The organism is Shinella sp. GW821-FHT11G07 (assembly GCF_058808115.1).
Genome location: NZ_JBXARJ010000004.1, coordinates 1 through 227048 on the forward strand (window position 1 = coordinate 1; position 227048 = coordinate 227048).

206 protein-coding genes and 1 riboswitch are annotated in these 227048 nt (G+C 63.8%); of the genes, 98 read left to right on the plus strand and 108 right to left on the minus strand.

Annotation, left to right across the window (positions count from 1 at the left end; all coding sequences use genetic code 11):
- Positions 1-263: 263 nt before the first annotated feature.
- Complete coding sequence (locus AC1RT2_RS09060; RefSeq protein WP_493101280.1) at positions 264-1880, plus strand: GMC family oxidoreductase; 1617 nt, start codon at positions 264-266, stop codon at positions 1878-1880.
- Positions 1881-1883: 3 nt separating this feature from the next.
- On the opposite strand, the gene pdxR is transcribed toward AC1RT2_RS09060, so the two are convergent.
- The gene (gene pdxR / locus AC1RT2_RS09065) at positions 1884-3398 is read right to left on the minus strand and encodes a MocR-like pyridoxine biosynthesis transcription factor PdxR (RefSeq protein ID WP_493101282.1); all 1515 of its coding nucleotides are present in this window, start codon (positions 3396-3398) and stop codon (positions 1884-1886) included.
- A gap of 162 nt (positions 3399-3560) precedes the next feature.
- On the opposite strand from pdxR, the gene AC1RT2_RS09070 reads away from it, so the two are divergent.
- From AC1RT2_RS09070 to AC1RT2_RS09095, 6 genes are all read left to right on the plus strand, one after another.
- A complete protein-coding gene (locus AC1RT2_RS09070) occupies positions 3561-4664 on the plus strand; it encodes a mandelate racemase/muconate lactonizing enzyme family protein (RefSeq protein ID WP_493101284.1) in 1104 nt (367 codons plus the stop codon).
- A gap of 1 nt (position 4665) precedes the next feature.
- On the plus strand, positions 4666-6153 hold the full coding sequence (locus AC1RT2_RS09075) for an aldehyde dehydrogenase family protein (protein WP_493101286.1): 1488 nt from the start codon (positions 4666-4668) through the stop codon (positions 6151-6153).
- Between the two features lie 180 nt (positions 6154-6333).
- On the plus strand, positions 6334-7410 hold the full coding sequence (locus tag AC1RT2_RS09080; RefSeq protein WP_444801785.1) for an extracellular solute-binding protein: 1077 nt from the start codon (positions 6334-6336) through the stop codon (positions 7408-7410).
- A 94-nt stretch (positions 7411-7504) separates the two neighbouring features.
- Entirely contained in the window at positions 7505-8578 is a 1074-nt protein-coding gene (locus AC1RT2_RS09085) for an ABC transporter ATP-binding protein (RefSeq protein ID WP_493101288.1), read from the plus strand.
- A 5-nt stretch (positions 8579-8583) separates the two neighbouring features.
- Positions 8584-9453, plus strand: a complete 870-nt coding sequence (locus AC1RT2_RS09090) for an ABC transporter permease (protein WP_069060914.1) — start codon at positions 8584-8586, stop codon at positions 9451-9453.
- Positions 9454-9456: 3 nt separating this feature from the next.
- The gene (locus AC1RT2_RS09095) at positions 9457-10320 is read left to right on the plus strand and encodes an ABC transporter permease (RefSeq protein ID WP_069060915.1); all 864 of its coding nucleotides are present in this window, start codon (positions 9457-9459) and stop codon (positions 10318-10320) included.
- Positions 10321-10390: 70 nt separating this feature from the next.
- Here AC1RT2_RS09095 and derI read toward each other — a convergent pair whose 3' ends face one another.
- From derI to AC1RT2_RS09130, 7 genes are all read right to left on the minus strand, one after another.
- Positions 10391-10849, minus strand: coding sequence for a D-erythrulose-4-phosphate isomerase (gene derI / locus AC1RT2_RS09100; protein ID WP_493101291.1), 459 nt, complete (start codon positions 10847-10849; stop codon positions 10391-10393).
- A gap of 13 nt (positions 10850-10862) precedes the next feature.
- Positions 10863-11633: a triose-phosphate isomerase gene (locus tag AC1RT2_RS09105; protein WP_493101293.1), complete on the minus strand. Its 771-nt coding sequence runs from the start codon at positions 11631-11633 to the stop codon at positions 10863-10865.
- Positions 11630-12406: a DeoR/GlpR family DNA-binding transcription regulator gene (locus AC1RT2_RS09110; protein ID WP_493101295.1), complete on the minus strand. Its 777-nt coding sequence runs from the start codon at positions 12404-12406 to the stop codon at positions 11630-11632. Before AC1RT2_RS09110 ends, AC1RT2_RS09105 begins: the two co-directional genes overlap by 4 nt.
- A 54-nt stretch (positions 12407-12460) precedes the next feature.
- The gene (locus AC1RT2_RS09115; RefSeq protein WP_069060918.1) at positions 12461-13438 is read right to left on the minus strand and encodes a sugar-binding transcriptional regulator; all 978 of its coding nucleotides are present in this window, start codon (positions 13436-13438) and stop codon (positions 12461-12463) included.
- Between the two features lie 73 nt (positions 13439-13511).
- Complete coding sequence (locus tag AC1RT2_RS09120; RefSeq protein WP_493101297.1) at positions 13512-14447, minus strand: sugar phosphate isomerase/epimerase family protein; 936 nt, start codon at positions 14445-14447, stop codon at positions 13512-13514.
- A gap of 8 nt (positions 14448-14455) precedes the next feature.
- Positions 14456-15967, minus strand: a complete 1512-nt coding sequence (locus AC1RT2_RS09125) for a glycerol-3-phosphate dehydrogenase (protein ID WP_493101299.1) — start codon at positions 15965-15967, stop codon at positions 14456-14458.
- A 44-nt stretch (positions 15968-16011) separates the two neighbouring features.
- Entirely contained in the window at positions 16012-17562 is a 1551-nt protein-coding gene (locus AC1RT2_RS09130) for an FGGY-family carbohydrate kinase (protein WP_493101301.1), read from the minus strand.
- Between the two features lie 780 nt (positions 17563-18342).
- Here AC1RT2_RS09130 and AC1RT2_RS09135 point away from each other — a divergent pair.
- From AC1RT2_RS09135 to apnL, 14 genes are all read left to right on the plus strand, one after another.
- The gene (locus AC1RT2_RS09135) at positions 18343-18993 is read left to right on the plus strand and encodes a DUF2291 family protein (RefSeq protein WP_493101303.1); all 651 of its coding nucleotides are present in this window, start codon (positions 18343-18345) and stop codon (positions 18991-18993) included.
- Positions 18990-20531 carry a sugar ABC transporter ATP-binding protein gene (locus AC1RT2_RS09140; protein ID WP_493101305.1) on the plus strand — a complete coding sequence of 514 codons (1542 nt, stop codon included), beginning with the start codon at positions 18990-18992 and terminating at the stop codon, positions 20529-20531. Before AC1RT2_RS09135 ends, AC1RT2_RS09140 begins: the two co-directional genes overlap by 4 nt.
- Before the next feature lie 13 nt (positions 20532-20544).
- Complete coding sequence (locus AC1RT2_RS09145; RefSeq protein ID WP_493101307.1) at positions 20545-21585, plus strand: ABC transporter permease; 1041 nt, start codon at positions 20545-20547, stop codon at positions 21583-21585.
- Positions 21586-21702: 117 nt separating this feature from the next.
- Positions 21703-22650: a D-ribose ABC transporter substrate-binding protein gene (locus tag AC1RT2_RS09150; protein WP_069061614.1), complete on the plus strand. Its 948-nt coding sequence runs from the start codon at positions 21703-21705 to the stop codon at positions 22648-22650.
- Positions 22651-22748: 98 nt separating this feature from the next.
- Entirely contained in the window at positions 22749-23603 is an 855-nt protein-coding gene (locus AC1RT2_RS09155; protein WP_493101309.1) for a DeoR/GlpR family DNA-binding transcription regulator, read from the plus strand.
- Positions 23604-23671: 68 nt separating this feature from the next.
- A complete protein-coding gene (locus AC1RT2_RS09160; RefSeq protein WP_493101311.1) occupies positions 23672-25192 on the plus strand; it encodes an FGGY-family carbohydrate kinase in 1521 nt (506 codons plus the stop codon).
- A 17-nt stretch (positions 25193-25209) separates the two neighbouring features.
- Complete coding sequence (locus AC1RT2_RS09165) at positions 25210-26886, plus strand: glycerol-3-phosphate dehydrogenase/oxidase (protein WP_493101313.1); 1677 nt, start codon at positions 25210-25212, stop codon at positions 26884-26886.
- A gap of 232 nt (positions 26887-27118) precedes the next feature.
- Entirely contained in the window at positions 27119-27946 is an 828-nt protein-coding gene (locus tag AC1RT2_RS09170) for a phosphogluconate dehydrogenase C-terminal domain-containing protein (protein ID WP_257946393.1), read from the plus strand.
- A 121-nt stretch (positions 27947-28067) separates the two neighbouring features.
- The gene (locus tag AC1RT2_RS09175) at positions 28068-29009 is read left to right on the plus strand and encodes a D-ribose ABC transporter substrate-binding protein (protein WP_160860763.1); all 942 of its coding nucleotides are present in this window, start codon (positions 28068-28070) and stop codon (positions 29007-29009) included.
- Positions 29010-29079: 70 nt separating this feature from the next.
- A complete protein-coding gene (locus AC1RT2_RS09180; protein ID WP_493101316.1) occupies positions 29080-29718 on the plus strand; it encodes a DUF2291 family protein in 639 nt (212 codons plus the stop codon).
- Between the two features lie 2 nt (positions 29719-29720).
- The gene (locus AC1RT2_RS09185) at positions 29721-31265 is read left to right on the plus strand and encodes a sugar ABC transporter ATP-binding protein (protein ID WP_493101318.1); all 1545 of its coding nucleotides are present in this window, start codon (positions 29721-29723) and stop codon (positions 31263-31265) included.
- A complete protein-coding gene (locus AC1RT2_RS09190; RefSeq protein ID WP_493101320.1) occupies positions 31265-32332 on the plus strand; it encodes an ABC transporter permease in 1068 nt (355 codons plus the stop codon). Before AC1RT2_RS09185 ends, AC1RT2_RS09190 begins: the two co-directional genes overlap by 1 nt.
- A gap of 2 nt (positions 32333-32334) precedes the next feature.
- Positions 32335-33369, plus strand: coding sequence for a Gfo/Idh/MocA family protein (locus AC1RT2_RS09195; RefSeq protein ID WP_493101322.1), 1035 nt, complete (start codon positions 32335-32337; stop codon positions 33367-33369).
- On the plus strand, positions 33366-35234 hold the full coding sequence (gene apnL, locus AC1RT2_RS09200) for a D-apionate lactonase (protein ID WP_493101324.1): 1869 nt from the start codon (positions 33366-33368) through the stop codon (positions 35232-35234). Before AC1RT2_RS09195 ends, apnL begins: the two co-directional genes overlap by 4 nt.
- Before the next feature lie 3 nt (positions 35235-35237).
- Here apnL and AC1RT2_RS09205 read toward each other — a convergent pair whose 3' ends face one another.
- Positions 35238-35954, minus strand: coding sequence for a transcriptional regulator NanR (locus AC1RT2_RS09205; protein ID WP_493101326.1), 717 nt, complete (start codon positions 35952-35954; stop codon positions 35238-35240).
- A 148-nt stretch (positions 35955-36102) separates the two neighbouring features.
- On the opposite strand from AC1RT2_RS09205, the gene oiaX reads away from it, so the two are divergent.
- Positions 36103-37359: a 3-oxo-isoapionate-4-phosphate decarboxylase OiaX gene (gene oiaX / locus AC1RT2_RS09210; protein ID WP_493101328.1), complete on the plus strand. Its 1257-nt coding sequence runs from the start codon at positions 36103-36105 to the stop codon at positions 37357-37359.
- Between the two features lie 3 nt (positions 37360-37362).
- Entirely contained in the window at positions 37363-38658 is a 1296-nt protein-coding gene (locus tag AC1RT2_RS09215; RefSeq protein WP_493101330.1) for a four-carbon acid sugar kinase family protein, read from the plus strand.
- Between the two features lie 21 nt (positions 38659-38679).
- Here the strand turns inward: AC1RT2_RS09215 and AC1RT2_RS09220 are convergent, their stop codons facing one another.
- From AC1RT2_RS09220 to AC1RT2_RS09230, 3 genes are read right to left on the minus strand one after another with little or no spacing between them, the layout of a single operon-like run.
- Complete coding sequence (locus tag AC1RT2_RS09220) at positions 38680-39462, minus strand: anti-sigma factor family protein (RefSeq protein WP_493101332.1); 783 nt, start codon at positions 39460-39462, stop codon at positions 38680-38682.
- A complete protein-coding gene (locus AC1RT2_RS09225; protein WP_493101334.1) occupies positions 39459-40025 on the minus strand; it encodes an RNA polymerase sigma factor in 567 nt (188 codons plus the stop codon). The genes AC1RT2_RS09220 and AC1RT2_RS09225 overlap by 4 nt, the downstream gene beginning before the upstream one ends.
- Positions 40009-40383, minus strand: coding sequence for a COG4315 family predicted lipoprotein (locus tag AC1RT2_RS09230; protein ID WP_493101336.1), 375 nt, complete (start codon positions 40381-40383; stop codon positions 40009-40011). The genes AC1RT2_RS09225 and AC1RT2_RS09230 overlap by 17 nt, the downstream gene beginning before the upstream one ends.
- A gap of 204 nt (positions 40384-40587) precedes the next feature.
- Here AC1RT2_RS09230 and AC1RT2_RS09235 point away from each other — a divergent pair, with 204 nt between their 5' ends.
- A complete protein-coding gene (locus tag AC1RT2_RS09235) occupies positions 40588-43284 on the plus strand; it encodes an ATP-binding protein (RefSeq protein WP_493101338.1) in 2697 nt (898 codons plus the stop codon).
- 80 nt (positions 43285-43364) lie between these two features.
- Here the strand turns inward: AC1RT2_RS09235 and AC1RT2_RS09240 are convergent, their stop codons facing one another.
- From AC1RT2_RS09240 to AC1RT2_RS09255, 4 genes are all read right to left on the minus strand, one after another.
- Complete coding sequence (locus tag AC1RT2_RS09240; protein ID WP_493101340.1) at positions 43365-44348, minus strand: ABC transporter permease; 984 nt, start codon at positions 44346-44348, stop codon at positions 43365-43367.
- Between the two features lie 11 nt (positions 44349-44359).
- Positions 44360-45370, minus strand: coding sequence for an ABC transporter permease (locus AC1RT2_RS09245; RefSeq protein ID WP_493101342.1), 1011 nt, complete (start codon positions 45368-45370; stop codon positions 44360-44362).
- On the minus strand, positions 45367-46875 hold the full coding sequence (locus AC1RT2_RS09250) for a sugar ABC transporter ATP-binding protein (RefSeq protein WP_493101344.1): 1509 nt from the start codon (positions 46873-46875) through the stop codon (positions 45367-45369). Before AC1RT2_RS09250 ends, AC1RT2_RS09245 begins: the two co-directional genes overlap by 4 nt.
- Before the next feature lie 133 nt (positions 46876-47008).
- Entirely contained in the window at positions 47009-47989 is a 981-nt protein-coding gene (locus AC1RT2_RS09255) for an ABC transporter substrate-binding protein (protein ID WP_069060944.1), read from the minus strand.
- 175 nt (positions 47990-48164) lie between these two features.
- Between AC1RT2_RS09255 and AC1RT2_RS09260 the strand changes: the two genes are divergently transcribed.
- On the plus strand, positions 48165-49235 hold the full coding sequence (locus tag AC1RT2_RS09260) for a LacI family DNA-binding transcriptional regulator (protein ID WP_493101346.1): 1071 nt from the start codon (positions 48165-48167) through the stop codon (positions 49233-49235).
- Positions 49236-49256: 21 nt separating this feature from the next.
- On the opposite strand, the gene AC1RT2_RS09265 is transcribed toward AC1RT2_RS09260, so the two are convergent.
- Complete coding sequence (locus AC1RT2_RS09265) at positions 49257-50276, minus strand: LacI family DNA-binding transcriptional regulator (RefSeq protein ID WP_069060946.1); 1020 nt, start codon at positions 50274-50276, stop codon at positions 49257-49259.
- Between the two features lie 280 nt (positions 50277-50556).
- Here AC1RT2_RS09265 and AC1RT2_RS09270 point away from each other — a divergent pair, with 280 nt between their 5' ends.
- The 5 genes from AC1RT2_RS09270 (at position 50557) to AC1RT2_RS09290 (ending at position 56216) form a co-directional block, all read left to right on the plus strand.
- Complete coding sequence (locus tag AC1RT2_RS09270; protein ID WP_493101348.1) at positions 50557-51603, plus strand: ABC transporter substrate-binding protein; 1047 nt, start codon at positions 50557-50559, stop codon at positions 51601-51603.
- A gap of 77 nt (positions 51604-51680) precedes the next feature.
- On the plus strand, positions 51681-52517 hold the full coding sequence (locus tag AC1RT2_RS09275) for an ATP-binding cassette domain-containing protein (RefSeq protein ID WP_493101350.1): 837 nt from the start codon (positions 51681-51683) through the stop codon (positions 52515-52517).
- On the plus strand, positions 52514-53767 hold the full coding sequence (locus AC1RT2_RS09280) for a sugar ABC transporter permease (protein ID WP_069060949.1): 1254 nt from the start codon (positions 52514-52516) through the stop codon (positions 53765-53767). The genes AC1RT2_RS09275 and AC1RT2_RS09280 overlap by 4 nt, the downstream gene beginning before the upstream one ends.
- Positions 53768-53791: 24 nt before the next feature.
- Entirely contained in the window at positions 53792-54520 is a 729-nt protein-coding gene (locus AC1RT2_RS09285) for an SDR family oxidoreductase (RefSeq protein ID WP_493101352.1), read from the plus strand.
- 64 nt (positions 54521-54584) lie between these two features.
- On the plus strand, positions 54585-56216 hold the full coding sequence (locus tag AC1RT2_RS09290; protein WP_493101354.1) for an FGGY-family carbohydrate kinase: 1632 nt from the start codon (positions 54585-54587) through the stop codon (positions 56214-56216).
- A 27-nt stretch (positions 56217-56243) separates the two neighbouring features.
- Here AC1RT2_RS09290 and treY read toward each other — a convergent pair whose 3' ends face one another.
- From treY to treZ, 3 genes are all read right to left on the minus strand, one after another.
- Complete coding sequence (gene treY / locus AC1RT2_RS09295; RefSeq protein WP_493101356.1) at positions 56244-58865, minus strand: malto-oligosyltrehalose synthase; 2622 nt, start codon at positions 58863-58865, stop codon at positions 56244-56246.
- Positions 58866-58936: 71 nt separating this feature from the next.
- A complete protein-coding gene (locus tag AC1RT2_RS09300; protein ID WP_493101357.1) occupies positions 58937-59308 on the minus strand; it encodes a CBS domain-containing protein in 372 nt (123 codons plus the stop codon).
- A 60-nt stretch (positions 59309-59368) separates the two neighbouring features.
- Positions 59369-61150: a malto-oligosyltrehalose trehalohydrolase gene (treZ, locus tag AC1RT2_RS09305; protein ID WP_493101359.1), complete on the minus strand. Its 1782-nt coding sequence runs from the start codon at positions 61148-61150 to the stop codon at positions 59369-59371.
- Between the two features lie 220 nt (positions 61151-61370).
- Between treZ and glgX the strand changes: the two genes are divergently transcribed.
- Both glgX and AC1RT2_RS09315 read left to right on the plus strand, forming a co-directional pair.
- Positions 61371-63455, plus strand: a complete 2085-nt coding sequence (glgX, locus tag AC1RT2_RS09310) for a glycogen debranching protein GlgX (protein WP_493101361.1) — start codon at positions 61371-61373, stop codon at positions 63453-63455.
- Between the two features lie 10 nt (positions 63456-63465).
- Positions 63466-64515, plus strand: coding sequence for a DNA topoisomerase IB (locus tag AC1RT2_RS09315; RefSeq protein ID WP_493101363.1), 1050 nt, complete (start codon positions 63466-63468; stop codon positions 64513-64515).
- 43 nt (positions 64516-64558) lie between these two features.
- Here AC1RT2_RS09315 and AC1RT2_RS09320 read toward each other — a convergent pair whose 3' ends face one another.
- From AC1RT2_RS09320 to AC1RT2_RS09335, 4 genes are read right to left on the minus strand one after another with little or no spacing between them, the layout of a single operon-like run.
- The gene (locus AC1RT2_RS09320) at positions 64559-64831 is read right to left on the minus strand and encodes a DUF2934 domain-containing protein (RefSeq protein ID WP_493101365.1); all 273 of its coding nucleotides are present in this window, start codon (positions 64829-64831) and stop codon (positions 64559-64561) included.
- 28 nt (positions 64832-64859) lie between these two features.
- Positions 64860-65120, minus strand: coding sequence for a DUF982 domain-containing protein (locus tag AC1RT2_RS09325; RefSeq protein WP_150130062.1), 261 nt, complete (start codon positions 65118-65120; stop codon positions 64860-64862).
- Positions 65121-65122: 2 nt separating this feature from the next.
- Positions 65123-65515, minus strand: coding sequence for a CBS domain-containing protein (locus AC1RT2_RS09330; RefSeq protein WP_493101367.1), 393 nt, complete (start codon positions 65513-65515; stop codon positions 65123-65125).
- Positions 65516-65528: 13 nt separating this feature from the next.
- The gene (locus tag AC1RT2_RS09335) at positions 65529-65735 is read right to left on the minus strand and encodes a hypothetical protein (protein ID WP_493101368.1); all 207 of its coding nucleotides are present in this window, start codon (positions 65733-65735) and stop codon (positions 65529-65531) included.
- A gap of 125 nt (positions 65736-65860) precedes the next feature.
- On the opposite strand from AC1RT2_RS09335, the gene AC1RT2_RS09340 reads away from it, so the two are divergent.
- Both AC1RT2_RS09340 and AC1RT2_RS09345 read left to right on the plus strand, forming a co-directional pair.
- Positions 65861-66643 (plus strand): SDR family oxidoreductase, encoded by a 783-nt coding sequence (locus tag AC1RT2_RS09340; protein WP_493101370.1) that lies wholly within the window; start codon positions 65861-65863, stop codon positions 66641-66643.
- Positions 66644-66721: 78 nt separating this feature from the next.
- On the plus strand, positions 66722-68233 hold the full coding sequence (locus AC1RT2_RS09345; protein WP_493101372.1) for a malonate--CoA ligase: 1512 nt from the start codon (positions 66722-66724) through the stop codon (positions 68231-68233).
- On the opposite strand, the gene AC1RT2_RS09350 is transcribed toward AC1RT2_RS09345, so the two are convergent.
- The gene (locus AC1RT2_RS09350) at positions 68221-69114 is read right to left on the minus strand and encodes a LysR family transcriptional regulator (protein WP_493101374.1); all 894 of its coding nucleotides are present in this window, start codon (positions 69112-69114) and stop codon (positions 68221-68223) included. The two genes, AC1RT2_RS09345 and AC1RT2_RS09350, sit on opposite strands and share 13 nt — an antisense overlap.
- 107 nt (positions 69115-69221) lie before the next feature.
- Here AC1RT2_RS09350 and AC1RT2_RS09355 point away from each other — a divergent pair, with 107 nt between their 5' ends.
- Entirely contained in the window at positions 69222-70415 is a 1194-nt protein-coding gene (locus tag AC1RT2_RS09355) for a cyanate transporter (protein ID WP_493101376.1), read from the plus strand.
- A gap of 39 nt (positions 70416-70454) precedes the next feature.
- Here AC1RT2_RS09355 and AC1RT2_RS09360 read toward each other — a convergent pair whose 3' ends face one another.
- Together AC1RT2_RS09360 and AC1RT2_RS09365 are read right to left on the minus strand one after the other, a co-directional pair.
- The gene (locus AC1RT2_RS09360) at positions 70455-71291 is read right to left on the minus strand and encodes a bifunctional allantoicase/(S)-ureidoglycine aminohydrolase (RefSeq protein ID WP_069060963.1); all 837 of its coding nucleotides are present in this window, start codon (positions 71289-71291) and stop codon (positions 70455-70457) included.
- 75 nt (positions 71292-71366) lie between these two features.
- Positions 71367-71957: an ankyrin repeat domain-containing protein gene (locus tag AC1RT2_RS09365; protein WP_493101814.1), complete on the minus strand. Its 591-nt coding sequence runs from the start codon at positions 71955-71957 to the stop codon at positions 71367-71369.
- A 228-nt stretch (positions 71958-72185) separates the two neighbouring features.
- Between AC1RT2_RS09365 and AC1RT2_RS09370 the strand changes: the two genes are divergently transcribed.
- Positions 72186-73109 (plus strand): cation diffusion facilitator family transporter, encoded by a 924-nt coding sequence (locus tag AC1RT2_RS09370; protein ID WP_493101378.1) that lies wholly within the window; start codon positions 72186-72188, stop codon positions 73107-73109.
- A 56-nt stretch (positions 73110-73165) separates the two neighbouring features.
- Here the strand turns inward: AC1RT2_RS09370 and AC1RT2_RS09375 are convergent, their stop codons facing one another.
- The 4 genes from AC1RT2_RS09375 to AC1RT2_RS09390 form a co-directional block, all read right to left on the minus strand.
- On the minus strand, positions 73166-73612 hold the full coding sequence (locus tag AC1RT2_RS09375) for a pseudoazurin (RefSeq protein WP_444799009.1): 447 nt from the start codon (positions 73610-73612) through the stop codon (positions 73166-73168).
- Between the two features lie 122 nt (positions 73613-73734).
- Positions 73735-75165 (minus strand): amidase, encoded by a 1431-nt coding sequence (locus tag AC1RT2_RS09380; RefSeq protein WP_493101381.1) that lies wholly within the window; start codon positions 75163-75165, stop codon positions 73735-73737.
- 180 nt (positions 75166-75345) lie between these two features.
- Positions 75346-77013, minus strand: a complete 1668-nt coding sequence (locus tag AC1RT2_RS09385; RefSeq protein ID WP_493101383.1) for an amidohydrolase — start codon at positions 77011-77013, stop codon at positions 75346-75348.
- A 98-nt stretch (positions 77014-77111) separates the two neighbouring features.
- Entirely contained in the window at positions 77112-77828 is a 717-nt protein-coding gene (locus tag AC1RT2_RS09390; RefSeq protein ID WP_493101385.1) for a fumarylacetoacetate hydrolase family protein, read from the minus strand.
- 131 nt (positions 77829-77959) lie between these two features.
- Between AC1RT2_RS09390 and hpaR the strand changes: the two genes are divergently transcribed.
- Complete coding sequence (gene hpaR / locus AC1RT2_RS09395; RefSeq protein WP_069060970.1) at positions 77960-78463, plus strand: homoprotocatechuate degradation operon regulator HpaR; 504 nt, start codon at positions 77960-77962, stop codon at positions 78461-78463.
- A 3-nt stretch (positions 78464-78466) separates the two neighbouring features.
- Here hpaR and AC1RT2_RS09400 read toward each other — a convergent pair whose 3' ends face one another.
- From AC1RT2_RS09400 to AC1RT2_RS09415, 4 genes are read right to left on the minus strand one after another with little or no spacing between them, the layout of a single operon-like run.
- Entirely contained in the window at positions 78467-79822 is a 1356-nt protein-coding gene (locus tag AC1RT2_RS09400; protein WP_493101387.1) for an aspartate aminotransferase family protein, read from the minus strand.
- A gap of 17 nt (positions 79823-79839) precedes the next feature.
- A complete protein-coding gene (locus tag AC1RT2_RS09405) occupies positions 79840-80484 on the minus strand; it encodes an HAD family hydrolase (RefSeq protein WP_493101389.1) in 645 nt (214 codons plus the stop codon).
- Entirely contained in the window at positions 80481-81743 is a 1263-nt protein-coding gene (locus AC1RT2_RS09410) for a Tm-1-like ATP-binding domain-containing protein (protein ID WP_493101391.1), read from the minus strand. The genes AC1RT2_RS09405 and AC1RT2_RS09410 overlap by 4 nt, the downstream gene beginning before the upstream one ends.
- The gene (locus AC1RT2_RS09415) at positions 81740-82531 is read right to left on the minus strand and encodes an IclR family transcriptional regulator (protein WP_493101393.1); all 792 of its coding nucleotides are present in this window, start codon (positions 82529-82531) and stop codon (positions 81740-81742) included. The genes AC1RT2_RS09410 and AC1RT2_RS09415 overlap by 4 nt, the downstream gene beginning before the upstream one ends.
- Before the next feature lie 204 nt (positions 82532-82735).
- Between AC1RT2_RS09415 and AC1RT2_RS09420 the strand changes: the two genes are divergently transcribed.
- Both AC1RT2_RS09420 and AC1RT2_RS09425 read left to right on the plus strand, forming a co-directional pair.
- Positions 82736-84181 (plus strand): APC family permease, encoded by a 1446-nt coding sequence (locus tag AC1RT2_RS09420; protein ID WP_493101395.1) that lies wholly within the window; start codon positions 82736-82738, stop codon positions 84179-84181.
- A gap of 52 nt (positions 84182-84233) precedes the next feature.
- On the plus strand, positions 84234-85715 hold the full coding sequence (locus tag AC1RT2_RS09425; RefSeq protein ID WP_493101397.1) for an aldehyde dehydrogenase: 1482 nt from the start codon (positions 84234-84236) through the stop codon (positions 85713-85715).
- 3 nt (positions 85716-85718) lie between these two features.
- Here AC1RT2_RS09425 and hpaI read toward each other — a convergent pair whose 3' ends face one another.
- The 9 genes from hpaI to AC1RT2_RS09470 all read right to left on the minus strand — a co-directional run bounded on the left by hpaI (position 85719) and on the right by AC1RT2_RS09470 (position 94802).
- Positions 85719-86525 (minus strand): 4-hydroxy-2-oxoheptanedioate aldolase, encoded by an 807-nt coding sequence (gene hpaI / locus AC1RT2_RS09430; protein ID WP_493101399.1) that lies wholly within the window; start codon positions 86523-86525, stop codon positions 85719-85721.
- A 14-nt stretch (positions 86526-86539) separates the two neighbouring features.
- Positions 86540-87343: a 2-oxo-hept-4-ene-1,7-dioate hydratase gene (gene hpaH, locus AC1RT2_RS09435; RefSeq protein ID WP_069060978.1), complete on the minus strand. Its 804-nt coding sequence runs from the start codon at positions 87341-87343 to the stop codon at positions 86540-86542.
- The gene (locus AC1RT2_RS09440) at positions 87340-88218 is read right to left on the minus strand and encodes a fumarylacetoacetate hydrolase family protein (RefSeq protein WP_493101401.1); all 879 of its coding nucleotides are present in this window, start codon (positions 88216-88218) and stop codon (positions 87340-87342) included. The genes hpaH and AC1RT2_RS09440 overlap by 4 nt, the downstream gene beginning before the upstream one ends.
- A gap of 9 nt (positions 88219-88227) precedes the next feature.
- Entirely contained in the window at positions 88228-89628 is a 1401-nt protein-coding gene (locus tag AC1RT2_RS09445; RefSeq protein ID WP_493101403.1) for a pyridoxal phosphate-dependent decarboxylase family protein, read from the minus strand.
- Between the two features lie 62 nt (positions 89629-89690).
- Positions 89691-90671 (minus strand): 3,4-dihydroxyphenylacetate 2,3-dioxygenase, encoded by a 981-nt coding sequence (gene hpaD, locus AC1RT2_RS09450; protein WP_493101405.1) that lies wholly within the window; start codon positions 90669-90671, stop codon positions 89691-89693.
- Positions 90672-90731: 60 nt separating this feature from the next.
- Positions 90732-92249 (minus strand): 5-carboxymethyl-2-hydroxymuconate semialdehyde dehydrogenase, encoded by a 1518-nt coding sequence (gene hpaE / locus AC1RT2_RS09455; RefSeq protein WP_493101407.1) that lies wholly within the window; start codon positions 92247-92249, stop codon positions 90732-90734.
- 10 nt (positions 92250-92259) lie between these two features.
- Positions 92260-92646 (minus strand): 5-carboxymethyl-2-hydroxymuconate Delta-isomerase, encoded by a 387-nt coding sequence (locus AC1RT2_RS09460; protein ID WP_493101409.1) that lies wholly within the window; start codon positions 92644-92646, stop codon positions 92260-92262.
- Between the two features lie 73 nt (positions 92647-92719).
- Entirely contained in the window at positions 92720-93232 is a 513-nt protein-coding gene (locus AC1RT2_RS09465; protein WP_493101411.1) for a flavin reductase, read from the minus strand.
- Between the two features lie 10 nt (positions 93233-93242).
- A complete protein-coding gene (locus AC1RT2_RS09470; RefSeq protein ID WP_493101413.1) occupies positions 93243-94802 on the minus strand; it encodes a 4-hydroxyphenylacetate 3-hydroxylase N-terminal domain-containing protein in 1560 nt (519 codons plus the stop codon).
- Between the two features lie 92 nt (positions 94803-94894).
- Here AC1RT2_RS09470 and AC1RT2_RS09475 point away from each other — a divergent pair, with 92 nt between their 5' ends.
- Positions 94895-95776 (plus strand): helix-turn-helix domain-containing protein, encoded by an 882-nt coding sequence (locus AC1RT2_RS09475; RefSeq protein WP_493101415.1) that lies wholly within the window; start codon positions 94895-94897, stop codon positions 95774-95776.
- Here AC1RT2_RS09475 and AC1RT2_RS09480 read toward each other — a convergent pair whose 3' ends face one another.
- On the minus strand, positions 95777-96064 hold the full coding sequence (locus AC1RT2_RS09480) for a DUF2218 domain-containing protein (protein ID WP_493101417.1): 288 nt from the start codon (positions 96062-96064) through the stop codon (positions 95777-95779).
- Positions 96064-96621, minus strand: a complete 558-nt coding sequence (locus AC1RT2_RS09485; protein WP_493101419.1) for a PadR family transcriptional regulator — start codon at positions 96619-96621, stop codon at positions 96064-96066. Before AC1RT2_RS09485 ends, AC1RT2_RS09480 begins: the two co-directional genes overlap by 1 nt.
- A gap of 129 nt (positions 96622-96750) precedes the next feature.
- Here AC1RT2_RS09485 and tsaA point away from each other — a divergent pair, with 129 nt between their 5' ends.
- Positions 96751-97272: a tRNA (N6-threonylcarbamoyladenosine(37)-N6)-methyltransferase TrmO gene (tsaA, locus tag AC1RT2_RS09490; RefSeq protein ID WP_493101421.1), complete on the plus strand. Its 522-nt coding sequence runs from the start codon at positions 96751-96753 to the stop codon at positions 97270-97272.
- Here tsaA and AC1RT2_RS09495 read toward each other — a convergent pair.
- Entirely contained in the window at positions 97269-97478 is a 210-nt protein-coding gene (locus tag AC1RT2_RS09495) for a TOBE domain-containing protein (RefSeq protein ID WP_493101423.1), read from the minus strand. The two genes, tsaA and AC1RT2_RS09495, sit on opposite strands and share 4 nt — an antisense overlap.
- Before the next feature lie 138 nt (positions 97479-97616).
- Between AC1RT2_RS09495 and AC1RT2_RS09500 the strand changes: the two genes are divergently transcribed.
- Positions 97617-98450, plus strand: coding sequence for an amidohydrolase family protein (locus tag AC1RT2_RS09500; protein WP_493101425.1), 834 nt, complete (start codon positions 97617-97619; stop codon positions 98448-98450).
- On the opposite strand, the gene AC1RT2_RS09505 is transcribed toward AC1RT2_RS09500, so the two are convergent.
- From AC1RT2_RS09505 to AC1RT2_RS09590, 18 genes are all read right to left on the minus strand, one after another.
- Complete coding sequence (locus AC1RT2_RS09505) at positions 98451-99056, minus strand: thiamine phosphate synthase (RefSeq protein WP_493101427.1); 606 nt, start codon at positions 99054-99056, stop codon at positions 98451-98453.
- A complete protein-coding gene (locus AC1RT2_RS09510) occupies positions 99053-99826 on the minus strand; it encodes a thiazole synthase (RefSeq protein WP_493101429.1) in 774 nt (257 codons plus the stop codon). Before AC1RT2_RS09510 ends, AC1RT2_RS09505 begins: the two co-directional genes overlap by 4 nt.
- A gap of 1 nt (position 99827) precedes the next feature.
- Positions 99828-100025, minus strand: a complete 198-nt coding sequence (gene thiS / locus AC1RT2_RS09515) for a sulfur carrier protein ThiS (RefSeq protein WP_069060992.1) — start codon at positions 100023-100025, stop codon at positions 99828-99830.
- Complete coding sequence (gene thiO, locus AC1RT2_RS09520; RefSeq protein ID WP_493101431.1) at positions 100022-101002, minus strand: glycine oxidase ThiO; 981 nt, start codon at positions 101000-101002, stop codon at positions 100022-100024. Before thiO ends, thiS begins: the two co-directional genes overlap by 4 nt.
- 2 nt (positions 101003-101004) lie before the next feature.
- A complete protein-coding gene (gene thiC, locus AC1RT2_RS09525) occupies positions 101005-102828 on the minus strand; it encodes a phosphomethylpyrimidine synthase ThiC (protein ID WP_493101433.1) in 1824 nt (607 codons plus the stop codon).
- A gap of 93 nt (positions 102829-102921) precedes the next feature.
- Positions 102922-103038, minus strand: a riboswitch (TPP riboswitch).
- Between the two features lie 134 nt (positions 103039-103172).
- Positions 103173-103889, minus strand: coding sequence for a Bax inhibitor-1/YccA family protein (locus AC1RT2_RS09530; RefSeq protein ID WP_069060995.1), 717 nt, complete (start codon positions 103887-103889; stop codon positions 103173-103175).
- Between the two features lie 28 nt (positions 103890-103917).
- Positions 103918-104691, minus strand: a complete 774-nt coding sequence (locus tag AC1RT2_RS09535; RefSeq protein WP_069060996.1) for an anti-sigma factor family protein — start codon at positions 104689-104691, stop codon at positions 103918-103920.
- A complete protein-coding gene (locus AC1RT2_RS09540; RefSeq protein ID WP_493101436.1) occupies positions 104678-105223 on the minus strand; it encodes a sigma-70 family RNA polymerase sigma factor in 546 nt (181 codons plus the stop codon). Before AC1RT2_RS09540 ends, AC1RT2_RS09535 begins: the two co-directional genes overlap by 14 nt.
- 53 nt (positions 105224-105276) lie before the next feature.
- Positions 105277-105714 (minus strand): YqaA family protein, encoded by a 438-nt coding sequence (locus AC1RT2_RS09545; protein ID WP_493101438.1) that lies wholly within the window; start codon positions 105712-105714, stop codon positions 105277-105279.
- 332 nt (positions 105715-106046) lie between these two features.
- Entirely contained in the window at positions 106047-106271 is a 225-nt protein-coding gene (locus tag AC1RT2_RS09550) for a hypothetical protein (protein WP_493101440.1), read from the minus strand.
- Positions 106272-106386: 115 nt separating this feature from the next.
- A complete protein-coding gene (locus tag AC1RT2_RS09555; RefSeq protein ID WP_493101442.1) occupies positions 106387-107094 on the minus strand; it encodes a TfuA-like protein in 708 nt (235 codons plus the stop codon).
- Positions 107091-108275 carry a YcaO-like family protein gene (locus tag AC1RT2_RS09560; RefSeq protein ID WP_493101444.1) on the minus strand — a complete coding sequence of 395 codons (1185 nt, stop codon included), beginning with the start codon at positions 108273-108275 and terminating at the stop codon, positions 107091-107093. The genes AC1RT2_RS09555 and AC1RT2_RS09560 overlap by 4 nt, the downstream gene beginning before the upstream one ends.
- A 3-nt stretch (positions 108276-108278) precedes the next feature.
- Positions 108279-108539 carry a hypothetical protein gene (locus AC1RT2_RS09565; protein WP_069061002.1) on the minus strand — a complete coding sequence of 87 codons (261 nt, stop codon included), beginning with the start codon at positions 108537-108539 and terminating at the stop codon, positions 108279-108281.
- Positions 108540-108569: 30 nt separating this feature from the next.
- Positions 108570-110378, minus strand: coding sequence for a hypothetical protein (locus AC1RT2_RS09570; RefSeq protein ID WP_493101446.1), 1809 nt, complete (start codon positions 110376-110378; stop codon positions 108570-108572).
- A gap of 6 nt (positions 110379-110384) precedes the next feature.
- Positions 110385-110825 carry a helix-turn-helix domain-containing protein gene (locus AC1RT2_RS09575; RefSeq protein WP_069061004.1) on the minus strand — a complete coding sequence of 147 codons (441 nt, stop codon included), beginning with the start codon at positions 110823-110825 and terminating at the stop codon, positions 110385-110387.
- Between the two features lie 131 nt (positions 110826-110956).
- Complete coding sequence (locus AC1RT2_RS09580; RefSeq protein WP_493101448.1) at positions 110957-111718, minus strand: amino acid ABC transporter ATP-binding protein; 762 nt, start codon at positions 111716-111718, stop codon at positions 110957-110959.
- Complete coding sequence (locus tag AC1RT2_RS09585; protein WP_493101450.1) at positions 111715-112395, minus strand: amino acid ABC transporter permease; 681 nt, start codon at positions 112393-112395, stop codon at positions 111715-111717. The genes AC1RT2_RS09580 and AC1RT2_RS09585 overlap by 4 nt, the downstream gene beginning before the upstream one ends.
- Before the next feature lie 106 nt (positions 112396-112501).
- Entirely contained in the window at positions 112502-113275 is a 774-nt protein-coding gene (locus AC1RT2_RS09590) for an amino acid ABC transporter substrate-binding protein (protein WP_069061007.1), read from the minus strand.
- Positions 113276-113554: 279 nt separating this feature from the next.
- Here AC1RT2_RS09590 and AC1RT2_RS09595 point away from each other — a divergent pair, with 279 nt between their 5' ends.
- From AC1RT2_RS09595 to AC1RT2_RS09615, 5 genes are read left to right on the plus strand one after another with little or no spacing between them, the layout of a single operon-like run.
- A complete protein-coding gene (locus AC1RT2_RS09595) occupies positions 113555-115150 on the plus strand; it encodes a peptide ABC transporter substrate-binding protein (RefSeq protein WP_493101453.1) in 1596 nt (531 codons plus the stop codon).
- 56 nt (positions 115151-115206) lie between these two features.
- Positions 115207-116130: an oligopeptide ABC transporter permease OppB gene (gene oppB / locus AC1RT2_RS09600; RefSeq protein ID WP_493101455.1), complete on the plus strand. Its 924-nt coding sequence runs from the start codon at positions 115207-115209 to the stop codon at positions 116128-116130.
- Positions 116123-117253, plus strand: coding sequence for an ABC transporter permease (locus AC1RT2_RS09605; RefSeq protein ID WP_493101457.1), 1131 nt, complete (start codon positions 116123-116125; stop codon positions 117251-117253). The genes oppB and AC1RT2_RS09605 overlap by 8 nt, the downstream gene beginning before the upstream one ends.
- On the plus strand, positions 117228-118871 hold the full coding sequence (locus AC1RT2_RS09610; protein ID WP_069061011.1) for an ABC transporter ATP-binding protein: 1644 nt from the start codon (positions 117228-117230) through the stop codon (positions 118869-118871). The genes AC1RT2_RS09605 and AC1RT2_RS09610 overlap by 26 nt, the downstream gene beginning before the upstream one ends.
- Before the next feature lie 22 nt (positions 118872-118893).
- Positions 118894-120036, plus strand: a complete 1143-nt coding sequence (locus tag AC1RT2_RS09615) for a gluconeogenesis factor YvcK family protein (RefSeq protein ID WP_493101459.1) — start codon at positions 118894-118896, stop codon at positions 120034-120036.
- Here AC1RT2_RS09615 and AC1RT2_RS09620 read toward each other — a convergent pair.
- Positions 120014-122686, minus strand: coding sequence for a bifunctional diguanylate cyclase/phosphodiesterase (locus tag AC1RT2_RS09620; protein WP_493101461.1), 2673 nt, complete (start codon positions 122684-122686; stop codon positions 120014-120016). The two genes, AC1RT2_RS09615 and AC1RT2_RS09620, sit on opposite strands and share 23 nt — an antisense overlap.
- A gap of 216 nt (positions 122687-122902) precedes the next feature.
- On the opposite strand from AC1RT2_RS09620, the gene paaX reads away from it, so the two are divergent.
- The 10 genes from paaX to AC1RT2_RS09670 all read left to right on the plus strand — a co-directional run bounded on the left by paaX (position 122903) and on the right by AC1RT2_RS09670 (position 132347).
- Positions 122903-123796 (plus strand): phenylacetic acid degradation operon negative regulatory protein PaaX, encoded by an 894-nt coding sequence (gene paaX, locus AC1RT2_RS09625; RefSeq protein ID WP_069061014.1) that lies wholly within the window; start codon positions 122903-122905, stop codon positions 123794-123796.
- 180 nt (positions 123797-123976) lie between these two features.
- Positions 123977-125182 (plus strand): 3-oxoadipyl-CoA thiolase, encoded by a 1206-nt coding sequence (pcaF, locus tag AC1RT2_RS09630; protein WP_493101464.1) that lies wholly within the window; start codon positions 123977-123979, stop codon positions 125180-125182.
- 24 nt (positions 125183-125206) lie between these two features.
- Positions 125207-126211 (plus strand): 1,2-phenylacetyl-CoA epoxidase subunit PaaA, encoded by a 1005-nt coding sequence (gene paaA / locus AC1RT2_RS09635; RefSeq protein WP_256119897.1) that lies wholly within the window; start codon positions 125207-125209, stop codon positions 126209-126211.
- A 13-nt stretch (positions 126212-126224) separates the two neighbouring features.
- Positions 126225-126509 (plus strand): 1,2-phenylacetyl-CoA epoxidase subunit PaaB, encoded by a 285-nt coding sequence (paaB, locus tag AC1RT2_RS09640; protein ID WP_069061017.1) that lies wholly within the window; start codon positions 126225-126227, stop codon positions 126507-126509.
- A complete protein-coding gene (gene paaC / locus AC1RT2_RS09645; protein ID WP_493101466.1) occupies positions 126509-127291 on the plus strand; it encodes a 1,2-phenylacetyl-CoA epoxidase subunit PaaC in 783 nt (260 codons plus the stop codon). Before paaB ends, paaC begins: the two co-directional genes overlap by 1 nt.
- 9 nt (positions 127292-127300) lie before the next feature.
- Positions 127301-127825, plus strand: coding sequence for a 1,2-phenylacetyl-CoA epoxidase subunit PaaD (paaD, locus tag AC1RT2_RS09650; RefSeq protein ID WP_493101468.1), 525 nt, complete (start codon positions 127301-127303; stop codon positions 127823-127825).
- Positions 127826-127912: 87 nt separating this feature from the next.
- The gene (gene paaE, locus AC1RT2_RS09655) at positions 127913-128989 is read left to right on the plus strand and encodes a 1,2-phenylacetyl-CoA epoxidase subunit PaaE (protein ID WP_493101470.1); all 1077 of its coding nucleotides are present in this window, start codon (positions 127913-127915) and stop codon (positions 128987-128989) included.
- A gap of 12 nt (positions 128990-129001) precedes the next feature.
- Positions 129002-129757 carry a Phenylacetic acid catabolic protein gene (locus AC1RT2_RS09660; RefSeq protein WP_493101471.1) on the plus strand — a complete coding sequence of 252 codons (756 nt, stop codon included), beginning with the start codon at positions 129002-129004 and terminating at the stop codon, positions 129755-129757.
- 12 nt (positions 129758-129769) lie between these two features.
- On the plus strand, positions 129770-131827 hold the full coding sequence (paaZ, locus tag AC1RT2_RS09665) for a phenylacetic acid degradation bifunctional protein PaaZ (RefSeq protein ID WP_493101473.1): 2058 nt from the start codon (positions 129770-129772) through the stop codon (positions 131825-131827).
- 4 nt (positions 131828-131831) lie between these two features.
- Positions 131832-132347, plus strand: a complete 516-nt coding sequence (locus tag AC1RT2_RS09670) for an acyl-CoA thioesterase (RefSeq protein ID WP_493101475.1) — start codon at positions 131832-131834, stop codon at positions 132345-132347.
- 161 nt (positions 132348-132508) lie between these two features.
- On the opposite strand, the gene AC1RT2_RS09675 is transcribed toward AC1RT2_RS09670, so the two are convergent.
- The 4 genes from AC1RT2_RS09675 to paaG form a co-directional block, all read right to left on the minus strand.
- The gene (locus tag AC1RT2_RS09675; RefSeq protein WP_160860855.1) at positions 132509-133105 is read right to left on the minus strand and encodes a TetR/AcrR family transcriptional regulator; all 597 of its coding nucleotides are present in this window, start codon (positions 133103-133105) and stop codon (positions 132509-132511) included.
- 194 nt (positions 133106-133299) lie between these two features.
- Positions 133300-134610, minus strand: a complete 1311-nt coding sequence (gene paaK, locus AC1RT2_RS09680; RefSeq protein ID WP_493101477.1) for a phenylacetate--CoA ligase PaaK — start codon at positions 134608-134610, stop codon at positions 133300-133302.
- 35 nt (positions 134611-134645) lie between these two features.
- Positions 134646-135086 (minus strand): hydroxyphenylacetyl-CoA thioesterase PaaI, encoded by a 441-nt coding sequence (gene paaI / locus AC1RT2_RS09685; protein WP_493101479.1) that lies wholly within the window; start codon positions 135084-135086, stop codon positions 134646-134648.
- Positions 135083-135871, minus strand: a complete 789-nt coding sequence (gene paaG / locus AC1RT2_RS09690; protein WP_257951046.1) for a 2-(1,2-epoxy-1,2-dihydrophenyl)acetyl-CoA isomerase PaaG — start codon at positions 135869-135871, stop codon at positions 135083-135085. The genes paaI and paaG overlap by 4 nt, the downstream gene beginning before the upstream one ends.
- A gap of 101 nt (positions 135872-135972) precedes the next feature.
- On the opposite strand from paaG, the gene paaN reads away from it, so the two are divergent.
- From paaN to AC1RT2_RS09740, 10 genes are all read left to right on the plus strand, one after another.
- Complete coding sequence (paaN, locus tag AC1RT2_RS09695; protein ID WP_493101481.1) at positions 135973-137634, plus strand: phenylacetic acid degradation protein PaaN; 1662 nt, start codon at positions 135973-135975, stop codon at positions 137632-137634.
- A gap of 49 nt (positions 137635-137683) precedes the next feature.
- On the plus strand, positions 137684-138823 hold the full coding sequence (locus AC1RT2_RS09700) for an ABC transporter substrate-binding protein (protein WP_257951048.1): 1140 nt from the start codon (positions 137684-137686) through the stop codon (positions 138821-138823).
- Positions 138824-138892: 69 nt separating this feature from the next.
- A complete protein-coding gene (locus tag AC1RT2_RS09705; RefSeq protein ID WP_493101483.1) occupies positions 138893-139765 on the plus strand; it encodes a branched-chain amino acid ABC transporter permease in 873 nt (290 codons plus the stop codon).
- A gap of 2 nt (positions 139766-139767) precedes the next feature.
- Positions 139768-140724, plus strand: coding sequence for a branched-chain amino acid ABC transporter permease (locus tag AC1RT2_RS09710; protein ID WP_493101485.1), 957 nt, complete (start codon positions 139768-139770; stop codon positions 140722-140724).
- On the plus strand, positions 140721-141506 hold the full coding sequence (locus AC1RT2_RS09715; protein ID WP_493101487.1) for an ABC transporter ATP-binding protein: 786 nt from the start codon (positions 140721-140723) through the stop codon (positions 141504-141506). Before AC1RT2_RS09710 ends, AC1RT2_RS09715 begins: the two co-directional genes overlap by 4 nt.
- Positions 141493-142194: an ABC transporter ATP-binding protein gene (locus AC1RT2_RS09720; protein ID WP_069061032.1), complete on the plus strand. Its 702-nt coding sequence runs from the start codon at positions 141493-141495 to the stop codon at positions 142192-142194. The genes AC1RT2_RS09715 and AC1RT2_RS09720 overlap by 14 nt, the downstream gene beginning before the upstream one ends.
- 4 nt (positions 142195-142198) lie before the next feature.
- Positions 142199-144259, plus strand: coding sequence for a 3-hydroxyacyl-CoA dehydrogenase NAD-binding domain-containing protein (locus AC1RT2_RS09725; protein WP_493101490.1), 2061 nt, complete (start codon positions 142199-142201; stop codon positions 144257-144259).
- A gap of 79 nt (positions 144260-144338) precedes the next feature.
- Positions 144339-145265 carry a helix-turn-helix domain-containing protein gene (locus AC1RT2_RS09730; RefSeq protein ID WP_493101492.1) on the plus strand — a complete coding sequence of 309 codons (927 nt, stop codon included), beginning with the start codon at positions 144339-144341 and terminating at the stop codon, positions 145263-145265.
- A 114-nt stretch (positions 145266-145379) separates the two neighbouring features.
- Entirely contained in the window at positions 145380-146786 is a 1407-nt protein-coding gene (locus tag AC1RT2_RS09735) for an aldehyde dehydrogenase family protein (protein WP_493101494.1), read from the plus strand.
- 28 nt (positions 146787-146814) lie between these two features.
- On the plus strand, positions 146815-148788 hold the full coding sequence (locus AC1RT2_RS09740; protein WP_493101496.1) for a copper amine oxidase: 1974 nt from the start codon (positions 146815-146817) through the stop codon (positions 148786-148788).
- 205 nt (positions 148789-148993) lie between these two features.
- Here the strand turns inward: AC1RT2_RS09740 and AC1RT2_RS09745 are convergent, their stop codons facing one another.
- Positions 148994-150370 (minus strand): FAD-containing oxidoreductase, encoded by a 1377-nt coding sequence (locus tag AC1RT2_RS09745; protein WP_493101817.1) that lies wholly within the window; start codon positions 150368-150370, stop codon positions 148994-148996.
- A complete protein-coding gene (locus AC1RT2_RS09750; protein ID WP_493101497.1) occupies positions 150367-150834 on the minus strand; it encodes a DUF4126 domain-containing protein in 468 nt (155 codons plus the stop codon). The genes AC1RT2_RS09745 and AC1RT2_RS09750 overlap by 4 nt, the downstream gene beginning before the upstream one ends.
- Before the next feature lie 329 nt (positions 150835-151163).
- Between AC1RT2_RS09750 and osmF the strand changes: the two genes are divergently transcribed.
- From osmF to AC1RT2_RS09770, 4 genes are read left to right on the plus strand one after another with little or no spacing between them, the layout of a single operon-like run.
- Entirely contained in the window at positions 151164-152075 is a 912-nt protein-coding gene (gene osmF / locus AC1RT2_RS09755) for a glycine betaine ABC transporter substrate-binding protein OsmF (RefSeq protein WP_493101498.1), read from the plus strand.
- A gap of 54 nt (positions 152076-152129) precedes the next feature.
- Positions 152130-153290, plus strand: coding sequence for an ABC transporter permease (locus AC1RT2_RS09760; RefSeq protein ID WP_493101499.1), 1161 nt, complete (start codon positions 152130-152132; stop codon positions 153288-153290).
- The gene (locus AC1RT2_RS09765; protein ID WP_493101501.1) at positions 153287-154225 is read left to right on the plus strand and encodes an ABC transporter ATP-binding protein; all 939 of its coding nucleotides are present in this window, start codon (positions 153287-153289) and stop codon (positions 154223-154225) included. The genes AC1RT2_RS09760 and AC1RT2_RS09765 overlap by 4 nt, the downstream gene beginning before the upstream one ends.
- Positions 154222-154965 carry an ABC transporter permease gene (locus tag AC1RT2_RS09770; protein WP_493101503.1) on the plus strand — a complete coding sequence of 248 codons (744 nt, stop codon included), beginning with the start codon at positions 154222-154224 and terminating at the stop codon, positions 154963-154965. The genes AC1RT2_RS09765 and AC1RT2_RS09770 overlap by 4 nt, the downstream gene beginning before the upstream one ends.
- A 100-nt stretch (positions 154966-155065) precedes the next feature.
- On the opposite strand, the gene AC1RT2_RS09775 is transcribed toward AC1RT2_RS09770, so the two are convergent.
- The 9 genes from AC1RT2_RS09775 to AC1RT2_RS09815 form a co-directional block, all read right to left on the minus strand.
- Positions 155066-156334: a glycerate kinase type-2 family protein gene (locus tag AC1RT2_RS09775; protein ID WP_493101505.1), complete on the minus strand. Its 1269-nt coding sequence runs from the start codon at positions 156332-156334 to the stop codon at positions 155066-155068.
- A gap of 5 nt (positions 156335-156339) precedes the next feature.
- Positions 156340-156657, minus strand: coding sequence for a Dabb family protein (locus AC1RT2_RS09780; RefSeq protein ID WP_069061043.1), 318 nt, complete (start codon positions 156655-156657; stop codon positions 156340-156342).
- 8 nt (positions 156658-156665) lie between these two features.
- Positions 156666-158321, minus strand: a complete 1656-nt coding sequence (locus tag AC1RT2_RS09785; RefSeq protein WP_493101507.1) for a GMC family oxidoreductase — start codon at positions 158319-158321, stop codon at positions 156666-156668.
- A gap of 162 nt (positions 158322-158483) precedes the next feature.
- Complete coding sequence (locus AC1RT2_RS09790; protein WP_493101509.1) at positions 158484-159263, minus strand: 3-ketoacyl-ACP reductase; 780 nt, start codon at positions 159261-159263, stop codon at positions 158484-158486.
- Positions 159260-160768: an FAD-dependent oxidoreductase gene (locus tag AC1RT2_RS09795; protein WP_493101511.1), complete on the minus strand. Its 1509-nt coding sequence runs from the start codon at positions 160766-160768 to the stop codon at positions 159260-159262. Before AC1RT2_RS09795 ends, AC1RT2_RS09790 begins: the two co-directional genes overlap by 4 nt.
- 7 nt (positions 160769-160775) lie before the next feature.
- The gene (locus AC1RT2_RS09800) at positions 160776-161891 is read right to left on the minus strand and encodes an ABC transporter ATP-binding protein (RefSeq protein ID WP_493101513.1); all 1116 of its coding nucleotides are present in this window, start codon (positions 161889-161891) and stop codon (positions 160776-160778) included.
- A gap of 5 nt (positions 161892-161896) precedes the next feature.
- The gene (locus AC1RT2_RS09805) at positions 161897-162778 is read right to left on the minus strand and encodes a carbohydrate ABC transporter permease (RefSeq protein ID WP_069061047.1); all 882 of its coding nucleotides are present in this window, start codon (positions 162776-162778) and stop codon (positions 161897-161899) included.
- Positions 162775-163656, minus strand: coding sequence for a carbohydrate ABC transporter permease (locus AC1RT2_RS09810; RefSeq protein WP_069061048.1), 882 nt, complete (start codon positions 163654-163656; stop codon positions 162775-162777). The genes AC1RT2_RS09805 and AC1RT2_RS09810 overlap by 4 nt, the downstream gene beginning before the upstream one ends.
- A 154-nt stretch (positions 163657-163810) precedes the next feature.
- On the minus strand, positions 163811-165061 hold the full coding sequence (locus AC1RT2_RS09815) for an ABC transporter substrate-binding protein (protein ID WP_069061049.1): 1251 nt from the start codon (positions 165059-165061) through the stop codon (positions 163811-163813).
- A 341-nt stretch (positions 165062-165402) separates the two neighbouring features.
- On the opposite strand from AC1RT2_RS09815, the gene AC1RT2_RS09820 reads away from it, so the two are divergent.
- Entirely contained in the window at positions 165403-166446 is a 1044-nt protein-coding gene (locus AC1RT2_RS09820; protein ID WP_374708723.1) for a LacI family transcriptional regulator, read from the plus strand.
- 47 nt (positions 166447-166493) lie between these two features.
- On the opposite strand, the gene AC1RT2_RS09825 is transcribed toward AC1RT2_RS09820, so the two are convergent.
- Genes AC1RT2_RS09825 through AC1RT2_RS09845 form a run of 5 tightly spaced genes read right to left on the minus strand, consistent with a single transcriptional unit; the run spans position 166494 to position 172435 of the window.
- Positions 166494-167999, minus strand: coding sequence for an aldehyde dehydrogenase family protein (locus AC1RT2_RS09825; RefSeq protein ID WP_493101516.1), 1506 nt, complete (start codon positions 167997-167999; stop codon positions 166494-166496).
- Positions 167999-168778 carry an enoyl-CoA hydratase/isomerase family protein gene (locus tag AC1RT2_RS09830; protein WP_493101518.1) on the minus strand — a complete coding sequence of 260 codons (780 nt, stop codon included), beginning with the start codon at positions 168776-168778 and terminating at the stop codon, positions 167999-168001. The genes AC1RT2_RS09825 and AC1RT2_RS09830 overlap by 1 nt, the downstream gene beginning before the upstream one ends.
- Positions 168771-170384 carry an acyl CoA:acetate/3-ketoacid CoA transferase gene (locus tag AC1RT2_RS09835; RefSeq protein ID WP_493101520.1) on the minus strand — a complete coding sequence of 538 codons (1614 nt, stop codon included), beginning with the start codon at positions 170382-170384 and terminating at the stop codon, positions 168771-168773. Before AC1RT2_RS09835 ends, AC1RT2_RS09830 begins: the two co-directional genes overlap by 8 nt.
- Before the next feature lie 6 nt (positions 170385-170390).
- Positions 170391-171392: a Gfo/Idh/MocA family protein gene (locus tag AC1RT2_RS09840; RefSeq protein ID WP_493101522.1), complete on the minus strand. Its 1002-nt coding sequence runs from the start codon at positions 171390-171392 to the stop codon at positions 170391-170393.
- On the minus strand, positions 171389-172435 hold the full coding sequence (locus AC1RT2_RS09845; protein ID WP_493101524.1) for a LacI family DNA-binding transcriptional regulator: 1047 nt from the start codon (positions 172433-172435) through the stop codon (positions 171389-171391). The genes AC1RT2_RS09840 and AC1RT2_RS09845 overlap by 4 nt, the downstream gene beginning before the upstream one ends.
- 360 nt (positions 172436-172795) lie before the next feature.
- Between AC1RT2_RS09845 and AC1RT2_RS09850 the strand changes: the two genes are divergently transcribed.
- The 3 genes from AC1RT2_RS09850 to AC1RT2_RS09860 all read left to right on the plus strand — a co-directional run bounded on the left by AC1RT2_RS09850 (position 172796) and on the right by AC1RT2_RS09860 (position 175749).
- A complete protein-coding gene (locus AC1RT2_RS09850) occupies positions 172796-173962 on the plus strand; it encodes a dihydrodipicolinate synthase family protein (RefSeq protein WP_493101526.1) in 1167 nt (388 codons plus the stop codon).
- A gap of 89 nt (positions 173963-174051) precedes the next feature.
- Entirely contained in the window at positions 174052-174741 is a 690-nt protein-coding gene (gene ung, locus AC1RT2_RS09855; RefSeq protein ID WP_444799093.1) for a uracil-DNA glycosylase, read from the plus strand.
- A 33-nt stretch (positions 174742-174774) separates the two neighbouring features.
- On the plus strand, positions 174775-175749 hold the full coding sequence (locus tag AC1RT2_RS09860; protein ID WP_493101528.1) for a squalene cyclase: 975 nt from the start codon (positions 174775-174777) through the stop codon (positions 175747-175749).
- Between the two features lie 24 nt (positions 175750-175773).
- On the opposite strand, the gene AC1RT2_RS09865 is transcribed toward AC1RT2_RS09860, so the two are convergent.
- The 6 genes from AC1RT2_RS09865 to AC1RT2_RS09890 are packed head-to-tail and all read right to left on the minus strand — an operon-like array spanning position 175774 to position 181583.
- Entirely contained in the window at positions 175774-176724 is a 951-nt protein-coding gene (locus tag AC1RT2_RS09865) for a nucleoside hydrolase (RefSeq protein ID WP_493101530.1), read from the minus strand.
- A 39-nt stretch (positions 176725-176763) separates the two neighbouring features.
- A complete protein-coding gene (locus AC1RT2_RS09870) occupies positions 176764-178122 on the minus strand; it encodes an NAD(P)/FAD-dependent oxidoreductase (protein WP_493101532.1) in 1359 nt (452 codons plus the stop codon).
- The gene (locus tag AC1RT2_RS09875; protein ID WP_493101534.1) at positions 178119-178961 is read right to left on the minus strand and encodes a metal ABC transporter permease; all 843 of its coding nucleotides are present in this window, start codon (positions 178959-178961) and stop codon (positions 178119-178121) included. The genes AC1RT2_RS09870 and AC1RT2_RS09875 overlap by 4 nt, the downstream gene beginning before the upstream one ends.
- A complete protein-coding gene (locus AC1RT2_RS09880) occupies positions 178958-179830 on the minus strand; it encodes a metal ABC transporter permease (protein WP_069061061.1) in 873 nt (290 codons plus the stop codon). The genes AC1RT2_RS09875 and AC1RT2_RS09880 overlap by 4 nt, the downstream gene beginning before the upstream one ends.
- Positions 179827-180696: a manganese/iron ABC transporter ATP-binding protein gene (locus AC1RT2_RS09885; RefSeq protein WP_069061062.1), complete on the minus strand. Its 870-nt coding sequence runs from the start codon at positions 180694-180696 to the stop codon at positions 179827-179829. The genes AC1RT2_RS09880 and AC1RT2_RS09885 overlap by 4 nt, the downstream gene beginning before the upstream one ends.
- Positions 180693-181583, minus strand: a complete 891-nt coding sequence (locus tag AC1RT2_RS09890; RefSeq protein WP_069061063.1) for a metal ABC transporter substrate-binding protein — start codon at positions 181581-181583, stop codon at positions 180693-180695. Before AC1RT2_RS09890 ends, AC1RT2_RS09885 begins: the two co-directional genes overlap by 4 nt.
- A 213-nt stretch (positions 181584-181796) precedes the next feature.
- Between AC1RT2_RS09890 and AC1RT2_RS09895 the strand changes: the two genes are divergently transcribed.
- The gene (locus AC1RT2_RS09895; RefSeq protein WP_069061623.1) at positions 181797-182501 is read left to right on the plus strand and encodes a hypothetical protein; all 705 of its coding nucleotides are present in this window, start codon (positions 181797-181799) and stop codon (positions 182499-182501) included.
- A gap of 184 nt (positions 182502-182685) precedes the next feature.
- Here AC1RT2_RS09895 and lysS read toward each other — a convergent pair whose 3' ends face one another.
- From lysS to AC1RT2_RS09925, 6 genes are all read right to left on the minus strand, one after another.
- Entirely contained in the window at positions 182686-184182 is a 1497-nt protein-coding gene (gene lysS / locus AC1RT2_RS09900) for a lysine--tRNA ligase (protein WP_493101538.1), read from the minus strand.
- A gap of 187 nt (positions 184183-184369) precedes the next feature.
- Positions 184370-185839 (minus strand): glutamate--tRNA ligase, encoded by a 1470-nt coding sequence (gltX, locus tag AC1RT2_RS09905; protein ID WP_493101540.1) that lies wholly within the window; start codon positions 185837-185839, stop codon positions 184370-184372.
- Between the two features lie 162 nt (positions 185840-186001).
- Positions 186002-187774, minus strand: coding sequence for an SLC13 family permease (locus AC1RT2_RS09910; protein WP_493101542.1), 1773 nt, complete (start codon positions 187772-187774; stop codon positions 186002-186004).
- A gap of 298 nt (positions 187775-188072) precedes the next feature.
- Positions 188073-188825, minus strand: a complete 753-nt coding sequence (locus tag AC1RT2_RS09915) for a TerC family protein (RefSeq protein ID WP_069061066.1) — start codon at positions 188823-188825, stop codon at positions 188073-188075.
- Positions 188826-188923: 98 nt separating this feature from the next.
- Positions 188924-189778, minus strand: a complete 855-nt coding sequence (locus AC1RT2_RS09920) for an AraC family transcriptional regulator (protein ID WP_493101544.1) — start codon at positions 189776-189778, stop codon at positions 188924-188926.
- A gap of 131 nt (positions 189779-189909) precedes the next feature.
- Positions 189910-190569, minus strand: a complete 660-nt coding sequence (locus AC1RT2_RS09925) for a TetR/AcrR family transcriptional regulator C-terminal domain-containing protein (protein WP_493101546.1) — start codon at positions 190567-190569, stop codon at positions 189910-189912.
- A 144-nt stretch (positions 190570-190713) separates the two neighbouring features.
- Here AC1RT2_RS09925 and AC1RT2_RS09930 point away from each other — a divergent pair, with 144 nt between their 5' ends.
- Both AC1RT2_RS09930 and AC1RT2_RS09935 read left to right on the plus strand, forming a co-directional pair.
- Entirely contained in the window at positions 190714-191916 is a 1203-nt protein-coding gene (locus tag AC1RT2_RS09930; protein ID WP_493101548.1) for an HlyD family secretion protein, read from the plus strand.
- A gap of 27 nt (positions 191917-191943) precedes the next feature.
- Positions 191944-193533 (plus strand): DHA2 family efflux MFS transporter permease subunit, encoded by a 1590-nt coding sequence (locus AC1RT2_RS09935; protein WP_493101550.1) that lies wholly within the window; start codon positions 191944-191946, stop codon positions 193531-193533.
- A gap of 6 nt (positions 193534-193539) precedes the next feature.
- Here AC1RT2_RS09935 and AC1RT2_RS09940 read toward each other — a convergent pair whose 3' ends face one another.
- Complete coding sequence (locus AC1RT2_RS09940) at positions 193540-194424, minus strand: PhzF family phenazine biosynthesis protein (protein ID WP_493101552.1); 885 nt, start codon at positions 194422-194424, stop codon at positions 193540-193542.
- A 125-nt stretch (positions 194425-194549) separates the two neighbouring features.
- On the opposite strand from AC1RT2_RS09940, the gene AC1RT2_RS09945 reads away from it, so the two are divergent.
- The 5 genes from AC1RT2_RS09945 (at position 194550) to AC1RT2_RS09965 (ending at position 201447) form a co-directional block, all read left to right on the plus strand.
- Positions 194550-195668, plus strand: coding sequence for a metallophosphoesterase (locus AC1RT2_RS09945; protein WP_493101554.1), 1119 nt, complete (start codon positions 194550-194552; stop codon positions 195666-195668).
- Between the two features lie 83 nt (positions 195669-195751).
- Positions 195752-196816: a LacI family DNA-binding transcriptional regulator gene (locus AC1RT2_RS09950; protein ID WP_493101556.1), complete on the plus strand. Its 1065-nt coding sequence runs from the start codon at positions 195752-195754 to the stop codon at positions 196814-196816.
- A 10-nt stretch (positions 196817-196826) separates the two neighbouring features.
- Positions 196827-198281: a xylulokinase gene (gene xylB, locus AC1RT2_RS09955; RefSeq protein WP_493101558.1), complete on the plus strand. Its 1455-nt coding sequence runs from the start codon at positions 196827-196829 to the stop codon at positions 198279-198281.
- A 27-nt stretch (positions 198282-198308) separates the two neighbouring features.
- Complete coding sequence (gene xylA / locus AC1RT2_RS09960; protein ID WP_493101560.1) at positions 198309-199619, plus strand: xylose isomerase; 1311 nt, start codon at positions 198309-198311, stop codon at positions 199617-199619.
- 319 nt (positions 199620-199938) lie between these two features.
- Entirely contained in the window at positions 199939-201447 is a 1509-nt protein-coding gene (locus AC1RT2_RS09965) for a globin-coupled sensor protein (protein ID WP_493101562.1), read from the plus strand.
- 6 nt (positions 201448-201453) lie between these two features.
- On the opposite strand, the gene AC1RT2_RS09970 is transcribed toward AC1RT2_RS09965, so the two are convergent.
- On the minus strand, positions 201454-202485 hold the full coding sequence (locus AC1RT2_RS09970; protein WP_069061077.1) for a LacI family DNA-binding transcriptional regulator: 1032 nt from the start codon (positions 202483-202485) through the stop codon (positions 201454-201456).
- A 220-nt stretch (positions 202486-202705) separates the two neighbouring features.
- On the opposite strand from AC1RT2_RS09970, the gene AC1RT2_RS09975 reads away from it, so the two are divergent.
- The 5 genes from AC1RT2_RS09975 to AC1RT2_RS09995 all read left to right on the plus strand — a co-directional run bounded on the left by AC1RT2_RS09975 (position 202706) and on the right by AC1RT2_RS09995 (position 208781).
- A complete protein-coding gene (locus tag AC1RT2_RS09975) occupies positions 202706-204232 on the plus strand; it encodes a sugar ABC transporter ATP-binding protein (RefSeq protein WP_493101564.1) in 1527 nt (508 codons plus the stop codon).
- 48 nt (positions 204233-204280) lie between these two features.
- Positions 204281-205291 carry an ABC transporter permease gene (locus tag AC1RT2_RS09980; RefSeq protein WP_069061079.1) on the plus strand — a complete coding sequence of 337 codons (1011 nt, stop codon included), beginning with the start codon at positions 204281-204283 and terminating at the stop codon, positions 205289-205291.
- A 104-nt stretch (positions 205292-205395) separates the two neighbouring features.
- A complete protein-coding gene (locus AC1RT2_RS09985; RefSeq protein ID WP_069061080.1) occupies positions 205396-206349 on the plus strand; it encodes a substrate-binding domain-containing protein in 954 nt (317 codons plus the stop codon).
- Positions 206350-206530: 181 nt separating this feature from the next.
- Positions 206531-207583 (plus strand): sugar phosphate isomerase/epimerase family protein, encoded by a 1053-nt coding sequence (locus AC1RT2_RS09990; protein ID WP_493101567.1) that lies wholly within the window; start codon positions 206531-206533, stop codon positions 207581-207583.
- Positions 207584-207596: 13 nt separating this feature from the next.
- A complete protein-coding gene (locus AC1RT2_RS09995) occupies positions 207597-208781 on the plus strand; it encodes a Gfo/Idh/MocA family protein (protein WP_493101569.1) in 1185 nt (394 codons plus the stop codon).
- Positions 208782-208829: 48 nt separating this feature from the next.
- Here the strand turns inward: AC1RT2_RS09995 and AC1RT2_RS10000 are convergent, their stop codons facing one another.
- On the minus strand, positions 208830-209735 hold the full coding sequence (locus tag AC1RT2_RS10000) for an HD-GYP domain-containing protein (RefSeq protein ID WP_493101570.1): 906 nt from the start codon (positions 209733-209735) through the stop codon (positions 208830-208832).
- Between the two features lie 895 nt (positions 209736-210630).
- On the opposite strand from AC1RT2_RS10000, the gene AC1RT2_RS10005 reads away from it, so the two are divergent.
- Together AC1RT2_RS10005 and AC1RT2_RS10010 are read left to right on the plus strand one after the other, a co-directional pair.
- A complete protein-coding gene (locus AC1RT2_RS10005; RefSeq protein WP_493101572.1) occupies positions 210631-212004 on the plus strand; it encodes a GH1 family beta-glucosidase in 1374 nt (457 codons plus the stop codon).
- Positions 212005-212083: 79 nt separating this feature from the next.
- The gene (locus tag AC1RT2_RS10010) at positions 212084-214279 is read left to right on the plus strand and encodes a putative bifunctional diguanylate cyclase/phosphodiesterase (RefSeq protein WP_493101574.1); all 2196 of its coding nucleotides are present in this window, start codon (positions 212084-212086) and stop codon (positions 214277-214279) included.
- Here AC1RT2_RS10010 and trhO read toward each other — a convergent pair whose 3' ends face one another.
- A complete protein-coding gene (gene trhO / locus AC1RT2_RS10015) occupies positions 214280-215218 on the minus strand; it encodes an oxygen-dependent tRNA uridine(34) hydroxylase TrhO (protein ID WP_493101576.1) in 939 nt (312 codons plus the stop codon).
- Between the two features lie 54 nt (positions 215219-215272).
- Positions 215273-215758 (minus strand): CYTH domain-containing protein, encoded by a 486-nt coding sequence (locus AC1RT2_RS10020; protein ID WP_069061086.1) that lies wholly within the window; start codon positions 215756-215758, stop codon positions 215273-215275.
- Positions 215759-215911: 153 nt separating this feature from the next.
- On the opposite strand from AC1RT2_RS10020, the gene AC1RT2_RS10025 reads away from it, so the two are divergent.
- From AC1RT2_RS10025 to AC1RT2_RS10040, 4 genes are all read left to right on the plus strand, one after another.
- Entirely contained in the window at positions 215912-216550 is a 639-nt protein-coding gene (locus AC1RT2_RS10025) for a 2-dehydro-3-deoxy-phosphogluconate aldolase (RefSeq protein WP_069061087.1), read from the plus strand.
- A 127-nt stretch (positions 216551-216677) separates the two neighbouring features.
- Positions 216678-217370 (plus strand): tellurite resistance TerB family protein, encoded by a 693-nt coding sequence (locus AC1RT2_RS10030; RefSeq protein WP_493101578.1) that lies wholly within the window; start codon positions 216678-216680, stop codon positions 217368-217370.
- A 99-nt stretch (positions 217371-217469) separates the two neighbouring features.
- Entirely contained in the window at positions 217470-218162 is a 693-nt protein-coding gene (locus tag AC1RT2_RS10035) for a GNAT family N-acetyltransferase (protein WP_493101580.1), read from the plus strand.
- A complete protein-coding gene (locus tag AC1RT2_RS10040) occupies positions 218159-218371 on the plus strand; it encodes a hypothetical protein (RefSeq protein ID WP_069061090.1) in 213 nt (70 codons plus the stop codon). The genes AC1RT2_RS10035 and AC1RT2_RS10040 overlap by 4 nt, the downstream gene beginning before the upstream one ends.
- Here the strand turns inward: AC1RT2_RS10040 and AC1RT2_RS10045 are convergent.
- The 3 genes from AC1RT2_RS10045 to AC1RT2_RS10055 all read right to left on the minus strand — a co-directional run bounded on the left by AC1RT2_RS10045 (position 218368) and on the right by AC1RT2_RS10055 (position 221009).
- The gene (locus AC1RT2_RS10045; protein WP_069061091.1) at positions 218368-219372 is read right to left on the minus strand and encodes a nickel/cobalt transporter; all 1005 of its coding nucleotides are present in this window, start codon (positions 219370-219372) and stop codon (positions 218368-218370) included. The two genes, AC1RT2_RS10040 and AC1RT2_RS10045, sit on opposite strands and share 4 nt — an antisense overlap.
- A complete protein-coding gene (locus AC1RT2_RS10050; protein WP_069061092.1) occupies positions 219366-220007 on the minus strand; it encodes a DUF1007 family protein in 642 nt (213 codons plus the stop codon). The genes AC1RT2_RS10045 and AC1RT2_RS10050 overlap by 7 nt, the downstream gene beginning before the upstream one ends.
- Positions 220008-220103: 96 nt before the next feature.
- Positions 220104-221009 carry a LysR family transcriptional regulator gene (locus AC1RT2_RS10055; protein WP_069061093.1) on the minus strand — a complete coding sequence of 302 codons (906 nt, stop codon included), beginning with the start codon at positions 221007-221009 and terminating at the stop codon, positions 220104-220106.
- A 598-nt stretch (positions 221010-221607) separates the two neighbouring features.
- Here AC1RT2_RS10055 and odc2 point away from each other — a divergent pair.
- The 3 genes from odc2 to AC1RT2_RS10070 all read left to right on the plus strand — a co-directional run bounded on the left by odc2 (position 221608) and on the right by AC1RT2_RS10070 (position 224319).
- Positions 221608-222741: an ornithine/lysine decarboxylase gene (gene odc2 / locus AC1RT2_RS10060; protein ID WP_069061626.1), complete on the plus strand. Its 1134-nt coding sequence runs from the start codon at positions 221608-221610 to the stop codon at positions 222739-222741.
- 93 nt (positions 222742-222834) lie between these two features.
- Entirely contained in the window at positions 222835-223425 is a 591-nt protein-coding gene (locus AC1RT2_RS10065) for a GNAT family N-acetyltransferase (RefSeq protein ID WP_493101582.1), read from the plus strand.
- Positions 223426-223623: 198 nt separating this feature from the next.
- Entirely contained in the window at positions 223624-224319 is a 696-nt protein-coding gene (locus AC1RT2_RS10070; RefSeq protein ID WP_493101583.1) for an OmpW/AlkL family protein, read from the plus strand.
- 41 nt (positions 224320-224360) lie between these two features.
- Here the strand turns inward: AC1RT2_RS10070 and AC1RT2_RS10075 are convergent, their stop codons facing one another.
- Positions 224361-224996, minus strand: coding sequence for a LysE family translocator (locus tag AC1RT2_RS10075; protein ID WP_493101584.1), 636 nt, complete (start codon positions 224994-224996; stop codon positions 224361-224363).
- A gap of 239 nt (positions 224997-225235) precedes the next feature.
- On the opposite strand from AC1RT2_RS10075, the gene AC1RT2_RS10080 reads away from it, so the two are divergent.
- The gene (locus AC1RT2_RS10080) at positions 225236-225682 is read left to right on the plus strand and encodes a glyoxalase superfamily protein (RefSeq protein WP_444799287.1); all 447 of its coding nucleotides are present in this window, start codon (positions 225236-225238) and stop codon (positions 225680-225682) included.
- Positions 225683-225685: 3 nt separating this feature from the next.
- Here AC1RT2_RS10080 and AC1RT2_RS10085 read toward each other — a convergent pair whose 3' ends face one another.
- Entirely contained in the window at positions 225686-226852 is a 1167-nt protein-coding gene (locus tag AC1RT2_RS10085) for an outer membrane beta-barrel protein (RefSeq protein WP_493101585.1), read from the minus strand.
- Positions 226853-227048 lie beyond the last annotated feature (196 nt).

Genomic DNA, 227048 nt, shown 5'->3' on the forward strand with positions numbered 1-227048 from the left:
CGCTACCGCCGCAAACACCGAAACCAAAAACCGCTGGAGCGAACTCAAAACTGGATAAAACTTGGGGGCAAGGTCACCTCATTACCGGGTTGAGGACCGTGCTATGCGGCCGCCGAGGCCGTAGTTGGACGACGCCAGCGGGTCGGCGCGCCACCGGGGCTATGATAAACTGGTACGCCAATCCCATCGAAATGGATGCTGACGCAAGGTCCACGGGCGGATAGCAAGGGTGGACGGCGTGCATTTGAAGGAATGGGGGAAACATGGACGAATACGACTACGTTGTTGTCGGCGCGGGATCGGCTGGCTGCGTGGTTGCCAATCGGCTTTCAGCGGGTGGCCACTATCGTGTTGCGCTGCTGGAAGCCGGCGGCAGTGACCTGAACTTCTGGGTGCGCATGCCGATCGGCTATGGCAAGGCGTTCTACCATGACACGCTGAACTGGAAATATCTGACCGAACCCGTGCCGGGTTTCGGCGGCCGCCAAAGCTATTGGCCGCGCGGAAAGGTGCTCGGCGGGTCCAGCTCGATCAACGCCATGGTTTTCATCAGGGGTCAGGCCCAGGATTTTGATGAATGGCGCGCGCTCGGAAATCCGGGCTGGAGCTACGAGGACGTGCTGCCGGCCTTCAAGCGGATGGAAAACAACCTTTCTGGGGCCGACCAATGGCGGGGGCAGGATGGACCGGTCACCGTCACCAATATCGAGAAAGTGGTGCATCCGCTTTGCGCGAATTACCTCGCGGGCGGGCAAGAGGCAGGCCTTGCGCGCAACCCGGATTTCAATGGCGCGACACAGGAAGGCATCGGTATCTATCAGATCACGACGCGCCATGGTTTCCGCTGCTCGGCCGCGACGGCCTATCTGGCCCCGGCGCGCAAGCGGCACAATCTCACTGTGATCAAGGCTGCCCAGGCGACCCGGTTGCTGTTCGACGGCAAGCGCGCGACGGGTGTCGAATACAGGCAGGGTGGAGAGATTCGACAGATCCGGGCGCGCCGTGAGGTGGTCCTGTCCACCGGAGCCGTGAACACGCCGCAGCTTCTGCAGCTCTCTGGCGTCGGCGATCCGGCCTTGCTGAAGCGCCACGGCATCGAGGTCGTGCATGCGGCCATCGGCGTCGGGCGTAATCTGCAGGATCATATCGGCTTCGACCACCTTTACAGGAGCAGACGGCCGACACTCAATGATATGCTGCGCCCCTGGTGGGGCAGGCTCATGGTGGGGCTGCGCTATGTGCTGACGCAGAGTGGCCCGTTGTCGCTCAGCGTGAACCAGGGCGGAGGGTTTTTCCGCACCAGCCCGGAGCACACGCGGCCGAACATGCAGCTCTATTTTTCGCCGGTCAGCTATACGCGCGCCCTTCCAGGGCGGCGGGCGTTGATGAGCCCGGATCCTTTCTCCGGCTTCCTCGTCGGGGTTTCCAACTGCCATCCGACGAGCCGCGGGCAGCTTGCGATCCGCTCCGCGGACCCTTTTGCCGCGCCTGAAATCCAGCCGAACTATCTCTCGACGGAGGAGGACGTGCAGGAACTGCTCGAAGCCGCGCATTTCCTGCGGCGTCTTTCCCGGACCGGCCCGATGCGCGAAATCATCGAGGACGAGATCCGGCCGGGCACTGGTATCACAGGCGATGACGAGCTGATCGCCGACATCCGGGAGCGCTCCGGGTCAGTGTTCCACCCCTGCGGCACCTGCGCCATGGGGCCGGACGCTGCGACCTCGGTGGTGGATGCGCGTCTGCGCGTGCATGGCCTCGACGGCCTGCGCGTCGTCGATGCCTCGATCTTCCCCCACATCACCTCCGGCAATCTCAATGCGCCGACGCTGATGGTCGGCGAAAAGGGTGCCGAAATGATCCTCGCCGACGCCCGATAGCGTTCAACCGGCGCGGCGGCCCTGTTCCTTGCGCATGTCCTTCAGTACGGCGCCGAGGGTTTCCGCCGCACTTGCGATCATGCGCGGTGGCGCTGAACTGAAGCCGAGCACAAGGCCGCGTTGCTTGACCGGCGTGATGGCAAAGCGGCTGATGGGGGAGACGAGGATGTTGCGCTCGGCCGCGCGGCGGGCGACAGCGAGTTCGTCGAAATCGTCGGCAAGGCGGCCGACCGTGTGAAAGCCCGTATCGGTCGGCGCGACCTCCAGCATACCCTCCATATGCCGCGTCGCGCCGTCGAGCAGCGCCTGGAGTCGTTCGGCATAGACGCGCCGCATGCGACGGATGTGGCTGGAAAAATGACCGCATTCTATGAAGCTGGCGACGACCGATTGCAGGCTTGTGGCAGACCCCTGCAAGGTTGCCCCGGCGATGCGGTAGAAGACGTCGACCAGTCCTGGCGGCGCGACGACATAACCGAGGCGAAGGGCTGCGAACAGCGCCTTGGAAAAGCTGCCGACATAGATGACGCGGCCGGACGTATCGACGCTCTTCAGCGTCGGCGGTGGATGGCCAGCATAGTGGAATTCGCCGACATAATCGTCCTCGATGATCCAGGCTCCGGCTCTTTCGGCGGCCCGCAGCAGTTCGAAGCGGCGCTGGAGGCTCATCGTCACGCCAAGTGGGTGCTGATGAGCGGGGGTGACGAAAGCGAGGCGGAAATCCGGCGCAACGGCCAACCCCTCGGCAACGTTGATGCCCTCCTCGTCGATGCTGAGCGGCACGAGTTTCGCACCGGAAGAAATCAGGCTGTTGCGCGCACCGATCGCGCCGGGATTTTCGATCCACACCGTATCACCGGGATCAAGCAGGGTGTTGCCGATGCGGTTGAAGGCATCCTGCGCGCCGTTGAAGATGAAGACCTGCTCGGGCTCGCAGGTGATGCCGCGGTTGGCGCGCAGATGCATCGCGACGGCCCGGCGCAGCTCCATCAGCCCTTCCGCCGGGGGATAGCCGAGCAGCAGGTTGCGCGGCTGGCGCCAGTAGCGCGCGACCATGCTCGCCCACAGCGCCATCGGAAACTCGTCGAAGGCCGGAATGCCGGTGATGAAGGGGCGCGGGTTTTCCGGGTGCGCCAGGCGGGGAAAGTAGTGTTCCGAAGCGTCGGCGCTGAGTTGGGCAAGGCGCGGCGGGCTGCGGATCTCGTCTTCGATACCCTTCACCGCGATCCTTGCCGGGCGACCGTCGCGCAGGGTTTCGGCCACATAGGCGCCGGCGCCTATGTTTGAGCGGATCAGCCCCTCGGCGGCGAGCTGCTCGTAGACGCTGATCGCCGTGGTGCGGGAAACCTCGTGGTCCTTTGCCAATGTGCGGCTGGAAGGCAGGCGCTCGCCGGGCTGGAGTTCGCCGGAGAGGATCATCTCGCGGAGCGCCGTACAGAGCTGTGCGCTGATCGGCGTCCTGGACGTGCGATCGAACTGCAGCGTGGGCAGCAATGCGCCGCCCGGATATTTTACCATCTCGCCCTCCCGGCCTGTCGTCCCCTCGCAATAATGGTCCGCTACTAAAAGTAAAGTGGACCTTATCGCGTGAAGATTTTGCGATGATTGTCGTACCAGTTCGCGGCGTCAAGGGCCGTTCCATCCGCCAGGCAGCTTGGCCGTCAAACAGATTAGATTGTCATGAAGATCAAACGCATCGAGACCTTCTGCAACAGATATGTCGGCTTCGTCCGCATCACCGATGAAACCGGTGCCACCGGCTGGGGCCAGGTATCGACCTACAATTCCGACATCACGTCCGAGATCCTGCATCGTCAGGTCGCGCCCAATACGCTCGGCGCCGAGATCACCGACCTCGATGATCATCTCGATCGCATCTTCGAGCGCGAGCACAAGTTTCCGGGCTCTTATCTCTACCGCGCCATATGCGGCCTCGACACGGCTATCTGGGACCTGCGCGGCAAGCAGGCCGGCAAACCGGTCGCGGCATTGCTCGGCGGCTCGGCCGGGCCGCTGCGCGCCTATGCCTCCTCCATGAAGCGCGATATCACGCCGGCCACCGAGGCCGAGCGGTTCAAGCGCCTGCGCGGCGAATATGGCTTCGATGCCTTCAAGTTCCGCGTTGGTGCCGAGTGCGGCCGCAACCACGACGAATGGCCGGGCCGCACGGAGGAGATCATCCCGACGATCGCCAAGGCCGTTGGCGCCGAGGCCGATCTGCTCGCCGATGCCAACTCCTGTTATTCGCCGGCGCGCGCCATCGAGGTCGGCCGGATCATGCAGGACAATGGCCTCGTGCACTACGAGGAGCCGTGCCCCTACTGGGAGCTCGAGCAGACGAAGGAAGTCACGGACGCCCTCGACATGGACGTGACCGGTGGCGAGCAGGATTGCGACCTGCCGACCTGGCGCCGCATGATCGAGATGAAGGCGGTCGACATCGTGCAGCCGGATATCTGCTATCTCGGCGGCATCAGCCGGACGCTGCGCGTCGTGCGCATGGCTGAAGCGGCTGGAATCCCCGTTACGCCGCATGCCGCCAATCTTTCCATGGTGACGCTTTTCACCATGCACCTGCTGCGCGCCATTCCGAATGCCGGGAAGTATCTCGAATTCTCGATCGAGGGTGAGGACTATTATCCCTGGCAGGATGGTCTGTTCCGCAAGTCGCCTTATGAGATCGTTGATGGTAAGGCGACCGTGACCGACGAACCCGGCTGGGGTGTCGAGATCGATCCGGAATGGCTGGCGCGCTCCAGCTACCAGGCAAGCGAGGCGAATTGAGATGAGCACCGAAACCCTCGTCGACGAGTATTTCTCCAGCGGCACGCTCTCCGGCTTGCCCGATGGCCATTTCATCGACGGCGCTTTCGTCGCGGCCTCCGGTGGGCGCTCGATGGAAACCTTCGATCCCGGCGCTGCCCGTGCCTTCCATGCCTTCGCCGCGGGTGACGGCAGCGACGTGGACCGCGCGGTTGATGCCGCACGCCGCGCGCAGCGTGACTGGGCGCGTACCAAGGCGAGCGCCCGTGGTGCGATCCTTTTCCGCGCGGCCCAGATCATTCGGGCGGAGGCGGCACGGCTCGCCGTGGTGGAAAGCCTCGACAGCGGCAAGGCCCTGCAGGAGGCCGAGGGGGACGTTGCGAGTGCGGCGCGCTCCTTCGAGTATTATGCCGGCGCCGCCGACAAAATCCAGGGCGACACCTTTCCGCTTGGCACCGACTATATCGGCTACTCCATCGAGGAACCGGTCGGCGTTACCGCCCATATCATTCCCTGGAACTATCCACTTTCGACGGCGGCCCGCAGCATTGCGCCGGCACTGGCCGCCGGTTGCACCGTGGTCGCCAAGCCGGCGGAGCAGACACCGCTGACGGCGCTGATGCTCGCCGACATCCTTTTTCGCGCCGGTCTGCCTGCGGGTGTGTGCAACGTCATCACCGGTACAGGCGCGGAAGCCGGCGGACCGCTGGTCGCGCATCCCGGCATTCGCCATGTCACCTTTACCGGCTCCGTGCCGACGGGCATCCGTGTCATGCAGTCTGCGGCAGCCAATGTCACCAGCGTCGTGCTCGAACTCGGCGGCAAGTCGCCGCTGATCGTCATGGCGGATGCGGATATGGATGCCGCCGTCGAAGGCGTGCTCGGCGCCATCTATGAGAATGCCGGGCAGATCTGCTCGGCCGGGTCCCGCCTCGTGGTGGAACGCAAGGTGCATGCGGAACTGGTCGAGCGCCTTGCGGTTCGCGCAAGTGGCCTGAAGCTCGGCCATGGCCTGCGCCGTCCGCAGGTCGGTGCACTGAGCTCCGGCGCCCATCTCGACAAGGTGGCGGGCTATGTGGAGGGCGCTCGCGGCCGCGGCATTACGATTGCCGCCGGCGGTGAGCGCGCAACGGACCCTGAAAGCGGCACCGGCTGGTTCTTCCAGCCGACCATTCTCGATGCCGTCCAAGCGGATGACCCGGTGATCCAGGAGGAGATTTTTGGCCCGGTGCTGTCGGTGCAGGTCGTCGAGGGCGAAGAGGAAGCCGTCGCCATCGCCAACGGTACGGATTTCGGCCTCGTCGCCGGCATCTACACCCGCGATTTCGGCCGCGCCCATCGCATGGCGCGCGATATCGACGCCGGGCAGGTTTACATCAACGAATATTTTGCCGGTGGCATCGAGGTGCCCTTCGGCGGCAACAAGCTGTCGGGTTTCGGTCGCGAAAAGGGATTTGAGGCCCTGCGCAGCTATACCCGCACGAAGAGCCTCGCCGCGAAGATCAGCTGATCGTCATACTGGTCTTACCGCAAGGAGATAATGGACCTTTCAGGGGAGCCAATCTCCCTCTTTGATGGCAATGGCTAAAAATCGGGAACTAAGGGCCATCATCGGGAGTGATGGCCCTCTTCAGAAAAGAACGCCGGAGAAACGGCGGCTTTCAACAGCCAAATGGAAGAGGAGAACAGCATGAAATCGACATTCGCGCTCGCCGCGACGACGGCGCTTGCCCTCATCGTCGCAAGCACTGCAGCTCACGCAGATACCCTGCGCCTGCTCACCTGGGGCGGCTACGCGCCCGATAACGTCATCAAGCTCTTTGAGGAAGCAAACCCAGACATCACCGTCGAGGTCACGCTTTCCAACAATGAGGAAATGGTTGCGAAGCTCCGGGCAACCGGCGGCGCCGGCTACGACCTCGCCCAGCCGAGCCATGACCGCATTTTTGCGGCCCAGCAGGAATACAACATCTACAAGCCGCTCGATCTCTCGAAGATCGACACCGCGTCGCTTGCACCGAACCTTCTCGACGGCGTGAAGGCCAATGCGACGATCGACGGCAATCTCTATGCCGTGCCGCATCAATGGGGCACATCCGGCGTCGTCGCCGATATTTCCAAGGCGCCGAACGTCAAGGGCTGGGCGGATCTCTGCAATCCGGAATACAAGGGCCGCACCTCGATGCGCCTGCGCCGCACCATCCTGCTCGGCACGGCCTTCTCGCTCGGCAAGGACCCGTTCGCGCTCTATGGCGACAAGGCCGCCTACCAGGCGATGCTCGACGAGGTGACGGAAAAGCTGATCGCCTGCAAGGACAACGTCAAGACCTATTGGAACGGCGGCGACGACCTTTCGACGCTCCTGCTCTCCGGCGAAGTCGTCGTCTCGGAAGCCTGGGATTCGACGGCCTTCAAGCTTTACGCCCAGAACAAGAACCTGGTCTATGTGCCGCCGGAAACCGGCGCGCTTGCCTGGATCGACACCTTCGTCATCCCGCGCAAGGGCGAGGCGGACGATGCCGCCTACAAGTGGATCAACTTCGTCATGAAGCCCGAGATCGTCAAGCTGATGTCGGATTCGACAGGCGCAATTGCCGCCGTCAGCAACGGCATCGATCTCCTGCCGGATGAAAAGAAGGCCGCCGTGAAGGCCGCCTTCGACGAGAAGGATCTCGCGAACCTGAAGTTCTTCGCCAATATTCCGGCGGGTCTTGAGGACATGGAAGGCAAGGCGCTCGAGCGCATCAAGGCCGCTGCGTCGAACTGATCGCCTCTGAAGGCGTGACACCAGCCGGCCGAGGGATTGCCTTGGCCGGCTGTTTTCAAAATGGCCGCCTTGCGGCCGCGATTTGCGAGCACCCATGCACGACCTTCAATGCGAAAGCCTGAGCAAGCGGTTCGGCGCCTATACTGCCGTCAACAGCGTGTCCTTCAATGTCCCGCGCGGTTCGTTCTTCTCCATTCTCGGACCCTCCGGCTGCGGAAAGACAACGCTGATGCGCATGATCGCGGGCTTCGAGGAGCCGACGAGCGGCGACATCCGCATCAAGGGGCAGTCCGTGCTCTCGACGCCGCCGAACAAGCGGCCCGTCAAGATGGTGTTCCAGCATCTCGCCCTCTTCCCGATGATGAATGTCGGCGAGAATATCGCCTATGGGCTGCGCTGCCGCGGCGAGAACAAGATGGACATTACCCGCAAGGTGGCGCAGGTGCTCGACCGCGTTGGCCTGCCAGGCACCGAGCAAAAGCAGGTCGCCCAGCTTTCGGGCGGACAGAAGCAGCGTATCGCCATTGCTCGCTGCATGGTGCTTGAACCCGACGTCCTGCTGCTCGACGAGCCGCTTGGCGCGCTCGACCTGAAGCTGCGCGAGCGCATGAAGATCGAGCTGAAGCAGCTCCAGCACCAGTTCGAGACGACGTTCCTCTACATCACCCACGACCAGTCGGAAGCGCTGCTGATGTCGGACAATGTGGCTGTCATGAATGCCGGCCAGTTCGAGCAGATCGGCTCGCCGCAGGAGCTCTACCACAATCCGAAGACCGGCTTCGTCGCCGGTTTTGTCGGCGACAGCAACCGCTGGCCGGGCCGTGCGCTTTCGGTGGCGGACGGCAAAGTGCGCGTGGCACTCGACGGCGGCGGTGAGGCGATTGCGGCGGCCGGTGACGACCGGATCGCGGCCGGGAGCGCGGTCGAGCTTTTCGTGCGCCCGGAAGTGCTTTCGGTTGGCACGGGGTCCGAAAACCGGCTTGAGGGAACCGTCGAAAGCCTGCTCTTCAACGGGGCAAGCAGCCGCATCCTGGTGCGCACACAAGGCGGCAATCTCGTCGAGGTCGGCCAGGCCGTGATGGACGGTACCAGCCGCGTTGAGCCCGGCGCAAGGGTCGATATCGGCTGGAGCCACGGCCACGGCCGCTGCTTCAGCGTGTCGAGGTAGTGGCGATGGCGCGCTCGGACGTCACGAAACTCTCCTTCATCCTGCTCTTCGCGCCCTTCGCGCTGTGGATCGCGCTGCTCATCATCCTGCCGCAAATCGGCATCGGCTATATCTCGCTCAGGGAAAAGGTGGGGCCGGGCGAATACACGTTCGGCGTCTCGAACTACGTTGCCTTCCTCTCGGAGCCGATCTACTGGAACACGCTGCTGCGCACCGCCTGGATGTCGATCCTGGTGACCGCGATGGCGCTCGTCGTCGGCTTTCCCGTCGCCTATTACATCGCGAAGATCGCGCAGCGCCGCTCGCGGGCCGCCCTCTTCCTGATGTGCCTTATCCCGCTCTGGGTGAGCGACCTCGTGCGTGCCTTCGGCTGGATCGTCATCCTTCGCGAAACCGGCCTCGTCTCGACCTTCCTGCAGAAGGTCGGCCTGGTCAGCGGTCCCGTGGAGTTTCTTTACAACGACGCCACCGTGGTGATGGGGCTCGTCTATACGGTCGTGCTGTTCATGATCGTGCCGCTCGTTTCCACGCTCGACGGCATGGACAATTCGCTGATCGAGGCGGGTTACAATCTCGGCGGCAGCCGCTTAACGGTCTTCCGCCGCATCGTCGTGCCCTATGCCATGCCCGGCATCGTCGCCGGCTGCATCATCGTCTTCATGCTGACGGCGGGCAGCTACCTCACGCCCATCCTGCTCGGCGGCAAGAACAGCATGTGGTTCACGGAGCAGATCTACGAACAGTTCGTGACGCGCTACAATTGGGAGTCGGGTGCTACCTTTGGTGTCCTGCTCCTCGTGTTCACCTCGTTCGTCGTCTGGCTTGGGCTGCGGCTGACCGGCCAGAGCCTCGCCTCTACCGTCGCAAAGGACTGACCCATGAACGTTGCGGCCCCGCAATCGCCTCTCCTCCGATGGGTCTATCGCGGCTATATGCTGGCGTTCCTCATCTATCTCGCCGCACCGCTTTTCGCCGCCGGCATGTTCGCCTTCAACGACTCGATGTTTCCGGCGCTGCCCTGGAACGGTTTTACGCTCGACTGGTTCTTCAGTAGCACGGAACCGAAGATCGGCATGTTCCATGACCGGCGACTGCTGCGCGGGCTGCAGAATTCGCTGATCATCGGCGTCGCCGTGTCCGCGATGGCGGTCGCCGCCGGCACCTGCAATGCCTTCCTGTTCGAGCGCAAGCAGTTTCCCGGCAAGAACATCTTCTACATCCTGATGATCGTGCCGCTCGTCATTCCGGGCGTCATCCTCGGCATATCGCTTCTGGTTTTCGCCAGCATGATCGCCAACGGCCTGGAGGAAACGTTTGGAATCGAATGGGACTTTTTACGCCCCGGGATTTTTCTCGTCATCCTTGGCCAGTTCTCGTTTCTCACCACCATCACCTCGCTGGTGATTGCCGCGCGGCTGAGAAAGTTCGACATCGCGCTGGAAGAAGCGGCCTTCAATCTCGGCGCGACGCGACTGCGCGTGCTGATGACGGTGACGCTGCCCTATCTGATGCCGGCGCTTTTCTCCGCCTTTGTCGTCGCCTTCCTCGTTTCGTTCGAGAATTTCAACACGACACTGATGCTGGTCGGCTCCGATGCGCCGCTGACGATCACCATGTACGATCGCATGGTGAAGGTCGGCTCGACGCCGGTGCTGAACGCTGTCTCGTTCTTCCTGATGGTGGGATCGGGGGCGCTGGCGCTGCTCAGCGTGGTCGTGCAGCGCAAGGACGAACAGGCGTAGTCCCTGCGAAAACGAGTTGACCAGCCCCGGCATTGCGCGGGGGCTGGTCTGGAGCTGTTGGTGCCGGCCGTTACTTGGCCGCGTTGTATTTCGCGTCGACCTCGTTGATCGCCTGGACGTTGCCGGCGGAGCGGCCGTTTTCGTCAAACGTCTGGGCGAGATAGGCGTCGGCGATGGCCTTGGCGAGTTCCGTGCCGATGACGCGGGCGCCCATGGTGATGATCTGGGCGTTGTTGGAGAGTGCTGCGCGCTCGGCGGAATAGGTGTCGTGCGTCAGCGCGGCGCGGATGCCCGGAACCTTGTTGGCCGAGATGCAGACGCCGATGCCCGTGCCGCAGACGAGGATCGCGCGGTCGTATTCGCCGGCGATGACGCCGGAGGCGACGCGGTCGGAGAGGGTGGCATAGAAGGTGTCCGGGCCGGCGTCGGTGCGCGAGACTTCGTGCACGTCGTGGCGGTCCTTCAGGTGATCGGCGAGAACCTTGGCGAGGCCTTCGCCCGCGCTGTCACCGGCAATAGCGAGTTTCATGAGAAGTCTCCTTTCAGATGGTGGCGGCGCATCGCGCCAGGATGTCGAGGTAACCTTCAACCTTCCAGGCTGAGCGGCCGATGAAGAGCCCGTCGATGTTCGGGCAGGCGATCAGTTCCTCGCAGTTCTGCGGGTTGACGGAACCGCCGTAGAGGCAGGGAATGCGGCGGCCGAGGATTTTTTCCGCCACGTCGGCGATCTCGGCGTGGCGCGCATCGGCGTAGTCTGCCGTTGCTGGAATACCCTTTTCACCAATTGCCCAGACGGGTTCATAGGCGAGCAGGATTTCGGCCTGTTTCTGCGTGGCGTTGAGCCGCGACAGCGCACCGCGCACCTGCTGCGCCAGCACTTCGGTCGCATGGCCGCCTTCGCGGTCGGCAAGCGTCTCGCCGATACAGATCAGCGGCACGAGGCCGTGGCGCACCGCAGCCTCGGTCTTGAGGCCGACGGTCTCGTCCGTCTCGCCGAAATGCTCACGGCGTTCGGAATGGCCGAGCTCGACGAGGTCGAGGCCGCAATCCTTCAGCATCAGCGGCGAGACCTCGCCCGTCCAGGCACCTTCGTCCGCCCAGTGCATGTTCTGCGCGCCGACCTTCACGGACGTATCGGCGAGCATCGTCTTGACTTCGCGCACGGCGGTGAACGGCGGAATGATGAAACGCTGGATGCGGGCATCGCGGCCGCTGTCGGCCGCAGCAAGACCTTCGGCGAAGACCTTTGCCTCGGCGAGCGTCTTGTTCATCTTCCAGCTCGTGCCAACCCAGAATGTCCGGCTTTGGCTCATATGGTTGTCTCCTTGTGGGCGATCCGCACCACGGTTTTTCCGTCGCCGAGTTCGGCCAGCGTGTCGTGGGGGAGGGGTTTGTCGGATAGGACGGTGTCGAATTCCGCGAGGTCGGCCAGCACATGCAGTGCCGTGTGGCCGAAGCGGCGATTGTTGATCATCAGGCAGGACTGGCGGCTGGACCTCATCATCGCCCGCTTGGTGCGCACCACGGCTTCATCCATGTGATAGGCGAGGCGTCCCGCGGCTGCGGGCGCGGAAATGAAGGCGATGTCGGCGCGCAGCCGCGACAGCGTTTCTTCCGTGACGATGCCGAAATAGGCGTTGAACTTGGCCGAATAGACGCCGCCGAGGCCGATCAAGGTGACGCCGGAGACGCCCTTGAGGCGTTCCATGATCGCCGCATTGTTGGTGATGATGGTGATCGGCTTCTTTGCCGCCAGCACGTCGCCGAGCACGGAGGCCATCGAGCCGTCGTTGATCATGACCGTCATGCCGGGCTCTACGAGGTCGGCGGCGGTTTCGGCCAGCGCGCGCTTCACATCGGCTTCCTGCAATTCGCGAAAACGGAAATCGCTCTCGAACTGGGTGCCGGCATCGATGGTGGCGCCGCCGCGCACCTTGCGCAGCACGCCGGCCCGCTCCAGGTCGTCGAGGTCACGATGGATGGTCATCTTGGAGACGCCGAAGCGCGCCGCGATGTCGTCAAGCTCGACAGCCCGGCTTTCGACCAGAAGATTGATGATCTCCTGTCTGCGCTCTTCCCGTTTCACCGTGTTCTCCATCCTCACGCTGAGTGGAAGGCTTATAACATCGTTTCAGCGAAATTATAACATGATGCTTGTGATTTTGTGATTTTTGTCGTTGGGACTTTGCAGGAGCAACCGTGCCGTCCGCTCGTCCGTAATCAATCCGTGCAGTTTGTGGCTGTGCAGGACCGCACGGATGGCCTCGGTCTTCACCGGGCCGCCGGCGATCGCCACGATGCGGTCCTTGCCATCGTCCGAGAAGGATGCGGCGAGCGTTCTTGCCGTCACCGATGTCTCGAGGATGCGGCCCTTGTTGTCGAAGAAATGGCCAAGCAGTTCTCCCACACCGCCAAGCGAGGCAATCTCCTCCAGTTCGTCCGGTTGGAGCATGCCCGATTTCACCAGATGCGCCTGGTTGTCGACCGTGCCGATGCCGACGATCTTGAGGTCGGCGCTGCGGGCAAGATTGAACACCTCGCTGACGCCGCGCTGGGAGAGCAGCACTTCGCGGTCCTCCTCCGTATTGGCGAAGAAGGGCACGGGCATCACATAGGCCTGGGTGCCGGTCTTTTCCGCGAGGCGATGCATGACGTCATAGGGATTGGCGGCATAGTTGCGGGTAAGCCCGCCGAGCAGCGAGACGAAGCGTGTGCCGCTGGCGCTGATCCGCGGCAGGTGGCGAACGGCGGCCGAAAGCGTGCGGCCGTGACCAAGGCCGATGACGGCGGATTCGCCGCGTTCGATTTCGCGCCGAAGGAAATTTGCCCCGGCATGGCCGAGCGTGGTCAGCGCGAGCGGGTCGTCGTCGATGTCGGGCGAGACCTCGCAGTAACCGAGCCCGTAGCGGGTGGAGAGTTCAACCTCCAGGTTGGCGCATTCGGCAATGTGGCCGTCTATGCTGACCTTCACCACGCCCTCGGCAACCGCCCGCGCGATCAGCCGGTGCGCCTTCACCGATGGGATGCCCAGGCGTTTTGCCACAGCGGACTGGGTGAAGCCGCCGATATAGTGCAGCCAGGCGGCGCGGACGGCGAGAGAATCTTCGTTGTCGATCATCAGTGGTGTCCTGCCTTGCTTTACACCCGGAGTGATTTTTCAGATCAAGCCTTAGCAAGCGGACCAGCAGCGGTCAGCCCAGCTTGAGATCGGAAACACCGGTATCGATATACGGCGCCCAGAAGGCAATGCTTTCGGCAATCTGCGGAATGACCTCTCTGTCGTTCGGCTCGCGCTCCTTGAAGGAGAGTTCCAGGCAAATCTCGTTGTCGACCGCGCCGCCCTCGGCGAAGGCCTTCAGCAACGGTTCCGGCTGGATTCGGCCCTTGGCGTTGAACTCGGCGGTGAACGGCCGGTGGCCACCCTTATCCATCAGGCTCTGCTTGATGTGGATGATCGGCGAGATTTTCGGCACTGCACGCGCCCAGGCATAGGGCTCGAAGTCGTCCGGGTTGCTGGAGGTCACGTCGCCGTGGTCGATATCGGCCATCATCCACATGGGGATGGCCATGTTGGCGGCGGTCAGCCGATCCTGCAGCTTGATGCATTCGGCAATGGTCTCGCCGAACTCGCGGCCGATACTCATAGGCTCCCAGAAGACATAGGAGAGGCCCGCACCCTTGGCATGTTCGGCAACTTCTGCCCAACAGTCGATCGCGATCTGGATCAGTTCCTCGCGGCGTGCCGGATCGTCAAAGTCCTTGTAGGTGAAGATGGCGAACTGGGTGCCGACGGAGGTGCCGCCGAGATCACCGATGATGTCGGCAAAGGTCTTGAACCAGTCGACATAGTAGCGCCGCACATCCGCATCCGGATGGCCGAAATGGTTGAGGCGGCCATAGGGACCGGTCATGCCTGACGTGACGCGCACGCCGGTCCGTTCCAGCGCCTTGTCCATCTGCCGTGTCAGCCGCCGGATCGTCGCCGCGTTCCAGCTCGGATTGATGAACTCGTGGGTCAGCTGGAGATCACGCAGGCGAAGGTCGCGCGCGACGGTCTCGATCAGGTCGTCGGGATCGGCGAAGCGGTTGACCAGCGGATTGGTGTTCAGCGAAAGCGTCAGCGGCATGGTCGTCCTCAGGCGGCGGCAAGGCGGGTGGCGTTGAACCATTCGGCGAAGGCCGCGCGCTCGGCTTCCGTCATATGCAGGTAGTGCTTGGTACGGCGATAGAGGATGTCTTGCGCTGTCTGCGCCCATTCGCTGGCGACGAGATAACGGGCCTCCGCCTCGTAGAACTGGCCGCCGAAATGCCGGCCGAGGCTTTCAAGGCTGGTGGCACCAGCGATGACATTCTTGGTGCGCGTGCCGTACAGGCGGCCGTAATGCTGCACCAGCTTGCGCGGCATCCACGGATAGGTGTCGCGCAGGCTGTTGGCGAAGGTCTCGTAGTCGGCGTTCGGCATGTCGCCGCCGGGAAGCGGCGCCTTCTCCGTCCAGTCGCCACCCATGCTCGGGAAGATATGCGCAAGACGGTGCATGCCGCGCTCGGCGAGTTCGCGGAAGGTGGTGATCTTGCCGCCGAAGACATTGAGCAGCGGCGCGCCGCCGGTCTCGTCGAGATCGAAGACATAGTCGCGGGTGACGGCAGAGGGGTTGCCCTTGCCGTCGTCGAACAGCGGGCGCACGCCGGAGAAGGAGTGCAGCACATCCTGCCGGCGCAGCTTTTCCTTGAAGTAGCGGTTGACCGCCTTCAGCAAGTAGTCGATTTCCGTCTCGTCGGCGGAAACATCCTCGGCGCGGCCTTCATAGGCGATATCGGTGGTGCCGATCAGCGCCTTGTCGCCCTCATAGGGGTTGATGAAGATGACGCGCTTGTCGTGGTTCTGCACCAGATAGGCGTTCGCGCCCGCCCAGAATTTCGGAACGATGATGTGGCTGCCCTTGACGAGACGCACATTGCGCGAGGAGTTCGAGCCGGCGACGCGGTTGATGACGTCGGAGACCCAGGGGCCCGCGCAGTTGACGAGGCACTTAGCGCGGAAGGTGCGCGTTTCGCCCGTCGTGCTGTTCTTTGTCGTCACCGTCCAGGCGCCGCTTTCGCGGCGGGCAGAGACAGTCGGTGAGCGCGTCAGCACCACGGCGCCTTTTTCCGCTGCACCCACGGCATTCAGCGTCACGAGGCGTGCGTCGTCCACCCAGCAGTCGGAATATTCGAAGCCGCGGGTGTACTGGTCGAGGATCGGCGTGCCTTCAGGATCGCGTGCGAGATTGAGCGTGCGCGTGCCCGGCAACTTCTTGCGGCCGCCGAGATGGTCGTAGAGGAAGAGGCCGAGCCGGACGAGCCAGGCCGGACGATCCTCAGGGCTGTGCGGCAGCACGAAGCGCATCGGCCAGATGATGTGCGGGGCGGCGTTGAGCAGCACTTCGCGTTCGATCAGCGCCTCGCGCACAAGGCGGAACTCGTAATATTCGAGATAGCGCAGGCCGCCATGTACCAGCTTGCCCGAGCGTGAAGAGGTGCCTTCGGCCAGATCGTCCTTTTCGCTCAGCACCACGGAAAGGCCACGGCCGGCCGCATCGCGCGCAATGCCGGCACCATTGATGCCGCCGCCGATCACGAAGAGGTCAATAAGCTCGGGCTCGTTCATCTCAATCTCCTTCGGCGCCTCACGGGGAGGCGCAATCGTTTTCTTCAGCGCGCGGCCAGGATGTCCCAGGCGGGTGTTATGCCCCGGCGAACATCCACATAGGCGGCAAACAGGCGCGTCATGCGTTCGGTGTCTTCGGGCTTGGGTTTTTCGGCATCGCCGAGTTCGGGGGTGACCCAGTCGGCAATGCAATCGTCCATCGTGCGGTAGGCGCCAATCGCGACGGCCGCCATCATCGAGGCGCCGGCGGCGCCGGCCTCTTCACGGGTGCTGACGCGAACCGGTGCGCCAAGGGCAGCACCCAGCGTGCCACGGATCGATGCCGAGCGGGCCGCACCGCCGCTGACGCGGAGTTCGGAGGGCAGGGCGCCCATGGCCGCATAGCAATCGCGGGTGGCCATGCCGAGGCCTTCGACGACGGCGCGCACGAGATCCGGATAGCGATGGCGGCTGGCAAGCCCGGTGAAACTGGCGCGAGCGCGCGCATTGACGAAGGGGCCGCGTTCGCCGGCCTCGGAAATGTAAGGATGGTAGAGGATGTTGCCGGGCTTGCTTGCGGCAAACCAGGCGTCGACGCGGCCGATCATGTCGTTGAGCCCGACGGTGACGCCGAATTCGCCCAAGAGGTCCGCGCCGAGTTGCAGCAGCCAGTCGAGATTAATCGTCGCGCCCATATTGGTCTGGACCTGCGTGACCACGCCGGGGATCGGCAGCGCGATGACGTAGCCGGTGCGCTCGGCATTCAACACGACGTCGGAAACCGATTTTGCCAGAAGGTGCACGCCAGTCGAGCCGATGGCGGAGCAGGCGGCGTTGCGGCCCTCGCTGCGCACACCGGCACCGAGCGCCGTCATGCACATGTCGACATAGCCGAGGCAGACGGGTGTGCCGGCGCGGAGGCCGGAGACGACAGCAGCTTCAGCCGTCAGCGGGTGGGTGGTCTCCGTGCCTTCGATGACTTCCGGCAGCAGGCCGCGGCGGTGTGTCAGGCCAAGTGCTGCAAGCACGTCGCTGTCATAGCAGCGGGTGCGGAAATTGCCGAAGGTGAAGCTGACTTCGGAAGGGTCGGTGGCGCGGATGCCGGTCAGGTTCAGGTAGAGCCAGTCCTTGCAGTGCATGGCCGTTTCGGCGCCGGCCAAAAGCTCCGGAAAATACCGGTCCATATGGGCGAGCTGCGTGCCCTGCTGGCAGGTGTTGAGGCCGGTGCCGGTCGCCTCGAACCGTGCGCGGTCGGCGTCGGTGGCGGCAAGCCGCTCGACGGTCGGCGCCGCGCGGGCATCGAGCCAGAGCCAGGCATCGCCTGCCGGGCGGTTGCCGGCTCCGACAAGCCAGGTGCCATCGCCCTGGGCGGTAATAGCAATGGCGGCGGTGCGATCGGCAAGGCGGTCGACCTTGCCCGCCAGCCCACGCAAGGCGCGCGTGCAGTCGAGCCAAGTCTGGTCGAGCGATTGCGTGACGGAGCCGTCGTCGCCGGTGGTGTAGGTGTTGCGGACGGAGGCGCTGGCGATCTGGCGGCCGGTCAGCGTGAAGGCGACGGCCTTCATGACCGAGGTGCCGGCGTCGATGCCGATGATCAGGTCTGCCGCTTCAGCCATGACGCGCACCAACGGATGCCGCGACAGCCTGCGTCGCTTCGCCTGACCCGAAACAGAGCATTCAATCCTCCTGATCGTCTTTCACGAAAGCGTGCGTGGCCTTGCAGGCCATCCGGCCGAGGCCAAATTGGCCTTCCAAGGACTTTATCACGGAACTCCCAAGTCTCGGAAGAGAACATAACACAAAGCTATCGTATGTCTCGTAAAATTTTTCGGCCTTCGAATTTTTTTTCAGGTATGATGAGTGTAGGCAAGGCGTGAGGCTTGGGTATGTTTTCCGCGATGCCCTAGTTATTCCTATGAGGGATTTATCGCGGCACTGCGACCTTTAGAATGCCAATAAAAGTGAGTTTTTTCACGTAATATCAATCAGATGAGTTTCGCTCTTTGCTTCTGCCCCGGCTTCATTCGCATGGGCGTGCCTGGATTTGCAGGGTAGAGCTAACCGTCGCTTTGCCAAGCGGAAAGCTGAAGAGGCGCCATACTCGAAGACAATGTGATCGAAAAAGGCAGATTGACAGCCTGCGTTAAGTTAACATATATACTGGGACATATAACACGCATATATCGCAACTGCGAAGATGTGTGCAATGCAGCGCAAGGCAGGTGAGGAGACCTGGCCGGCGCCTTCATGGGGAGGACATCATGACATGTTCTGTACGGAAGACAGTGACGCCCGCCTGCGACGGTGCAAGCAGGTCCGTCGGCCTGCCCCTGTGGTCGGCCCCGTGCCGGCGCAGCCACTGAAGTACCCTCCGTTCAATCGCAAGGCCAATCGACATGACTGACACCACGCTATCGAAGTCGCCGCAGTCTCCGCGAAGCTATCGCTGGATCGGCATTGCCGCCGCCGTCGTGCTGGTCGGCGCCATGGCGTTCGACACGACGATCGTGCAGATCGGCTCCGAAAGAGACGTGCAGGTGCAGAAATTCTCGCCGGAAGCCTACGGCGCCGAGCAGTTTCCGCTCATCAAGCAGAGCGTCGAGACGCGCGCCGTCGATGCTGTCGAGCTTTCGGCGGCGATCGCCGCCGACAAGAAGGCGGCAGCCGAAAAGTACGGCGTGGCGACCTCGGTCGGCCCGGTCCTTCCGGTCAAGTTCACCGGCGTCGTCGGCGAGCGCAAGGCAAATTACAACGTTGTCGCCGTCGAGGGCCTGCCGGCCGAGTTGACCGTGCGGGTGCAGACGGGCCCGGCACTCAACGGCACGGATCTTCGCGATGCGACGGGCCAGATCGAATTCGGCCAGTTCAAAAACCAGATCGAGTATCAGGACGCCGGCTCGGCGATCAACAACGAGGTCAAGAAGGTCGTGCTCGGCGGCATCGATCCCGCAGCCCTTACCGGCAAGACCGTTTCGGTCATCGGCGTCTTCAAGCTGGTCAACCCGAAGAGCTGGATCGTCATTCCCGTGAGGCTCGACGTCCAATGAGCACGCTCGCCGATACCGGCCCGAAGGGTGAAGTCGTGCTCGCCGCGCGCAACGTGGCGAAGTCCTACGGCAGCGTGCACGCCCTCAAGGGCGTCAATTTCGACATTCATCGCGGCCAGGTTACGACACTGTTCGGCGAGAACGGTGCCGGCAAGTCGACCCTTATGAAAATTCTCTCCGGCGTGGTGCAGCCCACCGCCGGCGAGATCATTCTCGATGGAGAGCCCATCGCTTTCGCGTCATCCTCCCAAGCACGTGACCGCGGTATCTCCATCATCCATCAGGAGCTCAGCCTCGCTCCCAACATGAACGTTCGCGACAACATCTTCATGGGTCGCGAAATCATGACGGCAACGGGCGTGGACTTCGCTGAAGAAGAGCGCCAGACGCGCCTCCTGATGGCTGAACTGGAAGAGGACATCGATCCTCTCACCCCCGTCGAGGAGCTTCGCCTCGGCCAGCAACAGATCGTCGAGATCGCCCGCGCCCTCTCGGTCAATTCGCGCATCCTGATCATGGACGAGCCGACCTCGGCGCTCAGTGCATCCGAAGTCGAGGTGCTGTTCAAGGTCATCCGCGACCTGATGAGCCGCGGCGTTTCCATCGTCTACATCTCGCACCATCTCGAGGAAGCCCTGCAGATCACCAACCATGCGGTGGTCCTGCGCGACGGCGCGATGACGGCCTATGCCGAGCGCAAGGACATCGACCTCGAATGGATCGTCCGCCACATGGTCGGCGACAATTTCGATCTCGGCTCGCCGCCAACCGGCTACGACAAGGGCGATGTAGCACTGTCGATCGAGGGGTTGACGGTGGCGGATCCCGGCGGCGCCGGTTATTCGGTGGTCGATGGGCTTTCGCTTTCGGTGCGTGAAGGCGAGATCGTCTGCATTTACGGCCTCATGGGGGCTGGTCGCACGGAACTGCTCGAGACGGTCGCAGGCCGCCTCAAGCCGACGGCCGGCAAGGTCGTGCTGAAGGGCCGGGACGTTACCGGCCAGTCGATTTCGGCCTGCATTCGCGACGGCCTCGTGCTCGTGCCGGAAGACCGGCAGCGCGACGGCCTGGTGCAGACGATGAGCGTCGGCCGCAACCTGTCGCTTGCCAGCCTCGGTGCCTTCACGCGGGGTTTGTTCACCTCCACCTCCCGCGAGGCAGCGTTGATCAGCGAGGCGATCCGCAAGGTGCATATCAAGACGGATGGCGGTGCCGCACCGATCGGCTCGCTCTCCGGCGGCAACCAGCAGAAGGTGGTCATCGGCAAGATGCTGGCGACCGAGCCGGAAGTCATCCTGCTCGACGAACCGAGCCGCGGTATCGATATCGGTGCCAAGGCCGAGGTCTTCAAGCTTTTGGCCGAGCGCGCCAAGCATGGGCTTGCCGTCGTCTACACCACCTCCGAGGTCGGCGAATGCCTCAGCATCGCCCACCGCATCATCGTCATGCGGCGTGGCCGCATCTCCGCCGAATTCGGTCCCGACGTGACCAAAGAACAGATCATGGCCGCCTCTGGCGAAGCCGTGCATGCCCATTAGGAGCGCTGAATCCATGTCAGTCACACCTGCAATCGACACGAAGACGGCAGTCAGCGGCGGCAAGCGCAAGAAGAGCTTCGTCGAGCTGCTGTTCGAAGGCCGCGCCTTCTTCGCGCTTATCGCCATCGTCGTCGTCTTCTCGCTGATGTCGCCGAACTATTTCACGGTCAGCAACTTCCTCATCATGGCCTCGCATGTGGCGATCTTCGGCCTCTTGGCGATTGGCATGCTGCTCGTCATCCTGAACGGCGGCATCGACCTTTCGGTCGGCTCGACGCTGGGCTTGGCCGGTGTCGTCGCGGGCTTCCTGATGCAGGGTGTCACACTGCCGCAAATTGGTGTGATCCTCTACCCATCGGTCTGGGTCGTGGTGGTTCTCACCTGCCTTATGGGTGCCGTGGTCGGCGCCGTGAACGGCGTGCTCATCGCCTATCTGCGCGTGCCGGCCTTCGTGGCGACGCTCGGCGTGCTCTATGTCGCCCGTGGCGTTGCGCTTTTGATGACCAACGGCCTCACCTATAACAATCTCGGCGGCCGTCCGGAGCTCGGCAATACCGGCTTCGACTGGCTCGGCTTCAACCGTCTTGCCGGCGTGCCGATCGGCGTGCTGGTTCTTCTGGTCTTCGCCGTCGCCTGCCACATCCTGTTGGCCCGCACGGCCTTCGGCCGCTGGCTCTATTCGTCGGGCGGCAACGAGCGGGCGGCAGAACTGTCGGGCGTTCCGGTCAAGGGTGTGAAGATCGCGGTCTACGTACTGTCAGGCATCTGCGCGGCCGTTGCCGGTCTGGTTCTGTCCTCACAGTTGACCTCGGCAGGCCCGACGGCCGGCACCACCTACGAACTGACGGCCATTGCAGCCGTCGTCATCGGCGGCGCTGCGCTGACCGGCGGCCGCGGCACCGTCATCGGCACCATGCTTGGCGCTTTCGTCATCGGCTTCCTGTCGGATGGCTTGGTCATCATCGGGGTCTCGGCCTACTGGCAGACGGTTTTCACCGGCGCCGTGATCGTTACCGCCGTTCTGCTCAACAGCTTCAAATACGGCCGCCGCTGAAAAGCGGCGACTGACCGGAACTGACTGCGACCGGGAGAGGCGGGCCACCGAGTGCCCCGGCAGCGGAAAGTATTGCCGATCATCGGCGCAAACGAACTCAACAAAGGGAGTGAGATCATGTTCAAAAAAGGTATGCGTGTACTCTTCGCAGCAACTGCCGCTTTGCCGCTGCTGTTCAGCACAGCCTGGGCCGAGGGCCTGATTACGGTCATCGTCAACGATCCGTCCAACCCGTACTGGTTCACCGAAGGCGAAGTCGCCAAGGCGACCGCCGAAAAGCTCGGCTACACGGCCAATGTTGGTGCGCACAAGGGTGACACCAACACCGAGAGCAACCTGATCGACACCGCGATCACCAACAAGTCGGTTGCCATCATCCTCGACCCAGCAAATGCCGATGGTTCTGTCGGCGCCGTGAAGAAGGCCGTTGCGGCCGGCATTCCGGTCATTCTCGTCAATGCCGAGATCAACCAGGAAGGCCTTGCCAAGGCTCAGCTCGTTTCGAACAACGCCCAGGGCGCTGCTCTCGGTGCGCAGCAGTGGGTCGAAGCGGTCGGCGACAAGGGGAAGTATGTCGAACTTTTTGGCGCGCCTGCTGACAACAACGCTGCAACCCGTTCGAACGGCTACGAAACCGTCCTGACGCAGTACCCGGACCTCGAAAAGTCCGGCAAGGAAGTGGCTGACTGGGACCGTACCAAGGGCCACGCCAAGATGCAGTCCCTGCTTCAGGCAAACCCGGACATCATCGGTGTGATCAGCGGCAATGACGAAATGGCGCTGGGTGCCATCGCGGCCCTCAAGGAAGCCGGCAAGCTCGAGCAGGTGAAGGTCGGCGGTTTCGACGGTTCGCCGGACGCAGTTGCCGCCATCAAGGCCGGTGAGCTGCAGTACACCGTCCTCCAGCCGGTCGCTGTCTTCTCGGAAGCCGCCGTCAAGCAGGCCGACAACGTGATCAAGAACGGCTCGACCGGTGTCGACACCGAAAAGCAGCTGTTCGATTGCCTGCTGATCACCAAGGATAATGTCGACAAGTACACCGCTCCGTTCGTTCTGAGCGAGTAATCAACACCGGGAGCGCCTGTCCGCGGGCGCTCCCATCCACCTTGCTTGGCATTTTCCTTGCCGCCCGATACGAGATACCAAACTTCTCTCCTCGAAGCATGGCAGGGTTCTCCGTGAACAAGAAAGTCGACGTCAAGGATTTGCTTTCGGAAGAGCTGCCGAGCGACAGCCGGCATGCGCGCCAGCTCGTGCGCCGCCAGGCGATCGCCGAAACGGTTATCGCCGAAGGGTCGATCCGCATCGAAGACCTGACCGAGCGCTTCGGCATCAGCCTGATGACGGCGCACCGCGATGTCGACGAACTCGTCAGCCGTGGCCTTTTCCGCAAGACGCGCGGCATCGTTTCGGCGGCACCCACCAGCCTTATCGAATCCTCCGATGTCTACCGCGCCACCAAACAGGCCAAGGAGAAGAAGGCGGTTGCCCGGGCTGCGATGCAGTTCGTCGAGCCGGGGCAGGCGATCTTCATGGACGACGCCACGACCGTGCACGAGATGACCCGCTTCCTGCCGGCCAAGGTACCGCTGACGGTCATCACCAATTCGCTTGTGCTGATCAACGAGTTGAAGGAGGTGAACGACCTCAACCTCATCTGTCTCGGGGGGCAGTTCTACCATTGGTGCAATGCCTTCATGGGGCATATCACCACCAACGAAATTCGCCGCCTCCGGGCGGATACAGTATTCATGTCGCTGTCGGCGATCGTCGATGACGTGGTCTACCACCAGTCGCCGGAAACCGTCACGACGAAGCGCGCGATGTTCGAGAGTTCTGCCCGGCGCGTGCTTCTGGCGGACCACACCAAGTTCGAGCGGCGCGCGCTGCACCACTTCGCGGCGCTTGAAGAATTCGACGCCGTGATCGTCGACGAGGATATCCCGATCTCCCACCTGTCGCGCATGCGCTCGAAGGGGATCAACGTCATTGTGGCGGACGGAGAACGGGCCGGCTGAGGTTTCCGCTGCCGCGGATATCCAGATGTCGGTCACCGCTCTTCTTTCGCCTGAGAATGGAGACAGCGATGCCTTGCATCATGGGTATAGACAGCGGCTTGACGGTGACCAAGGCCGTCATCTTCGATGCGAACGGCACGGTTCTGGCCATCGCCCGCCGGCGTGTTCCGCAGCTCATCCCCGCGCCACAGCATGTCGAACGCGATATGGACGGGCTGTGGTCGGCAACGGCGGACGCGATCCGCGAGGCGCTCGCCGCCTGCGGTCGTCCGGCTTCCGACATCGTGGCGATTGCCGCTACCGCCCATGGTGACGGCATCTATCTGCTCGATGACGACAAGAGGCCGCTCGGCAATGCCATTGTTTCGCTCGATACACGCGCCGGCGCGATTGCCGATGCGTGGAACGAGGGCGAGATCGGCGAACAGTCGCTGACGCTGACAGGCCAGAAGCCGCACGCCTCCGCACCCTCCGCGATTCTGCGCTGGATCCGCGAGCACCAGCCGGAGCGTTACGCCCGCATCGCCCATTTCATTGCGGCAAAAGACTGGCTGCGCTTCTGCCTGTGCGGCACGATCGGCACGGACCGCACCGAGGCGAGCACCTCCTTCACCAACGTGCAGACGCAGGACTATGCCGACGACGCTTTCCGTCTGTTCGGGTTGGAGCGGCTCGCCGGCCGGCAGCCGCCGATGGCGGGCTCCACCGAGATCGTCGGCGGTGTGACGGCCGAGACGGCGCGGCAGACGGGCCTTGTCGCGGGCACGCCGGTCATGGCCGGCCTGCATGACGTGACGGCGTCTGCGCTCGGCATGGGCGGTTATGGCGAAGGCGTGGTCGCCGTCATTGCCGGCACCTATTCGATCAACGAGACGGTGTCGCCTGCGCCAAAGGTCGATGGCCGCTGGTTCTGCCGCAACGGCATCCTGCCGGGCGAGTGGAACAACATGTCCATCTCGCCCGCCTCTACCGCCAACTACGACTGGTTCATCGAGCAGTTCTGCGCCGGCGATGCGCAGCAGGCCGAGGCGTCCGGCGAGAGCATCCATGCTATCCTCGGCAAGGAATTCGAGGTCGCACGCCAGCGCCCGTCGAGCGCCTTCTTCCATCCCTATCTCTTCGGTTCGCCCTTCGGCGGAGCGTCGAGCGCCGGCTTCTATGGGCTCAATGCCTGGCACGACCGGGGCGATCTGGTGCGGGCCGTGCTGGAGGGCATCGCCTTCAACCACCGTGTCCATGTCGATGCGCTGCGTGATGGTTTTGCGCCGACCTCGGCCCGTCTGACGGGCGGTATCTCGCGCAATCCCGCCATGGCGGGCCTTTTTGCCGATATTCTCGGCCTGCCGGTCACGGCAACGCGCACGGAGGAGGCGGCTGCCTGGGGCGCGGCGTTGTGCGCGGGTGCAGGCGCCGGGCTCTTTGCCTCGCCCACTGCCGATCCGCGCGACCTTGCATCGATCGAGACGACCTACCAGCCGGATCCAGACCGGCAGCGCGCCTATGACGAAAAATATCGGGTCTTCCTCGATCTCGCCGAGGCCATGAAGCCGCTCTGGCCGACGCTCCGGCGCCTCGGCGACGCTGCATAGCAACAGGAATACCCATCATGACGAACACAACAGCCGGCACGGTCGAGACCTTCGACGTGATCATCCTCGGCGCAGGCATCAACGGGGCCGGGCTCTTTCGGGATCTCTGCCTCCAGGGTTTGAAATGCCTGATCGTCGACAAGGCCGATTTCGGTTCCGGCACCAGCGCCGCTCCCTCGCGCCTCATCCATGGCGGCATCAAGTATCTGGAGACGGGGGAACTGGGCCTCGTCGCGCAGTCGACACTGGAGCGCAATCTGCTGCTGCGCAACGCGCCGCATTGCGTCGAGCCCCTGCCGACTTTCATTCCTTCCTTCTCGCTGATGAAGGGGGCCTTTGCGGCATTCCGCACACTGCTCGGCTCGACGACCGCGCCGCGCAGCCGTGGTGCCGTGCTGATCAAGATCGGCCTTGCGCTCTACGATCTCTACGGCGCACGTCACCGCGTCATGCCAAAACATCAGTTCTTCTTTCGCCGCAAGGCGCTGGAGGAAATGCCGGAAATCACGCCGCGCATCGTCGCCGGCGGCATCTATTACGACGCCAAGATCAGCCGGCCGGAACGGCTGGTCTGGGAACTGGTGAGGGATGGCCTCGATGCCAGCCCGGACGCCCGCGCGATGAACGACACGACGCTGCTCGGGCAAGAGGAAGGCGTGCTGCACCTTCGCGATCCGCGCGGCACGGAGCGGCTGGTGCGTGCGGCCACCATCGTGAACGGCGCCGGTCCGTGGATCGATCAGGTCAATGCGACGCTGGGCGTTCCCGGAAAACTGATCGGTGGCACGAAGGGATCGCATATCCTCCTCAGGCACCCCGATCTCGTCAAAAGCCTCAAGGGCCGGATGATCTATTTCGAGGCCGATGACGGGCGCATCTGCCTGGTCTACGATTTCCTCGGTCTCGCGTTGGTCGGCTCGACGGACACCAAGGCCGACAATCCCGAGACGGTGCGCTGCGAGGAGGAGGAGATCGACTACTTCCTTGCCAGCCTGCGTTCTCTCCTGCCCAAGCTGGACTTCGGTCGCGAGCAGATCGTCTATGCCTATAGCGGCATCCGGCCTCTGCCGGCGTCGGACGCCAGCAATCCCGGCCTGATCAGCCGCGACCATTCGGCACCCGTGGCGGAACCTGCCGAGAGGCGGCCGTTTTCCGTCATCTCGCTGGTCGGCGGCAAGTGGACCACCTTCCGCGGTTTCGCCGAGGAGGTCTCAGATACGATCCTTGCGCGCATGGGCCGTACACGCAAGATCAGCACACAGATGCTGCCGATCGGCGGCGGGCGCGCCTTCCCGGTGGATGATGCTGCGCGGCGCGCCTGGGTTTCCGCGCGATCCGCGAAAAGCGGCCTGCCTGCCGCGATGGTTGACGCGCTGCTTGGGCGTTACGGCACGACCGCCGATGCGGTGCTGGCCCATATCGGCGGGGAGGGTGGCGCTGCGCCGCTCGCCCATGTGGATGGTTACAGCAGGGCGGAAATCGACTGGATCGTGCGCAGCGAAATGGTCGAACATCTCGCTGATATCGTCATGCGGCGAACGACGCTTGCCATCGAAGGGCGGCTCAGCGCAGCCGGACTGGACGAGATCGCAACCGTCGCCGCGTCTGCGCTGGGCTGGGATGAACGCCGGCGGGCGGAGGAGCTTGCGGCCGTTACCGAACACCTCACCGCCTTCAACCGCGTCAGCCTTTGACACCTTACGTGCGTAAAGCGCGTGACCTCGAGCCGGCCGTCGCGAGACGGTCGGCTTTTTCTTTGCGCTGTCGGAATGAGAAGCCGGATTTGCCCATGTCACTTATTCTGAGAGATAGTTATTGACTTGTTATACCAGTTGGGAAATATAGGCCCACGCCGGGTGACCGGTGGAGGAAATTTCGGCTGGACAGGATTTTGGATCCGGCCGCTCGCATTCAGGGAGGTCTTCGATGACATCGATCGCGCTGTTCGGTGCCGGTGGCAAAATGGGCTATCGGCTCGCCAAGAATCTCAAGGGTTCGCGTTTCGATGTCCGGCATATCGAAGTGAGCGATGCCGGCAAGGCGCGCCTTGCCGACGATCTCGGGCTCTCCTGCGTATCCGCCGATGAAGGTCTCGATGGCGCTGATGTCGTCATTCTCGCGGTTCCGGATACGGCGATTGGCAAGGTCGCAGCCGGCATCGTCGATAAGCTGAAGCCGGGCACCATGGTCGTGGCGCTCGATGCTGCCGCCCCCTTCGCCGGCCACCTGCCGGAGCGCGCGGACCTGACCTATTTCGTCACGCATCCCTGCCACCCGCCGATCTTCAACGATGAGACGGACCCGGCGGCCAAGCGCGATTTCTTCGGTGGTGTCGCGGCCAAGCAGCACATCGTGTCCGCGCTGATGCAGGGTCCTGAAGAGGCCTATGCGCTCGGTGAAGAGATCGCCAAGGTGATCTGGGCACCGGTCATGCGTTCTCACCGCGTGACGGTCGAACAGATGGCGCTGCTGGAGCCGGGCTTGTCCGAGACAGTCTGTGCCTCGCTGCTCGTCGTGATGCGCGAAGCCATGGACGAATGCGTGCGCCGCGGCGTTGCCAAGGAAGCCGCCCGCGACTTCCTGCTCGGCCACATGAACGTGCTCGGCGCGGTGATCTTCGAGGAGACACCGGGCGTCTTCTCCGATGCCTGCAACAAGGCGATCGAGTTCGGCAAGCCCGTGCTCATGAAGGACGATTGGAAGCGCGTGTTCGAGCCTGCGGAAATCGCAGCCAGCATCCAGCGTATCACCTGATTTCCGGCGGGCCTGGCCCGCCGCGGCCGGCGTCACGCGCCGGCTAAAGATCGCACCGGGGCGGCCATTTTCAATGGAGGGATGGCTGCTGGAATTCGGTGCCTAACCGGGAGGAGAGACTATGAACATTACCCGCAGACTGATCACCGTCGGCTTTGCCGCCGTCATGGCCGCAAGCGTTGCCATGCCGTCTTTCGCGGCCGACCTCATCGCCATCATCACGCCAAGCCACGACAACCCGTTCTTCAAGGCGGAAGCTGTCGGCGCGGAAGCCAAGGCCAAGGAACTCGGCTACGAGACGCTGGTTCTGGTGCATGACGACGACGCCAACAAGCAGTCGCAGCTGATCGACACCGCCATCGGTCGCGGCGCCAAGGCGATCATCCTCGACAATGCCGGCTCGGAAGCCTCGATCGCCGCCGTCCAAAAGGCCAAGGATGCGGGCATTCCCTCCTTCCTGATCGACCGTGAAATCAACGCTACCGGCGTCGCCGTCTCGCAGATCGTTTCGAACAACTATCAGGGCGCGCAGCTCGGTGCCGAAGAGTTCGTCAAGCTGATGGGCGAGAAGGGCAACTATGTCGAGTTGCTCGGCCGCGAAGCCGATCTCAATGCCGGCATCCGCTCCAAGGGCTACCACGACGTCATGGACGAATATCCTGACATGAAGATGGTCGCCCAGCAGTCGGCCAACTGGAGCCAGACGGAAGGCTACTCCAAGATGGAGACCATCCTTCAGGCGAACCCGGACATCCAAGGCGTCATCGCCGGCAACGACACGATGGCCATGGGCGCGATTGCAGCCCTTCAGGCTGCCGGCCGCAAGGATGTCATCGTCGTCGGCTTCGACGGTTCGAACGACGTGCGCGACTCCATCAAGGCAGGCGGCATCAAGGCGACCGTCATGCAGCCGGCCTATGCCCAGGCCCAGCTCGCCGTCACCCAGGCGCATGAGTACATCACGACCGGCAAGGCGCCGGCCGAGGAAAAGCAGCTCATGGACTGCGTGCTCATCACCGCGGACAATGCCGGTAAGCTCGAGACCTTCGCGCTCTCCGAGTAATCCTATCCGCGATGGCGCGAGGCGGGGTGCGGTCCCACCTCGCGTTTTCTGTTTGTGACGGAGAATGGGAATGCTGAGGTTCAACGCTGCCTGTACACTCGTGCTTGCGGGCGCACTCGCGCTCGGCGGCTGCAAGTTCGTCAAGACAGAGGACGAACAGAAACAGGCGGCGGCGGGCGCCTTCAACCCCGACAAGCTGGTTGCCGATATCTGGGACGCCAAGGTCGTGCCCTATCTCGAGGAGCGCGGTGGCGCCTTCCAGGACGTCGCGGCGCTTGCGGCAAGCGATTTGAACGCGGCCGCTGAAAAATACGGCCACAAGGAAAAGCAGGGCAATGCGCCCTGGACTTTCGCCGCCAAGATCGATGGCGTGATCGTCGGCGAAGAGACCAAGTCACGCGCCGGGTATGTCGACGTGGATGTCGACGGCGACAAAAAGGCCGATGTGCGCGTCTCGATCGGCCCGGCGATCCGCGGCACGGCGCTGCGCGACAGCCTGAAATTCGTGAACTTCAACGAGTTCAAGAACCAGATCGAATGGGCGCAGTACGGCAAGTCGTTCAACACCTATGTGAATGGCGCGCTGCTGGAGAAACTGTCGCGCGAAGGCCTGACCGGCAAGACGATCAAGGCGACCGGCGCCTACCCGCTACCCGCCAAGGGCCAGCTGCCGCAGTTCGTGCCGGCCACCATCACCGTGGGAGGCTGACGATGGCCGAGCAGGACGATGGCGACGTCATTCTCGAACTCAAGGACATCACGAAGGCTTATTCGGGCATCGTGGCGCTGAAGAAGGCGGACCTGAAACTTCGGCGCGGTGCGGTGAACGTGCTCGTCGGTGAAAACGGCGCCGGCAAATCCACCATGATGCGCATCATCGCCGGCGTCGAGCGGCCGACGCTCGGCGAGATCTGGATGGATGGCGAGCGTATTCATCTCAACAGTCCGGCGGATGCGGTGCGGCACGGCATCGGTATCGTTTTCCAGGAGCTGAACCTCTTCGGCAACCTCTCTGTCGCCGAGAACATTTTTGCCACCCGCGAGATCACCCGCGGCCTGCGCGGTATCGACCACAAGGCCCAGGTGGAGAAAGCCAACGAATTCCTGAACCGTCTCGAGGCCGGAATTTCCGCCGATACGCTGGCGGAAGACCTGCCGATCGGCCAGCAGCAGCTTGTCGAGATCGCCCGCGCCGTCTCGCTCGATACCCGCATCCTCATCATGGACGAGCCCACTTCGGCGCTGAGCGCTGCCGAAGTCGACGTGCTGTTCCGCGTCATCGCGGACCTCAAGGCGCGCGGCGTCGCCATCGTCTATATCTCGCACCGGCTGGAAGAGCTGATGCGCATCGGCGACTATATTACCGTCCTGAAGGACGGGCAGATCACCGGCCATGCCATGGTCAAGGACATCGACACGCGCTGGATCGTGCGCTCCATGATCGGCTCGGATGCCAAGGACTTTGCCAAGCAGGTCGATCATGCGCCGGGCGAGGAAGTCTTTCGCACGGAAGATATCTGCCTACCGCGCGCGCAGGGTGGCTATGCGGTCGATCATGTCTCGATCGGCGTGCGCAAGGGCGAGATCCTCGGCATCTACGGCCTGATGGGCGCGGGGCGTTCCGAGCTTTTCGAATGCATCATGGGCCGGCACGAGCATTACACGGGAAAAATCTTCGTCGAGGACGAGGAGTTGAAGGGTCGTGACACGACCCGGCGTATCCGCGAGGGCCTTGCGCTGATCCCGGAGGATCGCCAGCGCGAAGGGCTCGTGCAGTCCATGTCGATTGCCGACAACCTGTCCATGGCAAGCCTTGGCCAGTTTCTGAAAGCCGGCTTCCATATCGACCTGAAGCTGGAGAAGGCGGCGATCCTTGAGGCGATCCGCAATCTTTCCATCAAGGCGAAGAACCCGGATTTCGACGTTACCTCCATGTCGGGCGGCAACCAGCAGAAGGTCGTCATCGGCAAGGCGCTGATGACCGGTCCGAAGGTGCTGCTGATGGACGAGCCGAGCCGCGGCATCGACGTCGGCGCCAAGGCGGACGTCTTTCGCACCATGCGGCGGCTGGCGGGCGAGGGCCTCGCCATCCTGTTTTCCACCTCGGACCTCGAAGAGGTCATGGCGCTGTCCGATCGCATTGCGGTGATGAGCAACGGACGGCTGGTGACGGTCGTCGACCGTAAGGACGCCACCGAAGAGATGATCGTCTCGGCCTCCGCAGAGGGACATAAAACCAAAAGGATGCATGCGTGATGACGACAGCAACGCACACTGCCGCCACCGGCAACCACCTCTCCACCGGCGCCGCCCTGCTCACGCTGATGAAGCTTCGAACCTTCATTGCGCTCTTTGCGGTGATCATCTTCTTCTCAATCTTCGCGCCGAACTTCCTGTCGACCGCCAACATGATCCTGATGTCGAAACATGCGACGCAGAATGCGTTTCTGGCGATCGGCATGACCTTCGTCATCATCACCGGCGGCATCGACCTCTCGGTCGGCTCGATCGTCGGCCTCTGCGGCATGATCGCCGGCGGGCTCATCATGTATGGCGTCGCGCTGCCGCTGGGCTACACGGTCTATTTCAACATCGTCGAGGTGGCTGTTATCGTCATGGTCGTCGGCATCCTGATCGGCGCGGTCAACGGCCTGCTGATTACCCGGCTAAATGTCGCCCCCTTCATCGCGACGCTCGGCACGCTCTATGTGGCGCGCGGCATGGCGCTGCTCTATTCTGACGGTCAGACGCTGCCCAATCTCACGGGGCGCGAAGACCTCGGCAACCAGGGTTTTTCCTATCTGGGCTCCGGCTCGATCCTGGGACTGCCGGTCTCGGTCTGGATCCTCATCGTCGTGGCGCTGGGGGCCGCCTACTTCGCCCGCTTCGTGCCGCTCGGCCGGCATATCTTTGCGGTCGGTGGCAATGAGCGCGCGTCCCGCATGTCGGGTATCCGCGTCAACCGCGTAAAAATGATCGTCTACATGTTTTCCGGCTTCTGCGCGGCGATCGTCGGCCTGATCATCTCCTCGGAACTGATGGCCTCGCACCCCGCGACCGGCACGAACCTCGAACTCAACGCCATTGCGGCGGCGGTTCTCGGTGGTACATCCATGTCGGGCGGGCGCGGCACGATCGGCGGAACGATTATCGGCGCCTTCGTGATCGGCATTCTCTCGGACGGGTTGGTGATGATGGGCGTGAGTTCCTTCTGGCAGATGGTGATCAAGGGTCTCGTCATCATCGTCGCTGTTGTTGTCGACCAGGCGCAGCGCCGCTTGCAGCAGCGCGTTACCCTGATGCAGATGGCAAAGGCAGGCTGAATATGGCGAAGGTAAAGGGTGCGCTGATCGGCTGCGGCTTCTTCGCTGTCAACCAGATGCATGGCTGGCAGGATTTGGCCAATGTGGAGATCGTGGCGATCTGCGACCGTGATCCGCAACGGCTTGCGATCGTCGGCGACCAGTTCGGCGTAGCGCGGCGTTATCACTCGGCGGACGATATGTTTGCCGATGGCGGCTTCGATTTCGTCGATATCGCAACGACGGTCGGCAGCCATCAGGCGCTGGTCGAGCTTGCCGCCAGCCACAAGGTGCCTGCGATCTGCCAAAAACCGTTTGCGCCGACGCTGGCCGATGCCCAGGCGATGGTTGCTGCCGCTGACAATGCCGGCGTTCCCCTGATGATCCACGAAAATTTCCGCTGGCAGACGCCCATTCTTGCGGTGAAGGCGGTGCTGGACGGCGGCGCGATCGGCGATCCCTTCTGGGGCCGCGTCTCCTTCCGCTCCGGCTTCGATGTCTTCTCCGGCCAACCCTATCTAGCGAAGGGCAAGCGCTTCATCATCGAAGACCTCGGCATCCATTCGCTCGATATCGCCCGCTTCCTGTTCGGCGATGCCGGCCGCATGACTGCCCGTACGCGCCGCATCAATCCGGACATTGCCGGCGAGGACGTGGCGACCATGCTGCTCGACCACGACAACGGCATCACCTCGATCATCGATGTCAGCTATGCGACGAAGTTGCCGGAAGAACCGTTCCCGGAAACGTTTGTCGAGATTGATGGCAGCGCGGGCACCCTCAGGCTCGGCAAGGACTACAAGTTGATCGTCCATGGGCCTGATGGCACGACGGAAAGCATCGTCGCGCCGACCCTGCTGCCCTGGGCCTCGCGCCCATGGCACAATATCCAGGAGAGTGTGGCCCTTATCCAGAAACACTGGATCGAGCGGCTGACAACCGGTCAGGCGCCGGATACGTCGGGCCGCGACAATCTGAAAACCTTTGCCCTTGTCGAAGCCGCCTACTTGAGCGCCGAGCGTGGGGAGACCGTTTCGCTGCGGGACCTGCTGGGATGAGCGAGGACCTGCTGCGGCTCTACGGCACAGGCGAACGGGAACCGGAAAGCCGGACACTCGTTGCGGGCGATCTCAGTGTGGAGCTTCAGGGCGGGAACCTTCGCACCCTGCGTTTCCGCGGACACGAGGTTCTCCGGGCCATCGCCTTTCTCGTGCGCGACAAGGATTGGGGCACATGCAGCGCCACGATCGCCGATCTGGCCGTCGCGGAAACGGGACTGGGCTTTTCCGTTACCTATAACGCCCGCTTCACCGCGCCCTCGGGTGCCAATCTCGATTGCGCCATCGCGATTTCGGGCACGGCAAAAACCATTAGGTTCTCTGCCCATTGTGTCAGCGATGCCGATTTTGAAACGGCCCGTGCCGGCTTCGTCGTGCTGCACCCGGTCGTCGGTGTTGCGGGAGAGCCTGTCGAGGTCCGGCATGGCAACGGCAGCATCGAACGGTCGCACTGGCCACAAGAGATCGAGCCATGGCAGCCGTTCAAGGACATCGTCGCGATTACCCATCAGGTCGCGCCCGGTATCGCGGCGATGACGGCCTTCGATGGTGACATCTTCGAGATGGAGGATCAGCGCAACTGGACCGATGGCTCCTACAAGACCTATGTGCGTCCTCTGGCGCTGCCATGGCCGTATCGTGTGGCGAAAAACGAGCCGTTCAGCCAGACGATCGCCGTTGAAATTCGGGCGGAAGACGATGCTGCACGCGCTGTCGATGCATCTGATATTATCGCCCTGCAACTGGTGCCGACGGGCTTCCGCTTTCCTGAAATCGGTGTCGGTCTGCGGCCGGAATGCCCTGCGCAGGAGCTGGCCGCGCTCGAAACCCTGAAAACCATCGGCGCACGGCACCTGATCGGCCATTTCGATCCGGGGGCGGGGCATGGCCTTGCCGCGCTGAAGGGCTACGCGGAGATCGCGGAAAAATCCGGGCTCCGGATGACGCTGGAACTTGCCGTACCGTGCAAGCGTCCGCTGCAGGAGGAAATGGCCGGGTTCGCAGCGCTTGTGCAGGAGGCCGGCCTGACGCTCGATACCCTGTTCGTCTGCCCCTCGGTCGATCGCCAGTCGACGCCGCCCGGGAGCCCGTGGCCGGAATGCCCACTGCTGGAGGAGGTCTATGCCGCCGCGCGCGCGGCTTTTCCCGGTGTACGGCTCGGCGGTGGCATGATGAGCTATTTCACTGAACTCAACCGCAAGCGCGTGCCGGCCGACCCTATCGATTATGTCAGCCATTGCACCAATCCGATCGTGCATGCGGCCGATGATCTGTCCGTCATGCAGACGTTTGAAGCGCTGCGCCATGTCGTCAGCTCGACCCGTGCGATCTATGGCGACAAGCCCTATCGCATCGGCCCGTCGACGATCGCCATGCGGCAGAACCCCTACGGCAGTGCGACGAAGGACAACCGGGCGGGTGGGCGCATTCCCATGGCCAATGTCGATCCGCGGCACAACGGCCAGTTCGGTGCAGCATGGACGCTGGCATACGCCGCAACGGTCGTCCCTGCCGGGCTGGAGGTGGTGACACTGTCGACGCTTGCCGGTCCCTACGGCCTGGTCGCAGGGGAGGGCGAGGCAACGGTACAGGGTGATTTGCGGCCGCTCGCGCATGTTCTGGCGTGCCTTGGCATCTTGGCAGGTGAGGCAGTGCATGCCGTCGAGACGTCTCGCGCGGATGCGTTGCTCGGGCTCGCTTCCAAGGAGCGCTTGCTTTTGGCGAACATCACCGCAAACCCGCAGGTGGCCGCCTTGTCCCAACCGCCGCGCCGGGTCTCGCTCATCGGGGCAGAGAGTGTCGATTTGCCGGCAGGCGAACGGATCGTCGTGCCGTCCTATGGCTGCGTCGAGATCGTGCTCTGAACCCTACGTCCGCTCCTTGAGGGCATAGAGCGCGCGGGAGCGTTCGAGATGTTTGATCATCGCCTTTTCCGCGAGGTCGGCATTGCCCTTCTCGATCGTGCGGATGATTTCCGCGTGTTCGGCGAGCGTAAAGTTTTCGCGGCCCGTCCAGATGAGCATTTCCGTATGATAGGACTTCAGCCAGCCCAGCATTGCACCACTGACCGCCGCGAAGATCGGATTGCCGGAAATCTGCGCGATATACTGGTGGAACTCCATGTCGGCTTCGATGAAGGCGTCCGCATCGCCAAGGCTCTGCTTCTGCTTGTCGAGGAGGGCATTGAGTTGCGCGATGTGGTCAGGTGTGGCCTTGGCGGCCGCTTCCCGGATCATGCCGCGTTCGAAGAAGATACGGGCGCTCTTCAGATGCTCCAGCGAGTCGGAGGAGCCGGAGAGCATCATCTTGGCCGGCAGATCGACCTGCCGGAAGATGGATTCGGCGGTGATGCGCAGCACCTTGGCGCGCTCGCCCTGCGAAATCTCGACAAGGCCCTTTCCGGCAAGCGCCTGCATCGCCTCGCGGATCGCCGGGCGGCCGACGCCGTAGCGCTCCATGAGTTCGCGTTCGGAGGGCATGTCGTCGCCCGCCTTCAGCTCGCCGGTTTCGATCATGTGCTTCAGCCGCGCGAAGACTTCGTCGGAGAGTTTTTTGCGGACGATCGGTTCGGAAACGACGTTCATGGATCACCTGATTTCGACAGGTTGGAATATGCACCAAGTTGGTTCGCCGCAACAGCTTTTGCGGCAATCGGCTTGCAATAACATAAATACTCATTATACCAGTTGACGAAAGCAAACAAGCACGCGCCTGCGCTCGAGAGGAAAAACCGTGATCCGTCTGACCTATCGGATAGAGACGCCCGGTTCGGTGGAAGCGATGGCGACGAAGATCGCCAGCGACCAGTCGACCGGCACCTTCGTGGCCTTGCCGGGTGAAACGGAAGAGTTGAAGGCACGGGTGGCGGCGCGTGTCGTCGCGATCCGCCCGCTGCCGCCGACCGATCGTGCCTCGTTCCCGGAGGAGGCGGGCGGTGCGACGCTGTTCAATCGGGCCGATGTCGATATCGAATTCCCGATGGATGCTGTTGGTACCGATCTTTCCGCGCTGATGACCATCGCGATCGGCGGCGTCTTTTCCATCAAGGGCATGACGGGCATCCGCATCGTCGACATGAAGCTGCCGCAGGAGTTTGCCGCCGCCCATCTGGGTCCGCAGTTCGGCGTGCCGGGCAGTTTTGCGCTGACCGGCGTGAAGGACCGTCCGATCATCGGCACCATCGTCAAGCCGGCGCTTGGTCTCAGGCCGCATGAGACGGCCGAGATGGTCGGCGAACTGATCGAAGCGGGCGTCGATTTCATCAAGGACGACGAAAAATTGATGAGCCCGGCCTATTCGCCGCTCAAGGACCGGGTGGCGGCGATCATGCCGAAAATCCTCGATCACGAGCAGAAGACCGGCAAGAAGGTCATGTACGCCTTCGGCATCAGCCATGCCGACCCGGACGAAATGATGCGCAACCACGATCTGGTGGCTGCCGCAGGCGGTAATTGCGCCGTCGTCAACATCAACTCGATTGGTTTCGGTGGCATCGCCTTCCTGCGCAGGCGCTCCAGTCTCGTGCTGCATGCCCACCGCAACGGCTGGGATGTCTTAACGCGTCATGCCGGCTTCGGTTTCGAATTCTCCGTCTGGCAGCAGTTCTGGCGCCTGCTTGGCGTCGACCAATTCCAGATCAACGGCATTCGCGTGAAATACTGGGAGCCGGACGAGAGCTTCGTGCGCTCTTACAAGGCGGTTACCACGCCGCTCTTTTTTGAAGGCGATGTCGCGCTGCCGGTGATCGGTTCCGGCCAGTGGGGCGGGCAGGCGCCCGATACGATTGCGGCAACGGGTGGCTCAACCGACCTGCTCTATCTCTGCGGCGGCGGCATTGTCAGCCATCCCGGTGGGCCGGGTGCGGGTGTGAAGGCGGTCAAGCAGGCCTGGGAGGCGGCGGTTGCGGGCATTCCGCTCGAGACCTATGCGAAGGACCATGCCGAGCTTGCGCAATCCATCGACAAGTTCGCCGACGGCAGGGCGGCCTGAGCCATGACGCGCCAGCTGATCAGCTATTATGGCGACGATTTCACCGGCTCGACCGACGTCATGGAGGCGCTTGCCTCGAACGGCGTGGAAACCGTGCTGTTCCTGAATGTGCCCGACGAAGCGCTCGTGTCGCGGTTCTCCGATGCACGCGCCTTCGGTCTTGCCGGTACCAGCCGCAGCGAGACACCGGAATGGATGGACGTGCACCTCCGCGCGGCTTTCGGGTGGTTGAAGGCACTTGATGCCGAGCTTTGCCACTACAAGGTCTGCTCCACTTTCGATTCCGCGCCGCATATCGGCAATATCGGTCGGGCGATCGAGATCGGGCGGACGGTATGTGGCGAGGCGACCGTGCCGCTCATCGTCGGTGCACCGCAGATTCGTCGCTACACGGCGTTCGGAGACCTCTTTGCCGCCTACCAGGGGCGTAACTATCGGATCGACCGTCATCCTGTCATGTCCCGCCACCCTGTTACGCCGATGGATGAGGCCAATCTGCTGATGCATCTTGCGCGGCAGACGAACCTGTCGTCCGCGCTTATCGACATGGTTGCCCTGTCCGGTCGGCCGGAACCAGAGGCGGCGGATATTCTGCTGATCGACGTGCTCGACGCGGCGACGCAGGCCGCTGCCGGCACATTGTTGTGGAATGAATTGCGCCAGAAAAGCCGCTTCGTCTGTGGTTCTTCCGGTGTGGAATATGCGCTGATCCCGGCATGGCGGGCCGAAGGACTGATCGGCGAAAAACCGGTTTTTGCCGAGGCCGGTCCGGTGGATCGCATTGCCGTCGTCTCGGGCAGCGTTTCACCCACGACGGAGCGGCAGATCCGCCACGCGCTCGCCGACGGCTTTGGCGGCGTGACGCTGGATCCACTCCTGCTGTCCGGTGACAGCGGCGCGGCGGCGATGGACGCGGCGGTCGAGGATGGTCTCAAGGTGCTGGGGAGCGGACGGAGCGTCCTGCTGTATACGGCGCTCGGCCCCTCGGCGGATCGCGGCGGTGAACTCGACATATTCGCTCGCCACCGCCTGGGCAGGGCGCTTGGCCGTATCCAGCGCGAACTCGTTGCGCGCGCCGGCCTTTCCCGCGCCGTGGTGGCAGGGGGGGACACGTCGAGCCATGCGCTGGGCGAGATGGGCATTGCGGCGCTGACGTTGAAAATGCCGCTGCCGCAGACACCGGGCTCGCCGCTCTGCATCGCGCATGGCGGTGCGCTGGATGGTTTGCAGATCGCGCTGAAAGGCGGCCAGGTCGGCGGAGACGACTATTTTTCAATGATCCGGGCCGGCCGCCCCTGATCTGGCCCGACCGGGCAGATCCTATGTCGGAAACTGCCGGTAACATTCTTCGGCGATCTGCTGGAGAAGCGTGCGCGGAATGTCGCCGGTCACCGCATAGCCGAGGTCGCCGTCGATCCAGTAGAAGGTCTCGACACCGCCCGTGGAGGCGAAGCGGAAACTCGTGGTCCGGTTCTCCCCATTGCGGCCGACGAGGACGGTGACCCGGCGCCCGGCGTCGTTTTCGAACATGAACATCGCGCCCGGCTTGTCTGCGACCGGGAGAAGGCGGCCACCGACCAGCTTGAAGCCGACCGATTGCAGGTTCGGCACCTTGAGATCGGTGATATCGAGGCGTTTTCCAAGCCATTTGGCCAGATGCGCCTCCTGGTCGGCAAAAACCTCGACCGGATGGCGAACCTCGCTTGCATAGATCAGATAGGCATTGCGCGCCTCGTGCGGCAGCGCGTCCATGGCCGTCAGGGTCGGCGCCTTGTCGAAGACCATCGGCGCGAAATGGCCGGCGAGACCACCGAGCATGAAGATGAGCGCTGCCGCTGCTGCCATGGCAAGCTGGCGCGGCTTGCCCGATTTCGCCGCTGTCGACGGGCCGGCGATCAACTCGACATCCGAGGGGCGGGAAACGGAATAGGGGGCGAAGGCGTTCTTCAGGCCTTCGTTCTGGGCCTGCCAGTCGGCCATCACGCGCGCCGCCTCGGGGTTTTCGGCGAGATGGTCTTCCACGCGCTTGCGATCGGCCTCGTCGAGGAAGCCGTCGGCATAGGCGTGCAGGTCCGCTTCGGAAACGGGTCGGCTCTCGCTCATCGGGGGCTCCGCAGGTGAATGACGTTTTCCTCCTGCAGCTGCCGGCGCAGCATCTGGCGCGCGCGCGACAGGCGCGACATGACGGTGCCGATGGGAACGTCCATGATGTCGGCGACCTCCTGATAGGAATGGCCCTCCACGGCGACCAGCATCAGCACGGCGCGTGCCTCCTTCGGCAGGATTTCGAGGGCCTGGACGAGCCGGTTGCGCTCCAGCGGATCCGATACGGCAATGGGGGCCGCGGTGGTTTCCGCTGCCTCTATACCGACGGAGGGGCGCCGCGCGAGGGCGCGGCGGGTGTTGAGATGCAGATTGGTCATGATCCGATAGGCCCAGGAACGGATATTCGCGCCGCGCCATTGCGCCCTGTGGGTGAGCGCCTTCTCGACGCAGTCCTGCAACAGGTCCTCGCTATCGGCATCCGAACGGGTCAGGCTGCGCGAATAACGCCGGAGCTGCGGCAGGAGCGCCAGGATTTCGGCGTCGAAGGACAGGGGTGGGGAGGCGGGGCCTTCCCGTCCGCCGCCCTCGCCCGAGCCGTGCGGGTCAGGGCTTCGCGACATTCCAGACGTCGTTCACGCCATCGCCGGTCGCATCGCCTTCCTTGGTGTCCTTGATCCAGTAGTAGAGCGGCATGCCGTCCTTGGCCCATTGTTTCGCCCCGTCCTTGCGGGTGACGAGGGAATATGCACCCTCTGCCTTCGCATCGGAAGCGGCGATCGCCGGCGGCCAGTTCGTGGCGCATTTGTCGTAGCAGTTTGAGGTGCCGGCCTCGTCCTTCTTGAAGGTGTAGAGGGTCATGCCCTTCTCGCCGGCGAGCACCTCGCCCTTGTCGGTCTTGACGGTCGTGAACGGTTCGGCGGCGAAGGCCGTGCCTGCCAGGGCGGCAATGGCGAATGGCACGAGGATGAGAAACTTCATGGTCGTCTCCTGTCGTTACGACGGCTTTTTCCAGCCGCCCATGCCAAGACACCGAAGCCCGTGGAATTATTCCGCCCCCGCTTCAAAAAAATGGCAACAGCCAATAAAGCTCTTTTCGCCGATGTCGGTTCCGGCTCGGCGAAGCGAGCGTGAACGTGCTAGAGCTAACCCGCGCTGTGCGCATCTGGGAATTCGAGAGGAAGAATGGCGGAAGAGGATCGCGACGAACGCCGCAGGGCGGATCCCGATGCGTTGCTTGCATTGGCGGACAAGGATCGCCGGGGCAAGCTGACCGTTTTTCTGGGCGCAGCGCCCGGGGTCGGAAAGACCTATGCCATGCTCTCCCGGGCGAGGCGATTGAAGGCCGAAGGCGCGGATATCGTCGTCGGGCTGGTCGAAACCCATGGACGCAGCGAAACCGCCGCCCTTCTCGATGGCCTGGAGGTGCTGCCCCGCGCGTCCATCCCCTACCGTGGTCGGACGCTCGAGGAGTTCGATCTCGACGGTGCTCTGGCCCGACGGCCGCGCATCGTGCTTGTCGACGAACTTGCCCATTCCAACCCGGAAGGCAGCCGGCACCCCAAGCGCCACCAGGACATCGAGGAACTGATCGCCGCCGGCATCGATGTCTGGACGGCCGTCAATATCCAGCATCTCGAAAGCCTGGCCGATCTCGTCGCGCAGATCACCGGGGTCACGGTGCGCGAACGCGTGCCGGACGTCGTGCTGAAGAAGGCCGACGAGGTCGTGCTGGTCGACCTGCCGCCGACCGAGCTCATCGAGCGGCTGAAGGAAGGCAAGGTCTATCTGCCTGAAAGCGCCAGCCGCGCCATAGACCGCTTCTTCCGGCTCGGAAACCTGACGGCGCTGCGCGAACTGGCGCTGCGGCGCACGGCGGACCGGGTCGACGAGCAGGTGGTCGACTATCTGAAGCAGCACGCGATCGAAGGCCCCTGGGCGACCGGCGAACGGCTGCTCGTCTGCGTCGGGCCGGACGATCTTTCGGAAAAGGTGGTGCGGGTCGCAAGCCGCCTCGCCTCCGGCCTCAACGCCCCCTGGCTCGTCGTGTCGATCGACCGGGCGGACCGCGACGTGGAGACCAAGGAGCACCTGCAGCGCATCGAAGCGCTGTTTCGCCTCGCCGAGCAGTTGGGTGCCGAAACGCGCCGGGTGGTCGGCAACGACTTCGTCGCGGAAATCCTCAAGCTGGCCCGGCGCGAGCACGCCACCCAGATCGTCATCGGTGCCAAACGCAACCGCGGCTGGACGCGGTTTCTGTCCCGGTCACTGCCGGATGCGCTGTCACACCGGGCGGCCGGCCTCGGGGTCTATTTCGTCACGCCGGAGAAAAATGAAAAACCTCCGGTGCAAGCGCGCCCTGCCATGCCCGGCGTCGCATCGTTCCGTCAGGCTGCGTTGATCGCAACGGGCCTCGTTGCCGTCACGGCGCTGGCGGGCAAGTTGATCCACCTCGCCGCCGAATTGCCGAACATCTCGCTGCTCTTCCTGCTCGCCGTTCTCGGCGCGGCGGTGATGGGCGGTTATATGTCTGCCTTTATCGCCGCCATCCTGTCGGCGCTTGCCTACAACTTCCTGTTCATCGACCCGCTGCACACCTTCACGATCACCGCGCCGCACGAGGTTTTTGCGCTCGTCGTTTTCCTCTCGGTCGCGATCATTGCCGGCGGTTTCGCCTCCCGCATCAAGGAGCAGGCAGAGGTCGCACGCGTGCGTGCGACGGCATTGCAATCGCTCTACGATTTCTCGCGAAAGCTTTCGACGACGGCGAAGGCCGACGATGCGATCTGGGTCGCGGTCTCTCATCTTCAGGCGAGCCTGAAGCGCAACATCGTGCTGCTGCTGCCGGAGGGGAGCAATCTGAAGGTGGCGGCCGTCTGGCCGCCCGACACGGAACTGGACGTGACCGATTTCACGGCGGCGCGCTGGACGCGTGACAAGCAGGAGATTGCCGGTTCCGGCACCAGCACTCTGCCGAACAGCCGCTTCGAGTTCCGCCCGCTGATGGGCCCGCACGGCCTGGTCGGCGTCTGCGGCATCCAGCAGACGGACGACCGCCTCGATATCAACGCCGAACGCGCGCTGTCGGCCATTCTCGACCAGACGGCAATCGCGCTCGATCGCGCGCGACTTTCCGAAGACAGCGTCGCGCAGGCCGCAAGGCAGGAGGGCGAACGCTACCGCGATGCCCTGTTGTCCTCCGTTTCGCATGACCTGCGGACGCCGCTTGCCACCATCGTGGATGCTGCCGGCAACCTGCGCCAGACCGGCGGAGAGGTCAGTCCCGAGCGCCGCGACGGCCTCCTTCGATCGATCGAGGAAGAGGCGGGCCGGATGAGCCAGTTCGTTGCCAACCTGCTCGACATGACCCGCATCGCCGCCGGCACGCTCAAGCCGAAGCGGGATCGGATCGATGTCACCGAAGCCGTACAGTCGGCCGTAGAGCGGGCGCGCAAATATTTTCCCGACAGGCTCATCGAGGCGGGCATCGCGGCCGATTTGCCGTTCATCGAAGGCGATAGCGTGTTGCTCGGCCAGGCGCTGTTCAACCTGCTCGACAATGCGGTGAAGTACGGTGGCGATGAGCCGGTCAACATCTATGCCCGATGCGACGGGCAGGAGGTGATCATCTCGGTGACCGACCTCGGCAAGGGCATTCCGCCGGCGGAAATCGATCGTGTGTTCGAAAAATTCTACCGGCGGGGCAAGCCGGACGGGCGTTCGTCGGGCACCGGTCTTGGCCTATCCATCGCCCGCGGTTTCATCGACGCTATGGGCGGGAAAATTCACGCCGAAAGTCCGGCGGTGAAGAAGCGCGGTACGCGTATCGTTGTGCGCATGCCCGCCGGTGAAAAGGCGAAGGCGGGCAAGACAGGCCCATGAAGGACTGGCATCGCGGTATCCGCGTGCACGAGTGACGTCGCCGGCTCTTGTTCGCCGCCTCTCGGAGGGCGTTTCGGCTTTCAGGTGCTCCGGTGCCGCGTCATCAGCTTGGCCTGCAGCACGACCACGACAAGCAGGAAGGCGCCGCGGATGACGGACTGCCAGTAGGCGGAGAGCGAGATCCAGCCGAGGCCGTTTTCGAAGTTCAGGATGTTGAAGACCATGGCGAGCAGCAGCGCGCCGGCAAGTGTGGCGCCGACAGAGCCGGAGCCGCCGGTCAACAGCGTGCCGCCCACCACCACCGAGGCAATGGCGAAGAGCTCCCAGCCGACGCCCTCCGTCGGCTGGCCGGCGCCGAACTGCGAGGCAAGGATGACGCCCGCAAGGCCGGCAAGCGTGCCGGAGGCGAGATAGACGGCAGCGAGCGTGCGCTCGACCTTAAGCCCCATCAGGCCCGCCGTCGCCTCGCCGTCGCCGATCGCCAGGACATGGCGGCCGACGGGGAGCTTTTCCAGCACCAGCCAGCCGAGGATGTAGGCGGCAAGCGCAATCCAGGCTGGGATGGGGAAGCCGAGGAAATCGTCCTGGCCGATGATGGTGAAGCCGGTGTCATAGGAGACGGAGACTGACTGGTTGTTGGCAAGCAGCAGGCCTGTGCCGTAGGCCGCGAGCATGGTCGCGAGCGTCGCAATGAAGGGCTGGATGCGCATCCTGGTGATGATTAAGCCGTTGAGCGCGCCGACGGCCAGGCCGGCTGCCATGCCGCCCAGGAGGCCAGCCGCCCAATGATAGGGGGAGAACAGGGCTGCCACCACACTTGCCATCGCCGCCGTGCCCCCGACCGAAAGATCGATGCCGCCGGTGATGATGACGAAGGCCATGCCGAGTGCGATCAGCGCGAACATGGAGTTGTAGCGCAGGAAGCTGAGGATGTTGAAGGGCGACACGAAGTTGTCGTAGCGCAGCGCCCCGAAGAGGATGAGGCCGAAAAGCGCGAGAATGACGCCGAGCCGGGCGAGATCGACGGACGATTTGATGGCGAAGGGACGGAGGAGCGCATGCATGGTTGTTCTCCTCAATGCCTGTCGGCGCGCTGCTGGATGAAGACGGCGAGCACGATCAGCCCCGCCTTGACGATGAGTGCTGCCGCATCCGGCACACCATTGGCCAGCAGCGTGTAGCGCACGAGCTGGATGACGAAGGCGCCGAGCAGGGTGCCGATGATGTTGGCGCGGCCACCCGTCAGCAGTGTGCCGCCGACGGCGACGGCGGCGATGGCGTCGAGTTCCATGCCGAGGCCGACGAGATTGGCGTCGCTCGCGGAATTGCGGGCCACCACGATGAGGCCGGCAAGACCGGCAAGCGCACCACTGATCATGTAGACGAGCATTTTGACGCGCTTCACCGGTATGCCGGTCAGTCGCGCGGCTTTCTCGTTGCCGCCGACGGCAATGATCTGGCGGCCGATGACCGTGTAGCGGATCATCGCGGAGGCCAGCGCGACGATGACGATCATCAGCACGACCTGCGCCGGAATGCCGGCGATGCGGCCCATGGCGATGAACTGAAAGCCCTCGTTCTTGAAGACCTGCAGATTGCCGTTGGTCATGACCTGCGCGATGCCGCGGCCGGCGATGAAGAGTACCAGTGTGGCGATGATCGGCTGGATGGAAAAGCGAGTGACAAGCAGTCCGTTGAAGAGGCCGAACAGGCTGGCGACGATCACGGGCAGAAGAAAGGCGAGCGTCACGGCGAAGGCCATGCTTTCCACCGGCCAGAACTGGCCCATGAAGATCATCGGCGCCAGCGCCCCGGAAATCGCCATCAGCGAGCCGACGGAAAGGTCGATGCCGCCGGTGGCGATGACGAGTGTCATGCCGGTCGCGACGATGACGATGGTGGCGACCTGCGTGAGGTTCACGTTGAGCGTCTGCCAGGACAGGAAGTTCGGCGTCACGGCGATGTTGACGACGATGAGCGCCAGGAAGGCGACGAAGGTGCCGTATCGGCTCGCCAGCGTGAACAGCCGGCTACCGGAGGAAAGCGCGCCGGATTGCTGCGGGGCAGGGGTTTCGATCGTCGTCATGCCAAATCACCCGATGGGTCTGCCTGATGGGCCATGGCGGAGAGCAGCGCCGCCTCGCTCAAGTCCTTGCGGGGCAGCGTCGCGACCGACGTGCCGTCGCTGAGCACGGTGACGCGGTCGGCGGCGGCGAGGAGTTCTTCCAGTTCGGAGGAGATCATCAGCACGCTCAATCCCTCGTCGGCGAGGCTGCGCAGCAGCTTGAGGATTTCCGATTTGGCGCCGATGTCGATGCCGCGGGTCGGCTCGTCGATGATGAGGATGCGCGGGTCAGTGGCGAGCCAGCGGGCGAGCAGCACCTTCTGCTGGTTGCCACCGGAAAGCTCCTTGATCGGCTGGTCGGGCGAGGCGCATTTGACGCCGAGCGCCCGGATATAGCGGGTAACGATCTCGTCCTGCCGGGCACGGTCGACGATGCCGCCCTTCCTGAGTTTCGGCAGGAGCGCCAGCGTCATGTTCTCGCGGATGCTCATGTCCGGCACGATGCCGTCGATCTTGCGGTCCTCCGAAACGAGGCCGATACCGTCGGCAATGGCGTCTGCCGGCTCGCGGTAGGTGCGATGCCGGCCGTCCATGCGGATCGTGCCGTGCTGCATCGGGTCGGCGCCGAAGATGAGGCGGGCGGTCTCCGTTCGGCCGGAGCCAAGCAGGCCCGCAAGGCCGGAAATTTCGCCCTCGCGCACGTCGAGGCTGACATTGCGCACGCGAACGCCGGCGCCGGCATTTTCGACGGCGAGGCGCACGGGTCGGTCGGGCACGTCCTGGTCCGGCGCCATGGCCTGGAAGGCGGCGAGTTCCTTGCCGAGCATGTGGCGCACCAGCGCCATTTTCGGCATTTCCGCCATCGTGCTTTTCGCAACCGTCTGGCCGTCCCGCATGATCGTCACGCGGTCGCAGATGGCATAGAGTTCATCCAGCCTGTGGCCGATGAAGATGACGGCGACGCCAGAGCGTTTCAGGGTGCGGATCGTCTCGAAGAGCACCGCGACCTCGCGCTCGTCGAGTGAGGAGGTCGGCTCGTCCATGATGACGAGGCGGGCATTCTGGGTGACGGCGCGGGCAATGGCCACCATCTGCCGGGTCGCCACATCGAAATGCGCGACGGGCCGCTCGACGTCGATATCGAGGTTGAAGGTTTTCAGCACGGCTTCGGCGCCGCGCCGCATGGCGGCCTGGTCGATCAGGCCGAAGCGTTTCGGCTCGCGGGAGAGATAGATGTTCTCCGCCACCGAGCGCTGCGGGGCGAGGTTGATTTCCTGGTAGATCGTTGCGATGCCGGCAGCCTGTGCTTCGGCAGGCATGGTGAAATCCACCGCCTTGCCGTCGAAAGTAATACTGCCCTCGTCGCGCCGATAGACGCCCGTCAGAATCTTGATTAGCGTCGATTTTCCCGCGCCGTTCTGGCCGACCAGCGCCATGATCTCCGCCGGCCCGACCTCGAGGGAGGCGGATTTCAGCGCTGCGACGCCGGCAAACGCCTTGGAAATGCCCTGCATGGACAGAAGCATCGGGGTTCTCCTCTATCCGCCCTCCGGGACGGGCTTTTCCAGCCTACACCCGAACGAACCAAAGGTCAGGCTCGTTCAAAAAACGGCCGAGACGGTGATGCCGCCCCGGCCGCAAAGTGCTTGGGAGATGAGATCAATACGCGTTGGCGAGTTCGGCCGCGGCGTTGGACGCGTCGTAGAACTTGTCCTCGTTGACGAGAGCCGGATCGATTGCCTCGCCCTTGGCGTAACGCAGCATGGTTTCGAACGCCTTCGGCCCGAAGCGCGGGTTGCATTCGACGACGGCTGCGATCTTGCCGTCGACCACCGCCTGCACGGCTTCCTTGCCGCCGTCGATGGAGAGCACGAGCACATCCTTGCCCGGCACCTTGCCGGCGGCTTCGAGCGCTGCGATGGCGCCCATCGCCATTTCGTCGTTGTGGGCGTAGATGATATCGGCATCCGGATGGGCCTGAAGCAGGGCTTCGGCCACCTGGCGGCCCTTGTCGCGGGCGAAGTCGCCGGTCTGCGAGGCGACGATCTCGAAGCCGCCGGCCGCCTGGATCGCCTCGTCAAAACCCTTCTTGCGGTCGTTGGCGGGTGACGAGCCGGTCGTGCCTTCCAATTCGATGATCTTCGACTTGCCGTTGGCGTTCTTCGCCAGCCATTCGGCCACGCGTTTTCCCTCCTCGACGAAGTTCGAGCCGATGAAGGTGAGATAATCCTCGCCGGCCTTGGCGAGTGACGGATCGACCGAGCGGTCGAGCAGGATCACCGGAATGCCTGCCTTCTTGGCGGCCATGACGGCGGGGATCAGCGGCTTTTCCTCGCGCGGTGCTAGAAAGATGACGTCGACGCCCTGCGCGATCATGGCGTTGACGTCGGCGACCTGCTTGGCGGCCGAGCCGGCGGCATCGGTATAGACGAGCTGGAAGCCGAGCTTTTCGGCCTCGGCCTTCATGCTGTTCGTCTGTGCGATGCGCCAGGGATTGTTGGATTCGGTCTGCGCGAAGCCGACCTTGTAGGTGTCCTTCTGCGCCAGCTTCGGCACTTCGGCGATTGCGACGCCGGCCACGGCAAGCGCGCCGACGGCCGTTGCCGCAAGCATGAAGGTGCGACGGGAAATCATGGTCATGAGCGGGTTCTCCTCCCAATGTATTGGCCGGTGCTCCTCTACCGGACGTGAGCATTTTGTGCTTCACATGCGCAAATCTTGCGCTAATAATATTAGCAGTCAAGAGCCAAAATTATGAGCACTTGCAAAAAATCCGCGTGCAGTGCAAAGCACGCCGAGGGGCGAGGGACAGTGCATGGCCAGGGGACACGGGCGCAATTCGGATAAAGAGGGCAGCGGGCGCCCGACGATGACGGACATCGCCCGTATAGCCGGGGTTTCCCAGTCCAGCGTCTCACTCGTGCTCAATGAAATGTCCGGCTCGCGCATCTCGCCGGAAACGCAGCAGAAAGTGCGCGAGGCTGCTCATAAAATCGGTTATAAACTGCCGGCGACCCGCGGCGCGGTCGCCGCGACCCCGGTGGTCGAGAAGGACACGATCGCCTTCATCGTTGATGAAATCTCGACCAGCCCCCATCCCGTCGTCAGTCTGGATGGCATCCGCGACTATGCCTTCGAGCAGGGCTTTCTGGTTTCGGCGCATGCGACCCGTTCCAATCCGGATCTCGAACAGGCGGTGCTGCGCTCGGTGCTACGCGATCCGTCGATCGTCGGCGTCATCTACGCGACCATCTTCACCCGCAAGGTGCACATGCCGCCCGAACTGAACGCCCTACCCACCGTGCTGCTCAACTGCTACGCGGAACCGCGCCAGCAGGTGGCGATCGTGCCGGGGGAGGTGGCGGGTGGTTTTGCGGCAACGGCACACCTGACGTCGCTTGGTCACAAGCGCATCGGCTTCATCAATGGCGAGCCGTGGATGGATGCGGCGATCGACCGCCTCAAGGGCTACAAGCAGGCGCTCGCCACGGCCGACATCGCCTTCGATGACAGCCTCGTGCGCGATGGCGACTGGCTGCCGTTGCGCGGCTATGAGGCGGGGCTGGAGCTGTTGTCCATGCCCAATCCGCCGACCGCCATCCTCTGCGGCAACGATCTCATGGCGATCGGCGTGATGGAGGCCGCGCAGGAAAAGGGGCTGCGTGTGCCGGATGACCTTTCCGTCATGGGCTACGACGACCAGGAACTGGCGCGCTACACCCATCCGCCGCTCTCGACACTGGTTCTGCCGAACTATGAGATGGGCCAGAAGGCGGCGGAAATCCTGATCGACATGGCCGTGCACGGCAAGCAGACCCGGGCAATGACCTTCAAGATCGATGGCCCGCTCGTCGTGCGAACATCCACCGCCAGGCCGCGGGTCTAGGGCACATTCACTGGAATTGCTTTAGCCGATCTTCTCGACAATCGGCGGGATTTGCACGACCGTGATGTCCGTGGCACCGGAATCGATGATACCGAACACGGCCTCCAGCATTTTCGGCACATCCTGCCGCACCATCTCGATATGGTCGCCCAGCATGGCGACGAACGGATCCCAGTCGAAGCAGCCGAGCTGAGGCACGCGGTCGGCATAGTGGCCCGAGCGGCGGATCCAGCGCATCACGCCTTCCAGCGAAATGGTCGAGTTGACGAACATGCCGCGGGGCAGATTGCTCGTCCGTTCGGCCAGCTGCTGCATGGCGTTTTCCGCCTTTTCGGGAGCGTAGCCGCAGGTTTGCACCAGCGTTTCGTCGACCGTGACGCCGGCTTCGGCATGGGCGTCGCGAAAGCCGCGCACACGTTCCATCGTGTTGTGATCCGAGCCACGACCGCCGACGAAGAGCAGGGGTGTCTTCTCGCCATATTCCTTCTCGCAATTGGCGAGAACGCGCCGTGTCAGCTCCAGCGCACCGCCGTAATTGTCGGAGATAACGGAAGGCGCGCGGGAGCCGGGCAGGTCGAGGTTGATGGTGCGCACGCCGGCGGCGGCGCAGAGGTCCATGACGCGGTCGGGGTCCGTGGCGCCGGTCGCGACCAGGCAGTCGACCTGGTAGGACAGCATGGCGCGCGCCGCTTCGAGCTCCAGCGCGGGATCGCGCATCGTGCAGGTGATGATCGGGAAAAGGCCGCGCGCGCGGGCCAGCGCCTCGAACTGCTCGACGATCGAGCCAAAATAACGGTTATCGTATTTCGGCACGATCATACCGATGATTTTCGAGCGGTCGCGGCGCAACACGCTCGCCTGCATGTTGAGGGCGTAGCCCTGCTCTTCGGCGAGTTTTGTGATCTTCTCGGCGAGCTTGGCGCTGATGCGGCGCTTCTTCCAGTTGCCGTTCAGGACAGCACTCACGGCACTGGCCGAGGTGCCCGCCAGTTCCGCCAGATCATAGATCGTCGTCCGTTTCGTCTGCGTCGTCCGATTCACATTTCATCTCCATTTCGAGAGCCACCTTGACACCAATGGGGATTGGTGGCAATTCTTGCTTCATCGATTGAGCAAGCATGCTCCATCGATGAAGTTGCCTGAACAGCAAGGCTGACCCAAGGGAGGAGTCAGATGGAGCATCGACGAACCGGACGTTGCGGCATCCCCGCAGCGAACGATGAACTGCGCGCTTTGGCGCTCGGACTGCGTCGGTTCTGTCGCCCTTGGCGGCTTGAGGTCGCCGGCGAACCGAATTGAAAATCAACCGTGGAGGAACCCAATGAAAACGCTTACCCTTCTGCTCGCATCGACTGGCCTCGCCCTGTCGCTCGGCAGCGCCGCTTTCGCTCAGGAAAACGCAACCGTCGCCTTCCTGATGCCCGACCAGGCTTCGACCCGCTACGAGCAGCACGACTATCCCGGCTTCAAGGCTGAGATGGAGAAGCTTTGCCCGAGCTGCACGGTGATCTACCAGAACGCCAATGCCGACGTGGCACTCCAGCAGCAGCAGTTCAACTCGGTGATCGCGCAGGGCGCCAAGGTCATCGTGCTCGACCCGGTCGATTCCGCCGCTGCCGCAGGGCTTGTCGAAATCGCCCAGTCGCAGGACGTCAAGGTCATCGCCTATGACCGCCCGATCCCCGACAAGCCGGCCGACTACTACGTCTCCTTCGACAACCAGGGCATCGGCAAGGCCATCGCGCAGTCGCTGGTTGACCACCTGAAGGCCAAGGGCGTTCCGGACGGCTCCGGCGTTCTCCAGATCAACGGTTCGCCGACCGATGCCGCTGCCGGCCTCATCCGCGACGGCATCGATTCCGCACTCGACGCTTCGCCCTACAAGACGCTCGCCGAATTCGACACGCCGGACTGGGCGCCGCCGAAGGCGCAGGAATGGGCGGCCGGCCAGATCACCCGCTTCGGCGACCAGATCACCGGCATCGTCGCGGCAAACGACGGCACGGGCGGCGGTGCCATCGCGGCGCTGAAGGCAGCCGGCGTCAAGGTCATACCACCGGTCACCGGCAATGACGCGACGATCGCAGCCCTTCAGCTGATCATCTCGGGCGATCAGTACAACACGATCTCCAAGCCCTCCGAAATCGTTGCGGCGGCTGCGGCCGGCGTGGCGGTGAAGCTGCTCAAGGGCGAAACCCCGGAAGCGACCCACAAGCTCTACGAAACGCCGTCGCAGCTGTTCGTACCGGCAGTGGTGACGGCGGAGAACATCAAGGCTGAAATCTTCGACAAGGGCATCAACAAGCCGGAAGAAGTCTGCACCGGCGAATATGTTGAAGGTTGCCGCAAACTCGGCATCATCAACTAATCCAGCCCATCAGGTGTCCGGCCGTTGACGCGGCCGGACACCCCGATAGTCGAGGTCAGCCTAGAGGTTCCAGGGCCATGACAGCCATGCTTCAAAATATCCCTGCCAAGGGGGAATCGGTGCTGCGCCTGAGCGGCATATCCAAGAATTTCGGCGCCGTGTCCGCATTGACGGATATCGATCTCGACGTGAAGGCCGGCGAAGTCGTCGCCCTCGTCGGCGACAATGGCGCCGGCAAGTCGACGCTGGTCAAGGTGCTGGCCGGCGTGCACCAGGCATCCTCCGGCACGATCGAATTCTGCGGCCAGCCGGTGACGCTCGACAGCCCCGCCAAGGCGCTGGAGCTCGGCATTGCCACCGTCTTCCAGGATCTTGCGCTCTGCGAAAACCTCGATGTCGTGGCCAATCTCTTCCTCGGGCATGAAATGTCGCCCTGGGCGCTCGACGAAGTTGCCATGGAAGTGCGCGCCTGGACGCTGCTGCGCGAGCTTGCCGCGCGCATTCCCTCCGTCCGGGAGCCGATCGCCTCGCTCTCCGGCGGCCAGCGGCAGACCGTCGCCATCGCGCGCTCGCTGCTGCTCAATCCGCGGCTCATCATGCTGGACGAACCGACGGCAGCCCTTGGCGTCGCACAGACCGCCGAAGTGCTGAACCTCATCGAACGGGTGCGCGACCGCGGCCTCGGCGTCATCATCATCAGCCACAATATGGAAGACGTTCGCGCCGTTGCCGATCGCATCGTCGTGCTCCGGCTCGGGCGCAACAACGGTGTCTTCACGCCGGATTCGTCGAACCAGGAGCTTGTCTCCGCCATCACGGGTGCAACGGACAACTCCGTTTCGCGCCGCGCCGACCGCAAGTCCGGTCACGTCCAAGAAAATCACGCTCACGAAAACAATGGGGGAGCCGCATGAGCCAGAACCCTTCCAGCAATACCCAGCCGACGCTGGACCGCAGCGATGAGCGTGTGCGCCACGACGATAGCCTCGCCGCCATGGTGAAAGGCTTTTTTGACCGCGTGCGCTCCGGCGATCTCGGCATGCTGCCGGTCGCCGTTGGCCTCGTTGTCATCTCCGTCGTCTTCTCGGCGCTCAACCCGATCTTCCTCGCGCCCAACAACCTGGTGAACCTGCTGTTCGATTGCGCCACGGTCGGCGTCATCTCGCTCGGCATCGTCTGTGTGTTGGTGCTCGGCGAAATCGACCTTTCAGTCGGCTCGATGAGCGGTCTCGCCTCGGCCATGGTCGGCGTGCTCTGGGTGAACCAGGGCTGGCCGATCGTCGGCGCCATTCTTGCCGCCCTCGTTGTCGGTGCGGGCGTCGGCCTCCTCTATGCAACGCTCTACAACCGGCTGGGCATGCCGAGCTTCGTCGCGACGCTTGCCGGCCTCTTGGCGCTGCTCGGCCTGCAGCTCTACATCCTCGGCCCGACGGGTTCGATCAATCTGCCCTATGCCTCGCCGCTCGTGCGCTTCGGCCAGATTCTGATCATGCCGGACTGGCTCTCCTACATGCTGGCGCTCGTGCCCGGTCTTGTCATGGTCGGCCGGGGGCTGCGCGCCCGAACTCAGCGCCTTGCCGCGAACCTGTCGGCCCAGCCGATGCAGGCGCTGATCCTCAAGGCCGTCGTGCTGACCGTCGCGCTGGAAGCCGCCGTCTTCTACCTCAACCTCGGCCGCGGTATTCCGTGGATGTTTGCGCTGTTCGTGGCCCTTGCCGTCCTGCTCAACTACGGGCTGACGCGCACCAAGTGGGGACGCTCGATGTTCGCCGTTGGCGGCAACAAGGAAGCTGCACGGCGCTCGGGCATCAATGTGCGCCGCATCTACATGAGTGCCTTCATGCTCTGCTCGACGCTCGCGGCACTTGGCGGCATCCTCTCGGCCTCGCGCCTTGCTTCGTCCAGCCAACAGGCCGGCACGGGCGACGTCAACCTCAATGCCATCGCGGCTGCGGTCATCGGCGGCACCAGCCTGTTCGGCGGACGCGGCAGCGCCTATTCGGCCCTGCTCGGCATCATCGTCATCCAGGCGATCTCGAATGGCCTGACGCTGCTCAACCTGAGTTCCTCGCTGCGCTACATGATCACCGGCGGTGTTCTTGCCATCGCTGTTATCGTCGACTCGCTTGCGCGTCGCTCCCGTGTCAGCCACGGCCGCGCGTAACATCACTGGAATGGAGTTTTTACCATGGCTGATCTCATGAAGGGCAAGATTGCCGCCATCACCGGTGCCGCATCCGGCATCGGCCTCGAATGTGCCCGCACGCTGCTTGCCGAAGGGGCGAAGGTGGTGCTCGTCGATCGTGCGCAGGACAAGCTGGAACAGCTCTGCAAGGAGCTCGGCCCCAACGCCCTGCCGCTCGTCGTCGATCTGCTGAAGCCGTCCGAAGTGTCCGGCATGCTGCCGCGCATCCTCAAGATTGCCGGCGGGCTGGACGTCTTCCACGCCAATGCCGGCGCCTATATCGGCGGGCCGGTGGCGGAGGGCGATCCGGATGCCTGGGACCGCATGCTCAACCTCAACATCAATGCGGCCTTTCGCTCGGTCCATGCAGTGCTGCCCTACATGATCGAGAAGAAGACGGGCGATATCCTGTTCACCAGCTCGATTGCCGGTGTCGTGCCTGTCGTCTGGGAGCCGATCTACACCGCCTCGAAATTCGCGGTGCAGGCCTTCGTGCATTCGACGCGGCGTCAGGTGGCGCAGCACGGCGTGCGCGTCGGCGCGGTCCTGCCGGGGCCGGTGGTGACGGCGCTGCTCGATGACTGGCCGAAGGAGAAGATGGATGAGGCGCTGGCCAATGGCAGCCTGATGCAGCCGAAGGAAGTGGCCGATGCCGTGCTCTTCATGCTGACGCGGCCGCGCAACGTGACGATCCGCGACCTGGTGATCCTGCCCAACAGCGTCGATCTCTAAGACGAAACGGCGGGCGGCACGACGTCGCCCGCATCAAACATTCCTGATTGCAGGCGGTAGACCCATGAGCAACATTTCCTCCGCACGCCCCGCGGGCGGCGAACGCTACTTTGTCGGCGTCGATGTCGGCACGGGAAGCGCCAGAGCCGGCCTGTTCGACCTCACCGGCCGCATGCTGGCCTCGGGAAAACGCGACATTTCGCTGTTCCGCGAGGCGGGCGCGATGGTCGAACAGTCGAGCACCGAAATCTGGGCCGCGGTCTGCGCCGCTGTGCGCGAGGCCGTCGGCAAGGCGGGTGTTGCACCCGAGCAAATCGCCGGCATCGGCTTCGATGCGACCTGCTCGCTGGTCGTGCTCGGCAAGGGTGGTGCGCCGCTGCCGGTCGGCCCGTCGGAGAACTCGGAGCGTGACATCATCGTCTGGATGGACCACCGCGCGGTCGATCAGGTCGAGCGCATCAATGCGCAGGGCCACGAGGTCTTGCGCTATGTCGGTGGTCGTATCTCGCCGGAAATGGAAACACCGAAGCTGCTGTGGCTGAAGGAAAACCGCCCGCAGGTTTTCGACGCAGCCTGGCAGTTCTTCGACCTCGCCGATTTCCTCACCTGGCGTGCAACGGGTGATCTTGCCCGCTCGACCTGCACGGTGACCTGCAAATGGACCTATCTGGCGCATGAGAAGCGCTGGGACCCCACCTATTTCCACGGCGTCGGCCTCGGCATTCTGGCCGAAGAAGATTTTTCGCGCATCGGCCAGCGCGTCGTCGAGCCCGGCACGTCGCTTGGAAACGGTCTGACCGAACAGGCGGCGGCAGACCTCGGCCTTGCAGCCGGCACGCCCGTCGCAGCCGGCATGATCGATGCCCATGCGGGCGGCATCGGGACCGTCGGCGTCGATGGCCCGCCGGAAAACAATCTCGGTTACGTCTTCGGCACGTCCTCCTGCACCATGACTTCGACCCATGAGCCGGTCTTCGTGCCAGGTGTGTGGGGACCGTATTTCTCGGCGATGGTGCCGGGCATGTGGTTGAACGAGGGCGGACAGTCGGCGGCTGGTGCGGCGATAGAACAGCTCCTCTCCTTTCATCCCGCAGCTGGCGAAGCGTCTGCATTGGCAAAGACGCGGGGCGCCTCGCTCCCTGTCCTGCTTGCCGACCTGGCATCTGAAAGGGCTGAAACGCTCTCCGCCGTTGTTGCCTTGGCAGACGGCCTGCACGTCGTACCCGAATTCCTCGGGAACCGTGCGCCCTTTGCCGATCCGCATGCCCGTGCAGCCATTGTCGGTCTCGGCATGGAGCGCAGCCTCGACAATCTGGTCTCGCTCTACATCGCCGGGCTCTGCGGCATCGGCTACGGTCTTCGCCAGATCATCGAAACGCAGGCAGCGGCCGGCGCGCCGATCGACAAGATCGTCATCAGCGGCGGTGCCGGCCAGCTCGATCTCGTCCGCCAGCTTCTCGCCGACGCGACGGGAAAACCGCTGCTTGCGACAAAGGCGGAGGAGCCGGTTCTGCTTGGTGCTGCCATTCTCGGCAGTGTGGCTGGCGGGGCCTTTCCGGATGTCCGCGCGGCGATGGCAGCACTTTCGGCGACGGATCGCACCTACTATCCCGCCAGCGGCGATGCGGTCGCCCTTCACGCAAGGCGCTACGATGCTTTCACGCGGCTCCAGGCCATGGCGCGGGAGATCCGCTAAAGCGATCCCGCTTCGGCTGAACATGTTCTAGTCGCTGAGAAGCAGAGCGACCGGTTCGGATGCGAGGGCTTCGGCAAGCGGGAGTTCACGGCCAAGCGTCAGCGTGCGGCCGTCCAGGACAGACCGTACGGTGCGCCCCTCGAAAGCCGGGGGAAGCAAGAGCGAGATACCGAATGCCGCGTCATCCATCAGGCAAAACGCATTCGGCAGCGTCCTTCCGAACGTCAGCCGCGGGACGATCGTTATGGCAAAAGCCTCCGGCGTGCCGCGCAGGAAGGCCAGTGCCTGTCGGTCGCCATCGGAAAAGCCGAGCGGCATGTAAGGTCCAGCGAACAAATCAGAGCGCTCGTTTCGCGCGGCGAGCACGGTGGCGGCCAGCCATTGTTTGTAGTCCATGAAATGCGTTCGATAAGGCTGGGGTTTCTCCGGCACACGCAGAGAAACGACATCGAGCAAGGGCCGATTGTCAGGATCAACAAGCGAAAAGTCGCTGCGCTCGCTGCCCTGATAAATATCGGGAATGCCCGGCGCCGTGAGCTTGATCAGCGTTTGAGCCAGTGAATTCATCAGGCCGGCATCGATGAAGGGTGACAGGGTTTCGCTGAAATCGTCGAAAAACGCACCGTGTCGGAGCAGGTCGTCGACGAAACCGGCCACCTTTTTTTCATAGTCGATATCCGGCGCGGCCCAGTTCGAGCCGATCTTCGCTTCACGCAACGCCTTTTCGATATACGCCTTCATCCGTTCGCCAAGCGCACGGATTGCCGCAGGATCGTCAAGTCCGCTCGTCGGCCAGATGCCGGCGAGCGCCTGATAGATCAGCCATTCCACATCAGGTTCCGGAACCTGCCGTTCGCCATGCGACCGACGAAACCGGGCATTGAGCGAGGACCAGCGTTGTGTCGCGGCGATCCACCGGTCCGACGCCTCGCTCAGCGTATACAGGCGTGTGCGGGCATCCTCTCCCCTTTTAGTATCGTGGGTCGAGGTCGCCGACAGGCTGTGTGGCAGCGCTTCCGCGCGCGCCTGCATGGCAGCGTGGAAGGCTGCGGGGCCGCCGGTCGGTTTGCCCGGATCGCCGCCGACCTCGTTCAGCGCGATGAAGGCGTTTTCGCGGTAGAAGAGCGTGTCCTCCAGCGCCTTGGCCATGATCGGGCCGGTGAGCTGCTGGAAGCGGGTGCGAAATTCCACGCAGTCGGGCATCGTGTTGCAGGTCTTGTCGTCGGCGAGCAGCTCCCAGATGAAATCGATCGCCTCGCGGACCTCCGGGCGCACGCCCTCCTGCGCCTCGAGCCGTGCTGATGCCAGAAGCTGGCGGTCGCGCTCGGTGATGCCGGTCGTCGCGGTCAGGTAGGTGCGGTAGACGGGTAGCGCGATGATCAGGGCGCAGATCGCTTCGGCAAGCGTGCTGCGGGAGAGGTCGGCATTGGCGTGGTCGGCCATGCCCTTCGCCAGAAGGGTGACACGGCGGACCTCGCCCGTGAAATTGTCCGAGAGCATCTGCCGCTTGCTGGCCCGCATCTCCTGCCCATAGGTTCCCCGGTGCTCCTCGCCCTTCAACGGCTGGAAGGCCTGCGCCAGCCGACCGGCTTCACGCTCATCGACGAGCGCGTCCGCAAGGGCGGTGATGAATTCGTAGCCCGTCGTGCCTTGGACAGGCCATTCCGTTGCAAAGGGTTCGCTTTTCTCCAGGATCTTTTCGACGACGATGTAGACATCCGGGCCAACGGCGGTGCGCAGGCGCTCAAGGTAGCCCTGCGGATCGGCAAGGCCATCGATATGGTCGATGCGCAGGCCATCCACCGTGCCGTCCTGCACGAGGTCGAGGATCAAGCGGTGGCTGTCGTCGAAGACGTGTTGTTCCTCGACGCGCAGCCCCACGAGGCCGGCGATTTCGAAGAAACGGCGGTAGCTGAGATGACGGCTTGCCGTTCTCCAGTCCGTCAGACGCCATGGCTGTGCTGCGTGGATGGCAGCCATGCGGGTGGGATCGGCGGAAACGGCGGCGAGGTGTCTTTCCAACGCGGGGCGCGCGTCCGCGGGCGTCAGCGCGGACGAAAGAATCGCCTTGCCGCCCGGGTCGCTCTTCGGATCTGCCGTGATGGCGAGGGTGTCATAACCGTCCAGTACATCCCGGTAGGTTTCCGGGTGGAGAGGATAGACGCTGTCGTAATAGCGGAGTGCGAGCACGTCGCGTTCTGGATCGAGAGCGAGGCGGATGGCGCCTTCTGACAACTCCTCCTCGAAACCCTTGCCCAGGAAGGGAAGCGTCAGTTTCTGCGACCAGTCGATATCGAAATGGTGCGAAAAGGGGCTTTCCGCACCCCATGTCACCACGCTGCGCCACCAGGGATTTTCCAGGCTCGCGGCCATGTGATTGGGAACGATGTCGAGGATGAGGCCGATGCCGCGTTCATGAAGAGCGCCGGCAAGCGCACGCAGGCCATCAAGGCCCCCAAGGACAGGGTCAATTTCGTCCGCCCGGGTCATATCATAGCCATGGGTAGACCCGGTGGCCGCGGTCATGATGGGCGAGGCATAGAGGTGGCTGATGCCCAGTTCACAGAGATAGGGCACAAGTTGACGCGCCCTCCCGAAGTCCATGCCGTTTCGGAACTGGAGGCGATAGGTCGAGGCGGGATATGTCATAAGGCCCTGGGAGTGCGGGTTTCAGCCGCGCCCTAAACGCATATCCTCCCCATTTGTTCCATCGGGCTGATTTACGCCCCATGCCGCGCGAAGTCGGTTCGCGAAACGACGCCCGTCAGCCGTTCCTGGCGGTCGAGCACGGCAAGGCGGCGCAACTGCAGGGTCTGCATGTTGCGCAACACGCCGTCCAGTTCCTCGTCGTCGTAACAATAGGTGATGTTGCTCGTCATGATGTCGCTGACCTTGGTGGTTGCCGCATCGAGACCCGGTGCGACGGCGCGAAGGATGATGTCGCGATCCGTCAGGGTGCCCACAAGGCCGCTGGCGTCGGCGACCGGCAGGAAGGCGATGTCCCACTGCGCCATCAGCCCCGCGGCATAGTGCAGGGTTTCCTCCGGCCGCACGAGATGGACATTGCGGGTCATGATGTCGCCGATGAGCATGGGGGCCTCTTTCTGACAATTGTTTCAAGAACAGACGAACGTGCCATTGGTTCCATTGCGCTAAGGTCGGGAACGGTCGATGGCGACGATGATCGACGGGCCGGCTGCGGTACCGTTGGAAACCGCAAAAATCGTCTCGCCTTCCATCGCCGGCCACGGCGTCTCTTTCTTCGCAAAGTTTGCGCGAATGCCGAGCGTTGCCTCATGGAAGCGCCAGTTCACGGCTAAAATGCCGTCGTCCGCCGGCAGGATATGCGGCTCAGCCGTTCCCGGGCCGGCGAGCAGCGGCACGACATGCTGCCGGCGAAGCCGGATCAACTCCCTGACGAAATCCGTCTGTCGCCTGCCGTCGGGGGACGTCAGGCGCGCCCAGTCGAGTTTCGAGCGCTGAAAGGTGTCTTCGGCGCCGGGATCCGGCAGATCGCGCACGGTCTTGCCCTCGGGCATGCCGCCAAATTTCTCCGCTTCTGCCTTGCGCCCCTGTTTTACCGCGTGGGCAAGCTCTCCTTCGAAATCGGTGAAAAAGAAGAACGGCTGCTGCTCGCCGAATTCTTCGCCCATGAAGAGCATCGGTATCGGCGGGGCAAGCAGCAGAAGGGCCGTCATGACATTCAGAAGCATCGGATCGGTGAGCACCGACAGCCGTTCGCCGAACGCACGGTTGCCGATCTGGTCGTGGTTGTGCAGGAAGTTGACGTTGACCTGTGGCGGAAGGCGGTCCTGTGGTGCCGGCCCGACCCGATCCTGCGTACGATCCGCCTGCACGAACCCCATGGCAGTCGCCGTCCGCAGGACATTGTCGGTGTTTTCCGCAAAGGGTGCGTAGTGGCCCTGGCCCTCTCCGGTCGCGATGATGTGCAGGGCATGGTGGAACTCGTCGTTCCAGCCCGCCGTGTAGTGATGCACGATTCCATCATCCCGGTTCAGCAGGCTTTTGCGGCTCGTCTGGTCCTCGACGACGAGATGGACTGGACGATGCGGCAGGGCCTGCCGGACGGTCTCGGCCAGTTCGATCAGCATATGTCTCTCACTGTCGTCGACGATCTGTTCGGTTGCGTCGAAGCGCAGGCCATCGAACCGGTAGTCGACGAGCCAGTGCAATGCATTTTCGATGAAGTATCGCCGCACCGGCTCCCTTTCGAAGGCGAGCGCGGCACCCCAGGGTGTGTGGCGTTCGGGGTGAAAGAAGGCGGGCGCGATGCGTGGCAGGATGTTTCCGACCGGGCCGAAATGATTGTAGACGACGTCGAGCAGGACCATGATGCCATGGCCGTGGGCCCCGTCGATCAGCGCCTTCAAGTCCTCCGGCGTGCCGTAGGCCGTATGCGGCGCATAGTGCAGAACGCCGTCATAGCCCCAGCCGCGTTTTCCGGCAAAGTGGGCGACGGGCATGATTTCGATAGCCGTAATGCCGATATGGCGGAGATGCGGCAGGCGGCCGATGGCGGCCCGGAAGGTGCCTTCCGGCGTGAATGTACCGACATGCAATTCATAGGCGACCGCCTCTTCCCACGGGCGCCCCGTCCACCCGGTATTGCGCCAGGCATAGTCGTGATGATGGACAAGGATGGATGATCCCTCGACGTCGTCCTCCTGGGCGTGGGAGGCGGGATCGGGAATGTCAGTTCCGTCAGAAAGCCGGAAACTGTAGGTGTCGCCCGGGTGGACAAGGTTGGTTTCAACCATATGCCAGCCGTCGCCTTCCGCCTGCATTGAAATCTCCCGTGCACCCGCAAGGAGGACAATCCTCTTCTCGGCGGGTGCCCAGAGACGGAACCGCACCCTGCCATCCGCCAACACGCTCGGGCCCCAGTTTTTTGGCGTCGGTGACGGCTGTGTCATCGGCTTCCTCTGTGCGGGTCAATCACCAGCGGAACCGGCTGGCTGTAAAAAAGTTCCGGAACAATCCGGTTCTTTTCGCGTTGCACCATCGCTTTCTCGGGCCGCGATAAAGATGCCTCCCGTTCTTTCGACGAAGGTTCGTCGTACCGGCGCGATGAAGCGATGGCGATGACGGCCCTCGTTCCGACGGCGCGTTGCTCGACCGAAGGGGACAGACCGCATGAGCTATTCGTTTTCCGAACTCGATTTCATGAAGCCGGAGCTTGGCGCCGAATTCACCGGGGAGGGCACGCATTTCGCGGTCTTTTCCGCCCATGCGGAGCAGATGGAACTGTGTCTCTTCAGTGAGGACGGCAAGGAAGAGACCGCCCGCCTGCCGCTGCCTAAGCGCGAAGGCGACATCTGGTCCGGCTACATTGCCGGCCTGAAGCCCGGCACGATCTACGGCTACCGCGCCCACGGCCCCTATGAACCGAAGGCCGGCCACCGCTTCAACCCGAACAAGCTGCTGCTCGACCCCTATGCCAAGCAGATCCTCGGCGAAATCCAGTGGGACGACGCGCTCTATGGCTACCGCATCGGTGACCCGGCGGAAGACCTGTCCTTTGATGAGCGTGACAGCGCGCCCTTCATGGTGAAGGGCGTGGTGCAGGATCCGGACTTCGACTGGGCGGGCGATGCGGCGATCCGCCGGCAATGGACCGAGACGATCATCTATGAGGCGCATGTGCGTGGCATGACGATGACCCATCCCGGCGTGCCGGAAGAGTTGCGCGGCACCTTCATGGGCATGGCGAGCGATCCGATCATCGAGCATCTCATCGATCTCGGTATTTCCGCCATCGAACTCCTGCCTATCCAGTACTTCCCGGATGATCGTTACCTGCTGGAAAAGGGCCTGCGCAACTATTGGGGTTATCAGACGCTCGGCTTCTTCGCGCCGCAGCCGCGGTTCCTCTCCGGCCGCGCCGTCACCGAATTCAAGACCATGGTCAAACGCTTCCATGCCGCCGGCATCGAGGTGATCATGGACGTCGTCTACAACCACACCGCCGAGGGCTCGGAGCGCGGACCGACGCTGAGTTTCCGCGGCCTCGATAATCTGAGCTACTACCGCCTGTCGCCGGACGACCTGCGCCACAGCTACGACACGACCGGTACCGGCAACACCGTCAACATCGCCCATCCCATGGTGTTGCGCATGGTGCTCGACAGCCTGCGCTACTGGGTCGGCGTCATGCATGTCGATGGCTTCCGCTTCGACCTTGCCAGCACGCTTGGCCGCACCCGGCACATCGAGTTCGACCGTGACGGCACGTTCTTCGACGCGATCCGGCAGGACCCGATGCTGTCCGGTGTTAAGCTGATTGCTGAGCCCTGGGATGTGGGCGACGGCGGCTATCAGGTCGGCGGTTTCCCGCATCCGTTCCGCGAGTGGAACGACAAGTACCGTGACGATGTGCGGCGCTTCTGGAAAGGGGATGGCGGGCTCGTGTCGGATGTTGCGGCTCGGCTGACCGGTTCTGCACCGCAGTTCAACCATTCGGACCGCGGCGCCACCTCGTCGATCAATCTCTTGAGTGCCCATGACGGTTTCACGCTGATGGACACCGTCTCCTATGACGGCAAGCACAACGAGGCGAACGGCGAAGACAACCGCGACGGCCATTCCGACAACCATTCGCACAATATGGGGGCCGAGGGCCCGACGGAGGACCAGAACATCCTCTCCGCCCGTGCCCGCCGCCGGCGCAACATGATTGCGACGCTGATGCTGAGCCAAGGCGTGCCCATGCTGCTCGGTGGCGACGAACTCGGCAACAGCCAGAACGGCAACAACAATGTTTACTGCCAGGACAACGAGATCGGCTGGACCGACTGGAGCGGTCTTGACGATCCGTTCCTCGCCTTCTGCAAGGGGGCGATCGCCTTCCGGAAAGCCCATCCGGCGCTGCGGCAGGAACGGTTCCTCACGGGCGATCCGGCAGAGGACGGCACGATCGACATCGCCTGGTACAAGCCCGATGGCGCCTTCATGGATGACGGTGCATGGGAAGACGGTAATCTGCAGGCGCTCGGCCTCTTCGTGTCGAAGCCGGCGAATGGCGAGGGGCCGGACCAGTTGTTTATCGTCGTCAATGCCGGCGGCGATTGCCAGGTGAAGCTTCCGGAGGCGAACGGCATCAAGGCGTGGACGCGCGTGCTCGATACGGGGGCCGAGGATGATGCCTTCGCCCAACATCCCGCCGAAGGCGCCGCCACGGTCTATGGCGCCAGCGTCGCCGTCTTTGAAGCGGTGGGGTGATCTGCCCGACATGGCACCGGACAACCTCACAGCGACCGGTCTTACTTATGTCTCCGACAGCGAGCCCGGAATCCGGCGTCAGCGGTCCGGTCGCAGTTTTTGTTATCGCCTGCCGGACGGCTCTCTCGTGCGCGATGGTGCGCTGAAGGCGCGCATCGCCGGCCTTGGCCTGCCGCCGGCCTATGAAAATGTCTGGATCTGCCTCGACGGCAACGGCCATCTTCAGGCGACGGGCTACGATGCGCGCGGGCGCAAGCAATATCGCTATCACCCGGATTGGCAGGCGCTGAAGAGCGGTGACAAGTTCGATCAGCTCATCGCCTTCGGCCGGGCGCTGCCAAAGCTTCGGCGCGCGGTGCGGCGGGATCTCGACGGCACGCCCGGCGCGGTCGATACGATGTTGGCGGCGATCACCGTGCTGCTCGATGAGGCGCAGTTGCGGGTCGGCAATCGGGCCTATGTGCAGGAGAACGGCACCTATGGCGCGACGACGCTGTTGAAGCGTCACGTTTCGCTGGCCGATGGGCATATAGAGCTCCGCTTCGCGGCCAAGGGCGGCAAGCGGGTACGCCGGACGCTGAAACACCCGCGCCTCCAACGGCTGCTTGAAGACTGTGCCGATCTGCCGGGGCGCCAGCTCTTCGTCTGGAAAGACGAGACGGATCTGGTGCGGCCGATCGATTCCGGCCGGCTCAACACCTATCTCGCCGATATTTCCGGTATTGCCGTTTCCGCCAAGACATTCCGGACCTGGGCCGGCAGCCTCGCCGCCTTTTCGCTGGCGCGTCACGCGATAGAGGCAGGCGATCGACCAACGATCAAGGGGATGTCGACGGCGGCGGCAGACGTTCTGCACAACACGCCGGCTATCGCGCGGTCGAGCTACATCCATCCCGACATCATCGCACTTGCCGAAACGCCTGAGACCCTGCGGCTCGCACTGCGCCGCCCGACCCTGAAGGCAACCGGGCTACGCTCGGAGGAGGAGCGACTGTTGCGCTTCCTCGAAAGTCGGCGAAACGCCCGTCGCCGGGCATGCAGGAACATGCCAGAGAAATAGGGTAGTGAAAGCGGGGGCTTTGGAGGCTTGCGAAATGCCTTGGCTAGCTCGTTTCAATTGTGGACGGAAGGCTCCGTGTTGCTTTCCTGCGGAAGCGTGCACCGCGGGCGAGGTTGACGGCCGCGCGTGTGGCATCGTCGGCCTCATCCGAATTGCGTCTTTTCCTGAGGTGCTCCGGCAGGGCGACCTTCTCGAGTTCGGCACGTTCACGCGCCGCCTGTTCCCAATGTTCCTGGTCCTTGCCGTGCGGGCGGCCATTCGCTTCCCACAGGCCATAGGCGCGTTTGCTGATCCATTCCTGGCGGTCTTCGTTCACGGCGATGTCCCTTCGAGGTGGCGACGGTCTATGCCGCCGTCCACGAGTTCACACGGAAATCGGCTTCCTTTGCCGCTTCGATGAAGGCCCGGCGGGCAAAGGCCGGGTCGTCGTCGCTGGTCAGCCCCTGTTCGCAGACACTTTTTGCCGTCAGCGCCGCAGGGCCATCTTCGATCGGCCAGTGGTTTTTCAGGCAGAGCAGGGCGTCGCGTGTGCTCTGCACATGAAGCACCCGCTGGTCGCCCTCAAGCACGACGGCCTCGTCCCACAGCCGGTCAGTCGCAAAGATCGTCATTGCACGCCCTCCTGCGCGGGTTTTTCGGCCGGCAGGTCGACAAGGCTGACGATGCCGACGACACGCCGGTCGTCATTCACCACCACGAGGCGGCGAACGCCGAAATGACGCATGCGGGCCGCGATCGTCGCCGTGTCGTCGTCTTCGTTACACACTTCAGGTGACACGGTCATGAATTCGGCAATCGCCGTCGAGGTCGAGAGCCCCTGGGCCAGAACCGATGCAACGATGTCACGATCGGTGATGATGCCGACGATGGCGCCGACGCCGGGCACTTCGACCGGCAGCGCGCCGACTTCTGTTTCGAGCATCAGCCGGGCGGCCGACTGGGCGGTGTCGTTGGGAGAGACCGTCACGATCTGGGCGGACATCACGTCCTTCACACGCATCTGGCCGCTCCCTTCAGAGCCGGCCGTTGACGAGGCTGCGGCCGTTCGGCGTTGCGGGCACGACCACTTCGTCCCTGTTCGGCTGGTTGAGCGGCAAGTCAACCTGGTGCGGGACGATCACCTGCGGCTCCCACGCGTTACGGCGTTTGCGCGTGTCGCTGGGTATGGCATTCGGGATGGCAGCGGGTTTGCGGGCAAGCGGCTTCTTCTTCTGGCGCACGTCGAACTCCTGCGAACTGGCTTGGTGTCTTGAACAAACGCGAAGCCCTCCGCTTGGTTCCGCGAAATCGGGAACGGATTTGCCTGTCGGGCATTCCTGTCGAGCCGTAACGGATGGAGGTGCCGATGCTGTTTGCAGGAAAGGTCGTCCTCGTCACCGGTGCGGGCTCCGGCATCGGTAAGGCCACGGCGCTGGCCTTCGCCCGTCATGGTGCGAGCGTCGGCGCCCTGGGGCGCACCACGCTGGAGGTCGAGGCCGTTGCGAAGGAGATTCTCGAGCTTGGAGGTGCTGGGCTCGCGCTCACGGCGGATGTGGCGGACGAAGCTTCCATGCGCCGTTCGGTCGAACACCTCGTCAGTGCATTCGGCGGTCTCGACATTGTCGTTGCCAATGCGGGCATCAATGGCGTCTGGGCGCCGATCGACGATTTGAAACCGGCGGAATGGGACGAGACGATTGCCGTCAACCTGCGCGGCACGTATCTGACGCTTCACCTGACGGTGCCGCACCTTAAGAAGGCGGGGGAGGGCGTCATCGTCGTCGTCTCCTCGATCAATGGCACGCGCACCTTCACGACGCCGGGCGCCACCGCCTATTCCGCCACCAAGGCGGCACAGGTGGCGATGGTGCAACAACTGGCGCTGGAGCTTGGCAAGGCCGGGATCCGCGTCAACGCGGTCTGCCCCGGCGCAATCGAGACCCGCATCGACGAGAACACGGAGCAACGGGGTTCCAGCGAAACCGGCATTCCCGTCGTTTGGCCGGAGGGCGACATACCGGTTTCGCACGGCAAGCCCGGCATGGCCAGCGAGGTCGCCGACGTCATCCTGTTCCTTGCCTCCTCCAAAGCGCGACACATTACCGGCACTCCCCTGTGGATCGACGGTGGACAGGGCCTGCTTCGCTGATTCCTTTCTGCTTTTTGCCTCTGGCATCCTCGCCCGGCGATGTGACAATGTGCGGGCGAACGGGAGAGGAGATCATCCATGGCCAACCATCTTTTCGACGCGATCCGCGCGGCTGCGACGCCGGAGGCGGTCTTCATCGAGACGGCCGAGGGACGACGCTGGACCTATGGCGATATGATCCGGTTCTCCGGGCAGTTGGCTGGCGCGCTCAGTGCTCGGGGCGTGCAGCCGGGCGACCGGGTGGCGGTCCAGGTGGACAAAAGCCCCGAGGCGCTGATGCTCTATCTCGCCTGCCTGCGTGCCGGCGCGGCCTATCTGCCGCTCAACCCGGCCTATACGCTGGCAGAACTGGATTATTTCATCGGCGATGCGCAGCCGCGCCTGGTGGTCGTCGATCCGAAATCCGAAAAGGGTATCGCGGCGATCGCACAAACCCATGGCAGCGTGGTCGAGACGCTGGATGCGACCGGTGGCGGCAGCCTTCTCCAGCGGGCAGGCGGCGAGGCGGGGGATTTTGCCGATGCGGATCGCGGCCCGGATGATCTGGCCGCAATCCTCTATACGTCCGGCACGACGGGGCGCTCCAAGGGCGCGATGCTGACGCATGACAACCTGCTCTCCAATGCGCTGACGCTGCGCGACCATTGGCGCTTCACCAGCGCCGACCGGCTGATCCACGCCCTGCCGATCTTCCACACGCATGGTCTGTTCGTTGCCTCGAACGTGACGCTGCTCTCCGGCGCCTCGATGTATCTGCTGTCGAAATTCGATGCCGACCAGGCGCTCGGGCTGATGGAAAACGCGACCGTGATGATGGGGGTGCCGACCTTCTATGTCCGGCTCGTGCAGCACCTGGGCCTGACACGGGAGGCCACGGCAGGGATGCGGCTCTTCGTTTCCGGCTCAGCGCCGCTTCTTGCCGAAACCCACCGCAGTTTTGCGGAAAAGACCGGTCATGCCATCCTCGAGCGCTACGGCATGACCGAGACCAACATGAACACCTCCAACCCCTATGATGGCGACCGGATCGCCGGCACAGTGGGGTTTCCGTTGCCCGGCGTCGCGCTTCGGGTCACCCACCCGGAAACCGGCACGTCGGTGCCGGATGGCGAGACGGGCATGATCGAGGTGAAGGGGCCGAACGTCTTCAAGGGCTATTGGCGCATGCCGGAGAAGACCGCCGCAGAGTTCCGTACGGACGGTTTCTTCATCAGCGGTGACCTCGGCAAGATCGACGAGCGCGGCTACGTCCACATCGTCGGGCGCGGCAAGGACCTCGTCATTTCCGGCGGCTACAACATCTATCCAAAGGAAGTGGAAACCGAGATCGACGGCATGCAGGGCGTCATCGAAAGTGCGGTCATCGGCGTGCCACACCCGGATTTCGGCGAGGGCGTGACGGCCGTCGTGGTGCGGGCAAAGGGCTCTGCGCTGGACGAGAAGGCCGTGCTCGATGGGCTGAAGGACCGGCTGGCGCGCTACAAGCAGCCCAAGCGCGTGCTCTTCGTCGACGACCTGCCGCGCAACACGATGGGCAAGGTGCAGAAGAACGTCCTGCGCGAGACCTATGCGGATCTCTACAAGGCCTGATCCGGTCGGGCAAAATGCCGTTTGAGGATGTCGAGCACCTCGCTTGCCAGTTCCCCGACGATGCCGTTGCGTTCCCAGGCATAGAGCGAGGCGACGACCGGCGGTTCCGTGCCGAAATCGGCAAGCTGCTTGATCCGCCAACCCTTCGTCGCGTCGATCGGCAGCAGCGAGAGACCGAGGCCGGCTTCGACGGCCATCAGCACGTTGCGCAGGCTGGCGGAGGTGAAGGCGACGTACCATCGCCGCCGCTCGCGCTCCAGCCGTTCGGACATGGCATCACGGTAGAGCCCGCCGGGCGGAAAGGTGACGAGCGGCGTCGGGTCGGGCAGGTCGGGCGCCGCATCCATTGCGGTGAACCAGGCGATCGGTTCCTCGAAGCTCGCCCAGCTGTCGGCGCTCGGCGTGTCCTCCTTCAACACCACGATGTCGAGTTCGCCGGCGCGGTAGCGGCGGTTGAGGTCGGCGCGCAGGCCGGTGGTGACGTCGAGGCGTGCTTCCTTGTGGCGTTTGGTGAAGGCGGCGAAGGCACGGGCCATTTCGGGCGTGGCGATGTCATCCGGCATGCCGATGCGCACGGAGGTGGTGCCGGAGGTTTCCGCCACCAGCGTCAGCGCTTCGGTCTGGAGGGCGAGGATGCGGCGGGCGTGGCCGAGCAGGCGTTCGCCCGTCACGGTCAGGCGCACCGGCCGCGCAGCACGGTCGACCAGATCGCGCCCGATTGCCTCCTCGAGGCGGGCGATCTGCTGGCTCATGGTCGATTGCGTCATATGCAGGCGATCGGCGGCAGCCGTGAAACTCCCGGCATCGGCGATTGCCACGAAGGCCCGAAGCAGGCGCGGGTCGAGCACGACATCTCCATCGAAAATCAGAATAGTCAGCATCTAAACATCTAATTTGCGCATGATTCAAGCCGATGGTAGCGATAGGTACGATCGGCAGGCCCCCACCCTGCCGCGAACAGGCATTTTCAGCACGAGAGTCAATTCTGATGGATACCGTTGAGGCGCGCGCTGACCGTGATTGGGCAATGCTGGCATTGGTCGTGCTGATCGGGCTCAACCTGCGTCCCTTTCTCGCCGCCCCGGCGCCGATCCTCGCCGAGATTGTCGCGGATACAGGCCTCGGCTATGGCGGTATTGCGATGCTCACCCTGCTGCCGATGTTCCTGATGGGGCTCGGCGCGTTCATTGCGCCCGGCCTTCAGGTGAAGCTCGGCGCGCGGCGCGGGCTGTTAATGGCACTCTGCATTCTCCTGCTCGGTTCGGCGCTTCGCCTCGTCGCCATGGACGGGGTGTCGCTGATCCTGACGGCGGCGCTCTGCGGCATCGGCGTCGCCTTCATCCAGGCGGCCTTTCCCGGCATCATCAAGGCACGCTTCCCAACCCAGGTGCCTGTCGTCACCGGTCTCTATTCGGCGATGATCATGGCTGGCGGCGCCTTCGGCGCGCGACTGATGCCGGTGCTCGTGCATGCCGGTTTCGGCTGGCGGGCGGCACTCGCCTGGCTGGCGCTGCCGGTCGTCATCGCGCTCGCTGCTGCCTGGCGCATCCTGTCCGATGTGCAGTCGAGCAAGCCGGACGGCACGCTGACGCGCCAGCTTCTCAGCCGGCCGCGCACCTGGGTGCTGATGGCCGCCTTCGGGTTGATCAATGCCGGGTACACCTCGATGATCGCCTGGCTTGCGCCCTACTACCAAGCGCAGGGTTGGAACAGCGCCGACAGCAGCGGCCTCGTCGCCATCATGGCGATCTGCCAGGCCGTTGCGGCGCTGGGCCTCCCGATTTTAGCGCGCGGGAACATCGACCGCCGCCGCTGGCTGTGGCTGACCATTGCGTTCCAGGCCATCGGCTTTTTCGGCCTTGCGGGCCTTCCCGGCCTGGCACCGGCGGTCTGGGCGGGCCTTTGCGGTGCCGGCCTCGGTGGCAGTTTCGCGCTTGCCATCGTCACCGCGCTCGATCACCTGCCGCGGCCGGAACAGGCCGGCGCGCTTGCCGCGCTGATGCAGGGCGGCGGCTTTCTCATCGCTGCCATCGGCCCCTATGCGATGGCAGTGCTGCACGATTGGACGGGTGGTTTTGCCGCCGGCTGGGCGCTGCATCTCGGCTGCGTGCTGGTGACGGCGCTGCTCTATCTGCGCTTCGATCCGCGATCCTATCCGGACGCGATGCCGTTACCCTCATGAAAAACCCGCGCCGGTCGGGCGCGGGTTTCTAGGCGGTTTTCAGCGGCGGGAACCGAAAGGCTTCAGCGCCATGTGGCGGTTGACGTCCTTGTAGAGCAGATAGCGGAACGGGCCGGGGCCGCCGGCATAGCAGGCCTGCGGGCAGAAGGCGCGCAGCCACATGAAATCGCCGGCCTCGACTTCCACCCAGTCCTGGTTGAGGCGGTAGACGGCCTTGCCCTGCAGCACGTAGAGGCCGTGTTCCATGACATGGGTTTCGGCAAAGGGAATGACCGCGCCGGGCATCAGCGTGACGATCGTCACATGCATGTCGTGGCGAAGGTCGTTGGGATCGACGAAGCGTGTCGTCGCCCATCCGCCATTCGTGCCGGGCATTTCCGACGGCTTGATGTCTTTTTCGTTGAGGATCAGGGGTTCCGGATGCGGAAGTCCATCGACCGCCTCGTAGGCCTTGCGGATCCAGTGGAAGCGGGTATGAGCGCCCGAACGATTGTGCAGTGACCATTTCAGGCCCGGCGGCAGGAACGCATAACCGCCCGGCTCGAGCGTGTGCTTGCCGGTCGGCAAGGTCAGTTCCACCTCGCCATCGACGACGAAGAGCACGCCCTCGGCGTCCGGGTCCTGCTCCGGCCTGTCGCTGCCGCCGCCCGGTGCCACTTCCATGATGTACTGCGAAAACGTCTCGGCAAAGCCGGAAAGCGGACGCGCAATGACCCAGCAACGCGTGTCGTTCCAGAAGGGCAGGAAGCTCGTGACGATATCCTGCATGGTTCCCTTCGGAATCACCGCATAGGCCTCGGTGAAGACGGCGCGCCCGGTCAGGAGGTCGCTCTGCGGCGGGTGGCCGCCGAGGGAGGAATAGTAGCTTCTTTGCATCGTCTCAGGCCCTTTGTCTTGAGTGTTTCCGGTGTTTCCCGACGGATTTCTCTTCCGTCTTGTTCGTGAATGGCGTCACTTCGCGCCTGCTTTTTCCAGGAGTGCGACCATCTCGCCAAAGCCGCGGCCGCGCGCATGCTGGAGCGGCGTCACGCCGTCGTCGTCCGCGAGATTGACATTGGCCCCGGCCTTGATCAGGAGATCGACGATCTGGATGTGGCGCGTTCCCCCGTCGCCGAGGATGATCGCCTCCAGCAGCGCCGTCCAGCCGAGCCGGTTCACATGATCGACGTCGATACCGGCCTTGATCAGCGTGTCGACCGTCTCGACATGGCCGCGTTCAGAGGCCGGGATGAGGGCGGTGCCGCCGTAGCGGTTGATGCTTTTGAGGTCGGCGCCGTGGGAAAGCGTCAGCTTGAGAATGTCGAGATGCCCGCGTGCGCCGGCATAGAGATAGGGACTGTCGCTGATGGCGTCCTTGGCGTTGACGTCGGCGCCGGCCTCGATCAGCGCGCGGGCGGCGTTCACGCGGTTGGCATGCGTGGCGACGAGCAGGGCCGTCGCGCCGCTGTCGTCCCGCGCGTCGATTGCCACGCCTTTGGCCAGAAGCGCCTTGATGGCGACGGCGTCGTCGGCTGCGGCAGCCTTGTGCAGGTCGAGGGTCATGGCATTGTCTGTGGCAAGAAGGGGAGATGCGAGCGCGGTCAGGAAGAGCCAGGCCGAGAGCAGGACGAGTTTCAGCATGCGGATCCCGTTGGTTGTGGTCTTAAATTAACAGTGGCCTGCCGCATTAGGAAATTAAATGTGCAAATCCCTATCATTCAGAAGTTGGAATTCATGTGAGGGGCCGGCTATAAGCCGAAAGGGCCACAGAACGAGAGAAAGGGCCGATCCATGAGGACGGAACAGGGACTTCTGCGCATCTCCATTGCCGTCACCATCGTGCTCGCCGGCGTCGGCATCCTGTTCGGCATTCTCTCTGGCTCCTTCGCCATCGTCTTCGACGGCGTCTATGCGCTGACCGATGCGGCGATGACCGTGCTCGCCCTGCTCGTCTCGAACCTCATCGCATCCTCGGCGACGGGCGGGGGCAAAGGCCGGCTCGTCAAGCATTTCACGATGGGCTTCTGGCATCTGGAGCCGATGGTGCTGGGCCTCAACGGTATCCTTCTGACCGGTGCGGCGATCTACGCGCTGATCAACGCCATCGGCAGCATCATGGACGGCGGCCGGCCGCTCGATTTCGACCAGGCGATCATCTATGCCGTGCTGACGATCATCGTGACGGTCGCCATGGCGATCATCGCCACCCGCGCGAACCGCACCCTCCAGTCGGATTTCGTGGCGCTCGACGCCAAGGCCTGGATGATGTCCGCGGGCCTGACGAGTGCGCTGCTGGTCGCCTTCGTCATCGGCTATTTCATCCAGGGCACGGCCCATGAATGGCTGTCGCCCTATATCGACCCGGTGGCGCTGGCGCTCGTCTGCCTTGTCATCATCCCCATCCCCGCCGGCACCATCCGGCAGGCGCTGGCCGATATCCTGCTCGTCACGCCCGGGGACCTGAAAAGCCATGTCGATGCGATCGCCAAAACCATCGTCGAGCGGCACGGCTTTCTCTCCTACCGGGCCTATGTCGCCCGCGTCGGCCGTGGCCGGCAGATCGAGCTCTTTTTCATCGTGCCTGAGGATTTTCCGCCGCGGAAGCTGCAGGAATGGGACGATATTCGCGACGAAATCGGCATCGCCATCGGCGACGAAGGGCCGGATCGCTGGCTGACGATCGCCTTCACCACCGATCCCGAATGGGCAGACTGAAAAAACCCGAAGCGGATCGCTCCACTCCGGGTTTCGTCTCCACTTAGAACCGACCTTTAGAGACCGAGAGCCGTGATCGCGCCGTCCATGCGCTCGCGGGCCTTCTTCGGCAGCTTGCCGGTCTTGACGGCGTCGAGATTGGCCGGTGCATCGCCGACGACCACCACGCCCACCATGCCCATACCGACATGCGGCGTGCATTTGACGCCATAGGCGCCCGGCTTGTCGAAGGTAACCTTGTAGTTCTCGTTCATCTTGCTCTTGAAGGCTTCCGCACCGTCGGGGATCATGCCCTTGATCGTCTCGACATTGTGCCCCTTGTCGGTCGGGATGAAGGTGACCGTGTCGCCGGGCGCCACCTTCACGAAGGCCGGCTCGAACACCATCGCGCCTTCGGCACCCTTGTTGAGCATATGCACCTCGAAATCTGCCGCTGCGGCGGGAAGCGCGAGCGCCAGAATGACCGCTGCTGCACCGACGATGCTCTTTGCCATGATACGCACTGGAAGTTCTCCTTGCTGACGAACGTCAATCGTTCATGCGCAAGGGGTAGACCCGCGACGCCCCTCCTTCTTTGACGTTGATCAAACAACGGGGAGGGGCATGCGTGGCGTGCTGTCGCAGGTTATTGTCCTGCATGCACCGGTGGCAGCATGGCGCTCCAGGGCCGCGCCTGTTCGAGGTCGCGGGCAACGCGCACCAGTGTCCCCTCGTCGGCGAAGCGGCCGACGATCTGGATGCCGACCGGCATGTGGTTGCGGTCGAGGCCGAGCGGCAGGCTGACGGAGGGCTGGCCGGTGGCGTTGAACGTGCCGAGGAAGGTGAAGAGGGTGGTGTCGCCCTCGGCGAAGCCGGTGGCCGTAAGGTCGGGGCGCGTGGTGGAGAAGCGGCCGTGTTCCGGCGCCGTCACCGGTGTCGTCGGCGTCAGCAGGATGTCGTAGCTCGCCGTTGCCATTGCGACATCGTGGCGGATCTTGCGCATGGTCTCGAAGATGGTGACTATCTCGGCCGGTGACATGGCAAGCGTCTGGTGCATCAGCTTGAGGATGACAGGCTCCAGCGTCGTGTCGTCCAACGGGCGGCCGAGGGTGGCGGCAAGCGCCGGCAGTTCGGCAAGGCCGAGATTGAAGCCACCCATTACGCCGATCATGATGTCGTGCGAATTCACCGGCGGAGCGATCTCCTCGATCGTGTGGCCCATCGACGCGAGCAGGGCGGCCGTCGCATCGAGTGTCGCCAGCACGTCCTCGGCGATCGACACGCTGCCCCAGGCGGTGCGGGCAAGGCCCACGCGCAGCTTGCCGGTCGGCTGGGTCAGCTCGTCGAGATAGGGCCGCTCTGGTTGGCGGATGATGAACGGATCGCCCGGCTCCGGGCCGGCAAAGACGTCGAGCGCGGCGGCCATGTCGCGCACCGTGCGGCAGACGACGAATTCGCGCGCAAGGCCAAACAGCGAATCCTGCCCGTCCGGCCCGCCGGAAACGCGGCCGCGCGAGGGATTGAGGCCGACGAGGCCGCACCAGCCGGCGGGAATGCGGATCGAGCCGCCACCATCCGAGGCATGCGCGATCGGCACGATGCCGGCGGCAACCGCCGCCGCAGCACCACCAGAAGAGCCACCGGCCGAGGCGTCGAGATTCCAGGGATTGCGGGTAATCCCTTCCAGAATGGTTTCGGTGAAGCCGGCGAAGGCCAGTTCCGGCACGGCACTGCGGCCGACGATGCGCAGGCCCGCCGCCTTGGCGCGCTTTGTATAGTAGGCGTCGTGGGTGCTGACACTGCCCTTCAATAGCCGGCTGCCGCATTCCTGCAGGCGGCCTTCCTCCGTCGCGCCGATGTCCTTGCGCAGGAACGGCACGCCATTGAAGGCGCCCTCCACCGGGCCGGTCACGCTTTCCGCATCGTCATAAAACTCAACGACGGCATTGATCGCCGGATCGACCTTTTCGAAGGCCTGCCGGGCAAGGCCTGCAAGTTCCGCGGCGGTCACCTCGCCGCGCTTGACGAGCTGGGCAAGGCTGGTGGCGTCGTGGCTGACATAGTCGGAAAGGTTCATGGGAAAGACCTGGTTGAAATGGGTGCAGGCATTGAAAGGGTTTTTGGTGCGGGCGGCAAGGGCGCGCCGCTTGCGAGGCGCGCCCGGCAGACCTTGTTCAGCAGGCCGATCCAGATCGTAGAGCTGACGGCGAATGTTTGCTGCCTGATGGCTGCGCCTCATCTGGAACGGATGAAAGCTTCAGGCCTCGTAGGTCACCCGGCCGCCGCAGATCGTCATCTTCGGACGGACCTCACGGATACGCTCCGGCTCGACCGCCTCGATGTCATCGTCAAGGATGACGACGTCGGCGAAGTAGCCGGGTTTCAGCATGCCCTTGCGATCTTCGGCAAACTCCGCGTAGGCGCTGCCGATCGTATAGGCGGCGATGGCATCGTGCAGGCTGACGGAATGATCCGGATCGCCCTCCTGCCAGACCGTTCGTGTCACGGCGGCCTGGATCCCGGCGATCGGGTCGATCGGCGAGACGGGCCAGTCGGAGGAGAAGGCCAATGCTGCGCCCGTTTCCTTGATGCGCCGCCAGGCATAGGCGAGATAACGGCGCTTCTCGCCGATGCGCGAGAGGGTCGGTTCGAGCGGAAAGCACATGCCGCCCGGCGGATGCGGCGGCTGCATGGAGGCGATGACGCCGAGCTTAGCAAAGCGTGGCATGTCCTCTTCGGTGATCAGCTCGACATGCTCGATGCGATGGCGGCTGTCGCGGGTGCCATTGGCCTTCTGCGCGACCTCATAGCCGTTCAGCACGCGCCGCACGGCGCCGTCGCCGATGGCGTGTACCGCGATCTGCAGGCCGCGACGGTCGATCTCGGTGGCGAGTTCGGCGAAGTCCTCGTTGCTGAAATAGGGCTCGCCATACCAATCCGGCCGATCCGCATAGGGTTCGACGAGGAAGGCGGTGCCGGATTCCAGCACGCCGTCCATGAACACCTTGACCATGCCGGAGGAAATCCAGTCGCTGCGGTAGCGCCGGTCCATCTCGCTTGCCTTTTCGAGATCGGCGAGCGTCATCGGCTTCTTGAAATGATAGGGCACCTGGCCGCGCACGGTGATCGTGCCATCCTCTTCCAGCGCCGCCATCAGCTGGAGCTGGTAGAAATTGCCGTCCATGTTGTGAAACGAGGTGATGCCGTGTTTGGCGGCATGGGCCAGGCCGCGGCGCATGATCGCCTTGTCGGCCTCCCATTCCGCAGCACTCGGCGCGGGGTCGGGCTCGCCGCCGGTCTCGATGCCGAGATGGGTGCGGTTCGGGCCGCCGAGATGCAGGACGGGCGACATGGCTTCGGATTCACGCAGCTCGCCGGTCGCAAGGCCATCCGGTCCCATCACCACTTCGTTGCCGGGATTGACCGTCTTGCCGTGCAGGATGCCGGCCATGTCGAGCGCCTTGGTATTCGCCCAGCTGGTGTGATGATCGGCGCCGACCAGCACGACCGGTCGGTCCGCGATGATGCGGTCGATATGGTGTCGCGTCAGCGGCTCGTCTTCGGAAATCATTGTGTAACCGGCGCCGTGGCCGGTCAAAAGCGCGTCGTCGGGATGGGCGGCGGCATGGGCAAGCAGGCTCGCCTTCAGCGCCTCGAAACCTTCAATGCCGGCGAGCTGCAGGTGTCCCAGCTCCTCGGCGCCGCCGAACATGTGGATGTGGCTTTCGATGAAGCCCGGCAGCACCGAAGCGCCGCGCGCATCGATAATCCGGGTTTCTTCGCCCTTAAGCGCAAGGATATCGCCCTCGCTGCCGACGGCAGCGATCCGGCCGCCGGCAAGCGCAATGGCTTCGGCACGCGGATTGGCCTCATCCATGGTGAGGACGCGCGCATTGATAATAATGAGATCGGCGGATACGGGCATCAGGTCTCCTCCTCTTGCCACCCCTACGTCCTTTGGCGCAGGCCGAAAGACGAAGGAATACGCCAAAGGGATAGGTGCCCGCCTGCGCCGTGTCAGATCTATCCGGCGACGTTAAACGTTATCTCATCGAGCCCATCGATATGCGCGACCATCGTATCGCCCTTTTCGATAGCACCCACTCCGGCCGGCGTGCCGGCGAAAATGAGGTCGCCCGGTTGCAGCGTGAACAGAAGGGAGAGATAGGCAATCATCTCCGGCACCTTCCAGACCATCTGGTTGAGGTTGCCGTTCTGGCGAACCGCACCATTGACGGTAAGCCGGATCGCGCCCTCGCTCAGGTGACCGGTCCCGGCTGCGGGGTGGATAAAGCCACAAGGCGCGGACTGTTCGAAGGCTTTCGCGACCTCCCAGGGCCGGCCATGTTTCTTGGCTTCCGCCTGCAAATCGCGCCGCGTCATGTCGAGGCCGACGGCGTAGCCGTAGACGCAATCCAGCGCATGCTCGACCGGAATGTCGCTACCGCCGCTCTTCAGTGCGACGACCAGCTCGACCTCATGATGCACGTCCGTGCTTGCCGGGGGATAGGGAAAGTCCTCGCCGGGCAGGACCAGGGTGTCCGGGTTCTTCTGGAAGAAGAAGGGCGGCTCCTTGTCGGGATCATGACCCATCTCGATGGCATGATCGGCGAAGTTTCGGCCGACGCAATAGATGCGATGCACCGGGAAGAGTGCGTCGCTTCCCTTGATGGGCAGGGTGGGAATGGCAGCGGGCGCGAAAATATAGGTCGAGGCTGCGTTGGAAGGTTCTGACGTCATGAGAGGCCGCACTTTCAAAGGTCGTGATCTGAACGCGGACGCTAGCATGCCGGCCGGCCGCAATCGATCCGTCCTCTGTCTGATACCGCCTCGCGATTGCATGAACTTGAAAAATCACGGATAGAGGCAGGATGACGAAGGATGCCCCGGCGGACATGAACAATCCCAAAAAGACAAAGGACACCACGCCGCGCGAGCGCCGGCGTTCACTGGCGATCGGCCTCCTGAAGGCCCGCGAGGCGGTGATGAGCCATTTCCGGCCGATCCTTGCCGATCACGACGTTACCGAGCAGCAATGGCGGGTGCTGCGCGCACTGTCCGAGGCAGGCCAGCTCGATGCCACGGAGGTGGCGGAGAAAGCCTTCATTCTCGCACCCAGCCTCACGCGCATGCTGCGCTCCCTTGAAGAGCGCGGATTGATTACGCGGGAGAAGGACGAGGCAGACGGTCGCCGGGTGCTGCTGGCGCTCGCACCCGCCGGTCAGGCCGTCATCGACGAGGTGATGCCGGATTCGCGCCGCGTCTATGCGGATATCGACGCACGCTTTGGCGCCAAGCGTGTCGATGCGCTTCTCGACATGCTGGAGGAACTCGCCGCCCTCAAGCTCGATGGCAAGGCGGGCGGCGAGGAGTAGCGGTCAGCGCGCGACCTTGGCGAGACCGGCGTCGAGCGCTGCGACGATGCGCTCCACATCCGTCGCGGTAATGATGAGCGGCGGAGACAGGATGATGTTGGCGCCGGAGGTGCGCACCATCACACCGGCATCGTAGGTGCCCTCATAGATCGTCGCGACGACATCCTTTGCAGCCGACGCCTTGGTCTTGCGGTCGGCGACGAGTTCGAGCGCGCACATCAGCCCCTTTCCGCGCACGTCGCCGATGATCTCGTGTTTCGCCTTCAGTCCTTCGAGCCCGGCCATCAGTTCCAAACCGCGCGCGGCGGCATTCGTCGCGACATCGGCGCGCCTGGTTTCCTTCAGTGTCGCCAAAGCCGCCGCCGCACCCACCGGATGGCCGGAATAGGTGTAACCGTGGCCGATCGCGCCAAAACTGTTCTTGTTGGCCTCGAAGGTCTCCGCGATCCTGTCGGCGATCATCACCGCGCCGAAGGGGAAATAGCCATTGGTGATGGCCTTCGCGGTGGACATGAAGTCGGGCTTGACGCCCCAGAGGCGGGATCCGGTCCAGGCGCCGGTGCGGCCGAAGGCGGTGATCACCTCGTCGGCGATCAGCAGGATGCCGTGCCGGTCGCAGATGTCGCGCATCAGCGGCATGAATGTCTCGTGCGGCACGATCACGCCACCGGCACCCAGCACCGGTTCCATGATGAGGGCTGCGATCGTATCGGCGCCCTGGAAGGCGATCTCATCCTCAAACTGTTTGGCGATGAGGCTTGCCAGTGTCGCCGGATCCTCGGTGCCGAAGGGATTGCGGTAGAGATAGGGGCTTGCCAAATGCGTGACGCCGGGCAGCAGCGGTTCGTAGTTGCGGCGGAAATTGGCGTTGCCGTTGACCGACGCGCCGCCGAAATGAGTGCCGTGATAGCCCTTCTTCAGCGCGATGAACTTCGTGCGTTCCGGCTGGCCGTTGATCTTGTGATACTGGCGGGCGAGGCGCAGGCAGGTTTCCACCGAATCCGAGCCGCCCGAGGTGAAGAAGGCGCGTGTCAGCCCGTCCTCCTTGAACCATTCGGCCAGCTCGTACGACAGCTCGATCAGCGGCGAGTTGGTCGTGCCGCGGAAGGTGGAATAGTAGGGTAGCTGGTCGAGCTGGTCGCGGATTGCCGCTTTCACCGGCTCGCAGGAATAGCCGAGATTGACGTTCCACAGGCCGCCGACCGCATCGAGCACGGTCTTGCCTTGCAGGTCGGTGATCTCGACGCCTGCCGCGGCGTTGACGATTTTTGGCGGATTGGCGCGCATTTCCGCCGGGTGCGCCATGGGATGCCAGAGGTGGCGGGCATTGTTCTCAACGAGGAAATTGGTTTCACGCATGGGGCTTCTCCGGTTTTCTAGAGGCCGAGCATCGCTCTGGCTTCAGCATAACTTTCGGCGGGGCGGGTGACGTCGAAATGCACATTGGGCAGGCCAACCGCATCGGCGCCCTCGATGTTCTTCTTCTGGTCGTCGACGAAGACGCAGTCCGCTTTATCGACGCCGACATCGCGGATTGCCTGTTCATAGGCGCGCGGGTCGGGTTTCAGGATACCGGTATAGGTGGCGTCGACGATGACGTCGAAGAGATCGATCAGCGGAAAGCGCTTGCGGAAATCGACGCCGTAGAAGAGATCGAGTTCGTTGGAGAGGATGGCGAGCTTCACGCCGGCGGCCTTTGCCGCAAGGATCGTCTGGCGCGCTTCCGGCCGCAAGACGAGATCCGGTTCGGCGCCGCGGGCACGCTGGACGAAGGTCTTCATGTCCGTCCAGTCCTCGCCGATCAGCCGGCCTGTCTCGCGGGTGCGCTCCATCCAGTAATCGCGCTCGGTGATTTCGCGGTTCTGCATGCGCTGCCAGAGCGGGTCGGTCGCTGGATCGAACGGTCCCTTCCAGGTGAGCGTGCCGGGGGCGAGCCCCAGAGCGCGCTCGGTAACGACATGCGTTTCGAACAGCGTTCGGGTGACGACGCCGCCGAAATCGAGGATCAGCGCCTTCGTCATGCCGCTTCCGCCTTTCCACTCGGCACCACGCGGCGTGCAACCCAGCCGTCGAAAATTTCCAGCGCTTTCGCCGAAAAGGCAGGGTCGTTGATATGGGCGTTTATCTCGTGCAGCGCGACTGACACAGGCAGCGCCGAACGGAAGGCCTCGACGAGCGTAAAAAGCCCATCCGGATCGTGCAACGGCTCCTCCGGCTTGTCCCATTCCTGAATGCCGCCGGCAGGCAGGATGAAGGCGGTTTCACCTGTCGCAGCCGCAAGTTTTTCCGCGACCACGCGGGCGATATCCCGGCGGCCGTCATTGTCGGTGGTGACCGAGCCCAGCAGGCGATTGTGCGCGTGGTACGGCCGGTCGGCAAGCGATGTGGGCAGGTCGCGCCAGGCCTGGAGGTCCACCATGTCGAGACCGCCGGGTGCGACGATCTGCGGGATGCCCCGCCGGCCGGCATTTTCCAGCCGGTCCGGTCCGGAGGTGACGCAGGTGCCGTTCAGGTGGTTGTTGACCTCCTGCGTGCAGAAATCGAAGACCGCCGCAAAACCGCCCTCGGCGGCGATCGCCTCGAAGGCGCGCCCGCCCATGCCGGTGGCGTGGAAGACGGCGACGTCGTAGCCGCGCTTTTCCAGCGCCGGCTGGAGGTGCTTCATGTACTTAAGGCAGCTCGAGCCGAGCGAGGTCATGCCGATGAGCGGCCGGTCGCCGGCCGGGCGGACGCTGAACCGGGCCGCGCCGACGACGGCGCCGCAAGCCTGTGAAAGCACGGACTTGCAGATCGGGTTGAGGCCGTGCAGCCCACCGGCCCAGAGGATCATCATAAGGTCGGGGGCGATGCGCTCCGGCGGGATGAGGTGGGAATAGGCGATGGTCGAGACGACGAATTTCGGCACGCCAAGCGGAAGGCAGGCGGCGACATCCAACGCGAGGTCCGTGCCCATGGAGCCACCGAGCAGGATCACGCCGTCCACCTTGCCGTCGTCAAACAGCTTGCGGGTGAGTGTTGCGGCCCCCTTGGCCATCAGCGCCATGGCGCTGTACTCGTCGCCGCTCGTCGCGATCGCTTCGATCGTCGTTTCCGCTGCTGCGGCGATGTCGTGGCGCGTAAAATCCGGCTGGTAGGGCGGGTCGGCGAGCACGCTGACGTCGACCAGCACTGGCCGCCCGCCGGCGGTGCGGATCACCTCCGCCATGAACTGCAACTCGTCCGCCTTCGTATCGCCGGTGCCGAAGACGAGGATGTTCGGCACCTTGGGTTCGTCGCTCATGGTCTCATTCCCCTGATCATTTTGAGCGGGGCGCTTGGTGCACCCTCGTTTCCGTTCAATCGCGCCGAAAGCCGGTCGGCGGCGTCCGCCACCTTGAGGCCCAGTTCCTCAAGATGCGGCGCGTCGATGCGCACGTCCGGTGCGGCGATGGCGAGTGTGGCAATGGGCCGGCGGTCGGCGCCGAGCACGGCCGCCGCGACGCTGACGACGCCGGCTTCGAGCCCGTTGCGGTTGATCGACCAGCCGCGCTTGCGGGTCTCGTCGAGGCGCTGGCGAAGCGTTGGGAGATCCGTGACGGTGGCATCCGTGAAGGCTTCGAGGGGTTCCTTGAGCAAGGCCTCGGCGGCATCGCGTGGCAAAGGCGCAAGGAAGGCGAGGCCGGAGGCGGTGGCGTGCAGCGGCAGGGTGATGCCGACATCGACGATGACGCGGTGCGCCTTGGAGCAATCCTCGACATGCAGCGAATGCAGCGCACCGCCGGAAAATTCCGCGAGATGGCAGGTTTCACCCGTCGCTTGCGCCAGTTCCTTGACGAAGGGAATGGCGGCGCGCAGCAGCGGCACGCGGGCCTCGCGAATGCGGGCGAGCCGCACCGGGGTAGCACCGATGCGGTAGCGGCGCGTCACGGTGTCCTGTTCCAGAAAACCGTGTGCCTCCAGTTCCACCAGCATGCGCCGCGTCGTCGCCTTGTCCATGCCGGCGAGCCGGGCAAGCTCGGAAAGTCCCTTTTCCTCCTCCTCGGCGGCCACCAGGTTCAGCAGCGCGAGGGCCTTTGCGACAGTGCTCACGACTCCTCCAATTACTTAACATGCGAAATAACTTGACAGCAGTCAGGCAAGTTTGCAAGTCTATATTTAAACTACCGGTTTAATATTTGAACCGAAATCAGATCCGGCAAACCGGACATTTTTGCAGCGTTTTGGCCAATCGGCCCCCGCGTCCGGAAAGGAGGTTCCGGTCGCGCTTCACCACTGCATGAAGGGGAACGTATCATGACAGACAGCATTTCATCGGGCGACAACCGCCTCAGAAAGGACAGTCTCGGCGCTTTGGCCGTGACCTTCCTCGTCGTTTCCGCCGCCGCACCGCTGACGGCGGTCGCGGGCGGCGTTCCGCTTGCCATGTTGCTCGGCAACGGCGCCGGCATGCCGGCCACCTTCCTGGCGGTGACGGTCATCCTGCTGCTCTTTGCCGTCGGCTATGTCGCCATGGCGCGGCATATCCGCAATGCCGGCGCGTTCTATGCCTATACGACGCAGGGTTTTGGCGGTTATGTCGGCGGGGCGGCGGCGCTCATCGCCATCCTGTCCTACAATGCCATGCAGATCGGCATTTTCGGCCTGTTCGGCGCCATCACCGCCGGCTTCTTCGCCGGCCTCGGCATAGACCTGCCGTGGTGGGTCTATACGTTCCTCGGCATCGCCGCCGTCGCGGTGCTCGGCTACCGCCGGGTCGATCTTTCGGCCAAGATCCTGACGGTGCTCGTCGTGCTCGAATATCTCGTCGTGCTGGTCATCGATTTCGCGGTGATCGGCACGGGCGGAGACAGCGGTCTTTCGCTTGCGCCCTTCAGTACGGATGCCTTCTTCTCCGGCTCGCCGGCAATCGGCCTGCTGTTCGGCTTCGCCGCCTTCATCGGCTTCGAGGCGACGACGATCTATAGCGAAGAGGCACGCGAGCCGCACCGCGCCATCCCGATCGCCACCTATGCCTCGGTGCTGCTGATCGGCCTCTTCTACATGTTCACCTCCTGGCTGATGGTGAATGCCGCCGGTTACGAAAAGCTCCTGCCGGAACTGCAGGGACTGGCTGATCCGACGACCTTCCTCTTCGTGATTTCCGAGCGCTATGTCGGCGCCTGGTTGTCGCCGATCATGAATATCCTGCTGATCACCAGCCTGTTTGCCGGCGTTCTGGCCTTCCACAACGGTGTCGCACGCTACATGTATGTCGCGGGTCGCGAACGGCTGCTGCCGGCCGGCCTCGGCGTCACCCATCCGGCCTTCCAGAGCCCGCATGTCGCCTCCCTCGTCCAGACGGCGATTGCCGTTGCCGTCATCGCGCTCTTTGCGGTCACGGGGCAGGATCCGGTGCTGGCACTGTTTTCCTGGATGACCAATGTCGGCACGCTCGGCGTCATCGTGTTGATGGCGATGACGGCCTTCGCCATCGTCGTCTTCTTCAGCCGCAATCCGGGGCTCGAAAAGAATGTGCTGACGACAAAGGTGGTACCGGCCGTCACGGGCCTCATCCTGCTGGCCGTCATCGTCACGATCGTGCGCAATTTCGGCGACCTCGCCGGCGCCAGCGGGGCGCTTGCGATCATCCTGCCGGGCCTTGTCCTGCTGGCCGCGCTGCTCGGCCTCGTGCTGGCCATGCGTCTCAAGGGCGCCGATCCCGCATCCTATGCCCGCCTTGGCCTCGGTCAGGCAAACTGACAAGATTGCGGGCGGCTGTTCCGAGCCGCCCGCCCGAAGGAAAGGGAAGACCATGCAGGACCGCATCGACCACGAACGCCAGCGCCTCGCCAGTCCGGGAAAACTCTTCATCGGCGGCGGCTGGACCGATGCGGCGGACGGCCGGCGCTTGCCGACCCTGTCACCCCTCGACGGCCGGGAATTGACCACGATCGCCGATGGCGGGGCGGAGGATGTAGATCGTGCGGTGCGGGCGGCTAGGGCCGCCTTCGACAAGGGCGTATGGTCCCGCGCAGCCCCCGCCGAGCGCAGGAAGGTGTTGCTGCGCGTTGCCGAGCTGATCGAGAAACATGCCCTGGAACTGGCCGTGCTCGGCGTGCGCGACAACGGCACGGAAATCCAGATGGCGCTGAAGGCCGAGCCCGGCAGCGCCGCCGGCACGTTCCGCTACTATGCCGAGGCGATCGACAAGGTCTACGGCGAGATCGCACCCACGGCGGAAAATGTGCTCGGCCTCATCCATCGCGAACCGGTGGGTGTGGTCGGCGCTATCGTGCCGTGGAATTTCCCGTTGATGATCGGCGCCTGGAAGATCGCGCCGGCGCTTGCGGCCGGCAATTCCGTGGTGCTGAAACCGGCGGAAATCGCTTCGCTCAGCCTGCTGCGCCTTGCCGAACTCTGCGCCGAGGCGGGATTGCCGGACGGCGTTCTCAATGTCGTCACCGGCCGCGGGCAGGTGGCGGGCGAGGCGCTCGGCCTGCACATGGATGTCGACGTGCTGGTCTTCACTGGCTCCGGCCCGGTTGGCCGGCGGCTGCTCGAATATTCCGCCCGCTCCAACCTGAAGCGGGTCTATCTGGAGCTTGGCGGCAAGTCGCCGAACATTGTCTTTGCCGATGCGCCGGACCTCGACAAGGCGGCGAAAACCTCGGCCTACGGTATCTTCCGCAATGCCGGACAGGTCTGTGTCGCCGGCTCACGGCTGCTGGTCGAAAAATCGATCCACGCGGACTTCACCGCCCGCCTCGTCGCGATCACGGAGGCGATGACGCTCGGTGATCCGCTTGATCTGGCAACCGAAGCCGGTGCCGTCTCGAGTGAGGCGCAACTCCTGAAGGACATCGCCTTCATCGAGGATGCCGCACGTGAGGGCGCGACGCTGCGCACCGGCGGCAAGCGGCTGTTTGAGGAGACGGGCGGCTATTTCCTCCAGCCGACGATCTTCGACGGCGTGTCACCGGATATGCGCATCGCCCGCGAAGAAGTTTTCGGCCCGGTCCTGTCGGTCATTCCCTTCGAGGACGAAGCGGAGGCCGTGCGGATCGCCAATGGTACGGACTACGGCCTTGCCTCGGCGGTGTGGACCGGCAACCTCTCCCGCGCCCACCGCATGGTGCGGCAGGTCAAGGCCGGCGTCGTGCATGTCAACACCTATGGCGGCGCGGACAATACGGTGCCGCTCGGTGGCATGCGCCAGTCCGGCAACGGCTATGACAAGTCGTTGCACGCGCTCGACAAATATACCGAGCTGAAGACCGCCTGGATCCAGCTCTGAGGATCAGTAGACCTTGGCGGTCGCGGGGGCCTTGGCGGGCTCGGCGGCCTTGAAGTCGGCGAGCAGCTTCGTCGTGGCATTGGCGAGCAGCGTGACGTCGTTGCCGATGGCGACGAAGGTGGCGCCAAGCTCGAGGTAGCGTTTGGCGAGGCCGAGATCGCCGATCAGGATGCCTGCCGCCTTGCCGTGCGACTGGATCTTGAGGAGCGCCTTCTCCACTTCGGCCTGCACTTCCGGCGCACCGGGCCTGCCCAGAAAGCCCATGTCGGCGGCAAGATCGGCCGGGCCGATGAAGACGCCGTCGACGCCCTCCGTGCCGGCGATAGCGTCCAGCGCGTCGAGGCCGGCGCGGCTTTCGACCTGCAGCAGCAGGCAGACCTCGTCATTGGCGGTCTGGAGATAATCCGTCGTGCGGTTGAAGGCGGAGGCTCTCGCAAGGGCTGCGCCGACGCCACGCACGCCGTGCGGCGGATAGCGCACGGCCTTCACCATCGTCTCCGCCATGGCCTTGCTGTCGACCATCGGGATAAGCAACGTCTGTGCGCCGATATCGAGCAGCTGCTTGACGATCCAGGTCTCGCCGATTGGCGGGCGGATGACGGCGTGGCTCGCCGTGCCTTTCATCGCCTGAAGCTGCGAGACGAGCAGCGGCACATCGTTCGGCGCGTGCTCGGCGTCGAGCAACAGCCAGTCGTAGCCGGCGTCCGCGCAGATCTCGACTGTGTAGGGATTGGCGAGCGCCTGCCAGAGCCCGATCTGCGCGCGGCCTTCCTTCAGCGCCTGCTTGAAGCGGTTCTTTGGAGCGGGCATGGGGGAAATTCCTTCTATGCGAAGAACAGGCTGACGGTGCCGTAGGGACCGAAGTCGCCGACGATCGTATCGCCATGGCGGGCTTCGATCGGGCGGATGAAGGAACCGGCCAGCACGATCTGTCCCGCCTCGATACCGTCGCCATATTGCGCCAGCCGATTGGCGAGCCAGGCGACGCCCCGGGCCGGTTGGTTGAGCACGCCGGCGCCGAGCCCGGTTTCCTCGACCTCCGCATTGCGGCTGACGATGGCGCCCATCCAGCGCATGTCGATCTCACCGGGTCGTACCGCACGGCCGCCCGTGACGATGCCGGCATTGGCGGCATTGTCGGAAATCGTGTCGAAGATGGTGCGGGCCTTCTTTGTCTCGGGATCGACGCGCAGGATGCGCGTGTCGAGGATTTCGAGTGCGGGCGTTACATAGTCGGTGGCGTTCAACACGTCGAAGACGGTGACGCCGGGGCCTTTCAGCGGGGCCTTCATGACGAAGGCGATCTCGGCCTCGACGCGCGGCTGGATGAAGCGGCCCGCCGGCACCGTCGCGCCGTCTTCGAAGACCATGTCGTCGAAGAGCACGCCGGAATCGGGGATGTCGATGTTCAGCGCATATTGCATCGCCTTGGAGGTGAGGCCGATCTTCCAGCCGATGACCTTGCGGCCGTCGGCGATCTTCTTCTTCACCCAGGCGCCCTGGATCGCATAGGCGTCGTCCATGCTGATCGCGGGGTGTTTCAGCGAGAGCAGGCCGGTCTGGATGCGGGTGCGCTCGGCCGCGTCGAGGCTTTCTGCGGCAAGTCGAATGTCGTCCGGCGTCATCATGGTTGAACCTCATCGGCAATGGTGTTGCGCAGCAGGCCGATGCCCTCGGCCTCGATCTCGACCACATCGCCGGGCTTCAGCCAGATCGGCGGATCGAAGCGTGCGCCAGCGCCAGTCGGCGTGCCGCAGACGATGATGTCACCCGGCACCAGCGTCGTGAAGGTGGAGATATAATTGATGATCTTGCGGAAGGAGAAGATCATCCGGCTGGTGCGATCGCTCTGGCGCACTTCGCCATTGACGCGGGTTTCGAGCTTGATGTCGGCCAACTGGCTTTCATCCGTATAGGGCACCAGCCAGGGGCCGATGGAGCCGGTCGCGTCGAAATTCTTGCCTTGGGTGACGTTGAATTTTGCATGCCGCACCCAGTCGCGGATCGTGCCTTCGTTGCAGAGCGAAAGGGCCGCGATATGGTTCAATGCATCGGCTTCCGCAATGCGCCGGCCGCCCTTGCCGATCACGATGACGATTTCGCCCTCATAGTCGAGCTGCGGGCTTTCCGGCGGGCGGATCAGCGGGCGGTCGTGGCCGGTGAAGGAGCGCGGGAAGCGGATGAACAGGGAGGGATTGGAAGGGGCGGCCTGGCCGTCCTTGTATTCCTCGTTGCGGTCCGGAAAGTTCACGCCGACGCAGATGATCTTTTCCGGCGCGGGAACAGAGATTTCGTAGACGATGTCGGCGAGCGCATGGTCGGCGGGAAGCGACGCCGCCTCCTCCGCCAGGCTGGCCAGCGCACCAGCCTCGATCACCTCGCGCAATGTCGGCCAGCGTTCACCGTGGAGGACGGAAAGGTCGACGATGCCATCGGATTTGACGAGCCCGTATTTCAGGATGCCCTGATGGGAAAAGCCGGCGAGGCGGGGCCGTTCGGTCACGGTTGTCTCCTATTTCACTGTGCGGGCGATCTCGGTGATCACCGTGAAGGCGGTGTCGGCGTCGTCGCGGATCATCTCGAACTGTCCCGCCTGGAAGCGGATGGCGATGCGGCCATCGACGCGGGTCTGCGTCAGGTAGATGCGGCCATCGTCGTTGATGGCGTTGACCAGCGCGATGTTGTGCTCATCCCCGCCGCCCTTGTGGCGGAAGGAGAAGAGCGAGAGCACCGGCTGGCTGACGATTTCGAAATCCGGCTCGGCGGCCAGCCGCTTCGCCAGCTCCTCCGACCACGTCACATGGTTGCGGATCATCGTGCGCAGGCCTTCGAGCCCATGATAGCGCAGCAGGAACCACAGTTTCAGCGCGCGGAAACGGCGGCCGAGCGGCACGGACCATTCGGAATAGTTGATGATGCCGTCATGGCCATGGGTCTTGAGATATTCCGGCTGGATGGCCAGCGTGCGCACCTGGTCGGCCGGGCTGCGGATGAACTGCACCGAGCAATCGAAATTGGCGCCGAGCCATTTGTGCGGGTTGAACACGATGGAATCCGCCGCCTCGACACCGTCCCAGAGATCACGAAACTCCGGACAGATCATGGCGGAGCCCGCCCAGGCGGCATCGACATGCAGGTACAGGCCATGGGCCTTCACGACCGCAGCGATGTCGCGGATCGGGTCACAGGCGCCGATCGAGGTGCCGCCGGTGCACGCGATGACGCCGGCCGGGATGTGGCCAGCAGCAATGTCCGCTGTGATCGCGGCGTCGAGCGCATCCGGGTCCATGCCGTTCAGAGGCCCCTTGGTCGGGATGCGTACGAGGTTCGCCTCGCCGATGCCGGCGATCCAGATCGCCCGGTCGATGGAGGTGTGCACCTGTTTCGAAGCATAGACGCGAACGGCTTTGTGCGCCGAAAGACCCTCGCTGTTGCCCTTCCAGTCGAGCGCCTTTTCGCGCATCACCAGCACCGCGGCGAGCGTTGCGGTCGAGGCGGAATCCTGGATGACGCCGGAAAACGCGTCCGGCAGACCGAGCGCCTGGCGCAGCCAGTCGACCACGCGGGTTTCCAGTTCCGTTCCTGCCGGCGAGGTCTGCCACAGCATGCATTGGGCGGCGACCGATGTGGCAAGATAGTCTGCGATCACCGAGACCGGCGCGGCATTGGCCGGAAAATAGGCGAAGAAGCGCGGATGCTGCCAGTGGGTGAGGCCATCGGGAATGATGCGCTCGAAATCGGCGAAGATCGTCTCCATCGTTTCGCCGGCTTCCGGGGCAGCATCGGCGATCTGCTTGATGATGTCGCCCGGCTTGGTCTGCGCGCGCACCGGCCGTTCGCGCAGGCCAGCGCGATAATCGGCGCCCCAATCGGCAACCGTACGCGACCATTGGCGGAATTCTTCGCTGTCCATGTCTCACTCCCTTGACGGCGTTGCACTCTTCTCGGCGCTCGGGCTCCCGATTGCAATGCCCGTCAAGGGGCGATGATCGGCTGAGCCTTGAGCTGTGAATCCGAGACCTCGGTGCCGGCAAACAGGCTGCCGTGTTCGAACCAGGATTTCGGCGCCGGAGACCCCCACAACGTCTGGCGCTGCGGATCCTTCAGGTCCCATTTGATGGGTTCGAGGTCCGGGTCCACCGTCTGGTAGTCCGAGCAGTAGATCTCGATGCGGTGGCCGTCCGGATCGAGGATGTAGAGGAAGAAGGCGTTGGAAATACCGTGCCGGCCGGGGCCGCGCTCGATATTGGCGACCCAGCCGGTCGTCGCCATCAGGTCGAGCAGGTCGATGATGTTGAGCGGTGTCGGCACCCAGAAGGCGGTGTGATGCAGGCGCGGGCCGCGGCCATTGGTGAAGGCGATGTCGTGCACGCCGCCCTTGCGATGCGTCCAGGCCGCCCAGAGCCGGCCCGTTTCTTCATCCTCGGTATATTCCGTCACGCGGAAACCGATTTCGTTGTAGAAGGCGACGCTTTCGTCGACATTCGGCGAGAAGCAGTTGAAATGATCGATGCGCAGCGGTTTGACGCCGCGATAGAGCGCATATTTCTGGTGGATCGGCGGCAGGCGGTCCATTTTCGTGTAGAATTCCAGCGGAATGCCATATGGATCGCGCGTGCGGAAAGTGCGGCCCTGGTAGGGGCGCTCCACCCATTCCACCGGCAGGCCCTTGCCCTTGAAGAAATGCGCCGCCTTGTCGAGGTCTTCGTCGTCGAACACCTTGAAGCCGAGGTCGCGGGCTTCTGCCTTCTCCGATTTCTTCAGCACGATGCAATGGTGGCCGCGCTCTTCCATGGCGCGCAGGTAGATCGTGTCCGCCGTCTCGTCCGTCACCTGCAGGCCGAGCGTATCGACATAGAAGGCGCGGGATTTTGCGAGGTCGCTGACGCCGAACTCGACGTGGCTGAGCCGGATGATGTTGAAGGGCGGGTAGAGATTAGGCTGGGGTACGGGCATGGGGTCCTCCTCAAGCCCGCCTCGGCAAACGAGGACGGGCGCAGTCTTGTCTTTGGGCGATCAGCCGCCGAGTTTCGGGATGGCGTGGGAGCTTGTGGCGAAGGCGACGTTCTTCGTCTCCATATAGAAGTCGAAGGACCAGTCGCCGCCATCGCGGCCGATGCCGGAATTCTTGACCCCACCGAAGGGCGTCGGCAGGTGGCGCACATTCTCCGAATTCACCCAGATCATCCCGGCCTCGAGATGATCGGTGAAGCGGAAGGCACGCGTGACGTCCGCCGTCCAGAGATAACCGGTGAGGCCATACTGGACGTCGTTGGCGAGTGCCAATGCGTCTGCCTCGTCCTTGAAGGGGATGGCCGTCAGCACCGGTCCGAAGATTTCCTCCTGGGCGATGCGCATGGCGTTGTTTGCGCCGGTGAAGAGCGTCGGCGAGACGTAGCATCCGCCGCCCGGCCCCTCGAATTTTTCGCCGCCGGCGGCAACCGTGGCGCCTTCCTCCCGGCCGATCGCGATATATTCCAGAACCTTCTTCTCGTGCACCGGATGGATCAGCGGGCCGACGACGGTTTCGGGATCGAGCGGATGGCCGACCGTGATGCGCTTGGCTTTTTCCGCGACCAGCCCGGTGAACCTCTCGTAGATGCTCTCTTCCACCAGCAGACGGGAGGAGGAGGTGCAGCGCTCGCCGTTCAACGAATAGATCATGAAGACGGCGGCATCGGCCGCGCGCTCCAGGTCGGCATCGGCGAAGACGATGACGGGATTCTTGCCGCCGAGTTCGAAGTGCACGCGCTTCAGCGTGTCGGCGCCCTGTTTCATGATCATCGAGCCGGTGCGGCTTTCACCGACAAAGCCGATCGCCTTGATCAGCGGGTGTTCGGTGAGCGCCTTGCCGGCATCCTCGCCAAAACCGTTGACGAGGTTCCACACGCCCTTCGGCAGGCCGGCCTCTTCAGCGATCTCGACGAGCAGGCGCGCGGTCAGCGGCGAGAACTCGGCCGGCTTGTGCACGATGGTGCAGCCCGCCGCGAGCGCCGGCGCGATCTTCCACGTGGAGAGCATGAAGGGCGTGTTCCACGGGGTAATGATGCCGACCGGGCCGATCGGCACGCGGGTCGTCATGTTGACCTGGTTTTCCGTGCGCAGGGTCTTGCCGTCGCGCGCTTCCGGCGCGCGGTCTGCGAAGAAGCGGAAGTTTTCCGCCCCGCGCAGCGCGGCTTTCGCCATGAAGCGCAGCGACTGCCCGGTATCCATGCATTCGACGAAGGCGATCTCTTCTGCGCGCGCAACGATGGCATCAGCAATCTTGTACAGTAGTTTTTTCCGCGCATCGCCCGGCATCGCCGCCCAATCGGCGAAGGCGGCCTTGGCGGCCCTGGCGGCGCGGTCGATATCGGCGGCCTTGCCCTGCGCCACTTTGGCAAGCGGCTTCAGGTCGACGGGAGACATGGTCTCGAAGGTTGCGCCATCCGCAGCCGGCACGTCCTCGCCGGCAATACGGTTCGGCACGCCGTTTTGCTTGAAGCGGGCGAGATAAGCCTCCGCCTTCGTGATGTTTTCCTGAATTTTCGTCATGGGAGTCCCGTTACTTGCCGCGCAGGCGCGGATGAATGGCATTCTTCTTCCAGCTCAGTTCCGCGTCGATCTCGCGGATTTCCAGCGAAAGCGCGAAGTGCGGCGTCTCGAAGAGGGGGGCGAGCAGCCGGCTCGCCGTGGCGAAGAGCGCCTCGCCGGTGCGTTTCTTTTCTTCCGCACTGCGGCCCTTGCCGATCCGGAAGTTGAGGTCGACAAAGGCGTTTTCCGGCAGCCGATCGGCAATCGCATAGTGATCGGCGCGAAGGGTCCGCACACGCAGCGCGGCGACCTCGAAAAGCCCGGTTTCCAGCACCGTTTCCAACAGCGCCGCGCAGAGCGCGTCGAGATCGGTGCGGCCTTCGAGATTGGCCGAATATTCGACGATCAGGTGCGGCATCGTTCCTCCCGGTGCAGCTTTTTATTTAACGTGTTAAATATATGGCCGTTTGTCAAGAGGCTTCTGTCGCGTGTCAGCCGCCAAAGCTTCCCGTCTGCGTCGGCACATGCACGTAGTTGCGATCGAAATAGAGCAGTGCATGCCCGTCGCGCCGGCAGCGGATGTCCACCACCTCGCCGATGAAGATGTTGTGGGTGCCGACGAGCCGGGCTTCCGTCAACCGGCAATCGAAGGAGACGATGGCGTCCGCCAGCGCCTGGTTGCCCGAGGGCAGGTCCATCCAGTCGGCATCGGCATAACGCGCGGCCATGTCCGTCTGCTGTCCTGCGAAAGAGGCGGCGAGCGCCTTGTGTTCTTGCGTCAACACATTGACGCAGAAACGCTGGTTCTCGATGAACAGTTGCGTCTGGGCCGACCGGCTGTTCATGCAGACGAGCAGCGTCGGTGGTTCGTCCGTCACGGAGCACATGGCGGTGGCGGTAAAACCGCCACGACCCGCGTCTCCCTTGGTGGTGATCACATTGACGGGCGCGCAGACCCGCGCCATCGCGTTGCGGAATTCGGTTTTCGAGATATGGGTGTCCATGTCGCGGCCCTCATTCGGCCGCATCGCGGACAGCATCGCCACCCTGCGGTGGCAGCCAGGTATCCCCCGTCCAGCCGCTCTCGTCATAGTCGGCCATGCATTGGTCGACGAGCGCTTCCATCTCCTTCAGCCGTCCGCCGCGCTCGGCGCCCTTCAGTACCTGGAGGCGCACTTCTTCCGGTGCACCGGCATAGTTCAGCTCGTAGAGTGCATGGCGGCCGCCGAATTCCGTGCCGGTCGCGTCCCACAAGAGCTTCATGATCTTGATGCGCTCGATATGGCCCATGTCGTTCGAGCCGCGCACATATTGCGCGAGATAGCGGTCGATCTGCGGATTGGCAAAATCCTTCACGGAGGAGGGCAGGTAGATGAGGCCGGAGGCGACCGTGCGGCGCACGATATCGATGACCTTCGGATAGGCCTCCGACATGAAGGTGCGATAGCAAAGTGCGGCTTCGAGGTTCGGCAGCACCGCCCCGTTCGCCCAGGGAATGGGATTGTAGGCCATGGCGTTCGAGAAGGACCAGAACTGGTGGCGGATGGCGATCACTTCGCCGAGCATCGCCTGGTTGCCGCGGAAGGCATCGCCGCCGGTGGCGCGCAAGGCCTTGGCGAGCAGGCCGGCCAGAAAATCCATCTTCACCGCAAGCCGCGTGCAGCCCTGGAAGCAGTAGCCGTGCATGAAGCCGGAGGCCGGATGGAAGGAGAGGATTTTCGCCGCGTCGCGCAGCACCAGCACGTCCTCCCAGGGGATGAAGACATTGTCGAGCACGAGGATCGCGTCGTTCTCGTCGAAGCGCGAGGAGAGCGGGTAGTCGAAGGGGTGGGCGGCGGTGCTCGCCGTCTGTTCGTAGGAGGTGCGGCAGAACATCTTCACGCCCGGCGCATTCATCGGCACGATGAACATGACGGAGAGCGACGGGTCCTCGGTGACGGTCGCCGAACTCTGGGCGAGGAAATTATAATGCGTCAGCGCCGAGGACGTTGCGACGACCTTGGCGCCGGAGACGTAGATCCCGGCATCCGTCTCCTTGGTGATGTGCACGAAAACGTCCTTCACCGCATCGGCCGGCTTGTGGCGGTCGATCGGCGGGTTAACGATGGCGTGGTTCATGAAGAGCACGCTTTCCTGCGCGCGTTTGTGCCAGGAAAGTGCATTGTCCTTGAACGGCCCGTACCAGTCTGCGTTGGCGCCGAGCGTGTTCATCAGCGCGGCCTTGTAGTCCGCCGTGCGGCCCATCCAGCCATAGGACATGCGCGCCCAGTCGGCGATGGCGCCCTGCTGCGCGACGAGATCGGCCGCGGAATGGGCGACGCGGAAATATTTGTGCGTGTAGCCGCCGGAACCGGTGTCGGTGGGAGATGTCAGTCGTTCCTGACGCTTCGGGTCATGCAGGGCATCGTACATGCGGGCGATGGAGCGCGCCGAATTGCGCATCGCGGGGTGGGTCGTGACGTCGGCGATACGCTCGCCGTTGATATAGACCTCGCGCCCGTCCCTCAGGCTCGCGAGATATTCGGCGCCGGTGAACGGCCGGGTCTTGTCGCTACGATGGTCTTCCGCACGCATGGTGATCCTCCTCAAAATCCTGACGAACGCTAAGTCGGAGAGGCGGGCGTGGCCATGGACAAATCGGGCAATTCGCTGGTACTTTTTCCGGCATGACGGACCGCAGCGACGTCCCCACCTTCTTTGTCTATGGCGAGCCGAGCCGCGCGCTCGACGTCGGCTTCCTGCACGTCGAAACCGTCATGGAGCGAAAAAGCCTGCATTTCGGCCGCGTCGCGCCGCACAAACATCCATTTATGGGGCAGCTCACCTTTTGGTTCGCCGGGGGAGGGCGTTATCAGGTCGAAGATCGCACTTGGAATTTTTCCGCTCCGGCGATCAGCTTCGTGCCGAGCAATGTGGTGCATGGATTCGATGTCGGCGAACAGTCGGATGCCATTGTCGTTTCGATTTCGGACGACCTGCTGCGGGCCATTGGGCCGCAGGTCGATCTTGCGCTCGACGCACCGGTGCTCATCGCCGGCGAAGCAGGTGCGCCGGGCTGGAGCCGGATCGGCGCGCTGCTCGACATGGTGATGGAGGAATATCGCGGCGGCGCCGCAGCCAGCGAGCGGATGCTGGCAAGCCTCGTCGGCGCCGTGCTGTCGCTGATGGCTCGTCTCGGCGGCAATGTCGGCTTTGAGGCGGCATCACCTGTGGTGGCGCTGGGGCTGGACCTGCGCCGGGCGATCGATCGCCATTACCGCGAGGACTGGCCGGTCGCGCACTATGTCGAGCGGCTGGCGACGACGCCGCACCTGCTCGACAAGGCGGCGCGCACCGTCTTCGGCCAGACGGTGAAGGAGATGGTGCTGGAACGGCGCCTGCTGGAGGCCAAGCGCCTGTTGCGCTTTACCATTCGCCCGATGGAGGATATCGGCCGGGAGATCGGCTTCGAGGACCCGGCCTATTTTTCCCGTTTCTTCCGCAAGCGCATGGGGCTTTCGCCAACGGACTGGCGCCGGCAGAACTCGGAAGCTGCCGGCGCCGGCTGATCAGGCATCCTGCCAGTCGACGGCGAGTTCTTCGCGGAAGGCGAAGCGGACGAGGTGGCGGATGACCACGTCCTTCAACTGCTCCATGTCGTCCGCGCTCGGTGCGGTGAGATCGATATGCAGCGCGCTGCCGTCCGCCTTCAGCCGGCAATCGCCGACCGAAAAGGAAATTTCTCCGGCCTGTTCATCGAAGGTCACCGGCCGCTTGTGGGCAAAGTGTTTGCAGAGCTGCTGCAGGTAGCGGCTGGCATGCTCGGTCGGAATGGCGGTTTTGCTGGCAGTCGTCATCAGCTCTTCTCCACGGTTTTTGCAGCAAGATCGAGCGCGGCGGCAATGGCTTCCGCTGCCTCTTCGCTCAGGTCTCCGCCACGCAGGCGCAGCCGCATGGCGAGTTTCAGGTTTTCCATGGCGCGCACGACCGGTGCCGGTACGCCTTCGCGACCTCCCGGCCCCTTGCCGGCGCGGGCCATGAGTTCGTCGATCGCAGCGCGGTTGGCGGAGAGAAAGGCTTTTCCCTCCGGCGTGATGCTGTAGCGCTTGCGCCCGCCTTCCGCCGGTTCGATCACGGCATAACCCATGTCGTCGAGCCAGGAGAGCGTCGGGTAGATGACGCCCGGGCTAGGGGTGTAGCTGCCGCCGAAGCGGTCTTCGACGGTCTTGATCAGCTCATAGCCGTGGCTCGGCGCATCCGCGATGATGGCAAGCAGCAGCAGGCGCAGTTCGCCATAGTCGAACAGGCGCCCGCCATGGCGGCCGCCTCGGCCAGGGCCATGGTGCCGGCCGCGGTGGTGGGGACCCGAGTGATCGTCGGGCGGTGAAAAGTGGCGGTGAGGGCCGCATCCCATTCTGTGTCTCATGTTGCCGATATAAATCTCGATATATCGAAAATCAAGATATATCGAGATTTATATCTTTAAAAAGATTTCGGCAGCCGTTATCGTCGTATCTTAAAGAATATAGCGATGGAGATTTGCATGGTCCGGCTGAACGAAATTCGTCAAAACGAGGTCGTGGTCACACCACCAGCCACCGTGGATGCGGAACTCGTCTTCATCGGCCGGATTTCGACGCCTTGGACCTCGCGCATGGAAACGCCGCGGCAGGGGCGTCATGACGGGCCGGTTTGCACGATCGAGATTTTCGAGCCCTGGGTGCAGGCCCTTGCGGGTGTCGAGCGCTTCGAGCGGCTCGAAGTGCTCTATTGGCTGCACCAGTCGCGCCGCGACCTCGTGCTGCAAAGCCCGGCCTCGAATGGCGAGGTGCACGGCACCTTTTCGCTCCGCTCGCCCGTCAGGCCCAATCCGATCGGTACGTCGATCGTCGCCTTGGAGAAGATCGAGGGAAATCATCTCTTCGTACGTGGTCTCGACTGCCTCGACGGCACGCCGCTCATCGACGTCAAGCCGGATCGTACACTTTTCAAGCCGATCGCACCGCCGCAGAAGGGCGATTACGAGACCGGCCAAGTGCATATGTGCAAGAAGATCGACAACTAATCGTCGATGGCGACCATCACGTCTGATGCCTTGATCACCGCATAGGCCTCCTGTCCGGCGGCAAGGCCGAGATCGTTCACCGCATCGTTGGTGATCGCCGCGGTGATGATCGAGCCGCCGACATCGATACGGACATGGGCGGTGGTTGCGCCGAGAACGACTTCGACGACCTTGCCCTTGAGGCGGTTGCGTGCGCTGATCTTCATCGTGTTTCTCCTATGCCTGCAGGGAGAACTAGTGGGGCGGCGCGGGATTGGAAGGGTGAGACTCAATCAGATCGGCAATTCGTATTTGAATGGATCATTCTTATGTGGCAGTCTTCGCCATCCTTGGAGGAGGCCCGGATGATCATCGATACACACCTGCATCTCATCTACCGGGATCGGCTCACTTATCCCTGGCTCGCCAGCGTGCCGACGCTCGATGCTGACTTCACGCAGGAGATCTATGCGCGCGAAGCGCGCAGGGTCGGTATCGTCGCCGCTTTGCATATGGAAGTCGATGTCGCGGAGAGCGACATTCCGCGGGAAACAGAAGTGGTCGAAGCGCTTGCGCGAGAGGAAGGCAGTCTGCTCGTCGGCGCCATAGCCGCCTGCCGGCCGGAGGCGCCGGATTTCCCGGCCTATCTCGAAACGGTGCGTGCCAATCCCTTCGTGCGCGGTTTCCGCCGTGTGCTGCACGTCGTGCCGGACGATGTTTCCGAGGGCGCGCTTTTCCGCGAGAATATCAAGCGCCTTGCAGGCACTGGGCTTAACTTCGATCTCTGCGTCTTGCCGCACCAGATCGAAAAGGCGATCGCCTTGGCCGATCTCGCCCCTGATGTCTCCTTCGTGCTCGACCATTGCGGCGTGCCAGACATCAAGGGTGGTGGTTTTGATGTGTGGAAGAGACCGGTCGCCGAAATCGCGCGCCGGCCGAACGTGACGGTGAAACTCTCCGGCATTCCGGCCTATGGCGCGGAAAACTGGACGCTGGAGGATCTCAAACCCTATTTTACCCATGTGGCCGACAGTTTCGGTTTCGACCGCATGGTCTGGGGCAGCGACTGGCCGGTCTGCACGCTCGGCGGCGGGCTTTCCACCTGGATCGGCGCGACGCAGGCCCTGCTCTCCGGCGTCAGCCTGGAGGACAAGGCGCGCGTCTTGGCGGACAATGCCAGGCGCCTCTGGAAGCTTTGATCAGCGCCACCGTGCAGTACGCTCGATCCATTCGCGCGTGCGGGCCTCCGGATTGGCATTGAGCGTGATGTCGGTTACCACGGCCGCACTGTCGGCACCGTTTTCGAAGACGGCGGAGAGGCGATCCGGGTTCAGGCCGCCGATGGCGACGAGGGGAAGGGGGGCGATGCGTGTTTTCCAGTCCCTGAGCCGTTCGACGCCCTGCGGTGCCCATTTCATCTTTTTCAGGATCGTCGGCCAGACCGGCCCCAACGCCACATAATCGAGTTTTTCCGCCAGCGCGGTTTCGAGTTCGGCCTCGTCATGGGTGGAAAGGCCGAGTTTCATGCCGGCGGCGCGGATGGCGGCGAGATCGGCTGCAACCAGATCCTCCTGGCCGAGATGCACGAAATCGCAGCCTTCCTCGATGGCGATCCGCCAGTAGTCGTTGATGATCAGCTGGCAGCCGTGTTCGGCGCAGATCGTTTTTGCGCGCCGGATTTCCGCGCGTAGCCGGTCCTCCGGCAAATCCTTCATGCGCAGCTGCACGAGTTTCACGCCGACCGGCACGAGGCGCTCGATCCAGTCGGCGCTGTCGACGATGAGGTAGAACGGGTCGAGCTTCATGAGAAGACGGCCTTTCCGATGACGGGGGTGGAGGGAACGGCCATGTCGCGCGGCTCGAGCGGGACAGCAGCATGGGCGAGGTGGCCGGCGGCGATGGCAAGCGCGAAGGCTTCGGCCATGGCGGCCGGATCGCCGGCGCCGGCGACGGCAGTGTTGAGGAGCACGGCATCGTAGCCGTGTTCCATGACCTGGGCGGCGTGCGAGGGGCGGCCGATGCCGGCGTCGACGATCAGCGGCACATCGGGAAAATGCGCGCGGAACGTGCGCAGCGCCATCGGATTGACCGGCCCCATGGCCGAGCCGATCGGCGCGCACCAGGGCATGAGCACCCGGCAGCCGGCTTCCAGCAGCTTTTCCGCCACGACGAGATCGTCGGTCGTGTAGGGAAAGACCTGAAAACCTTCACCACTCAGGATGCTGGCCGCCTCGACGAGGCCGAAGACATCGGGCTGCAGCGTATCGTGATGGCCGATCACCTCCAGCTTGATCCAGTCGGTGCGGAAAACCTCCCGCGCCATCTTCGCCGTCAGCACGGCCTCCTGCACGCTGTGGCAGCCGGCAGTGTTGGGCAATACGCGCACGCCGAGCTCACGGATCAGCTCGAAGAAGGCGCCGCTCGCCTTGCCGCCGGACGTCTCCCGGCGCAGCGATACGGTGACGATTTCCGTTTTGGAGCGCCGCACCGCCTCGGCCAGAATGGCGGGAGACGGATAACGCGCGGTGCCGAGCAGCAGGCGGGATTGAACCTCGATATCATAGAGTTTCAGCATATCAGCCTCCCTGCATGGGCGACAGGATTTCGATGCGGTCACGGTCTCCGAGCGTGAAGCCGGCGCGATCCTCGCGGTGCACCAGCTCACCGTTCACCGCCGTCGCCAGCCATTCGCCCTCGTAGTCGAGGGTGGAGAGCAGGTCGGCGAGTGTGGCGGCCGCAACCTGCTGTTCCTCGCCATTGATGATGAAGGTCATGATGCCCGCCTTTCCGGTTGTCTCTGTTCTGCCAGAAGCCGCCGTGCAACCTCGCCCGCCATGGCAGGGGCGAGCAGAAAGCCGTGCCGGTAGAAGCCATTGACGTGAAGAGTGTCACCGTCTTCCGTCACACGCGGCAGGTTTTCGGGGTAGGCTGGACGCACGCCTGCGCCTGTTTCCACAAGCCGCGCTTCCCCGAAGGCGGGGTGGAGCGCGTATGTGGCATTGAGCAACTCCATCAGCGAACGGGCGGTGATGGGGCCGGTATCCTCGCTTTCGATCATGGTCGCGCCGACCATGAAGCGGCCCTTGTCGCGCGGCACGATGTAGATCGGATGGCGTGGATGCAGCAGGCGGACGGGGCGGGAGAGGGTTATCTCGTCGCTTTCGAGCGACAGCATTTCTCCGCGCACGCCCCGAAGGTTCGGAAGGCGGCCGATTCGGGCAGCACCCGTGCAGTCGATCACCCGATCGTAGCGGGCTGGTTCGCCGGCTGCGCCGAAGAGGAAACGCATGCGCGCCTCTTCAAGGCCTGCGGTCAACGCGGAAAGCGCCTTGCGAGGATCGAGATGCGCCTCCTGCCGGAAGAACAGCGCCTTGCGGAAACGGCCGGCGAGATCCGGCTCGAGAGCCGAGATCCCTGCATCGTCCAGCCATTCCCAGCCGCTGGTGCGGCCGGCAAAACGGTCGAGTTCGCCGGCATCGCGGCCGCCGGCGACGACCAGAGTGCCACGACGGTGCACATGGCCAGGCAGGGCGGCCTCCCACCAGTCGGCGGCCATGCGCCCGAGGGTCAGCACGGGTTCCTCGGCACTTTCCCGCTCGCACCACGGCGCCAGCATGCCGCCGGCAAAACCGGAGGCGCCGGTGCCGACTTTTCCGGCGTGCTCTGCGATCGTGACGTCGAAGCCGTGGCGATAGAGCTGCCAGGCGACCGTCAGACCGGCAACGCCGGCCCCCTTGACGAGAACGCGCATGGTCATTCTCCGGCCGGCGTTTGACCGAGCGGCATGTAGAGATCACCGCCCTCGCGGAACTTTGCGGCCATTGCCTCCAGCCCCTCCTTCTGCGCCTCGGCGCGAATGTCGTGCGAGATGCGCATGGAGCAGAATTTCGGGCCGCACATCGAGCAGAAATGCGCGACCTTGTGCGCTTCCTTCGGCAGCGTCTCGTCGTGGAAGGACCGCGCCGTTTCCGGGTCGAGCGAGAGGTTGAACTGGTCCTCCCAGCGGAACTCGAAGCGGGCACGCGACAGCGCGTCATCGCGCAGTTTTGCTGCCGGATGGCCCTTGGCAAGGTCGGCGGCATGCGCCGCGATCTTGTAGGTAATGACGCCGACCTTCACGTCGTTGCGATCCGGCAGGCCGAGATGCTCCTTCGGCGTGACGTAGCAGAGCATGGCCGTGCCGAACCAGCCGATCATCGCCGCACCGATGCCCGACGTGATGTGGTCGTAGCCGGGAGCGATGTCGGTCGTCAGCGGCCCAAGCGTGTAGAACGGGGCCTCGCCGCAGACCTGCAGCTGCTTGTCCATGTTCTCCTTGATCTTGTGCATCGGCACATGGCCGGGGCCTTCGATCATGACCTGGCAGTCCTTCGCCCAGGCGATCTTTGTCAGTTCGCCGAGTGTCTCCAGTTCGGCGAATTGCGCGGCGTCGTTTGCGTCGGCAATCGAGCCGGGGCGCAGGCCGTCGCCGAGCGAGAAGGTGACGTCATAGGCGCGGCAGATGTCACAGATTTCCTCGAAATGCTCGTACAGGAAGCTCTCGCGATGGTGATGCAGACACCACTTGGCCATGATCGAGCCGCCGCGCGAGACGATGCCGGTAACGCGGTTGACGGTGAGCGGGATGTAGGGAAGGCGCACGCCGGCGTGGATGGTGAAATAGTCGACGCCCTGCTCGGCCTGTTCGATCAGCGTGTCGCGGTAGACTTCCCAGGTCAGGTCCTCGGCAATGCCATTGACCTTTTCCAGCGCCTGGTAGAGCGGCACGGTGCCGATCGGTACGGGTGAATTGCGGATGATCCATTCGCGGATGTTGTGGATGTTGCGGCCGGTGGAGAGATCCATGACGGTATCCGCACCCCAGCGGATCGCCCAGACCATCTTCTCGACCTCCTCCGCCATGGAGGAGGTGACGGCGGAATTGCCGATATTGGCGTTGATCTTCACCAGAAAATTCCGGCCGATGATCATCGGCTCGGCTTCCGGATGGTTGATGTTGGCGGGGATGACGGCACGGCCGCTTGCGACTTCCTGGCGGACGAATTCCGGCGTGACGAAATCCGGAATGTGGGCGCCAAAACTCTCACCGTCACGGACAAGGGCGTCCTTCACCGCCTTGCGGCCGAGGTTTTCGCGGATGGCGATGAATTCCATTTCCGGAGTAACGATACCGGCGCGGGCATAGGCAAGCTGGGTCACCGCCTTGCCGTCCGTCGCCCGGCGCGGATGGTTGCGGACGGGGAATTCCGGCGTCAGTCGTTCGCCGGTGGCAAAGCCGTTGTCCTCCGGGCGGATATGGCGGCCCTCGTAACCCACGGTGTCGCCACGGGCTGCGACCCAGGTTTCGCGCAGGCGCGGCAGGCCGGCCTCGATGGCAACGACATGGTTGGGGTCGGTGTAGGGGCCGGAGGCGTCGTAGACCACGACCGGCGGCTCGCCGGAGGTCGGGTGCAGGGAAATCTCGCGCATCGGCACGCGGATATGCGGATGCTGCTCGCCGGCGATGTGGATCTTGCGCGAGGCGGGCAGGGCGCCGGTGGTGACGGTGGGGGTAAGCTTCTGGGCGGCAATATTCATCGTGAGGCTCCAAGTTTTCGTTTGGAGACCCAGTCCTAGAGCCGGAATGATGGAAAGACGCCGACACGGAATCCGGACGTCGGACCACCTGTCAAAACAGCGCTTGCACCGTCCCTACGCCAGTATGAACTGGATCAGGTTCAACGGGTCACTGCGCTGCGAAAGCTAGCAGAATCTCAGCCCCTTGTCGGGACCCCCCTGGTGAATGCCTTAAGCAAAGACGCTACGGGGCGATTTGTCAACACGGTAAAATATGTAAGTTTTTACTCACGTTTTGTTGCGGTGCGCACAAACAGAAACGGCGGGGTTTTGCCCCGCCGTTTCCTTTGAAATCAGTGCGAAAACTATTCGCGCTCGCCGGTGAAATTCAGCAGCAGCTGGAAGATGTTGACGAAGTTCAGGTAGAGCGAAAGCGCACCGAACACGGCCATCTTCTGTTGCGATTCCTGGTCGATGTTTTCGGCATACTGTTCCTTGATGTTCTGCGTGTCCCAGGCGGTGAGGCCGACGAACACGACGATGCCGATCACGGAAATCGCGAACTGCAGCGCGCTCGAACCGAGGAAGATGTTGACGATCGAGGCGATGACGACGCCGATCAGGCCCATGATCAGGAACGAGCCGAACTTCGACAGGTCACGCTTCGTCACGTAGCCGTAAAGGCTTGTCGTGCCGAACATCGAGGCCGCGATGAAGAAGGTGCGCGCGATGCTTGTGCCAGTGAAGACGAGGAACACCGAGGCGAGCGACAGGCCCATCACGGCGCAGAAGGCCCAGAACATCATCTGTGCCGTGCTGGCCGACATCGTCTGGATCTTGAACGAGAAGAAGAAGACGAAGGCGAGCGGCGCCAGCATCACGACCCACTTCAGCGGGGACGAGAAGATCGGCACGTAGAGGGCCGGCGTCGAGCCGACGATGAAGGCGACGAGGCCGGTGATGACCAGGCCTGCGCCCATGTAGTTGTAGACGCGCAGCATATGCTGGCGCAGACCCTCGTCGAAGAGGGCGGCCGACTGCGCCTTCGCGCCGTAGCCAAATCGCTGTTGTACGGGTTCCATCATGGGTCTCCTTCGGTGGAACGGTTGATCAGTAAAGCGTGCGCGAGAGATCCCGCGCGGTTTCCGCCAGGTCGTCGGCCTTTAGACTTTCCGATACCAGCGCATAGGCGACCTCGCCGATCTGCCAGTAGGCGGCCCTGGCATTGTCGGCGTGGAAGAGCAGGACGTGCTGCACGGCAAACGAGCCGGGGCGCACGGCAAAAAGCGACAGGCGTTCGTCCTTGCGCGGCTCCAGCACCAGCTCGACGCTCGGGCCGTAGGCGGAGGGGAAGACCTGGGTGTCGACCACGGTCCAGCCCTTCGGCAGGTTTGGCAGCACGATGGCCGTCGCCGAGCGGATTTCGGCCGGATCGAAGATTTCGATTTCGGGCTGCGAAGCCATGGAGTCGCGCAGCAGCGTCGTCTTGTGCGCCCTGACGGCCTCTTCGACAAAGGCCGGCGGTGGCGTCGAGGCAATGACCTCAGTTGCGCCGAACGGCCCGAGCGTCGCATGCGCGGTCCAGCCGGCGGCAACAAAAAGCGCGATGGTGGCGGCGCGGCGGAAGACCGAGAAGATGCGGCGGCGCGACAGCGCGCGTTCCAGCAGGCGCGCGGCTTCGCGCGTTGCCTGCCGGGTCACCGTGCGGTGGTCGGCAAGCGCCAGGCGCAACTCGTCGCGCACGCGAAGATCCTTCATGATCTGGGCGGCGACCTCCGGCCGTTCCGAAAGATAGGCCTCTACCTCGATGCGCCGGCCGACGGCGAGCTGGTCGTCGACATAGGCGTTGAGATCGGATTCGATGATGGGATCATTGCTTGTCATCGTCAGTGCCTCCGACGATCTTGAGATGCGTGACAGGCGTGGTAGCGCCGTTCTGTTCAAAGGCCCGCAGCCGTTGGCGGGCGCGGGCGACCCGCGACATCAGCGTGCCGACCGGGATGCCGAGCGTGTCGGCGGCTTCCTGGTAGGAAAGCTCTTCGATGGCGACGAGGTGCAGGGCTTCGCGCTGCTCCTCCGGCAGGGCGAAGAAGGCATTGCGCAACTGCGTCAGGCGCACCGAATGATCCTGATTTGCCGGCACGGATGTTTCCGCCACCTCGGCGGCAGCGTCATGGCGACGCTTTTGCGAGTGCCGTTGGCGCAGGCGGTCGATATGGGCATTGTGCAGGATCGACATCAGCCAGTTGCGCACATTCGCGCCGGTGCGGAAGGTGGACTGGCGCTCATAGGCCTTCACCAGCGCGTCATGCACAAGGTCTTCCGCTTCGTCCGGATTGCGGACGAGCGAGAGCGCATAGCGCCGAAGCGCCGCAAGCTGTCCGATCACATTGAAGCCGGGTGTCTTTCCGTTCATGTCCCAATATACGAGCGCTGCGTGGCTCTCATTCCATCGCCGGTGAAAAAAATTCAGAACCAGTGCAGGACGAGCGCGGCGAGCACGATGTAGCGGCCGAATTTGGCGATGGCGACGACGAGCAGGAAGCGCGGGAACGGTTCGCGCATGATACCGGCCGCCACCGTCAAGGGATCGCCGATGAAAGGCAGCCAGCTCAGAAGCAGGCTCCACCAGCCATATCTGCGATACCATTGTCCTGCGCGGTCGAGGTTTTTCGCACTGACGGGGAACCAGCGGGCATCGCGGAAGCGCTCGACGCTGCGGCCGAGCAGCCAGTTGACGACGGAGCCGAGCACATTGCCGATGCCGGCGACGAGGACCAGGATTTCCGGCGAATGGCGGCCGGTCGCCAGCAAGCCGGCGAGCACGGCCTCGGACTGGGCAGGCAGGATTGTCGCGGCGACGAATGCCGCAAAGAAAAGGCCGCCATAGGCTGCAAGCGCGTTCACGGCCTATGCAGACCGACGTGTCTTGACCACCGCTCTCGCCCGATGTGTCAGGGTGTGGAGCGCCCTGTCGGGGGTGATGGCCTTGGGACCGAACATGCCGTTCTCCGTTCCAGACGCCGGAATGGCCGTCTTGCGGCTCCTGCGTAACGGTTCCTGGCTGCCGGGAAAAGACCGGATCGCCATTTCCAGCGCGCGGGCTGGATGGACGGCGTGTCGGGCTATGGATCTCGAAGATCGGCGGCGGCCCGCAGGTTCGGGCCGCACGCACGATCAGCGCCGCGGAGGAGGGCGGCGGTTTGGCTTCGGCCGGCGGACCGGCCGATCTCGTTCGTTCAGCAGAGTGCCGAACGATTCATCAGCATGATGTCACTGGATGTCAGCATCATGCGGGATGGTTCGTCGATCTGGTCCAGCACCGCCCTCAGCGCCTTGTCCAGGCAGAATTCAACGACTTCGGCATCCAGCGATTTGGCCGATTCCAGCGCAAACGCGACGAGTCGCGCAAGCGCCAGCAGTTCCGTACCGCGGTCTTCCACTTCAATGGTATTGATGTTCATGTCCTTGCCCCCGGAGCAACGCTCACTCTGTACCCCTGGCAGCGAGTATAGGCGTGACTCTCGGGCTCTGCGCGTGACTCAGGCGTGACACACGCGGAATGGGAAATTGCACGTTCTATTGCGTTTCCGGTTGATCGGCGACGGATCGCCAAAGTGTCGTTGCCCTGAACGACCAGTCCCCGCGTTTTGCAGGCGTTTGCGAGGTGAAATCCACCATTGCACGGACAAGGGCGAGCGCGTCCGCGCGCTTCTGGTTCAAGGTTGCTGCGTGGAGAAGTTGTAGGACCTCGGCGCGATCTTCCGCCATTCCCGCTGATTTGATGATCGCAGGCCAGGTTCTGTCCTTGTAAAAAAGCGCCGCCGCAATATCACGAAGGGTTGATATGGTAGACTTATCAAGCTTCTCCAGCTGGTCCAGCGTGGCATCGACATTGACGAGCGGAAGGGAAAGTGCGGGATAGCCGAGCTCGGCAGGGCCGTGCAGAAGCGCGACATCCGCATCATCCACCCGGCGGCCGGCGGCGTAGTCCTCGTAGATGCGCCCGACACCGATCATCCCGAAGGCATCACATTCGGCCGCACGCAAGGCCCCCATGCTGGCCGCGCCGAAAACCGCCACGTCCTGATCGAGTGCATGGAGGATTTCCTTGTGCCAGACGGGCGCCACATGCTCGAAATTACCGTCGATGATGCCGATCGCCGTTGCGCCGCTTCTCACCGCGCGCAACACGTCACCATGCGCGGCGGGAGGGCGGACATGGATTGCATCGCCGCAGAACGCGGTGGCATCGGGAAGGCTGGGGCCGACGAAGAGAACGTTCATGGCGTGCCGAACAACATGCGGGACAGCGCGCGGGACCCAAGGGCGTGACGGCGCGCGCCTTCCGGATTTTCGAGCGCGGGCGCGACCACCTTGACCACGGAAATGGGAAGCGAAGCGTCGCCGAGGGGGACGGCGATCACCTGCGATATACCGGATGCCGCAAGCTGCTCCAGGCAATGGGCGAGAAGGGCCGCGGCGTCGCCCTGCGGTGCGGTGTAGGTTTTTGCCGGGGCGGGCGATGATTCGAACAGCGCAAGCGTCTCCGCCGCGAGAGGGCGCGCGAAGGTCTCTGCAAAAAGATCGTCCCGCGCACCGCTGATATAGGTCAGGCGCGACTGGGCGACTTCTGTCAGCGCCCGGATGGCGGCGCGCGCGGCGGCCGGATGCGTGCCGTAGCCGATCGTTGCATCGTGGAAGAGCGGCTGTTTCTTTTCGAGAAGGCCGGCATCGCCCAGCACGGCAGCATAGGTCGGAATGGCGATGTCGCTGGTAACATCGAAGACACGCAGTTCTAGCCCGGCATGCTGGAAGCGGGCCACAAGGGTATCGACGAGCGGGTCGGCAAGGGCCGTCGGGTCGATGGCGGTTGCGAGCCGCTTTGCGCGGGGCAGCAGACGCCAGAGGCGGTCGGCATCCCGCTCGATGCGTTCAAGCAGGCCGTGCAGGATGGCTTCGGTCTCGCTGTTGCCGGAGGCGAGGCCGTCGGAGGATTGCCAGAAGCGTGGCGCAGTATCGGTCCGGTCGAGGCACACGGCGGCGCGTGGCACCCAGACGCGTTCGCCCGTGACGATATCATGACCGGCAAACCATTCGAGTGCCTCGTCTTCCGTCAAGAAGGCCTGGTTGGCGGCGACAAAGATGTCGAGCGGCAGGCAGGTATCGCCCTCCGTGGCAAAGTCGCGACGCGATGCCTTGCGAACAGGCACCAGCGGTTCACCCGCGATGGCCCGCTCGAGCGCCTCCATGGCGGCGGAGACCTTTGCGTCGATATCGGTGATGCCCTTGCCCTGATTGATGACGATCGAACGGGCATTGGGGCTGACGGCGTTCCAGACCGGAATGCCGACCCGGTCCAATCCCGTAAGCCGGGAAAGGCGTGTGACGCCGAACCGAGGCAAGAGTGCCTCGATCCGGCTCCAGGTCTGCTCGGGACCGCAGATACGGTCCGAGTAAGAGGTCACTGCTCAGTTGTCCAGGAAACCGCCGGAAACATCGAGGAACCCACCGGAAACGTCGAGGAAGCCGCCGGACACGGCGTCGACTGACGTCGCAAGTGCAGCAAAATTGACGCCCTTGATGACGGAGGCGCCCGTTTTGCGCAGGTCGTCCGCCTTTTTGAGATCACCGCTCGTCGGCGCGGGGGCCTGCGAGATCGTTCCGGCATCGAGGTCGGCGACCCAGAGTCCATCTTCGCCCGTGATGCCGAGTACTACTATTCTGGCCATGTCATTTCTCTCCTTGTTGAATGCGTGTTGTCAGAAACCTGCTTTTTTTAGACCGTCACGATAGTGCTGCCTGTGCCACTCTTCCTTGATGGGCACGACAGCCATCCATGCTTCGAAATCGAAGTTCGGGTTGATATCGTAGGTGCGGCGCACGAACAGCCGCGCTTTCTTGAGGTCGCCCAGCATGGCCCAGCATGCGGCCGCGAGGCGATGGACAGGGTCCTTGTCCTTCATCCGCGTGATGTAGGCGAGGGCTTCCTCATATCTGCCGAGTGAGTAGGCCGCGCCGGCCGCGGTCCAGAAATATTCGTCCGGCGGCAGCGGGTTCAACTCGATCGCATGTTCGATCTTCTGCAAACCGACATCCGGTCGCGATGCTTGCACCAGCGTGTCGGCATAGCTCGCGATCACGTTGGCATAGTGCGGGCTCAGCGCTTCGGCGCGGTCGAGATAGGCAGCACTTTCATCGAACTGGCGGGCATAGAGCTTGACGACGCCGAGCTCGCGGTAGCCGGAAGGCAGGCGATCGTCGGCGCGTATGGCCTGCTCGGCGTGGAGTTCGGCCTGTCGGAGCAGATCCTGGTCGCCACGCGCCGTCACCAGCCATTCGAGGAAATAGCTGCGCGCCAGCCCGCCGATCGCCGGGGCGAAACCGCTGCTGGCCTGCAGGGCCTCGCGAAAGCTCTTGCGGGCGCGGCGGATGTCACGCAGGTCGAGATTCTTGAGCTGTCCCTGCCCGACAAGGAAGCTGCGATAGGCATTGGCGTCGTGTTCATAGTCGCCGCGCACGAGTTCGTTGCGCTCGACTTCCGTAGCGATCGCGCCGGCGATCTGGCGGGCAATCGTCTGTCGCGAGCGGGCAAGCCCCTCTGCCGTCAGCGGAAAACGCTCGGCCCAGATCACCTCGTCGCTGCCGAAGAAGATCAGCTGGGCAAACAGCGTATGGTGGTCGCCCTCGTCGCGCAGCCTCGTTTCGAGGATGTAGCTGATCTTGTGGCGCTCGTAGGTGGTCGCCCGGTCTGCCTGGAGCGAAATCTGCGCGGCGGTATGCGGCGCAATGATCGAAATGGAGCGCAGCGCGCAGAGCCCGATCGTCACGTCCTCGATCAGGGCTTCGGAAAAGCGGGCGGCGGCTCTCGCGGTGAGTGTCGTTACAGGCGGCAGCAGCACGACGCGCGGCGGGTTTTGCCGCGGCAGCGTGATGTCGACTTCCTCCGGTGTGAGTATCCGGGTGGACTGCGGGAAGGTCATCAGGCTCGTGGAAACGGCCGGTCGGCCCGTCAGAACGGCGCGGACATCGTCATCGTCCGGATTGCTTTCGAGCAGGCGAAGGGCGGCGGCTGAGCGCGCTTGGCGTGTTGCGCCCTCGGATGCCTTGCCATCGAGCAGGGCGGCGCGCAGCAGGGCGGCATGGGCTGCCCTTTGCAGCGCAATCCAGCTTGTAAGTGTCCGGTTGCCTGGCCTGATCTGTTTCAGGAAATCTTCGGTCAGAAGGCCGGCAAGCAGGTTCAGGCTTGCGCCGTCGCGGACCTGTTCGACATCGCTGGTGATCGGCTCCGGTCCAAGCGTGATCGTTGTGTCGGTGAAAATGAGGTAGGTCCGGCCGAGTTCCCGCTGGCGCTTCTGCGCGCGGGAAATGGTCTGTCGCAGGTTGGCGAAGGCCGCCGAACTGTTGGCGTCGTCCCAGAAGAGGCCGGCAGCATCAACACGCGGCATTTCGCTTATGCCGCGCGTCTGGAGATAGCAGAGGATCAGAAGCGCCTTTTCGGGAAAGACGATCTCGTCACCGCCCTCGTCGAGCAGGCGCAGATGGCCAAGCGTCTGCAGCCGTGCCGGCATTTGGGATCAGACCCGCAATTCCGGTGCGTTGTCTGCGCGCTCGCCTGCCTGTTCGGCACTTGCCTTGGAAAGTGCGGTCGCAAGGGCGATGATCGACTTGCGCACGCCCGAATCTCCGATCTTCAGGAACGCGCGGTTGAGATCCAGGCCTTCCTTGGAGGAAACGAAGGTGGAAACGTCGCCGGTCTCGTGCGCGACGCCTGCCGTCGGTATGGCGTTTTCGTCATCCTGGAAGAAGAAGCTCGGCGGCACGCGGAAAACATCCGAGATCGCCTGGAGACGGCTGGCGCTGATGCGGTTGGTGCCCTTCTCGTACTTCTGTACCTGCTGGAAGGTCACGCCCAGCCGGTCGGCGAGCGCCTCCTGACTCATGCCGACCATCAGCCTGCGCAGGCGCACGCGGGATCCGACAAAGATGTCGATTGGGTTCGGCGTTTTCTTGATCATGAGATTTCTCCCCTATAGGACATGCCGGGGCATGGCGAGGTATGGATATCTCTTTACTCTGCTTGAATCGTCGGTGCGATGCAACTGCCGCGACTAGGAATTTAGCACCTCACGTTACGGAAGTGTTGCATTTAGATGTCGTAGCTGTGCGGTGCGCTGAGCGAAGCGATGAATTTTTTCGTGCGATCCCGCTCAGGTGTCGAGAACAGGGCACGCGGTGGTCCTTGCTCGACGATCACGCCGCCATCGAGGAAGACGACGGTATCGGCGACGCGAGAGGCAAGGCGCAGGTCATGCGTCGCCATGACCATGGTCGTGCCCTCGCGGGCAAGCCGGCTCAGCACCTCGACGACCTCTTCCGCAAGTTCCGGATCGAGCGCCGAGGTCGGCTCGTCGCAGAGCAGCACACGGGGCGATGGAGCGAGCGCACGGGCAATGGCGACGCGTTGCTGCTGGCCGCCCGAAAGTGTCGCCGGCCAGGCTTCGGCCTTATGCGCCATGCCGACTTTTTCGAGCAATTCCAGCGCGCGGGCGCGGGCCTTGTCCGCCGGCCATTTCAGCACGGTGACCAGGCCTTCCATCACATTGGCGATCGCCGTCTGGTGCGGGAAAAGCTGGAAATTCTGGAAGACCATGCCGGTCTGGCGGCGCAGCTTCTGGATTGCCGGCCAGCCGACCTTGCGGCCGGGGGCGAAGTCGATCTTTTCCTCGCCAAGCCTGATGGAGCCGGAGGTCGGCGTCTCGAGCAGGTTGATGCAGCGCAGCAGCGTGCTCTTGCCGCCGCCGGACGGGCCGACGAGCGCCGTGACAGTGCCCTCGGCCAGCGTGAGGCTGATATCGCGCAGCACATGGTTGTCGCCGAAGCGTTTTTCGATGTGGCTGAGCTCGATCATGTGCGGGCCTCCAGGAAGCCGCCATAGCGGGCGAAGCGTTTTTCGAGCCTTACCTGCAGGGCGGAGAGCACGGAACTCAACGCGAGATAGATCAGTGCGGCCTCGATATAGAGGATCAGCGGTTCATAGGTGGTGGCGACGATGCGCTGCGCGGTCTGGAAGAGTTCCGGCACGGTGACGGCGGCGGCGAGCGAGGTGTCCTTCACCAGCGAGATGAAGGTGTTGGAGAGCGGCGGCACGGCAACGCGGCTCGCCTGCGGCAGGATGGTGCGGCGCATGGCCTGCGACCAGCTCATGCCGATCGAATAGGCCGCCTCCCATTGGCCGCGCGGCACCGAGGCGATGACGGCGCGGATGATTTCCGACGTATAGGCGCCGACATTCAGCGTGAAGCCGATGAGGGCGGCCGGAAAGGCGTCGAGCAGGATGCCGAGGCTCGGCAGGCCGTAGAAGATGACGAAGAGCTGAACCAGCAGGGGTGTGCCGCGGATCACCCAGACATAGAAGCGCGCGATGGCGACGAACGGTTGCGGCCCGAACAGCCGCACGACCGCGGTGACGAGACCGAGCGTGAGGCCGAGCACAAAGGACAGCAGGGTGAGCGGAATGGTGAAGACAAGCGCTGCCCAGAGGAGCGGCACCAGCGAGTCCAGCATCAGTTGAAGCCACGGCGGCACGGGGAAACCCTCCGGAAAAGCGGCTGGCCGGAGTGATCCCCGGCCAGGTTGCAAATCTATCTATAGGCGAGGAACGGGCCGCCGCGAAGCGGTGCAGGGCCAAGAATTACTTCGAGACGTCCTGTCCGAAATACTTGTCCGAGATCGCCTGGTAGGTGCCGTCGGCCTTGATGTCGGTCAGCGCCTTGTTGATCGCTTCCAGGAGTTCCGGCTCGCCCTTGCGGATGATGACGCCGGAATAGTCGGCATTTTCCTGTTCGGCGGCGATCTTCACATTGGCGTCCGGCTTGTGCTTCTTGAAGTCGAGGAAGGACAGGCTGTCGTTGATCGTGGCGTCGGCGCGGCCGGTCAGCACGAGCTGGATCGACTGGTCGAAGCCGTCGGTGCCGACGAGTTCGGCGCCGGACGCTTCCGCAATCTTGCCGAAATTGCTGGTCAGCGACTGGGCGGATTTCTTGCCCTTGAGGTCGGCGAAACCCTTGATGCTGTCGTCATCGGCGCGAATGATCAGCACGGCCTTCGAAGCGATGTAAGGCTCGGAGAAGTCGTACTTCTGCTTGCGCGCATCGGTGATGCCGACCTGGTTGATCACGGCGTCGTAGCGGTTGGCGTCGAGGCCGGCGATCAGGCCGTCCCATTTGCCTTCCAGGAACTCGGCCTTGACGCCAAGCTTCTTGGCGATCGCTTCGCCGATCTCGACGTCGAAGCCGACCAGCTTGCCGTCGGTGTCATGGAAGGTGAAGGGTGCGTAGGTGCCCTCGGTGCCGATCTTCAGCGCGCCGGCCGACTGCACGGCGGCGAGGTTTTCGCCGGCCAGGGCCGGGGCGAAAACCGCAACTTGAAGGGCGGCCGCGACGGCGAGGGTTTTCAACATGTTCATCTTGGAACTCCGTTTCTGGCGGTGAATTGATTGCGCGATTGATCGCAGAAATTCTTGCGAAACGATGGGCAGAAAACTGCGAATAATTTCGGCAAACGCAAATATTTTTCTCATTTCTTGCCGTGCATCGGGCCTTCTGACCGCTTTTTCCCTGATTTTTCAAGCTTTGCGGAGATTTGCTGATCGCTGTGCATTTCCTGTTTTTAGGGTCTTGCCAAGTCCACAAACAGGGACAATTGATTGGGCACCCAAAAAAACAACGGGGAAGGAAAACAAAAAATGGCAAACAAACTTATTGGCTTTCGTGCAGCTCTTCTCGCCGGTGCGATCCTCTTGGGCGCAAGTCCGGCGCTCGCAGAAGCGGTGCTTCACCGCGGCAATGCCGGCGAGCCGCAGACGCTCGACCAGGCGCATACCTCCATCAATATCGAAGCATTCATCCTGAAGGACCTCTACGAGGGCCTGACGATCTATGACACCGCCGGCAAGATCATTCCGGGCGCCGCCGAAAGCTGGACGGTTTCCGATGATGGCAAAGTCTACACGTTCAAGCTGCGTGACAATGGAAAGTGGTCGGACGGTTCGCCGGTGACGGCTGAGGACTTCGTGTTCTCGCTCGCCCGCGTCGAGGATCCGAAGACGGCGGCAGGCTACGCCAACATCCTCTATCCGATCAAGAACGCCGAGAAGGTCAACAAGGGCGAACTCGGCACCGACCAGCTCGGCCTCAAGGCTGTCGACGCCAAGACGCTGGAAATCACGCTGGAGCGCCCGACGCCCTTCTTCCTTGAGCTGCTCGCGCACCAGACGGCACTGCCGGTCTCCAAGGCCAGCGTCGAAAAGAACGGTGCCGATTTCGTCAAGCCCGGCACGATGGTCTCCAACGGCGCATTCAAGCTCGTCAGCCATGTGCCGAACGACAACCTCGTCGTTGAAAAGAACCCCGAATACTGGGATGCCGCCGCCGTCAAGCTCGACAAGGTGATCTTCTACCCGATCGACGACCAGGCCGCCTCCGTCCGCCGCTTCGAAGCGAAGGAAATGGATCTCGTCTACAACTTCTCGGCTGATCAGATCGATCGCCTGAAGAAGAGCTATGGCGAACAGGTCCGCGTCTCGCCGTCGCTGGCGACCTACTACTATGCCTTCGACACCCGCCAGGAGCCCTATAGCGACGTGCGCGTGCGCCAGGCGCTCTCCATGGCCGTCGACCGCGACTTCCTCGCAAAGGAAATCTACTCGGGCTCGCAGCTGCCGGCCTATTCGATGGTGCCTCCGGGCCTCCAGGGTTATGAGCCGGGCTTTGCCGATTTCGGCACGCTCTCGCAGCTCGACCGCGAGGACAAGGCGCTCGAACTGATGAAGGAAGCCGGTTTCGGCGAGGGCGGCAAGCCGCTGAAGATCGAGATCCGCTATAACACCAACCCGAACCACGAGCGCGTGGCGACGGCCATCGCCGACATGTGGAAGAACACGTTTGCCGCCGATGTCTCGCTGGTGAACCTCGATGTGTCCTCGCACTACGCCTACCTGCAGGAAGGCGGCGCGTTCAACGTGGCGCGCGCCGGCTGGCAGGCCGACTACGCGGATGCGGAGAACTTCCTGGCGCTCAGCGTCAGCACCAACAAGACCTTCAACTACGGGCATTTCACGAACGCAGACTTCGACGGGCTCATGAAGAAGTCCTACGACGAGCAGGATCCGGCGGCCCGCGCCAAGCTCATGCATGACGCAGAAGTCATCCTGATGAAGGAGCAGCCGGTCGCGCCGCTTCTGACCCAGGCCGACCTGTGGCTGGTTTCCGACAAGGTCAAGGGATGGGCGGACAACGTCAATAACGAACACCTGAGCCGCTTTCTCAGCGTTTCTGAATGATCCGCTGACGATGCGTGGCCGTCCAGGCCACGCATCGTTGCTCAGGAGTCTTGGCCATGTTTGCTTTTGTTCTGCGGCGCCTCGCAAGCGCCGTGCCGACGCTATTCATCGTCGTCACAATTTCGTTCTTTCTCATGCGCTTTGCGCCTGGCGGACCGTTCAACCTCGAACGCCCCCTGCCGCCCGCCACGATGGAAAACCTGATGCGGGCCTACCAGCTCGATCAGCCGCTCTGGCGACAATATCTCACCTATATGGGCAACGCCGTCACCGGCGATTTCGGACCGAGCTACATCTACAAGGATAACAGCGTGGCCGAACTGATCGGCAAGGGGCTGCCCTATTCGATCGAGCTCGGCTTCTATGCGTTGCTGCTGGCGCTCGTCGGTGGTGTCATCATCGGCACGTTTGCGGCGCTGCGCCAGAACAGCGCGCTCGATTTCGCGGTCATGTCGGTGGCGACCGTCGGTGTCACGGTGCCGAACTTCGTCGTCGGTCCCGTGCTGACGCTGATCTTCGCCATCGTGCTGGCCTGGCTGCCGGCCGGCGGCTGGGGGGATGGCTCGCTGCGCTTCCTCATCCTGCCGATGATCGCGCTTGCCCTGCCACAGCTTGCCGTCTTCGCGCGGCTTACCCGTGGTTCGATGATCGAGGCCTTGCGCACTGACCACATCCGTACCGCGCGGGCCTATGGCCTGCCGGCGAAATCGGTGGTCGTGGTGCATGCCATGCGCGGCGCGATGCTGCCGGTCGTCTCCTACCTCGCCCCCTGCGCGGCTGCCCTGCTCACCGGCTCGGCGGTGGTGGAGACGATCTTCACCATTCCCGGTGTCGGCCGTTACTTCGTGCTTGGGGCGATCAACCGCGACTATACGCTCGTCATGGGCACGGTCGTGCTGATCGCTATCTTTGTCATCGTGTTCAACCTGGCTGTCGACATTCTCTATGGCCTGCTCGATCCGAGGGTTCGCCATGACTGACACCATCGTCTCCGTACCCCCCGCGAACGAGGTGAAGGGTCGCAGCCTCTTCCAGCTCGCCGTCATGCGCTTCCGCCGCAACCGCCCTGCCATGGCAGGCTCCGTGATGCTGGTGCTGATTGCCTGCTTCGCATTCTTCGGCCCTTTCTTCATCAGCCACAGCTATGATCAGGTCTTCTCTTCCTACGTGACGATCCCGCCGAGCCTTGAGCCACGGCCGGGCGAAGACTCGCTGGAGGAGGCGATGAAGGGTGTCGCGACGCGCGCCCGCGTCGAGCTGCAATCCTTCTCCGTCGAAGGCGAGGCCTTTACCGCCATCATCACCGCGAAGGACCCGATCGACCCGCGCGCGACGCGTTACTTCGACCGGGCCAACGAGTTCGACAAGACCGAGGTTACCGCGACCGAGGACGAAGGCCGCAAGCTGACGCTGACCGGCATCGTCGACCGGGAATATTTCCTGTTCGGCACGGACACCAACGGCCGCGACCTCATGGCGCGAGTCATGCTCGGCGGGCAGATCTCGATTGCTGTCGGCCTGCTCGCCAGCCTCGTCTCGCTCGGCATCGGCGTCACCTATGGCGCGATCTCGGGCTATATGGGCGGTCGCGTCGATAATGTGATGATGCGCTTCGTCGAAATCCTCTACTCGCTGCCCTTCGTCTTCCTCGTCGTCGTGCTCGTCGTCTTCTTCGGGCGCAGCTTCGTGCTGATCTTCCTCGTCATCGGCGCGGTGGAATGGCTCGACATGGCCCGTATCGTGCGCGGCCAGACGCTGTCGCTCAAGCGGCGCGAGTTCATCGGTGCGGCGGAGGCCTTGGGCCTGACGGACTGGCAGATCATCCGCCGCCACGTCATCCCCAACACGATCGGTCCCGTGGTCATCTTCGTGACGGTCATCGTGCCGAAGGTGATCCTGCTCGAAAGCTTCCTGTCCTTCCTCGGCCTCGGCGTGCAGGCGCCCCTGACGAGCTGGGGCTCGCTGATTGCGGAAGGCGCCAACAACATCCAGTCGGCGCCGTGGCTGCTCATCTTCCCCGCCATCTTCTTCGTCGTCACGCTGTTCTCGCTGAATTTCGTCGGCGATGGCCTGCGTGATGCGTTCGACCCGAAGGATCGCTGACATGGCAGAGACGCAAAACACCATGGAACCGATCCTCGCCGTGCGCGGCCTGACGGTGTCCTTCACGACGCCGGATGGCGACGTCAATGCGGTGAAGGGCATCGATCTCGATGTCCGTCCCGGCGAGACGCTGGCGGTCGTCGGCGAATCCGGTTCCGGCAAGAGCCAGACCATGATGGGCATCATGGGCCTGCTCGCCAGCAATGGCAGGGTTTCGGGTTCGGCGAAATATCGCGGCAAGGAGATGGTCGGCCTGCCGCCCAAGGCCTTGAACGATATTCGCGGCGCAAAGATCACCATGATCTTCCAGGAGCCGATGACCTCGCTCGACCCGCTCTATCCGATCGGCAAGCAGATCGCCGAGGTGATCGTGCATCATCGCGGCGGCACTCGGAAACAGGCACGCCCGAAGGTGCTGGAACTGCTAAAGCTGGTCGGCATTCCGGATCCGGATCGGCGCATCGACAGCTACCCGCACGAAATGTCGGGCGGTCAGCGGCAGCGCGTCATGATCGCCATGGCGCTCGCCAACGAGCCGGACATCCTGATCGCCGACGAGCCGACGACGGCGCTCGACGTGACGATCCAGGCGCAGATCCTCAAACTGCTGCGCGATCTGCAGAAACGCTTCGACATGGCGATCGTGCTCATCACGCACGATCTCGGCATCGTGCGGCATTTTGCCGAGCGGGTCGCCGTCATGCGGCGTGGCGAGATCGTCGAGCAGGGTGCGACGGCGGAGATCTTCGAAAACCCGAAGGCCGACTATACGCGCATGCTGATCGATGCCGAGCCGCATGGCCGCAAGGCTGCTCCGGCCGACAATGCGCCGATCATCCTTGAAGGCCGCAATGTCGTCGTCGATTACAAGATCGATGGGGGGCTGCTTAAGAAACGCGCCTCCACCTTCCGCGCCGTCGACAATGTCAGCATCAGTCTGCATGAGGGCCAGACGATCGGCGTTGTGGGGGAATCGGGTTCCGGCAAGTCGACGCTCGGTCGGGCGTTGCTGCGCCTGATCTCCAGCAAGGGGGCCTACCGTTTCGGCAGGACGGATATTTCCGACCTCGACCGCAACGGCATGCGGCCGCTCCGGCGCAGCATGCAGGTCGTCTTCCAGGACCCCTACGGCTCGCTCTCGCCGCGCCAGACGGTGGGCGAGATCATCACCGAAGGCCTCTATGTGCACGAACCGCAGCTTTCGCGCGCTGACCGCGACAAGCGGGCGATCGAGGCGCTGAAGGAGGTCGGGCTCGATCCCGCGGCGCGCAACCGCTATCCGCACGAGTTCTCCGGTGGCCAGCGGCAGCGTATCGCGATTGCGCGGGCAATGATCCTGAAGCCGCAGGCGGTCATCCTCGACGAACCGACCTCGGCACTCGACCGGTCCGTGCAGGGCCAGGTGATCGAGCTTCTGCGCGATCTCCAGGCCAAACATGGGCTGTCCTATGTCTTCATCAGCCACGATCTTTCGGTGGTGCGCGCCATGTCCGACTATGTCGTGGTGATGAAGGACGGCAGGATCGTCGAGGAGGGGCCAACGGACGCCATTTTCAGCGCGCCGCAGGCGGACTATACCAAGACCCTGATTGGTGCGGCCTACAATATCGGGCCGTAGGCAAAGAACCGCAGGAGAAGGTATGGCCGAAGGCCGACGTCCGCATATCGTGCTCTTTTCGGGCGGCAGTGCCTGCCGCTCGATCAATCTTGCCCTCTGTTCCCTGCCGGTCAGGCTCACGCGGGTGGTTCCGGCCTGGGATAGCGGCGGCAGCTCCAAGGTGATCCGCGAAAGCCTGGGCGTGCTCGCCGTCGGCGATATCCGCCAGGCGCTGATGACCATGGCACATGGCGAGGGCCGGGCGGGCGACGTGGTGAAAGTCTGCAATGCCCGCATGACCAGCGGCGCCGAAGAGGACGCCCGCACGGAGTTCGCGCTCTATGCCGAAGGCCGCCATCCGCTTCTGGAGCGTATGGAGCCTGGCCTGCGCGGGGCGATCCTCAACTACCTACGCACGTTCCGGGCGGCGATCGGACCGGATTTCGATTTCCGCAACGGCAGCATCGGCAATTTCATCCTGACCGGCGCGCACCTTGCCCATAACAGCGACATCAACACGGCGATCTTCGTCTTTCGCAAGCTGTGCGAGGTCGCCGGCCATGTCTGGCCCTCGACGGCGATCAACGATGTGGCGCTTTCGGCCGTGTTGAATGACGGCACACGCATCGAGGGACAGCATCGCCTGACAGCGCTCGGCGATGCCGACGGCGCGACGGGCGTGCGCGAAATCATGCTTTCCGCCGGAGATGGGGCCGCCGTGCCGGCCAACGAAGCGGTGATCGAAAGCCTGGAAAGTGCGGATGCCGTGGTTTTCGGGCCGGGCAGCTTCTTCACCAGCGTGCTGCCACATTTCCTGGTCGACGGGATCGTGCCGGCGATCGTGCGCAATGTGCATGCCCGCCGCGTCTTCCTCGGCAATATCCTGCAATGCCGCGAGACGCGCGGGATGGATGTGGCGCGCATGGTGGAGTTTGCTGCCGACGTCTGGCACGCTCGGGGCGGGGCGGATGTGCGGCCCTTTACGCATGTCCTTGCGAATCGTCAGATCCTGCCTTTCGAGAAGACGGCGGGTTCTTTCGCCTATCTCGGGACCGAGGCTCTCGAGGCTGCGTGCGCGCGACTGGGCGCAGAGGTGGTGATCGGCGAGTTCGAGGATCCATGGCAGCGCGGCCACCATGACGGCCGCGTGCTTGCGGATGCGCTTAGCGCGCTTTTGCCGCCGTAAGGGACATTCCCGCAGCCGGCATCCAGGCGCGCGCCTTGGCGAAGGTGAGGAAATCCTCCGCCGCCATCGGTCGGGCGAGGGCATAGCCCTGCAGGACATGACAGCCGAGACGGCGCAGCAATTCGGCATGCGCCATCGTCTCGACACCCTCGGCGACCGTCTCGATGTTGCGCACCTTGCCGATGTCGATGATCGATTGCACCAGGCTTTGCTGCGCGGTCGATTGCGTCAAGGGCTGCACCAGCCGCCGGTCGATCTTCAGCCGCTTGGGCGACAGTTCCAGCAGGCTGACGATGGAGGCGTGGCCGCTGCCGAAGTCATCGATCTCGATCTCGATGCCGAGCGCCTTGATGTCCTCGATCGCCTGTTTCAGTCCGTCGTCCGCCGTATCGAAGGAGATCGATTCCAGGAGCTCGAAGGTCAGTGCGCCGGGGCGAATGTTCATCGCCTTGAGCTTTTCGATGAGATTTTCATCCCGCAGGCGCTGGCACGAGACATTGACCGAGACCCGGGCGATACCCAGTCCCTGCGCCTCCCAGCGCATGGCCTGCAAAAGCGCCTGACCGAGGATCGCTTCGTCGATCTGGGCGACGACGTTGAGGCTTTCGGCGACCGGCAGGAAAACGTCAGGGGCGACGAAGCCGCGGGTCGGGTGGTTCCAGCGGGCGAGCGCCTCGACGCCGACGATCTCCAGCGTCTGCGCGTCGAACTGCGGTTGGAAGAAGGGGTGGAACTCTCCCTGCTCGAGGCCGCGCAGAATGTCGTCGCTGAGCCGCTTCACCTCCACGGTGCGCAGGCGCAGGTCGTCGTTGAACGCCTCGACGCGGTTGCGCCCGCGGCGCTTGGCCTCGTAAAGGGCGATATCGGCATTGACGAGCAACTGTTCGGTGGATTCCTCCAGGTCATTGCGCGTGGCGATGCCGATGCTTGCACCGATGCGGCAGTCATGGCCCTCGATCGCCATCGGCTCGCTGATTGCCGCGATCAGACGGGCCGAAAGGGCAGCGAAGTCGGCCACGACGGGATCGCGGCGCGAGAGCAGGACGAATTCGTCGCCGCCGATGCGCGCGATGAAATCTTCGGCCGGCACATGGGCGCGCAGGACGCCGGCCGCCTGTTTCAGCACCTCGTCGCCGGCGGCGTGGCCGAGCGTGTCGTTGATATCCTTGAAGCGGTCGAGGTCGATATGCAGCAGCGTCAGCGGGCGTCCGTCGCCGCTGCCGGCAAGCGCGATCTGCTGGTCGAGGAAGCGCCGGTTCGGCAGGCGGGTCAGCGCGTCATGCAAAGAGTTGTGCTCCAGCACGAGGCGCGCTTCCTCCAGCGCACGGTTCTGCGCTTCCGCCGTCAGCTTTGCCTGCAGCAGATCGGCCTGCAACTGGTTGTCTTGCGTCACGTCCCAGTTGGCGCCGACGATGCGTTTTGCGCCGGAAGTGGCGCGGTAGGTCATGCCGTGCGCGCGGATGTGGCGGATGCTGCCGTCGCTGGCCAAAACGCGGAATTCGGTAATGTAGGGTTTGTCCGCTGCGATAGCGTCGGCGAAAACGCGTTCGGCCTCCTCGATGTCATCGGGATGCAGTGCCGCGCGCCAGTCCTTGTAGCTGCAAACGGGCTGCGCCGCCGATACGCCGTAGAGTTTTCGCATGCGCGCATCCCAGGAGAGCGCCTTGGTCTCGGTATCGTATTCCCACACGCCGACCTTGGAGGCGTCGAGCGCCAGTTGCAGGCGTTGCGAGACGGTTTCGAGCCTGTCCTCCCGGTCCTGCAGTGCCAGGATATGCCGGTGACGGTCCTTCATCAGGTAGCCGACCCAGAACATCGGCGCGACGATGATGATGGCGAGCAGCGCAAGGCCGCCGCGAAACAGGCCAAGATCGGCGGACGGCTGGTGCCAACCCTTCAACGGTGCGGCCGACATGGTCCAGATTTCGTGGCCGATATCGATGGTCATCACCACCGGTTCGACATCGACGGCCGCGGTCGTGTTGAAGAAGGTGCGTGCCTCGCCGCCATCATGAGCCCGGCTGGAAATGGCGAGCGCGACCCGCATGTCGCTCTTGAAGCCGCTGGCGGAAAACAGTTTCTCAAGGTCGATCACCGCCGATGCGATGCCGAAAAACGCTTTGTCCTTGCCGGCATGGATAGGGTAGCGCGCAATCACTCCACGCCCGCCCTGCACGAGGTCGACCGGGCCGGTGACGATCAGCCGGCCCAGTTCCTTCACCTGCATCGCGGCGGCGCGCTGCCGTTCGTTCGTGCGATAGTCGAGGCCGAGGCTGCGCTCGTTGCCCTTCAGCGGATAGACCAGGGAGATCACGAAATCCGGCGCAATGGCGAGGCTGCGCAACTGGTTGTCCTCGTCGAAGATGCGGCCGGCAAGATCGGCGAAGCGGGCGGGGGGCATGGTGGGTTCAGTGGAGAGCGTGGCGACGAGGCCCTGCACCAGCTTGACGTTGCCGAGGATATTGCCCTGTAGGCGCGAGCGGAGGAGACCGAGCTGTTCGGTGGTGAAGGAGCGCAGATACTCTTCCTCCAGCCGGCGCTTCTGGACATCCGCAAGGAAGACGGCGACCAGCACGGCGAACGCGACGACGATGGCGGGGACATAATATCCCAGCCCCCGGAAGGATGGTGGGGCATGCCGGTCGGTCATCGTGTTTCGTTGATCTCCGCGCTCCAGCCCTCGACGACGGTTCGCTCGAGGGTCGGTTGTCGAGGGACGATGGCAGATGCGGCTTAAATATTTACTGACGAAACATGCCCCTCTTCTGTGAGATTACGGGCTCCGCGGCGCGTGCGGGCTTTCCGTTCCGGCCAATTCTGGGGTAGTCCTCGGCACGATCGAAGTTGCAAATGAAGGCGGGCAGACGTGCCGGGTGAGAAGGACAGGCCAGAAAGCGCGTTCGGCGCGCTGATCAAGGCGATCATCGAGGAGAGCCCGCTGAAGGCGGCCGGCTTCATCGTCACTATCTATGGCGACGTGGTGGAGCCGCGTGGCGGCGTGGTCTGGACCGGCAACCTCATCGACACCTGCGCCGATGTCGGCATCAGCGAAACGCTGGTGCGCACCGCCGTCTCGCGGCTCGTCGCCGCCGGGCAGGTGTCGGGCGAGCGCGAGGGGCGCCGTAGCTTTTATCGGCTGGCAGCGCCGGCGCGTACCGAATTTGCCGCCGCCGCCCGCATGCTTTTCGGCCCGCCGGAAGTGGCCGACTGGCATTTCGTGCAGTTGACGGGCTCGGCGCCGGACGAGGCGATGCAAGCTCTGGAGCGCGCCGGCCATGCGCGGCTGGGGCCAAGGCTTGCCGTCGGCGCGCGGCCCATGCCGTCCTTGAAACAGCCGGCCGTGCTCTTCCGGGCGGAGGTTGTGAGCGGCGAAGGCGACCTAGGCGCCTTTGCGGCCGACCACTGGAACCTTGCACAGCACGCGGATGCCTATCGCGGCTTCATCCGACGGTTCGGGCGGCTTGCCGATCTGCTCGGTGGCGGCGTGCGGCTGGCGGCGGCCGAAAGCCTCGCCGCCCGGCTGGTGCTGGTGCACCAGTTCCGCCTCGTCGTGCTGCGTGATCCGCGCCTGCCGCAGGCGGCATTGCCGGCCGACTGGCCGGGCGACGAGGCGCGGCGGCTTTTCAACGATCTCTACCTTCGCCTTTCGCCCGAGGCGGACCTGCATGTCGCCCGCCATTTCGTGACGGCGGATGGTGCGCTGCCGGAGGCGAGCGAGGCGACGCTGCGTCGTCTTTCGCTGTTGCGCGACGCCATCTGAGGCACTTTTCACACGGAAAAACGCAGTTTGTGCTATGATATCGGCTGCTGAAATTAAACATCACAGAATATGGAGAAACGGCCATTGATTTGTGATGTGTTGGGTGGTAAATAACCAACCGATCGGTCGGCGAATGTTTCGGGAGAGGCGAGCCGGCCTTGGGTACAGGGAGGAAACCGCGTGTCCGAAGCCTTTATCTGCGATGCTGTCCGTACGCCCATCGGCCGTTATGGTGGCCTGTTGTCGTCGGTCCGCGCCGACGATCTGGCGGCCCTGCCGCTTTCGGGCCTGATGGCACGCAATCCCGGCGTCGACTGGTCGAAGGTCGATGATCTCATCTATGGCTGCGCCAACCAGGCCGGTGAGGACAACCGCAATGTCGGCCGCATGGCCGTGCTGCTGTCCGGTCTTCCCGTTTCCATTCCCGCCACGACCGTCAACCGCCTCTGTGGCTCCGGCATGGACGCCGTCGGCATGGCTGCCCGCGCCATCCGTGCCGGCGACTGTGATTTCGTCATCGCCGGCGGCGTCGAGAGCATGAGCCGGGCGCCCTTCGTCTTGCCGAAGGCCGACAGTGCCTTCTCCCGTTCGAATGCCGTCTATGACACGACGATCGGCTGGCGCTTCGTCAATCCGAAGATGAAGAAGGCGTTTGGCGTCGATTCCATGCCGGAGACTGCCGACAACGTCGCCACCGATTTTACCGTCAGCCGCGAGGATCAGGACGCCTTTGCCGCCCGCAGTCAGGCCCGCTGGGCCGCGGCGTATGAGGCCGGTATTTTTGCCGATGAGATCGTGCCCGTCCATGTGCCGCAGAAGAAGGGCGATCCGCTCATCGTCGACCGCGACGAACATCCTCGTCCCGGCACAACGGCCGAGCAGCTCGGCAAGCTCAAGGGTGTCAACGGCCCCGACCTTTCCGTCACCGCCGGCAACGCCTCGGGCGTCAATGACGGCGCGGCTGCGCTGCTCATCGCCAGCGAAGCAACCGCGAGGGCGCAAGGCCTGACGCCGAAAGCGCGTGTCGTCGCCATGGCGGCGGCTGGTCTTGAGCCGCGCATCATGGGCTTCGGTCCCGCGCCGGCGGTGCGCCGTGTGCTGGAGCGCGCTGGCCTGTCGCTTAACCAGATGGATGTCATCGAACTCAACGAGGCCTTCGCGTCGCAGGCGCTCGCCGTGCTGCGCGATCTCGGCCTGCCGGACGATGCGGCGCATGTGAACCCGAACGGCGGCGCCATCGCCATCGGTCACCCGCTCGGCATGAGCGGCGCGCGCCTCGTCACCACTGCCACCTATCAGCTCCACCGCCAGGGCGGGCGTTATGCACTCTGTACCATGTGCATCGGCGTCGGCCAGGGCATCGCCATCATTCTCGAGCGCGTCTGACGCGCACAGCCTGAGGAGAAGACCATGTATGCCCAGATGGTGAAAACCGACGCAGCGCGCGTCCGGTCCCTCGACGAGATGGATCCCGTTGAGCGCGCCTTCCAGGAACGCGTCGACGCCGGCCAGAAGATCGAGCCGAAGGAATGGATGCCGGAAGGCTATCGCAAGACGCTCGTGCGCCAGATCAGCCAGCACGCCCACTCGGAAATCGTCGGCCAGCTGCCGGAAGGCAACTGGATTTCCCGCGCGCCGACCCTTGAGAGGAAGGCGATCCTGCTTGCCAAGGTGCAGGACGAGGCCGGCCACGGCCTCTATCTCTACTGTGCCGCCGAGACACTCGGCATCAGCCGCGACCAGATGTACGAGCAGCTGCATTCCGGCAAGGCCAAATATTCCTCGATCTTCAACTATCCGACGCTGACCTGGGCCGATATCGGCGCGATCGGCTGGCTGGTCGATGGCGCGGCGATCATGAACCAGGTGCCGTTGCAGCGCTGTTCCTACGGCCCCTATGCGCGGGCCATGGTGCGCATCTGCAAGGAAGAGAGTTTTCACCAGCGCCAGGGTTATGACGCCCTGATGCGCATGGTGAAGGGCACGCCGGCGCAAAAGGCCATGGTGCAGGATGCGTTGAACCGCTGGTGGTGGCCGTCGCTCATGATGTTCGGCCCCTCGGACGATGCCTCCGTGCACTCGGCCCAGTCGATGGCCTGGAAGATCAAGCAGAATTCCAACGACGAGCTGCGCCAGAAGTTTGTCGACCAGACCGTGCCGCAGGCGAAATACCTCGGCCTCACCGTGCCGGACCCGGACCTCAAGTGGAACGAGGAGAAGGGCGGCCACGATTTCGGCGAGCCGGACTGGGAAGAGTTCTTCAACGTGATCGCCGGCAACGGCCCCTGCAATGCGGAACGCCTCGATGCCCGCAAAAAGGCCTGGAATGACGGCGCCTGGTTCCGCGACGGCCTGACGGCGCATGCCGAAAAGGCCGCCGACCGCCGCGCTGCCGCAAAAATCGCCGCCGAGTAAGGGAGAGAGCACGATGTCCAGCGAATGGCCGCTTTGGGAAGTTTTCATCCGGGGTCAGCATGGCCTCAACCATCGCCATGTCGGCAGCCTGCACGCGCCCGACGCCGAAATGGCGATCAACAATGCCCGCGACGTCTATACGCGCCGCAACGAGGGCGTCAGCATCTGGGTGGTGCGGTCGTCCGAGATCACCGCCAGCGCGCCCTCGGAAAAGGGTCCGCTCTTCGACCCGTCGAATTCCAAGGTCTACCGTCACCCGACCTTCTTCGACATTCCGGATGAAGTGGGGCACATGTGATGGCGACCGCGGCATTTGAAACGGCGGCCGATCAGGCCGCGCTTCTCGAATTCCTGCTGCGCATCGGCGACAATGCGCTGATCCTCGGTCATCGCGTTTCCGAATGGTGCGGCCATGCGCCGGCGCTGGAGGAGGATATTGCGCTCGCCAACACCGCGCTCGACCTGATCGGCCAGACGCAGCTCTGGCTCGGCCTTGCCGGCGAAGTGGAGGGCAAGGGCCGTTCGGCCGATGACCTTTCCTATCTGCGCGACGGCTACGACTTCCGCAACATCCTGTTGGTCGAGCGCCCGAACGGCGATTTCGGCAAGACGCTGATGCGGCAGTTCCTGTTCGATGCCTCGCACTATCTGCTCTTGAAGGCGCTGAAAGGCTCGACGGAGACGCGTATCGCGGAGATCGCGGAAAAGGCCTTCAAAGAGGTCTCCTACCATCTCGACCGCAGCCGTGATCTCGTCATCCGTCTCGGCGACGGCACGGCCGAAAGCCACCGCCGCATGCAGGAGGCGCTGGACGATCTCTGGCCCTATACCGGCGAGATGTTCGCCGCCGACGCGGTGGACGCGGCACTCGTGGAGGCCGGGATCATTCCGGAACCGCAGAGCCTCAAGGCCGGCTGGGACGAGATCGTGGCCGAGGCGCTCACCGAAGGCACGCTGAAGAAGCCCGCCGACGGCTACATGCACAAGGGCGGCCGGCGCGGCGTACACACCGAGCACCTCGGCTTCATCCTGTCCGAGATGCAGTTCCTCCAGCGCGCCTATCCGGGCGCTACCTGGTAGGAGGCGGTCATGGACCCGGCGCTCCGTCCCTCGCTCGATGAGGTCTGGCACTGGCTGGCTGAAGTGCCGGATCCGGAAATTCCGGTGATCTCACTCACCGACCTCGGCATCATCCGCGATGTCGCGTGGCGCGACGATACGCTGGTGGTGACGGTGACGCCGACCTATTCCGGCTGTCCCGCCACGACGATCATCAATCTCGATATCGAGACGGCGCTCGCGGAAAAGGGGCTTTCCAAGGTGAAGCTGGAACGCCAGCTCTCGCCCGCCTGGACAACGGACTGGATCAGCGCCGAGGGCCGAGAGAAGCTGCGCGACTACGGCATCGCCCCGCCGATCGACGGTACGGCGGCCGATGGCGTGCTGATGAAACGCGTCGACCGGCTTTCGGGCCGCTCGAACCTGACAATCGCCTGTCCGCGCTGCGGATCGACGAATACCGAGAAGATCAGCCAGTTCGGCTCGACGCCCTGCAAGGCGAGCTATCGCTGCACCGACTGCCTGGAACCGTTCGACTACTTCAAGTGCATCTGACCACCAGAGCTTTTTGTTCTTACGCAATTCCGAACGCAAGACGCTCAAGCACTGTTGCTGGAATTGCTCTATGGAAAGGGCCTACGCATGGCACGTTTTCATCCCCTGACCGTAACCGACGTTCGCCGCGAGACGCGCGATGCGGTCGTGGTCACGCTTCGGCCGTCCGACGAGGACCGGGCCGTCTTCGATTTCACGCAAGGCCAGTACCTGACCTTCCGCCGCAAGTTCGAGGACGAGGAACTGCGCCGCTCCTATTCGATCTGCGCCGGCAAGGACGAGGGTGTCTTGAAGGTCGGCATCAAGCGCGTCGATGGCGGCTGTTTTTCCACCTGGGTCAACGAGAACCTGAAGCCCGGGGACACGCTGGAAGCCATGCCGCCGATGGGCGCCTTCTTCACGGCGCTGGACCCTGAAACGGCCAAGCACTATCTCGGTTTTGCCGGCGGCAGCGGCATCACGCCGGTGCTGTCGATTATCAAGACGGTGCTGTCGCGCGAGCCCCGTGCCCGCTTCACACTGGTCTATGCCAACCGGCAGATCAGCTCGATCATGTTCCGCGACGAGCTGGAGGACCTGAAGAACGTCTATCTCGGCCGCCTCTCCGTGCTGCATGTGCTGGAGAGCGAGGCGCAGGATATCGATCTTTTCACCGGCCGTATCGATGGCGCGAAATGTGCTGCACTCTTTAAAAACTGGATCGACCCGAAGTCGGTGACAACAGCGTTCATCTGCGGCCCGGAGCCGATGATGCTGGCGATTGCCGCCGCGCTTCGCGAGCATGGATTGCGCGACGATCAGATCAAGTTCGAACTCTTTGCCTCCTCGCAGCCTGGCCGGGCGCGGCGCAAGGTGGAGCAGGCCAACGGTGCCGATCACGCTGCCGCCTGCGAGGCGACTGTCACGCTCGATGGCGCGACCCGCATCTTCAAGTTTCCCAAGCACGGTCAGAGTCTGCTCGATGCTGCGCTCGAAAATGCCATGGATGCGCCCTATGCCTGCAAGGCCGGTGTCTGTTCCACCTGCCGCGCCAAGGTTCTGGAAGGCGAGGTCGAGATGGAGACCAACCACGCGCTGGAAGATTACGAGGTGCGCCAGGGTTATGTGCTGACCTGCCAGTGCTACCCGCTCACCGACCGCATCGTCGTCAGCTACGACCAGTAAGGGGAACTTGCCATGTCCGATACGATGCCGATCGAGGATTATCTGGCGCAAGGCGGCGTTCTCTCGTCGCCGGCCAATGTGCCACCGCGTTATCGCGGCGAGCTGCTGCGCCTGATGGCGAGTTTCGTCGACAGCGAGCTTGCCGGTTCCGCCGGCTTTGCCGATACGATCAACGATGCGCCGGGCATTCAGGAGCGCATCTCCGCCGCCCGCATCGTGCTGGAAAAGGCCGATCATGCCGGCAAGGTGCTTAGGGTGATGGAAACCTTTGGCGCGGATGGTGGGCGCTATGCCGTGCACCATCCCTGGGCCGAGCGGCTTTCCCGCGAGGCCGATATCGGCGCGGCGCGGCAGGGCGGCGACATGCGCCTGTCCGTCTTCCACTATCCGCTGCAAGGCTGGGTCGATGCCGTGGTCATGAACGTGCTGATGGGCCGGGCGAGCGTCGTGCAGTTGAAAGAACTGTCGCGGGTCTCCTACCAGCCGCTCGCCGAAGTTTTCCGCGCCATCCTGCCGCGCGAGACGCGCCATGCCGAACTCGGCCTCGCCGGCCTTATCCAGATCGTCGATGATGCGGAAGGCCGCGCAAAGGCCAAAGCCTCCGTGGCCTACTGGTATCCGCGGGTCGCCGCGAGCTTTGGCCATTCCGGCTCGGCCCGCTTCGAGACGCAGTCGCGTTTCGGCCTGCGACACACACAAAACGAGACCCTGCTTGCCGAATGGCGGGCGGAGGTCGATGCGCAGCTTTCCGCGCTCGGATTGAACTGAGAGGATACTGAGATGAACGTCATGGCAAACCGGCCGCGCCGGCTCGAAAGCTATGTCGGCGGCCAGTGGGTCGCCGGTGCGAAGGAAGGCGTGCCGCTGCTGGATGCCTCGACGGGTGCCCCGGTCGCCTTCATCGATTCCACCGGCGTGGATTTCAAGGCAGCGCTCGCCTATGGCCGCGAGAAGGGTGGGCCGGCGCTTCGCCGCCTGTCCTTCCACGAACGCGCCGCCATGCTGAAGGCGCTCGGTCAGGCCCTGATGGAGCGCAAGGAAGAGTTTTACGCGCTTTCGACCGCGACCGGCGCCACTCGGGCCGACAGCTGGGTCGATATCGAAGGCGGTATCGGCACGCTGCTGTCCTATGCTTCCAAGGGCCGGCGTGAATTGCCCAACACCCGCGTGCTGCTCGATGGTGACGTGGAACTGCTTTCCAAGGACGGCACCTTCTCTGCGCAGCATATCCTGAGCCCGTTGCAGGGCGTTGCCGTCCATATTAATGCCTTCAATTTCCCCTGCTGGGGCATGCTGGAGAAGCTGGCGCCGACGCTGCTCGCCGGTGTGCCTGCCATCGTCAAGCCGGCGAGCCAGACGGCTTATCTCACCGAACTCATGGTCCGCCGCATCGTCGAGACCGGTATTTTGCCCGACGGCGCCTTGCAGCTCGTCTGCGGCTCGGTCGGCGATCTGCTCGACCATGTCGAAGGTCAGGATGCCGTGACCTTCACCGGTTCGGCCTCGACCGGCCAGCGCCTCAAGACGCACAAGGACATCGTCGAAAACTCCGTGCGCTTCACCATGGAGGCCGACAGCCTCAATGCCGCCGTGCTTGGCCTTGATGCCGCGCCCGGCACGGAGGAATTCGACCTCTTCGTCAGGGAAGTCGCCCGCGAGATGACGGTGAAAGCCGGCCAGAAATGCACCGCGATCCGCCGCGTCATCGCGCCGCGCGCCTTTAGCGAAGCTCTCATCGAGAGCCTGCGCGCCCGTCTCGGCAAGACGGCGATCGGCAATCCGGCCGACGAAGCCGTCCGCATGGGACCGCTCGCCAGCCTCGACCAGCGAGAGGAAGTGCGCGCCCGCATCCGCGATCTCTCTGCCGATGCCGAAATCGTCGCCGGTGATCCGGACATAGCAAATATCCTGTCTGGCGATGCTGCGGCAGGCGCCTTCCTCAATCCGGTGCTGCTCTATTGCGACAAGCCGGGTTCGGCCCGCGCGGTGCACGACGTCGAGGCTTTCGGCCCGGTCAGCACCGTCATGCCCTATGAGACCGCGGAAGAAGCGGTGGACCTCGCCCGTCGCGGCAAGGGCAGCCTCGTCGCTTCCGTCTTTACCAACGATCCCGGTTTTGCCGAAGAGGTCGTACTGGGTCTTGCGCCGTTCCACGGCCGCGTGATGATCGGCAACCGCGTGAGCGCAAAGTCGTCTACCGGCCACGGTTCGCCACTGCCGGGCCTCGTGCACGGCGGCCCCGGCCGCGCGGGTGGGGGTGAGGAACTGGGCGGCATGCGCGGCGTCAAGCATTACATGCAGCGCACCGCCATCCAGGGTGCGCCGACGCTGCTTTCCGCCGTTACCGGCCGTTGGTTGCAGGGCGCAGAAGCACGGGTGAGCGGCGAGCATCCGTTCCGCAAGTCACTGGAAGAACTCAAGATCGGCGACCAACTGATCACCGCGACGCGCACCGTGACGCTCGACGATATCGAGCACTTCGCCAACTTTACCGGTGACACGTTCTACGCCCACATGGACGAGGAAGCCGCCAAGGCGAACCCGTTCTTCGACGGGCGCGTGGCGCATGGCTATCTCATCGTGTCGTTTGCCGCCGGCCTCTTCGTCGATCCGGCGCCAGGCCCGGTCCTCGCCAATTACGGCGTCGACAATCTGCGCTTCCTGACACCGGTCAATCCGGGTGATACGTTGCAGGTGCAGCTCACCTGCAAAGAGATCAACCCGCGGGCCAATGCCGAGCATGGCGAGGTCCGCTGGGATTGCAACGTAACGAACCAGTCTGGAGCGACCGTCGCGCAGTATGACGTTCTGACGATGGTGGCCAAAACGAGAGAGTGACCGCATGACGCCGATGGAGCAGGACCCGCGCCGCCTGGAAATGACCGTTTTGATGACGCCCGACATGGCGAATTTTTCCGGAAAGGTTCATGGCGGCGCGCTGCTCAATCTGCTCGATCGCGTCGCCTTCTCCTGCGCCTCGCGCTACTCGCAGCAATATGCGGTCACGCTTTCGGTCGACCAGGTGATGTTCAAGGAGCCGATCAACGTCGGTGAACTCGTCACCTTCCGCGCCTCGATCAACCATACCGGGCGAACCTCCATGGAGGTCGGCATCCGGGTCGAGGCGGAGAACATCCGCAGCGGCCACCGCCGGCACACCAATTCCTGCTATTTCACCATGGTCGCCGTCGACGAGGCCGGAAGGCCGGTGCGGGTGCCGGAGCTGGAGCCGAAGAGCACGGTTGATATACGGCGCTACAAGGCAGCCGAGCTTCGTCGCACGCTCCGGCGTGAATTCGCGGAACGGCTGGAGTCGGTTGCCACGACAGGCAAGGATGTGGAGCGGGACGGGGAATAGCGTGGGCGGCACTGCTCTTGGGGCACTACGCTGCCTCCCCGCCACGTCATCCTCGGGCTTGACCCGAGGATCCATGCTGCGGGTGCCGAGTGGATCCTCGGGTCAAGTCCGAGGATGACGAAAGAGAGGCAGTAGGTTTTTGGAGATGGTATGTGTAAGCCTTAGCTTACAGCCTTGACGCCCTCAAGGATCAGCGTCGTCGCAATATCCGCATACTCGTCCCGCGTGATCGGCCCGTTGGGGCGGAACCACATGTACACCCAGTTCATCATGCCGAAGAGCGACATGGTGACGGGCATCAGGAGTGGGCGGTCCTTGTTGAGGTCCGGGTTGATGTCGCGGATGACGCCGGAGAAGCGCTTGACGATCTGTCGCTCGATTGCCTGCAATTCGGCAAGCTGTGGCTCGGAGAGCGCGCTGGTGCCGTTGAGCTGCACCTTGTGTTCGTTATCGCGACCCTCGTAGTTCGCCAGCACGGCCTTCACCAGCAGGCGCAGTCGATCCTGCGGCGCGACGTCGGTGCGGTCGGCGGCTTCGATCGCCTCCTCCAGCTCCGACAGATGCGTGCGCACGATATCGAAGATCAGGGCGTCCTTGCTTGGGTAATAGTGGTAGAGCAGGGCCTTGGAGACATTGCTGTGCGAGGCGATCAGCGACATGGAGGCTTTCTCCATGCCCATCTCGGCGAAGACCGCCGCGGCACTCGATAGAATGCCTCGCTGTTTTTCCTCGAAATCCACTGCGCGCGTGCGTGCCATGTCGTCCTGCTCTGCTCATTCGGGCTGCGGCTGCGCGGAAGGGCGGCCGCCCTTCCTATACACAGTCAAGCCGGTGCCGGGCTAGAGTATCTCCGTTCGTCCTGTAGCAACGGAAAGACTCTGACTCTTTGTTTCTTCACAATTCCGGACGCAAAACCGCTCCGCACTTTTGCGGGAATGTCCTGTCCGGCGTTTCATTCTTTCGGGCGGTTGTCGACCACCCGCTTTGCCTTGCCTTCCGAGCGGGCGACGCCGCCCGGCTCATGCACGGTAATCTTGGTGGAGACCCCCACGATGCTCTTGATGTGGTGGGCAAGCTCCTTCGCCGACCCCGCGCGCGCGCCCTCGTCGGTCGCCTCCAGCGTACATTCGACATGCACCGTCATATTGTCCATACGGCCGGCGCGCGTCAGTTCGATTTGGAAATGCGGCGCAAGCCCGCGACATTTCAGGATCTGCTCCTCGATCTGCGTCGGGAAGACGTTGACGCCGCGCAGGATCATCATGTCGTCGGAGCGGCCGGTGATCTTTTCCATGCGACGCATGGAGCGGGCGGTGCCGGGCAAGAGACGCGTCAGGTCGCGCGTGCGGTAGCGGATGATCGGCAGGCCTTCCTTGGTGAGCGTGGTGAAGACCAGTTCACCGATCTCGCCATCCGGCAGCACCGCGCCTGTCTCAGGGTCGATGATCTCGGGGTAAAAGTGGTCTTCCCAGATGTGCAGGCCGTCCTTCGTCTCGACGCATTCGTTGGCAACGCCCGGGCCCATGACTTCCGACAGGCCGTAGATATCGACGGCGTGCATGTCGAAAGCCTGCTCGATTTCCTCGCGCATGGCGTTCGTCCAGGGTTCGGCGCCAAAAATGCCGACCGCCAGCGAACTTTCGCGCGGGTCGATGCCATGGCGGCGGAACTCGTCGAGGATGGAGAGCATGTAGGACGGCGTCACCATGATGATGCGCGGCTTGAAATCCTGCATCAGGGTGACCTGGCGCTCGGTCATGCCGCCGGAGATCGGCACCACGGTGCAGCCGAGCTTTTCTGCTCCGTAATGCGCGCCAAGCCCGCCGGTGAACAGGCCGTAGCCATAGGCGACATGCACGATATCACCGGCCCGGCCGCCCGAGGCGCGGATCGAGCGGGCGACGACGGTCGCCCAGGTGTCGATGTCCTTGGCCGTGTAGCCGACGACGGTCGGCTTGCCGGTCGTGCCTGATGAGGCGTGGATGCGGGCAAGCTTTTCGCGCGGTACGGCGAACATGCCGAAAGGATAGGTGTCGCGCAGGTCCTTCTTGGTGGTGAAGGAGAATTTCGCGAGGTCCGACAGCGTCTTCAGGTCGGAGGGATGCACGCCGGCCTCGTCGAAGCGCTGGCGGTAGAAGGGAGAATTCTCGTAGGCGTGGGTCAGCGACCACTTCATGCGCTCCAGCTGCAGCGCGGAAATCTCGTCGCGCGACGCTGTCTCGATGGCTTCGAGCTCGCCGGGGCGGGGGGACAGGTCTTCCATGAAATTCTCCTCCAAGAATGTGGGGATGGTCTGCCTCACTCCGGCAGGTGCGTACCCTTGACTGTTCGCGAGTGGCCACGGAACTCCGCGACGTGCTCGCCCTCCTGATTGCTGATGTGGATATCGTAGATGCCGCCCCGTCCGCGGCGCGACACTTCGCGCGCCGTCGCGGTCAGTTTCTCGCCCCTGAAGGCCGGTGCGATGAAGGTCACCGAACAGTGCTGGGCGACGGTGCGCTGGTTGTAGGTGTTGCAGGCAAACGCAAAGGCCGAATCCGCCAGCGTGAACATGTAGCCGCCGTGACAGGTGCCGTGGCCGTTCGTCATGCTGTCTGCGATCGTCATGGTGATCGTCGCTTCACCGGGGGCGACGGAGATCAGTTCCATGCCGAGATGGCGGGTGGCATTGTCGTCGTCCCACATGGCCTTGGCACAGGCTTCGGCCAGCGCCTGGGGGGAAAGGCTGGCGGAGCTCATTTGCCTTTGAACTCCGGCTTGCGCTTTTCGAGGAAGGCGGAGACGCCCTCGGCATAGTCGGCGCTGCGGCCGGCCTCGCGTTGCAGGTCGCGTTCGAGGTCGAGCTGCTGGTCCAGCGAGTTGGTGGCGGCGGCCTGGATGGCGCGCTTCGTCATGCCGAGGCCGCGGGTCGGGCCGGCGGCGAGGCGGATGGCGAGTGCGGTCGCCTCGTCCATCAGCGCGTCGTCGTCGACGGCGCGCCAGATCAGGCCCCAGTCGGCAGCGGTTTCTGCACCGAGCGGTTCGGCGGTCAGCGTCAGTGCCTTGGCGCGGGCCTCGCCGATCAGGCGCGGCAGGCTCCAGGTGCCGCCGGAATCCGGCACGAGGCCGATCTTGGCAAAAGCCTGGATGAAGCGGGCGGAGCGGGCGGCAAGCGTGATGTCGCAGGCAAAGGCGATGTTGGCGCCGGCGCCGGCGGCGACACCGTTGACGGCGCAGATCACCGGCTTTTCGAGGCTGCGGATCAGGCGGAGCAGCGGGTTGTAGTAGGTCTCGATCGTGTGGCCGAGATCCGGCACACCCTTCTTGGGGTCGCGGTCACCGAGATCCTGGCCCGCGCAAAAACCGCGGCCGGCGCCGGTGAGCAGCACGGCGCGGACGGTCTCGTCCGCATGCGCCCGCTCGAAACCGGCGCGCAGTGCCAGGTGCATTTCTTCATTGAAAGCGTTGAGTTTGTCCGGGCGATTCAGCGTGAGGCTCAGAACGCCATCGGCAAGCGCCGACAGAATGGTGTCGGATGTGGACATTTTTCCTCCCTATCGCCCTTCCCAGCGGCGACCGTAAAAAAACTCTTGCATAAACCGAACGGCCGGTCAATTATAAATTCACTGACTGGGAGGAGCCAGAGATGACCGAACTTTTCGAGCGCCATCGCCCGACGCTGGACGCAGCTTTGCAAGCGGCCGCCAAGCGCGACTTCTGGTCCGCCTATCCTGAAGTACCAAGCGGCAAGATCTATGGCGAGACCGCCAAGGACGACGGGCTCGCTGCCTACAAGGCGCGGCTCGGCAAGGCCTTCGCTCTCGCCGAGCATCCGGCGGAGGGTTCCGTGGGTGCGGAAGTGTCGCCTTACGGATCATCTCTCGGCATCACCTATCCGGCAGCCTCCGTCGACATGCTGCTCACCGCTTCCCGTGCTGCCGCTCCGCAATGGGCTGCGGCGTCGCCGGAGGTGCGCACCGGCATCTGTCTCGAAATCCTCGCCCGCCTCAATGCCCGCAGTTTCGAAATGGCCAATGCGGTCATGCACACGACGGGCCAGTCTTTCGCCATGGCCTTCCAGGCGGGCGGCCCGCATGCGCAGGATCGCGGCCTCGAAGCCGTCACCTACGCCTATGCCGAGATGATCCGCACGCCGGCCAAGGCGATCTGGACGAAGCCGCAGGGCAGGGGCGAGCCGATCGTCATGGAAAAACACTGGCGCGCCGTGCCGCGCGGCGTCTCGCTGGCCATCGGCTGCAACACCTTCCCGACCTGGAACAGCTATCCGGGTCTCTTTGCCAGCCTTGCCACCGGCAACACCGTCATCGTCAAGCCGCATCCAGCCGCCATCCTACCGCTCGCCATCACCGTCGAGATTGCCAGGCAGGTGCTGGTGGAGGAGGGTTTTGCCGCCGATATCGTGCTGCTCGCCGCCGATGCGCCCGGTTCCGAAATCACCAAGGATCTCGTGCAGCACCCGGCGGTCGCCATCATAGACTATACCGGCTCCAACAGTTTTGGGACTTGGGTGCGCGAAAACGCCGGCGGCGCCGACGTCTATACGGAAGAGGCCGGCGTCAACTCCATCGTCATCGGCGCCACGGACGACTTTGCCGGCATGTGTGGCAATATCGCCTTCTCGCTGTCACTCTATTCCGGCCAGATGTGCACCGCCCCGCAGGATATCTTTGTCCCGCGCAACGGCATCGAGACGAATGAGGGCCACAAGACATTCGACGCGGTCGCTGCCGGCATCGCCGCAGCGGTCGACGGCCTGCTCGCCGACCCTGCCCGTGCGGCCGGTGTCTGCGGCGCCATTGCCAATCCGGCGACACTCGCGCGCATCGCGACTGCCCGTTCGCTCGGCCGCGTCGTGCGCGACTCCGCACCGGTCGAAGGCCTCGACGACGCGCGCACGGCAACGCCGTTGATCCTCGCAGTCGATGCAGCGGATGGCGAAGCCTATGCGGAAGAACGCTTCGGCCCCATCGCCTTCATCGTCGCGGTTGATGACGCCACCGATGGCGTAGACCGCGCCGCCGATCTCGCCGAGCGCAAGGGCGCGATCACCGCCGCCCTCTATGCCACGGACGAGGCGCGGATCCTTGCTGCCGCCGACCGCTTCGCCGCGGCGGGCGTCAACCTTTCGGTCAATCTGACCGGCGGCATTTACGTCAACCAGAGTGCCGCCTTCAGCGATTTCCACGTCACCGGTGCCAACCCGGCAGGCAATGCCAGCCTGACGGATGCGGCTTTCGTCGCGAACCGGTTCCGCGTGGTGATGTGGCGCCGCCCCGTGGCGGCGTAGGAGGAGTTTTCGCTTTAAACCTTTGTCTTTGTTGGGAGGAGAAACCGACATGAAATTTGCGCTCACCACCACCGCACTTGCCTTGATCCTGGGTCTTGCAGCGCCCGCCTTCGCCGATATCAAGATCGGTGCGACCATTTCCGAAACCGGCCCCGCCTCCTTCCTTGGCGATCCGGAAGCCAAGACGCTGAAGCTGCTGGTCGAAGAGATCAATGCGGCCGGCGGCGTCAATGGCGAGAAGCTGGAACTCGTCATCTACGACGACGGCGGCGACCCGAACAAGGCGCGCACCTTCGCGACCCGCCTTGTGGAAGACGACGAAGTCGTCGCCGTGATCGGCGGCACGACGACCGGCACCTCCATGGCCATCATTCCCGTCTTCGAGGATGCGGAGGTCCCCTTCATCTCGCTGGCCGGTGCCATCGAGATCATCGATCCGGTAAAGCCCTACACCTTCAAGACGCCGCACACCGACCGCATGGCCTGTGCGAAGATCTTTGAAGACATGAAGAAGAACGCCATCACCAAGATCGGCATGATCTCCGGTTCCGACGGTTTTGGCGCTTCCATGCACAAGCAATGCCTTTCGATCGTCGGCGACTACGGCATCGAGGTGCTGGCCGACGAGACCTATGGTCCGACCGACGCCGACATGACGCCGCAGCTCACCAACATCAAGGGCAAGGAGGGCATCCAGGCCGTGCTGAACCCCGGCTTCGGTCAGGGCCCGGCGATCGTCACCCGCAACTACGCCCAGCTCGCCGTCGGCCTGCCGCTCTACCAGTCGCATGGCGTTGCCTCGGATGGTTTCATCGAGCTTGCCGGCGCGGAAGCCGCGGAAGGTGTTCGCCTGCCGGGTACGGCGCTGCTCGTGGCAAAGCTCCTTCCGGAAAGCGACCCGCAGCGCGCTGTCGTCACGGCTTACAAGGACGCCTACGAGAAGGCGACCGGCAAGCCGGTCTCGACCTTCGGCGGTTATGCCCATGATGCGCTTCGCATCCTTGTCGATGCCATCAAGCGGGCGGGCAGCGCCGAGCCGTCGGCGATCCGCGATGCGATCGAAGGCACGAAGGGTCTCGTTGGCACAACAGGCACCGTCACCATGACGGCCGAGGATCACCTCGGTCTCGATCTCTCGGCCTTCCGCATGCTGCAGATCGAAAAAGGCGGCTGGAAGATCGTCGAGTAATCGAACCCGCCGGCCCGCACCCTTATGGCGCGGGCCGGCGGAAACGTCGTGCGCGAAGCGGAGGCCTCCATGCCCGAACTGCTGCAATTCCTTCTGTCCGGGATCACGGTCGGCGCCGTCTATGCGCTGGTCGCCCTCGGCTTCACGATCATCTACAACGCCTCCGACGTCGTGAACTTCGCGCAGGGCGAGTTCGTCATGCTCGGCGGCATGATCACCTTCTTCGCGCATGCCGCCGGCCTGCCGCTGCCGCTGGCAGCCCTCATCGCCATCATCGTCACGGCGGCGATCGGCGTGGCACTCAACAAGTTGGCCATCGAGCCGGCGCGCGGCGCCCCGGTCGTCTCGCTGATCATCATCACCATCGGCGCCTCCATCTTCATCCGTGGTGCGACGCAGCTCGTGTTCGACAAGCAGATCCATCGCTTTCCGGCCTTTTCCGGCGACCAGCCGATCCTTATCGGCGGTGCGACGATCCTGCCGCAGAGCCTGTGGGTCATTGCCGGTGCGCTCGCCGTTTTCGTCTGTCTCTGGCTGTTCTTCACCCGCACGCTGATCGGCCGCGCGGTGCTGGCGACGGCGAACAACCGCGTTGCCGCGCAACTCGTCGGCATCAACACCAACTATGTGATGACGCTCTCCTTCGCCATGTCCGCCGCCATCGGCGCGCTCGCCGGCGTGCTGGTGACGCCGATCACGCTGACGAGCTACGATGTCGGCCTTGCATTGGCGCTGAAGGGCTTTGCCGCTGCCATGCTCGGTGGCATGGGCAACCCGAAGGGCGCTCTTGTCGGCGGCCTGCTGCTCGGTGTGCTGGAGGCCATGACGGCCGGCTATATCAGCTCGCAATACAAGGATGCGGCCGCCTTCATTGTCATTCTCGCCGTGCTTTTCGCCATGCCGCAGGGCCTGTTCGGCCGCAAGTCGACGGATCGGGTGTGATCATGCGGCTCTCCAGCAAGGCTACCACGCTTCTCATCCTCGCCGCGGTCATCGCGATTGCGCCGGTCTTCTTCCCGTCCTCCTACTATTTCCGTGTCGGCTCGCTGATCTTCGTCAACGGCCTCGCGGTGACGGGTCTCGTCATCCTCATCGGCTATGCCGGTCAGATCAGTCTGGGACATGCGGGTTTCGCCGGCATCGGCGCCTACGCCTGTGCGCTGGCGCCTGTTCATCTCGGCCTGCATCCGGCACTCGCCGCCCTGCTCGGCGCGCTTTTGTCCGCGGCAATCGCCTACCTCGTCGGCCGGCCGATCCTGCGGCTCAAGGGCTATTATCTCGCCGTCGCCAGCCTCGGCTTCGGCATCCTCGTCTCCATGGTGCTCTCCAACGAGGCGCAACTGACCGGCGGGCCGGATGGTATGGCCGTGCCGGAACTCGGGCTTCGTGCGGTGCTGAAGACAATTGGCATCGACCTGTCCAACACCGAGTTCTGGTATGCCTTCTCCGGCCTCGTCCTGGTGCTCGGCGCGTGGCTGGCACTCAACCTTTACCACAGCCCGACCGGCCGGGCGCTCAGGGCGCTGCACGGTTCAGAAGTCGCGGCCCGCACGGTCGGCGTCGACGTCGCGCATTACAAGCTCGTCGCCTTTGTCATTTCGGCGGTCTATGCCTCTGTGTCCGGCTCTTTGCTGGCGTTGCAGAATAAGTTCATCACGCCAGATGTCGCAGGCTTCATGCATTCGATCGAGATGGTCACCATGACGGTTCTCGGCGGCGCGGGCTCGGTGCTTGGTGCAATCCTCGGTGCGGCGATCCTGACGACGCTGCCGCAGGTGCTGACGATCTTCCAGGAATACGAACAGCTCATGCTCGGCCTCGTCATGATGCTCGTCATGATCTTCATGCGCGAGGGCCTGCTGCCCTCCATCGCGCGCCGCATCCGAGGGAGGGCAGAATGAGCCTGCTTCAGATCGAAGGTTTGGGCATCGATTTCGGCGGCCTGCGCGCCGTCAACGATGTCGGCTTCTCCTTGAAACCCGGCGAGATCGTCTCGGTCATCGGCCCGAACGGTGCCGGCAAGACGACGCTGTTCAACATGATCTCCGGCGTCTATGCACCGGCGCGCGGCCGCGTCGTGCTGGATGGCGAGGATGTCACCCGCATGCCGCCGCATCTTCTGGCCCGGCGCGGCCTGTCGCGCACCTTCCAGAACCTCCAGATTTTTCAATCGATGAGCGTTCTGGAAAACGCCGTCGCCGGCCATCACCTGCATGAGCGCGGCTCGGTATTTGCCGATCTCTTCTCGCTGCCCGCCGCACAGCGCCGCAGCAAGGCATCCGAGGACAGTGCCCGCGCCCTGCTCGACCGTGTCGGCCTCGGCCGGGCTGCCGAGCAGGAGGCAAGCTCGCTCTCCTACGGCGCACTGAAGCGGCTGGAAATCGCCCGTGCGCTGGCGCTGAAGCCCCGCGTGCTGCTGCTCGATGAGCCGGCGGCCGGCTGTAACGCGGTCGAGACGGAAGAGATCGATCATCTCATCGCACAGGTCGCGGCCGAAGGCGTGTCGATCCTGCTGGTGGAGCACGACATGAAGATGGTCATGCGCATTTCCAACCATATTGTCGTGCTCGATCACGGCGAGAAGATCGCCGAGGGGGAGCCGACGGCGATTTCACGCAACCCGCGCGTCATCGAAGCCTATCTCGGCGTCCAGGCAACGGAGGCCCAGCATGCTGACGGTTGAGGGACTGCGCTCGCGCTACGGCCGCATCGAGGTGCTGCACGGCATCGATCTCGACGTGGCGTCCGGCGAGATCGTCACGGTGGTCGGTGCGAACGGCGCCGGCAAGACGACGCTGCTCAAATGCCTCTCCGGCATCCAGCCGGTTTCGTCCGGCTCGATCGTCTTCCGCGGCGAGACGCTGACATCCGTGCCGGCGCATGCCCGTGTGCGCCGCGGTCTCGCCCAGTCGCCGGAAGGCCGGCAGATTTTCACCAACCTCACGGTGGAGGAAAATCTCCGGCTCGGCGCCTATCTCTTCGCCGACGACAAGGTGGATCGCGATATGCAGGACGCCTTCGCGATGTTCCCGATCCTCAAGGAGAAGCGCAATCTCGCGGCGGGAGGCCTGTCCGGCGGCCAACAGCAGATGCTGGCAATCGCCCGCGCGCTGATGGCCCGTCCCTCCTGCCTGCTCCTTGATGAGCCGAGCATGGGCCTCGCCCCCATCCTCGTTGCCCAGATCTTCGACGTGGTGAAGAGCCTGAAGGCGCTCGACGTGACCGTGCTCCTCGTCGAGCAGAACGCTTTTGGCGCGCTCTCCGTCGCCGATCGCGGCTATGTCATGGAGACGGGACACATCACCATGTCCGGCCCCGCCGCCGAATTGATCGCGGACGAACGTATCCGCGCCGCTTACCTGGGAATATGACACCATGACCATCACCATCACCCGCGAAAACGCCATCGCCGTCGTTACCGTCGACAACCCGCCCGTCAATGCGCTGTCGCAGGCGCTGCGCCAGGCCCTCGTCGAGGCGGTAGCGGAGCTCGATGCGGACGCAGCGGTGAAGGCTGTCGTGATGATCTGCGCCGGGCGTACCTTTATCGCCGGAGCGGATGTCAACGAGTTCGGCAAGCCGCCGCAGCCGCCGCATCTGCCGGATGTGGTGGCGACCATCGAGGGTGCGAAAAAGCCCTGGGTCGCGGCCATTCATGGCAGCGCACTTGGCGGCGGGCTCGAAGTGGCACTCGGCTGCGCCTACCGGGTCGCGGTTGCCTCCGCCAGCCTCGGCGTGCCGGAAGTCAAGCTCGGCATCATCCCCGGTGCTGGTGGCACGGTGCGCTTGCCCCGCCTGATCGGCCCTGCTGCGGCGGTTGATCTGGTGACGGGCGGCAGCCCGGTCGGGGCGAAGAAGGCGCAAGCACTGGGCCTCGTCGATGCCATTATCGATGGCGACCTGCGTGCCGGTGCGATTGCCTTCGCGAACGATAGCGCCGGCAAACCAGTGCCACAGCCGATTTCCGGCCGCGTCGTGCCGGCGGTCGAGGCCGGGTTCTGGGAGGGCGCGGAAAAGGCCATCGCTGCCAAGGCGAAACGCGAAGTCGCGCCGCTCAGGGCACTCGCCTCCGTCCGCAGCGCCAGCGAAACGGATTTCGCAAGCGCCATGGCCTTCGAGCGGGAAACCTTTCTGGAGCTCCGTGGTTCCAAGCAGGCAGCGGCGCTGCGCCATGTGTTCTTCGCCGAGCGCGCGGCACCGCGCCCACCCGAGCTTGCCGGCATCACGCCGCGCGATATCCGCTCGGCTGCGGTCATTGGTGGCGGCACGATGGGTGCGGGCATTGCAGCGGCGCTGCGCGATGCCGGCCTGCCGGTAATCCTCATCGAGCGTGATACGGCAGCGGTCGAGCGGGGGCTTGCCAATATCCGTGCCATCTTCGACGGTTCGGTGAAGCGTGGCCGCATCACGCAGACGGTTGCGGATGACCGCATGTCCGGCGTCACCGGCAGTGACGACTATGGCCTGCTTGCCGATACGGATCTCGTCATCGAAGCCGTCTTCGAGGATATCGCCGTCAAGCGCGCCGTCTTCGAAAAGCTGTCGGCGGTCTGCCGGCCGGATGCGGTGCTGGCAACGAACACCTCCTATCTCGACCCCACTGCGATCAGCGAAGGCGTAAGCCATCCCGAACGTTTCCTCGGCCTGCATTTCTTCAGTCCGGCGCACATCATGAAGCTACTGGAGATCGTGCCGACGGAGGAGACGGCGCCGGAGGTCCTGGCGACCGGTTTTGCACTCGCCCGTCTGCTCGGCAAGATCCCGGTTCGCGCCGGCATCTGCGACGGCTTCATCGGCAACCGCATCCTGAAGGTGACGCGCGCGCAGGCCGAACGGTTGCTGCTCTCCGGTGCTACGCCCTCGGCCGTCGATGCCGCCATGCGCGCCTTCGGCCTGCCGATGGGGCCTTTCGAGGCACAGGATCTCGGCGGGCTCGACATCGCCGCCTTCCAGCGCAAGGCCGCCCGCGAACGCGGTGAAACACCCTTCGCCCCCGTCGCCGAGCGGCTCTGCGCCATCACGCGTTTCGGTCAGAAATCGGGCGGTGGCTGGTACGACTACGACCCGGGCGACCGTGCGCCAAAACCGTCGGAAACCGTGGCGGCGATCATTGCCGAAGAGGTTGCCGGACGGCCGCAGCGGGCGTGGGACGAGGCGTCGATTGCCGATGCGATCATCCTGCCGATGGTCAACGAGGCGACGCGTATTCTGGAGGAGCGCGTGGCGTTGCGTTCCGCCGATATCGACCTGGTGAAAATCCACGGCTACGGTTTTCCGCGCTGGCGCGGCGGGCCGATGCACTATGCCGAAGCGCGCGGACTTGCCGAGGTTGTGGTGGTGCTCGACCGGCTTGCCGCGGAAGGGCTTGCCGATGCGCCATGCGAGGGGCTGCGCCAGGCGGCGCAAGCCGGTGGTTTTGCAGCGATTGCAGGGTAAGAACGATAGGCAAGCGCTGCGGTCTGTGATGAGATAGGTTTGGGAGAACAGGCATTCTGCTGGAGCCGGGGAGGGCGCGATGCAGTCGCTGATGACGCCGGGGCACAAGCCGGTACAGGTGGAAATTCTCGAGGCGGAGATCCGGCGGGTCTGCGGTTCGTTCGATCTCGAGCCGATGCGGCGCACGGGCGTCGTCAATGGCGATGTCACCACGCGGCGTGTCGGCCCGTTCGATACGGCGATCGTGGCGCTCGATGCCTCGGAAGTCGCGCGCAACACCCGCTCCATCCGGCAGGATCCCGGCGAGCATTTTTTCCTGCTGGTGCAGGATGCCGGCCAATGTCGCGTCGAGCAGGGCGATCAGGTGGCGGAGCTTCTGCCCGGCGACATGTTCCTCGTCGATTCCGTCAAACCCTCGACCTTTCTCTATCGCGGCGAGCGCTCCAATCAGGTGTCGCTGCACATTCCGCGCGGTGAGATCGTCCACCGTTTCGGCACGTTATGCGCCGGCGGTCTTTCGATCTCGCGTGACGATCCGCTCTGGCTCGCCATGCGCGCCGTCATCGCAAAGATGCTGATGGAAGACGGCGCACAGGCCCAGCTTGGTGAAGCGTTCCTGTGCCTTATGGGCGCCTACCTGCATTCGACGCGCGTGATGGGCGCCGCCAACCCGGCCGAGACGCTGCTCTCGCGCGCGCTCGCGATGATCGACCGTCACCGCGCGGACCCGTCCTTCGGCCCGCGCGAACTGGCGTCGCGTCTCAACGTGCCGGAGCGCACCTTGCAGCGACATTTCCGACCGCTTGGCGAAACGCCGGGCCATCGACTGCTGAACCGCCGGCTGGAGCTGGCACATGCGCGGCTTTCCACCCACAAGGGGCAGCACCTTGCAGAGGGGGTGACTGCCGTCGCCTTCGACTGCGGCTTCAACGACCTTTCCTATTTCTACCGCGAGTTTCGCAAGAAATACGGCACGACGCCGGGTGCGGTCGCGCGCTGCCATTGACGCTTTTGTCCAAAAGGCGGGACGGCACCGTCCAAGTCTGACGCCCCGCCAAGACCTATTCTCTGCCACCAGATGTGCCCGCCGGAGGTGGGCCGTTCCTTGGAGGAGGCGGAAATGATGGAATTCAAGGCGACGATCGGTGGCAAGCCGGCAGCAGTCGGCTCTGACTTTGCTGTGCTGAACCCGGCGACGGGCGAAGAAGTCGGCCGCGCGCCGAACATGGGCGGAGCGGAGTTGGATGCCGCCGTCGCCGTCGCCAAGGCGGCGTTTGCGACGTGGTCGGCGCAGAGTGACGAGGCCTTGCAGGCTGCCTGTGCGGCGGTGACGGCGAAGATCGAGGAGCACGCGGGCGAACTCGCCGAGATCATCACGCTGGAGCAGGGCAAGCCGCTGAACGGTCTCGGCTCGCGCTGGGAGGTTGGCGGGGCCGTCGCCTGGGCGGGCTACACCACCGGGCTTTCGATCCCGGTCAAGGTGTTGCAGGACAACGAGCAGGGTCGGATCGAACTCACCCGCAAGCCGCTCGGCGTCGTCGGTTCCATCACGCCGTGGAATTTCCCGGTCATGATCGCCGTCTGGCATATTCTTCCCGCGTTGCGCACGGGCAATACGGTCGTCGTGAAACCCTCGCCCTATACGCCGCTTTCGACGCTGCGCCTCGTCGAGATCATGAACGAGGTGCTGCCGCCGGGTGTCGTCAATGTGGTGACCGGCGACGACAAGGCCTTCAACCTCGGCAGCGCCATGTCGGCGCATCCGGATATTCGCAAGATCGTCTTCACCGGCTCCTGCGCCACCGGGCAGAAGGTCATGCAATCGGCGGCCGAGACCATGAAGCGGCTGACGCTGGAACTCGGCGGCAATGATGCCGGCATCGTTCTGCCGGACGCGGACCCGCAAGCGATTGCCGAGGGCCTGTTCTGGGGCGCCTTCATCAACAACGGCCAGACCTGCGCGGCGATGAAGCGGCTCTATGTGCATGACACGATCCATGACGCCGTCTGCGATGCGCTCGTCGCCTATGCGAAGGCGATCCCGGTCGGCAATGGCATGGAGGAGGCAAGCATCCTCGGGCCGATCCAGAACCGCATGCAGTTCGACAAGGTTTCGCGCCTTGTCGCGGATGCCAAGGGGCGCGGCAAGGTGCTGCTCGGCGGCGAGCCGGGCGAGGGCCTGTTCTTCCCGCCGACCATCGTGTCCGGTCTTCGCAATGGCGATGCGCTGGTTGACGAGGAGCAGTTCGGCCCGGCGCTGCCGGTCATCCGATATTCCGACGTGGAAGAGGCGATCCGGCTTGCCAATGACAGCCCGAACGGGCTCGGCGGCTCCGTCTGGTCGTCCGATATTGCGGCGGCGAAGAAGGTGGCGAGCCGGCTCGCCTGCGGCTCCGTCTGGATCAACAAACACGGTGCCATCCAGCCCAATGCGCCCTTCGGCGGCGTAAAGGCCTCCGGCATCGGCGTCGAGTTCGCCGAAGAGGGGCTTGCCGAATACACCGATATCCAGGTGGTCTTCGCCTGACAGAACCAAGCAAGAAGAGGGAACGATCATGAGACTTTTCAAACATCTGGCCTCGACGGCGCTGGCGCTCGGCCTTGCCGCTGGTGCCGCGGCCGCGCATCCGCTCGACGGGCTGACGGCCGAAGAATACCAGAAGATCAACCAGATCCTGCGCGGCGAGAAGGTCGCGGACGACAACACACTCTATCCGCTGATCGAGCTGAAGGAGCCCGCCAAGGCCGACGTACTGGCGTGGAAGGAGGGAGACAGCCTCGACCGCAAGGCGACGGTCTACTTCACCAGCGCCGAGGGCTTTAGCGAGGCGGTGATCAACATCACCAAGGGCACGGTCGAGAGCAATGCCAAGACGACGGGCCAGCCGATGGTGCTCTTCACCGAGTTCATGAATGCGCTGGAAGGCGCGCTCGGCCATCCGGATATGGTGGCGGGGCTTGCCAAGCGCGGCCTGAAGCCGGAACAGGCCTTCTGCCTGCCGCTGACCGGCGGCAACTTCTTCACGGAGGAATACCAGAATTCCCGCCTGATGAAGGTGCCGTGTTACCAGGTTCCGGAAGGCTCCAACTTCTATGCCAAGCCGGTCGAGGGCCTCTTCGCCATCTATGACATCGGCAAGAAGGAAGTGCAGCGCGTCATCGATACCGGCGTCGTCGAAGCGCCGAAGGACGCTTGGGGTTACACGGAGGAAGAGGTCGCCAAGCGCGTGCCGCTGCGTACCGAGACGAACCCCGTCAAGCTGGTTCAGGAAGGCGGCCCGAACTACAAGATCGACGGCAGCCATATCGAATGGGACATGTGGCGCTTCAATTTCCGCGTCGACAAGCGCCCGGGCCTCGTCGTCTCCAATCTCGATGTCAATGATGCGGGTACCTGGCGCTCGGTCATCTACCAGGCGCATCTCTCCGAAGTTTTCGTGCCCTATATGGATCCGACGGAAGGCTGGTACTGGCGCACCTACATGGACAGCGGGGAATATGGTTTCGGCCTGTTCCTGAGCCCGCTTCGCGCCGGCATCGATTGCCCCTCGCATGCCACCTTCCTGCCGGCGACGATCGCCGACGACAAGGGTTCGCCGCTGGTCATTCCGGATGCGATCTGCGTCTTCGAGCGCAGCATCGGCGATCCGGCCTGGCGCCACTTCGAAGTCTTTGCGCAGACGCCGGACAAGCCGGTGCCGGCGGAAGGCCGCCCGGCCACGGAACTGGTGGTGCGCACGGCCTCGGAAGTCGGCAACTATGACTACCTGATCGACTACCGCCTGCAGCAGAACGGCCAGGTCAACATCTATGTCGGCGCCACCGGCCTCGATGCGGTGAAGGGCGTTGCCTCCACCTCGATGAAGGACCCGACGGCCAAGGCGGACACCGCCTATGGCACGCTGATCGCACCGAACCTCGTCGCCGCCAACCACGACCATTACTTCAACTTCCGCATCGATTTCGACGTCGACCAGCCGGTGAACCACTTCTCCACCATGGACATCGTGCCGGCGAAACTTGATGCGTCGAGCCCGCGCAAGTCGATGTGGACGGTCGAGCACAAGATGCCGATGACGGAGCTGGAAGCGCGCTACAAGCTGTCGTCCTCGCAGCCGCGCTACTTCCACGTCTCCGACCCGTCGCGTGAAGGCTATCTCGGCCATGAGCCTGGCTACATGATCCATCATGGCGACGTGTCCTACGGCCCGTTCGATTTCGAAAACGACCCGCCGATGAAGCGCAACGCCTATATCGAATATTCGGTGTGGAACACGGTCTACGATCCGGAACAGCGTTATGCCGGCGGCAAGTTCGCCATGCAGAGCGATGGGTCGGATACGCTCGCCGAATGGGTGAAGAAGGACCAGAGCCTGATGGGCAAGGACATCGTCACCTGGTTCTCCGCCGGCTTCCACCATATTCCGCGCATGGAAGACTGGCCGGTCATGTCGACGGAGTGGAAGACCGTGCACATCATGCCGCACAACTTCTTCGCCCATAACCCGGCGCTGACGATCCGGAAGTAGTGAAGATCGCGAGGCCCGGTGGGTGATCTGCCGGGCCTCCTATCGTGCACCAAATCCACCACCTCTCCTCCGTCATGCTCGGGCTCGACCCGAGCATCCACAGGTTGTGGAGGGTGATGGATCCTCGGGTCGAGCCCAAGGATGACGTTGGTGGGTGGAGCGCGGGTCGTTCACCAATTGAGGGGATGGGCTCGTTGGGTCTTCCTCATTCCACCGGCTGCATGTCCCCGAACACCGTCGGGATCAGTTCCGCCACCGTCGGGTGGATATGCACCGCATGCGTGATCGTCGTATAGGGCTTGCCCGCATACATCACGTCCAGAATGCTCTGCACCGCCTCGTCGCAACCGGTGCCGAGCAGCGACGCGCCGAGGATTTCCTTGGTGTCTGCATCGGCGATCACTTTCATGAAACCGAGCGTCTCGCCCTTCTCCTTGGCGCGGCCGACCCGCGTCATCGGCCGCGTGCCGATCAGCAGCTTGCGGCCAGTCCTGCGGGCTTCCGTCTCGCTCATGCCAGCGCGGCCGAGCGGCGGGTCGATGTAGAGCGCGTAGGTCTGGATACGGTCGCTCACCTTGCGCGGCTCGTTGTCGATGAGGTTGGCGGCGACGATCTCGAAGTCGTTGTAGGCGGTGTGGGTGAAGGCGCCGCGGCCGTTGCAGTCGCCCATCGCGAAAATGCCGGGCACGATGGTTTCCAGCCGCTCGTCGACGGTGATGTAGCCGCGCTTATCCGTTGCAACGCCCGCCGTGTCGAGGCCGAGATCGTCGGTGTTCGGCCGCCGTCCGGTGGCGAGCAGGATGTGCGAGCCTATAATCTCCGGCGCGCCGGCCGTGCAATCGACGCCGACCCCGATGCCGCTCTCCTGCCGAAAGAAACGGATGCACTCCGCGCCTGTACGAATCTGGATGCCCTCACGCTCGAGGATGTCGCGCACCGCGGTGCTGATGTCCTCGTCCTCGCGTGCGATCAGCCGCGGCCCTTTTTCGATCACCGTCACCTCGGAGCCGAAGCGGCGGAACATCTGGGCGAATTCCAGCCCGATATAACTGCCGCCGATGACGACCAGGTGTTTCGGCACTTCGGTCAGGTCCATCATCGACACGTTGTCGAGATGGGGCACGTCGCCGACACCCGGAAAATCCGGCACGACCGCGCGGCCGCCGACATTGAGGAAGACCTGTTTTGCCGACAGCAGGTCGTCGCCGACGCGGATCTGCGTCGGGCTTTCGAAGCGCGCATGGCCGCGAATGAAGGTAAGGCCCTGCATGCCTTCCAGCCAGTCCTCGTTACCCTTGCGGGCATCGAAACGCACCTTGTCCTTGCGCGCCATGACCTTGGCGAAGTCGATGGAAACATCGCCCGTCACCACGCCGTATTCTGCGCCGCGGCGGGCGAGGTGGGCGGCATAGGCGCTGGCGACCATGGCCTTGGTCGGCATGCAGCCGGTGTTGACGCAGGTGCCGCCGACGAGTTTTCGTTCGACGAGGGCGACCTTTTTCCCCGCGGCCGTCAGCCGGCCGGCAAGTGACGGGCCGGCCTGGCCCGCGCCGATAATAATGGCATCGAAGGTCTGCATCAGGTCACCGACGAGACGACGAAGAGGCCGAGCAGAACGGCGACCACATCTTCGAGCAATGCAATGGGCAAGTCCCTGCCGCCGGTGGCCGCGACAAGGCGCTGGCGGGCTTCTGCCCCACCGAGCGTGCCGATGACTGCACCGACGACACCGGCCACGAGGCCGCCGACCAGCGAGCCGCCCGTGGTGCCGATGACCGCCCCGCAAAACGCCCCGCTGACGATGCGGGCGCCGAACTGCTGCGGCACCTTGCGGCTCGGCGTGCTCGGTAGCTGGTCGGTGACGAATTCGATGAGCGCCAGGACACCGAAAATATAGGGCGTGAAACGATAGGCCAGGAAGGCGGCCCAGGTGCCGGAGACCGGCAGCCAGCCGAGTGCTGCGCCGATGCTGACGGCAGCCGGTGCCGTCATCGCCCGAAGCCCTGCCACGACACCGATCAACAATGCGAGAATGTAAATGCTCATGCGTCCCCCAACGAAAATCTACGCCGGACATCGGCCCGGGATGGTGTCCCGGCAGGTGATGAAATGCGGTATCGGAAAACTGGAATGGGCCGCCCCGAGAGTGTCGGATGCGACTATGAATTGCAATGCGTTTCTGTTGCCAAAGGCCGTCTCTTCGTACAATCCTGCAAGCGCTTTGAAGGCGGCAACAAACGACGTGCATTGCACCGCTGGCGCGGTCTGTTTTTTGCGATTCATCGCCATATATGGAATGCTTTGCCCGGACGGGCTTTTCGAAACGTGGTCTGAATGCCGCCATGGGTTCCCGCACAGAACGAGAGGTTTTTCACATGCGCCCAACCGTCAAATTCCTAGGAGCAGCTCTGGCGCTCGGCCTTGCAGCCGGTGCCGCCCAGGCCCAGGTCGTCGTCTCGTCGAAGATCGACACCGAAGGCGGCGTGCTCGGCAATATCATCCTGTCGGTTCTGAACGCCAACGGCATCCAGACGACAGATCGCGTGCAGCTTGGTGCAACGCCGGTCGTGCGCCAGGCGATCATCGCGGGCGAGATCGACATCTATCCGGAATATACCGGCAATGCCGCGTTCTTCTTCGAAAAGGCCGATGATCCGGCTTGGAAGGATGCCACCAAGGCTTATGAGCTCGCCAAGACGCTCGATTTCGATGCCAACAAGATTGTCTGGCTGACGCCGTCGCCGGCCAACAACACCTGGGCGATCGCGCTGCGCAAGGACGTCGCCGAGCCGAACAAGCTGGTAACGTTGACCGACTTCGGCAAATATGTTGCCGGTGGTGGCCAGGTGGTGCTGGCCGCTTCCTCCGAATTCGTGAATTCGGCCGCAGCTCTTCCCGCCTTCCAGACGACCTATGCCTTCACGCTGAAGCCGGAACAACTGATCACGCTGTCGGGTGGTGACACGGCCGCAACGATAGCCGCCGCCGCCAACCAGACGAACGGCGCGAACGCCGCCATGGTCTACGGCACGGATGGCGGCATCGCGCCGTCGGGCCTCGTCGTTTTGCAGGACGACAAGGGCGTGCAGCCGGTCTACCAGCCGTCGCCGATCATTCGTGAAGAGGTGCTGAAGGCCAATCCGCAGATCGAGGAAATTCTCAAGCCCGTCTTCGAGAAGCTCGACCTCGTGACGCTGCAGGATCTCAACGGCCGCGTCCAGGTCGGCGGCGAGCCGGCCAAGGCGGTCGCTGAAGACTTCCTCAAGAAGAACGGCTTCCTCAAGTAAGCTCGTCCGTCCTCCGTCCATTCGGGCGGAGGACCTCTCTTCCAGAAAGCGTTCATGCGGTTCAGAATCGACAAGCTCGGCGTGGTGATCGCCGCATTGCTGGCTTATGGCGCCTTTCTGGCGCCGTTTGCGCAGTTCAGGGCAAACCGCATCGTGCCGGGTGAGGCGCGGTCTATCCTTGAGGCTCTTCCTTCCGGGCTTGGCGCAGCGCTTCTCGCCTTCATCGTCCTTTCCCTCACCCTTATCGTGCTGAAGACGCCGACGGTCTTCCGGCTGGTGCTGGGGCTGGTGGCGCTTCTCGTGCTGGCGGTCCTCATCGGCCTTTCCGCCGGCCACCTGACGCCGCCGGAAAACACCTATGCCCGCGTGTCGCCAGCCTCCGGCTTCTGGCTGCTCAGCTTCGCCTTCGCGCTGGTGACGGCGGATGCGTTGGCGCGGCTGAAGCTCTCGCCGCTCGCCCGTGTCGCGCTGCTCGCGGCTGTGGCCGCTGCCGTCGCGGCGCTGCTGATGTCCGGCGCCTGGGACGGTCTCTCGATCCTCAAGGAATATGGCAGCCGCGCCGAAACCTTCTGGCTGGAGGCGAGCCGCCACGTCATGCTGGCGCTCGGCTCGCTTGCCGCAGCGACCCTCGTCGGCCTGCCGCTCGGCATCCTCTGCCATCGCGTCGAGGCGCTCCGCGCCGGCGTGCTCAATGTGCTGAACATCATCCAGACGATCCCGTCGATTGCACTCTTCGGCCTGCTGATCGCGCCGCTCGGCTGGGTCGCGCTCCATGTGCCGGGCGCTGCGGCGATCGGCATTCGTGGCATTGGTGCCGCACCCGCCTTCGTGGCGCTCTTCCTCTATTCGCTGCTGCCCGTCGTCGCCAATACGGTCGTCGGCCTCGCCGGCGTGCCGCGCGACGCCAACGACGCGGCGCGCGGCATCGGCATGACGGATCGCCAGCGGCTGTTCGGCGTCGAGCTGCCGCTCGCCTTCCCGGTCATTCTCACCGGCATCCGCATCGTGCTCGTGCAGAATATCGGCCTTGCGACGATCGCGGCGCTGATCGGCGGCGGCGGGTTCGGCGTCTTCGTCTTCCAGGGCATCGGCCAGACGGCCATGGACCTCGTGCTGCTCGGCGCGGTGCCGACCGTCGCACTCGCCTTCGCCGCCGCCATCGTGCTCGATGCCGCGACCGAACTTTCCAGCAACAAACCCGGCAGGGCCGCATGATCGAGATCGACAGCATCACCAAGCGCTACGGCGATACGACCGTCGTCGACAATGTCTCGATGACCATCGCGCCGCGCACGATCACCGTCATCGTCGGCACGTCCGGCTCCGGCAAGACGACGCTGATGCGCATGATCAACCGCCTCGTCGAGCCGACGTCGGGAAAGATCCTGATCGACGGCGAGCCGAACAGCGCGATCCCCGGCTACGAGCTGCGCCGCCGCATCGGCTACGCCATCCAGGGCCATGGCCTCTTCCCGCATCGCACGGTCGGCGAAAATATCGCCACCGTGCCGACGCTGCTCGGCTGGGAAAAGAGCCGCATCGACGCCAAGGTCAAGGAACTGCTGACCCTCTTCCAGCTTGATCCGGCCGCCTTCGGCCCGCGTTATCCGCACGAGCTTTCCGGTGGCCAGCAGCAGCGTGTCGGGGTTGCCCGGGCGCTTGCCGCCGAGCCGAATATTCTGCTGATGGACGAACCCTTCGGCGCGCTCGACCCGGTCATCCGCGCCAAGGCGCAGGAGGATCTTCTGGCGATCCAGAAACATTTCGGCACGACCATCGTGCTCGTCACCCACGACATGGAAGAGGCCTTCCACCTCGCCGACAAGATCGCGGTGATGGACAAGGGCAAGATCGTGCAATACGCCGCGCCGGAAGAGATGCTGCTAAACCCGGCCACCGACTTTGTCGAAACGCTGATCGGTGCCGGCGAGCGGCCGTTCCGGCTGCTCTCGATCGGTTCCGTTGGAGACGCCACCGAGGCCGGGGAGGCGGAAGGTGAAGCCATCGCCGCCGCCACGAGCCAGCGCGACGCCCTGTCCGCGCTGCTCTGGGCCGGCCGCGACGCCCTGCCGGTCGTCGGCGCGGATGGCGCACCCCTTGGCCGCGTCACGCTCGCCGGCCTTGCCCGTCGCGCCGCGAGGCCGCAATGAAGCGGCTCCTGCCAAACCTGCTGAGACTGGCGGCGCTGATCATCCTCATCGCCTTCCTCGTCCAGCCCATGCTGTTCGAACCGCTGCTGAAGCCGCTCGTGCAGGCCAATGCGCCGGCTATCTACAACCAGGGTAGCCTGCTGTCGCTGACGCTTTCCCATCTCGCCACGGTCTTCACCGCGACGCTCGCCGCGACCATCGTCGCCGTCGGCCTCGCCATCCTCGTCACACGGCCGATCGGCGCTGAGTTCCTGCCGCTGTCGCGCAGTCTGGTGAATATCGGCCAGACCTTTCCGCCGGTCGCTGTGCTGGCGCTTGCGGTGCCTGCCGTCGGTTTCGGTGAAAAGCCGACGCTGATCGCACTCTTTCTCTACGGCCTGCTGCCGATCTTCGAGAATGCCATGACGGGCCTTTCCACCCTGCCTCCGGCCATCGTCGAGGCGGCGCGCGGCACGGGCATGACGGCCTGGCAGCGGCTCACAAAGGTGGAAGTGCCGCTGGCGCTGCCGGTCATTCTTGCCGGTATCCGCCTGTCGGTGACCATCAGCCTCGCCACGGCAACGATCGGATCGACGGTTGCGGCGAAGACACTCGGCGAGGTCATCATCGCCGGCCTGCAATCCAACAATCTCGCTTTCGTGCTGCAAGGCGGCCTGGTCGTCGCGGTGCTGGCGGTGCTGATCTACGATGCTTTTTCTGCCGTCGAACGCGTATTGGCGCGCCGCGCCGGCCGGGTCTAGAGCATTTCCGCTTTTCTTCGAATCGCGAAAACGCTCCGACTTTTTGTTCTCGTGCAATTCTCGGCAATCAAAACGGCTGCGCACTTTTGCTGGAATTGTTCTAGCGGATCAGGATCGCCCGGAAGTCGTTGACGTTGGTTCCGGTCGGGCCGGTATCGAAGATATCACCTATAGAATCGAAGGCGCTGAAAGCGTCGTGGCCCATGAGGTGCGTTCTGGGCTCGATGCCGGCGGCGCGCATGCGCAGGATACTTTCACCATCGGCAAAGGCCCCGGCATTGTGCTCCGAGCCGTCGCGACCGTCCGTGTCGGCGGCGAGCGCCTGCACGTTCGATAGACCGTCGATGGCATGGGCGAAGGAGAGCAGGAACTCCGTGTTGCGCCCGCCCTTGCCATACCCTTCGTCGCGGATCGTCACCGTCGTCTCGCCACCGGAGAGGATGACGACGGGGGTGGCGAAGGGCCTTCCGTGATGGCGCACCTCGCGGGCGAGGGCGGCATGCATCAGCCCGATATCCCGCGCTTCGCCTTCGATCGAATCCGACAGGATGACCGGCGTGATGCTCGCTGCTTTCGCCGTCGCTGCCGCGGCCTCCAGCGAGACACGCGCGGAGGCGATGACATGGTGCTCGTGCCGGGCGAAGATGGGGTCGTCCGGCCCTGCCGCAGCGGCCTCGGGCGATGCGAGATGCTCCATCACCGCCGCGGGCAGCGTCATGCGGTACTGCTGGACGATCGCCAGCGCGTCCTGCGGCGTCGAGGTGTCGGGGATCGTCGGGCCGGACGCGACATGGGCGGGGTTGTCGCCGGGAATGTCCGAAATGATGAGGCTCACCACCCGGGCTGGATGGGCCGCATGCGCCAACCGCCCGCCCTTGATGCGCGAGACGTGCTTGCGCACGACGTTCATGGCCGAGATTGGCGCGCCGGAAGCGAGCAGCGCCCTGTTGACGGCGATCTCGTCGGCCAGCGTCAGCATGCCCGCCGGGGCCGGCAGCAGCGCCGAGCCGCCGCCGGAGACAAGCGCGATGACAAGGTCGTCTTCCGTCAGATCGCGCAGGAGGGCAAACAGCCGGGCCGAGGCGGCGATGCCGGCGTCGTCGGGAACGGGGTGGGCGGCCTGCAGGACTTCGATCTGCCGGCACATCGCCACCGGGCCGTGCTGCGCGACGACGGTGCCTTCCAGCGGGCCGTCCCACAGGCTTTCCAGCGCGGCCGCCATCTGGCTTGCCGCCTTGCCGGCGCCGATGACCACGGTGCGCCCCTTCGGCCTTTCCGGCAGGTGCGCGCGGATCGCGGCAACAGGATCGGCAGCCTCGACGGCAGCGTTGAAGAGCGAGGCGAGGAAGGCGCGGGCGTCTTCGATCATGAGGCTCAGTCGTCGGTTTCGAGGTCGTAGACGAGAATGCCCGCGATGCCGCCTTCTGCGGCGGCGACCAGACGGCCGCCGGTCTGCTTGTGCTCGGGATCTTCCAGATAGGCGTCGCGGGCAAAACTATCCGCGAAATCAACGATGAAGCCGTCGCCAAAACCCTTGTCCATGCCCTCTTCCGGGCTGACATTGGTGCCGATATGTACGGCGAGCATGCCCGGGAGACGGCTCTTCAGCGCGTCGATCTCGTTGAACAGTTCGGCCTTGTAGTGGGCGGAAATGGTCGGCTTAAAGTGGATGAAGACGCAATGGCGGATCATGGTTGCCCCTATCGGATGTTGGCGCGGGCGCGCGGGCGCGCGTCGTTGCGTTCATGTTGGAAGACCTGGGCCGGCAGTGCCGGCAGGCCGCGAATGATGTCGGCGCCCTTCTCGCCCACCATGATGGTCGGCGCATTGGTGTTGGCGGAAGGAACGCGCGGCATGACGGAACTGTCGCAGACACGCAGACCTTCAAGCCCATGCACCTTCAAATCGAGCCCGACGACCGCATCCGCGCCCGTACCCATCTTGCAGGTGCCGACGGGATGGTGGTCCGTCTTGGCATTGGCGCAACCATAGTCGAACAGCTCCTCGTCGGTCATCGCCTTCGGTCCCGGCAGGCGCTCGGCCAGGACGAAGGGTTTCAGCGCTGCCTGCTGCAGGATTTCGCGGGCAATCTTCAGGCCCTCGATCGACATTTTGCGATCGTGCGGGTCTTCCCAATAGTTCGGGTCGATCAGCGGTGCGGCGGAGGGATCGGCGGAGGAAAGCCGCACCGTGCCCTTCGAGCGCGGGTGCAGGTAGGCGGAATTCAGCGTCACGCCGGCATTCTTCAGCTTCTCCACGCCCGCCTCGATGCCGGAACCGAGACCGAGATGGAACTGGATGTCCGGCGAGCGGGCATCGGGATCGGCATACCAGAAGCCGCCGGTCTCGAAGAGCGAGGAGGCGACGGGGCCGGAACGGAACAGCACATATTGCAGGCCGGCCCAGAGCGTACGGTGGAGTTTGGCGACGCCGTCATAGGTGTGGTCGCCGGTGCATTCGGAAATCACGAACAGGTCGAGATGGTCCTGCAGGTTGGAGCCGACGCCGGGCAGGTCGTGTTTGACCTGAACACCGACGGACTTCAGGTGGTCGGCCGGGCCGATGCCAGATTGCTGGAGCAGTTTTGGTGAGCCGATGGCGCCGGACGAGACCAGCACCTCGCGCTCCGCCCGAATGGTCTCGACGCCCTTGCCCGTCACCACCTCGACGCCGACCGCGCGAGAACCTTCGAGCACGATGCGGGCGACTCGGGCGCCGGTGCGGATCGTCAGGTTCTTACGGTCCTTGATCGGTGAGAGATAGGCGAGCGAGGCGGAGGAGCGGCGGCGGTTGCGCTGGGTCAGCTGGTAGAAGCCGACGCCGGCCTGCTGGCGGCCGTTGAAATCGTGGTTGTAGGGAATGCCCAGTTCCTGACCGGCGCGGATATAGGCGTCGCAGATCGGCAGCGCCGAAACCGGCATGGAAACGCCGAGTGGCCCGCCATAGGCGTGGTAGTCGTCGGCAAAACGCTGGTTGTCCTCGGCGCGCTTGAAGTAGGGCAGGATTTCCCGGTAGCTCCACCCTTCGCAACCGTCTTCGCTGGCCCAGAGGTCGTAATCTGCCGCGTTGCCACGGGCGTAGAGCTGGGCGTTGATTGAGGAGCCGCCGCCGATCACCTTGGCCTGTGTGTAGCGCAGCACGCGGCCCTTCATGTGCTTCTGCGGTACGGTCTCCCAGCCCCAGCTCGCCACGCCCTTGGTCATCTTGGCGAAACCCGCCGGCATGTGGAACAGCGGGTTCCAGTCCCCGCCGCCGGCTTCCAGCAGCAGCACGCGCACGGTGGGGTCTTCCGAGAGGCGGCTCGCCAAAACGCAGCCAGCCGGCCCTGCGCCGGTGATGATGTAGTCGTAGGTCATGCCCTGGTCCTCAGAATTTTCCGGTGCCGTTGTTGGAGGGCTTGCCCCTCATCCGCCTGCCGGCACCTTCTCCCCGCAAGCGGGGCGAAGGGGATTTGCCGTGCCCTCTCGTCTCCCTCGCCCCGCTTGCGGGGAGAGGGCGGGGTGAGGGGCCAACCCGTGTCAAAGCCGGCCGATCGATAGCCCGCCGTCGAGATTGATCACCGAGCCGGTGGCGAAGCCGAACTTGCCGGTGGCAAGCGCTGCGGCCGCAGCACCGATGTCGTCCGGTTCGCCCCAGCGCTTCATCGGCACGAGGCCGCCCGCGATCAGCGCGTCGTATTTCGCCGAAACGCCTGATGTCATGTCCGAGCGGATGATGCCGGGGCGGATCTCGAAGACGGCGATGCCGGTGTCTGCCAGGCGCAGCGCCAGGCCCTGGCTGAAGGCGGCGAGCCCGGCCTTGGTCATGCAATAGTCGAGCCGTTCCGGCGAGGTGAGGCCGGCCGAGACGGAGGTGATGTTGATGATCGTGCGTGGACCGGCCGCCTGTTTCGAATGCAGCATCGCCTTCAGGACGGCCTGGGTGAAGAATACCGTGCCGCGCAGGTTGGTGGCGACGATCGTGTCGAAATTCTCCGGCGCCAGATCGAGGAAATCGCCGCGGATGACGGAGGCGATGCCGGCATTGTTGACGAGGCAGCCGATGGCGCCGAGCTTGTCTTCGATGGCCGCGACGGTCGCCGCGTGGCCGGAAAGATCGGCAAGGTCGGCCTTCAGGTAGATCGCGCGGCTGCCTGCGGTCGCGAATTCTGCGAGCATGGTGTCGGTTGCCGCATCGCTGTCGCCGATGCCGGTGATGGCGATGTCGAAACCGTCTGTCGCAAGCGCCTTGGCAATGCCGAGGCCGATGCCGCGGCGACCGCCGGTGACGATGGCGACGGGGCGTGCTGTTGTCGTCATGCGGCAAGATCCCTCGATTTAATGTGGGTCGCGACGCGCAGGGCCTGGGCGGCAACACTGAGCGCCGGGTTCACCGCTGCCGAGGTCGGCAGATAGGAGGCGTCGACCACGAAGAGGTTCGGATGGTCGTAGGCCCGGCACCAGATGTCGAGCGGTGCCGTCGTCGGATCGTTACCGATGCGCACCGTGCCGCACTGGTGCGACGGCGTGCGCTTGTCGAAGGCGCGGGCGAGCACGATCGGGAAGCCGGCCTTCTTCAGGGCGCCCTTCAGCTTGGTGACGAGGTCGAGATGGGCCTGCCAGTTGGTGCGCGTCCACTTCATGACGATCCGGTCGCGGTCGACCGTGATTCGGCTCTCGGGATGCGGCAGGTCCTCGCTCATCGCGTAGAAATCGATGGTATGGGCGGCAACCTGTTCGAGCAGCCATTCCGGCACGGAGGGCATGTTGGCCTTCAGGATTTTGCCGGAGACGCGGCCGAGCAGCTGGACGTTGCCAAGCGGCGCACCGCCGTTTCCATCCGAGAGGTAGTAGTCGTTGAAGCCAAAGCTCTTCTGGTAGACGGAGGTGTTCTTGTAGAAGGGCGAGACGCCGATCACGGCGCTCGAATTGTGGTTCATGAAGTTGCGGCCGACCTGGTCGGAGCTGTTGGCGAGCCCGTTCGGGAAAGCCTCCGAGGCCGAGCGGAGCAGGAGCACGGCCGATTGCACGGCGCCGGCCGAAAGGATCACCAGCTTCGGCGAGATGCTCCGGGCTTCATCGCCCTGCATGTAATGCACGGTCGAAATGCTGCGGCCGTGCGGCGTGGTGGCAAGCCGCGTCACCCGGCAATGGGTGCGTAGTTCGACATTCGGATGCTTGAGGGCCTCGGCGAGGCCCACGCTTTCTGCATCCATCTTGCCGTCATTGCTGTTCGGATGGGCATCCCATGGCGTCTTCGCCTTTACGAGCCAGCGGTCGATGTCGATGCCGAGCGGCAGCGAATAGGGATGCAGGCCGTTCGCCTTCATCCTGGCGCGGACCTTCGCGATGGCCTGTTCGTCCGGCACGGGCGGGAAAGGGTAGGGCGCGGAATGGCGCGGCTCGGTCGGGTCTTCGCCGAGCGTGCCGCGCACATTGAAGAGTTTTTCGGCGGCGGAGTACCAAGGCTCCAGCTCTTCATAGGGGAAGGGCCAGGCGGGGGAGACGCCTTCGCGATGCTTCATCTCCTCGAAGTCCTCTTTCCGGTAGCGCACCAGCACCGCACCGTAGAACTTCGAATTGCCGCCGACATTGTAGTAGTTGCCAGGGTTGAAGGCCGTGCCGTCGGCCTCGTACCACATCTCCTTCGGGCGGAAATGGCCACGCTGGAAGATCGCGCGCTGGTCGCGGTTTTCCGGGCGGTCGGGCAGGTGGTCGCCCGCTTCCAGGATGACGATCCTTGCGCCCGTCGGGGCGAGAGCGGCGGCCATGGTGGAGCCGCCGATGCCCGATCCGATGATGACGATGTCCGGCTGCGTGGTCATGATCTACTCAGGCGATGCGAAGCTGGTTTGCGGGGTCGAAGAACACTGCCTTGTCGAGGTTGAAGGCAAGGCGCGCCGTCTGGCCGGGGGCGATGCGCACGTCGGCCCGCAGGCGGGCGACGACCTCCTTGCCGCCGAGATGGGTGACGGCGAAGGTGTCGGCGCCGGCGGGCTCCACCACTTCGATCAGGCAGTCGCCCTCGCCGATCGTGCGGGCATTGCGGTCCGCGCCATCAGGGTCCGTCAGCGCCTCCGGGCGGATGCCGAATATCACGTCCTTGCCCTTATAGGCGGCAAGTCCGCCGGGCGCGTTCGGTACCGACAGCACCAGCGGCTCGGCCTGGTGGCGGGCCAATGAGACGGCCATGCCGGCGCCGTTCTGCTCGATCTTTGCCGAAAGCAGGTTCATGGCCGGCGAGCCCATGAAGTCGGCGACGAAGATGTTGGCGGGGTTGTTGTAGATTTCCGCCGGCGAGCCGAACTGCTGCAGCACGCCGTCCTTCAAAACGGCGATCTTGGTGGCGAGCGTCATCGCCTCGATCTGGTCGTGCGTGACGTAGACGATGGTGGTCTTCATGCGCTGGTGCAGGCGCTTGATTTCGGTGCGCATGTCGACGCGCAACTTGGCGTCGAGGTTCGACAGCGGTTCGTCGAACAGGAAGAGTTTCGGGTCGCGCACCAGCGCCCGGCCCATGGCGACGCGCTGGCGCTGGCCGCCGGAGAGCTGGCCTGGCTTGCGATCGAGCAGATGGCCGATCTGCAGCATGTCGGCGACCTGCTTGATCGCCTTCTCACGCTCGTCCTTCGGCACGCCGCGGATTTCCATGCCGAAAGCGATGTTTCCGCCGACCGTCATGTTCGGGTAGAGCGCGTAGGACTGGAACACCATGGCGATATCGCGCTTGGAGGGGTGCAGGCCCGCGACGGAGCGGCCGTCGATGGCGATGTCGCCCGAGGTGATCGGCTCCAGGCCGGCGATCGTGTTGAGCAGCGTGGACTTGCCGCAGCCGGAGGGGCCGACGAGCACGAGGAAGCCGCCCTGTTCGATCTCGAGATTGATGTCCTTCAGGATTTCGAGCGATCCGTAGGATTTGCGCAGGTTGCTGATCTTCAGGAAAGACATGGACATTATCCTTTCACGGCGCCGGACATCAGGCCGCGCACGAAATACCGTCCGGAGACGATGTAGACGATGAGGGTGGGGAGTGCGGCGAGGATCGCGCCCGCGAAATGCACGTTGTATTCCTTCACGCCCGTCGAGGACTGGACGAGGTTGTTGAGCGCCACCGTCATCGGCGTCGTACCCGCGCCGGAGAAGGAGGCGCCGAACAGGAAGTCGTTCCAGATGTTGGTGAACTGCCAGATGACGGAGACGACGATGATCGGTCCAGAGGACGGCAGCAGGATGCGGTAGAAGATCTGGAAGAAGCTCGCGCCGTCGATCTGAGCGGCACGCACCAGTTCGGTCGGGAAGTTTTCGTAATAGTTGCGGAAATAGAGCGTCGTGAAGCCGAGGCCGTAGACGATGTGCACCAGGATCAGGCCCCAGAGCGAACCGGCAAGGCCCAGCATGCCGAGGATGCGCGCCATCGGGATCAGCACGATCTGGAACGGGATGAAGCAGGAGAGTAGCAGCAGGCCGAAGAAGACGTTCGAGCCCCTGAACTGCCACTTGGTCAGCACGTAGCCGTTCAGCGCGCCGATGATGGTGGAGATCGCCACGGCCGGCACGACCATCAGGATCGAATTGATGAAGAAGGGGCGAAGGCCGGTCGGCTGCACGCCGATCTGCGCCGTCGACCAGGCTTGCAGCCAGGGCTCGATCGTCCAGACCTTCGGCAGGTTCAGCATGCCGCCCTGGCGGATTTCCTCCAGCGGCTTCAGCGAATTCACCAGCATCACGTAGAGCGGCAGCAGATAGTAGACCGCAAACAGGATGAGGGCGGTGTAGATCAGCGCACGCGTCAGCTTGTTGTGCGAGATGACGTTGTCGGGGTTTTGAGCGCTCATCGGCCTTTACCTCCGCGGATTTCGGAATAGAGGTAGGGGATGATGATCGAGAAGATCATGACCAGCATTATGATGGCCGACGAGGCGCCGATGCCCATCTGGTTGCGGGTAAACGTGTAGGAATACATGAAGGTCGCCGGCAGTTCGGTCGCCTGGCCGGGGCCGCCACCCGTGAGCGCCACGACAAGGTCGTAGGCCTTGATGGCGAGGTGGGCGAGGACGACGAAGGCGGACAGGAAGACCGGGCGCATCAGCGGAATGATGATGCGGCGGTAGATCGTCGAGGTCGAGGCGCCGTCGATCTGGGCCGCCTTGATGATCTCGTTGTCGACGCCGCGGAGCCCCGCGAGGAACATCGCCATGACGAAGCCGGAGGATTGCCAGACGGCGGCGATCACCACGCAGTAGATCGCGTAGTTTCGGTCCTTGATCCAGTTGAAGGAGAAGCTCTCCCAACCCCACAGGTGCATGGTGTTTTCAAGCCCGATGCCGGGGTCAAGGAACCACTTCCAGGCGGTGCCCGTCACGATGAAGGAGAGCGCCATCGGGTAGAGGTAGATCGGCCGGAGAATGCCTTCGGCGCGGATCTTCTGGTCGAGCAGGATGGCGAGCCCGAGCCCCAGCACCGAGCAGATGACGATGTAGAGCGAGGCGAAGATCGCGAGATTCGAGATCGCCCGCCACCAGTGCGGCAGCGCCCAGAGCTTGGAATAGTTGCTGAGGCCCACGAAATTGTAGGAGGGCAGCATCTTGCTGTCCGTCAGCGACAGGAAGCCCGTATAGGCGATGAAGCCGTAGACGAAGACGAGCACGATGAGGAAACTGGGTGCCAGCACGAGCTTCGGCAGAAGCTCCTGCAGCCGGCTTCGGCTATCCATGGTCGGTACCACCGTTGAAATCGGGTTACAGGGCGGCTCGTGGCCCCCTCATCCGGCTGCCGCCACCTTCTCCCCGTCGGGGAGAAGGGCTTTGCCGCGACGTTCAAGTTCCCTCTCCCCAGCGGGGAGAGGGTAGGGTGAGGGGGCTAGCCCCTTACTTCGCGGCCTCGACGGCGGCCTTGAGTTCCGTCACGGCTTCCTCGGAGGAAAGCTCGCCGTTGAACTGGCGGGTCACGACGTCATAGATCGCGTTCTTGACCGAGGCCGGATTGGCGTGGCCATGCGCCATGGAGCCGAACAGCGAGCCGTTGGTGTTGGCTTCTGCGAGGTCCTTGATGGCCTTCTTGCCGCAATCGTCGAAGGCTTCGTCCGAGACGTCGGTGCGGGCAGGGGCAGAGCCCTTGACCACGTTGAAGGCCGACTGGAAGGCCGGGCTTTCGATGGCGGTCGCCATTTCGAGCTGCGACGGGATCTTGGCGTCGGCAACCTTGAACATCGCGAACTGGTCGGAGTTGAAGGTGACCGAACCCTGCGTGCCCGGAAAGCGCATGCAGACGAAGTCCGTGCCCGGCTTCTTGCCGGCCTTGATGAATTCGCCCTTCGCCCAGTCGCCCATGAACTGCACGCCGGCCTTGCCTTCGATGACCATGGCGGACGCGAGGTTCCAGTCACGGCCCGAGAAGTTGTCGTCCACGTAGGAGCGCAGCTTCGTCATGCGGTCGAAGGCTTCCTTCATCTGGGCGCCGCCCAGCGTGTCCGGATCGAGATCGATGAACGCCTTCTTGTAGAAGTCGTTGCCGAAGGACAGAACGACCGCGTCGAAGATCGTCGCGTCCTGCCACGGCTGGCCACCATGGGCGACCGGCGTGATGCCCTGTTCCTTGAACTTGTCGAGGAGAGCAACGAGTTCGTCCCAGTTCGCCGGCTCCTTGCCGCCCGCCTTGTCGAGGGCTGCCTTGTTGACCCAGACCCAGTTCGTGGAGTGCACGTTGACCGGGGCTGCGATCCAGTGGCCGTCATACTTCGAGAACTGCTGGAGCGCGGTCGGGATGACCTTGTCCCAGCCTTCCTTGGCGGCGATGTCATCGAGATTGCCGAGTGCGCCTTCCTTGGCCCAGTCGAGAATGTCGAAGCCGAGCATCTGCACCGCGGTCGGCGCATTGCCGGCCGTGACGCGGGCGCGCAGCACCGTCATGGCTTCCGTGCCGCCGCCGCCGGCAACCGGCATGTCGGTCCAGGAGATGCCCTTGGCTTCCAGATCCTTCTTCAGAACGTCGAGAGCGGCGGCTTCGCCACCCGAGGTCCACCAGTGCAGAACCTCAACGCCTTCTGCTGCCTTGGCGGACATGCCGCCCATCGTCATCATCACCGCGGCGATTGCGGTGGTTGTTAGAAACTTGCGCATCGTATTCCTCCCGTTTGCAAGTTCGAGGGCGAGAGCCTCCTCCCGCCGATTTCCCCGAGGCCCTTGAAGGCGTCGGAATTTCGTTTGCGGCTCAAAGTGCCGCGCCAATTTAAAACGTTGTAAATTTGCGGAGTCAAGCCACCCGAGGCGTCGGCCGCGACTGCTTTCGCAAATGCGGTAAATTCGGGCAGTTCAGGCGATTGGCGCAAATTCGAGCGCTTGCTGCGCTGCACGGAAAACGTTTTAAATTCTGTGCGGTGCAAGATTGCTAGAGGCGTAGCGCGTCGGTATGGTGCCGCCGATCGACGCCCGCCATCCAAAGAAACGCACCCGTGTCCCGCATCGAAAAGCCCGCCGACAGTGAACCCGCCCGCAGCCCGTCCCGAGCCGGCAAGCCGACGCTGAAGACGATTGCCGAAATGACGGGCCTGGCGATTACCACGGTCTCCCGCGCGCTCGGCAATGCGCCGCAGATTTCCGAAAACACCCGCCGGCGCGTGCACGAGGTCGCTGCCGAGATCGGGTACCTGCCCGACCGCGCCGCGCAACGCCTCAAGACCGGCCGCACCAATGTCATTTCCGTGCTGCTCGATCCGCACGAGGAAATTCTGGGCTTCGGCACGTCCATCATGCATGGCCTGGCGCGCGCGCTCCAGACGACGCCCTACCATCTCATCGTCACGCCGAATTTTCTCGACGGCAGCAATGTCGATGCCGTCAACTACATCATCCGCAACGGCATGGCCGACGGCCTGATCTTTTCGCGCACCGAGCCCTTCGATCCGCGCGTGCGGCTGCTGCTCGAAAACGGCTTCCCCTTCGTCACGCATGGCCGCACGGAATTTTCCACTCCGCACGCCTTCGTCGACTACGACAATTACGCCTTCGCCTACGAGGCCACCAGGCGCCTGATCGTCAAGGGCCGGCGCAAGGTCACGATCATCCTGCCGCCGAAGCGCCTGACCTTTCACCAGCACATGCTGCACGGCTTCATGACGGCGGTGCGCGAGGCCGGTATCGCCTACGAAATTCCCGACACGCTCGATCTCGACAGTCCCGCCGACATGATCCGCGACTACGTGCGCCGCCGCAGCGGTGAGCCCGATCCACCGGACGGTTTCGCCTGTCCCGGCGAAGTCTCGGCACTCGCCACCATCACCGGCATGAGCGACCAGGGTTTTACCCTCGGCACGGAATACGACATCGTCGCCAAGCAGACCTCGCTGCTGCTCAGCCAGATCCAGCCCAAGGTCGAGACGATCTACGAGGACCTCAAGGCGGCCGGCGAGGCCATGGGGCAGCTGCTCTTGCAGCGCATCGCCGGCGAGCCCGTCGAGGACCTCACGATCCTGCAAAGCCCGCAATTCGGCTTCCCGACGCCCTGAGCGGGCGGCAAAGCCGATCCCATCCATGATTGCCGGGAAGGGTTTTGTCATCGCGGCATCCACCAGCCGGTGCGCGCGCCCATATGCATGTTGAGCGTCTTGGTCTCGGTGTAGTCCTCCACCGCATGGCGACCGAGTTCGCGGCCGAGTCCGGACTGTCGGTAGCCACCGAAGGGCAGTTCGGATGCGCCATCCATGAAGGTGTTCATCCAGACTGTGCCGGCGCGCACCTTGCGGCCGACCGTCAGGCAGGTGTCGAAGTCGCGGCTCCACACACCGGCCGACAGGCCGTAGTCGATGGCGTTGGCAATGCGGATCGCCTCTTCCGTCGTCTCGAAGGTCAGCACCGAAAGCACCGGGCCGAAGACTTCCTCGCGGGCGACCGTCATCTCGGGCAACACGCCGGAGAGGATCGTCGGCGCCATGAACTGGCCGAGGCCGAGATCGAGTGCGCCGCCGCCGAGTGCGACCGAAGCGCCGGCCCTGGTGGCGCCCTCAACATAGGAGCCGATCTTTTCGAGGTGCTGTGGCGTGATGATCGCGCCGACCTGGGTCGTCGGATCGAGCGGATCGCCGACCTTCACTTGTCTCGCAAGTTCGGCAATGCGGGCGGTCACGTCCGCCGCAATCGACGTGTGCAGGATCAGCCGCGAGCCGGCATTACAGCATTCGCCGGCGTTGAAATAGGCGCCGAAGACGGCGGCGTCGATGAATTCGTCGAGGTTCGCGTCTGGGAAGACGATCTGCGGGTTCTTGCCGCCGAGTTCCAGCGAGACCTTCTTCAGCGTCTGTGCTGCATTGGCCATCGTCAGGCGGCCGACGCCGGTGGATCCGGTAAACGAGATCATGTCCACGTCGGGATGCGTCGTCATCGGCGCGCCGACCTCGGGGCCGGTGCCGGTGAGGATGTTGACGACACCGGCGGGCAGGCCCGCTTCGATGAGGATTTCGCCAAGCACCAGCGTCGAGCCGGAGGTGAGCTCCGAAGGCTTGACCACTGTCGTGCAGCCGGCGGCGAGCGCGAAGGGCAGCTTCTGGCTGACGATCAGGAAGGGGAAGTTCCAAGGCGTGATGATCGAAACGACGCCGATCGCCTCGCGCAGCACGACGCCGAGCGTGCCTTCGCCGAGCGTGTTGTAGCTTTCGCCGTGCAGGTCACGGGCAAGGGCCGCGGCATAACGCCAGATATCGGCAGCACCGCCGAGTTCGCCCTTGGCCTGGCTGATCGGCTTGCCGCTCTCGATGCAGTCGAGGAAGGCCAGTTCATCGGCGCGGGCGGCGATGAGGTCGGCGGCCTTCAGCAGGATGTTGGAGCGCTCGGCGCCCGTCATGGTCGGCCATGGACCGTGGTCGAAGGCCTTGCGGGCGGCTGCGATAGCGCGTTCGGCATCGGCCTTGGTGCCGGCCGGATAGCGGCTGACCACGATGCCGTGGCCCGGTGCCACGCGTTCGAGCACGGGGCCTGCGCCTTCCGTCCAGACGCCGTCGATCAGCATGCGGAAATCGCGTGCCTTGAAGTTTTCCAGCGCCTTCGGCTTCACATGCGCGGTCATTACCATTCTCCCTTGAACTCTGCGGGGCGCTTACCCGTGAAGGCGGCGACGCCTTCCTTCAGGTCCCCGGTCTTGGCGACGAGGATCGAGCCCAGGGCCTCCACCGCCGCACCATTGTCTTCGCCGTTCGCCACGGCGATCATCAGTTTCGAGACTTCCGTCGCCGCAGGCCCACGGGCCGCAATGCGCGCGGCATAGGCCTTTGCAGCCTCGGCGGCCGTACCCGTTTCCACAACCTGGTCGACGATGCCGAGCGCCTGCGCCTCCACGGCGGTCAGCACCTCACCGCCGAGCAGCATGCGCCGCACGGTCTGCGCGCCAAAACGCTTCACCAGCCGCTGGGTACCGGACCAGCCCGGCACCATGCCGAGGCCGGCTTCCGGCAGGCCGATCTTCACCTGCGTTTCGGCGATGCGAATATCGGCGGCAGCCGCCAGTTCCAGCCCGCCACCGAGCGCGTGGCCGTTGACGGCGGCGATCAGCGGCATGCGCAACGTCGCCAGCCGTTCGAAGACGCGGTGGCCGAAGCGCACCCAGGCATGGCCGAATTCATTGGCTTCCATGCCGGCCCAGGCGCGGATATCGCCGCCCGCCGAAAAGGCCTTGCCCTCGCCGGTCAGGATGGCGACGCGCACGGCAGCATTCGCCTCGACCGCGTCGCAGGCAATGGAAAGCTCCTTCAGCATGTCAATGTCGAAGGCGTTCGCCTTTTCCGGCCGCGCGACGGTGATCGTCGCGACGTCGCCTTCAATGGAGATGCGGATGCGCGGCTCAGCCATGGTGTGCTCCTGCCAGCTGGCGCGGTGCCTTCTGCGGCAGCGTCAGGCCGATCGGCGCATCCGTGAACAGCGCGGCATCCATGACCTTCAGGTCCGGCGAAACGATGAGGTCGAATTCCGACTGGTCGAGGATGTGCGCCTGGAGATCGACGCCCGGGGCGATCTCGGTGAGCACGATACCCTCCGGCGTCAGCTTCAGCACGCAGCGCTCGGTGACATAGGTGATGTCCTGCCCCTGCGCCACGCCGCGCGGGCCGGAGAAGGTGACGTGCTCGACGGCGTTGACCAGCTTCTTGAGCTTACCTTCCTTCTCGATCACCAGTTTGCCGCCTTCGACGGCGAGTTTGGCGCCGGCATTGAACATGCCGGAGAAGACGATCTTCTTCGCCCGTGCCGTGATGTCGACGAAGCCGCCGGCACCCGCCGTCACATGCGGGCGGAAGGAGAGTTTTGACACGTTGACCGAGCCGTCCTTGCCGATTTCCAGGAAGGAGAGCAGCGAGGCATCGAAGCCCGCGCCCTGGAAATAGGTGAACTGATAGGGCGAGGGCATGAAGGCATCGGCATTCGACGCGCAGCCGAAGGCGAAATCGAGCAGCGGCACGCCGCCGACCGCACCCTGTTCGATCACCCAGGTGACGGCGCCGTGCAGGCCCTCTTCAAGGAGGATACGCGGCACGTTGGCGGAAATGCCGAAGCCGAGATTGACGGCGCTGCCGGCCTGCAGTTCCTGCGCCACGCGGCGGGCGATGACCTTCTGGATATTGAATTCCGGCACGCGGAATGTGTCGAGCGGCCGGAAGATTTCGCCGGAGATCGCCGGATCGTAGAGTGTCTGCGTCGTCTGCTTCTGGTCGGGATCGACCACGACGTAGTCGACCAGCATGCCGGGCACGCGCACGTCGTGCGGCTTCAGCGAGCCTTCCTTCACGATGCGCTTGACCTGCGCAATGACGATGCCGCCATTGTTGCGGGCGGCGAGCGCCTGGTCGAGGCCACCAAGATAGGCGCCTTCGTGTTCATAGGTCAGGTTGCCGCGCTCGTCGGCCGTCGTGGCGCGAATGATCGCCACCTGCGGCGCGATCGCCTTGAAATACAGCCACTCCTCACCGGCGAAGGTGATTTTTTCGACGACCGGGGTCTTCGCCGCCGAAGCGTTCATCGCGCAGCCTTCGCGGCTCGGATCGACGAAGGTTTCGACGCCGACCTTGGTGATCACGCCCGGGCGCTTGGCGGCGGCCTCGCGGTGCATGTCGAAGAGAATGCCGGACGGGACGTTGTAGGCGGCGACCTCGTCGCTGCCGATCATCTGCCAGATCAACGGCGGTTCGGACGAGGAGGGGCCGGAGGGATAGGAGCCGCCGATGATCGTCTTCAGCAAGCCCTTTTTCGCGATGTAATCCACGCCCTTGATGCCGCTCATATCGCCCGCCGCGATCGGATGCAGCGTGGTGAGGTTCTGCGGATGGCCGGTCTCGTCGAAGCGCTCGCCGATCGCCTTCAAAGTCAGGTCCGGGCAGCCGAGGCCGGAGGAGGAGGAGACCGAAACGACGGCGCCGTCAGGGATCAGGTCTGCGGCCTGGCGTGGCGTGATATGCTTGCTCATGATCTTTTAGAGTCCAGGTTCGATGCTGACCGTGCGGCCCGTGCGGGCCGCCTCGACGACCGCCAGCCCGGTGGCCAGCGACCAGACGCCGTCCTCGCCTGTGGCCGAGGGTTGTCCCTTGCCGGCAATGGCCGCATGAAAGGCGGCAAGTGCCGTTTCGTAGAGGTTGCGGTGATCGAGCGGCAGCTCCTGCTCGCCATTCGCATCGCGCAGCGTCACGGTGCCGGCGGCGCGCTGGCTCATGACGTTGCGGCCGATCAGCGAACCGTCCGTGCCGTGCACTTCCAGGCCGGTTTCGGCGTATTTGGTGGTGAAACCATCGTGGAACTGCGCAATCACGCCGTTCTCGAAGCGCAGCACACCCATCACCGCATCTTCCAGCCCGGCCTTGCCCATGCCGCCGGCCTGCGAAAAAGCGATCGCTTCCACCGGATTGGCGTCCAGCACGAAGCGCAGCGTGTCGGCGTCGTGCACGGTGATGTCGAGGATCACGCCGCCGCCGGCTTCCGGCTTGTCGAGGCGCCAGCCCTGCAGGTGCGGCGGCAGGTAGACGGCATGGAAGACGCGGGCCGACAGCGGCTGGCCGATGCGGCCGGCCTTGATCGCCGCGCGCATGGCACCGTGCGTCGCCGCATTGCGCAGGTGATGGTTGGTCGCCATGACGACGCCGGCGTCCTTTGCGGCCTTGACCATGCCGTGGGCATCCTCAAGCGACATCGCGAGCGGCTTTTCGCAGAGAATATGCTTTCCCGTCTTGGCCGCCGCCAGCGCCTGGTCGCGGTGCAGTTCGTTGGTCGTCGAAATATAGACGGCGTCGATGTCGGGATCATTCACCAGGCCGGCGAGCGTGGTGACCGATTTCGCAATGCCCTGCGCATCCGCATAGGCTCTGCCGCGCTCGGCATTCGTGCTCATCACCGAGACGATTTCGCCGCCCGTCGCGCGGATCGCGCCGATCACCCATTCCTTGGCGATTGTGCTCGCCCCGATCAAACCCCACCGTGTCATGCCGAAATCCTCCTCGTCTTGTCGCTCGATCCGGCGCCGCAGCTCTGGCGCACGACGAGGCGCACGGAACTGACGATCGCCTCGGGCTCTACCCGGCCCGCATTGATCTGTTTCAAAAGCAGGTGCGCTGCACGCCGGCCCATGCCCTGCGGGTCGACGGAAACCGTCGTCAGCGCGGGTACTGCGGTCTCGGCCTCGATCACGTCGTCGAAGCCGACCACGCCGAAATCGCGACCGGGCTCCTTGCCGGCGGCCCGCAGACCATCGCAGACGCCAAAGGCGGCCGCGTCGTTGAAGCAGAGGGCGGCGGTCGGCGGTTCGGGCAGCAGCAAGGCGCGCTCGATGGCCGCGACACCGCCGGCGCGCGACGCCGTCGTGGCGATGACGAGGGAATTCTGAGCTTCAAGCCCGCCCTCCGCCAGCGCCTCGCGCCAGCCCTGGACACGCTCGGTAAACACCGTGGTGTTCGAGATGCCGCCGAGAAAGGCGATGCGGCGATGGCCGAGCGCGATAAGGTGGCGCACGGCATCCTTCGCGCCTGCATAATTGTCGGAAAACAGCGTCGAGACCTTGGCGCCGACCACATTGCGCACCACGGCGACGACGGGAATGCCGCTTGCCACCAGCGGCTTCAGGTCTGCGGCTTCCGTGCCGCGGGCGGGCGAGAAGATGAGACCGGCAATGCCGTGTTCACGCATGGAGGCGATGACCTCGCGCTGGCGGTCGACGCTTTCGGCGGAGTTTGACAGGAACTGGACATAGCCGGCAGACTGCATGACCATGTCCATGCCGACGGCAAGTTCCGCGAAGAAGGAGTTGGTAAGGTCGTTGACGATGATGCCGATGATGCGCGAGGAGGCGGACTGGCGCAGGTTGGCAGCACCGCGATTGTAGACATAGCCGAGCTCGCGAATGGTCGCGTTCACCTTGGCGCGGGTCACCTCGTTCACGAGTGGGCTTGCCTGCAGGACGAGCGATACCGTCGACTTCGACACGCCGGCAGCGCGCGCAATATCGATGACGGTCACCCGGCCTTTGTTCACGATCAGTCCTCCCTGTGCGAGCTGCAATGTGCTCGCTTGTGGGATGCAGTTAATTGGATCGTTCCAAATTTGTCAAGTGCGTTTGATGAAGATTGAAGGCATATGTCGACCTGATCTTCTAGTGAAGCAACATCCTCTCCACTCGTTTTGGCGGGCGTGCTTTGGTCAATCCCAACCCAGGCGTAGCCTGATTTGAGGTTGATGCGCGGGGATAGGCAGGGCGGACGAGGGGCCGCGGCAGTTTCCTGTCCTGTCATTTCATCAGGGGCGGCCTGCCGCCAATTGGAGTGCTCCAAAAAATCGCACTTGAAATTTGGAACGATCTAAATTATTGCCCTGAGAAACCCTTGGGAGGATTTCATGCCGATCAACCTTTCCCTGCCGCGTGCTGATGGTGGCGTCGAAGCCTACGCTCTCGTGGGAACGCCCACGACGCGTCCCGCCGGCGTGCCCGTCTTCAGCCGTATCGCCTATGCCGCGGCCCATGTGGTATCGGACCCGCGTCGCGATACGCGCCCCTGGGAGGCGCCGGCCGTTGACTGGGACGCCACCATGGCTTTCCGCCATCATCTCTGGTCGCTCGGCTTCCGCATCGCCGAGGCGATGGATACGGCGCAGCGCGGCATGGGGCTCGATTGGGCCGGCGCGCAGGAGTTGATCCGTCGTTCGCTCGCCGAGGCCCGGACAGTGTCGGGCGCCGACCTCGCCTGCGGCGCCGGCACGGACCACCTGAACCCGGCCGATGCCCGCTCGCTGGACGATGTGATCGCGGCCTATGAGGAACAGGTCGGTTTCGTCGAAAAGCATGGCGGCCGGGCGATCATGATGGCCAGCCGCGCGCTTGCCCGTCTCGCCAAATCGCCGGACGATTACCGGAAGGTCTATGGCCGCATCCTCGGCCAGGCGAAGGACAAGGTCGTGCTGCACTGGCTCGGCGACATGTTCGATCCACAGTTGAAGGGCTATTGGGGTTCGGACAGTTTCGAGCCGGCGCTCGATGCGGTGCTGTCGATCATCGACGAAAATCGCGACAAGGTCGAAGGCATCAAGATCTCGCTTCTGGAAAACGCCAAGGAAGTGGCGCTGCGCGATCGCCTGCCGGAGGGCGTGCTGTGTTTTACCGGCGATGATTTCAACTATGCCGAATTGATCGAGGGCGATGGGCGCAAATACAGCCATGCGCTGCTTGGCATCTTCGATGCGGTGGCGCCGCAGGCCTCGACGGCGCTGGCTTCGCTGGCCGCCGGCGACGTTGCGACGTTCCGCTCGGTCATCGAACCGACCGTGCCGCTGTCGCGCAAGATCTTCGAAGCGCCGACGCAGTACTACAAGGCAGGCGTCGTCTTCCTTGCCTGGCTGAATGGCCACCAGGATCACTTCACCATGCCGGCCGGCATGCAGTCCGCGCGCGGCGTGTTGCACTATGCCGATGTCTTCCGCCTCGCCGACCAGGCAAATGTGCTCGACAAGCCGGATCTGGCCGCAGAGCGCATGAAAAGCCTGATGACCGTGCTCGGGGTGCGTTGAGATAGCTGTGGATGACCGGCCCTTTGGCCGGTCGCTTCGTCCATCCGGCGCTAAACTCCGCCTCCTCGAAAGCGTGACGGGAGCGGACGATGACGGATGTGAAGATCGGCGAAAGCTGGAAGGCGCCGCTCGCGGCGGAATTCTCCAGTCCCTACATGGCCGACCTGAAGACCTTTCTGCTGGAGCAGAAGCAGGACGGGCGGCGCATCTTCCCCAAGGGCCCCGAATATTTTCGCGCGCTGGACCTGACGCCGCTCGATGAGGTGCGGGTCGTCATTCTCGGTCAGGACCCCTATCACGGCGAAGGACAGGCGCACGGACTGTGCTTTTCCGTGCAACCCGGCGTGCGCATTCCGCCGTCGCTCGTCAATATCTACAAGGAATTGCAGGACGACCTCGGCATTGCGCGGGCTAGCCATGGCTTCCTCGAACATTGGGCCAAGCAGGGCGTGCTGTTGCTCAACAGCGTGCTGACGGTGGAAATGGGCCGCGCCGCCTCGCATCAGGGCAAGGGCTGGGAACGCTTTACCGATGCGGTGATCCGCGCCGTCAACGAGCAGGAAAAACCCGTCGTCTTCATCCTCTGGGGCTCCTACGCACAGAAGAAGGCGGCCTTCGTCGATAGCAAACGCCACCTCGTGCTGCGATCGCCGCATCCATCGCCGCTCTCCGCGCACAACGGATTTTTCGGCACGAAGCCGTTTTCCAAGGCGAATGCCTTTCTCGAAAAACACGGCCGCAAGCCGATCGACTGGCAGTTGCCGGGCACGCCGGAATAGAAATCGGCGGGATGCGGTGATAGATTCTACCGCATGGCTCCCACCGGTTCCGTCATCGACTGGCTGCTCTCTTCGGATCCCGCGATCCGCTGGCAGGTGATGCGCGACCTCCTCGACGCGCCGGAAGCGGAATGGCAGGCCGAGCGCGCCAGGGTGGAAACCGAAGGCTGGGGCGCGCGGCTCCTCTCCCATCAGGATCAGGACGGCCAATGGGCCGGTGGCGCCTTCATGCCGGCCGGCTACACCGAGGAGAACTGGCGCGAGCTCGGCCAGGCCTGGATCGCCACCTGCTTTTCCCTGCAGCAGCTTTACGACTTCGGCTTCGATCCTTCCTCGGCGCGGGCGCGGCGTACGGTTGATCTCATTGCGAAAAATTCGCGCTGGGACCATGACGGCCAGCCTTTCTGGGATGGCGAAGTCGAGGAATGCATCAATGCCCGCACGGTGATGGTGGGCGTCTATTTTGGCGTGGAAGTTTCACAGATCGTCGAGCGCTTGCTGGGCGAACGGCAGCCGGACGGCGGCTGGAACTGCGAGCGCTGCAACGGCTCGCATCGCTCGTCCTTCCACACGACGATCAATGTGCTGGAAGGGCTTCTCGACTACGAAAAAGCCAAGGGCGCCACGGCGAAAACGCGCGCAGCACGGGCAGCGGGTGAAGCCTATCTGCTGGAACGCGGTCTCTTCCGCCGCCTCGGCACCGGCGCGCCGGCTGATGAACGTTATCTGAAATTTCTCAACCCAAACCGCTGGCGTTACGATGTTCTGCGCGGGCTGGCGTATTTTCGCGCGGCGTCGCTGGCGACGGGTGCTGTGCCCGACCCGCGCCTGCGCGAGGCGATCGGCCATCTGCGCTCCCGGCAGTCGGACGACGGCACCTGGCCGCTCGACTGGACCTTGAAGGGGCCGGTCTGGTTTGAGATGGAAGTGCCGGGACAGCCCTCGCGCTGGATCACGCTTCGGGCTTTGCGCGTGCTGCGCTGGTGGGATGAAAACGCCGGCCGGTGACGGGCACCGGCCGGCGGTTCCCGGTTAGCGTACCAGCGTCTCGTCGAGCAGCGCCATCACCTTTTCCGCATCGATGCCGATGCAGGCATGCTGGCTCGGCAGGTCGTCCCAGTTGCCAGGCGGGAAGCTGCGGGCGTCCGGCTTCTGGATCGTCTGGCCATCGGCAATGCCGCCGGCGACGACGCGGATCGCGCCACTGCGCGTCTCGAAGAGTTCGGGGGCGACGAGATAGACGCAGGCGCAGCTGTCATGCACCACCATGCCCTCGTCCTTCACATGCTGGCCGTAGAAATCGATGTAGAACTGCGAGATGTCGGAGAGCAATTTCAGGTGCTTGCCGTTCTGCGCCGTGAGGTCGGCCAGCCGCTTGCGCAGCATCACGGTCTTCATCGTCACGTCGAGACCGACGACGACCACCTTCCACGCCGCCCCCATCACGACGTCGGCCGCCTCCGGGTCGCCGTGGATATTGGCTTCGGCGGCGGGCGTGATGTTGCCGGGCACGTCGAAGGCGCCACCCATGATGATGACCTGCTTGACGAGACCGGCGATCTCCGGGTCTTCCTTCAGCGCATAGGCGAGGTTCGACATGCGGCCGACGGCGATCAGCGTCACTTCGCCGGGATTGGCGCGGACCGTCTCGATGATGAAGCGGTGCGCCGGGCGCGGATCGAGCGGCAGGTCGATCGTGTCCGGCACATCGATATTGCCGAGCCCGTCATGGCCGTGGATCATCACCGGCCAGTCGATCGGGTTGCGCATCGGATTGTAGGTCTTGCCGTCACCCTTCGCCACCGGTGCCCCGATGCCCCATTCGCGCTTCAAAAACAGCGCGTTGCGCGTCGTCGTCTCGATCGAGGCATTGCCGAAGACGGTGGTGATGCCGATCAGGTCGATCTCGGGGTGATTGTGCAGGAACAGCAGCGCCATCGCGTCGTCGACGCCGGGATCCGTATCGAAAATAACCTTGTGCATGGTCGTTTCTTTCTTTTTGTTGTCCTGGAGATCGCGCGTTTACTGGAAGCGGGCGATGGAGAAGGGGGCGAGTGCTGTCTCTCCTTCGCCGGCCAGCAACCGGGCGACATGGCGGCCGGTCGTTGCGGAAAGCGTGAGGCCGAGATGGCCATGGCCGAAGGCGAAGGCGATGCGCGGATCGCCGGGATGCAGGCTGATGACGGGCAGGCTATCCGGCGTCGAGGGGCGCCGCCCCATCCACTCCGTGCCGCCCTCTTCCGGAAGGTCGGGTACATAACGCCGCATCTTCCTGCGCATCGCGGCGGCACGCTTGTAATTGGCGGGCGCGTCCGGCGAGGCGAGTTCCACGGCGCCACCGATACGCAGCGCATTCTCGAAGGGTGTCGCGACGAAGCCGTGTTCGGAGAAGAACACCGGCATTTCCAGCGTGGTCGAGGGGTTCATGAAGGTCGTGTTGTAGCCGCGCTCGGTTTCAAGCAGCACCGTCAGGCCGAGATCGGCGACGAAGCGGCGCGACCAGACGCCCGAGGTGATCGCCAGCCGATCGAAGGTGAATTCGCCGCCGCCTTCCGTCCTAACGACGATGCCGTTCTCGGCGCGCGCCACCGACGAGACGGTGGCATCGAGCAGTGTCGCGCGCTCGCGCAGCACGGCCTGTAGCCGGCGCAGGAAGGTCAGCGGATATTCGAAGGTCTTGTAGCCGTCGCTGAAGGTGGCGCCGGCAAAGGCGCCCTGCAGCGCCGGCACACGGCGGCGGGTTTCCTCGGCGTCCAGTTTTTCGACATTGCAGCCGATCAGCCTGGCATTCTCTGTCTCGTGCGCGAAAGCCTTGTCGCGGGCCGCAACAGTGTCGAAAACGGTCATGGCGCCGGTATCGCGCATATGGCCGGATATGCCGGCGAAATTTCCGAGGCGCACATGATCGGCCTCGGCCGTCTTCATGAGGTAGAGCATGGCTGCGCGGCTTGCGGTGACGTTTGCCGAGCGCGCGGAGAGCAGGAACTTGAAAAGCCAGGGTGTGAGCGCCGGCAGGTCCTGCCAGCGAACGGTCAGCGGTCCGAGTGGATCGAGCAGCCATTTCGGCACGGAGAGCAGCATGTCCGGCCGGGCGAGCGGATCGATTTCCGGTACGGCCAGAATGCCCGCATTGCCGACGGATGCGGGCAGGCCACCGGCGTCCCGCTCGAGGATGGTGACGCTGTGGCCCTGCTCCAACAGATTGAGCGCTGTGGCACAGCCCATGAGGCCACCGCCGACGATACCGATATGCGCCATGCCGTCCCGCTGCTTGTTCTCGTCTTCATTGGGCCTGCCGCGAAGCACGCGGCCGACCGGTCGCGGCGGACGATAGACGGAAACCGCACCTCTGTCGACACGGCCGCGGCCGTGCCGGATCACGCCTCCTGTGCCGGCCTGCGGCTTTGCAGCACGTTGCGGAAGAAGGCCAGGATGAAGAGGATGGTCATCAAAAGCACGATGGTCGGGGCCGGCGCACTGTCGATCAGGAAGCTCAGCCAGATGCCGAAGAACGTCGCTCCGACGGCAACCGCGACGGCGACCATCAGCATGCTCGGGAAGCGCCGGGTGACGAGGGCGGCAATGGCGCCCGGCGCCACCAGCATGGCGATCGCGATGATGATGCCGACCGCCTTCAGCGCGCCGACCACCACCAGCGACAGCACGGCCAGCAGGCCGTAATGCAGCAGCTTGACCGGCAGGCCGATCGCGGATGCGTGCTGCCGGTCGAAGGCATGCACCAGCAGGTCCTTGCGGAAAAGCAGGATGAAGCCGGTCGAGGCAAGCGCGATGACAGCCGTTTCGACGAGATCCGAAATGGCGATGCCGAGCATGTCGCCGAACAGGATGTGGTCGAGATGGATGTCCGGCTGGATCTTGACGTAGAGCACCAGCCCGATCGCGAACATGCCGGAGAAGACGATGCCGAGGATGGTGTCTTCCTTCACCCGGCTGTTATCCTTGAGGTAGCCGGCGGCAAGTGCGCAGAACAGGCCGGCGACGAAGGCGCCGACCGCAAAGGGCAGGCCGACCACATAGGCGATGACGACGCCCGGCAGCACGGCATGGGAGACCGCATCGCCCATCAGCGACCAGCCCTTCAGCACCAGATAACAGGACAGCAGCGCCATCGGCACGGCGATCATCAGCGTCACCAGGAAGGCATTCTGCATGAAGGCGAGCTGGAAGGGCATGATGGCGAGTTCGAGCGTCTCGTTCATGGCTTGGCGCCTTCCACGGGTTCGAGCGCCAGCTGGCCCTTGCGGCGTGCGGCAAGCAGGCCGTGTTTCGGTGCGAAGACGAAGGCCAGCAGGAAGATCGCCGTTTGCAGCACGACGATGATGCCGCCGGTCGCACCGTCGAGGAAGTAGGAAATATAGGCGCCGACGAAGCTTGTGCCGGCACCAAGCGATGCCGCGATGATGATCAGGCGCTGGAAGCGGTCGGTCAAAAGATAGGCGGTGGCCCCCGGCGTCACCACCATGGCGATGACCAGGAAGGCGCCGACCGTCTGCATGGCGGCGACCGTCGAGGCGCTGAGTAGTGTGAAGAACAGGATTTTCAGGCCCGTCGGGTTGAGGCCGATCGAGCGGGCATGGCTCTCGTCGAAGAAGGTGACCATCAGGTCCTTCCACTTGAACAGCAGGATGATGAGCGTGACCGCGCCGATGATGGCGAGCTGGATCGTATCCTCGGGGCTGACGGCAAGGATGTTGCCGAGCACGATGGTCTGGATGTTCACCGGCGTCGGCGACAGCGACACCATGAACAGGCCAAGGCCGAAGAAGGAGGAGAAGATCATGCCGATGATCGCGTCTTCCTTCAGTTTGGTCTGGCGGTTGAGGAAGAGCATGGCGGCGGCGGCAAGTCCGCCGGAGAGGAAGGCGCCGGCCGCAAAGGGCAGGCCCAGCATATAGGCGCCGGCAACGCCCGGCACGATCGAGTGCGAGAGCGCGTCGCCGATCAGCGACCAGCCCTTCAGCATGAGATAGGCGGAGAGGAAGCCGCAGATGCAGCCGACCAGCGCGCTGACCCACATGGCGTTGACCATGTAGCCGTAACCGAAGGGCTCGAGGAGCGTGTCGATCACGGTGTCTTCTCCTTCTCGGGCTCGCCATAGATGACGAAGGGGCGTTCGTCGTCGGTGATGACGGTGATCGAGCGCTTGTCCTCGTCGTCGTGCAGGTCATGGCCGCCGAGAATGAAGTGACGCAGCACGCCGCCGAAGGCGCGCTCCAGATTGGCCTCGGTAAAGGTTTCCGCCGTCGGGCCGGAGGCTATGACCGTGCCTTTCACGAAGACGGTGCGGTCGCAGAAATCCGGCACGCTGCCGAGATTGTGCGTCGAGACCAGCATGACGCGGCCTTCGTCGCGCAGCTTGCCGAGCAGTTCGACGATCTGCTCTTCCGTGTTGACGTCGACGCCGGTGAAGGGTTCGTCGAGCAGGATCACCTGGCCTTCCTGCGCCAGCGCCCGGGCAAGGAAGACGCGCTTGCGCTGCCCGCCGGAAAGCTCGCCGATCTGCCGTTTGCGGAAGGCCGCCATGTTGACGCGCGACAGCGCCTCGTCGACCAATTCGTGGTCGCGCTTGCTCGGAATGCGCAGCCAGTTCATGTGGCCGTAGCGACCCATCATCACCACGTCCTCGACGAGCACGGGAAAGGTCCAGTCGACCTCTTCTGCCTGCGGCACATAGGCGACGAGGTTCTGCTTCAGCGCCTCCTTCACGGAAAGGCCGAGGATCGTCACCTTGCCGGCGGCGACCGGCACGAAGCCCATGATCGCCTTGAACAGGGTGGATTTACCGGCACCGTTGACGCCGACGAGCGCGGTGATCGTGCCCTTCGGCACGGAGAAGCTGGCATGGCGCAGCGCCGTCATGCCGTTGCGATAGGTGACGGTCACGTCTTCCGCGACGATGCCGTCCACCTTTTTCGGCTTGCCGCCCATCATCATTGCGACAGGCCCTTCACGATGGTCTCGGAGGTCACGCGCAACAGGTCGAGATAGGTCGGCACCGGGCCGTCCGCCTCGCTTAGCGAGTCGACATAGAGGATGCCGCCATAGGTGGCGCCGGTTTCGGCAGCGACCTGCTTGGCCGGGTCGGCGGAGACGGTGCTTTCCGAGAAGACGACGTGGATATTGTGCTCGCGCACGGCGTCGATCACCGCCTTCACCTGCTTGGGCGTGCCCTGCTGGTCGGCGTTGATCGGCCAGAGGAAGAGTTCCTTGAGGCCGAAATCGCGGGTGAGGTAGCTGAAGGCGCCTTCGCTGGTCACGAGCCAGCGTTTTTCCGCCGGCAATGCCCCGATCTTCGCCTTCATCTCCTCGCCGAGCGCGGTGATCTTCGCGCTATAGGCCTTGGCGTTGGCATCATAGGTGGCGGCATTGGCGGGATCGAGCGCGACAAGCGCCTTGCGGATATTCTCGACATAGATCAGCGCATTGTTGGGCGACATCCAGGCATGCGGGTTCGGCTTGCCCTGGTAGGGGCCGTCCACGATGCTCATCGGCTCGATGCCCTCGCTGACCGTGACGTTCGGCACGTCGCCGAGATTGGCGAGAAACTTCTGGAACCAGAGTTCCAGGTTGAGGCCGTTCCACAGCACCAGATTGCCGCCCTGGGCCTTCAGGATGTCGCGCGGCGTCGGCTGGTAGTTGTGGATTTCGGCACCCGGCTTGGTGATCGATTCCACGACTGCCGCATCGCCCGCGACGTTCGAGGCAATGTCGGCGATGATGGTGAAGGTCGTGACGACCTTCGGCTTTTCCTGTGCGATTGCGGGGGCGGCGGAAACCAGCGTCAGGCTGACAAGAAGGGCATTGAACGAACGGCGGAGCATCGGCTCTCCTGAGCTGCTTTTGCGAATGAGTTGCATTAAACTATAGGGCGCTTTCGGCGCCTGTCAAACGCAATTGCAAATCATTCGCAAAAACGTCCCGAAATCGGACGCCGGCGTTTAAAACTTCCGAAACGCCCGCGGTGTAATGTGCGCAAAGTTCGCGTGGTCTCGGCGCGTTCCATGTTCCTGCGTTCAAAGAGAAGTCTGTCGCCCGTGAAGTTCCTTCCGACCTCGTTCCGCTTGTCCCGGAAGCTTCTCATCATCGTCGCCGGTGTCGTCGTGCTGACCGGCGCATCCGGTGCCGCGGCGATTTTCGTCGGGCGCGAGGCGCTGCTCGGGCCGCCCTCGGAACAGGTGTCGGGCGTCGCCTGCACCACGGTCACCACCGTTCGCCTCGACCGCAACGGCCAGCACTGGCTGCGCAAATATGTGCGTTCGGATGCCAAGGACGGTGAAGTGCGCATCAAGACGGCGCTGCGCGTCGCCGGTGCCGTCTCCAACCATGAGGCGGCCGATCTCTACCAGGTTATCCTTCTCGACGCGGCAGGCCCGATAAACCGCGCCGACATGCGCGGCCGCGCTATCGGCGCAGAAGTGCTCTTCGCCCGCGATCCTTCCGCCATCCCCGGCATGAACGCGCCCTTCGTCGCGCGCTATACCGATGGCACGCCGGCCGAAAACGGCGAGTTTTACGGCGAGCGCAAGGAATTGTCGCTCGACGAGATCAAGACCATCGTCACGGGCATGGAAGAGCGTGCGGATTGTGTCGATCCGAATGCCGTGGCGGAGGAGGGCGGCGGACACGGCGAGGCGAAAGCTGAAGGTGGCCATGAAGCGCCGGCCGAAGGCGAGGGCGGCGGCGACCATGCCGCCGCTGCCGAAGAAGGCACGCAAGAGGTCGCCAAGAGCGAACACTAGGCGCTGGTGGGGGAGACTTGCCCCTCATCCCGCTGCCGCGACCTTCTCCCCGCAAGCGGGGAGAAGGGATATGCCGAACCGGCCACCCGATGTCAGGAAACCATAGCGCCTTGTACCCTTCGACCCGCTTGCGGGGAGAAGGTGCCGGCAGGCGGATGAGGGGCCGTGCCGGCTGTAAAGGCTGTCAGTCCGCCTTTGCCCGGCGGGCCGGGAAGAGGATGACGTCGCGGATCGACGGAGCGTTGGTGAGCAACATGATCAGGCGGTCGACACCGATGCCGAGGCCACCGGCGGGCGGCATGCCCTGGTCGATGGCGTCCAGGAACTCGTCGTCGAGCTGCTTGGACTTCTCGCCGCGGGCATGGGCCTGTTCGAGTTGCTCGACCATGCGGGCGCGCTGCTCTTCCGGATCGTTCAATTCGGAAAACGCGTTGCCGAGTTCCCAGGTGTTGCAATAGGTCTCGAAACGCTCGACGAGGCGCGGTTCGCCCGGCACTTCCTTGGCGAAGGGCGAGATGTCCTTCGGGAAGTGGGTGACGTGGCTCGGCTGGATCAGCGTCGGCTCGACCTTCTCCTCGAAGAGGAATGCGAGGCATTCGCCCCAGGTCCAGTCCTTCTCGACTTCGAAGCCGGCGGCCTTGGCGGCAGCACGGGCTTCTTCGTCCGTCTTCAGGGCGAGGAAGTCGATGCCGGTCACGTCCTTAACGGCATCGGGCATCGGCACGCGCTTGAACGGGCCCTTGAAGGAGATTTCCTTGTCGCCATAGGCGAATTCCGTCGAGCCGTGGATCTTGACCGCGAGCTCGGCGAACAGGCGCTCCACGAGGTCCATGATGTCCTCGTAGTCGGCATAGGCCCAGTAGCACTCCATCATGGTGAATTCGGGGTTGTGCCGCGTCGACACGCCCTCATTGCGGAAGTTGCGGTTGATCTCGAACACCTTGTCGGTGAGGCCGGAGACCAGCGTGCGCTTCAGATAGAGCTCCGGCGCGATGCGCAGGAACATGTCGAGCTTCAGCGTGTTGTGGTGCGTCTTGAAGGGCTCGGCCGTCGCACCGCCATAGACGGAGTGCAGCATCGGTGTCTCGACTTCCATGAAACCGTCGTTTTCCATGAAGTGACGGATGCCCGAGACGATCTTCGAGCGCTGCTGGAAACGCAGCTTCGATTCCTCGTTGGTCATGATGTCGAGATGGCGCTTGCGATAACGGATTTCGACATCCGCCACGCCATGCCACTTTTCCGGCATCGGCAGCAGGGTCTTCGTCAGCATGACGATTTCCTGCGCGTTGATCGTCAGCTCGCCACGCTTGGTGCGGCGCACGACGCCGGTGACGCCGATGATGTCGCCGAGGTCGATCATCGGCAGCAGCGCGCGCGCCTCTTCCGGCGTCGTGTCCTTGTGCGAAAAGATCTGGATTTTTCCCGAGGCGTCATGGATGTCCATGAACATGCCGGAATTGCGCGAGGAATAGACGCGGCCGGCCACCGTCACGACGTCGCCGCTTTCCGTGTCGAGTTCCAGCGTCTCGTATTTCTCAGCCAGCTCCGCATTGGTCATCGTGCGGTGGAAATGCGCCGGATAGACGTCGCCGATCGTCTTGCGCAGCTGGTCGAGCTTCTGGCGGCGGACTTCCGTCGGATCGGAGGAAAGGCCGGTTTCTGTCTTCGTGTCGGTCATTTTTCGAACCCTGTCGCGGCGTGGCCGCGCAATAATTACAAAACTGGTGCCTTTGGCTACCCCCTCACCCTAGCCCTTTCCCCGAAGGGAGAGGGGCGGGAGAGAGTATTGCGGGCGCCGCTTTCACCTTCTCCCCAGCGGGGAGAAGGTGCCGGCAGGCGGATGAGGGGGGGCCCTCGATTGTAGACTATTTCCCGCTTCCCACCATCGAGGCCACCACCTGTGCCGCTACTTTCAGGCGCTGGCGCACGACGGAGCGGCCGAGGATGGCCATGCTGTCGAACAGCGGCAGCGAGCGCGACGAGCCGGAGACGGCGACGAAGAGCGGGGCCACGACGACTTTCAGCTTCTTGCCGAGCCGGTCGGCGCTGGCGCGCAGTTCCGCTTCGATGCTCTCGACGGTCCATTCCGGCATCTTTTCGAGGTCCGGCTGGACCTGGTTCAAGACATCGAGAATTTCTTCCGGCGTGGACTTCACCTTGGCAAATGCCTCCGGTGTCAGGCCGAGATCGGATTTCAGCAGGAAGCCGGTGAGGTCAGGCAGTTCGCCAAGCTTGGAGATGCGCGACTGCGAGAGCTTGAGGCCCTGGCGGATGCGGTCGTTCTCCATCGCCCAGGCCAGCACGCGGCCTGTGAATTCCTCTTCCGTCAGCTGCTCGCGGAGCCAGCGGCCGTTCAGCCAGTCGAGCTTCTGGATGTCGAAGATCGCGCCGGCCTTGGAGAGGTTGTCCGGATCGAACTTTTCGGCAAGCTGATCCATGGTGAGCAGCTCTTCGCCCTCGGCGATCTGGATGAAGAACAGGCCCAGAAAGTTCATCAGCGCTTCCGGCAGGTAGCCGAGTGCCGAATAGTAGGAGATCGACGTCGGGTTCTTGCGCTTGGACAGCTTCGACTTGTCGTGATTGCGCATCAGCGACAGGTGCATGAAGACCGGCGGTTCGAGGCCGAGATATTGGTAGATGAGGATGTGCTTCGGCACGGAGGCGAGCCATTCCTCGCCGCGCGCCACATGGGTGATCTTCATCAGGTGGTCATCGACCACGTTCGCCATATGATAGGTCGGCATGCCGTCGGCCTTAAGCAAGACCTGCATGTCGACGGCATCCCACGGGATTTCGACCGGGCCGTAGACGCCGTCGACGAACTTGCACGAGCCCTCGGTCGGGATCTTCATGCGCACGACATGCGGCTCGCCGGCGTCGACGCGGCGGGTTACTTCTTCCGCGGAAATGTGCAGGCAGAGACCGTCATATTTCGGTGGCTTGCCGGCGGCGCGCTGGGCTTCCCGCATTTCGGTCAGCCGCTCGGGCGTACAGAAACACTTGAAGCCGTGGCCGTTGGCGACGATCTTGTCGACATAGGGACGGTACATGTCCTTGCGGTCGGACTGGCGATAGGGACCGTAAGGGCCGCCGATGTCAGGGCCTTCCGACCATTCCAGGCCACACCATTTCAGCGCGTCCAGCACCTTCTGCTCGAATTCCGGCGTCGAGCGCGTGGCGTCCGTATCCTCGATGCGCAGGATGAAGGTGCCGTTGTGCTTTTTCGCGAAGAGATAGTTGAACAGCGCGATATAGGCGGTGCCGACATGCGGCTCGCCGGTCGGGGAGGGTGCGATGCGTACGCGAACGCCGGACGCGGTTCCGGAAGTGCTCATGGTTTGGCCCGTCTTGACATGGTTTTGCGCCCCCGGCCGGAGGACCCGGCGTCGAAGGCGTCACTTTGCGAGGAAGAGCCCGGTTTTCGCGGGGAAAAGGCTCTCCGTTGGGCTGGTTGAGACCATATTCAGCCCGGCACGTCAAGAAAAAGTCGGTCGGCGCTATTGCACCGGCCAGACGTAAAGCAGTGCCGGCACGCTGACGAGAACGATCAGGAGGGAGAGCGGCAGGCCGACGCGCGGATAATCGGCGAATTTGTAGCCGCCCGGCCCCATGACCAGCGTGTTGCACTGGTGGCCGACGGGGGTGAGGAAGTCGCAGCCGGCGCCGATCGCCACCGCCATCAGGAAGGCCTCGGGCCTGTAGCCGAGCGCGCTTGCGAAACTCGCGGCGATCGGCGCCATGACGAGCACCGTCGCGGCGTTGTTGAGGAAGGGCGTCACGGCCATCGCGGTCAGCAGGATGAGGCCAAGTGCGCCGAAGGGCGGCAGGTGCACGGCAACGTCACCGAGCCAGCCGGCGATCAATTCGCTGGCGCCGGTCGTGCGCAGGCTGTCGGAAACGGGAATGAGGGCGGCGAGCATGACGAGGATCGGCCCGTCGAGTGCGGTATAGGCCTCGCGCAGCGGCACGGCCTTGAACAGCACCATGGCGACGGCGGCGGCGAAGAAGCCGGTTGCGACCGGCACGAAGCCGAGCGCGGTGGAGGCCATGGCGGCGATCAGGATCAGCACGGGGATGATCGCCCGCCTGGGAGCGCCGAGCAGGATTTCTCGCTGGGCCAACGGCAGCAGGCCGAGTTCCGGCAGCAACGCCGGCAGTGTGCGGTTGTTTCCCTGGATCACGATCATGTCGCCCGGGCGAAGGCGGACTTCGGAAAGCTTTTCGCGCAGGCGCTGGCCCTGCCGGCTGACGGCGAGCAGGTTGATGCCGTGAGAGTGGAACAGCGCGATGCTGCGCGCCGAAATGTCGATGAGGCGGGAATCGTTGCCGACGACGGCCTCGATGGCGCTGATTTCGCCGGCCTCGCCACGTCCGGCGCGGATCGGCTTGCCGGAGAGGGTGAGGCCGGTGGCGGAGACGACCTTGTCGAGCGCGCTTGCCGTGCCTTCCATCAGGATCGTGTCGTTCACCAATAGCCGCACATCGGGCAGGGGCGTGATGTGGACATGGCCGCGGATGATGGCTGTCGCAATCACCTCGCCATCGCCGTTCCTCAGGATTTCGTTGAGTGATTTTCCGACCGACGGCGAACCTTCTTCCACCGTCGCGTCGGAGGAATAGGCGGAAGCCTCCAGCGATTCCTCAATGCTGGCATTGCTGTTGGCACGCTCGGGCACGATGCGGTTGAAGAACAGCATGAAGAGGATGCCGCACACCGTCAGAGCCGCGCCGACCGGCGTGAAGTCGAACATGGTGAAGCTCTCGCCCGTGATCTCTTCGCGCAGCCGCGAGACGACGATGTTCGGCGAGGTGCCGATCTGGGTCATCAGGCCGCCGAGCAAGGCCGCGAAGGCCATGGGCATCAGGAATTTCGAGGGCGGGGTGCCGGATTTCTTGGCGAACTGGAAGGCGAGCGGCATCATGATGGCGAGCGCGCCGATATTCTTGATGAAGGCCGAGAGAACCGCGACGGAGACGAGCAGCAGCGCGAGCTGGCTTTGTTTCGAGGTGAGGTTCGGAAAGAACCGCTTGACCGCCAGGTTGACGATGCCGGAGCGGGCGACGGCGGCACTCACCATCAGCGCACTGCCGACGATGATCACGATATCGTCGCTGAAGCCGGAAAAGGCCCTGTCGAAGGGCACGATGCCGAGCGCGAGCGCCAGGAGCAGGGAACAGCAGGCGACAAGGTCGTAGCGAAACCGTCCCCATATGAACGCCGCCATCATCAGGCCGATGACGACGAAGGCGAAGGTCTGCTCAAGTGTCATGCGTATGGCCCGTGCGGCAGGAAGATGCTTGGCATGAATTCCGTCGGGGCCTTTCCGGTTCCATTGCAAGCAGCGGGCACCGGCCATGAACTTTCGCGGAACAATCTGTCCGTGGAAAGGTTTGCCAAGGGAAGGCGGGCCGTGTCAACCGGACGCGACGGGGATGGAGAACACGGGGATTTTTCCGGTTTCTTTCCGTGGCCAACGAAACGGCAGGCGAGCTCCCCACCCGTCCGGTTCGTCTTCAGCAGATCCCCAAATTGAAACCGGCGGGATGAAGGTCCCGCCGGTTCTTTTGTCAGTGGTGCGCCGCACCCTTCTTCTTCTCCCGTGCCCGCCGGGAGATCATGTTCAGCACCTCGACGAGGGCCGAGAAGGCCATGGCGGCGTAGACGTAGCCCTTTGGCACGTGGAAGCCCATGCCTTCGGCAATCAGCGTCGTGCCGATCATCATCAGGAAGGCGAGCGCCAGCATGACGATCGTCGGGTTCCTCTCGATGAAGTTGGCGAGCGGATTGGCGGCCAGCAGCATGACGGCGACGGCGACGACGACGGCGACCACCATGATCGGCAGGTGCGGCGTCATGCCGACGGCCGTGATGATGCTGTCGACGGAGAAGACGAGGTCGAGCAGCAGGATCTGGCCGATCGCTGCCGAAAACGACGATGCGACCGCGCCGCCGACCATGTCTTCCTTGTGGTCGACGGGGTCGACATTGTGGTGGATTTCCTTCGTCGCCTTCCAGACGAGGAAGAGGCCGCCGGCGATCAGGATCATGTCCTTCCACGAGAAGCCGTGGCCGAAGGCCTCGAAGACCGGGGTGGTAAGCTGGACGATCCAGGCGATGGTCCCGAGGAGCCCGAGGCGCATGACCAGCGCCAGCCCGATGCCGATGCGGCGGGCCTGCACCCGGTGTTCCGGCGGCAGCTTGTTCGTCAGGATCGAGATGAAGATAAGGTTGTCGATGCCGAGAACGACTTCCATCACGATCAGCGTGACGAGCGCAACCCAGGCGGCCGGGTCTTGCATGAGCGCAAGAATGCTATCCATCCGGTCTTCCTCTCCATGAATACGGTTTGAGAATGGACTTCCGTATTTATGCAGATTTCAACCGGTGGCAAGCAGGCCGGTGGCCGTTCCGACTCATTTCACGATTTCGTCATCGGATCCGTGAGCGGAAGCCAGATTTCCACACGTCCGAGCCCGGTTTCGGGGTCGAAATCCTCGCCGTAGAATTCCAGCACGTCCGGGAATGCCCCGATCTTGCGGCCCGAAGTCGGCAACCAGGTGCGGAAAGCGGCATCCACCGTCGCCGGAATGCCGTTGACATGGCCGTGGTGGTGGAAGACCGCCCATGTCTGCGCCGGCACGGCTATGGTTTCGAATTCCGCCGGCAGGTCGTCGTGGCCCTTGGCGACGCGGGCGCCGGCGACATAGCGGAAGCCGGGCTTGCCTGGCAGCATCGTGCAGACGCCGAAGGCGGTCTTGTCGGTCTGGCCGGGGATATGGCCGAAATAGTCGTTGAACCTCTGCCAGAGTGCCGGAATGCCGGCGGCCTTGCCGAGCTCGAAATCGGCGCCGAGGCCGGCAATGATGAAGGCATCGAGCGTTTCGATGCGCGGGGCGGGCAGGTCGGGCTTTTTGATGGTGGTCATGCGAATGGGCTCCTGAAGCGTGAGGCCGGAAAGATCGCGCCGTGCCCGCACGGTTTCCGGCGTGATGCCGAATTCCTCGCGGAAGGCGCGGGTGAATGCCTCATGGGAGCCGTAGCCGGCATCGAGCGCGACGGTCAGGATGTTTTGCGCACCGCCGGCCAGCTGCCGGGCCGCTTCGGAAAGACGGCGGGCGCGCAGATACCGGTTGAGGTTCTGGCCGGTCATCGCACTGAAGCGTCGTGACAGGTGATGGCGCGACATGCCAGCCATCGCGGCGATTTCGGAAAGCGCGATGGCCTTGCCGAAATGGCTTTCGATGTACCAGATGGCCTTGGCAACGGGATGCATGGCTCGGTCGCTCCTCATGGACAGCCATTCTATGGCGTCCTTCGCGGCCCGTCACTTGATCGTGGTTGCGCGTTTAGAGCAACTCCAGCAAAAGTGCGCAGCGGTTTTACGTCCGGAGTTGCGTAAAAGCTTTAGCTCTTTGAACCGTAGGCGGCGAGGAAGACACGGATTGCCGAGGCGACATTCTTCTCGATCACGGCGCGCGGCGGCACCTCTTCCATCGACCCGAAGATGCGCGGCTTGAAGAGCCCGACCGTGGTGAGTTCGATGAACTGCTTGGCGGCGTGCGCGGTGTCGTCGCAGATGACGCGGCCGGCGGCGACCTGCCGGTCGAGATAGTCCTGCAGCACCGAGACCGGGTTGATCGCCGAGGCGGAGAAGAAGCGACTACAGAGCGTCGGCAGGCGATGGTTGGCGGCTATCACCATGCGCATGGCGCGGATCGTCTGGTCGGCCGTCATGTGGGTGGCGAAGAGCATGCCGAAATCGTTGAGCGCCCGGTCGAGCGGCTGGTCGCTGTCGAGCGCATGGCGCACCGTTTCAGTCAGCTTGCGGCGCTCGCGCTCGATCATGTCGCCGAACAGGTCTTCCTTGTTCTCGAAGTAGACGTAGATCGTGCCCTTCGAGACGCCCGCCGCACGGGTGATGTCGTTCATGCTGGCGGCCTCGAAGCCCTGCTCCATGAAGACGCGCTTCGCCCCGTCGAGGATCTGCTCGCGCTTGGCGGGGTCCTCACCGGCGACGCGCCGGCCGGTCAGCGGGCCGGCCGGCTTTTCTTCGGTCATCTGCATCTCAGTTCCCGTGGTCGAAACCTGGTGTCAACTATTTCGAACCGATCAGTTCGATTTCACTTGATATGCGGGATAAAGTGGCCTAAGTCAAATCGAACCGAACGGTTCAGTTCGAAATTTTATCCCTGAGATGGTGGCAAGCCCATGTCGACTACCCATGGCACCGGCGCGGCGAAGGTTCGGCCGGTCAACGATGATTTTGAGGCCGAAACCGCCGAGGCTTCGCCGGTGACGACCGCCGAGGCAACGCCTGTTGCCGCCGTCACGCAGCCCGAGAAGAAAAAGGGCAGCCGCCGTTTCGTCATGCCGGTCATTGGCCTCGCGCTGCTTGCCGCCGCCGGCTGGTATGGCTACGAGTGGTGGACGAACGGTCGTTTCATGATCTCGACGGACGACGCCTATATCGAGGGCGACATCGCCGCCATTTCTCCCAAGGTCTCCGGCTATATCGCGGCCGTGAATGTCGTCGCCAACCAGGTGGTCAAGGCCGGCGATCCGCTCGTCACCCTGGACAATGGTGACTACGTGCTCGCCAAGGAGCAGGCCGAAGCCCAGATCGTGACGCAGAAGCTGGCACTCGACCGCATCGACGCGCAGATCGAGGGCGCCAAGGCGAGCCTTGCCCAGGCGGAAGCCCAGAAGGTCGCCTATCAGGCCTCCCTCAGCGGGGCGGAAGTTGCGGAAAAGCGCGCCAAGGAATTGAACAACAAGGCGGTCGGTACCACCGCCTCGCTCGACAGCGCCACCGTGGCGCTCGACCAGGCCAAGGCCAATCTCGTCGGCGCGGACGCCAATATCGTTGCCGCCCGGGCGAACATCGCGGTTCTCCAGGCGCAGCGCGCCGAATCCGAAAGCGGCGTGCGCACGCTGGAGCTTGCCCGCGACAAGGCGGCGCGCGATCTCGGCTTCACCGTGCTGAAGGCGCCCTATGACGGCGTCGTCGGCAACATTTCCATGCAGGTCGGTGATCTCGTTTCGGCCGGCCAGCGCCTTGCCGCGCTCGTTCCGGTCAAGGACCTCTATATCGAGGCGAATTTCAAGGAAACGCAGATCGCTCACCTCGTGCCCGGCTCGAAGGTGCACCTGCATGTCGATGCCTACGAGGAAGACGATATCGTCGGCACCGTTCAGTCGATCGCACCGGCCTCCGGCTCGGTCTTCTCGCTGCTGCCGGCGGAAAATGCCACGGGCAACTTCACCAAGATTACCCAGCGCGTACCGGTCCGCATCGCCATCCCGCAGGAGGCGCTGGATACCGGCAAGCTCCGGGCGGGCCTGAGCGTGGTCGTCGATGTCGACAGCCGCACGGCGCCGACGGACACGGCACTGGCCGCGAAAGCCGAGTAGGGTTCCTCAGTCAAAGGAGCGCGGGCTATGGCCGCGACCGCTCAACCAACCGCCGTCGCCGTGGCGGCGCCCGTGCAATCCGACAAGATCCCCGTCCGTCGCGTCATCGCGTTCTTCGCGATGGTCTTCGGCATGTTCATGTCGATCCTCGACATCCAGATCGTCTCGGCCTCGCTTGCCGAAATCCAGGCGGGCCTGAGTGCCGGCACGGACGAGATCGGCTGGGTGCAGACCTCCTACCTGATCGCGGAGGTCATCATGATCCCGCTGTCGGGCACGCTCGCCCGCATCGTCTCAACCCGCGTGCTGTTTTCCGTCTCGGCGGCCGGCTTCACCGCTGCGAGCGCGCTCGCCGCAACGGCGACGAACATCGACCAGATGATCGTCTACCGCGCCATCCAGGGCTTTATCGGCGGCGGTATGATCCCCTCGGTCTTCGCGGCCGCCTTCACCATCTTCCCGCCGTCGAAGCGCTCCATCGTCTCGCCGATGATCGGCCTCGTCGCGACGCTTGCGCCGACGATCGGCCCGACGGTCGGCGGCTATCTCAGCCACGCCTTCTCCTGGCACTGGCTGTTCCTCGTCAACATCGTGCCCGGCATCATCGTGACGATCGTGACCTGGAACTTCATCGATTTCGACAAGCCGCAACTCAGTCTGATGAAGAAGTTCGACTGGCTCGGCCTCGCCGCCATGGCGGTTTTCCTCGGTGCGCTGGAATATGTGCTGGAGGAGGGCAATGCCAACGACTGGTTCAATGACGAATATATCGTCATGGGCGCCGTCGCGTCGGCGGTCGGCGCGCTGGTCTTCTTCTACCGGGTCTTCAACGTCGAGTTTCCGGTGGTGGATCTGCGCGCTTTCAGCAACCGGAATTTCGCCTTCGGCTCGCTGTTCTCCTTCGTCATGGGCATCGGCCTTTACGGCCTGACCTATCTCTATCCGCTCTATCTCGGGCGCATTCGCGGCTACGATTCGCTGATGATCGGCGAGACCATGTTCGTCAGCGGCCTCACCATGTTCTTCACGGCGCCGATTGCCGGCATCCTGTCGAGCCGCATGGATCCGCGTTTCATGATGATGATCGGTTTCGCGAGCTTCTCCTACGGCACGTGGATTATGAGCAGCCTGACGACGGACTGGGACTTCTATGAGCTGCTCCTGCCGCAGATCCTGCGCGGCTTCGGCCTGATGATCTGCATGGTGCCGATCAACAACGTGGCGCTCGGCACCCTCTCGCCGGACAAGGTCCGGGGAGCCTCCGGCGTCTTCAACCTGACGCGCAATCTCGGCGGCGCCGTGGGGCTCGCCGTCATCAACACCATCCTCACCCAGCGCCAGCACGAGCACTATGCCCGGCTCTCCGAGCACGTGCAGTGGGGCAACCCGGAAGCGATGGACCAGCTGCGCAACATGGCGGCGAACTACTCGCAGCACGGCCTCGACGGCACCGCCATCGCGATCCAGAAGATGTCCGGCCTTGTCCAGCAGCAGGCGACGATCCTGTCTTTCGCAGACGTCTTCGTGCTTTTGACGTGGCTGTTCGGAGCGCTCGTGCTGTGCGCCTTCGTCATCAAGAAACCCCAATCCGGCGTTGGGGGCGGCGGCGGACACTGACGGTCGTCAGACGCTCAGCACACCGCTCATGACCGGCACGCAGGCGCCGCCGATCCGCACGGTTCCATCGCCGTCGACTTCGACCGACAGCAGGCTCGGCCGTCCCATGTCGATGCCCTGCGCCACCTGGAAACGCCGCGGCGTGCTGTTTTCCAGCCCGGCAAGCAGGGCGCAGGCCGCCGCCGTGGCGCTGCCCGTTGCCGGGTCTTCCGGCAGGCCGTCGAACGGCGCGAACATGCGGGCGGAAAAATCCACTGCACCGTCGCGGTCCGCCACCTCCCGGCAGTAGAGATAGATCGCATCGGCACCGTCCGCCGGCAGGATGGCGGAAAACGCCGCCATGTCGGCCTTGGCGCGCTGCAGGGCTTCTCGCTTGGCGATCTCGACGACGATGAACGGCAGGCCGACCGAGGCGATGCAGGGCTGGTGCAAATCGACAGCGATATCCGCCTCGTCCAGCGAAAGGCACGCGGCGACGCTCGCCGGCGTAAAACTCTTCCCGACGGACAGGGCCTGCGGTGCCGTCAACTGGATCTGGTCAACCTCTCCTGCGACCCGCAGGATCTTCGCCCGCACAAGGCCTGCGGCTTCCTCGAGCAGGAATTCCTTGACCGTTTCGTTGCCCTCCGCCGTCGCCAGCGTGTAGGCGGTCCCGACATTGGGGTGGCCGGCAAACGGCACTTCCACCGTCGGCGTGAAGATGCGCACATGCGCCGTATGCCGCGCGTCCTTCGGGCGCAGCACGAAGGTCGTTTCGGAATAGTTGAACTCGCGGGCGATCATCTGCATCTCCTCACCCGTCAGGTCATCGGCATCCAGCACGACAGCAAGCGGATTGCCGCCAAAGCGCAGGCGGGTGAAGACGTCGAGCGTGTGAAAAGGCAGCTTCATCATTCGGCTCCAAAGCGTCTGGTGGTAGCAAGTTCGCGGCGACGGCTCAAGGTGACGTCGAGACCGCTATACGTCCACGCGATCCTGTTCCAGAATGCGGCTCGCCTTTCACCCTGGAGAGCCGCATGCCCGTTCGTCCCACCCGTCGCCATGTTCTGACTGGAGCTGCCGGCCTCGGCCTTTCCCTCACGCTGCCGCGCCTGCCGCTTTTTGCGCAGACGCAGCGGCCGGCGACGGATGCGACCTTCCTCTTTTCCTGCGACGTGCACGCCTGCCTGGTCTCCGCCGATGGCCTCAGCCCGGGCTGTGCGGACGAGGGCAAGACGGATGCAGCGCTGCTCCGGCATGTCGCGGCGGTGAACGCCGTCGGCGGCCTTGCCTGGCCTGTCACGATCGACGGCAAGCCGTCCGGCCTGCAAGGCGCCGGCACGACGATTGCCACGCCACTCGGGCTCGTGCTCGGCGGCGACATGACGGATGACGGCGGCGGGCAGGTGAAGGTGCCGGGCGAGGGGCGCCAGCTCCAGCAGTTTTCCAGCCGCTACCAGCAGGGCATCGGACCGGATCGCGTGCACTATCCGGTCTATAACGGCCTCGGTAATCATGACCTCGACCAGGACGGCGCGCCGCCGCATGTCGACTGGTATCGCCGCGAACTGCGCGACTATGTCGAGCTGAACCATCGGTCCACCGTGTTCTACAAGGCGCCCGTGCCGGTGACGAACTATGACGTCGAGTCGGACAATTATTCCTGGGATTGGGGCGGCCTGCATCTCATCCAGCTGCAGCGCTTCGGCGGCGACGATACGAAGGGTGCCGTCAGCGGTCTCGCGTGGCTGCAACAGGATCTTGCCACCTATGCCGCCGACGGCCGTCCCGTCGTCCTGTTCCAGCACTATGGCTGGGATGCATTCTCGACCGAGCATTGGGATCCGGAGGCAAAGACCTTTGATCCGCATGGCGCCGGCCCGGCGCACTGGTGGACCGATGCGGAGCGCACCAGCCTCGCCGCCGCCCTCAAGGGCTACAATGTCATCGGCATCTTCCACGGCCACGAACACCCGACGCCGATGATCTACAACCGCGAGGGCTACGACATCTTCAAGCCGATCGCCGCCTTCCTGGGCGGCTTCGCGCTGGTCCGCATCACCGATTCATTTCTCGACGTGACCCTCGCGAAGGCCGGCGAAAACCCGGCCGACATCGTCTTCACGCACGCCTTCAGCAAGCCTCTCCGGGGTTGAAAAAAACCGTTCCGGGGTGCCCGTGAAAATTTCTGATTTACGTACATCAAAAATTCCTCTAAGGGTCTCGCCACGGAGGAGACATGAGACCCACAGTTCACGATATCGCTGACACGGCGGGCGTCAGCCTGGCCACGGTCGACCGCGTGCTGAACGACCGGCCAGGCGTGCGTGGCGTCACGAAGGCCAAGGTCGAGGCGGCGATTGTCTCGCTCGGCTATGTGCGCGATGTCGCAGCGGCCAACCTCGCCAAGAGCCGCGTCTACCCGCTGGTGTTCATCCTGCCGGAGGGCGACAATCCCTTCATGCGCGGGCTGGAAGCGGAGGTCCACCGCGCCGGCCGGCATTCCGCCGCCGAGCGCACGCGCCTTTCGGTGGCGACGGTTCCCGCCTTCGATGCCGGCGCGCTGGTCAAGGCCATCGACGCCGCCATCATGGAAAACGTCTCCGGCATCGCCGCCGTCGTGGTCGATGCGCCGGAGGTTTCCGCAGCGATCGCCCGGGCGCATGCCGCGGGCATTCCCTTCGTCACGCTCGTCTCGGACCTCGCCAATTCCGGCCGCGACCACTTCGTCGGTGTCGACAACATCGCCGCCGGCCGCACCGCCGGCAGCCTGATGGGCCGTTTCCTGGGGGAACGCCCCGGCGCCGTGGCGGTTCTGGCAGGCTCGATGCGGGTGCGTGACCATCGCGAACGTCTCGACGGTTTTCGCGCGGCGATCGCTGCCATGCCCGTTGCCCGGACCATGCTGCCCGTGCTGGAGGGACAAGACGATCCGGACCTGTCGTTCTCCCTCATTTCCGATTGCCTTGCCGCCAACCCGACCCTTGCCGGCATCTACAATCTCGGCGCCGGTAACCGCGGCCTCATCCAGGCCCTTTCCGCCAGGGGCGGGGCCGATCTCTGCGTGATCGCGCACGAATTGACCGTCGAGACCCGCGGGGCACTCGAAACTGGCCTCGTCGATGCCGTGCTCAACCAGGATGCCGGCCATGAGGTGCGCAGCGCCATCCGCGTCCTGCGCGCCAAGGCCGATGGCCTGCCGGTCATTGCCGCGCAGGAGCGCATCCGCCTCGACATTTTCATCAAGGACAACCTCCCGGCCGGGCCGGACGAGGATGAACAGCCCGGCGCGGCCGGCAACTAGGGAGAGACGCATGTATCTCGGGATCGACCTCGGCACCTCGGGCGTCAAGGCCATGCTGATCGACGCGGACCAGGCGGTCATCGGCTCGGCCTCCAGCAAGGAGGTCGCGACCACGCGTCCGCATCCCGGCTGGTCCGAGCAGGACCCCGCGGAGTGGATCCGCGCGACGGAGGAAGCCATTGCCGGCCTGCGCGCCTCCCATCCCGCAGCCCTTGCCGCCGTGCGCGGCATCGGCCTGTCCGGCCATATGCATGGTGCAACCCTCATCGATGCCGACGACAAGATCCTGCGTCCCTGCATCATGTGGAACGACACGCGCAGCCATCGCGAGGCCGCCAGCCTCGATGCCGATCCGCGCTTCCGCGCAATCACCGGCAACATCGTCTTCCCCGGTTTCACCGCGCCAAAACTCGCCTGGGTGAAGACCAACGAGCCGGACGTTTTTGCAAAGGTCCGCTGGGTCCTGCTGCCGAAGGATTACCTGCGCCTCTGGCTCACCGGCGAACATCTGTCGGAAATGTCGGATTCGGCCGGCACGTCCTGGCTGGATACCGGTGCGCGCAGATGGTCCACGGACCTGCTTGCGGCGACCGACCTGGAAGAACGCCAGATGCCGGGCCTCGTCGAAGGCACGGAGCCCGCCGGCACGCTGCGGCCGGACCTCTCCGCCCGGTGGGGGCTTGGCGACGGTGTGGTCGTCGCCGGCGGTGCCGGTGACAATGCGGCCTCGGCCTGCGGCATGGGCACGGTGCGTGAAGGCACGGCCTTCGTCTCGCTCGGCACCTCCGGCGTGCTCTTCGCCGCCAATGCCAGCTACCTGCCGAACCCGCAAAGCGCGGTGCATGCCTTCTGCCACGCGCTGCCCAACACCTGGCACCAGATGGGCGTCATTCTTTCGGCCACCGATGCGCTGAACTGGCATTCGCGCGTCACCGGCGCCTCCGCGGCCGACCTGACGAAAGAACTCGGCGATACGCTGAAGGAACCCTCGAGCGTCACCTTCCTGCCCTACCTTTCCGGCGAGCGCACGCCGCACAACGACGCCGCCATCCGCGGCGCCTTCCTGGGCCTTGGCCATGAGAGCGGCCGCGCCGTGCTGACGCAGGCCGTGCTTGAAGGTGTGTCCTTCGCCATCCGCGACAGCCTCGAAGCGCTGAAATCCGCCGGCACGCGCCTGTCGCGCGTCACCGCCATCGGCGGCGGCTCGCGCTCGCGCTACTGGCTGAAGTCGATCGCCACCGCGCTGGACCTGCCCGTCGACCTGCCGGCCGACGGCGATTTCGGTGCTGCCTTCGGTGCCGCCCGCCTTGGCCTCATCGCCGCGACCGGCGCAAACCCGACCGATATCCTGACCGCGCCGGCCACGGCCGAGACGATCGAACCCGAGACGGCGCTGACCGCCGCCTACGAGGATGCCTATCAGCGCTACCGCCGCCTCTATCCGGCAATCCGCGCCGCCTACTGATCCACGAACACTCAAGAGGAGACATCCATGGCCACCGGCTTTTTCGGCGACATTGCCAAGATCAAGTATGAAGGTCCTGACAGCACCAATCCGCTCGCCTTCCGCCACTACAACCCCGACGAAATCGTTGCGGGCAAGCGCATGGAAGATCACCTGCGCTTCGCCGTTGCCTACTGGCATACCTTCGTCTGGCCGGGCGGCGACCCCTTCGGCGGCCAGACCTTCGAGCGCCCGTGGTTCGAGGATTCGATGAAGGCTGCGAAGCTGAAGGCCGACGTGGCTTTCGAATTCTTCCAGCTGCTCGGCGTGCCGTTCTACTGCTTCCACGACGCGGACGTGCGCCCGGAAGGCAAGGATTTCGTCGAGAACACCAAGAACCTCAACGAGATCGTCGACTATTTCGAGAAGAAGCAGGCCGAGACCGGCGTCAAGCTGCTCTGGGGCACCGCCAACCTCTTCTCCAACCGCCGCTACATGGGCGGTGCTGCGACCAATCCGGACCCGGACGTCTTCGCGTTCGGGGCCGCGACGGTCAAGACCTGCATCGACGCCACGCATCGCCTGGGCGGTGACAATTACGTGCTGTGGGGCGGTCGCGAAGGCTACGAGACCCTGCTCAACACCAATATCGGCCAGGAGCTCGACCAGCTCGGCCGCTTCGTCAACATGGTCGTCGAATACAAGCACAAGATCGGCTTCAAGGGCGCCATCCTCATCGAGCCGAAGCCGCAGGAGCCGACCAAGCACCAGTACGACTACGACGTCGCGACGGTGTTCGGTTTCCTCAAGAAATACGGCCTGGAAAACGAGGTGAAGGTCAATATCGAGCAGGGCCACGCCATCCTTGCCGGCCACTCCTTCGAGCACGAGCTGGCGCTTGCCAATGCGCTGGGCATCTTCGGCTCCATCGACATGAACCGCAACGACTACCAGTCCGGCTGGGACACCGACCAGTTCCCCAACAACGTGCCGGAAATGGCGCTCGCCTTCTATCAGGTTCTCGCGGGCGGCGGCTTCACCACCGGCGGCACGAACTTCGACGCCAAGCTGCGCCGCCAGTCGATCGATCCGGCGGACCTGCTGATCGGTCACATCGGCGGCATGGATTGCTGCGCCCGCGGCCTGAAGGCGGCGGCGAAGATGATCGAGGACAAGGCGCTGTCCGGCCCGCTCGCCGAGCGCTATGCCGGCTGGCAGACCGCGCCCGCGAAAAACATCCTGGCTGGTGGTTCGTCGCTGGAGGCGCTGGAAGCCTATGTGCTGAAGGCCGGCGTCAACCCGCAGCCGCGCTCCGGCAAGCAGGAATTTCTGGAAAACGTGGTCAACCGCTACGTTTGAGCGGTGTGTAAAATAGTAAGCGAAGGGCGCCTTGGGCGCCCTTCTGCGTTTCTGGTGTTCGCCCGCTCACGCTACGATAGTATTACTAGATAACGTTGCGTAATGTGTATCTTTAATCTGTAGGCGGTTGTGCCGCCTCGGAATTTTTTCGGAAAAATTCGCTATTGACGACCGTATTATTGATGGATCGCAATTTCACGACACATCTATATTTTGGCTCTACAGATTTTATTTACCATCCGCCGTAAAGAATCGACAACACCAGAAGTTGTCGTGGCTCGACTTCTGGTCGCCGACAGGTGGCCACGAGGATTTTCCCATGTCAGCGCAGGACGCCAAGACCCAGCAACTGAACGAGCGCCTCCAGTTCGTCGATCTCGACACCGCCCAGCGCGCAGCGCTGAAGCGGGCGCTGCCGACCATTTCCGCCTCCTTGGATGGCGCCCTCGACACCTTCTACCGCAAGGCGCGCGCGACACCCGAGACGGCGCGGTTCTTCTCGAGCGAGGCGCATATCCAGAGCGCCAAGGGCCGGCAGGTCAGGCACTGGGAATTGATCGGCTCGGCCACGTTCGACACGCACTATGTCGATGCCGTCACGATGATCGGCAAGACACATGCCCGCCTGGGGCTGGAACCGCGCTGGTACATCGGCGGCTACGCGCTGATCCTCGAGGCCATCGTCGAGAGCGTCGTCGCAAAACACCTCGAAGGTTTCCTGTATCGCACGAAGGCGGCGGCGCTCGGTGCGGAGATCACCGCCATCGTCAAGGCGGCGCTGGTCGACATGGACTATGCGATCTCGGTCTATCTCGATGCGCTGCAGGAAGAGCGCGAAAAGGCGGAGGCCGAGCGGCAGGTCCGCAATGCCGAACAGGAAGAGGCGCTGAGCGCCCTTGATACCTCGCTCAACCGCCTCGCCGGCGGCGACCTCACGGCCGCCATCGCCAAGCCGCTTGCCCCGCAGTTCGAGGGCCTGCGCTCCAATTTCAACGCGGCGATCGCAAGACTGGACGATACGCTCGGCGCAATCGTTACCGCCGCGGAGGATGCGGCGGGCAATTCCGGCGAGCTGGTGAACGCGACGGACGACATGGCCAAGCGCACCGAGCAGCAGGCGGCCTCGCTGGAGGAAACGGCGGCCGCTGTCGAAGAGATCACCACCATTTCCCGTGAGGCGGCGCAACGCGCGCAGGAGGCACGCCGCGTCGTCGGCAGCGCAACGGAGGAGGCGACGCGCTCCGGCGCGGTGGTCGAGCAGGCGGTTTCGGCGATGGGCGCGATCCAGGATTCCTCCGGCAAGATCACCCAGATCATCGGCGTCATCGACCAGATCTCCTTCCAGACCAACCTTCTGGCGTTGAACGCCGGCGTCGAGGCGGCGCGGGCGGGAGAGGCGGGCAAGGGCTTTGCCGTCGTCGCGCAGGAGGTGCGGGAGCTGGCGCAGAAATCGGCGGAAGCGGCCAAGGAGATCAAGTCGCTGATCGACAAGTCCTTCGCCGACGTGCTGCTCGGCGTATCGCTGGTCAACAAGACGGGCGAGGCGCTGCATCACATCGGCGAGCAGGTCGTGCACATCAACGGCCATATCGACGCGATCGCCAATTCCGCCCGCGAACAATCGGCCGGCATCGCCGAGATCAACACGGCCGTCGGCAGCATGGACCAGATGACGCAGCAGAACGCCGCAATGGTCGAACAGACCAATGCCGCCACCCACAACCTGATGCAGATCAGCACGACGCTGAAGGGACTTGTCGATCGCTTCACGGTTTCGGCGCAGCGCAGCGAGCGGGCGGTCAGCCCGGCCCGGCGGCGCTACGGTTGAACGGGGCTAGCGGGACTGAAAACGCCGCGCCGGTGCGGAGACGGAGTTGCGCACGATGAGGTCCGGCCGGAGCAGGATTTCGGTGTCCGGCGGTTCGCTGCCGGACAGCAGTTCCAGGAGAAGCGCCATGGCGCTCTTGCCGATCGCCGTGCGCGGCTGGCGGATGGTGGTGAGCGAGGGCGTCATGAAGGTCGCCTGCGGCACGTCGTCGAAGCCGGTGACGGAAAAGTCGGCGGGAATGTCATAGCCGCGTGCGCTCAGCCCGATCATCACGCCGATCGCCGTCTGGTCGTTGACGCACATGAAGGCGCTCGGCAGCGTGTCGCGCATGAAGAGCTGTTCGAGCGCCAGGCGCCCGCTCTCGATCGTGCCGTCCCCTTCGAGGATGATGCGCTCGCCGACCGGAACGCCGGCCGCGTCCAGTCCCTCGTCATAACCCTGCCGGCGGCGGCTATAGGCGAGCCGCGTGCGCGAATCACCGATGAAGGCGATCTTGCGATGGCCTTCCGCGATCAGCAGGTCGACAGCCTTGCGCGCGCCCTCGATGTCGTCCACGCCGACATAGGGAATGCCGCCATTGTAGACCGGCTCGAACACCCCGACGCAGGGCGGCAGGCGCGCCGTCATGGACTGGTGCCCGAAGGGCAGGATGCCGGTGAACAGGATCAGCCCGGCCGCCTGGTTGGAGTTCAGGAATTTCAGATATTCCAGCCCGCGCTGCGGGTCGTTGTGGGTATGGCCGATCAGGATGCCGTAGCCGTGCGAGCGCGCCTCGTTTTCCAGGCCGACCAGGATGTTGGAGAAGTTCGGGTCGCCGATATCGGGGGCCACGACGAGGATCATGTTCGACCGGCCAAGCCGCAGGCTGCGTGCCATGGCGTTGGTCGTATAGCCGGTGATGGCGATCGCCTGGTTGACCTTCAGCCGCGTCGAGTTGGCCACCTTTTCCGGCATGTGGATCGCCCGGGACACGGTCGCGATGGAGACCTGCGCAATCCGCGCAACATCTTCGATCGTGGCGGGGCTGGAGGTCGACAAACTGGCTCTCACTTAGCAGCGGCAATTCCGGCAAAGGGTAGGGCGGCTTGCGATGGAACTGCGAAAACAAACGATTTGCGGGGGACACTACACAGACTGGACTGAGGGTCAAACGGCGCTTGCTGAAAATTCCTGATATCCCATGATGTAAACCTTTACATACGGAGTGTAAAGGTTTACATCATTGCCCAAGCGGTCGAGGAGCCGCAGGGAGGAAATCATGAATCCGGACGCTGCCGACGGGGCTCCCGTCGTTCTTTCTGCACGTCGCATCAGCAAGTCTTTCAGCGGTGTGCAGGTGCTTTTCAGCGTCAATTTCGAGCTGCGTGCCGGCGAGATTCATGCGCTCATGGGTGAGAACGGCGCCGGCAAGTCGACGCTCGTCAAGATCCTTTCGGGCTTCGAGCAGCCGACCTCGGGCGAGATCCTGCTCGACGGGCAGTCGGTGAAATTGCCGGCGAACGGCCAGGCCGAGCAGCTCGGCATCGTCATTATTCACCAGGAATTCAATCTCGCCGAACACCTGACCGTCACCGAGAGCCTGTTCCTCGGTCGCGAGATCACGCGTTTCGGCGTGCTCGACCGCAAGTTCATGCGTGCGGAAACCCGCCGCGTGCTCGACCAGCTCGGCTCGCATGTCGACGAGAATGCCCTCATCAGCTCGCTGTCGATCGCCGACAAGCAGATGGTGGAGATCGCCAAGGCGATCAGCCGCGATGCGCGCATCATCTTCATGGACGAGCCGACGGCCGTATTGTCGCGCGAGGAAACCAACTACCTGTTCCGGCAGGTGCGCAAGCTGCGCGAAAAGGGCACGTCCTTCGTCTTCGTCTCGCACAAGCTGGACGAGGTGATGGAACTTACCGACCGGGTCACGGTGTTGCGCGACGGGCAATGGATCAAGACGGCCCCGACCAGCATTCTCGATGGCGAGTCGATCGCCCAACTCATGGTCGGGCGCGAGCTTTCGAGCCTCTACCCGGCCAAGCAGGAGCCGAGCGTCGACGAAGAGGTGACGCTGGCGGTCGAGGGACTGACGACGAACTACGTCAAGGATGCGAGCTTCGAGGTGCGCAAGGGCGAGATCCTCGGTTTCTCCGGGCTCATCGGCTCCGGTCGCACGGAGCTGATGGAGGCTGTCGCGGGCCTGCGCTCGCGCCTTTCGGGCGAGGTCTCGGTGCGCGGCGAAAGCGTGCCGGGCGGCGATGTGCATGCCGCCAACCGCGTCGGCATCGCCTACATGACCAAGGACCGCAAGCACAAGGGCCTGCTTCTGAACTCCCGCATGACGGCCAATCTCACGCTGCAATCGCTGGAGAAACACGGCCAGTACGGCTACCTCAGCCCGAAGAGCGAGGCCGAGGCGCTGGAGCGGGCGCGCCGGCGTTTCGATATTCGCGTGCGCGACGGGCGCGTCGTCGCCGGCCGCATGTCGGGCGGCAACCAGCAGAAGCTGCTGCTCGCCAAGGTGATGGAGACCGAACCGGACATCATCATCATCGACGAGCCGACGCGCGGCATCGATGTCGGCACCAAGCAGCAGATCTACCACTTTATTTCCGCGCTCGCCCGCGATGGCAAGTCGATCGTCGTCGTCTCCTCCGAGATGCCGGAGATCATCGGGCTGTGCACCCGCGTCGCCGTCATGCGCGAAGGGCGAATCGTCGGCATTCTCGAAGGCGAGGAAATCTCCGAACAGGAGATCATGCGCTATTCGGCAGGGTTGAAGAAGAAGGCGGCTGCCTGAGCCAAAGGCCGGCGGCGGAACAACAACAATTTCAGGTCGGGGACGAATATGACGGCAGGTGACGACACGGTCGAAACGAAGGCGAGGGGCCGCAGCTGGCGGGATGTCGATCTGAGGGCGGTCGCGCCCTTTGCCGCGCTCGCGCTGCTGCTCATCGTCGGCGCGCTGGTGAACCCCAACTTCATCGGCATCAACAACCTGGCGAACGTTGCGACGCGCAGCGCCTTTATCGCGATCATCGCGGTCGGCGCCACCTTCGTCATCTCGTCGGGCGATCTCGATCTCTCCGTCGGCGCCATGGTCGCCTTCGTCGCCAGCCTCATGATCCTCTTCATGAATTCCGGGGTGATCGCCGATCCCTCGCTCATGCTGACGGTCGCGATCGTGCTGACGCTCGTCATCGGCGCAAGTTGCGGCTTTCTCAACGGCCTCATCACCACCGTGGGCAAGATCGAGCCCTTCATCGCGACGCTCGGCACGATGGGCATCTATCGCGGCCTCACCACCTGGCTCTCCCAGGGCGGCGCGATCACGCTGCGCGAACCGGAATTGCAGGCGCTCTACCGCCCGGCCTATTTCGGCTACATCCTGGGCGTGCCGGTGCCGATCGTCGTCATCTTCACGGTAACGGCCATCGCCGCCTTCATCCTCTACCGCACGCGCTATGGCCGCCATGTCGTCGCCGTCGGCTCGAACAGCGATGTCGCGCGCTATTCCGGCATTCCGGTCAACCGCGTGCGCACCATCGCGTTCGTCATCCAGGGCCTCTGCGTCGCTATCGCCGTGCTGCTCTATGTGCCGCGCCTCGGCTCCACCTCGGCCACGACGGGCATTCTCTGGGAGTTGCAGGCGATCACCGCGGTCGTTGTCGGCGGCACCGCGCTGAAGGGCGGGGCGGGCCGCGTCTGGGGCACGATCTGCGGCGCCTTCATTCTCGAACTGGTCGGCAACATCATGCTGCTCTCCAACTTCATCAGCGAGTATCTGATCGGGGCCATCCAGGGCGCGATCATCATCATCGCGATGCTCGTCCAGCGCTCGCTGGTGCGCAAGTCGTAAGCCAAGCCATTACCGCAAGAGCCTCAAACGCTTTTGCGGGGGGACTAGCCGGGTCCACAGGTCGCCCGGCCACGAAGGAAAGACCTGATTTTGGGAGGAAATTCATGCGCAAGAAACTATTGGGCCTGACGGTCGCGGCAATGGCGCTCGTCGCCGGCGTCGTGCACGCACAGGAAGAAAAGAAGGTCACGATCGGCGTCTCGATCCCGGCCGCCGACCATGGCTGGACCTCGGGCGTCGTCTTCCACGCCGAACGCGTCGCCAAGCTTCTCATGGCGCGCAATCCGGGCCTCAACGTCATCGTCAAGACCTCGCCGGATCCGGCAAGCCAGGCGAATGCCGTGCAGGACCTCGAGACGCAGGGCATCGACGCGCTCGTCATACTGCCGACCGATCCGGATCCGCTGGTCAACGCCATCAAGGAAGTGAAGGGCAAGGGCACGTTCGTCGCTCTCGTCGACCGTGCGCCGAGCACCAACGACAACACGGTGCGTGACCTCTACGTCGCCGGCAACAACTTCGCACTTGGCCAGACGGCCGGCGAATACATCAAGACCACCACGCCGGAAGCCGAAGTCGTCGTCATCCGCGGCATGCCGATCCCGATCGACCAGGAGCGCCAGGACGGCTTCGACAAGGGCGTCGAAGGCTCCGGCGTCAAGATCCTCGACCGTCAGTACGGCAACTGGAACCGCGACGACGCCTTCAAGGTCATGCAGGACTACCTGACCAAGTACCAGAAGATCGACGTCGTATGGTGCCAGGACGACGACATGGCTGTCGGCGTTCTCCAGGCCATCGAGCAGGCCGGCCGCAAGGACATCCAGTATGTCATCGCCGGTGCCGGTTCGAAGGAAATGATCAAGAAGGTCATGGATGGCGACAAGATGATCCCGGTCGACGTGCTCTATCCGCCGGCAATGGTCGGCACGGCGCTCGAGATGACCGTCGCCAACTTCTACGGCCAGGTTCCGGTACGCGGCGTCTACACGATCGACGCGACGCTGGTGACCAAGGACAATGCGAAGGAATTCTACTTCCCGGATTCGCCGTTCTGATCTGATGAAAACCAGGCCGCCCGGGGCATGATGCCCCGGGCGGTTTTTCTTGCCCCTTGCCCACAATTTCACATTGCCCGACCCGCCAAAGGCCGTTAGCTTTTCACGCGCTGCGGTACGTACCGCAAAAATATTCGAGACTGGCCGCGCGGACGGCCGCGTCCATGGGAGGAAGTCACCGATGAAGACGATCAAGGGCCCGGCCCTGTTTCTTGCGCAGTTCGCGGGCGATGCCGCGCCGTTCAATTCCTGGGACTCGATCACCAAATGGGCCGCCGACATCGGCTATAAGGGCGTGCAGGTTCCAAGCTGGGATGCGCGCTTCATCGACCTGAAGAAGGCCGCCGCCTCCAAGACCTATTGCGACGAGTTCGCCGGCAAGGCGCGTGAAAACGGCGTCGAGGTCACCGAACTTTCCACCCATCTGCAGGGCCAGCTTGTCGCCGTGCACCCGGCCTATGACGAGGCCTTCGATGGTTTTGCCGCGCCCGAAGTGCGCGGCAATCCGAAGGCGCGCCAGGAATGGGCCGTCGAGCAGGTGAAGATGGCGCTGACCGCCTCCAGGCACCTCGGCCTCGATGCCATGGCCAGCTTCTCCGGCGCGCTCGCCTGGCCCTTCGTCTATCCCTGGCCGCAGCGCCCCGCCGGCCTCGTCGAGACCGCCTTCGACGAACTGGCCAGGCGCTGGAAGCCGATCCTCGACCATGCTGAGGAGAACGGCGTCGATATCTGTTACGAAATCCATCCGGGCGAAGACCTGCACGACGGCATCACCTACGAGATGTTTCTGGAGCGCACCGGCAACCATGCCCGCGCCTGCATGCTCTACGACCCTTCGCACTATGTCCTTCAGTGCCTCGACTATCTCGACAATATCGACATCTACAAGGACCGCATCCGCATGTTCCATGTGAAGGATGCGGAGTTCAATCCGACCGGCCGGCAGGGCGTCTATGGCGGCTATCAGGGCTGGGTCAACCGCGCCGGCCGCTTCCGTTCGCTCGGTGACGGCCAGGTCGATTTCGGCGCCGTCTTCTCCAAGATGGCTGCCAACGATTTCGCCGGCTGGGCCGTGGTCGAATGGGAATGCGCGCTGAAACATCCGGAGGACGGCGCCCGCGAAGGCGCGGAATTCGTCAAGGCGCATATCATCCGCGTCACGGAAAAGGCGTTCGACGATTTTGCCGATGCGGGCACGGATGACGCCGCCAACCGGCGCATGCTCGGGCTTTAAGGAGGAATACAGGATGGCAATCGAAGGAAGCGCAAGCGAAACGCGGGAACGCCGCATCCGGCTCGGCATGGTCGGCGGCGGCTCCGGCGCCTTCATCGGCGCGGTGCACCGCATCGCCGCCCGGCTCGACGATCACTATGAGCTTGTCGCCGGCGCGCTCTCGTCCTCGCCGGAAAAAGCCGAGCAGTCGGCGCGCGAACTCGGGCTCGATCCCTCGCGCAGCTATGGCAGCTTCAAGGAAATGGCGATCCGCGAGGCCAAGCTGAAGAACGGCATCGAGGCGGTGGCGATCGTTACGCCCAACCACGTGCATTACGAGGCCGCGAAGGAATTCCTGAAGCGTGGCATCCACGTCATCTGCGACAAGCCGCTCACCTCGACGCTTGGCGATGCGCGCAAGCTGAAGAAGCTGGCGGAGGAGAGCGATGCGCTCTTCGTGCTTACCCACAACTACACCGGCTACCCCATGGTCCGCCAGGCCCGCGAGATGGTGGCCAACGGCGAACTCGGCCCGATCCGCCTGGTGCAGATGGAATACCCGCAGGACTGGCTGACAGAGGACATCGAGAGCAGCGGCCAGAAGCAGGCCGCCTGGCGCACCGACCCGACCAAGTCGGGTGCCGGCGGCTCCACCGGCGACATCGGCACCCATGCCTATAATCTCGGCTGCTTCGTTTCCGGCCTGGAACTGGAGGAACTGTCCGCCGATCTCGACAGCTTCGTGGCCGGCCGTCGCCTCGACGACAACGCCCATGTCATGCTGCGCTTCAAGGAGAAGGACGGCGCGCGCGCCAAGGGCATGCTGTGGTGCAGCCAGGTGGCACCCGGCCACGAGAACGGCCTCAAGGTGCGCGTCTACGGCACCAAGGGCGCCCTCGAATGGGTGCAGGCCGATCCGAACTACCTCTGGTACACGCCCTTCGGCGAGCCGAAGCGTCTCATCACCCGCAACGGTGCCGGTTCGGGCCCCGCTGCCGCGCGCATGAGCCGCGTGCCCTCCGGCCACCCGGAAGGCTATCTCGAAGGCTTTGCCAACATCTATTCCGAAGCCGCCCGCGCGATCTACGCCAAGCGTAGCGGCGCCGCGGCCGATCCCGCCATCGTCTATCCGACGGTGGATGACGGCCTGAAAGGCATGCTCTTCGTCGATGCCTGCGTGCAGTCGTCGAAGAAGAACGGGGCCTGGGTGAAGGTCTGATCAGAATCAGCCAGCGGCCGCCGCGTCATCGCGGCGGTCACGGCTGCGTCAGGAAAAGATGCTGCCGAGGCGGATGACCAGTTTCTTGTCGAACAGCTGTCCGCGATCGAACATCCAGTTCAGCGCGTCGCGCGTCGTCCAGGCCCGCTTGTAGGGGCGCGCACTCGTCAATGCTTCGAAGACGTCGCAGACGGTGGCAAGGCGGATTTCCGGGCTGAGCTGATCCGCCTTCAGGCCGAGTGGATAGCCGCTGCCGTCGAGCACCTCGTGATGGAACCGGCAGATGTCGAGGGTCAGCTCCGAAACATTGCCCTGTTCCTTCAGCAGCCGGTAGCCGACCTCCGGATGGTTGCGCACCACGCGCCGTTCCTCTGCTTCCAGGCTGCCCGTCTTGTTGAGAATGGCGTTCGGTATCATCAGCTTGCCGACATCGTGCAGCAGGCCGGCAACGCCCAGTTCCCGCACCAGGTCTTCGTCATAGTCGAGCAGGCCGGCGAGCTTCATCATCAGGGCGCTCACCGCCAGCGAGTGCACATAGGTCCCCTCGTCCTTGGTCTTGAGGCGGGTGACCTTGAGGAAAACCTCCGGCGACGCATCGATGCGTTCGGAAATCTCCCCGGCGACCGGACCCAGCGTATCGATCTGCAGGCTGCCGGAGCGAACGGCATCGAAACTGTTGCGCAGGGCGCTTGCCGCCTGTGCGACGGTTTCCTGCGTGCGGTGGCGCTCTTCGGCCTTCAGATCGGCGGCTTCGTCGATATCGATCGTGCTTCTCTGCGGGTTGACCAGTGCATAGGCCGCTGACGTCGCGAGGATCGCGCGCACGGTCTCATCGGATTGCACCAGGAACCGCCGGCCGGCGAATTCCGCGTTGGGGCATTCGACGGATTCGATGAACATGCCTTTTCGAACGAGATTCTTGGGTATTCGCCGTACCACGCGCCAGATCTCCATCTCTGCATGGGCACTTTAGAGGAAGACTTCCTAACCGTCGTTTAAGGAATACCTGTTTTAGAGCTTGGCTTTTGTCAAATTGCTGCTGGGTGAAGGGAAAGCTTGCATGCGCCCCGGATGGCTTTCTCCGCCAAAGACTGATGAGCGCGATGGGCAGTTTCCAAGCAGCAGTCTTGGCAAACATGGGTATGCCGCTTCGATTTTGTCAGCCGCTTTCCGGGGAAAAATCCCGAACTTTTCCCCACCCTGCAAATCCGTGCCTACAATCCTGTCATCCCGCTAGAGGATACGCTGCCAGGCGTGGCAGTCAGGCGGGGTCGGCGCTTTCGGTGCGGGAAGGACGTGAACCTTCACCGGAAGGGCCTGCGGAAAATGGTCTCCCTCCGGCGACACGGGGGAAACGGCAGGGCATCGGACAGACCCTGTCGTTTCACGCCCCGAACGGCGCGCCGGATGTGCCTGTGCGGCACGCAAGGAGGTTGGCTCGGCGGATGCGTCGGCATCGTCCGCCGGGATGGCAGCAGTCCGGAAGGGGCAAACCCCTTTCCGTCCACAATGTCCTCAAGGTGAGGTCTTGCGCGGCGAAAAATCGGAATGGCCCATCCCGGAAACCGGCGGCAGACATTCACCGGCACCGGCCTTTGCAGAGGGATCGGAGTCGCAGGCAAAAACCGCTGAACGGGGCGCTGCAAGGTGCCACATACACTCACTTTTACGAGGCAGCTTCCAGCGCCCCGTCCGACGCTCCTTGAAACCCCACGGGCGAAGATTCCGCCGCGTGGATGTTCCTGCATGCGATCATCATTGCACGGTTGACTTTTCGTTCAATGGCTTTACTGCAACGTTGCAGGTTCCCGCAACGCCGCGTTTGTCTCCCCGTTTCAAGAGAAAGCCGATGATCGATCCCAAGACCCTTGCCGAGCGTTTTCCCGGTGATTTCGTGTTCGGCGTGGCGACAGCCGCCTTCCAGATCGAGGGCGCGACGAATTTGGATGGCCGCAAGCCGTCGATCTGGGATGCCTTTTCCAACATGCCCGGCCGGGTCTTCGGCCGGCACAATGGCGATCTCGCCTGCGACCACTACAATCGCCTGGAGCAGGATCTGGACCTCATCCAGTCGCTCGGCGTCGAGGCCTATCGTTTCTCCATCGCCTGGCCGCGCATCATTCCGGAGGGCACCGGGCCAGTGAACGAGAAGGGGCTGGATTTCTACGACCGCCTCGTCGATGGCCTCAAGGCGCGCGGCATCAAGGCCTTTGCGACGCTCTACCATTGGGACCTGCCGCTGATGCTGGCCGGCAATGGCGGCTGGACGGCGCGGTCGACGGCCTATGCCTTCCAGCGCTATGCAAAAACCGCCATTGCCCGCCTCGGCGACCGGCTGGATGCGGTGGCGACCTTCAACGAGCCCTGGTGCTCCGTCTGGCTCAGCCATCTCTACGGCATTCACGCGCCCGGCGAACGCAACATGGATGCGGCGCTGCACGCCCTGCACGTCACGAACCTGGCGCATGGCCTTGGCGTCGCGGCCATCCGTTCCGAGCGGCCGGATCTGCCGGTCGGCCTCGTGCTGAATGCCCACCAGACCTATGCCGGCAGCGATAGCGCGGCGGACCAGGCCGCTGCCGCCCGCGCCTTCGATTTCCACAACGGCGTCTTCTTCGGCCCGGTCTTCAAGGGCGAATATCCGGAAAGCTTCCTCGCCGCCCTTGGCCATCGCATGCCGCAGATCGAACCGGGCGACATGGAAACGATCAGCCAGCCGCTCGACTGGTGGGGTCTCAACTACTACACACCCATGCGGGTTTCGCATGATCCGTCGGAAGGCGCCACCTTCCCAGCCACGCTGCCTGCGCCGCCCGTTGCCGACGTCCAGACGGATATCGGCTGGGAAGTCTATGCACCGGCGCTTGGCGATCTCATCCGCAAGCTCAATGCGGCCTATGCGCTGCCGGATTGCTACATCACGGAAAACGGCGCCTGCTACAATATGGGCGTCGAAAACGGCATGGTCGACGACCAGCCGCGCCTCGACTATATCGCCGAACATCTCGGTGTCACCGCCGACCTGATCGGCGAGGGCTATCCGATGCGCGGTTACTTCGCCTGGAGCCTGATGGACAATTTCGAATGGGCGGAAGGCTACCGCATGCGCTTCGGCATCGTGCATGTCGACTACGAGACGCAGGTGCGCACGATAAAGAAGAGCGGCCAATGGTACGGTGAACTCGCCGGCCAGTTTCCGAAGGGCAACCACCGGACGGCCTGATACCGTTCGCATTGTCGCTCGCACCGTAAAGGATTCATAACGGTTCTGCCGCATCATCCTTCTTCGGCCGGAGAAGACGATGCTGCGACTTGCGCGCCACCTTTCGAGCATGATCGGCGCCAGACGACTAGCGGTCGTGCTGGGCGTGCTTGCGTCCTTTGCCGTCGTCGTCAGCCTTGCCACCATTCTCGTCATGATGGCGCTCGGCTTTCTCGCCAACCGGGCAAACGAGCTGGATGAGGAACGCACGCGCCAGGCGGTGTTCGGCTCCCTCTCGTCGCTGCGCAGTTCCATGGTCACGACGGTGCGCGACTATGCGGTCTGGGACGATGCCGTGCAGGCCATCTATGGTCAGGCCGACATGCCCTGGCTGGTCGCCAATTTCGGCCTTGCCACCGAGGGCGGTCCGCTTTTCGATACGGTTTTCCTCGTCGATGAAAACGGCCGTACCATGCTTGCCTATCGAAACGGCGCGCCGCTGGAGGCGGATGCGCATTCCTATGGTGGCGCGGTGTTTGCGGATCTTTACGACAAGGTCATCAAGGCTGGACTGGAACCCGGCGAGGAGCTCGGGGCCTTCCTGCGCACGCCACATGGCCCCGCCGTTGCCGCCGTGTCGGCCATCCGCCCGATTTCCGATGCGGTGAAGGCGCCGGCGGGTGCCCTTCGCACACTCTTCATCATCCGCCACCTGTCGCCCGCGCGGATCGCGCGGATCGCCGACAACTTTCTGATTTCCGGGCTTATGCTGACGGAAGATGAGCCCGCGAAAGGTTCGGCCGTGCCCCTGACCAATCCCGGCGGAACGGTGCTCGGCTACCTGTCCTGGACGCCGGATGCGCCGGGCGACAAGAGCTATGCGCAGGTGCGCCCGTTGGTTCTGCTGGCGCTGGCCGGGGTCATCATCTTCTTCGTGCTGCTGGTGCTGACCGGCGCCGCCTTCGTCATCCGCCTCAAGGCAGATGAGAACGCGGCGCGCAGGCAGGCCCTGACCGATCGCCTGAGCGGCCTTCGCAACCGCACCGGCCTCTTTCTCGGCCTCGATGAACTGAATGCCTGCGCCGTCCAGGACGAGCGCGACGTCGTGATGCTCTATCTCGACCTCGACGGCTTCAAGGACGTCAACGATTTCTACGGCCACGCGGTCGGCGACCGGTTGATCCGCGGCGTCTCGGCCGGGCTAGCCCGCCTTGTTCTGCCCGGCACCCTGCTCGCGCGCATCGGCGGCGATGAATTCGCCATCGCCTTCCTCGGTTCGGCGGATGGTCCGGAAGCCGAGCGGTTGACGCGGTCCATCCTCGATTTCTTTGCCGAACCCTTTGCCATCGGCGAGCGTGTCGCCATCGTCGGCGCCAGCATCGGCCTTGCCGTGTCGCGCAAGGGGACGGTGGGCGGCGAGGAGCTTCTGCGGCGGGCGGATGTCGCCATGTACCGGGCAAAACATGCCGGGCGTGGCCGCGTCATGCACTATGAAACGCTGATGGACGACGACCGCGACGAGCGACGCGAGATGGAGGATGCGTTGCGGACGGCCGTGGCGCGCGGCGAGATCGACGTCGTTTTCCAGCCGATCGTCAAGGCGCGCGGCCGTGAGATCTGTGGCGTGGAGGCGCTCGCCCGCTGGTATCGCGGCGGGACCGTGTCGGTGCCGCCGGACGTGTTCATTCCACTTGCAGAGGCGACCGGCGTCATCGATGCGCTCGGGCCGCTCGTGCTGCGCCGCGCCTGCGAGGCGGCGCGCAACTGGCCTGATATCGGCATTTCGATCAATGTCTCGCCGGCGCAGTTCCGCAATCCCTATTTCCCGGATCAGGCCCTGGCGATCATCGAGGCTGCGGGCATCGAGCCGTCGCGCGTCACGCTGGAGATCACCGAGGGCTACTTCATTCAGAATCCCGGCCGCGCGAAGCTTGTCATGGACCGGCTGAAGGTCGGTGGCGTGCGCATTGCGCTCGACGATTTCGGTGCCGGTTTCTCCAGCGTCGGTTATCTCATCCGCTTCGGTTTCGACCGGATGAAGATCGACCGGTCGCTCACCATAGCGGGTGAGCAGTCGGTGAAGGGCGGCGCGATGCTGCAGGCGACGGTGGCGCTCGCCGCTTCGTTCGACATGCCGGTGACGGCCGAAGGCGTGGAGACCGGCGAGCAGGCCGCCTTCCTGCATCTCTGCGGCTGCGACCAGCTTCAGGGGTACTTCTTCGGCAGGCCGATGAGCGAGAAGGCGATCAGCGAACTGCTCGCCCCGCCGGCCGCCGTGCAGGCGGCGGCCAGTTGATCACTTGCCGAGATGGCGTTCGCCGCGCTTGCGGGCGAGATCCATCTGTTTCTGGCGCTGGCGAAAACGCAGCCGGTCGTCTTCACTCCGGGTCGTGTAGCAATGCGGACAGGAAACACCGGCCTCGTAGAGCGGCGAGGTGACGTCCTCGGCGGTCAGCGGATGGCGGCAGGCGCGGCAGAGCTTGTGCTCGCCTTCCTCCAGCCCGTGCAGCACCGAGACGCGCTCGTCGAACACAAAGCAGGCGCCTTCCCACAGGCTTTCGTCCGCCGGCACCTCTTCGAGATATTTCAGGATGCCGCCCTTGAGATGGTAGACCTCGTCGAACCCCTCTTCCTTCATGAAGGCGGTCGCCTTCTCGCAACGGATGCCGCCGGTGCAGTACATGGCGATCTTGGGCTTGTTGTGCAGGCCGGTATTGTTGCGCACCCAGTCCGGAAATTCGCGGAAGGTCTTGGTGTTCGGATCGACCGCGCCCTTGAACATGCCGATCGCCGTCTCGTAGTCGTTGCGCGTATCGATGACGATCGTGTCTGGATCGGAAATCAGCGCATTCCAGTCCTCCGGCGCCACATAGGTGCCGACGGACCGGGTGGGGTCGATATCCTCGACGCCCATGGTGACGATTTCCTTCTTCAGCCGCACCTTCATGCGCAGGAAGGGCATGTCGCTTGCGTAACTCTCCTTGTGCTCCAGCCCGGCAAATTCCGGCTGGCTGCCTAGGAAGGCGAGCACCGTGCGGATGCCGGCATACGGTCCGGCGATCGTGCCGTTGATACCCTCATGGGCGAGCAGCAGCGTGCCGCGCACGCCGTTTTCCTCGCAGAGCGCCTGCAAGGGCTCGCGCAGGTCCGCGAAACGCGGCACCGAGACGAAATGGTAAAGCGCGGCGACGAGGAACGTGCCGTCTTCCGCGGGCAGGGAGGTTTCGTTTGTCATGGCCGCCACATACAGCTTTGGCGCATTTCAGGCAATGCGGCGCTCTGTAGCGCCTCAGGCGAGCTGGTGCAGGCTTGCGCCATTGCTGGCGCCGAGCGCCATCGACTGGTTGGAATATTGGCTCTCGCCGGTCACTTCGCGGCCCACCCAGTTCGGCAGATGCGGCTCCTCTTGGATCGAGGCAAGCTCGACCTCGGCGATAACCAGGCCTTTGTGGGCGCCGCCATAGACGTCGATTTCCCAGACATGGCCTTCGTGCGGCACCTTGTAGCGCACCTTTTCGATGACATTGCCGATGGCGTGGCGCAGCATGTCCTCCGCCTCGTCGCGGTCCACATCATATTCGTACTCGTCGCGAACGAGCACGGCATGGCCGATTTTCAGGGTGATGCGTGCCTTGCCGTCGCCGTAGATGCGGACACGAAGCGATCGGTCCTCCTGGGCGACGATATAGGCCTGCCGTATGGCGATGCCTTCGTCTGCGAAGGTACGCCATCGCTGGCCCGATACCAGGAACTTACGCTCGATCTCTTTTGCCACAGGCACGCTTTCGCTGTTGGAGATAGGCTTAGGCGAGCGGAAGACTACACGATAAGTGTGTCATGACAAGGCCATGAATCATGCTTTAGGCTCGACACGACGTCGCAGACGCGGTATTCGGATCCAAATTCAATCGTTTTAAAAGGTCGTGCCATGAGCGAGAAAAACGCCAAGCTCCTTTCCGTCCTGAAGCTGCAGCCGGTTGTGCCGGTGCTGGTCATCGATGATCTCAAGACGGCCGTTCCGCTGGCGCGCGCGCTCGTCGCCGGCGGCCTGAAGGCGATCGAAATCACGCTGCGCACGCCGGCCGCGCTTGAAGCGATCCGTGCGGTTGCCAACGAGGTCGAGGGTGCCGTCGCCGGTGCCGGCACGATCCTCAATGCCGCTCAGTTCGAGGCCGCCGTCGAGGCCGGCTCGCAGTTTATCGTCAGCCCCGGCACGACGCAGGAGCTGATCGATGCGGCGAACGATTCCGACATTCCGCTTCTGCCGGGTGCCGCCACCGCCAGCGAGGTCATGGGCCTGCGCGAAGAGGGCTATCAGGTGCTGAAATTCTTCCCGGCCGAACAGGCGGGTGGTGCCGCCTACCTGAAATCGCTGTCCTCGCCGCTTGCCGGCACGCTGTTCTGCCCGACCGGCGGCATCTCGCTGTCGAATGCCCGCGACTATCTCTCGCTGCCCAACGTCGTCTGCGTCGGCGGCTCTTGGGTTGCGCCGAAGGAGCTTGTCGCCAAGGGCGACTGGGCCGGCATTACCAAGCTCGCGGCGGAAGCCGCAGCACTCAAGGGCTGAGACAGGTTCAACGGAATTGCAGACGGGCGGCCCTTGGTCGCCCGTTATGCGTTTGTAATTCAGGACGTGCATTCCTATCTTGCCTTGCAGTCGGCCCCTGCGGTGACAAGAGAAACGGAGACGCCCTATGTTTGACGCCAAGAAGTTGCTTGACCAGTTCCTCGGTTCGCAGGTGCCCGGTGCCGGCGGATCGGTGCGCGACCGCGCCGGCCAGGTCACCCAGCTCGCCAAGGACAATCCGCTTGCCTCGATCGCCATTGCCGGCGTGCTGCTTGGCACGGGCACCGGCCGCCAGGTGGCGGGCTCCGCGCTGAAGCTTGGTAGCCTCGCTGCCATCGCCGGTCTCGGCTACCAGGCCTACAAGAACTACAAGGCCGGCCAGAACCCCGCTGAGACCACACAGGGCACGACCCCGGAACTCCTGCCGCCGCCGACCGATTCCGGCTTCCACCCCGAAGCCGTCAGCACCGATTTCGCGCTCATCCTCGTTCGCGCCATGATCGCCGCCTCGCGCGCCGATGGCCATATCGACGAGGCCGAGCGTACCCGCATCATGGACAAGCTGAAGGTCTCCGGTCTCGGTGCCGATGCCGCGCAGTTCCTGGAAGACGAGCTTGCCAACCCGGTCGACCTCGACGCGATCATTTCGGCCGCGACGACCGAAGAGCAGCGTGTCGAACTCTATACGGCCTCGCGCCTTGCCATCGAGCCGAAGTCGCGTGCCGAGCGCGGCTATCTCGACCTGCTCGCCGGCCGCCTCAACCTGCCGGATGCGCTGGTCGACCATATCGAGGCGACGGTTTCGGCCGCCACCGTCTAAGACTTGCCAGGGAGCGGCCGAACGCCGCTCCCTGCTTTCCACATTGCGCGGACAGGCCGCCTGTTCTATCCCTTCGGCAATGACCGAAGGAGAATTTGCATGCGCGATCTCACAGACTGGAAGGGTTGCCCGCCGCCGGCACCCGTTACGCTTGAAGGCCGCACCGTGCGCCTCGAGCCCTACGACCGCGCCAAACACCTTCAGGCCCTCTGGGGTGCCTTCGGCGGCATGGCGATCAACCCGCTGCTGCGCTATTTCGCCCAAGCCGATTTCACCGGCATTGAAGGGTTCGATGCGTGGTCAGAGGCGGTGATCAAATCCGGCTGGGTGCGCGAGGTCATGGTCGACAAGGCAAGCAACACGGTGGTGGGCATGGCGCATTACATGCGGCCCGACCCGGCAAACGGCGTCGTCGAGATCGGCGGCATCGCGCATGGCCCCAGCATGGCCCGCTCGCCCCTCTCCACCGAGGCGCAGTATCTTCTCGCCAAGCATGTCTTCGAAGATCTCGGCTACCGCCGCTACGAGTGGAAGTGCCACAACGGCAATGCGGCGAGCAAACGCACCGCCGCCCGCCTCGGCTTCACCTTCGAGGGCGTCTTTCGCCAGCACATGCTGTCGAAGGGCGAGAACCGCGACACCGCCTGGTTCTCGATCATCGATGGTGAGTGGCCGGCCGTCGCCAAGGCGTTCGATACCTGGCTTTCGCCGGACAATTTCGATGCCGATGGCCAGCAGAAGCGCAAGCTGGAAGACATCCGCGCCGAGATCGCCAAGGCGGACGCGGCATGAGCGAGGAAAACAAGGGAAAATCTGCAGCGCTCGCGGCGTTTTTCATCCTGCTCGGCACAGGCGTGGTGTTCTACTTCCTGCCGCGCGTCATGATCGCCCTTGGCGACGTATCGCCGTGGCTGGCGGGCGTGTTCGGCACGCTGATGGTGCTCGCTTTCTTCCTGCTGTTCTGGCTGAGGGCGCGCTACCAGCGCAACCGCGGAAACTAGGCCTGTAGCGAGGCTCCAAGCAGCAGCATCCCCAGAACCATCACCAAAGCTGCGCCGCCGATTTCGATAGCGGTGCCTATGCGCTGGCCGGCCGAACCGTTGCCGGCGAAGCGTACGGCCGCACCCTTGGCGGTGACGGCGAGGGTGGCGAGCGTCGACACCGTGATGGCGGTGCCGATCGACATGGCGAAGACGGCGAGCAGGCCACCCAGATAAAGGCCGTTGAGGAGCGCGAAGCTCAGCACGATCAGCGCGCCGGAGCAGGGGCGCAGGCCCACCGCGACGATGGCGGACCAGGCTTCGCGCAGCGCGAAACGCTCGCCCTTCAGCAGGGACGGATCGGGTGCATGGGCATGACCGCAGGTCGAGCAGACTTCGCCTGCATGATGGTGGTGACCGTGCTCGTGGTGATGATGGTCATGGACCTCGACCGCCTGGGCGCCGAGCGCGGAGGCGCGCCGGCTGGCTGGCCACAATTTCCTGAAGAGCAGCCAGGCGCCGAAGAGCGTGATGAGGGCGTAGCTGCCGATTTCGAGCGCGCGGGTGGCGTCGGTCATCGACACCGTGGTGCCGCGCAGGAAAAGAAAGGCCGCGCCGACCAGCAGGATGGCAACGATGCCCTGGAGGATCGAGGAGAGGAAGGAGAGCAACACGCCGCGCTTCAGCTCCACCTCGTTTGCCAGCATGTAGGACGAGATGACGGCCTTGCCATGGCCGGGGCCGGCGGCGTGGAAGACGCCGTAACCGAAGGACAGCGCCACCAGCGTCGAGGCGGCCCAGGGGTTCGTGCGCATCTCCTTCAGCGCGCCGGTCATCAGCCGGTAAAAACCTTGCTGCTGCGCGTTGATCCAGCCAAACAGGCTGCCGAAGGTGCCGGTCGTATTGAAGCCCGGTTCCGCCGAGCCGATGCCGAGCGGTGACTGGGCATGGGCGAGGGTGGCCGTGGCCACGACGGCGAGCGTCACGGTGGCGAGGGCAAGGGCACGTCCGCGGGTCAGCATGACATCTCCAGGCGGGTGGCGAAGAGTTTCGACATGTCGGTGCCGGCCGGATCGTTGAAGAAGGCTTCCGTCAGGCTGTCCTGGTTCTGGGCGAGCACTTCGTCGGCATCGGGCCGCACCACCGCGCGTGTGCAGGCGGAAAACTTATCGCCGACGGCGACGAGGTCGTCATCGGAGGCAAAATCCATCGCCGCATACATGGTCGGATCGTAGACGCCGAAGGTGAGCTTGCCCTTGAGCGGCATCACTTCACCCGGCTTGACGGAAAAGAACATGAGGAGCTGGCCGTCCTTGAAGTCGACATTGATCGCGTCGGGTTTTCCGACCTTGATGGTTTTTCCATCCTCGGTGATCGTCGTGTAGTAGCTGAACTCTTCAAGCGATTCGAGAACGGTCTTGCCGACTTCGGCCAGCTCGTCCGGGTCGAGCACGGCATTGCTGTTCTTGTCGAAGTCCATCACGACGCTTGCGGAAAACATGTCGTCGAAGCGCCAGACATTGCGCAGCTCGCTGACCGTGCCGTCCTCGCCGGCCACGACTTCCAGTCGCGCTTCGGCAAAGATGTGCGGATGGGCAAACGCCACAGCCGGGGCGATGAAGGCTGCTCCGGCAACGAGAAGGGGGAGCAATCGCATCGGTTTGTGTCCTCTCGAAGCGGCGGGGCGGTCTTCAGAATCGTCCGGTTGAATGTAACGCAAATGGGTCGGAATTGGGACCTTACCAGCGCTGCATTACGCCTCGATGCCAGGATTGCGGCGGAACCAGGCGTGCAGGAAATCGACGAAGGTGCGGACCTTCGCGGGCAGGTAGCGGCGGTGGGGGTAGATCGCGTAGATGCCGCGGTCGGTCGGCAGATAGTCTTCAAGGATCGAGACGATGCGGCCGGAATCGAGGCAATGGCGGGCGATGAAGGCCGGCACCTGCGCGACGCCGAGGCCGCTTGCGGCGGCGCGTACCGCCGCCGTCGGGCTATTCACCTCGATATGGCCGCTGACGGGAACGCTGAAGCCCGCGCCCTTGTCGTCGACGAAGCGCCAGTTGCTGTGCGACTTGCCGTTGGTGTCGATGATGCAGGGCAGGCGGGCAAGGTCGCTTGGATGGTTGATCGGGCCGGCCTGTGCGAGAAACTCCTCGCTCACGCAGATCTTCAGGTAGAAGTCCCCGAGCTTGCGGGCGATGAGCGCCGAATCTTCGAGCTTGGTGATGCGGACTGCGACATCGAAGCCCTCCTCCACCAGATCGACGAAGCGGTCGTCCGACACGATTTCCAACGAAAGTTCCGGATGCTCCTTGCCGAAATCGATGAGTGACTGGCCGATATCGGCATCGACGAAGGTGCGCGGGGCGGAAACTTTCAGCTTGCCGCGCAGGTCCGTGTTCTTTTCGCGCACGAGATCGGCGAGGTTGTCGATCTCCTTCAGGATGTCGGAGGCGGTGCGGTAATAGGTATGGCCGGCCTCGGTCATCGAGAACTGGCGGGTGGTGCGGTTGAGCAGCAGGGTGCCGAGTTCGTCCTCCAGCTCGCGCACATATTTGGAAAGCAGCGCCTTGGACCTCCCGGTCTTGCGCGAGGCCGCGGAAAAACCCTCGGCGTCGACGACGTCGATGAAGGCCCGGATTCGGGTCAATGTGTCCATGTATCCCCACTCGACTGTCGCGCCGCATTGCCGGAAATGCAAAGGCGGCGCAGGGCCGGCCGAAACGTGATGGCCGGTGCGTTATAACCATGCTTTGAAACTACGTTTCGCGAATGTCGTGGCTGGGAGGATATTTTCAATAGCGAAATGCAAAAAACCTCTTGATTGCGACAGCGATTCTTCTTATCTCCCCCTTGCCCAAAGTCGCACGTGCCTGTGGGTGTCCGCCGACCCTCGATTTGGTGAGGAACTCGGTAAGGTACCTGGAACTAACCCCTCCAGTCGTTTCTCCGGCCAACCGGAAGAGCGAGGACATCTTGAAGCAACGACGGTGCGGGCCTTTCTGGTGTCTGCCGGCTTTCCAACAGCCGGGGTTACTGAAGAGGCACACCTTCATTGCCGGACGTGCGGTCGGGTTTTCCCACCAATCAAAGGCAGACAAAGCCGAATTGAAGCCTAGGCGGGCTTCGATTCACCGATCGCGCATGATGCGCATGCTTGGTTCCGGGGTCTCCACCGGCTGGTTCCAGAGCGTGCTCGCATCCTGCCCTTTGTCCTCCGGGTTTCCCGGAGCAACCTGGATATGGGGAATACCGAAATGGCGACTGCACGTATTATCGACTTCCTGAACACCCGACGTCCCGACGGCCCGTGCCTCGTGGTCGACCTTGATGTCGTGCGTGACAATTTCAAGGCGTTCCGCCACGCGCTGCCTGACAGCTCGATCTACTATGCCGTGAAGGCAAACCCGGCGCCGGAAGTCCTGCGCCTGCTCGCTTCCATGGGCTCCAACTTCGATTGCGCGTCCGTCGCCGAAATCGAAATGGCGCTCGATGCCGGTGCCACCCCGAGCCGTATCTCCTTCGGCAACACGATCAAGAAGGAGCGCGACGTCGCCAAGGCGCATGCGCTCGGCGTTTCGCTCTTCGCCGTCGACAGCCATGAGGAAGTCGAGAAGATCGGCCGTGCCGCTCCGGGTGCCCGCGTGTTCTGCCGCGTCCTGACCGATGGTGAAGGTGCCGAATGGCCGCTGTCGCGCAAGTTCGGCTGCGTGCCGCAGATGGCCGTCGACGTGCTCGTCTACGCCCACCAGAACGGCCTCGTCTCCTACGGCGTGTCGTTCCATGTCGGTTCGCAGATGACGAAGCTCGACGCCTGGGATGCGGCCCTTGCCGATGCCAAGCGCGTCTTCGTGCAGCTTGCCAAGCAGGGCATCGAGCTCAAGATGGTCAACATGGGCGGCGGCTTCCCGACGAAGTATCTGCGCGACGTTCCGTCGGCTGAAGCCTATGGCAAGGCGATCTTCGGTGCGCTGAAGAAGCACTTCGGCAACCAGATCCCGGAAACCATCATCGAGCCGGGCCGCGGCATGGTCGGCAATGCGGGTGTGATCAAGGCGGAAGTCGTTCTCGTCTCGAAGAAGTCGGACAACGACAACCACCGCTGGGTCTTCCTCGACATCGGCAAGTTCGGCGGTCTCGCCGAAACCATGGACGAGGCGATCCGCTACCCGATCCGCACCGCGCGCGATCAGGACGAGATGGAGCCCTGCGTGCTCGCCGGCCCGACCTGCGATTCGGCCGACGTGATGTACGAGAAGAACATGTATCCGCTGCCGATCACCCTTTCGATCGGCGACGAGGTTCTGATCGAGGGCACCGGCGCCTACACGACGACCTACTCGGCCGTCGCCTTCAACGGCTTTGAGCCGCTCAAGGCCTACGTCATCTAAGCCTATCGGTGCTCCCGTCACGAACGGGAGCACCAAATTCACAATCAGTTTTGGATACCGTTTGAATCGGTTTTGAGCACGGGAGGCCCAGAGATGGCCACTGTTCTTGATTCTGTCCGCGCGTTCTTCGCGCATGCCGCCTTCACCATCGACCAGGAAAATGCCGGCGACGTCGTGGCGCGCGAGCGTTTGCTCGACCGCGTCATGGGCGAGGCCCGCTTCCGCAAGTCGTCCGAAAAGCTGCGCCGCGGCCGCATGCCGGCGGAGGGCCTCGCTCTTGTCGCCCGCGATCCGGATGGCCATGTCATCGGCACGGTGCGCCTGTGGAATGTCGAGGCGGGCGTTGATTCCGACGGTAATGCCGTCTCCGCGCTGCTGCTTGGCCCGCTCGCCGTCGATTGCGAGCATGAGGGCAAGGGCATTGGCGGCGCGCTGATGCGGGCGGCCCTCACCGAGGCGCGCGACCGCGGCCATGGCGCCGTGCTGCTCGTCGGCGATCCGGAATATTACGAGCGCTTCGGTTTCTTTGCCGACAAGGCGCAGCACCTCGTCATGCCCGGCCCCTTCGAGCGTCGCCGCTTCCTGGCGCTCGAACTGAAGGACGGCTGGCTGGATGGTGCTGCAGGCGTGCTCGTCACCAGCGGCCGGCGCCGCGTCATCCTGGACGTGCGCAAGGCTGCCTGAGAAGGGGCCGGCGATGAGCCGGCTCTTTCCAATTTGATGTTTGTCATTGTTTTAATTGGGCAATTGTCAAGATTGGTGCGGATATCGCGCCAATCCTTTCTCCGTTTGGTTTTCGTTTGATCCATCTCAAGGGCGGCGCTCGCCTCCCGGCTCCATAGTCGTTCCGAAAAAGACGAGTCGCGATGATGGAGAGACGACATGAATGGAAATGGGAAAAGCCGGTTGGTGCTAGCCGGAATGGCGGCCGGTCTGATGCTGCTTGGCAATCAGGCCTTGGCGGCGGACCTCGAAGAGCGCATGGCCCCGCCGGAAGCGACGGTGGATTTCGCCGCGCAGAGCCCCTGGCAGATCCGCGTGCGCGGCCTTGGTGTCATCACCAATGATTCCGGTTCCGTGAATGGCATCGCAGGGTCGAGCCTCTCCTATTCGGACTCGGTCGTTCCTGAACTCGATATTTCCTACTTCTTCACGGACAACATCGCGGCCGAACTCATTCTCGGCACGACCTATGCGAATATCGAGGCGGACGGGTCGATTGCCGGCCTCGGCAAGGTGGGCAAGACATGGCTCCTGCCGCCGACGCTGACCCTGCAGTACCACTTCACCGACTTCGGCGCCTTCAAGCCCTATGTCGGTGCCGGTGTGAACTATACGTACTTCTACAACCAGTCCGGCTCGGGTGCCTTCTCCGACCTCAAGGTCAAGAACAAGGTGGGGGCCGCCCTCCAGGTCGGTTTCGACTACATGCTCGACGAACACTGGGGTGTGAACTTCGACGTGAAGAAGATCTTCCTCGAACCCAAGTGGAAGGTCGATTTCAACGGCACGCCCCTGACGGGCAAGGCGAAGCTGAACCCCTGGCTGGTCGGCGCTGGCGTGACCTATCGGTTCTGAAGGCCGGCGCGAGTTGGCCTGCCCTTAGGGGGCGGGCCGGTTCAGTTCGCTGCGCGACGATAGAAGGCGAGCGATCCTGCAAGTGCCAGGAGCGCGCCACCGCAGATGCGGTCGAGCCAGGCGGCTCCCGATGTCTTGAGAACGCGCACGGCTTGCGTGCCGAGCGCGGCATAGCCGACCATCACCATGAAATCGATAGCCGCGAAGACGAGGGCGAGCAGCATGTATTGCTGCGCCTGGGGTGCCGAGGGGTCGATGAACTGGGGCAGGAAGGCGGAGAAGAACAGATAGCCTTTCGGATTGGTGACGGCGACGAGGAAGCTTTTCGTGAAGATGGCTTTCGCTGTCGTTCGACCGGCTGACTGCGCATCGTCGAGTGCCCGGCCGATCGAGCCGGTGGAGCGCAGCATCTGTATGCCGAGGAAGGCGAGATAGGCGGCACCCAGCCATTTGACGACGGAGAACCAGAATTCGGAGGCCGCGAGCAATGCGCCCAATCCCAACGCCACCGCGCCGATCAACACGAAATCCGACAATACGGCGCCGATCATGCTGGGCAGGGCGCGGCGCATGCCGTAGCGCGAGCCGTTGGTGAGTGCGAGCAGGACCGTCGGGCCCGGCGTGGCAATGCCGATAAAGGCGACCGCGGCGAAGGCGAGAAGGGTAACTGATGTCATGATGGGTCCTCCTGCTCCGATTGCTCCCATGCTTCCGTCACCGATGCAAGACGTCAGAAATTGACAGAAAGCCCACAAAGCCCTATGTGCGGAGCAAGGGTGAGAGCCCCTGCCGTCCGCGAGCGCAAGCTTTGGTGAAGTCTCTCTCAGAAACAATCGGTCTTCCAGCATCATGCATGCGAACCGGTGGCAATGCGGGCTCCCTCCGAAATGACGCATGCAGACACTGGAGATCCGACATGCGTCCATCCCCGACGCCCCTGCCATCCCTCGACGCCCTGAAAGACCAGGCGAAGCGGCTGCGTGCCCGTTTTGCCGAGGACGGCCAGGCCATTGCCCATTCCCGCGCGCTCGAACTCATCGCCGCGCAATACGGTTATCGCGACTGGAACACCTTGCACGCGATCGTCGGCAACCGGCCGCCGTTCAATCCGTGGATGCTCGGCTCGCGCGTGCGCGGCCACTATCTCGGCCAGCCCTTCGATGCCGAAGTGCTCGGCGTGCAGGCGCTGACGAGCCAGCCCGGCCGCTACCGCATGACGCTGCATTTCGACGAGCCGGTGGATGTGGTGACCTTCGACAGTTTTTCGGCCTTCCGCCAGCGGGTGAACTGCACCGTCGACGAGACGGGGCGGACGGCCGCGAAAACCTCGAACGGGCGACCACATCTCGAGCTGGAATGGTAGGTATCAGAACGAGCCGGACAGCCGCGCTGCAAGGCCGTCGACCTCGAAGTCGGCGGCCTTGTCGGTCTCGCGGCGGATGAGGCGGCTATATTCCAGCGCCGCCGTCGCGCCCTTGGCGAAGGTGTAGGTGAGGGTCGCCGAGAGCGATTTCGTGCGTGTACGGTAGTCGAAATAGAGCCAGTCGCTGTAGGCCTGCTCGAAGGCGAGGCCGAATTTCAGTTTTTCCGTCAGCGCCTTTTCCAGCGAAAGGCCGACCGTGCGTACATCTTCGCCGAGTGAATCGTCCACATCGGCGAGCTGGATGTCGCGCGTGAGCTTTGCCTTCAGGACCGTCTTCTTCGAAACCTGCCATGCCACTTCGCCCTTCAGGAAGGGGCGGGCGCGCTCGACCGTCTTGCCGAGATAGGAACTGAACACGCCGACGATACCGGCCTCCGCCATCACGGTGATGCCGTTCTTGAAGGCGCGGCCATAGGCGAGTGAGCCGCGCAGCGTTTCGGCCGGGAATTGCCCGAAGGTCTTCTGTTCCCACCGGTCGATACGGTTCGTCCGGTATTGCACGGTGACGCCGACCTCACCGCCCAGCAGCGGGCGAATGTGACCGCCGCTCACCTCGTAGAGCGTATTGCCGGCTTCGAGCTGCGTGGGCCGCAATCCACGGAGCGTGAAATGGGCCTTGCCCCGGTTGAGATTGGAGACCGCGGCGGTGACATGGTTCTTGCCGCCCCAGCGCTCATCCGTCAGGCCCACGCTGGCGGCGGCCGCGATGTCGGCCTTGCGGTAGCCGATCAGCAGGCCGGGCAGGGACAGAAAGATATCGCCGGATCGCCGGTATTCGAGACCGCCTTTGAGTGTCAGCTTCATGGTCTTGCTAAGATCGTGGGTATAGCCGATTTCGCCGCCGAGCGTTCGCTGATCGGCAAAGTCGTATTTCGGCACACGCCGGACGCTTGTGGTCAGTCCGTAGGCGAAATGGGAGTCTTCGAGGTCGAGACTGCCCCGCAAGCCGAGCTTCGCCTCGCCGAAAGCGGCGGGAAGGGCGGTCGGATCCTGAAAAATGTTCGACGTCCAACCACCGCCGATGCTGTAATCAACGGTTGAATCTGCAAAAGACGGGTTGCATCCGGCAAGCATCAGAGCCACGAAGATGGGGCCGCGAGGAGAGTGCATCGGATTCCGTTCCTGTCCGTTCTTGGAACAGAATCTTAGGGTTGCATGGTTAAAAATTCCCTCAATGGTTGATATTCGCGCAGCATTAGCAGAATAATTCACTATAGGTTGTATGCGGTTGGCGATCGTTAAACTTGTCTATATTATGGTTAACTCTTTGCTATGACTGGCAAATCCAGTTGAGTTAATCAGCACT

Excerpts from the sequence above, each read along its gene's own strand:
- AC1RT2_RS10035 (WP_493101580.1), top strand. The coding sequence starts at position 217,470 with ATGCGCGATCTCACAGACTGGAAGGGTTGCCCGCCGCCGGCACCCGTT.
- AC1RT2_RS09070 (WP_493101284.1), top strand. The coding sequence starts at position 3,561 with ATGAAGATCAAACGCATCGAGACCTTCTGCAACAGATATGTCGGCTTC.
- derI (WP_493101291.1), bottom strand. The coding sequence starts at position 10,849 with ATGAAACTCGCTATTGCCGGTGACAGCGCGGGCGAAGGCCTCGCCAAG.
- AC1RT2_RS09780 (WP_069061043.1), bottom strand. The coding sequence starts at position 156,657 with ATGATCCGCCATTGCGTCTTCATCCACTTTAAGCCGACCATTTCCGCC.
- treZ (WP_493101359.1), bottom strand. The coding sequence starts at position 61,150 with ATGACACAGCCGTCACCGACGCCAAAAAACTGGGGCCCGAGCGTGTTG.
- AC1RT2_RS09575 (WP_069061004.1), bottom strand. The coding sequence starts at position 110,825 with ATGATCAAGAAAACGCCGAACCCAATCGACATCTTTGTCGGATCCCGC.
- trhO (WP_493101576.1), bottom strand. The coding sequence starts at position 215,218 with ATGACAAACGAAACCTCCCTGCCCGCGGAAGACGGCACGTTCCTCGTC.
- AC1RT2_RS09255 (WP_069060944.1), bottom strand. The coding sequence starts at position 47,989 with ATGACCATGATTTCCCGTCGCACCTTCATGCTTGCGGCAACGGCCGTC.
- AC1RT2_RS10070 (WP_493101583.1), top strand. The coding sequence starts at position 223,624 with ATGAATGGAAATGGGAAAAGCCGGTTGGTGCTAGCCGGAATGGCGGCC.
- AC1RT2_RS09350 (WP_493101374.1), bottom strand. The coding sequence starts at position 69,114 with ATGCTGACTATTCTGATTTTCGATGGAGATGTCGTGCTCGACCCGCGC.
- ung (WP_444799093.1), top strand. The coding sequence starts at position 174,052 with ATGACGGATGTGAAGATCGGCGAAAGCTGGAAGGCGCCGCTCGCGGCG.
- AC1RT2_RS09790 (WP_493101509.1), bottom strand. The coding sequence starts at position 159,263 with ATGACGACAACAGCACGCCCCGTCGCCATCGTCACCGGCGGTCGCCGC.
- AC1RT2_RS09980 (WP_069061079.1), top strand. The coding sequence starts at position 204,281 with ATGACGGCAGGTGACGACACGGTCGAAACGAAGGCGAGGGGCCGCAGC.
- AC1RT2_RS09990 (WP_493101567.1), top strand. The coding sequence starts at position 206,531 with ATGAAGACGATCAAGGGCCCGGCCCTGTTTCTTGCGCAGTTCGCGGGC.
- AC1RT2_RS09910 (WP_493101542.1), bottom strand. The coding sequence starts at position 187,774 with ATGACACTTGAGCAGACCTTCGCCTTCGTCGTCATCGGCCTGATGATG.
- AC1RT2_RS09740 (WP_493101496.1), top strand. The coding sequence starts at position 146,815 with ATGAGACTTTTCAAACATCTGGCCTCGACGGCGCTGGCGCTCGGCCTT.
- AC1RT2_RS09300 (WP_493101357.1), bottom strand. The coding sequence starts at position 59,308 with ATGCTCATCGGCGACATCATGACCCGCAATGTCCATCTCGTGCGGCCG.
- AC1RT2_RS09975 (WP_493101564.1), top strand. The coding sequence starts at position 202,706 with ATGAATCCGGACGCTGCCGACGGGGCTCCCGTCGTTCTTTCTGCACGT.
- AC1RT2_RS09165 (WP_493101313.1), top strand. The coding sequence starts at position 25,210 with ATGACGAACACAACAGCCGGCACGGTCGAGACCTTCGACGTGATCATC.
- AC1RT2_RS09725 (WP_493101490.1), top strand. The coding sequence starts at position 142,199 with ATGACCATCACCATCACCCGCGAAAACGCCATCGCCGTCGTTACCGTC.
- AC1RT2_RS09590 (WP_069061007.1), bottom strand. The coding sequence starts at position 113,275 with ATGAACATGTTGAAAACCCTCGCCGTCGCGGCCGCCCTTCAAGTTGCG.
- AC1RT2_RS09965 (WP_493101562.1), top strand. The coding sequence starts at position 199,939 with ATGTCAGCGCAGGACGCCAAGACCCAGCAACTGAACGAGCGCCTCCAG.
- AC1RT2_RS09235 (WP_493101338.1), top strand. The coding sequence starts at position 40,588 with ATGGCGGAAGAGGATCGCGACGAACGCCGCAGGGCGGATCCCGATGCG.
- AC1RT2_RS09700 (WP_257951048.1), top strand. The coding sequence starts at position 137,684 with ATGAAATTTGCGCTCACCACCACCGCACTTGCCTTGATCCTGGGTCTT.
- AC1RT2_RS09860 (WP_493101528.1), top strand. The coding sequence starts at position 174,775 with ATGGCTCCCACCGGTTCCGTCATCGACTGGCTGCTCTCTTCGGATCCC.
- AC1RT2_RS09795 (WP_493101511.1), bottom strand. The coding sequence starts at position 160,768 with ATGACCACGCAGCCGGACATCGTCATCATCGGATCGGGCATCGGCGGC.
- AC1RT2_RS09925 (WP_493101546.1), bottom strand. The coding sequence starts at position 190,569 with ATGCAGATGACCGAAGAAAAGCCGGCCGGCCCGCTGACCGGCCGGCGC.
- AC1RT2_RS09095 (WP_069060915.1), top strand. The coding sequence starts at position 9,457 with ATGAACGTTGCGGCCCCGCAATCGCCTCTCCTCCGATGGGTCTATCGC.
- odc2 (WP_069061626.1), top strand. The coding sequence starts at position 221,608 with ATGGCGACTGCACGTATTATCGACTTCCTGAACACCCGACGTCCCGAC.
- AC1RT2_RS09850 (WP_493101526.1), top strand. The coding sequence starts at position 172,796 with ATGCCGATCAACCTTTCCCTGCCGCGTGCTGATGGTGGCGTCGAAGCC.
- AC1RT2_RS09510 (WP_493101429.1), bottom strand. The coding sequence starts at position 99,826 with ATGCTGAAACTCTATGATATCGAGGTTCAATCCCGCCTGCTGCTCGGC.
- AC1RT2_RS09715 (WP_493101487.1), top strand. The coding sequence starts at position 140,721 with ATGAGCCTGCTTCAGATCGAAGGTTTGGGCATCGATTTCGGCGGCCTG.
- AC1RT2_RS10005 (WP_493101572.1), top strand. The coding sequence starts at position 210,631 with ATGATCGATCCCAAGACCCTTGCCGAGCGTTTTCCCGGTGATTTCGTG.
- apnL (WP_493101324.1), top strand. The coding sequence starts at position 33,366 with ATGAGCGAGGACCTGCTGCGGCTCTACGGCACAGGCGAACGGGAACCG.
- AC1RT2_RS09285 (WP_493101352.1), top strand. The coding sequence starts at position 53,792 with ATGGCTGATCTCATGAAGGGCAAGATTGCCGCCATCACCGGTGCCGCA.
- AC1RT2_RS10050 (WP_069061092.1), bottom strand. The coding sequence starts at position 220,007 with ATGCGATTGCTCCCCCTTCTCGTTGCCGGAGCAGCCTTCATCGCCCCG.
- AC1RT2_RS09075 (WP_493101286.1), top strand. The coding sequence starts at position 4,666 with ATGAGCACCGAAACCCTCGTCGACGAGTATTTCTCCAGCGGCACGCTC.
- hpaI (WP_493101399.1), bottom strand. The coding sequence starts at position 86,525 with ATGCCCGCTCCAAAGAACCGCTTCAAGCAGGCGCTGAAGGAAGGCCGC.
- AC1RT2_RS09735 (WP_493101494.1), top strand. The coding sequence starts at position 145,380 with ATGATGGAATTCAAGGCGACGATCGGTGGCAAGCCGGCAGCAGTCGGC.
- AC1RT2_RS09505 (WP_493101427.1), bottom strand. The coding sequence starts at position 99,056 with ATGAAGCTCGACCCGTTCTACCTCATCGTCGACAGCGCCGACTGGATC.
- hpaD (WP_493101405.1), bottom strand. The coding sequence starts at position 90,671 with ATGCCCGTACCCCAGCCTAATCTCTACCCGCCCTTCAACATCATCCGG.
- AC1RT2_RS09390 (WP_493101385.1), bottom strand. The coding sequence starts at position 77,828 with ATGACGTCAGAACCTTCCAACGCAGCCTCGACCTATATTTTCGCGCCC.
- AC1RT2_RS09190 (WP_493101320.1), top strand. The coding sequence starts at position 31,265 with ATGACGACAGCAACGCACACTGCCGCCACCGGCAACCACCTCTCCACC.
- AC1RT2_RS09290 (WP_493101354.1), top strand. The coding sequence starts at position 54,585 with ATGAGCAACATTTCCTCCGCACGCCCCGCGGGCGGCGAACGCTACTTT.
- AC1RT2_RS09705 (WP_493101483.1), top strand. The coding sequence starts at position 138,893 with ATGCCCGAACTGCTGCAATTCCTTCTGTCCGGGATCACGGTCGGCGCC.
- AC1RT2_RS09530 (WP_069060995.1), bottom strand. The coding sequence starts at position 103,889 with ATGGAACCCGTACAACAGCGATTTGGCTACGGCGCGAAGGCGCAGTCG.
- AC1RT2_RS09080 (WP_444801785.1), top strand. The coding sequence starts at position 6,334 with ATGAAATCGACATTCGCGCTCGCCGCGACGACGGCGCTTGCCCTCATC.
- paaB (WP_069061017.1), top strand. The coding sequence starts at position 126,225 with ATGTCCAGCGAATGGCCGCTTTGGGAAGTTTTCATCCGGGGTCAGCAT.
- AC1RT2_RS09670 (WP_493101475.1), top strand. The coding sequence starts at position 131,832 with ATGACGCCGATGGAGCAGGACCCGCGCCGCCTGGAAATGACCGTTTTG.
- AC1RT2_RS09240 (WP_493101340.1), bottom strand. The coding sequence starts at position 44,348 with ATGCATGCGCTCCTCCGTCCCTTCGCCATCAAATCGTCCGTCGATCTC.
- AC1RT2_RS09810 (WP_069061048.1), bottom strand. The coding sequence starts at position 163,656 with ATGGATAGCCGAAGCCGGCTGCAGGAGCTTCTGCCGAAGCTCGTGCTG.
- AC1RT2_RS09125 (WP_493101299.1), bottom strand. The coding sequence starts at position 15,967 with ATGAACGAGCCCGAGCTTATTGACCTCTTCGTGATCGGCGGCGGCATC.
- AC1RT2_RS09400 (WP_493101387.1), bottom strand. The coding sequence starts at position 79,822 with ATGCGTGAAACCAATTTCCTCGTTGAGAACAATGCCCGCCACCTCTGG.
- treY (WP_493101356.1), bottom strand. The coding sequence starts at position 58,865 with ATGACATATCCCGCCTCGACCTATCGCCTCCAGTTCCGAAACGGCATG.
- AC1RT2_RS09830 (WP_493101518.1), bottom strand. The coding sequence starts at position 168,778 with ATGGCTGAGCCGCGCATCCGCATCTCCATTGAAGGCGACGTCGCGACG.
- thiC (WP_493101433.1), bottom strand. The coding sequence starts at position 102,828 with ATGAATATTGCCGCCCAGAAGCTTACCCCCACCGTCACCACCGGCGCC.
- xylB (WP_493101558.1), top strand. The coding sequence starts at position 196,827 with ATGTATCTCGGGATCGACCTCGGCACCTCGGGCGTCAAGGCCATGCTG.
- AC1RT2_RS09460 (WP_493101409.1), bottom strand. The coding sequence starts at position 92,646 with ATGCCGCACCTGATCGTCGAATATTCGGCCAATCTCGAAGGCCGCACC.
- AC1RT2_RS09155 (WP_493101309.1), top strand. The coding sequence starts at position 22,749 with ATGGCAGGGTTCTCCGTGAACAAGAAAGTCGACGTCAAGGATTTGCTT.
- AC1RT2_RS09170 (WP_257946393.1), top strand. The coding sequence starts at position 27,119 with ATGACATCGATCGCGCTGTTCGGTGCCGGTGGCAAAATGGGCTATCGG.
- hpaH (WP_069060978.1), bottom strand. The coding sequence starts at position 87,343 with ATGATGACGCCGGACGACATTCGACTTGCCGCAGAAAGCCTCGACGCG.
- AC1RT2_RS09175 (WP_160860763.1), top strand. The coding sequence starts at position 28,068 with ATGAACATTACCCGCAGACTGATCACCGTCGGCTTTGCCGCCGTCATG.
- AC1RT2_RS09260 (WP_493101346.1), top strand. The coding sequence starts at position 48,165 with ATGGCCAGGGGACACGGGCGCAATTCGGATAAAGAGGGCAGCGGGCGC.
- AC1RT2_RS09340 (WP_493101370.1), top strand. The coding sequence starts at position 65,861 with ATGCTGTTTGCAGGAAAGGTCGTCCTCGTCACCGGTGCGGGCTCCGGC.
- AC1RT2_RS09385 (WP_493101383.1), bottom strand. The coding sequence starts at position 77,013 with ATGCCCGTATCCGCCGATCTCATTATTATCAATGCGCGCGTCCTCACC.
- paaD (WP_493101468.1), top strand. The coding sequence starts at position 127,301 with ATGGACCCGGCGCTCCGTCCCTCGCTCGATGAGGTCTGGCACTGGCTG.
- AC1RT2_RS09950 (WP_493101556.1), top strand. The coding sequence starts at position 195,752 with ATGAGACCCACAGTTCACGATATCGCTGACACGGCGGGCGTCAGCCTG.
- AC1RT2_RS09445 (WP_493101403.1), bottom strand. The coding sequence starts at position 89,628 with ATGGACAGCGAAGAATTCCGCCAATGGTCGCGTACGGTTGCCGATTGG.
- AC1RT2_RS09360 (WP_069060963.1), bottom strand. The coding sequence starts at position 71,291 with ATGCAAAGAAGCTACTATTCCTCCCTCGGCGGCCACCCGCCGCAGAGC.
- AC1RT2_RS09380 (WP_493101381.1), bottom strand. The coding sequence starts at position 75,165 with ATGAACCTTTCCGACTATGTCAGCCACGACGCCACCAGCCTTGCCCAG.
- AC1RT2_RS09535 (WP_069060996.1), bottom strand. The coding sequence starts at position 104,691 with ATGACAAGCAATGATCCCATCATCGAATCCGATCTCAACGCCTATGTC.
- AC1RT2_RS09890 (WP_069061063.1), bottom strand. The coding sequence starts at position 181,583 with ATGCTCCGCCGTTCGTTCAATGCCCTTCTTGTCAGCCTGACGCTGGTT.
- AC1RT2_RS09475 (WP_493101415.1), top strand. The coding sequence starts at position 94,895 with ATGACGGACCGCAGCGACGTCCCCACCTTCTTTGTCTATGGCGAGCCG.
- AC1RT2_RS09720 (WP_069061032.1), top strand. The coding sequence starts at position 141,493 with ATGCTGACGGTTGAGGGACTGCGCTCGCGCTACGGCCGCATCGAGGTG.
- AC1RT2_RS09760 (WP_493101499.1), top strand. The coding sequence starts at position 152,130 with ATGCGGTTCAGAATCGACAAGCTCGGCGTGGTGATCGCCGCATTGCTG.
- lysS (WP_493101538.1), bottom strand. The coding sequence starts at position 184,182 with ATGACCGACACGAAGACAGAAACCGGCCTTTCCTCCGATCCGACGGAA.
- AC1RT2_RS10030 (WP_493101578.1), top strand. The coding sequence starts at position 216,678 with ATGTTTGACGCCAAGAAGTTGCTTGACCAGTTCCTCGGTTCGCAGGTG.
- AC1RT2_RS09775 (WP_493101505.1), bottom strand. The coding sequence starts at position 156,334 with ATGATCGAAGACGCCCGCGCCTTCCTCGCCTCGCTCTTCAACGCTGCC.
- AC1RT2_RS10040 (WP_069061090.1), top strand. The coding sequence starts at position 218,159 with ATGAGCGAGGAAAACAAGGGAAAATCTGCAGCGCTCGCGGCGTTTTTC.
- AC1RT2_RS09185 (WP_493101318.1), top strand. The coding sequence starts at position 29,721 with ATGGCCGAGCAGGACGATGGCGACGTCATTCTCGAACTCAAGGACATC.
- AC1RT2_RS09135 (WP_493101303.1), top strand. The coding sequence starts at position 18,343 with ATGACTGACACCACGCTATCGAAGTCGCCGCAGTCTCCGCGAAGCTAT.
- AC1RT2_RS09195 (WP_493101322.1), top strand. The coding sequence starts at position 32,335 with ATGGCGAAGGTAAAGGGTGCGCTGATCGGCTGCGGCTTCTTCGCTGTC.
- paaN (WP_493101481.1), top strand. The coding sequence starts at position 135,973 with ATGACCGAACTTTTCGAGCGCCATCGCCCGACGCTGGACGCAGCTTTG.
- AC1RT2_RS09865 (WP_493101530.1), bottom strand. The coding sequence starts at position 176,724 with ATGCACAAGGTTATTTTCGATACGGATCCCGGCGTCGACGACGCGATG.
- thiO (WP_493101431.1), bottom strand. The coding sequence starts at position 101,002 with ATGCGCGTTCTCGTCAAGGGGGCCGGCGTTGCCGGTCTGACGGTCGCC.
- AC1RT2_RS09280 (WP_069060949.1), top strand. The coding sequence starts at position 52,514 with ATGAGCCAGAACCCTTCCAGCAATACCCAGCCGACGCTGGACCGCAGC.
- AC1RT2_RS09250 (WP_493101344.1), bottom strand. The coding sequence starts at position 46,875 with ATGCTTCTGTCCATGCAGGGCATTTCCAAGGCGTTTGCCGGCGTCGCA.
- AC1RT2_RS09500 (WP_493101425.1), top strand. The coding sequence starts at position 97,617 with ATGATCATCGATACACACCTGCATCTCATCTACCGGGATCGGCTCACT.
- AC1RT2_RS09090 (WP_069060914.1), top strand. The coding sequence starts at position 8,584 with ATGGCGCGCTCGGACGTCACGAAACTCTCCTTCATCCTGCTCTTCGCG.
- AC1RT2_RS09115 (WP_069060918.1), bottom strand. The coding sequence starts at position 13,438 with ATGATCGACAACGAAGATTCTCTCGCCGTCCGCGCCGCCTGGCTGCAC.
- AC1RT2_RS10010 (WP_493101574.1), top strand. The coding sequence starts at position 212,084 with ATGCTGCGACTTGCGCGCCACCTTTCGAGCATGATCGGCGCCAGACGA.
- AC1RT2_RS09995 (WP_493101569.1), top strand. The coding sequence starts at position 207,597 with ATGGCAATCGAAGGAAGCGCAAGCGAAACGCGGGAACGCCGCATCCGG.
- paaK (WP_493101477.1), bottom strand. The coding sequence starts at position 134,610 with ATGGAAGACCTGTCCCCCCGCCCCGGCGAGCTCGAAGCCATCGAGACA.
- hpaE (WP_493101407.1), bottom strand. The coding sequence starts at position 92,249 with ATGACGAAAATTCAGGAAAACATCACGAAGGCGGAGGCTTATCTCGCC.
- glgX (WP_493101361.1), top strand. The coding sequence starts at position 61,371 with ATGAGCTATTCGTTTTCCGAACTCGATTTCATGAAGCCGGAGCTTGGC.
- paaC (WP_493101466.1), top strand. The coding sequence starts at position 126,509 with ATGGCGACCGCGGCATTTGAAACGGCGGCCGATCAGGCCGCGCTTCTC.
- tsaA (WP_493101421.1), top strand. The coding sequence starts at position 96,751 with ATGGTCCGGCTGAACGAAATTCGTCAAAACGAGGTCGTGGTCACACCA.
- AC1RT2_RS09355 (WP_493101376.1), top strand. The coding sequence starts at position 69,222 with ATGGATACCGTTGAGGCGCGCGCTGACCGTGATTGGGCAATGCTGGCA.
- AC1RT2_RS09230 (WP_493101336.1), bottom strand. The coding sequence starts at position 40,383 with ATGAAGTTTCTCATCCTCGTGCCATTCGCCATTGCCGCCCTGGCAGGC.
- AC1RT2_RS09485 (WP_493101419.1), bottom strand. The coding sequence starts at position 96,621 with ATGGGATGCGGCCCTCACCGCCACTTTTCACCGCCCGACGATCACTCG.
- paaZ (WP_493101473.1), top strand. The coding sequence starts at position 129,770 with ATGAACGTCATGGCAAACCGGCCGCGCCGGCTCGAAAGCTATGTCGGC.
- AC1RT2_RS09470 (WP_493101413.1), bottom strand. The coding sequence starts at position 94,802 with ATGCGTGCGGAAGACCATCGTAGCGACAAGACCCGGCCGTTCACCGGC.
- AC1RT2_RS09930 (WP_493101548.1), top strand. The coding sequence starts at position 190,714 with ATGTCGACTACCCATGGCACCGGCGCGGCGAAGGTTCGGCCGGTCAAC.
- AC1RT2_RS09570 (WP_493101446.1), bottom strand. The coding sequence starts at position 110,378 with ATGCCGGCACGGCTGCAGACGCTTGGCCATCTGCGCCTGCTCGACGAG.
- AC1RT2_RS09675 (WP_160860855.1), bottom strand. The coding sequence starts at position 133,105 with ATGGCACGCACGCGCGCAGTGGATTTCGAGGAAAAACAGCGAGGCATT.
- AC1RT2_RS09120 (WP_493101297.1), bottom strand. The coding sequence starts at position 14,447 with ATGCCGCTGACGCTTTCGCTGAACACCAATCCGCTGGTCAACCGCTTC.
- AC1RT2_RS09785 (WP_493101507.1), bottom strand. The coding sequence starts at position 158,321 with ATGACCTACGACTACATCATCACCGGCGCAGGGCCGGCTGGCTGCGTT.
- AC1RT2_RS10055 (WP_069061093.1), bottom strand. The coding sequence starts at position 221,009 with ATGGACACATTGACCCGAATCCGGGCCTTCATCGACGTCGTCGACGCC.
- AC1RT2_RS09140 (WP_493101305.1), top strand. The coding sequence starts at position 18,990 with ATGAGCACGCTCGCCGATACCGGCCCGAAGGGTGAAGTCGTGCTCGCC.
- AC1RT2_RS09555 (WP_493101442.1), bottom strand. The coding sequence starts at position 107,094 with ATGAACGTTCTCTTCGTCGGCCCCAGCCTTCCCGATGCCACCGCGTTC.
- AC1RT2_RS09180 (WP_493101316.1), top strand. The coding sequence starts at position 29,080 with ATGCTGAGGTTCAACGCTGCCTGTACACTCGTGCTTGCGGGCGCACTC.
- AC1RT2_RS09815 (WP_069061049.1), bottom strand. The coding sequence starts at position 165,061 with ATGCGCAAGTTTCTAACAACCACCGCAATCGCCGCGGTGATGATGACG.
- paaI (WP_493101479.1), bottom strand. The coding sequence starts at position 135,086 with ATGAGCTCCGCCAGCCTTTCCCCCCAGGCGCTGGCCGAAGCCTGTGCC.
- AC1RT2_RS09565 (WP_069061002.1), bottom strand. The coding sequence starts at position 108,539 with ATGGCCAGAATAGTAGTACTCGGCATCACGGGCGAAGATGGACTCTGG.
- osmF (WP_493101498.1), top strand. The coding sequence starts at position 151,164 with ATGCGCCCAACCGTCAAATTCCTAGGAGCAGCTCTGGCGCTCGGCCTT.
- AC1RT2_RS09370 (WP_493101378.1), top strand. The coding sequence starts at position 72,186 with ATGAGGACGGAACAGGGACTTCTGCGCATCTCCATTGCCGTCACCATC.
- AC1RT2_RS09215 (WP_493101330.1), top strand. The coding sequence starts at position 37,363 with ATGACGCGCCAGCTGATCAGCTATTATGGCGACGATTTCACCGGCTCG.
- AC1RT2_RS09660 (WP_493101471.1), top strand. The coding sequence starts at position 129,002 with ATGTCCGATACGATGCCGATCGAGGATTATCTGGCGCAAGGCGGCGTT.
- AC1RT2_RS10075 (WP_493101584.1), bottom strand. The coding sequence starts at position 224,996 with ATGACATCAGTTACCCTTCTCGCCTTCGCCGCGGTCGCCTTTATCGGC.
- AC1RT2_RS09620 (WP_493101461.1), bottom strand. The coding sequence starts at position 122,686 with ATGACCGACCGGCATGCCCCACCATCCTTCCGGGGGCTGGGATATTAT.
- AC1RT2_RS09835 (WP_493101520.1), bottom strand. The coding sequence starts at position 170,384 with ATGAGCAAGCATATCACGCCACGCCAGGCCGCAGACCTGATCCCTGAC.
- AC1RT2_RS09770 (WP_493101503.1), top strand. The coding sequence starts at position 154,222 with ATGAAGCGGCTCCTGCCAAACCTGCTGAGACTGGCGGCGCTGATCATC.
- AC1RT2_RS09935 (WP_493101550.1), top strand. The coding sequence starts at position 191,944 with ATGGCCGCGACCGCTCAACCAACCGCCGTCGCCGTGGCGGCGCCCGTG.
- AC1RT2_RS09345 (WP_493101372.1), top strand. The coding sequence starts at position 66,722 with ATGGCCAACCATCTTTTCGACGCGATCCGCGCGGCTGCGACGCCGGAG.
- AC1RT2_RS09750 (WP_493101497.1), bottom strand. The coding sequence starts at position 150,834 with ATGAGCATTTACATTCTCGCATTGTTGATCGGTGTCGTGGCAGGGCTT.
- AC1RT2_RS10000 (WP_493101570.1), bottom strand. The coding sequence starts at position 209,735 with ATGGAGATCTGGCGCGTGGTACGGCGAATACCCAAGAATCTCGTTCGA.
- oppB (WP_493101455.1), top strand. The coding sequence starts at position 115,207 with ATGTTTGCTTTTGTTCTGCGGCGCCTCGCAAGCGCCGTGCCGACGCTA.
- AC1RT2_RS09945 (WP_493101554.1), top strand. The coding sequence starts at position 194,550 with ATGCCCGTTCGTCCCACCCGTCGCCATGTTCTGACTGGAGCTGCCGGC.
- AC1RT2_RS09580 (WP_493101448.1), bottom strand. The coding sequence starts at position 111,718 with ATGATCGAGCTCAGCCACATCGAAAAACGCTTCGGCGACAACCATGTG.
- AC1RT2_RS09225 (WP_493101334.1), bottom strand. The coding sequence starts at position 40,025 with ATGTCGCGAAGCCCTGACCCGCACGGCTCGGGCGAGGGCGGCGGACGG.
- AC1RT2_RS09825 (WP_493101516.1), bottom strand. The coding sequence starts at position 167,999 with ATGACCGCGCATGTGAAGCCGAAGGCGCTGGAAAACTTCAAGGCACGC.
- xylA (WP_493101560.1), top strand. The coding sequence starts at position 198,309 with ATGGCCACCGGCTTTTTCGGCGACATTGCCAAGATCAAGTATGAAGGT.
- AC1RT2_RS09940 (WP_493101552.1), bottom strand. The coding sequence starts at position 194,424 with ATGAAGCTGCCTTTTCACACGCTCGACGTCTTCACCCGCCTGCGCTTT.
- AC1RT2_RS10080 (WP_444799287.1), top strand. The coding sequence starts at position 225,236 with ATGCGTCCATCCCCGACGCCCCTGCCATCCCTCGACGCCCTGAAAGAC.
- AC1RT2_RS09145 (WP_493101307.1), top strand. The coding sequence starts at position 20,545 with ATGTCAGTCACACCTGCAATCGACACGAAGACGGCAGTCAGCGGCGGC.
- AC1RT2_RS09765 (WP_493101501.1), top strand. The coding sequence starts at position 153,287 with ATGATCGAGATCGACAGCATCACCAAGCGCTACGGCGATACGACCGTC.
- pdxR (WP_493101282.1), bottom strand. The coding sequence starts at position 3,398 with ATGGTAAAATATCCGGGCGGCGCATTGCTGCCCACGCTGCAGTTCGAT.
- AC1RT2_RS09540 (WP_493101436.1), bottom strand. The coding sequence starts at position 105,223 with ATGAACGGAAAGACACCCGGCTTCAATGTGATCGGACAGCTTGCGGCG.
- AC1RT2_RS09105 (WP_493101293.1), bottom strand. The coding sequence starts at position 11,633 with ATGAGCCAAAGCCGGACATTCTGGGTTGGCACGAGCTGGAAGATGAAC.
- AC1RT2_RS09480 (WP_493101417.1), bottom strand. The coding sequence starts at position 96,064 with ATGACGACTGCCAGCAAAACCGCCATTCCGACCGAGCATGCCAGCCGC.
- paaA (WP_256119897.1), top strand. The coding sequence starts at position 125,207 with ATGTATGCCCAGATGGTGAAAACCGACGCAGCGCGCGTCCGGTCCCTC.
- AC1RT2_RS10085 (WP_493101585.1), bottom strand. The coding sequence starts at position 226,852 with ATGCACTCTCCTCGCGGCCCCATCTTCGTGGCTCTGATGCTTGCCGGA.
- AC1RT2_RS09410 (WP_493101391.1), bottom strand. The coding sequence starts at position 81,743 with ATGAGCGACGAACCCAAGGTGCCGAACATCCTCGTCTTCGGCACCGGC.
- paaE (WP_493101470.1), top strand. The coding sequence starts at position 127,913 with ATGGCACGTTTTCATCCCCTGACCGTAACCGACGTTCGCCGCGAGACG.
- AC1RT2_RS09615 (WP_493101459.1), top strand. The coding sequence starts at position 118,894 with ATGGCCGAAGGCCGACGTCCGCATATCGTGCTCTTTTCGGGCGGCAGT.
- AC1RT2_RS09550 (WP_493101440.1), bottom strand. The coding sequence starts at position 106,271 with ATGAACATCAATACCATTGAAGTGGAAGACCGCGGTACGGAACTGCTG.
- AC1RT2_RS09710 (WP_493101485.1), top strand. The coding sequence starts at position 139,768 with ATGCGGCTCTCCAGCAAGGCTACCACGCTTCTCATCCTCGCCGCGGTC.
- AC1RT2_RS09270 (WP_493101348.1), top strand. The coding sequence starts at position 50,557 with ATGAAAACGCTTACCCTTCTGCTCGCATCGACTGGCCTCGCCCTGTCG.
- AC1RT2_RS09875 (WP_493101534.1), bottom strand. The coding sequence starts at position 178,961 with ATGAACGAGACGCTCGAACTCGCCATCATGCCCTTCCAGCTCGCCTTC.
- AC1RT2_RS09205 (WP_493101326.1), bottom strand. The coding sequence starts at position 35,954 with ATGAACGTCGTTTCCGAACCGATCGTCCGCAAAAAACTCTCCGACGAA.
- AC1RT2_RS09985 (WP_069061080.1), top strand. The coding sequence starts at position 205,396 with ATGCGCAAGAAACTATTGGGCCTGACGGTCGCGGCAATGGCGCTCGTC.
- AC1RT2_RS09060 (WP_493101280.1), top strand. The coding sequence starts at position 264 with ATGGACGAATACGACTACGTTGTTGTCGGCGCGGGATCGGCTGGCTGC.
- AC1RT2_RS09730 (WP_493101492.1), top strand. The coding sequence starts at position 144,339 with ATGCAGTCGCTGATGACGCCGGGGCACAAGCCGGTACAGGTGGAAATT.
- AC1RT2_RS10025 (WP_069061087.1), top strand. The coding sequence starts at position 215,912 with ATGAGCGAGAAAAACGCCAAGCTCCTTTCCGTCCTGAAGCTGCAGCCG.
- AC1RT2_RS09800 (WP_493101513.1), bottom strand. The coding sequence starts at position 161,891 with ATGTCTTTCCTGAAGATCAGCAACCTGCGCAAATCCTACGGATCGCTC.
- AC1RT2_RS09495 (WP_493101423.1), bottom strand. The coding sequence starts at position 97,478 with ATGAAGATCAGCGCACGCAACCGCCTCAAGGGCAAGGTCGTCGAAGTC.
- AC1RT2_RS09150 (WP_069061614.1), top strand. The coding sequence starts at position 21,703 with ATGTTCAAAAAAGGTATGCGTGTACTCTTCGCAGCAACTGCCGCTTTG.
- AC1RT2_RS09605 (WP_493101457.1), top strand. The coding sequence starts at position 116,123 with ATGACTGACACCATCGTCTCCGTACCCCCCGCGAACGAGGTGAAGGGT.
- hpaR (WP_069060970.1), top strand. The coding sequence starts at position 77,960 with ATGACGAAGGATGCCCCGGCGGACATGAACAATCCCAAAAAGACAAAG.
- AC1RT2_RS09465 (WP_493101411.1), bottom strand. The coding sequence starts at position 93,232 with ATGGACACCCATATCTCGAAAACCGAATTCCGCAACGCGATGGCGCGG.
- AC1RT2_RS10045 (WP_069061091.1), bottom strand. The coding sequence starts at position 219,372 with ATGCTGACCCGCGGACGTGCCCTTGCCCTCGCCACCGTGACGCTCGCC.
- AC1RT2_RS09610 (WP_069061011.1), top strand. The coding sequence starts at position 117,228 with ATGCGTTCGACCCGAAGGATCGCTGACATGGCAGAGACGCAAAACACC.
- AC1RT2_RS09160 (WP_493101311.1), top strand. The coding sequence starts at position 23,672 with ATGCCTTGCATCATGGGTATAGACAGCGGCTTGACGGTGACCAAGGCC.
- AC1RT2_RS09915 (WP_069061066.1), bottom strand. The coding sequence starts at position 188,825 with ATGGATAGCATTCTTGCGCTCATGCAAGACCCGGCCGCCTGGGTTGCG.
- AC1RT2_RS09840 (WP_493101522.1), bottom strand. The coding sequence starts at position 171,392 with ATGACACGGTGGGGTTTGATCGGGGCGAGCACAATCGCCAAGGAATGG.
- AC1RT2_RS09245 (WP_493101342.1), bottom strand. The coding sequence starts at position 45,370 with ATGACGACGATCGAAACCCCTGCCCCGCAGCAATCCGGCGCGCTTTCC.
- AC1RT2_RS09365 (WP_493101814.1), bottom strand. The coding sequence starts at position 71,957 with ATGACCCTCGACCTGCACAAGGCTGCCGCAGCCGACGACGCCGTCGCC.
- AC1RT2_RS10065 (WP_493101582.1), top strand. The coding sequence starts at position 222,835 with ATGGCCACTGTTCTTGATTCTGTCCGCGCGTTCTTCGCGCATGCCGCC.
- AC1RT2_RS09130 (WP_493101301.1), bottom strand. The coding sequence starts at position 17,562 with ATGGCTGAAGCGGCAGACCTGATCATCGGCATCGACGCCGGCACCTCG.
- AC1RT2_RS09085 (WP_493101288.1), top strand. The coding sequence starts at position 7,505 with ATGCACGACCTTCAATGCGAAAGCCTGAGCAAGCGGTTCGGCGCCTAT.
- AC1RT2_RS09275 (WP_493101350.1), top strand. The coding sequence starts at position 51,681 with ATGACAGCCATGCTTCAAAATATCCCTGCCAAGGGGGAATCGGTGCTG.
- AC1RT2_RS09330 (WP_493101367.1), bottom strand. The coding sequence starts at position 65,515 with ATGCGTGTGAAGGACGTGATGTCCGCCCAGATCGTGACGGTCTCTCCC.
- thiS (WP_069060992.1), bottom strand. The coding sequence starts at position 100,025 with ATGACCTTCATCATCAATGGCGAGGAACAGCAGGTTGCGGCCGCCACA.
- gltX (WP_493101540.1), bottom strand. The coding sequence starts at position 185,839 with ATGAGCACTTCCGGAACCGCGTCCGGCGTTCGCGTACGCATCGCACCC.
- AC1RT2_RS09315 (WP_493101363.1), top strand. The coding sequence starts at position 63,466 with ATGGCACCGGACAACCTCACAGCGACCGGTCTTACTTATGTCTCCGAC.
- AC1RT2_RS09220 (WP_493101332.1), bottom strand. The coding sequence starts at position 39,462 with ATGAGCGAGAGCCGACCCGTTTCCGAAGCGGACCTGCACGCCTATGCC.
- AC1RT2_RS09425 (WP_493101397.1), top strand. The coding sequence starts at position 84,234 with ATGCAGGACCGCATCGACCACGAACGCCAGCGCCTCGCCAGTCCGGGA.
- AC1RT2_RS09595 (WP_493101453.1), top strand. The coding sequence starts at position 113,555 with ATGGCAAACAAACTTATTGGCTTTCGTGCAGCTCTTCTCGCCGGTGCG.
- AC1RT2_RS09805 (WP_069061047.1), bottom strand. The coding sequence starts at position 162,778 with ATGAGCGCTCAAAACCCCGACAACGTCATCTCGCACAACAAGCTGACG.
- AC1RT2_RS09920 (WP_493101544.1), bottom strand. The coding sequence starts at position 189,778 with ATGCATCCCGTTGCCAAGGCCATCTGGTACATCGAAAGCCATTTCGGC.
- AC1RT2_RS09885 (WP_069061062.1), bottom strand. The coding sequence starts at position 180,696 with ATGATGATGGGCGGCAAGCCGAAAAAGGTGGACGGCATCGTCGCGGAA.
- paaG (WP_257951046.1), bottom strand. The coding sequence starts at position 135,871 with ATGTCCACATCCGACACCATTCTGTCGGCGCTTGCCGATGGCGTTCTG.
- AC1RT2_RS09405 (WP_493101389.1), bottom strand. The coding sequence starts at position 80,484 with ATGACGAAGGCGCTGATCCTCGATTTCGGCGGCGTCGTCACCCGAACG.
- AC1RT2_RS09420 (WP_493101395.1), top strand. The coding sequence starts at position 82,736 with ATGACAGACAGCATTTCATCGGGCGACAACCGCCTCAGAAAGGACAGT.